At 66.7% G+C, this 221,786-nt stretch carries 216 protein-coding genes, 5 tRNA genes, 3 rRNA genes and 6 pseudogenes (1 of these 230 running past the window's edge); 124 read left to right on the top strand and 106 right to left on the bottom strand.

The genetic code is table 11. The annotated features are described in order from the left end of the window. On the top strand, positions 1–253 hold the final stretch of the coding sequence (locus CPCC7001_RS12380) for a low-complexity tail membrane protein (RefSeq protein WP_006910386.1). It extends 743 nt beyond the left edge of the window; the window shows 253 of its 996 coding nt (coding positions 744–996); its start codon lies off the left edge, out of view; its stop codon occupies positions 251–253. On the opposite strand, the gene CPCC7001_RS14650 is transcribed toward CPCC7001_RS12380, so the two are convergent. Continuing rightward, complete coding sequence (locus CPCC7001_RS14650) at positions 158–424, bottom strand: DUF3493 domain-containing protein (protein WP_071778319.1); 267 nt, start codon at positions 422–424, stop codon at positions 158–160. The two genes, CPCC7001_RS12380 and CPCC7001_RS14650, sit on opposite strands and share 96 nt — an antisense overlap. Positions 425–476: 52 nt before the next feature. On the opposite strand from CPCC7001_RS14650, the gene CPCC7001_RS12375 reads away from it, so the two are divergent. Further along, positions 477–548: transfer RNA gene (locus CPCC7001_RS12375), tRNA-Thr, on the top strand. 113 nt (positions 549–661) lie between these two features. Here CPCC7001_RS12375 and CPCC7001_RS12370 read toward each other — a convergent pair. From CPCC7001_RS12370 to psbA, 3 genes are all read right to left on the bottom strand, one after another. Beyond that, entirely contained in the window at positions 662–1,213 is a 552-nt protein-coding gene (locus CPCC7001_RS12370) for a cupin domain-containing protein (RefSeq protein WP_043369099.1), read from the bottom strand. A gap of 150 nt (positions 1,214–1,363) precedes the next feature. Next, positions 1,364–2,176 carry a hypothetical protein gene (locus tag CPCC7001_RS15330; RefSeq protein WP_006909186.1) on the bottom strand — a complete coding sequence of 271 codons (813 nt, stop codon included), beginning with the start codon at positions 2,174–2,176 and terminating at the stop codon, positions 1,364–1,366. 436 nt (positions 2,177–2,612) lie between these two features. Continuing rightward, the gene (psbA, locus tag CPCC7001_RS12365) at positions 2,613–3,692 is read right to left on the bottom strand and encodes a photosystem II q(b) protein (RefSeq protein WP_006909897.1); all 1,080 of its coding nucleotides are present in this window, start codon (positions 3,690–3,692) and stop codon (positions 2,613–2,615) included. 232 nt (positions 3,693–3,924) lie between these two features. On the opposite strand from psbA, the gene CPCC7001_RS12360 reads away from it, so the two are divergent. Together CPCC7001_RS12360 and CPCC7001_RS12355 are read left to right on the top strand one after the other, a co-directional pair. Beyond that, the gene (locus tag CPCC7001_RS12360; protein WP_050757140.1) at positions 3,925–4,281 is read left to right on the top strand and encodes a hypothetical protein; all 357 of its coding nucleotides are present in this window, start codon (positions 3,925–3,927) and stop codon (positions 4,279–4,281) included. 122 nt (positions 4,282–4,403) lie between these two features. Next, positions 4,404–4,802: a hypothetical protein gene (locus CPCC7001_RS12355; protein ID WP_006909501.1), complete on the top strand. Its 399-nt coding sequence runs from the start codon at positions 4,404–4,406 to the stop codon at positions 4,800–4,802. Positions 4,803–4,825: 23 nt separating this feature from the next. On the opposite strand, the gene CPCC7001_RS12350 is transcribed toward CPCC7001_RS12355, so the two are convergent. Beyond that, entirely contained in the window at positions 4,826–5,767 is a 942-nt protein-coding gene (locus CPCC7001_RS12350; protein WP_043369098.1) for an aspartoacylase, read from the bottom strand. A 64-nt stretch (positions 5,768–5,831) separates the two neighbouring features. Between CPCC7001_RS12350 and CPCC7001_RS12345 the strand changes: the two genes are divergently transcribed. The 3 genes from CPCC7001_RS12345 to CPCC7001_RS12335 are packed head-to-tail and all read left to right on the top strand — an operon-like array spanning position 5,832 to position 9,404. Further along, a complete protein-coding gene (locus CPCC7001_RS12345) occupies positions 5,832–6,818 on the top strand; it encodes a glutathione S-transferase C-terminal domain-containing protein (RefSeq protein WP_006910811.1) in 987 nt (328 codons plus the stop codon). After that, positions 6,815–7,465 carry a DUF2301 domain-containing membrane protein gene (locus tag CPCC7001_RS12340; RefSeq protein WP_006909115.1) on the top strand — a complete coding sequence of 217 codons (651 nt, stop codon included), beginning with the start codon at positions 6,815–6,817 and terminating at the stop codon, positions 7,463–7,465. Before CPCC7001_RS12345 ends, CPCC7001_RS12340 begins: the two co-directional genes overlap by 4 nt. A gap of 1 nt (position 7,466) precedes the next feature. After that, the gene (locus tag CPCC7001_RS12335) at positions 7,467–9,404 is read left to right on the top strand and encodes an ABC-F family ATP-binding cassette domain-containing protein (protein WP_006909597.1); all 1,938 of its coding nucleotides are present in this window, start codon (positions 7,467–7,469) and stop codon (positions 9,402–9,404) included. On the opposite strand, the gene CPCC7001_RS12330 is transcribed toward CPCC7001_RS12335, so the two are convergent. Beyond that, entirely contained in the window at positions 9,336–9,869 is a 534-nt protein-coding gene (locus CPCC7001_RS12330) for a hypothetical protein (protein ID WP_050757139.1), read from the bottom strand. The genes CPCC7001_RS12335 and CPCC7001_RS12330 overlap by 69 nt on opposite strands. A 154-nt stretch (positions 9,870–10,023) precedes the next feature. Here CPCC7001_RS12330 and CPCC7001_RS12325 point away from each other — a divergent pair, with 154 nt between their 5' ends. Then, complete coding sequence (locus tag CPCC7001_RS12325; RefSeq protein ID WP_043370094.1) at positions 10,024–10,242, top strand: Calvin cycle protein CP12; 219 nt, start codon at positions 10,024–10,026, stop codon at positions 10,240–10,242. A gap of 48 nt (positions 10,243–10,290) precedes the next feature. Here CPCC7001_RS12325 and obgE read toward each other — a convergent pair whose 3' ends face one another. Continuing rightward, the gene (gene obgE, locus CPCC7001_RS12320) at positions 10,291–11,331 is read right to left on the bottom strand and encodes a GTPase ObgE (protein ID WP_006911363.1); all 1,041 of its coding nucleotides are present in this window, start codon (positions 11,329–11,331) and stop codon (positions 10,291–10,293) included. Between the two features lie 49 nt (positions 11,332–11,380). Between obgE and CPCC7001_RS12315 the strand changes: the two genes are divergently transcribed. After that, positions 11,381–12,601, top strand: a complete 1,221-nt coding sequence (locus CPCC7001_RS12315) for an ABC transporter ATP-binding protein (RefSeq protein ID WP_043369096.1) — start codon at positions 11,381–11,383, stop codon at positions 12,599–12,601. A gap of 32 nt (positions 12,602–12,633) precedes the next feature. Here the strand turns inward: CPCC7001_RS12315 and CPCC7001_RS12310 are convergent, their stop codons facing one another. The 4 genes from CPCC7001_RS12310 to CPCC7001_RS12295 all read right to left on the bottom strand — a co-directional run bounded on the left by CPCC7001_RS12310 (position 12,634) and on the right by CPCC7001_RS12295 (position 17,648). Further along, positions 12,634–15,048, bottom strand: a complete 2,415-nt coding sequence (locus CPCC7001_RS12310; protein ID WP_006911704.1) for an endonuclease MutS2 — start codon at positions 15,046–15,048, stop codon at positions 12,634–12,636. Beyond that, entirely contained in the window at positions 15,045–15,515 is a 471-nt protein-coding gene (locus CPCC7001_RS12305; RefSeq protein WP_050757240.1) for a VOC family protein, read from the bottom strand. The genes CPCC7001_RS12310 and CPCC7001_RS12305 overlap by 4 nt, the downstream gene beginning before the upstream one ends. Before the next feature lie 58 nt (positions 15,516–15,573). Next, positions 15,574–16,575, bottom strand: coding sequence for a porphobilinogen synthase (hemB, locus tag CPCC7001_RS12300; protein ID WP_006911235.1), 1,002 nt, complete (start codon positions 16,573–16,575; stop codon positions 15,574–15,576). A gap of 74 nt (positions 16,576–16,649) precedes the next feature. After that, positions 16,650–17,648 carry a DnaJ C-terminal domain-containing protein gene (locus tag CPCC7001_RS12295; RefSeq protein ID WP_006910174.1) on the bottom strand — a complete coding sequence of 333 codons (999 nt, stop codon included), beginning with the start codon at positions 17,646–17,648 and terminating at the stop codon, positions 16,650–16,652. A gap of 228 nt (positions 17,649–17,876) precedes the next feature. Here CPCC7001_RS12295 and CPCC7001_RS12290 point away from each other — a divergent pair, with 228 nt between their 5' ends. The 6 genes from CPCC7001_RS12290 to grrM all read left to right on the top strand — a co-directional run bounded on the left by CPCC7001_RS12290 (position 17,877) and on the right by grrM (position 21,846). After that, on the top strand, positions 17,877–18,335 hold the full coding sequence (locus tag CPCC7001_RS12290) for a hypothetical protein (protein ID WP_006910116.1): 459 nt from the start codon (positions 17,877–17,879) through the stop codon (positions 18,333–18,335). 152 nt (positions 18,336–18,487) lie between these two features. Then, positions 18,488–18,883 (top strand): hypothetical protein, encoded by a 396-nt coding sequence (locus tag CPCC7001_RS12285; protein WP_043369094.1) that lies wholly within the window; start codon positions 18,488–18,490, stop codon positions 18,881–18,883. Between the two features lie 63 nt (positions 18,884–18,946). Then, positions 18,947–19,195 carry a hypothetical protein gene (locus tag CPCC7001_RS12280; RefSeq protein ID WP_006909393.1) on the top strand — a complete coding sequence of 83 codons (249 nt, stop codon included), beginning with the start codon at positions 18,947–18,949 and terminating at the stop codon, positions 19,193–19,195. Positions 19,196–19,313: 118 nt separating this feature from the next. After that, positions 19,314–20,255: an extracellular substrate binding-like orphan protein GrrP gene (gene grrP / locus CPCC7001_RS12275; RefSeq protein ID WP_006909721.1), complete on the top strand. Its 942-nt coding sequence runs from the start codon at positions 19,314–19,316 to the stop codon at positions 20,253–20,255. Positions 20,256–20,327: 72 nt separating this feature from the next. Beyond that, positions 20,328–20,708 carry a GrrA/OscA1 family cyclophane-containing rSAM-modified RiPP gene (grrA, locus tag CPCC7001_RS12270; RefSeq protein WP_043369092.1) on the top strand — a complete coding sequence of 127 codons (381 nt, stop codon included), beginning with the start codon at positions 20,328–20,330 and terminating at the stop codon, positions 20,706–20,708. Between the two features lie 10 nt (positions 20,709–20,718). Continuing rightward, positions 20,719–21,846: a cyclophane-forming radical SAM/SPASM peptide maturase GrrM/OscB gene (gene grrM / locus CPCC7001_RS12265; protein ID WP_006909202.1), complete on the top strand. Its 1,128-nt coding sequence runs from the start codon at positions 20,719–20,721 to the stop codon at positions 21,844–21,846. Positions 21,847–21,848: 2 nt separating this feature from the next. On the opposite strand, the gene corA is transcribed toward grrM, so the two are convergent. After that, complete coding sequence (gene corA, locus CPCC7001_RS12260; protein ID WP_043369091.1) at positions 21,849–22,952, bottom strand: magnesium/cobalt transporter CorA; 1,104 nt, start codon at positions 22,950–22,952, stop codon at positions 21,849–21,851. Between the two features lie 411 nt (positions 22,953–23,363). Here corA and CPCC7001_RS12250 point away from each other — a divergent pair, with 411 nt between their 5' ends. Further along, a complete protein-coding gene (locus CPCC7001_RS12250) occupies positions 23,364–23,603 on the top strand; it encodes a hypothetical protein (RefSeq protein WP_006910607.1) in 240 nt (79 codons plus the stop codon). A gap of 349 nt (positions 23,604–23,952) precedes the next feature. On the opposite strand, the pseudogene CPCC7001_RS16075 reads toward CPCC7001_RS12250, so the two are convergent. Beyond that, positions 23,953–24,033 (bottom strand): annotated as a pseudogene (locus tag CPCC7001_RS16075) (hypothetical protein); the annotation flags it as partial. A 479-nt stretch (positions 24,034–24,512) separates the two neighbouring features. Here CPCC7001_RS16075 and CPCC7001_RS12245 point away from each other — a divergent pair. From CPCC7001_RS12245 to CPCC7001_RS12225, 6 genes are all read left to right on the top strand, one after another. Further along, a complete protein-coding gene (locus tag CPCC7001_RS12245; RefSeq protein ID WP_006911089.1) occupies positions 24,513–25,949 on the top strand; it encodes an arylsulfatase in 1,437 nt (478 codons plus the stop codon). Between the two features lie 252 nt (positions 25,950–26,201). Next, entirely contained in the window at positions 26,202–26,465 is a 264-nt protein-coding gene (locus CPCC7001_RS12240; RefSeq protein ID WP_225867244.1) for a hypothetical protein, read from the top strand. A 997-nt stretch (positions 26,466–27,462) separates the two neighbouring features. After that, positions 27,463–28,635: a site-specific integrase gene (locus CPCC7001_RS12235; RefSeq protein ID WP_006911163.1), complete on the top strand. Its 1,173-nt coding sequence runs from the start codon at positions 27,463–27,465 to the stop codon at positions 28,633–28,635. A 172-nt stretch (positions 28,636–28,807) separates the two neighbouring features. Beyond that, positions 28,808–29,020 (top strand): hypothetical protein, encoded by a 213-nt coding sequence (locus tag CPCC7001_RS12230; RefSeq protein ID WP_006909454.1) that lies wholly within the window; start codon positions 28,808–28,810, stop codon positions 29,018–29,020. Positions 29,021–29,067: 47 nt separating this feature from the next. Beyond that, positions 29,068–29,286: a hypothetical protein gene (locus tag CPCC7001_RS15315; protein ID WP_156796779.1), complete on the top strand. Its 219-nt coding sequence runs from the start codon at positions 29,068–29,070 to the stop codon at positions 29,284–29,286. Positions 29,287–29,745: 459 nt separating this feature from the next. Further along, positions 29,746–30,978 (top strand): AAA family ATPase, encoded by a 1,233-nt coding sequence (locus CPCC7001_RS12225; RefSeq protein ID WP_006911537.1) that lies wholly within the window; start codon positions 29,746–29,748, stop codon positions 30,976–30,978. Positions 30,979–31,159: 181 nt separating this feature from the next. Here the strand turns inward: CPCC7001_RS12225 and CPCC7001_RS15310 are convergent, their stop codons facing one another. Together CPCC7001_RS15310 and CPCC7001_RS12220 are read right to left on the bottom strand one after the other, a co-directional pair. Beyond that, positions 31,160–31,318: a hypothetical protein gene (locus CPCC7001_RS15310; protein WP_006911591.1), complete on the bottom strand. Its 159-nt coding sequence runs from the start codon at positions 31,316–31,318 to the stop codon at positions 31,160–31,162. Between the two features lie 23 nt (positions 31,319–31,341). Beyond that, positions 31,342–31,779 (bottom strand): hypothetical protein, encoded by a 438-nt coding sequence (locus CPCC7001_RS12220; RefSeq protein ID WP_006910420.1) that lies wholly within the window; start codon positions 31,777–31,779, stop codon positions 31,342–31,344. Between the two features lie 512 nt (positions 31,780–32,291). Here CPCC7001_RS12220 and CPCC7001_RS14860 point away from each other — a divergent pair. From CPCC7001_RS14860 to CPCC7001_RS12205, 3 genes are all read left to right on the top strand, one after another. Beyond that, positions 32,292–32,894 carry a hypothetical protein gene (locus CPCC7001_RS14860; RefSeq protein WP_156796777.1) on the top strand — a complete coding sequence of 201 codons (603 nt, stop codon included), beginning with the start codon at positions 32,292–32,294 and terminating at the stop codon, positions 32,892–32,894. A gap of 390 nt (positions 32,895–33,284) precedes the next feature. Then, positions 33,285–34,688 (top strand): DUF1254 domain-containing protein, encoded by a 1,404-nt coding sequence (locus tag CPCC7001_RS12210; RefSeq protein WP_006911130.1) that lies wholly within the window; start codon positions 33,285–33,287, stop codon positions 34,686–34,688. A 253-nt stretch (positions 34,689–34,941) separates the two neighbouring features. Next, the gene (locus CPCC7001_RS12205) at positions 34,942–36,384 is read left to right on the top strand and encodes a DUF1254 domain-containing protein (protein WP_006909692.1); all 1,443 of its coding nucleotides are present in this window, start codon (positions 34,942–34,944) and stop codon (positions 36,382–36,384) included. A 190-nt stretch (positions 36,385–36,574) separates the two neighbouring features. Here the strand turns inward: CPCC7001_RS12205 and CPCC7001_RS15860 are convergent. From CPCC7001_RS15860 to CPCC7001_RS12190, 7 genes and pseudogenes are all read right to left on the bottom strand, one after another. Further along, a pseudogene (locus tag CPCC7001_RS15860) lies at positions 36,575–36,787 on the bottom strand (helix-turn-helix domain-containing protein); the annotation flags it as partial. Positions 36,788–37,337: 550 nt separating this feature from the next. After that, positions 37,338–37,706, bottom strand: coding sequence for a hypothetical protein (locus tag CPCC7001_RS12200; protein ID WP_006909539.1), 369 nt, complete (start codon positions 37,704–37,706; stop codon positions 37,338–37,340). Continuing rightward, positions 37,706–37,837: a hypothetical protein gene (locus tag CPCC7001_RS15925; RefSeq protein ID WP_006909447.1), complete on the bottom strand. Its 132-nt coding sequence runs from the start codon at positions 37,835–37,837 to the stop codon at positions 37,706–37,708. The genes CPCC7001_RS12200 and CPCC7001_RS15925 overlap by 1 nt, the downstream gene beginning before the upstream one ends. Before the next feature lie 4 nt (positions 37,838–37,841). Next, on the bottom strand, positions 37,842–38,192 hold the full coding sequence (locus tag CPCC7001_RS15305; protein WP_156796776.1) for a hypothetical protein: 351 nt from the start codon (positions 38,190–38,192) through the stop codon (positions 37,842–37,844). Continuing rightward, the gene (locus CPCC7001_RS12195) at positions 38,189–38,644 is read right to left on the bottom strand and encodes a hypothetical protein (protein WP_006911496.1); all 456 of its coding nucleotides are present in this window, start codon (positions 38,642–38,644) and stop codon (positions 38,189–38,191) included. The genes CPCC7001_RS15305 and CPCC7001_RS12195 overlap by 4 nt, the downstream gene beginning before the upstream one ends. A 217-nt stretch (positions 38,645–38,861) precedes the next feature. Continuing rightward, positions 38,862–39,698: a hypothetical protein gene (locus CPCC7001_RS15300; protein WP_198006485.1), complete on the bottom strand. Its 837-nt coding sequence runs from the start codon at positions 39,696–39,698 to the stop codon at positions 38,862–38,864. Positions 39,699–39,842: 144 nt separating this feature from the next. Further along, entirely contained in the window at positions 39,843–40,595 is a 753-nt protein-coding gene (locus CPCC7001_RS12190) for a tyrosine-type recombinase/integrase (protein WP_225867243.1), read from the bottom strand. Between the two features lie 644 nt (positions 40,596–41,239). On the opposite strand from CPCC7001_RS12190, the gene CPCC7001_RS12185 reads away from it, so the two are divergent. Then, a complete protein-coding gene (locus tag CPCC7001_RS12185) occupies positions 41,240–42,418 on the top strand; it encodes a class I SAM-dependent RNA methyltransferase (protein WP_006909408.1) in 1,179 nt (392 codons plus the stop codon). Positions 42,419–42,425: 7 nt separating this feature from the next. Here CPCC7001_RS12185 and CPCC7001_RS12180 read toward each other — a convergent pair whose 3' ends face one another. Together CPCC7001_RS12180 and CPCC7001_RS12175 are read right to left on the bottom strand one after the other, a co-directional pair. After that, positions 42,426–42,818: a phage holin family protein gene (locus CPCC7001_RS12180; RefSeq protein ID WP_006909723.1), complete on the bottom strand. Its 393-nt coding sequence runs from the start codon at positions 42,816–42,818 to the stop codon at positions 42,426–42,428. After that, positions 42,815–43,267, bottom strand: a complete 453-nt coding sequence (locus CPCC7001_RS12175; protein WP_006909201.1) for a YqjD family protein — start codon at positions 43,265–43,267, stop codon at positions 42,815–42,817. The genes CPCC7001_RS12180 and CPCC7001_RS12175 overlap by 4 nt, the downstream gene beginning before the upstream one ends. A 126-nt stretch (positions 43,268–43,393) precedes the next feature. Here CPCC7001_RS12175 and smc point away from each other — a divergent pair, with 126 nt between their 5' ends. Both smc and CPCC7001_RS12165 read left to right on the top strand, forming a co-directional pair. Then, a complete protein-coding gene (smc, locus tag CPCC7001_RS12170; protein WP_006911420.1) occupies positions 43,394–47,005 on the top strand; it encodes a chromosome segregation protein SMC in 3,612 nt (1,203 codons plus the stop codon). A gap of 42 nt (positions 47,006–47,047) precedes the next feature. Beyond that, positions 47,048–48,163 (top strand): PRC-barrel domain-containing protein, encoded by a 1,116-nt coding sequence (locus tag CPCC7001_RS12165; protein ID WP_006909790.1) that lies wholly within the window; start codon positions 47,048–47,050, stop codon positions 48,161–48,163. Positions 48,164–48,215: 52 nt separating this feature from the next. On the opposite strand, the gene msrB is transcribed toward CPCC7001_RS12165, so the two are convergent. The 3 genes from msrB to CPCC7001_RS12150 form a co-directional block, all read right to left on the bottom strand. Further along, a complete protein-coding gene (gene msrB / locus CPCC7001_RS12160) occupies positions 48,216–48,656 on the bottom strand; it encodes a peptide-methionine (R)-S-oxide reductase MsrB (protein ID WP_006910804.1) in 441 nt (146 codons plus the stop codon). 25 nt (positions 48,657–48,681) lie between these two features. Further along, positions 48,682–49,983, bottom strand: a complete 1,302-nt coding sequence (locus CPCC7001_RS12155; protein ID WP_006910739.1) for a hypothetical protein — start codon at positions 49,981–49,983, stop codon at positions 48,682–48,684. 27 nt (positions 49,984–50,010) lie between these two features. Beyond that, positions 50,011–50,092: transfer RNA gene (locus tag CPCC7001_RS12150), tRNA-Leu, on the bottom strand. A 163-nt stretch (positions 50,093–50,255) separates the two neighbouring features. Between CPCC7001_RS12150 and accC the strand changes: the two genes are divergently transcribed. Further along, a complete protein-coding gene (gene accC, locus CPCC7001_RS12145; protein ID WP_006910357.1) occupies positions 50,256–51,608 on the top strand; it encodes an acetyl-CoA carboxylase biotin carboxylase subunit in 1,353 nt (450 codons plus the stop codon). A gap of 3 nt (positions 51,609–51,611) precedes the next feature. On the opposite strand, the gene CPCC7001_RS12140 is transcribed toward accC, so the two are convergent. Continuing rightward, positions 51,612–51,932 (bottom strand): YggT family protein, encoded by a 321-nt coding sequence (locus CPCC7001_RS12140; protein ID WP_006911469.1) that lies wholly within the window; start codon positions 51,930–51,932, stop codon positions 51,612–51,614. 89 nt (positions 51,933–52,021) lie between these two features. Here CPCC7001_RS12140 and psbX point away from each other — a divergent pair, with 89 nt between their 5' ends. The 4 genes from psbX to CPCC7001_RS12120 all read left to right on the top strand — a co-directional run bounded on the left by psbX (position 52,022) and on the right by CPCC7001_RS12120 (position 54,225). Next, positions 52,022–52,144, top strand: coding sequence for a photosystem II reaction center X protein (psbX, locus tag CPCC7001_RS12135; protein WP_006909955.1), 123 nt, complete (start codon positions 52,022–52,024; stop codon positions 52,142–52,144). 64 nt (positions 52,145–52,208) lie between these two features. Then, positions 52,209–53,138, top strand: a complete 930-nt coding sequence (locus CPCC7001_RS12130) for a Ycf66 family protein (protein ID WP_006910084.1) — start codon at positions 52,209–52,211, stop codon at positions 53,136–53,138. Positions 53,139–53,182: 44 nt separating this feature from the next. Beyond that, the gene (locus tag CPCC7001_RS12125) at positions 53,183–53,719 is read left to right on the top strand and encodes a hypothetical protein (RefSeq protein ID WP_006910480.1); all 537 of its coding nucleotides are present in this window, start codon (positions 53,183–53,185) and stop codon (positions 53,717–53,719) included. 8 nt (positions 53,720–53,727) lie between these two features. Then, a complete protein-coding gene (locus CPCC7001_RS12120; protein WP_006910827.1) occupies positions 53,728–54,225 on the top strand; it encodes a hypothetical protein in 498 nt (165 codons plus the stop codon). A gap of 28 nt (positions 54,226–54,253) precedes the next feature. Here CPCC7001_RS12120 and CPCC7001_RS12115 read toward each other — a convergent pair whose 3' ends face one another. From CPCC7001_RS12115 to CPCC7001_RS12105, 3 genes are read right to left on the bottom strand one after another with little or no spacing between them, the layout of a single operon-like run. Next, positions 54,254–54,442, bottom strand: coding sequence for a chlorophyll a/b-binding protein (locus CPCC7001_RS12115; protein ID WP_006911100.1), 189 nt, complete (start codon positions 54,440–54,442; stop codon positions 54,254–54,256). 26 nt (positions 54,443–54,468) lie between these two features. Further along, positions 54,469–56,472 carry an ABC transporter ATP-binding protein/permease gene (locus CPCC7001_RS12110; protein WP_006909627.1) on the bottom strand — a complete coding sequence of 668 codons (2,004 nt, stop codon included), beginning with the start codon at positions 56,470–56,472 and terminating at the stop codon, positions 54,469–54,471. A gap of 40 nt (positions 56,473–56,512) precedes the next feature. Next, positions 56,513–56,875, bottom strand: coding sequence for a histidine triad nucleotide-binding protein (locus CPCC7001_RS12105; protein WP_043369073.1), 363 nt, complete (start codon positions 56,873–56,875; stop codon positions 56,513–56,515). Positions 56,876–56,972: 97 nt separating this feature from the next. Here CPCC7001_RS12105 and CPCC7001_RS12100 point away from each other — a divergent pair, with 97 nt between their 5' ends. After that, positions 56,973–58,514, top strand: a complete 1,542-nt coding sequence (locus tag CPCC7001_RS12100; RefSeq protein ID WP_006909076.1) for a YifB family Mg chelatase-like AAA ATPase — start codon at positions 56,973–56,975, stop codon at positions 58,512–58,514. A gap of 24 nt (positions 58,515–58,538) precedes the next feature. Here CPCC7001_RS12100 and CPCC7001_RS12095 read toward each other — a convergent pair whose 3' ends face one another. The 5 genes from CPCC7001_RS12095 to def all read right to left on the bottom strand — a co-directional run bounded on the left by CPCC7001_RS12095 (position 58,539) and on the right by def (position 60,708). Then, positions 58,539–58,736: a hypothetical protein gene (locus CPCC7001_RS12095; RefSeq protein WP_043369071.1), complete on the bottom strand. Its 198-nt coding sequence runs from the start codon at positions 58,734–58,736 to the stop codon at positions 58,539–58,541. A gap of 145 nt (positions 58,737–58,881) precedes the next feature. Continuing rightward, the gene (gene rpsU, locus CPCC7001_RS12090) at positions 58,882–59,052 is read right to left on the bottom strand and encodes a 30S ribosomal protein S21 (protein WP_006172073.1); all 171 of its coding nucleotides are present in this window, start codon (positions 59,050–59,052) and stop codon (positions 58,882–58,884) included. 62 nt (positions 59,053–59,114) lie between these two features. Further along, positions 59,115–59,816 (bottom strand): DUF3747 domain-containing protein, encoded by a 702-nt coding sequence (locus CPCC7001_RS12085; RefSeq protein WP_006911248.1) that lies wholly within the window; start codon positions 59,814–59,816, stop codon positions 59,115–59,117. An 83-nt stretch (positions 59,817–59,899) separates the two neighbouring features. After that, positions 59,900–60,100, bottom strand: coding sequence for a hypothetical protein (locus CPCC7001_RS12080; protein ID WP_006909426.1), 201 nt, complete (start codon positions 60,098–60,100; stop codon positions 59,900–59,902). Positions 60,101–60,105: 5 nt separating this feature from the next. Continuing rightward, the gene (gene def / locus CPCC7001_RS12075) at positions 60,106–60,708 is read right to left on the bottom strand and encodes a peptide deformylase (RefSeq protein ID WP_043369069.1); all 603 of its coding nucleotides are present in this window, start codon (positions 60,706–60,708) and stop codon (positions 60,106–60,108) included. 55 nt (positions 60,709–60,763) lie between these two features. On the opposite strand from def, the gene CPCC7001_RS12070 reads away from it, so the two are divergent. From CPCC7001_RS12070 to CPCC7001_RS12055, 4 genes are all read left to right on the top strand, one after another. Further along, positions 60,764–62,722, top strand: coding sequence for a prolyl oligopeptidase family serine peptidase (locus CPCC7001_RS12070; protein WP_156796773.1), 1,959 nt, complete (start codon positions 60,764–60,766; stop codon positions 62,720–62,722). A 62-nt stretch (positions 62,723–62,784) separates the two neighbouring features. Then, positions 62,785–63,315, top strand: a complete 531-nt coding sequence (locus CPCC7001_RS12065) for a hypothetical protein (RefSeq protein WP_050757136.1) — start codon at positions 62,785–62,787, stop codon at positions 63,313–63,315. Continuing rightward, positions 63,312–64,199 carry a hypothetical protein gene (locus tag CPCC7001_RS12060; protein WP_006910481.1) on the top strand — a complete coding sequence of 296 codons (888 nt, stop codon included), beginning with the start codon at positions 63,312–63,314 and terminating at the stop codon, positions 64,197–64,199. The genes CPCC7001_RS12065 and CPCC7001_RS12060 overlap by 4 nt, the downstream gene beginning before the upstream one ends. A 94-nt stretch (positions 64,200–64,293) precedes the next feature. After that, positions 64,294–65,664 carry a hypothetical protein gene (locus CPCC7001_RS12055; protein ID WP_006910046.1) on the top strand — a complete coding sequence of 457 codons (1,371 nt, stop codon included), beginning with the start codon at positions 64,294–64,296 and terminating at the stop codon, positions 65,662–65,664. 17 nt (positions 65,665–65,681) lie between these two features. Here CPCC7001_RS12055 and CPCC7001_RS12050 read toward each other — a convergent pair whose 3' ends face one another. After that, complete coding sequence (locus tag CPCC7001_RS12050) at positions 65,682–66,362, bottom strand: class II aldolase/adducin family protein (RefSeq protein ID WP_006909036.1); 681 nt, start codon at positions 66,360–66,362, stop codon at positions 65,682–65,684. Between the two features lie 62 nt (positions 66,363–66,424). On the opposite strand from CPCC7001_RS12050, the gene CPCC7001_RS12045 reads away from it, so the two are divergent. From CPCC7001_RS12045 to CPCC7001_RS14615, 7 genes are all read left to right on the top strand, one after another. Then, a complete protein-coding gene (locus CPCC7001_RS12045; RefSeq protein WP_006910657.1) occupies positions 66,425–66,799 on the top strand; it encodes a hypothetical protein in 375 nt (124 codons plus the stop codon). Positions 66,800–66,846: 47 nt separating this feature from the next. Continuing rightward, a complete protein-coding gene (locus tag CPCC7001_RS12040; RefSeq protein WP_006910822.1) occupies positions 66,847–67,824 on the top strand; it encodes an integron integrase in 978 nt (325 codons plus the stop codon). Between the two features lie 193 nt (positions 67,825–68,017). After that, positions 68,018–68,428 (top strand): GFA family protein, encoded by a 411-nt coding sequence (locus CPCC7001_RS16070; RefSeq protein WP_050757135.1) that lies wholly within the window; start codon positions 68,018–68,020, stop codon positions 68,426–68,428. A gap of 137 nt (positions 68,429–68,565) precedes the next feature. After that, the gene (locus CPCC7001_RS14135) at positions 68,566–68,781 is read left to right on the top strand and encodes a 4-oxalocrotonate tautomerase family protein (protein WP_006910812.1); all 216 of its coding nucleotides are present in this window, start codon (positions 68,566–68,568) and stop codon (positions 68,779–68,781) included. A gap of 168 nt (positions 68,782–68,949) precedes the next feature. After that, positions 68,950–70,212 (top strand): ATP-binding protein, encoded by a 1,263-nt coding sequence (locus CPCC7001_RS15295; protein ID WP_043370075.1) that lies wholly within the window; start codon positions 68,950–68,952, stop codon positions 70,210–70,212. A gap of 104 nt (positions 70,213–70,316) precedes the next feature. Continuing rightward, positions 70,317–71,006 carry an SDR family oxidoreductase gene (locus CPCC7001_RS14130; protein WP_050757134.1) on the top strand — a complete coding sequence of 230 codons (690 nt, stop codon included), beginning with the start codon at positions 70,317–70,319 and terminating at the stop codon, positions 71,004–71,006. 134 nt (positions 71,007–71,140) lie between these two features. Then, a complete protein-coding gene (locus CPCC7001_RS14615) occupies positions 71,141–72,754 on the top strand; it encodes an AAA family ATPase (protein ID WP_006911502.1) in 1,614 nt (537 codons plus the stop codon). Positions 72,755–73,231: 477 nt separating this feature from the next. Here CPCC7001_RS14615 and CPCC7001_RS12030 read toward each other — a convergent pair whose 3' ends face one another. Continuing rightward, a complete protein-coding gene (locus tag CPCC7001_RS12030) occupies positions 73,232–74,854 on the bottom strand; it encodes an FAD-dependent oxidoreductase (RefSeq protein WP_006910966.1) in 1,623 nt (540 codons plus the stop codon). Positions 74,855–75,323: 469 nt separating this feature from the next. Beyond that, complete coding sequence (locus CPCC7001_RS12025; protein WP_006910606.1) at positions 75,324–76,172, bottom strand: NAD(P)H-binding protein; 849 nt, start codon at positions 76,170–76,172, stop codon at positions 75,324–75,326. A gap of 103 nt (positions 76,173–76,275) precedes the next feature. Between CPCC7001_RS12025 and CPCC7001_RS12020 the strand changes: the two genes are divergently transcribed. Together CPCC7001_RS12020 and CPCC7001_RS14605 are read left to right on the top strand one after the other, a co-directional pair. Beyond that, positions 76,276–77,223, top strand: coding sequence for an AraC family transcriptional regulator (locus CPCC7001_RS12020; RefSeq protein WP_369699349.1), 948 nt, complete (start codon positions 76,276–76,278; stop codon positions 77,221–77,223). A 386-nt stretch (positions 77,224–77,609) separates the two neighbouring features. Beyond that, positions 77,610–77,840 (top strand): type II toxin-antitoxin system PemK/MazF family toxin, encoded by a 231-nt coding sequence (locus CPCC7001_RS14605; protein WP_156796771.1) that lies wholly within the window; start codon positions 77,610–77,612, stop codon positions 77,838–77,840. A 138-nt stretch (positions 77,841–77,978) separates the two neighbouring features. Here the strand turns inward: CPCC7001_RS14605 and mtnA are convergent, their stop codons facing one another. Next, positions 77,979–79,082 carry an S-methyl-5-thioribose-1-phosphate isomerase gene (gene mtnA / locus CPCC7001_RS12015; RefSeq protein WP_006909686.1) on the bottom strand — a complete coding sequence of 368 codons (1,104 nt, stop codon included), beginning with the start codon at positions 79,080–79,082 and terminating at the stop codon, positions 77,979–77,981. Between the two features lie 119 nt (positions 79,083–79,201). Here mtnA and CPCC7001_RS12010 point away from each other — a divergent pair, with 119 nt between their 5' ends. Further along, positions 79,202–79,927, top strand: a complete 726-nt coding sequence (locus CPCC7001_RS12010) for an STAS/SEC14 domain-containing protein (protein ID WP_006911176.1) — start codon at positions 79,202–79,204, stop codon at positions 79,925–79,927. A gap of 68 nt (positions 79,928–79,995) precedes the next feature. Here the strand turns inward: CPCC7001_RS12010 and CPCC7001_RS14600 are convergent. After that, positions 79,996–81,110 (bottom strand): annotated as a pseudogene (locus CPCC7001_RS14600) (IS3 family transposase). Between the two features lie 97 nt (positions 81,111–81,207). On the opposite strand from CPCC7001_RS14600, the gene CPCC7001_RS11995 reads away from it, so the two are divergent. Both CPCC7001_RS11995 and CPCC7001_RS15855 read left to right on the top strand, forming a co-directional pair. Then, a complete protein-coding gene (locus CPCC7001_RS11995; RefSeq protein ID WP_006910453.1) occupies positions 81,208–81,735 on the top strand; it encodes a hypothetical protein in 528 nt (175 codons plus the stop codon). Between the two features lie 337 nt (positions 81,736–82,072). Continuing rightward, the gene (locus CPCC7001_RS15855) at positions 82,073–82,450 is read left to right on the top strand and encodes a chlorophyll a/b-binding protein (RefSeq protein ID WP_225867242.1); all 378 of its coding nucleotides are present in this window, start codon (positions 82,073–82,075) and stop codon (positions 82,448–82,450) included. Between the two features lie 724 nt (positions 82,451–83,174). On the opposite strand, the gene CPCC7001_RS15615 is transcribed toward CPCC7001_RS15855, so the two are convergent. The 8 genes from CPCC7001_RS15615 to CPCC7001_RS11950 all read right to left on the bottom strand — a co-directional run bounded on the left by CPCC7001_RS15615 (position 83,175) and on the right by CPCC7001_RS11950 (position 89,355). Further along, the gene (locus CPCC7001_RS15615) at positions 83,175–83,351 is read right to left on the bottom strand and encodes a hypothetical protein (protein WP_006911056.1); all 177 of its coding nucleotides are present in this window, start codon (positions 83,349–83,351) and stop codon (positions 83,175–83,177) included. Between the two features lie 105 nt (positions 83,352–83,456). Further along, entirely contained in the window at positions 83,457–83,597 is a 141-nt protein-coding gene (locus tag CPCC7001_RS11980; protein ID WP_156796770.1) for a transposase, read from the bottom strand. Positions 83,598–83,674: 77 nt separating this feature from the next. Beyond that, entirely contained in the window at positions 83,675–84,196 is a 522-nt protein-coding gene (locus tag CPCC7001_RS11975) for a DUF1543 domain-containing protein (protein ID WP_006909117.1), read from the bottom strand. A gap of 23 nt (positions 84,197–84,219) precedes the next feature. Further along, positions 84,220–85,530 (bottom strand): SufS family cysteine desulfurase, encoded by a 1,311-nt coding sequence (locus tag CPCC7001_RS11970; protein ID WP_006910314.1) that lies wholly within the window; start codon positions 85,528–85,530, stop codon positions 84,220–84,222. Between the two features lie 5 nt (positions 85,531–85,535). Further along, complete coding sequence (sufD, locus tag CPCC7001_RS11965; protein WP_006910492.1) at positions 85,536–86,666, bottom strand: Fe-S cluster assembly protein SufD; 1,131 nt, start codon at positions 86,664–86,666, stop codon at positions 85,536–85,538. Next, complete coding sequence (sufC, locus tag CPCC7001_RS11960; RefSeq protein WP_006911230.1) at positions 86,666–87,481, bottom strand: Fe-S cluster assembly ATPase SufC; 816 nt, start codon at positions 87,479–87,481, stop codon at positions 86,666–86,668. The genes sufD and sufC overlap by 1 nt, the downstream gene beginning before the upstream one ends. 56 nt (positions 87,482–87,537) lie before the next feature. Next, complete coding sequence (gene sufB / locus CPCC7001_RS11955) at positions 87,538–88,977, bottom strand: Fe-S cluster assembly protein SufB (protein WP_006909624.1); 1,440 nt, start codon at positions 88,975–88,977, stop codon at positions 87,538–87,540. 15 nt (positions 88,978–88,992) lie between these two features. Then, entirely contained in the window at positions 88,993–89,355 is a 363-nt protein-coding gene (locus tag CPCC7001_RS11950) for a ferredoxin-thioredoxin reductase catalytic domain-containing protein (RefSeq protein WP_006910399.1), read from the bottom strand. Between the two features lie 267 nt (positions 89,356–89,622). Here CPCC7001_RS11950 and sufR point away from each other — a divergent pair, with 267 nt between their 5' ends. Together sufR and CPCC7001_RS11940 are read left to right on the top strand one after the other, a co-directional pair. Next, positions 89,623–90,351, top strand: a complete 729-nt coding sequence (gene sufR / locus CPCC7001_RS11945) for an iron-sulfur cluster biosynthesis transcriptional regulator SufR (RefSeq protein WP_006910738.1) — start codon at positions 89,623–89,625, stop codon at positions 90,349–90,351. Between the two features lie 67 nt (positions 90,352–90,418). After that, positions 90,419–90,808, top strand: a complete 390-nt coding sequence (locus tag CPCC7001_RS11940) for a hypothetical protein (protein WP_006909111.1) — start codon at positions 90,419–90,421, stop codon at positions 90,806–90,808. Here the strand turns inward: CPCC7001_RS11940 and CPCC7001_RS11935 are convergent. Next, on the bottom strand, positions 90,771–91,670 hold the full coding sequence (locus tag CPCC7001_RS11935) for a DMT family transporter (RefSeq protein WP_006911689.1): 900 nt from the start codon (positions 91,668–91,670) through the stop codon (positions 90,771–90,773). The two genes, CPCC7001_RS11940 and CPCC7001_RS11935, sit on opposite strands and share 38 nt — an antisense overlap. Positions 91,671–91,722: 52 nt before the next feature. Between CPCC7001_RS11935 and CPCC7001_RS11930 the strand changes: the two genes are divergently transcribed. The 6 genes from CPCC7001_RS11930 (at position 91,723) to CPCC7001_RS11905 (ending at position 97,841) form a co-directional block, all read left to right on the top strand. Next, entirely contained in the window at positions 91,723–92,325 is a 603-nt protein-coding gene (locus CPCC7001_RS11930) for a phycobiliprotein lyase (RefSeq protein WP_006911777.1), read from the top strand. A 140-nt stretch (positions 92,326–92,465) separates the two neighbouring features. Further along, positions 92,466–93,224, top strand: coding sequence for a phycobilisome rod-core linker polypeptide (locus tag CPCC7001_RS11925; RefSeq protein WP_006909323.1), 759 nt, complete (start codon positions 92,466–92,468; stop codon positions 93,222–93,224). A gap of 211 nt (positions 93,225–93,435) precedes the next feature. Beyond that, positions 93,436–94,536, top strand: coding sequence for a DUF4912 domain-containing protein (locus tag CPCC7001_RS11920; protein ID WP_006911295.1), 1,101 nt, complete (start codon positions 93,436–93,438; stop codon positions 94,534–94,536). 17 nt (positions 94,537–94,553) lie between these two features. Beyond that, the gene (locus tag CPCC7001_RS15610) at positions 94,554–94,727 is read left to right on the top strand and encodes a hypothetical protein (protein WP_006910232.1); all 174 of its coding nucleotides are present in this window, start codon (positions 94,554–94,556) and stop codon (positions 94,725–94,727) included. A 153-nt stretch (positions 94,728–94,880) separates the two neighbouring features. Next, positions 94,881–96,047 (top strand): phospholipase D-like domain-containing protein, encoded by a 1,167-nt coding sequence (locus tag CPCC7001_RS11910; protein WP_225867239.1) that lies wholly within the window; start codon positions 94,881–94,883, stop codon positions 96,045–96,047. Between the two features lie 357 nt (positions 96,048–96,404). Next, positions 96,405–97,841 (top strand): tetratricopeptide repeat protein, encoded by a 1,437-nt coding sequence (locus CPCC7001_RS11905; protein WP_156796769.1) that lies wholly within the window; start codon positions 96,405–96,407, stop codon positions 97,839–97,841. A 1,618-nt stretch (positions 97,842–99,459) separates the two neighbouring features. Here the strand turns inward: CPCC7001_RS11905 and CPCC7001_RS11900 are convergent. Next, on the bottom strand, positions 99,460–100,167 hold the full coding sequence (locus CPCC7001_RS11900; RefSeq protein ID WP_006911030.1) for a hypothetical protein: 708 nt from the start codon (positions 100,165–100,167) through the stop codon (positions 99,460–99,462). A gap of 752 nt (positions 100,168–100,919) precedes the next feature. Beyond that, positions 100,920–101,420: a hypothetical protein gene (locus tag CPCC7001_RS15605; protein ID WP_198006484.1), complete on the bottom strand. Its 501-nt coding sequence runs from the start codon at positions 101,418–101,420 to the stop codon at positions 100,920–100,922. On the opposite strand from CPCC7001_RS15605, the pseudogene CPCC7001_RS16065 reads away from it, so the two are divergent. Then, a pseudogene (locus CPCC7001_RS16065) lies at positions 101,313–102,140 on the top strand (hypothetical protein); the annotation flags it as partial. The gene CPCC7001_RS15605 and the pseudogene CPCC7001_RS16065 overlap by 108 nt on opposite strands. Positions 102,141–102,632: 492 nt before the next feature. Here the strand turns inward: CPCC7001_RS16065 and CPCC7001_RS15595 are convergent. After that, a complete protein-coding gene (locus CPCC7001_RS15595; RefSeq protein ID WP_043369050.1) occupies positions 102,633–103,154 on the bottom strand; it encodes a hypothetical protein in 522 nt (173 codons plus the stop codon). A 1,062-nt stretch (positions 103,155–104,216) separates the two neighbouring features. Here CPCC7001_RS15595 and CPCC7001_RS15590 point away from each other — a divergent pair. Further along, on the top strand, positions 104,217–106,163 hold the full coding sequence (locus tag CPCC7001_RS15590; RefSeq protein WP_198006483.1) for a DNA polymerase: 1,947 nt from the start codon (positions 104,217–104,219) through the stop codon (positions 106,161–106,163). Positions 106,164–107,150: 987 nt separating this feature from the next. Next, the gene (locus CPCC7001_RS16060) at positions 107,151–107,732 is read left to right on the top strand and encodes a thermonuclease family protein (RefSeq protein WP_071778312.1); all 582 of its coding nucleotides are present in this window, start codon (positions 107,151–107,153) and stop codon (positions 107,730–107,732) included. A gap of 34 nt (positions 107,733–107,766) precedes the next feature. On the opposite strand, the gene CPCC7001_RS11855 is transcribed toward CPCC7001_RS16060, so the two are convergent. Further along, a complete protein-coding gene (locus CPCC7001_RS11855; RefSeq protein ID WP_006910715.1) occupies positions 107,767–108,180 on the bottom strand; it encodes a recombinase family protein in 414 nt (137 codons plus the stop codon). A 1,035-nt stretch (positions 108,181–109,215) separates the two neighbouring features. Beyond that, a complete protein-coding gene (locus CPCC7001_RS15280; protein ID WP_006910379.1) occupies positions 109,216–110,451 on the bottom strand; it encodes a hypothetical protein in 1,236 nt (411 codons plus the stop codon). 570 nt (positions 110,452–111,021) lie between these two features. Here CPCC7001_RS15280 and CPCC7001_RS15275 point away from each other — a divergent pair. From CPCC7001_RS15275 to CPCC7001_RS11850, 4 genes are all read left to right on the top strand, one after another. Next, on the top strand, positions 111,022–111,636 hold the full coding sequence (locus tag CPCC7001_RS15275; protein ID WP_156796767.1) for a hypothetical protein: 615 nt from the start codon (positions 111,022–111,024) through the stop codon (positions 111,634–111,636). 35 nt (positions 111,637–111,671) lie between these two features. Next, positions 111,672–112,181 carry a hypothetical protein gene (locus CPCC7001_RS15270; protein WP_156796766.1) on the top strand — a complete coding sequence of 170 codons (510 nt, stop codon included), beginning with the start codon at positions 111,672–111,674 and terminating at the stop codon, positions 112,179–112,181. A gap of 159 nt (positions 112,182–112,340) precedes the next feature. Next, a complete protein-coding gene (locus tag CPCC7001_RS15265) occupies positions 112,341–112,643 on the top strand; it encodes a hypothetical protein (RefSeq protein WP_156796765.1) in 303 nt (100 codons plus the stop codon). 532 nt (positions 112,644–113,175) lie between these two features. Further along, positions 113,176–113,436: a hypothetical protein gene (locus CPCC7001_RS11850; protein ID WP_006910994.1), complete on the top strand. Its 261-nt coding sequence runs from the start codon at positions 113,176–113,178 to the stop codon at positions 113,434–113,436. A gap of 1,070 nt (positions 113,437–114,506) precedes the next feature. On the opposite strand, the gene CPCC7001_RS16055 is transcribed toward CPCC7001_RS11850, so the two are convergent. After that, on the bottom strand, positions 114,507–115,223 hold the full coding sequence (locus CPCC7001_RS16055) for a thermonuclease family protein (protein WP_225867302.1): 717 nt from the start codon (positions 115,221–115,223) through the stop codon (positions 114,507–114,509). Positions 115,224–115,656: 433 nt separating this feature from the next. On the opposite strand from CPCC7001_RS16055, the gene CPCC7001_RS11840 reads away from it, so the two are divergent. After that, on the top strand, positions 115,657–116,721 hold the full coding sequence (locus CPCC7001_RS11840; protein ID WP_006909191.1) for a type I restriction endonuclease: 1,065 nt from the start codon (positions 115,657–115,659) through the stop codon (positions 116,719–116,721). A 32-nt stretch (positions 116,722–116,753) separates the two neighbouring features. On the opposite strand, the gene CPCC7001_RS15255 is transcribed toward CPCC7001_RS11840, so the two are convergent. The 3 genes from CPCC7001_RS15255 to CPCC7001_RS11830 form a co-directional block, all read right to left on the bottom strand. Next, positions 116,754–116,900 (bottom strand): hypothetical protein, encoded by a 147-nt coding sequence (locus tag CPCC7001_RS15255; RefSeq protein ID WP_156796764.1) that lies wholly within the window; start codon positions 116,898–116,900, stop codon positions 116,754–116,756. A gap of 175 nt (positions 116,901–117,075) precedes the next feature. After that, positions 117,076–117,882, bottom strand: coding sequence for a recombinase family protein (locus tag CPCC7001_RS11835; protein WP_050757129.1), 807 nt, complete (start codon positions 117,880–117,882; stop codon positions 117,076–117,078). Between the two features lie 766 nt (positions 117,883–118,648). Beyond that, on the bottom strand, positions 118,649–120,652 hold the full coding sequence (locus CPCC7001_RS11830; RefSeq protein ID WP_083782640.1) for a recombinase family protein: 2,004 nt from the start codon (positions 120,650–120,652) through the stop codon (positions 118,649–118,651). Between the two features lie 51 nt (positions 120,653–120,703). On the opposite strand from CPCC7001_RS11830, the pseudogene CPCC7001_RS11825 reads away from it, so the two are divergent. From CPCC7001_RS11825 to CPCC7001_RS11810, 4 genes and pseudogenes are all read left to right on the top strand, one after another. Further along, positions 120,704–120,880 (top strand): annotated as a pseudogene (locus CPCC7001_RS11825) (phospholipase); the annotation flags it as partial. Between the two features lie 49 nt (positions 120,881–120,929). After that, positions 120,930–121,172, top strand: a complete 243-nt coding sequence (locus CPCC7001_RS11820) for a hypothetical protein (RefSeq protein WP_006911038.1) — start codon at positions 120,930–120,932, stop codon at positions 121,170–121,172. A gap of 22 nt (positions 121,173–121,194) precedes the next feature. Then, positions 121,195–122,421 carry an FAD-dependent oxidoreductase gene (locus CPCC7001_RS11815; protein WP_050757128.1) on the top strand — a complete coding sequence of 409 codons (1,227 nt, stop codon included), beginning with the start codon at positions 121,195–121,197 and terminating at the stop codon, positions 122,419–122,421. A 23-nt stretch (positions 122,422–122,444) separates the two neighbouring features. Continuing rightward, positions 122,445–122,882 carry a hypothetical protein gene (locus CPCC7001_RS11810; protein WP_050757127.1) on the top strand — a complete coding sequence of 146 codons (438 nt, stop codon included), beginning with the start codon at positions 122,445–122,447 and terminating at the stop codon, positions 122,880–122,882. Positions 122,883–122,969: 87 nt separating this feature from the next. Here the strand turns inward: CPCC7001_RS11810 and CPCC7001_RS11805 are convergent, their stop codons facing one another. After that, positions 122,970–123,395, bottom strand: a complete 426-nt coding sequence (locus tag CPCC7001_RS11805) for a hypothetical protein (RefSeq protein WP_225867238.1) — start codon at positions 123,393–123,395, stop codon at positions 122,970–122,972. A gap of 201 nt (positions 123,396–123,596) precedes the next feature. Here CPCC7001_RS11805 and CPCC7001_RS11800 point away from each other — a divergent pair, with 201 nt between their 5' ends. Next, positions 123,597–125,258, top strand: a complete 1,662-nt coding sequence (locus CPCC7001_RS11800; RefSeq protein ID WP_006911308.1) for an alpha-D-glucose phosphate-specific phosphoglucomutase — start codon at positions 123,597–123,599, stop codon at positions 125,256–125,258. Positions 125,259–125,283: 25 nt separating this feature from the next. Here the strand turns inward: CPCC7001_RS11800 and CPCC7001_RS11795 are convergent, their stop codons facing one another. The 5 genes from CPCC7001_RS11795 to CPCC7001_RS11775 form a co-directional block, all read right to left on the bottom strand. Next, a complete protein-coding gene (locus CPCC7001_RS11795; protein ID WP_006910895.1) occupies positions 125,284–128,577 on the bottom strand; it encodes an efflux RND transporter permease subunit in 3,294 nt (1,097 codons plus the stop codon). Between the two features lie 7 nt (positions 128,578–128,584). Continuing rightward, on the bottom strand, positions 128,585–129,742 hold the full coding sequence (locus tag CPCC7001_RS11790; protein WP_050757126.1) for an efflux RND transporter periplasmic adaptor subunit: 1,158 nt from the start codon (positions 129,740–129,742) through the stop codon (positions 128,585–128,587). 94 nt (positions 129,743–129,836) lie between these two features. Further along, positions 129,837–130,151 carry a hypothetical protein gene (locus tag CPCC7001_RS11785; protein ID WP_156796763.1) on the bottom strand — a complete coding sequence of 105 codons (315 nt, stop codon included), beginning with the start codon at positions 130,149–130,151 and terminating at the stop codon, positions 129,837–129,839. Next, the gene (locus CPCC7001_RS11780) at positions 130,148–133,576 is read right to left on the bottom strand and encodes an efflux RND transporter permease subunit (protein WP_006911475.1); all 3,429 of its coding nucleotides are present in this window, start codon (positions 133,574–133,576) and stop codon (positions 130,148–130,150) included. The genes CPCC7001_RS11785 and CPCC7001_RS11780 overlap by 4 nt, the downstream gene beginning before the upstream one ends. 42 nt (positions 133,577–133,618) lie before the next feature. Further along, entirely contained in the window at positions 133,619–134,728 is a 1,110-nt protein-coding gene (locus CPCC7001_RS11775; protein WP_006911665.1) for an efflux RND transporter periplasmic adaptor subunit, read from the bottom strand. A 110-nt stretch (positions 134,729–134,838) separates the two neighbouring features. Here CPCC7001_RS11775 and CPCC7001_RS11770 point away from each other — a divergent pair, with 110 nt between their 5' ends. Next, the gene (locus CPCC7001_RS11770; protein ID WP_006911080.1) at positions 134,839–137,100 is read left to right on the top strand and encodes an AAA family ATPase; all 2,262 of its coding nucleotides are present in this window, start codon (positions 134,839–134,841) and stop codon (positions 137,098–137,100) included. A 49-nt stretch (positions 137,101–137,149) separates the two neighbouring features. On the opposite strand, the gene CPCC7001_RS11765 is transcribed toward CPCC7001_RS11770, so the two are convergent. Then, positions 137,150–137,821: an alpha/beta hydrolase gene (locus CPCC7001_RS11765; protein ID WP_006911563.1), complete on the bottom strand. Its 672-nt coding sequence runs from the start codon at positions 137,819–137,821 to the stop codon at positions 137,150–137,152. A gap of 226 nt (positions 137,822–138,047) precedes the next feature. Between CPCC7001_RS11765 and bcp the strand changes: the two genes are divergently transcribed. Beyond that, on the top strand, positions 138,048–138,515 hold the full coding sequence (gene bcp / locus CPCC7001_RS11760) for a thioredoxin-dependent thiol peroxidase (protein ID WP_006911170.1): 468 nt from the start codon (positions 138,048–138,050) through the stop codon (positions 138,513–138,515). On the opposite strand, the gene CPCC7001_RS11755 is transcribed toward bcp, so the two are convergent. Together CPCC7001_RS11755 and CPCC7001_RS11750 are read right to left on the bottom strand one after the other, a co-directional pair. Next, positions 138,493–139,215 carry a type III pantothenate kinase gene (locus CPCC7001_RS11755; RefSeq protein ID WP_006909066.1) on the bottom strand — a complete coding sequence of 241 codons (723 nt, stop codon included), beginning with the start codon at positions 139,213–139,215 and terminating at the stop codon, positions 138,493–138,495. The genes bcp and CPCC7001_RS11755 overlap by 23 nt on opposite strands. Beyond that, positions 139,202–139,969, bottom strand: a complete 768-nt coding sequence (locus tag CPCC7001_RS11750) for a phosphoadenylyl-sulfate reductase (RefSeq protein ID WP_006909181.1) — start codon at positions 139,967–139,969, stop codon at positions 139,202–139,204. The genes CPCC7001_RS11755 and CPCC7001_RS11750 overlap by 14 nt, the downstream gene beginning before the upstream one ends. Before the next feature lie 74 nt (positions 139,970–140,043). Between CPCC7001_RS11750 and CPCC7001_RS11745 the strand changes: the two genes are divergently transcribed. The 5 genes and pseudogenes from CPCC7001_RS11745 (at position 140,044) to CPCC7001_RS11730 (ending at position 145,484) form a co-directional block, all read left to right on the top strand. Continuing rightward, complete coding sequence (locus CPCC7001_RS11745; protein ID WP_006911146.1) at positions 140,044–141,264, top strand: NAD(P)/FAD-dependent oxidoreductase; 1,221 nt, start codon at positions 140,044–140,046, stop codon at positions 141,262–141,264. Continuing rightward, positions 141,261–141,914: an HAD-IA family hydrolase gene (locus tag CPCC7001_RS11740; RefSeq protein ID WP_006911051.1), complete on the top strand. Its 654-nt coding sequence runs from the start codon at positions 141,261–141,263 to the stop codon at positions 141,912–141,914. The genes CPCC7001_RS11745 and CPCC7001_RS11740 overlap by 4 nt, the downstream gene beginning before the upstream one ends. Further along, a pseudogene (hflX, locus tag CPCC7001_RS11735) lies at positions 141,911–143,554 on the top strand (GTPase HflX); the annotation flags it as partial. The gene CPCC7001_RS11740 and the pseudogene hflX, both read left to right, overlap by 4 nt. 93 nt (positions 143,555–143,647) lie before the next feature. Beyond that, on the top strand, positions 143,648–144,283 hold the full coding sequence (locus CPCC7001_RS15850) for a peroxiredoxin (RefSeq protein WP_225867301.1): 636 nt from the start codon (positions 143,648–143,650) through the stop codon (positions 144,281–144,283). Positions 144,284–144,341: 58 nt separating this feature from the next. After that, positions 144,342–145,484, top strand: coding sequence for an anhydro-N-acetylmuramic acid kinase (locus tag CPCC7001_RS11730; protein ID WP_006910365.1), 1,143 nt, complete (start codon positions 144,342–144,344; stop codon positions 145,482–145,484). On the opposite strand, the gene CPCC7001_RS11725 is transcribed toward CPCC7001_RS11730, so the two are convergent. Further along, complete coding sequence (locus tag CPCC7001_RS11725; protein ID WP_043369040.1) at positions 145,481–145,789, bottom strand: hypothetical protein; 309 nt, start codon at positions 145,787–145,789, stop codon at positions 145,481–145,483. The genes CPCC7001_RS11730 and CPCC7001_RS11725 overlap by 4 nt on opposite strands. A gap of 134 nt (positions 145,790–145,923) precedes the next feature. Between CPCC7001_RS11725 and CPCC7001_RS11720 the strand changes: the two genes are divergently transcribed. From CPCC7001_RS11720 to CPCC7001_RS11705, 4 genes are all read left to right on the top strand, one after another. Continuing rightward, complete coding sequence (locus tag CPCC7001_RS11720; RefSeq protein WP_006909217.1) at positions 145,924–146,175, top strand: hypothetical protein; 252 nt, start codon at positions 145,924–145,926, stop codon at positions 146,173–146,175. Between the two features lie 281 nt (positions 146,176–146,456). Next, positions 146,457–146,654, top strand: coding sequence for a hypothetical protein (locus CPCC7001_RS14560; protein WP_071778370.1), 198 nt, complete (start codon positions 146,457–146,459; stop codon positions 146,652–146,654). A gap of 291 nt (positions 146,655–146,945) precedes the next feature. Continuing rightward, entirely contained in the window at positions 146,946–148,673 is a 1,728-nt protein-coding gene (locus CPCC7001_RS11710; protein WP_006909403.1) for an ABC-F family ATP-binding cassette domain-containing protein, read from the top strand. Positions 148,674–148,794: 121 nt separating this feature from the next. Then, the gene (locus CPCC7001_RS11705) at positions 148,795–149,022 is read left to right on the top strand and encodes a hypothetical protein (protein ID WP_006910276.1); all 228 of its coding nucleotides are present in this window, start codon (positions 148,795–148,797) and stop codon (positions 149,020–149,022) included. Positions 149,023–149,046: 24 nt separating this feature from the next. On the opposite strand, the gene CPCC7001_RS11700 is transcribed toward CPCC7001_RS11705, so the two are convergent. Further along, positions 149,047–150,174 carry a trypsin-like peptidase domain-containing protein gene (locus CPCC7001_RS11700; RefSeq protein ID WP_043369035.1) on the bottom strand — a complete coding sequence of 376 codons (1,128 nt, stop codon included), beginning with the start codon at positions 150,172–150,174 and terminating at the stop codon, positions 149,047–149,049. Between the two features lie 282 nt (positions 150,175–150,456). Between CPCC7001_RS11700 and CPCC7001_RS11695 the strand changes: the two genes are divergently transcribed. The 7 genes from CPCC7001_RS11695 (at position 150,457) to CPCC7001_RS11665 (ending at position 156,032) form a co-directional block, all read left to right on the top strand. Then, a complete protein-coding gene (locus CPCC7001_RS11695; RefSeq protein WP_006909133.1) occupies positions 150,457–150,765 on the top strand; it encodes a DUF2973 domain-containing protein in 309 nt (102 codons plus the stop codon). An 83-nt stretch (positions 150,766–150,848) separates the two neighbouring features. Continuing rightward, a complete protein-coding gene (locus tag CPCC7001_RS11690; protein WP_006909300.1) occupies positions 150,849–151,232 on the top strand; it encodes a hypothetical protein in 384 nt (127 codons plus the stop codon). A gap of 47 nt (positions 151,233–151,279) precedes the next feature. Further along, entirely contained in the window at positions 151,280–153,799 is a 2,520-nt protein-coding gene (gene hrpB, locus CPCC7001_RS11685) for an ATP-dependent helicase HrpB (RefSeq protein WP_006909043.1), read from the top strand. A gap of 95 nt (positions 153,800–153,894) precedes the next feature. Then, positions 153,895–154,089, top strand: a complete 195-nt coding sequence (locus CPCC7001_RS11680; RefSeq protein WP_006911479.1) for a hypothetical protein — start codon at positions 153,895–153,897, stop codon at positions 154,087–154,089. A 4-nt stretch (positions 154,090–154,093) separates the two neighbouring features. Further along, complete coding sequence (gene xseA / locus CPCC7001_RS11675; RefSeq protein ID WP_006910698.1) at positions 154,094–155,317, top strand: exodeoxyribonuclease VII large subunit; 1,224 nt, start codon at positions 154,094–154,096, stop codon at positions 155,315–155,317. A 2-nt stretch (positions 155,318–155,319) separates the two neighbouring features. Beyond that, positions 155,320–155,646, top strand: a complete 327-nt coding sequence (gene xseB, locus CPCC7001_RS11670; protein WP_050757124.1) for an exodeoxyribonuclease VII small subunit — start codon at positions 155,320–155,322, stop codon at positions 155,644–155,646. Then, positions 155,643–156,032 (top strand): DUF2834 domain-containing protein, encoded by a 390-nt coding sequence (locus CPCC7001_RS11665; RefSeq protein WP_006909807.1) that lies wholly within the window; start codon positions 155,643–155,645, stop codon positions 156,030–156,032. Before xseB ends, CPCC7001_RS11665 begins: the two co-directional genes overlap by 4 nt. Positions 156,033–156,067: 35 nt before the next feature. On the opposite strand, the gene CPCC7001_RS11660 is transcribed toward CPCC7001_RS11665, so the two are convergent. The 12 genes from CPCC7001_RS11660 to CPCC7001_RS11605 all read right to left on the bottom strand — a co-directional run bounded on the left by CPCC7001_RS11660 (position 156,068) and on the right by CPCC7001_RS11605 (position 170,573). Further along, the gene (locus CPCC7001_RS11660; protein ID WP_043369034.1) at positions 156,068–156,463 is read right to left on the bottom strand and encodes a hypothetical protein; all 396 of its coding nucleotides are present in this window, start codon (positions 156,461–156,463) and stop codon (positions 156,068–156,070) included. 78 nt (positions 156,464–156,541) lie between these two features. Next, a complete protein-coding gene (locus CPCC7001_RS11655; protein ID WP_255347438.1) occupies positions 156,542–157,375 on the bottom strand; it encodes a YhjD/YihY/BrkB family envelope integrity protein in 834 nt (277 codons plus the stop codon). 323 nt (positions 157,376–157,698) lie between these two features. Continuing rightward, a 5S ribosomal RNA gene (rrf, locus tag CPCC7001_RS11650) occupies positions 157,699–157,815 on the bottom strand. Between the two features lie 209 nt (positions 157,816–158,024). Then, positions 158,025–160,912 (bottom strand): 23S ribosomal RNA (locus CPCC7001_RS11645). A 614-nt stretch (positions 160,913–161,526) separates the two neighbouring features. Next, positions 161,527–161,599, bottom strand: a tRNA-Ala gene (locus CPCC7001_RS11640). A 35-nt stretch (positions 161,600–161,634) separates the two neighbouring features. After that, positions 161,635–161,708, bottom strand: a tRNA-Ile gene (locus tag CPCC7001_RS11635). A 268-nt stretch (positions 161,709–161,976) separates the two neighbouring features. Next, a 16S ribosomal RNA gene (locus CPCC7001_RS11630) occupies positions 161,977–163,462 on the bottom strand. Together the 16S, 23S and 5S rRNA genes with 2 tRNA genes alongside form the textbook arrangement of a ribosomal RNA operon. Positions 163,463–164,131: 669 nt before the next feature. Continuing rightward, the gene (locus CPCC7001_RS11625) at positions 164,132–164,965 is read right to left on the bottom strand and encodes an inositol monophosphatase family protein (protein ID WP_006909757.1); all 834 of its coding nucleotides are present in this window, start codon (positions 164,963–164,965) and stop codon (positions 164,132–164,134) included. Further along, positions 164,962–166,398, bottom strand: coding sequence for a BCD family MFS transporter (locus CPCC7001_RS11620; protein ID WP_006911586.1), 1,437 nt, complete (start codon positions 166,396–166,398; stop codon positions 164,962–164,964). Before CPCC7001_RS11620 ends, CPCC7001_RS11625 begins: the two co-directional genes overlap by 4 nt. A gap of 3 nt (positions 166,399–166,401) precedes the next feature. Next, entirely contained in the window at positions 166,402–168,255 is a 1,854-nt protein-coding gene (locus CPCC7001_RS11615; RefSeq protein WP_006909444.1) for a TolC family protein, read from the bottom strand. Between the two features lie 30 nt (positions 168,256–168,285). Then, positions 168,286–169,680 carry a TIGR03279 family radical SAM protein gene (locus tag CPCC7001_RS11610; RefSeq protein ID WP_006911574.1) on the bottom strand — a complete coding sequence of 465 codons (1,395 nt, stop codon included), beginning with the start codon at positions 169,678–169,680 and terminating at the stop codon, positions 168,286–168,288. A gap of 26 nt (positions 169,681–169,706) precedes the next feature. Further along, positions 169,707–170,573, bottom strand: coding sequence for an undecaprenyl-diphosphate phosphatase (locus CPCC7001_RS11605; RefSeq protein ID WP_006911551.1), 867 nt, complete (start codon positions 170,571–170,573; stop codon positions 169,707–169,709). A gap of 208 nt (positions 170,574–170,781) precedes the next feature. On the opposite strand from CPCC7001_RS11605, the gene CPCC7001_RS11600 reads away from it, so the two are divergent. The 3 genes from CPCC7001_RS11600 (at position 170,782) to nadB (ending at position 173,679) form a co-directional block, all read left to right on the top strand. After that, entirely contained in the window at positions 170,782–171,417 is a 636-nt protein-coding gene (locus CPCC7001_RS11600) for a DUF3120 domain-containing protein (protein WP_006911511.1), read from the top strand. A gap of 114 nt (positions 171,418–171,531) precedes the next feature. Further along, the gene (gene psbU, locus CPCC7001_RS11595; RefSeq protein ID WP_043370041.1) at positions 171,532–171,909 is read left to right on the top strand and encodes a photosystem II complex extrinsic protein PsbU; all 378 of its coding nucleotides are present in this window, start codon (positions 171,532–171,534) and stop codon (positions 171,907–171,909) included. A gap of 93 nt (positions 171,910–172,002) precedes the next feature. Then, entirely contained in the window at positions 172,003–173,679 is a 1,677-nt protein-coding gene (gene nadB, locus CPCC7001_RS11590; RefSeq protein ID WP_043369030.1) for an L-aspartate oxidase, read from the top strand. Here nadB and CPCC7001_RS11585 read toward each other — a convergent pair. After that, positions 173,676–174,602 carry a vitamin K epoxide reductase family protein gene (locus CPCC7001_RS11585; RefSeq protein WP_006910784.1) on the bottom strand — a complete coding sequence of 309 codons (927 nt, stop codon included), beginning with the start codon at positions 174,600–174,602 and terminating at the stop codon, positions 173,676–173,678. The two genes, nadB and CPCC7001_RS11585, sit on opposite strands and share 4 nt — an antisense overlap. Before the next feature lie 90 nt (positions 174,603–174,692). Here CPCC7001_RS11585 and rimO point away from each other — a divergent pair, with 90 nt between their 5' ends. Next, positions 174,693–176,096, top strand: coding sequence for a 30S ribosomal protein S12 methylthiotransferase RimO (rimO, locus tag CPCC7001_RS11580; protein ID WP_006910926.1), 1,404 nt, complete (start codon positions 174,693–174,695; stop codon positions 176,094–176,096). Here rimO and CPCC7001_RS14555 read toward each other — a convergent pair. Then, complete coding sequence (locus tag CPCC7001_RS14555) at positions 176,083–176,175, bottom strand: cytochrome B6 (RefSeq protein WP_071778309.1); 93 nt, start codon at positions 176,173–176,175, stop codon at positions 176,083–176,085. The genes rimO and CPCC7001_RS14555 overlap by 14 nt on opposite strands. A gap of 319 nt (positions 176,176–176,494) precedes the next feature. Here CPCC7001_RS14555 and CPCC7001_RS11575 point away from each other — a divergent pair, with 319 nt between their 5' ends. Next, positions 176,495–178,120: a B12-binding domain-containing radical SAM protein gene (locus CPCC7001_RS11575; protein ID WP_043369029.1), complete on the top strand. Its 1,626-nt coding sequence runs from the start codon at positions 176,495–176,497 to the stop codon at positions 178,118–178,120. A 34-nt stretch (positions 178,121–178,154) separates the two neighbouring features. On the opposite strand, the gene CPCC7001_RS11570 is transcribed toward CPCC7001_RS11575, so the two are convergent. Genes CPCC7001_RS11570 through CPCC7001_RS11555 form a run of 4 tightly spaced genes read right to left on the bottom strand, consistent with a single transcriptional unit; the run spans position 178,155 to position 181,520 of the window. After that, a complete protein-coding gene (locus CPCC7001_RS11570) occupies positions 178,155–178,532 on the bottom strand; it encodes a DUF4346 domain-containing protein (RefSeq protein ID WP_043369027.1) in 378 nt (125 codons plus the stop codon). After that, on the bottom strand, positions 178,513–179,739 hold the full coding sequence (locus tag CPCC7001_RS11565) for a GNAT family N-acetyltransferase (RefSeq protein WP_006909469.1): 1,227 nt from the start codon (positions 179,737–179,739) through the stop codon (positions 178,513–178,515). The genes CPCC7001_RS11570 and CPCC7001_RS11565 overlap by 20 nt, the downstream gene beginning before the upstream one ends. A 26-nt stretch (positions 179,740–179,765) precedes the next feature. Next, the gene (locus CPCC7001_RS11560; protein ID WP_071778308.1) at positions 179,766–180,470 is read right to left on the bottom strand and encodes a RibD family protein; all 705 of its coding nucleotides are present in this window, start codon (positions 180,468–180,470) and stop codon (positions 179,766–179,768) included. 30 nt (positions 180,471–180,500) lie between these two features. After that, positions 180,501–181,520, bottom strand: a complete 1,020-nt coding sequence (locus CPCC7001_RS11555; protein ID WP_006909194.1) for a 6-carboxytetrahydropterin synthase — start codon at positions 181,518–181,520, stop codon at positions 180,501–180,503. Between the two features lie 59 nt (positions 181,521–181,579). Here CPCC7001_RS11555 and CPCC7001_RS11550 point away from each other — a divergent pair, with 59 nt between their 5' ends. Beyond that, positions 181,580–182,248, top strand: a complete 669-nt coding sequence (locus CPCC7001_RS11550; RefSeq protein WP_050757122.1) for a shikimate kinase — start codon at positions 181,580–181,582, stop codon at positions 182,246–182,248. Here CPCC7001_RS11550 and CPCC7001_RS11545 read toward each other — a convergent pair. After that, the gene (locus tag CPCC7001_RS11545; protein ID WP_043370037.1) at positions 182,202–182,468 is read right to left on the bottom strand and encodes a chlororespiratory reduction protein 7; all 267 of its coding nucleotides are present in this window, start codon (positions 182,466–182,468) and stop codon (positions 182,202–182,204) included. The two genes, CPCC7001_RS11550 and CPCC7001_RS11545, sit on opposite strands and share 47 nt — an antisense overlap. Here CPCC7001_RS11545 and CPCC7001_RS11540 point away from each other — a divergent pair. Further along, complete coding sequence (locus tag CPCC7001_RS11540; RefSeq protein ID WP_043369026.1) at positions 182,467–183,228, top strand: DUF6816 family protein; 762 nt, start codon at positions 182,467–182,469, stop codon at positions 183,226–183,228. The two genes, CPCC7001_RS11545 and CPCC7001_RS11540, sit on opposite strands and share 2 nt — an antisense overlap. On the opposite strand, the gene CPCC7001_RS11535 is transcribed toward CPCC7001_RS11540, so the two are convergent. Continuing rightward, entirely contained in the window at positions 183,146–183,865 is a 720-nt protein-coding gene (locus tag CPCC7001_RS11535) for a glutathione S-transferase family protein (protein WP_006910392.1), read from the bottom strand. The two genes, CPCC7001_RS11540 and CPCC7001_RS11535, sit on opposite strands and share 83 nt — an antisense overlap. A 66-nt stretch (positions 183,866–183,931) precedes the next feature. Between CPCC7001_RS11535 and CPCC7001_RS11530 the strand changes: the two genes are divergently transcribed. The 5 genes from CPCC7001_RS11530 to CPCC7001_RS11510 all read left to right on the top strand — a co-directional run bounded on the left by CPCC7001_RS11530 (position 183,932) and on the right by CPCC7001_RS11510 (position 188,354). Continuing rightward, positions 183,932–184,138, top strand: a complete 207-nt coding sequence (locus CPCC7001_RS11530) for a DUF751 family protein (protein ID WP_006910909.1) — start codon at positions 183,932–183,934, stop codon at positions 184,136–184,138. Positions 184,139–184,140: 2 nt separating this feature from the next. Then, positions 184,141–184,557, top strand: coding sequence for a 30S ribosome-binding factor RbfA (rbfA, locus tag CPCC7001_RS11525; protein WP_043369024.1), 417 nt, complete (start codon positions 184,141–184,143; stop codon positions 184,555–184,557). After that, the gene (locus tag CPCC7001_RS11520) at positions 184,538–186,205 is read left to right on the top strand and encodes a glycoside hydrolase family 3 N-terminal domain-containing protein (protein ID WP_050757121.1); all 1,668 of its coding nucleotides are present in this window, start codon (positions 184,538–184,540) and stop codon (positions 186,203–186,205) included. Before rbfA ends, CPCC7001_RS11520 begins: the two co-directional genes overlap by 20 nt. A gap of 28 nt (positions 186,206–186,233) precedes the next feature. Then, the gene (locus CPCC7001_RS11515; protein WP_043369023.1) at positions 186,234–187,439 is read left to right on the top strand and encodes a glycosyltransferase family 2 protein; all 1,206 of its coding nucleotides are present in this window, start codon (positions 186,234–186,236) and stop codon (positions 187,437–187,439) included. Positions 187,440–187,505: 66 nt separating this feature from the next. Continuing rightward, complete coding sequence (locus tag CPCC7001_RS11510) at positions 187,506–188,354, top strand: uroporphyrinogen-III synthase (protein ID WP_043369021.1); 849 nt, start codon at positions 187,506–187,508, stop codon at positions 188,352–188,354. On the opposite strand, the gene CPCC7001_RS11505 is transcribed toward CPCC7001_RS11510, so the two are convergent. From CPCC7001_RS11505 to zds, 3 genes are all read right to left on the bottom strand, one after another. Further along, on the bottom strand, positions 188,290–188,805 hold the full coding sequence (locus tag CPCC7001_RS11505; RefSeq protein ID WP_156796761.1) for a hypothetical protein: 516 nt from the start codon (positions 188,803–188,805) through the stop codon (positions 188,290–188,292). The two genes, CPCC7001_RS11510 and CPCC7001_RS11505, sit on opposite strands and share 65 nt — an antisense overlap. Continuing rightward, positions 188,783–189,226 carry an SRPBCC family protein gene (locus CPCC7001_RS11500; RefSeq protein WP_006911377.1) on the bottom strand — a complete coding sequence of 148 codons (444 nt, stop codon included), beginning with the start codon at positions 189,224–189,226 and terminating at the stop codon, positions 188,783–188,785. Before CPCC7001_RS11500 ends, CPCC7001_RS11505 begins: the two co-directional genes overlap by 23 nt. Positions 189,227–189,309: 83 nt before the next feature. Next, complete coding sequence (gene zds, locus CPCC7001_RS11495; RefSeq protein ID WP_043370035.1) at positions 189,310–190,824, bottom strand: 9,9'-di-cis-zeta-carotene desaturase; 1,515 nt, start codon at positions 190,822–190,824, stop codon at positions 189,310–189,312. Positions 190,825–190,918: 94 nt separating this feature from the next. On the opposite strand from zds, the gene CPCC7001_RS11490 reads away from it, so the two are divergent. From CPCC7001_RS11490 to CPCC7001_RS11475, 4 genes are all read left to right on the top strand, one after another. Then, positions 190,919–191,344: an iron-sulfur cluster assembly accessory protein gene (locus CPCC7001_RS11490; protein WP_006910136.1), complete on the top strand. Its 426-nt coding sequence runs from the start codon at positions 190,919–190,921 to the stop codon at positions 191,342–191,344. A gap of 74 nt (positions 191,345–191,418) precedes the next feature. Continuing rightward, on the top strand, positions 191,419–191,856 hold the full coding sequence (locus CPCC7001_RS11485; protein WP_006910271.1) for a hypothetical protein: 438 nt from the start codon (positions 191,419–191,421) through the stop codon (positions 191,854–191,856). Positions 191,857–191,896: 40 nt separating this feature from the next. Then, on the top strand, positions 191,897–193,126 hold the full coding sequence (locus CPCC7001_RS11480; protein ID WP_006909680.1) for a lipid-A-disaccharide synthase-related protein: 1,230 nt from the start codon (positions 191,897–191,899) through the stop codon (positions 193,124–193,126). Next, on the top strand, positions 193,119–193,397 hold the full coding sequence (locus tag CPCC7001_RS11475) for a hypothetical protein (RefSeq protein WP_043369017.1): 279 nt from the start codon (positions 193,119–193,121) through the stop codon (positions 193,395–193,397). Before CPCC7001_RS11480 ends, CPCC7001_RS11475 begins: the two co-directional genes overlap by 8 nt. On the opposite strand, the gene CPCC7001_RS11470 is transcribed toward CPCC7001_RS11475, so the two are convergent. Next, entirely contained in the window at positions 193,333–194,268 is a 936-nt protein-coding gene (locus tag CPCC7001_RS11470; protein WP_006909972.1) for a TIGR01777 family oxidoreductase, read from the bottom strand. The genes CPCC7001_RS11475 and CPCC7001_RS11470 overlap by 65 nt on opposite strands. A gap of 88 nt (positions 194,269–194,356) precedes the next feature. Between CPCC7001_RS11470 and CPCC7001_RS11465 the strand changes: the two genes are divergently transcribed. Beyond that, complete coding sequence (locus CPCC7001_RS11465; RefSeq protein WP_006909552.1) at positions 194,357–194,599, top strand: NAD(P)H-quinone oxidoreductase subunit O; 243 nt, start codon at positions 194,357–194,359, stop codon at positions 194,597–194,599. A gap of 4 nt (positions 194,600–194,603) precedes the next feature. Here CPCC7001_RS11465 and CPCC7001_RS11460 read toward each other — a convergent pair whose 3' ends face one another. Next, complete coding sequence (locus CPCC7001_RS11460) at positions 194,604–195,317, bottom strand: J domain-containing protein (RefSeq protein ID WP_006909758.1); 714 nt, start codon at positions 195,315–195,317, stop codon at positions 194,604–194,606. Between the two features lie 201 nt (positions 195,318–195,518). Beyond that, on the bottom strand, positions 195,519–196,955 hold the full coding sequence (locus CPCC7001_RS11455) for an iron uptake porin (RefSeq protein WP_006910884.1): 1,437 nt from the start codon (positions 196,953–196,955) through the stop codon (positions 195,519–195,521). Between the two features lie 487 nt (positions 196,956–197,442). On the opposite strand from CPCC7001_RS11455, the gene CPCC7001_RS11450 reads away from it, so the two are divergent. Continuing rightward, the gene (locus CPCC7001_RS11450; RefSeq protein WP_006910663.1) at positions 197,443–198,261 is read left to right on the top strand and encodes an aspartyl/asparaginyl beta-hydroxylase domain-containing protein; all 819 of its coding nucleotides are present in this window, start codon (positions 197,443–197,445) and stop codon (positions 198,259–198,261) included. 120 nt (positions 198,262–198,381) lie between these two features. On the opposite strand, the gene psbD is transcribed toward CPCC7001_RS11450, so the two are convergent. Further along, positions 198,382–199,440, bottom strand: coding sequence for a photosystem II D2 protein (photosystem q(a) protein) (psbD, locus tag CPCC7001_RS11445; protein WP_006909677.1), 1,059 nt, complete (start codon positions 199,438–199,440; stop codon positions 198,382–198,384). Between the two features lie 161 nt (positions 199,441–199,601). Here psbD and CPCC7001_RS11440 point away from each other — a divergent pair, with 161 nt between their 5' ends. From CPCC7001_RS11440 to CPCC7001_RS11425, 4 genes are all read left to right on the top strand, one after another. After that, positions 199,602–199,865, top strand: coding sequence for a hypothetical protein (locus CPCC7001_RS11440; RefSeq protein WP_006910396.1), 264 nt, complete (start codon positions 199,602–199,604; stop codon positions 199,863–199,865). Between the two features lie 10 nt (positions 199,866–199,875). After that, positions 199,876–200,592, top strand: a complete 717-nt coding sequence (locus CPCC7001_RS11435; RefSeq protein ID WP_006910659.1) for an ABC transporter ATP-binding protein — start codon at positions 199,876–199,878, stop codon at positions 200,590–200,592. A gap of 69 nt (positions 200,593–200,661) precedes the next feature. Beyond that, a tRNA-Asn gene (locus CPCC7001_RS11430) sits at positions 200,662–200,733 on the top strand. 431 nt (positions 200,734–201,164) lie between these two features. Continuing rightward, the gene (locus tag CPCC7001_RS11425; protein WP_006909663.1) at positions 201,165–201,929 is read left to right on the top strand and encodes a response regulator transcription factor; all 765 of its coding nucleotides are present in this window, start codon (positions 201,165–201,167) and stop codon (positions 201,927–201,929) included. A gap of 28 nt (positions 201,930–201,957) precedes the next feature. On the opposite strand, the gene CPCC7001_RS11420 is transcribed toward CPCC7001_RS11425, so the two are convergent. From CPCC7001_RS11420 to CPCC7001_RS11410, 3 genes are read right to left on the bottom strand one after another with little or no spacing between them, the layout of a single operon-like run. Continuing rightward, complete coding sequence (locus CPCC7001_RS11420; RefSeq protein ID WP_006910321.1) at positions 201,958–202,920, bottom strand: DNA polymerase III subunit delta'; 963 nt, start codon at positions 202,918–202,920, stop codon at positions 201,958–201,960. A 2-nt stretch (positions 202,921–202,922) separates the two neighbouring features. Beyond that, entirely contained in the window at positions 202,923–203,624 is a 702-nt protein-coding gene (gene tmk, locus CPCC7001_RS11415) for a dTMP kinase (protein ID WP_050757120.1), read from the bottom strand. Then, positions 203,587–206,037, bottom strand: coding sequence for a cation-translocating P-type ATPase (locus CPCC7001_RS11410; RefSeq protein ID WP_006909079.1), 2,451 nt, complete (start codon positions 206,035–206,037; stop codon positions 203,587–203,589). The genes tmk and CPCC7001_RS11410 overlap by 38 nt, the downstream gene beginning before the upstream one ends. Before the next feature lie 77 nt (positions 206,038–206,114). Here CPCC7001_RS11410 and CPCC7001_RS11405 point away from each other — a divergent pair, with 77 nt between their 5' ends. Next, positions 206,115–206,636, top strand: a complete 522-nt coding sequence (locus CPCC7001_RS11405; RefSeq protein ID WP_006910180.1) for a photosystem I assembly protein Ycf3 — start codon at positions 206,115–206,117, stop codon at positions 206,634–206,636. 151 nt (positions 206,637–206,787) lie between these two features. Next, on the top strand, positions 206,788–207,282 hold the full coding sequence (locus tag CPCC7001_RS11400) for a hypothetical protein (RefSeq protein ID WP_043369015.1): 495 nt from the start codon (positions 206,788–206,790) through the stop codon (positions 207,280–207,282). Here CPCC7001_RS11400 and radA read toward each other — a convergent pair whose 3' ends face one another. Further along, positions 207,283–208,725, bottom strand: coding sequence for a DNA repair protein RadA (gene radA / locus CPCC7001_RS11395; RefSeq protein ID WP_006910879.1), 1,443 nt, complete (start codon positions 208,723–208,725; stop codon positions 207,283–207,285). Between the two features lie 130 nt (positions 208,726–208,855). Here radA and rpaB point away from each other — a divergent pair, with 130 nt between their 5' ends. The 5 genes from rpaB (at position 208,856) to CPCC7001_RS11370 (ending at position 213,744) form a co-directional block, all read left to right on the top strand. Then, positions 208,856–209,614 (top strand): response regulator transcription factor RpaB, encoded by a 759-nt coding sequence (gene rpaB, locus CPCC7001_RS11390; protein ID WP_043369014.1) that lies wholly within the window; start codon positions 208,856–208,858, stop codon positions 209,612–209,614. Further along, a complete protein-coding gene (plsX, locus tag CPCC7001_RS11385) occupies positions 209,595–210,905 on the top strand; it encodes a phosphate acyltransferase PlsX (RefSeq protein ID WP_006911802.1) in 1,311 nt (436 codons plus the stop codon). The genes rpaB and plsX overlap by 20 nt, the downstream gene beginning before the upstream one ends. Positions 210,906–210,990: 85 nt before the next feature. After that, on the top strand, positions 210,991–211,995 hold the full coding sequence (locus CPCC7001_RS11380) for a beta-ketoacyl-ACP synthase III (protein ID WP_006909039.1): 1,005 nt from the start codon (positions 210,991–210,993) through the stop codon (positions 211,993–211,995). 70 nt (positions 211,996–212,065) lie between these two features. Continuing rightward, positions 212,066–212,956 carry an ACP S-malonyltransferase gene (gene fabD / locus CPCC7001_RS11375; protein WP_043369012.1) on the top strand — a complete coding sequence of 297 codons (891 nt, stop codon included), beginning with the start codon at positions 212,066–212,068 and terminating at the stop codon, positions 212,954–212,956. A gap of 41 nt (positions 212,957–212,997) precedes the next feature. After that, entirely contained in the window at positions 212,998–213,744 is a 747-nt protein-coding gene (locus CPCC7001_RS11370) for a 1-acyl-sn-glycerol-3-phosphate acyltransferase (protein ID WP_043370031.1), read from the top strand. Here CPCC7001_RS11370 and CPCC7001_RS11365 read toward each other — a convergent pair. The 3 genes from CPCC7001_RS11365 to CPCC7001_RS11355 all read right to left on the bottom strand — a co-directional run bounded on the left by CPCC7001_RS11365 (position 213,644) and on the right by CPCC7001_RS11355 (position 215,222). After that, a complete protein-coding gene (locus CPCC7001_RS11365) occupies positions 213,644–214,285 on the bottom strand; it encodes a YdcF family protein (RefSeq protein WP_050757119.1) in 642 nt (213 codons plus the stop codon). The two genes, CPCC7001_RS11370 and CPCC7001_RS11365, sit on opposite strands and share 101 nt — an antisense overlap. A 62-nt stretch (positions 214,286–214,347) precedes the next feature. Further along, complete coding sequence (tsaB, locus tag CPCC7001_RS11360) at positions 214,348–214,974, bottom strand: tRNA (adenosine(37)-N6)-threonylcarbamoyltransferase complex dimerization subunit type 1 TsaB (RefSeq protein ID WP_006911195.1); 627 nt, start codon at positions 214,972–214,974, stop codon at positions 214,348–214,350. Next, positions 214,971–215,222, bottom strand: coding sequence for a Ycf34 family protein (locus CPCC7001_RS11355; protein ID WP_006909356.1), 252 nt, complete (start codon positions 215,220–215,222; stop codon positions 214,971–214,973). The genes tsaB and CPCC7001_RS11355 overlap by 4 nt, the downstream gene beginning before the upstream one ends. Between CPCC7001_RS11355 and CPCC7001_RS11350 the strand changes: the two genes are divergently transcribed. Together CPCC7001_RS11350 and CPCC7001_RS11345 are read left to right on the top strand one after the other, a co-directional pair. Then, positions 215,215–216,486, top strand: a complete 1,272-nt coding sequence (locus tag CPCC7001_RS11350) for a CCA tRNA nucleotidyltransferase (RefSeq protein ID WP_083782638.1) — start codon at positions 215,215–215,217, stop codon at positions 216,484–216,486. The genes CPCC7001_RS11355 and CPCC7001_RS11350 overlap by 8 nt on opposite strands. A 71-nt stretch (positions 216,487–216,557) precedes the next feature. Beyond that, positions 216,558–216,980 carry an RNA-binding protein gene (locus tag CPCC7001_RS11345; RefSeq protein WP_006911793.1) on the top strand — a complete coding sequence of 141 codons (423 nt, stop codon included), beginning with the start codon at positions 216,558–216,560 and terminating at the stop codon, positions 216,978–216,980. Between the two features lie 27 nt (positions 216,981–217,007). Here CPCC7001_RS11345 and CPCC7001_RS15580 read toward each other — a convergent pair whose 3' ends face one another. Both CPCC7001_RS15580 and CPCC7001_RS11340 read right to left on the bottom strand, forming a co-directional pair. After that, positions 217,008–217,184 carry a hypothetical protein gene (locus tag CPCC7001_RS15580; RefSeq protein WP_006910099.1) on the bottom strand — a complete coding sequence of 59 codons (177 nt, stop codon included), beginning with the start codon at positions 217,182–217,184 and terminating at the stop codon, positions 217,008–217,010. A gap of 93 nt (positions 217,185–217,277) precedes the next feature. Beyond that, positions 217,278–217,796 (bottom strand): Crp/Fnr family transcriptional regulator, encoded by a 519-nt coding sequence (locus tag CPCC7001_RS11340; protein WP_006909654.1) that lies wholly within the window; start codon positions 217,794–217,796, stop codon positions 217,278–217,280. A 135-nt stretch (positions 217,797–217,931) separates the two neighbouring features. Here CPCC7001_RS11340 and CPCC7001_RS11335 point away from each other — a divergent pair, with 135 nt between their 5' ends. Genes CPCC7001_RS11335 through CPCC7001_RS11320 form a run of 4 tightly spaced genes read left to right on the top strand, consistent with a single transcriptional unit; the run spans position 217,932 to position 221,666 of the window. Continuing rightward, positions 217,932–218,792 (top strand): HlyD family efflux transporter periplasmic adaptor subunit, encoded by an 861-nt coding sequence (locus CPCC7001_RS11335; RefSeq protein ID WP_006911685.1) that lies wholly within the window; start codon positions 217,932–217,934, stop codon positions 218,790–218,792. After that, a complete protein-coding gene (gene devC / locus CPCC7001_RS11330; protein ID WP_006911049.1) occupies positions 218,789–219,985 on the top strand; it encodes an ABC transporter permease DevC in 1,197 nt (398 codons plus the stop codon). Before CPCC7001_RS11335 ends, devC begins: the two co-directional genes overlap by 4 nt. Positions 219,986–219,988: 3 nt before the next feature. Beyond that, entirely contained in the window at positions 219,989–220,696 is a 708-nt protein-coding gene (locus tag CPCC7001_RS11325; RefSeq protein ID WP_006910415.1) for an ATP-binding cassette domain-containing protein, read from the top strand. A gap of 13 nt (positions 220,697–220,709) precedes the next feature. Beyond that, positions 220,710–221,666: an alpha/beta fold hydrolase gene (locus CPCC7001_RS11320; RefSeq protein ID WP_006909424.1), complete on the top strand. Its 957-nt coding sequence runs from the start codon at positions 220,710–220,712 to the stop codon at positions 221,664–221,666. The last annotated feature ends 120 nt before the right edge of the window (positions 221,667–221,786 follow it).

The raw sequence follows: 221,786 nt of genomic DNA, 5'->3' as shown, positions 1-221,786 counted from the left end.
GGTTGAGCCACCAGCGGTTGAAGAACCAGCGGTTGAGGAACCGGCGGGTTCAGACCCGTCAGGTTTCGAGGAACCAGGTACGGGAGAACCTGAGCAGCCTGCAGCCGCTCCCGTCCCCTCCACCGCCGGCTCCAGCGACGCCAACAGCACGCAGCCATCAGTCCCGCTCGACCAGGGGGGAGCGGTTCCGATCGAACCAGAGCAGGCTGCCGAAGAGGGCAACGGCCCCGAGCTGGATGAGCAGATCCCCTGACGCCACCGTGTCGCCGGAAGCTCCCCGCAGCGCCATCACCGCCAGCCCCGCCGCACCGGAACCCGCCAACGCCAACCAGAGGGCCCGGCGCAATCCTCGCCAGGGTGTGCGTGCCTCCTGAAGCAGGCGCGCCCGCAGGTCTGGATCGAGAGGGCGAGGCTGCTGTCCCATGGCCGGCGTGCGCGGGGGGGGGCTGTCGGCACAATGCTAATTTCGCTGGGGCGCCGGTGTAGCTCAGCGGTAGAGCAACTGATTCGTAATCAGTAGGTCGCAGGTTCAAATCCAGTCACCGGCTTTTTCCCAGGTTTTGCCTCACTGCAGCAGGCTCACTTGTTGTCCAGCAGCTGGATTGGCAGCAGCACAATCGCTCCTGCAGACAGGTCCTGGCGCTGACCAACCTTGTCCAGGTCAGAGCAACGCAGCCACCGCACCAGGTGGATGCTGCCAGGCCGGCAGTTCACGGAGCAGATCGAAGTCCTCAAAAGCAAAGCCTGGGGCCACCACACAGCTCACCAGCGTCCAGCGGCCGGGTGCCCGGGCAGCCTGCCACCAGCCTGCCGGCACCACATGCACTGACGCGATCGCGCCACTGCCGGCATCAGCAACGCCGTCATCGCCCCCGCCTTGAGCGCCAGCGTGGGCCAGTGCCGGAGGGGCAAGGCAATGGGCCTGGGCCTCCCCTCCCTCCGGTGGCAGGGTCCAGAGCTCCAGGGGGTCCCCGGCGACGAACTGCCAGAGCTCATCACTGCCGCGGACGCGGTGCCAGCGGCTCAGCCCACCTGCGGCCAGCAGGTAGACGATGTGGGTGAGCGCCGAGCGCAGCTCCCCGTCCTCGCGGCGCACCTGGGCGACGCTCCGGTGCAGCTCGCGGTACCAGCCTCCCTCCGGATGAGGCGCCAGCTGCAGCTGGTCCACGAGCTCCTCGGCGCTGGCGTGGTCGGGATCGGGCCAACAAGCCATCACCGCGGTCCCAGACGCCAGTTGTCTCCATCACGGAGTCGGACCCGTGCACGTGGATCTGGCCACCTGGCTGTTCTGGTCCAGCAGCGCGTCCGGATCCTGAGACGCTGACGGCGCCCAATCCAGGAGCTGCCACTGCTCGACATGGCCTCAGGCCACGGCTGCCGCAAACGAGGCGATGCCACTGTTGTCCACCGTGAGAATGCCAGCTGCATAGGGGAAACGACCACCATGAATCCCTCCCATAACTTCAAATCCATTCAAGGGCAGGGAAGCAACAGATGTCCTTATCTCGGTTGGGGCTACGGTGTAAACACCTGTAGGCAGAACAACAGTGTCGATACCTGTATTTCCGATCAGTATTGCCTCCCCGCCGCCGCCGTTCTCTGGGTCCGGATTTGGGAAAGACGATGCGAAACCAATGAACTGATCATCTCCTTCTCCAAGATCAATCGTGGGCAATTCTTCCTGAGCCCAGGCGGCATCAAGGCCACCACCCAACAAATTCACAGTGTCGTTGCCTGAGCCCATACCAATAAAGGTCCAGTCAAGCCTCAGGCCGCCTTGAACCCGAAGATGGTCGTTACCTGAACCCATGCCCAGGCCTGTAATATTGCCAGTCATTTCGCCCGCGATATCAATACGGTCATTCCCTGCTCCCATTGACATATCTGTATTGTCCAGTCTTAGGCGGTTCCCGGTGATCAAGTCATTGCCTTTTCCAGTCTCTAACTCTGGAGCCGTTTCCAAGCACAAGCACCCCTTGTTGAATCGAATGATGTCATGACCGCGCCCCAGTTTAACCCTATTTGCTTCCTCATAGATAACAATATTCTTCTGGCTCGTAATCACATCATGACCTGCCCCCATTCGGATTAGCCCTTTCACCAAAATGCTGGAGCGGCCTTTGATCTTGTCGTCTCCACCGCGCAGCTTGATCGACCCTCTACGGCGGATGTCCATCACCCGCCTTGATGGAGATGTCCGAACTATGTCATCCCCCCGGGTACCAAGAACTGCCCTTTTCAGGGGCTTCCGCAAAGTGAATACCGTGCCCATAGGGCTTCTCCCATTGCGTTGATATGAATACAGTTTACAGCCAGCAGATATAACGATTACGCATCTTAAAACTACTCTAATAACTACTGCATTCGGCTACTGCATTGACTGGCATCTACATCAGACACTTCAATTTTATCGATCCCGCCACTCAGACCTTCATGCCGGCAAGAAACTTAAAATAATGTCAATCCAGTCAACCGCTCTGGCTGAGCAGGTTCGGTGACATGGGGGTGGGGTGGGGCCCCTGGTTGCTCCGCGGCTGCCCAACAAAAAGCCCCCCTCGATTGAGAGGGGGGGGGGTTGCAGGATTCCGTCGTTGAACCAGAAGCGTTCAGCCTCAGCCGATCGCCGGAGCGGTCAGCGCCACGGGGGTGGCTTCGGCAGCCGCCAGGTCGAGCGGGAAGTTGTGAGCGTTGCGCTCGTGCATCACTTCCATGCCCAGGTTGGCGCGGTTCAGCACATCGGCCCAGGTGTTCACCACACGGCCCTGGCCGTCGAGGATCGACTGGTTGAAGTTGAAACCGTTCAGGTTGAAGGCCATCGTGCTCACGCCCAGGGCGGTGAACCAGATGCCGACCACCGGCCAGGCAGCCAGGAAGAAGTGCAGGCTGCGGCTGTTGTTGAAGCTGGCGTATTGAAAGATCAGGCGACCGAAGTAACCGTGGGCAGCCACGATGTTGTAGGTCTCTTCCTCCTGACCGAACTTGTAGCCGTAGTTCTGGCTCTCGCTCTCGGTGGTCTCACGCACCAGCGAGGAGGTCACCAGCGAGCCGTGCATGGCGGAGAACAGGCTGCCGCCGAACACACCGGCCACACCCAGCATGTGGAAGGGGTGCATCAGGATGTTGTGCTCAGCCTGGAACACCAGCATGAAGTTGAAGGTGCCGCTGATGCCGAGGGGCATGCCGTCGGAGAAGGAGCCCTGACCGAAGGGGTACACCAGGAACACGGCGCTGGCAGCAGCCACGGGGGCGCTGTAGGCGACGCAGATCCAGGGGCGCATGCCGAGGCGGTAGGAGAGTTCCCACTCGCGGCCCATGTAGCAGAAGACGCCGATCAGGAAGTGGAAGACAACCAGCTGGTACGGACCGCCGTTGTACAGCCACTCATCGAGAGAGGCGGCTTCCCAGATGGGATAGAAGTGCAGGCCGATGGCGTTGCTGGAGGGCACAACAGCACCGGAGATGATGTTGTTGCCGTAGATCAGCGAGCCGGCCACGGGCTCACGGATGCCGTCGATGTCGACGGGAGGAGCGGCGATGAACGCCACGATGAAGCAGATGGTGGCAGCCAGCAGGGTGGGGATCATCAGCACACCGAACCAGCCCACGTAGAGGCGGTTGTTGGTGGAGGTGACCCACTCGCAGAACTGCTGCCAGCTGGAGGCGCCGGAGCGCTGCTGGAGAGTGGTGGTCATGAGAACAGGAGAATGGTGCTCCGAAGAGCAGGTAAGTAGGGCGGCACTGCCAGCAGTCCCGCAGCCCGGAAGGACGGCGAGGGATGGCGTGGCGGCCGCGGACGGAATCCCGTCAGTCATGAATGTAACACAACATTGCGGGGTTTGTGAAGAGGGGTTGCGGGAGGGGTGCAGGGAGGGATTCCGCGACAGCCGCTCAGCTATGTGTGCGGCTACCTGCGTGCGGTCCGGCATGGCGTCGCCAGCCCCTCTGTCCTTCGGCCCGGCCCGTCCGCTGCTGATGCTGGCGCTGGCCCTCGGGGCGGCAACGGGCCTCGCGGCCTGCCAGCCCAAGGCCAGCACCGACCTCCAGCAGCTGCAGCAGCGGCTGGAACAGCAGAACGTGAAGATCCAGCAGCTGGAGCAGAAGCTCAACGCGGTGACTCCAAAGGGAGCGGCCGACAGCAGCGGCAAGCCCCCCGCCGGGCCGGTGAAGTCCCTCACCTACCGCACCAGCCCCGAGGGCAAGCGGCTGCGGATCTACTGGGGTGACGGCAAGACCAGCGATCTGGAGTGCACCCAGGAGCAGGCCACCCTGGTTTGTGGCTGAGCCTTAGGCCAGTGATCCGGCGCTGACCCCAGGCTGGTTCCACTGACACTGCGTCGACGGACTGCGCGATGGGACGTTCCGGAAGCTGGCTTCTGACTGCTGCCCTGCTGGCAGCGTCCGGAATGGTCTCCCCACCTGGCCTGCGCGCCCAGGAGCCTTCCCCTGGGAGTCTCACGGGGCAGACCCTGCAGAGGATCGAGGAGATCAAGAACGAGGCGATGGGCCTGCAGCGGGCCATCAACCTGGCCCGGGGCACGGCCGCCAAGCTCAACGGCGGACTGAGCGTGTACCGCCCGGCGGTGTGCATGTACCAGGGCATCAGCAACAACCCCTGCCTGGTGGGCCGCAGCGAAGCGGGCTACACCTTCCGCTTCCTGGGCGGAAGCCCGGGCTGGGAGCAGCTGCAACTCCCCGCCACCGTGGAGACCGAGCTGCTGATCAGTCGGGACGGACGCACCGTGGTGCAGATCATCTACAACGGCCTTCCGCGCCCTGCGGCCGAGGAGCTGCCCCCGGAGTGAACCAACTCGGTCTGCAGCAGCGTTCAGGCTGCCCCAGCCAGGGTGGAGGCGCAGGCCTCCAACGCTTCTGACCATTCCGGTGGCACGGGCCACACCTCCCGGCGGGTGAGGCTGAGGGCAATGCCTTTCTCCCCATAGGCCGCCTCATTGATGAACACGGCCACCTGGGGCTCCTGATCCGGGAGGGGTTCAAAGCGGATCACCTCGCCATCGGGACCGAGAAACACTGGCGCCCCCGGTGGCAGGGGCCGCCAGTCCCGCGACTGGAGCTGGGGGTGGATGCAGGCGAGCGGGCTCCCATCCGGCCGGCGGGGCAGATCGAGGCTGCGCAGATGGCGGTGCACCACCAGGGCCGCAGGCAGCCGCAGCTGCCCGGAGCGGGCCTGCCCCAGCACGGCGAGAGCCGCCTCCAGGCCGAGCTGGGTGTGCCGGCAGATGGACGCCTGCACCACGCCCTGGGGCACCGGCCCCACCTCGAGCACCACCCCGCAGGGCCAGCGTTCCACCAGGAAGCCCGTCTGGGAGGCATCGCCCTCATGGAGGTAGATCGGCAGGCCGAGCCGGGCCTGGATGCCGGCGGCCAGCGCCAGATCGGCGGGGCGACGGCCGTACACCACCAGGCAGTTCCCCATCGCGCTGGTGGTGCTGTGCAGATCGATCGCCACCGCACAGGGCTCACGGCCATCAGGGCCGTACTGCTCCAGCAGCTGACGGGCCCGTCGCACCTCCAGGGCCTGCACCGAGGAATCCTGCAGCAGGGCCTCGGAAAAACAGCGGTTCAGATCGCGCTCCACGTAGCGCTGGTTGCCGGACCAGGCCTGGGGATTGCCCAGCACGAACACCGGCTCCAGCCCGGCGCTGCGCAGACGGGCCGGATCCTGCCGCCAGTGCTCGAGCAGCCAGGGGGCATTGCGCTCGTTGCCATGGGTGCCGCCCACCACCAGAACCCGCCTCAGCCGCTCCATCACCCCTCCCCGATCGCCGCTGTGAAGTCTGCCGGGCAGAGTTCACTGCAGAGCGAGCAGGTCCATGGCTCCGGTGCCCCCCCTTCTGGTGCGTACGGCCCGCCACTGCTGGCATTGGCAGTGGCGGCAACTGATGGGGGGCCTGGCCCCCGCGGACAGCGAAGGCAACTACCGCAGGCCCGCCGGTGCCTTCACCGCCCTGCCCCCGCTGCCGGAGGATGCCGCGGCCCCGGATGGGCATGTGCTGATCGTGGGCCGCAGCTGCCCCTGGGCCCACCGGGCCTGGCTGGTGTGGAGCCTGCGCAGGCTCGCCGGCAGCATCACGCTGGAGGTGGTGGAGCCCGACCCCGAGGCCGGGCGCTGGCGCTTCACCCGGCCGTTCCTGGGCTGCACCACCCTTCAGGAGCTCTACCGCGCCTGCGGCGCTCCCAGCTCGCTGCGGGCCACGGTGCCGGTGCTGGTGTCGCGGCATCAGCCGCGGGTGGTGGTGGGCGAGAGCGCCCGGCTGATCGAACTCCTCAACCAGTGGCCCTCGCCGCAGCCCCTGGATCTCGACCCGGCCCCGCAGCAGGCGGCTACGACCCACTGGCGCGAAAAGCTCCAGCACAGCGTGAACGACGGGGTGTACCGCTGCGGCTTCGCCCGCACCCAGGCGGCCTACGACCGCGCCGAGGCCGCGCTGTTCGCCACGCTGGGGGAACTGGAGCAGCACCTGACGAACCGTCCGGATTCCTGGTTGAGCGGGCCGCAGCTGAGCCTGGCGGACGTGCAGCTGTTTCCCACGCTGATCCGGCTGGAGCTGGTCTATGCGCCCCTGTTCGGCGTCAGCCGCCTGCCGCTGTGGCAGCTGCCGGCGCTGTGGCGGTGGCGGTCCCGCTTCCATGGCCTGCCGGGGGTGGGGGACACCTGCGATCCGGCCGCCTGGCGCCAGGACTACTTCGGCGCCCTCTTCCCGCTTCATCCTTCGGGAATCGTCCCGGCGGGCCCCTCCCTGGCCACACTGGTGGGAGAACCTCCGGCGCGGAGGCCTGAGATCGGGGAGGCGCCATGACCACACCAGCAACGGATCCGGTGTTCGAAGGGATGTATGGCCCCTTCACCATCACGGAGCAGGATCGACGCGAGGTGCGGGGCTACCGGCTCAGCCTGCTGCTGGTGGCCATCGCCCAGCTGGCCCTGCTGGCCCAGTGGCGCTGGGGAGAACCGGGCTGGCTCTGGCCCTGGCTGCTGCCGATGGCCGTGGGGCTGGGGCTGGCCCTGCGCTGGATCCACATCTATCTGCTGCCCCTGCACCGCAGTCTCCAGATCTTCTGGCTGCTGGGCTGCCTGGGCTTTCTGGCCCTGGGCCTGACGGCCGGGCCCAGCGGCATGGGCGCGGCCGTGGTGGGCGACGGGCGCTGGATCTGGGTGGTGGGTCCGTTCTTCGCCGCGCTGGCGGGGATCGGCTTCAAGGAGTTCTTCTGCTTCCGCCGGCCCGAAGCGATCGGGGTGACCCTGCTGCTGCCCCTGGCCCTGCTGGGGCACCTCAGCGGCCTGCTCGCCCCCGATGCCACCGGCGCCCTGCTGGCCCTGGAGGCCGTGCTGCTGCTGGTGCTGTGCCTGCGCAAGTTCCCCATGCCGGCTGCCGCCGACGTGGGCGACAAGAGCGTGTTCGCCTTCCTCGAGAGCCAGCGCCGGGGTGCCGACACGGGGGCCTGAGGTGAGCCTGATCAGCCTGATCGACGTCCGCAAGGACTTCGGCATCCGCACCCTGTTCGAGGGCCTCAGCCTCCACATCGGCGAGCGGGAGCGGCTCGGCCTGATCGGCCCCAACGGCGCCGGCAAGAGCACCCTGCTGAAGCTGCTGGCCGGCGTGGAGCCTCCTGGGGAGGGGGAACGGCGGGTGCTCCCCCGGGCCCGGATCGTGCTGGTGGACCAGGACCCCGAGATCGACCACGAACGCACCGTGCTGGAGCAGGTGTTCGAGGGCAGTGGCGAGAAGATGGAGCTCCTGCGGCGCTACACCGCGGTGAGCGAAGCGCTGGCCCACAGCCATGGCGAGGCGGCCACGGCGCTCCTGGCGGAGCTCAGCCAGCTCAGCAGCCGCATGGATCAGAGCCAGGCCTGGGGGCTGGAGCAGCAGGTGCGGGAGGTGCTCGATCGCCTGGGAGTCACCGAGGTGGGGCGCAGGGTGGGCGAACTCTCCGGTGGCTACCGCAAGCGGCTCGCTCTCGCCTCGGCCCTGGTGGCCGAACCCGATGTGCTGCTGCTGGATGAACCCACCAACCATCTCGATGCCGACTGCATCCAGTGGCTGCAGGGCTACCTGGGCCGCTTCCCCGGCGCCCTGGTGCTGATCACCCACGACCGCTACGTGCTCGATCAGGTGGCCGAGCGGATCGTGGAGGTGGACCGCGGCCAAGCCCGCAGCTACGGCGGCAACTACGCCACCTACCTGGCCCGCAAGGCCGAGGACGAGGCGGCAGCCGCCGCCGGCGAGGCCAGGTTCCGCGGCGTGCTGCGGCGGGAGCTGGCCTGGCTGCGGCGCGGCCCCCAGGCCCGCAGCACCAAGCAGAAGGCCCGGATCCAGAGGATCGAGGCCATGCAGGAAGCGCCAAGGCGGCAGCAGCGCGGCCAGCTCAGCCTGGCCAGCAACCAGCGCCGCCTCGGCAAGCGGGCCATCGAGGCCGAAGACCTGAGCGTCTGGGCCAGCGACGCGGCGCACGAGGCCGGCGCGGAGCCGCTGCTGCGGCGCTTCAGCTACGACTTCAGCCCCGAAGACCGGGTGGGGATCATCGGGCCCAATGGCTCCGGGAAATCCACCCTGCTCGATCTGATCGCGGGCCGGCGCCCCGTGCAGGCCGGACGGCTGGACCTGGGCGCCACGGTGAAGCTGGCCTACTTCGACCAGCACAGCGATGTGCTCGCCGAGCAGCGCGATGCGGCAGGGCGCGAGCGCAAGGTGATCGACGTGGTGACCGAAGCGGCCAGCAGCGTGGAGGTGGAGGGCATGCGGATGAGCGCTTCGCAACTGCTGGAGCGCTTCCTGTTCCCCCCGGCCCAGCAGCCCCAGCCGGTGGGGCGCCTGTCAGGCGGAGAGCGGCGCCGGCTCCATCTCTGCCGCCTGCTGATCGAGGCGCCGAATGTGCTGCTGCTCGACGAGCCCACCAACGATCTGGACGTGCAGACCCTGACCGTGCTGGAGGACTTCCTCGAGGATTTCCGGGGCTGCGTGGTGGTGGTGTCCCACGACCGCTACTTCCTGGATCGCTGCGTGGATCGCCTGTTCGTGTTCCAGAACGGCGTGCTGGAGCGGTTCGAGGGCAACTACAGCGCCTACCTGGAGCGGCGCCAGCGGGAGCCTGCCGCCAGCGCTGCGGCCGACACCCCCACCTCGGCCGCACCCGCCGGCGCCGAGGCTCCCAGCGAGGCTGGCCGGAGCCGGCGCCGCAGCTTCAAGGAGACCCGGGAGCTCAGCGAGATCGACGCGAACCTGCCTGTGTGGGAAGCCCGTCGTGCCGAGCTGGAGCAGTGCCTGAGCCGGGGCGAACGGGACTACACCAGTCTCGAGAGCCTCAGCCAGGAACTCTCAGACCTGAGTGAGCGGATCGCCCGGGCCGAGGAACGCTGGCTGGAGCTCAGCGAGCTGGCGGGGTGAGGCCGCCGCACTGCGGCGCCGGCGGTGGGGATGCGGCATCTCGAGCGCGGGTGACGGTCGGGGCGGCAGGCCGCAGCAGGGACCCTGGGGATCGGGCAGCCGCCAGGGCTGGACCCGGGGCCGGGCCCCCTGGCTCTCGGCCATCGCCATGGCGGTGGGCTTGTAATCGGGATCGCTGCGACGGGCCTCCATGCGCTCCCCCATGCGCAGCAGGTAGAGGTCCCTGGCCCAGGTCACCTGGTTGTGCTCGAAGGCCTCGCAGGCGGCGCGGAGCGAGGGGAAGCGCTGGCTGACCAGGCCACTGGGAGCGCACTGTTTCCAATCCAACACATCGTCGAAACTGAGGCCACTGCGCCACTGGCGCTGCTCGGAGAGGTAGCAGTGATGCTCCGGGCCGTTGATCCAGAACAGACGGCCGTTCTCATCCATGAAGTGCCGGTCCCGCCGCTTGCTGATGCGTGTCATGGCAGTGGATCTCCGCGATGCGCCTGCCTTGCTGGTAGCTACGGACGCGGCAATCAGCAGCTCACCACAGAACCAACGGCCCGGAGGCAGTCGGGGTTGCAGCACCCGTATGGTGGGCGTCAATGCGCTTCGGACCGACCCGGCCGGCATCTGCATGAACAACATCGACGAGCACATCCAGAAGGACAAGTCCGAAATCGAAGCCGCGCGTGCTTCCGGCGATCTCGGCAAGGTGCGTCACCTCGAGGACGAGCTCAAGGGTCTCGAGGAGTACAAGGCCCACCACCCCGAAGACAGCCACGACCCCACGGCTCTCGAGGTGTACTGCGACCTCAACCCCGAGGCTCCCGAGTGCCGCGTCTACGACGACTGAGGCGAACACGGACCAGGCCGGACGCCTCAGCCAGCCCAGCCCAGCCCGTCAGCCCAGCCCGAGGGGTGCTCCCAGCGGCTGGGCCGGTTTGGCGGCTTCCAGCTCCTGCCACACCAGGTTCAACAGAGCGTCGAGGTTGCGCGAAGCGGCAGCCGAGATCGCCAGCACCGATCGCGATCCAGGGTCCACCGCAGCCTCCACCGCCTCGAGCGCCTGGGCGAGATCCTCAGGCTGCAGCAGCTCGATCTTGTTGAGCACCACCAGGCGTGGACGCTGCGCCAGGCCATGGCCGTAAGCGCTCAGCTCCCGTTCCACCACCGCCAGGTCCTCGAGCAGGGTGGGCGAGGCCGCATCCAGCAGATGGATCAGCAGCCGGGTGCGCTCGATGTGCCGGAGAAAATCATGGCCGAGGCCTGCTCCCTGGGCGGCGCCGGCGATCAGTCCCGGAATGTCGGCGAACACCGTGCCGTCACCACTGGGGCGTCGCACCACGCCGAGGTTGGGCACCAGGGTGGTGAAGGGATAGTCGGCGATCTTGGGCCGGGCGGCTGACAGCACCGAGATCAGGGTGCTCTTGCCCGCGTTGGGCAGGCCGATGATCCCCACCTCCGCCAGCAGCTTCAGCTCCAGCTGCAGCGTCCATTCCTCCCCTTCCTTGCCCTCGGTGAACTTCTCGGGGGCACGGTTGCGGTTGCTGAGGTAGTGGGCGTTGCCAAGGCCGCCGCGGCCGCCCGCGGCCACCAGCAGTTCATCCCCCGGGGCCGTGAGATCGCCGAGCAGGATGCCGGTGCGGGCGTCGCGCACCTCGGTGCCGCAGGGCACCCGGATCACCAGATGGTCGCCGCTGGCACCGGTGCAGCGGTTGGGACCGCCGCGGCGGCCGTCCACGGCCTGAAACAGCCGCCGGTACTTGAAATCCAGCAGGGTCTGCAGGTTGGCGTCGGCCAGCAGCAGCACATCACCACCGCGGCCGCCATCCCCTCCGGCCGGACCGCCTGCCGGGACGTACTTCTCACGGCGGAAGGCCACGATGCCGTCGCCGCCCCGGCCGCCCTTGACGGCGATACGGGCCTGATCAATGAATTGCATTGGCTCAAACCTAGGATTCCGGCCATCACCCGGCCATGTGGGAGCAGGTTTGGCGGAGGTTCGTTTCGAGGCGGTCAGCAAGACCTACCCGCCGCGGCGCGGGGGTGCTCCCGTGGAGGTGCTGCGGCGGCTCGATCTGCATGTGCACGACGGTGAATTCCTCGTGCTGGTGGGTCCGTCGGGATGCGGCAAGAGCACGCTGCTGCGGCTGCTGGCCGGACTGGAGCAGCCCACGGGCGGCAGCATCGCGGTGGGGGACCGGGAGGTCACCGGGCTGCGGCCGGCGCAGCGGGATGTGGCGATGGTGTTTCAGAGCTACGCCCTCTACCCCCACCTCACCGTGGCGGGGAACCTGAGTTTCGGGCTGCGGCGCAGCCGGGCCCGCACCCTGGCCGAGCAGGTCCAGGACGCCCTGCACCTGGCCAGTCGGCGCCTGCCCCCTCCCCTGCGGATCCACTCCGGGCGAGAGCAGAGGATCGCGGCGCGGGTGCAGGAGGTGGCCCGCAGCCTGGAGCTGGAGCCGCTGCTGGAGCGGCTGCCCAAGGAACTCTCCGGCGGTCAGAAGCAACGGGTGGCCCTGGGACGGGCCATCGCCCGCCAGCCGGCGGTGTTCCTGATGGATGAGCCCCTCAGCAACCTGGACGCCAAGCTGCGCACCGGCACCCGCGCCCAGATCGTGGCCCTGCAGCGGGAGCTGGGCACCACCACCCTGTACGTCACCCACGATCAGGTGGAGGCGATGACCATGGGGCACCGGATCGCGGTGCTCAACGACGGCCAGCTGCAGCAACTGGGCACGCCGATGCAGCTCTACCAGTGGCCGGCCAACCTGTTCGTGGCCCAGTTCATCGGCAGCCCACCGATGAACCTGCTGCCCGTGACCGTGCTCGGGGCCGGCCAGCTGCAGCTCGGTGGGCGGCGGCTGCCGGTGGAAGGCCCCCTGGCGGAACAGCTGGCCAGCCGGGCCGGCCAGAGCCTCACCGGCGGGCTGCGGCCCGAGCACCTGCGGCTGGCACCCGCCACCAACCGCAATCTGGGCGCCGAGGTGCAGAACGTGGAGGCCCTCGGCAACGAACAGCTCCTCACCTGCCGGCTGGCGGAGCACAGTCACCTGGTGCAGGTGCGGATCGGCGCGGACGAGAGGCTGAGCCCGGGGGACACGATCCACCTGGAGCCGGATCCAGGCGGCTGGCGCTTCTTCGACGCGGAGGGTCAGGCGCTGCCGCTGCCGGAGCCGATGGCTGCCGGTCCCGTGCTGCCGAGCCTCTAGCGCCGGACCCGGGCCTGCCGGAGCGATGGGGCTCAGGAGCGCAGATGGATCACGCTGCAGCCGGCACCGCCATCGCCCTGTGCGGCATCCGCCACCCGGTCCACGTAGGGCACGGTGGTGAGCCACTGACGCAGGCCCCGCTTGAGCTTGCCGGTGCCGATGCCATGGATCACCCACACCGGACCGGAGGCTCCGCGCAGGTGCTCCTCCACCACCGCCTCGGCCTCATGCACCCGCAGGCCGCGCACATCCACGGTGTTGCGCTCGGTGCGCACATCGGGGCCACGGCTGCCCAGTCCCCGCGGCCCCTTGATCCGCACCTCGGGAAGCGGCGGCGCCGGCTTCTCCCCCTGCAGCCCTTCGATGCCCTCCAGGGGCACGGTGAGGCGCATCACCCCACAGCGCACGGTGAGTTCGCGCCCCCCATCGGCCAGGGCCAGCACCTCGGCCGCCTTGCCGAGGGAGAGCACCCGCACCCGATCCCCCACCTCCGGCATCCAGCCCCCATGCTCGCGGCGCTCCGGGGCCGGACGGTGCTGGTGCTCCAGCTGCTTGAGGCGCTGGCCCGCCTGCCGGGCCGTTTCGCCCAGCTGGCCGCGGCCCGCCGCGGAGCGATCCCCCCCCTGGCGCAGCCGGCGGATGATGCGGCGCACCTCCTGCTGGCCCTCGCGGATGGAGCGTTCCAACTGCCTGCGCCGCTGTTCCTGCAGCTCGGCGCTCTGCTGCTTCTGCTGATGCCAGCGGGACAGCAGCTCCTCGTGCAGCAGCTCGGTGCGGGCGAGCAGGGCGGCAGCCTCCTCGGCGGCCTCCTGCTGGCGTTGCCGCTGACTCTCCAGCCCCACGATCACCTGGTTCACCTCCCCCTCACCCCCGGGTTCGAGCAGGGCCTGGGCCTGCTCCAGCACCGCCTCACTCAGGCCGAGGCGCTGGGCGATCGCCAGGGCGTTGCTGCGGCCGGGGATGCCCCACTGCAGGCGGTACGTGGGGGAGAGGGTGTCCACGTCGAAGGCCACCGAGGCATTCTCGAAGCGGGGATCGGCGTACTTGAGCGCCTTCAGTTCACCGAAGTGGGTGGTGGCGATGGTGAGGCGGGCGCGATCGGCCAGATGGCGCAGCAGGGCCGTGGCCAGGGCCGAGCCCTCCACCGGATCGGTGCCCGCTCCCACCTCATCGAGCAGCACGAGCGTGGCCCCCTGCCGGGGCTCGGCCAGGGCCGCCAGGATCCGGGCGATGCGGCGGATGTGACCGCTGAAGGTGGAGAGGTTCTGCTGCAGCGACTGCTCATCGCCGATGTCGGCCAGCACCGCCCCGCACCAGGGCAGGCGCGGCGTGCCGCTGCAGGGAAGAAACAGCCCCGCCCGGGCCATCAGGGCGGCCAGCCCGAGGCTCTTGAGGGTGACGGTCTTGCCGCCGGTGTTGGGGCCGGTGATGGCCACCACCCGCAGCTCCGCTCCCACGGTGATGCTCACCGGAACCACCGCGTGGCCCTGCTCCCGCCGTTGCTGCCACAGCAGCAGGGGGTGGCTCAGATCCACCAGGGAGAACGGAGCGTGAGGATCGGCTTCCAGGTCGGGGCGCACCGCCCCGAGCCAGGCGCCGTAGCGGGCCCGCGCCAGCGCCGCGTCCAACCGCAGCAGCACGGCGTGGAGCTGCTGCAGCGCTTCGGCTTCCGCTCCCACCAGGGCGCTCAATTCCGCCAGCACGGCCTGCTCCAGCTCCCGCTCCCGTCCCTCCAGATCGCGCAGGCGGTTGCCGAGGCTGATCACGGCCTGGGGTTCCACGAACACGGTGCTGCCCGAGGCGGAGCTGTCGTGCACGAGCCCGGGCAGCTGGGCGGCGGCTCCGGCCTTCACGGCCAGCACCGGCCGGCCGTTGCGCTCGGCGATCACCGTGTCCTGCAGCAGCGGCGCATGGCGGCGCAGCAGCTCCTGGAGCCGCTCGCGACGTTCGGCGCGAAGCCCCTTGAGCTGGCGCCGCACCGCTTCCAGCGGGGCGCTGGCCCGATCCGCCACCCGGCCGCCCTCCTCCAGGGCGAAATGGAGGCGCTGTTCCAGCTCGGGTAAGGTGCGCAGCTCGGCCACCAGGGCCGAGCACACCGGCCGCAGAGCCGGATCGTCGATCTGCCTGCGCAGGCGCCGGGCCGCGGCCAGGGTGGTGGCCAACGCCAGCAGGGCTTCTCCCGCCGCGGTGCCGCCCTTGGCACAGAGGGCCACCACGGCCGTGATGTCGGCCACGCCCTGAAAACTCAGCCCCCCCTCGAGCAGGCCATCGAGGGCCAGCATCTCGGTGGTTTCGGCCAGGAGCGCCCGGCTGTGCTCCAGGCTGAGCGGCAGTGCCAACGCCCGGCAGTGGCGGCGGCCGGCCTCGGTGCTGGCGAAACCGGAAAGCTGATCACAGAGCCTGGGCCACTCCAGCAGCTCCAGGGCCTCGTGCTCCACCTTGCTCACGGTGCGGGCGCAGCGGCGGACCGAGCCAGGGGGGGAGGCGGAATCGGCGACTGGCCCTCCACGTTGCTGGGGATGCCCGCCGGCGGCTCGTAGAGCATCTCGAGCCAGTTGCCTTCGGGATCCCGGAGGTAGAAGCTGGCTGTGCCGTCGCGGTGGTCATGCACGGGGCCGCAACGGTGCCCCGCCGCGGTGAGGGCGGCATGCACGGCGTCCACCTCGTCACGGTGCTGGAAGTGGAGAGCGACGTGGGGGCCCGCTGCGGTGTAGGAGGGACTGAGCAGCGCCAACCCCTCGCCGCTGCCCGGCCACTGGAGATAGGCCCAGTCCTCGGCCTGCCACGTGAGCCGCAGGCCGAGGGCGCCGTAGAAGGCGATCGCCCGGTCCATGTCCTCCACCCGCAGCGCCACATGGCCGAGCCGGTGGCGCGGGGCGGGCGCGGATGGCGGGGTGGCGGGGGAGGCGGCCATGGTGGAACAGTCGGCGCTGTGCATTCTCCCGGGACCGGCGCCGGAGCGCGCGGCGCCCTCAGCCCTGGCGCAGCCAGGTGGCGGCGTCGCAGGCGTGATAGGTGAGGATCAGATCAGCCCCGGCACGTTTGAAGCAGAGCAGGGTTTCGAGCACCACGGCCCGCTCGTCGATCCAGCCGCGCTCGGCGGCGGCCTTCACCATGGCGTACTCACCGCTCACGTTGTAGGCCGCGATCGGCTGCTCGCTCTCGGCCCGCAGCCTGTGGATGATGTCGAGATAGGCCAGGCCGGGCTTCACCATCAGGATGTCGGCCCCCTCGCTCTCATCGAGCTGGGCTTCGAGAATGGCTTCCCGACCGTTGGCCGGATCCATCTGATAGGTGCTCTTGTCCTTGGGGATGGGCTTGCCGCCGGCGGCCCTGGGCGCCGAGTCGAGGGCCTCGCGGAAGGGGCCGTAGTAGGCGGAGGCGTACTTGGCGGTGTAGCTGATGATGCCCACGTGCTCGAAGCCCTCCTCATCCAGGGCTTCGCGGATGGCGCCCACGCGCCCATCCATCATGTCGCTCGGGCCGATCAGATCGGCACCGGCGCGGGCCTGGGCCACTGCCTGGCGGCAGAGGATCGCCACGGTCTCGTCGTTGAGCACCACCCCCTCCTGGCTCACGATGCCGTCATGACCGTCGCAGGAGTACGGGTCCAGAGCCACGTCGGTCATGATCGCCATGCCCGGGTGCACCTCCTTGATGCGGCGGATGGCCCGGGGGATCAGGCCGTGCTCGTTGAAGCACTCGGCGCCGTCCTCGGTCTTGAGGCCGTCAGCCACCTTGGGGAAGAGCACCACGCAGCGGATGCCCAGCTCCCAGGCGCGTCCCACTTCCTCCACCAGGCTCTCCAGGCTCCAGCGGCGGCAGCCCGGCATGGCGCCGATCGGCTCGTTGGTGGCCCCCTCATGCACGAACAGGGGGTAGATGAAATCGGCGGCACTGAGCTGGTACTCCCGCACCATCGCCCGCAGGGCCGGCGTGCGGCGCAACCGACGGGGGCGGTAGCTGAGCTCCATGGAGTCTGTTGGGCTGGGGAGTGGATCGGCCGGATCCTAGGGAGCAACCCGGCGCCGTTCCGGCCGCCGGGGCCTCAGAGCCGGGCCGCCTGGATCCAGCCGGCGCGGGGATCGGCGCTGCGCGCGGCACGCAACTGCTCGAGCAGGGCCCGCTCCTCGGAACTGAGGGTGTCCGGCATCCGCAGCACCGGGGTGAGCAGAAGGTCGCCACGCCCCTCCTTGATCGGCCAGCCCTTGCCCTTGAGCCGCAGGCTGCGGCCCAGGGTCATGCCGGGGGGCACCTGCACCGTGGCCTCGCCATCGGGGGTGGCCACGCGCACCTCGCCACCGAGGGCGAGCTCATCGAGGCTGAGGGGCAGCTCGGCCCGCAGCTGATCGCCGTCGAGTTTCCAGATCGGGTGGGTCTGGATCTGGAGGTTGAGGTAGAGGTCACCGCGGCGGCCGGTGCCCGGCTGCATGTTGCCCTTGCCCTTGAGTCGCAGCCGGCTGCCCTGGCGCACGCCCGCCGGAATGCGCACCTTCACCCGCTCGTCGTTCACCGCCAGGGTGCGTTCGCACCCCCGGAACGCTTCCGCCATGGCGAGGGTGAGATTGGCTTCGGCATCGAGATTGGCCGGGGCACCCTTGGCGCCGCCGGGGAAGCCTGCGCCGAAGCCGCCTGTGCCGAAACCGCTGCCACCGAACCCCCCGGGGAAACCGCTGCCGAAGCCGAAGCCGCCTGGGGCCGAGGAGGCCCCGCCGCCGCCGAAGCGGCCGAGCAGGTCGTTGATGAAGTCGTCGAAGTTGCCGTAGCGGCCGAAATCCACGTCCATGCCGCCCATGCCGCCGCCGGCCCCTGCCTGGCTCCAGTACTGGCCGAACTGCTCGTACCTCCGACGCTTGTCGGGGTCGGAGAGCACTTCGTAGGCCTCGCTGATCTCCTTGAAGCGGGCCTCGGCAGCCTTGTCACCGGGATTCACATCCGGGTGGTATTGCCGCGCCAGCTTGCGGAAGGAGCGTTTGATCGTGTCGGCGTCGGCTCCGCGGTCGACACCCAGCACCTTGAAGTAGTCGCGGTAGCCGTTGGCGGTCATCAACAGGCGCCCATGGGCGAGCAGGACATGGTGGCGGGCGGAGGTGGTGCCGACACCCCGTCCAGTCTCTCAGCCGCCGCCAGCCTGCGCCGCCCGTGGGCGGGGTGGAAGGCCGAACGCCCGGCACGGCAGGACGGAACCCGGCTGGCCAGCCGCCAAGCTGCCCCGCACCGCCCCGTGGACAGGCCGCACCCTCTAGGTTTTCCATGGCTTGCAGGCTTGTTGACGATGGCATCACGGCGCCCTGCCTGGCTCACCCCGCTGGTGGTGGTGCTGCTGGGAACCCTGGCCACGGCCAGTGCCATTGCCCGTGGATCGAAGCCGCAGACGCCTGAGCCGCCGCCCTCCACCTCACCCCATGTGGGTGAACCGCTCAGCGTCTCCACCGCGGAGCAACGGGCCCTCAGCGACCATCTGCGCAGCCGGGGCGCCGTCTTCTACGGGGCCTGGTGGTGTCCGGCCTGCTTCCAGCAGAAGAACCTGTTCGGCAAGGAGGCCGGCAACAGCCTTCCCTACGTGGAGTGCGACAAGAGCGACGAGGGCCGGCAGCGCTGCATGGCGGCCAAGGTGCGCGCCTTCCCCACCTGGGACCTGCAGGGCAAACCGCGGCTGGAGGGCGTCCAGGACCTCGAAGCCCTCAAGCAGTGGAGCGAGTTCCCCGGCCCGGGACAAGCTGCCAGACCCTGACGGGCCCATCCTCATCCCCGTTGGCACAACTCCGGCAAAGTCCGCCAGAATCGGTGCAATGAACGGTTGATCCCACGGCCCGCCTGGGGCTGGTCCGCTGCCCTCCACCCCGTCGTCTGATGCCGGCACCTGCGCCATCCCCGGGCTCCAGCTTGTGGTTCGCCCCAACGGCCCTGTTTCTGTTCGGGACGCTCCTGAGCCCGGCAGCGGGCCGTGCCCAGATGCTGCTCGATGCCACCGGGGCGGCCGCCATGCAGGGCACCGTGAACAGCATCAGTGTTCCCGGCTCCACGGCGATTCTGAACCGGGCGCGCGAGACCACGTCTGAGATTCAGAACGTGCAGGGTGGTGGCGCCGCCCCTGCCCAGCCACCACCGGCCGCCGGTTCTCCCGCTCCCGCTGCCCCGGCGGGAGCCGGCACCGCCTCGAGCCGAGGCCCCCAGCCACCGGCTCAGAGCACAGCCCGGGTCAACGGCCGCAGTGTGCCCATGTGCTCCCACGGCGGGCTCTGCCACGGCGCCCTGCTGCGGGCGATGGGCATCCGCTGATCGCCTGCGCTCGAGTCGTTCCGGGAAGGCCCTTAACATGCCGTATCACTGTGTTCCGCGGCCATGATCGTCATCAAGGTCACCAACCCTTCCGATGTGGTGGCGACGCGCATTGGACGTTTCCTGGCTGATCTCACCCCCAGCGGCTTCGACCAGAACAAGGTGGAGGACGAACTGATGAAACAGCTGGTGGAGCAGATGGCGGCCCAGGGGCTGCAGGGTGAGGTGGCCTCGGTGAAGGGCCTGGATCTCCACAACAAGACCCTTCAGGTGAAGAACGACCTGCAGGTGCGGCGTCACCGGGTGATCTGAGCCCTGATCCGGGTGCCATCGGATCCGCCACACCACGGACGTACATCACAGACCATGTGAAGCCTGGAGCCAGCTCTCACCGTTCGGGCCAAGCTCGGGGGATGGCAGCCATGGCGCGATGCGTTCTCCCAGGGTGATCGAGCGACTGGGCAACGGGCTGAACCGCCACCTGCGCCGCGTGGCCGGCGCTGCTGCGGTGCTGGTTCTGGCGGCGGCGCCCGCTGCCGTTCAGGCCGAAACCGCGATCGAACGCGCCGCCCGCACCGGTGAGCTCGCTCTGGGTGTGGCGGGATCGGCCCCGCCCTACATGCAGGAGGATGCCCAGGGGGCACTGCAGGGCTACGCCATCGATGTGGCGGGTCTGATCGCTGCTGAGGTGTCCGACTATCTGGGCCGCCCCGTGAAGGTAGTGGGCGAGACCACCGACAGCCAGGACGCCCTGTTCCGCCAGGTGCACAACGGCGAGGTCGACCTGATGTGCGGCGCCCAGTTCACTTGGGAGCGGGAGATGTTCGTGGACTTCTCGATCCCCTTTGCCCTTTCGGGCATCCGCCTGCTCACCCAGGACGGCGCCCTCGATGGCACACCCGACTCCCTGCAGGGCAAGAGGATCGGGGTGGTGAACGGCAGCCTGGGCGAAGCCACCGTGAAGGCGCTGCAGCCCAGCGCCCGGCTGGTGCCCGTGGCCGATCTGGCCGCCGGGATGCAGGCCCTGGCGCAGGGCCGGGTCGATGCGCTGGGCGGCGATTCGGTGTTGCTCGCCTCGGCGGCGAAGGGATCCAGCCTGAAGCAGCCCAGCCTTGTTCCCACCATGGCCCTCAACCGCTACGCGGTGGGCTGCGCCATGCCGGAGAACAACTCCACCCTGCGCAATCTGGTGAACCTGGCCATCGCCAAGCTGCTGCAGGGCTACGTGAACGGCGATTCCGCCTCGCGTGAGCTGGTGAACCGCTGGCTCGGACCTGACAGCACCCTGGGCCTGCCCGAGCCGATGATCGCCCTCTACTTCCAGAGCGTGCTGCTCAACCACGAGCAGATCGCCGTGCCTGCCCAGCCCTGAGCCAAGCCTTGAGCTGGCGCTCAGCCGCCTGGTTCCATCCGCCCTACCGACTCCTCCCCTTTGGCGCTCACCATGACCACCGGCACTCGCTTCTCCCTGCTGGTTCTGCTGATGGCCTGCGCGGCTCTGGCGGAACCCGCGGCGGCCCGAACCACGCCATCCCCCGGCGGCACCGATGTGGAGGCCCGGCTGGAGCGCATCAGCCTGGCTCTGCTGCAGCGCTTCGACGAGTCCGCCCCGGCCGCAGGCGATGGAACCACCGGGGACGCCCTGGCGCGGGGCTTCGTGAACGGGGGGCCAGGCCGCCGCTTCGCCAATGGCGTGAACCGGGGGTTCGTGAACAACCACGGCTACTACGGCGGCAGCCGCGGCTTTGTGAACGGGGGGGGCGGCTACCGGGGTGGTGGTTTCGTCAATGGGGCCCGTCCCGGCGTGGGTTTCGTGAACTGGTGAGTGGCAAGCCGTGAGCAGCTTCGGGCCGATCCGCTTGCTGGTGATCCAACCCACCTCGCTGTGCAACCTCGACTGCTCCTACTGCTATCTGCCCGATCGCCAACGCCGCCAGCTGCTGGACGAGGGCTTGCTGCGCCCCATCCTGCAGCGGGTGCTGGAGAGTCCTTATCTCGGCGAGGGGCTCACCCTGCTGTGGCACGCCGGTGAACCGCTCACCCGCCCCCCCGCCTTCTACACGCGCGCCAGTGAGATCCTGCGGGAGATGCTGGAGCCCCATCCGGGCGTGCAGGTGGCGCAGGCCCTGCAGACCAACGGCACCCTGATCAACGCCACCTGGTGCGAGTGTTTCCGGCGGCATGGCATCACGGTGGGGGTGAGCCTCGACGGGCCGGCCTTCCTGCACGACAGCCACCGCCGCACACGGCTGGGCCGGGGCAGCCATGCGGACACCATGCGCGGAATCCGGGCCCTGCAGGAGGCCGGCATTCCCTTCTCGGTGATCAGCGTGCTCACCGAAGACTCCCTGCAGCACGCCGATGCCCTGGTGGACTTCTACCTGGAGCACGGCATCAGCGAGGTGGGCTTCAACATGGAGGAAACCGAGGGAGTGCACAAGCGCTCCAGCCTTGGCGGGGAGAGCTGTGAAGACCAGTACCGCCGCTTTCTCGGACGGGTCTGGGACCGGGTGGTGGAGGCCGGCGGAGCCCTGCGCATTCGCGAGTTCGAGGATCTCTACACCTTCATCGCCAGCCGCTCCCGGGTGGACCATTCCGATCTCAACCACCCGATGGCGATCGTGAGCGTGGATCATCAGGGCAACTTCTCCACCTTCGATCCGGAGCTGCTGTCGGTGGAGACCAGCTACGGCCTGTTCAACCTCGGCAACGTGCTCACCGATTCGCTGGAATCGGCCTGCAGCCATCCGCGCTTCCAGCGCATGTGGGCCGACATGCAGGCCGGCATCGAAGCCTGCCGCAGCAGCTGCAGCTATTTCGGCATCTGCGGGGGCGGGGCCGGCAGCAACAAGTACTGGGAAACCGGCAGCTTCCGGGCCAGCGAGACCCAGGCCTGCCGCTACCGCATCCAGCACGTGGCGGATGTGGTGATGGCGAAGCTGGAGGAGGAGCTGGAGCTCTGAGGTCAACGGCGCAGTGCCGTCCAGTCCTGAAACCAGCCGCGACGCCACAGCCAGTAGCTCTGCAGCAGGGCGACGCTGGCCATGGCCACGAGCACCAGGGCGTAGCCATAGGCCCACTTCAGCTCCGGCATGGCCACGAAGTTCATGCCGTAGATGCCGGCGATGAATGTGAGCGGCGCGAAAATGGACGAGACGATGGCCAGGGTTTTCATCACCTGGTTCATGCGGTTGCTGATGCTGGCCATGTAGGCGTCGGTCACGCTGTCGCACTGCCGGCGCAGCAGTTCGCAGCCCTCGAAGATCAGACCCACCCGCTGCTCCATGTCCTGAAAGCCGTGCAGAGCCTCAGGCCCCAGCAACCGCTGGGTCTGCCGGAGCAGCACCATGATCTGATGGCGCAGGGGCCACACCTGGCCGCGAATGTCCCGCAGGCTGCCACGCACGTCGTAGGCGCGGTTGAGCAGACGCGGGGTGGGATGGCGCAGGGCCTCTTCCTCCAGGGCCTCGAGCCTGTCGGCCAGCTTCTCCAGCAGCGGGAACAGATCGTCCAGCACTTCGTCGATCAGGAAGTGGAGGATGTCGTCGAGATCCTCGCGCGTGGGCGGAGGATCCAGGGAGGCGAGCCACTGGGTGAGTTCCGGGAACGAGCGAGGTTTCGGCACCTCCTCGATGCTGATCAGCAGGTTCGGCAGCAGCAGCAGCCCCACCTGCTCGCCCACCAGGCGTTCGGTGGTCTCCGAGCAGCTGAGTCGGTGCAGGATGGCGAGAACCACATCGCCCAGGGAGTCCACCCTGGGCCGCTGGGGCACCTCGAGCAGCGGCGCATGGAAAGCCGGCGGCACCCCCAGCCTGCCGAGCACGGCACGGATGAGCGCTGGGTCCGCCATGCCCTGCAGCCGGATCCAGAGCGGCCGCCTGTCTGCCAGCAGGCCCGGGAGATCCTCCAGCTGGAGCGCGTCCCGGGCCTGCATCCCGGTGGGAAGGAACACGAGCGCCGAGAGCTGGGTCGGCGCCCTGCCACCGTGCACGAACAGGCTGGCGGGAAGGCCACCAGGACGCGCGTCCAGGGGTCTGGAGCGCAGGCTGCCTGGATCGATGCGGGTCATCCCAGCGTTCTAGCGATCGCCGCACGGTGGGGGGAAGGCCGATCCGCAGGGAGATCGGCTGCTGGTGCGAGCAGGCCGCTGAGGCGACATCGCGCGGAGCTTTGCCACGGCGGTTTGCCACGGGGGATATGTTTCAGATTCAGGTTGCCGATGCGATGCAAGCCCAGCTGGAAACATTCGCGTCCTCCAACGTCAAGCACAGCATCAGCCACCCCGCGTACCACGACGCTGTCTTGAGGGCATGGAGCGCGATGCCTCGCTACCCGGAGCTTTGCAGCGACGACGAGCGATGCGCACGCCCAGTGGCCGTACGCTGATGTCGGCAGGGTCGCAACGTTGATGGGGAAACACCTCAGGCTCCGCCTGAAGATCCTTCGGGCCACTGACGACCGGGAAGGCGAGGGCAGGGCGATGCGGTGCTGGGAACTGTTCCGCAAGCTGCCGCTCAACCTGGCGACCAAGATCAGCTGGCTGATGGATCACAAGGGCCAGCTCTACGTGGGGCTGCACGGGAAGCGGCGGGTTCTCAGTGCGGAGGAGCACCGCACCCTGCTTCTCCTCTGGCACCCCGAACCCATCGTGCACATCTGCCGGGAGCGTCCGCCGGCCAAAGGGGAGGAGCTCAGCTCCGTGGTGCTGTTGACGCTCTGAGGAGCAACTGCGGCGGGACTCTGAATCGTCCACCGCAAGAGGGAGGCAAAGATCCAGCGGATGATGGCTTCAATCTCTTCAGTCCTCACCGAGGGGCGGTCGAAGCCTCGCGCTTGGGAGACAACCCCAGAGTCCGGTGGAGAGCTACAAGGCGCGATAGCTGAAGGGGCCCATCCAGGCCCCATGGGTCATCTGGGTGATCCGGACATTTAGACTCTGAGCCTGACTTGAGATTGCAGCATTAGCAAGGAGTCTTGGGCAGGAACACGGACTTCCCGGAAAGCTGAGAGGGTGATTTTGACGTGACCTCCGTTATCGGTCCAATCCTTATGGGAGTGGGTGGTCATGGTCATGCGGCAGCTCCTGGTTGAGCTGCCTCAAGGGGCGCACGCCCCTGGAGGGCCGAATGCGGCCTGAACGTGTTGTTCTCCCAGCGCCATCGATCCGCGAGGAGTTGAGCCTCTGGAGCCGGTCTTCCGTGCCGGCGCGACCTTCCCCCACGACCCGGCCATCAGCGAGGCGGAGGCGCGATGGGGGGACGGACGACCTCAAGCCCAATTCCCTCGCCCTCGGCGGCCATGTGGCCGATGCCGGCGACGTGGTGGCCGAGCACTGCCGAATTCTGGTGACGGATCCGTGGGAGGCGTGCCGCTGGCCCGGGACAGCACCACCCATGCCCGAGGAAGGACAAGCCAGCAAACGGCGTGTGCCCTCAGCAACCCGTCAGTCGGGAAGCGCCCCATGGCAGCCCCAGAATGGGCCGGACCTCAACAAGATCAGGTGCGGCACGAGCACGGACGTGGCTCCATGGACCACACCGTCACGGATGTCATTAAAAAAAAATGTGAGTCGCAGAAGTGACGTTCGGCACCGCCACACTGAGGCCAGTCATGCAAACTCTCTTCAGCCGTGACCCAGCAGAAGCCCAACATCGTCGTCATTTTTGGCGATGACATCGGATGGTTTAACACCAGTGCATACAACCACGGGATGATGGGATATCAAACGCCAAACATTGACAGAATAGCCCGCGAAGGCATCATGTTCACCGATGCCTATGGACAACAGAGCTGCACGGCTGGTCGCGCAGCCTTCATCACGGGTCAATCTCCCAAGCGGACAGGACTGCTCAAGATTGGCATGCCTGGCGATCCCATTGGATTGCAAAAAGAAGATCCAACAATTGCCGAGCTCCTCAAACCCCATGGGTACGCGACTGGCCAGTTCGGCAAGAATCACCTTGGGGATCTGGATGAATTTCTACCCACGCAGCATGGGTTTGACGAGTTCTTTGGGAATCTCTATCACCTGAATGCAGAAGAAGAGCCAGAAAATCCTGATTACCCCAAGGATCCCGAGTTCCGTCGGAAGTACGGGCCACGCGGTGTGCTGAAGTCGACGGCTGGGGGGGCCGTGGAGGACACGGGGCCCTTGAACCGTAAGCGCATGGAGACGGTCGACGAGGAGTTCCTGGGCGCAACGCTTGACTTCATCGAGCGTCAGCACAAGGCGGAAACACCTTTCTTCTGCTGGTTCAACACAACAAGAATGCATATCTTTACCCACTTGAAGCCAGAGTCGGCAGGGAAGACCGGGAAAGGCATTTATGCTGATGGCATGGTTGAGCATGATGGACACATCGGGCAGCTGCTGGCAGAACTGGATGAACTCGGGATAGCCGACAATACAATCGTGATCTACACGACAGACAACGGCGCCGAAAAGTTCTCCTGGCCCGATGGCGGAACGTCTCCCTTCAAGGGAGAGAAGGCAACCACCTGGGAGGGTGGCGTGCGGGTGCCTCTGATGATCCGGTGGCCTGGACAGATCCAGGCTGGTTGGGTGTCGAATGAAATCATCTCTCTGGAAGACCTGCTGCCTACGCTGCTGGCCGCAGTCGGTGAGCCTGACATCAAGGAGAAGTTACTCGCGGGCCACACGGCAGGTGACAACTCTTTCAGGGTACATCTTGACGGCTACAACTTTCTCCCCTACTTGAAGAAAGAAGTCTCCGAAGGACCGCGCAAGACATTTTTCTACTTTGTCGACGATGGAACCCTTGGAGCCGTACGCTATCTGGACTACAAGTTTCACTTCAGCACCCAAGTCCATCACGGGATGAGTGCATGGATTTTTGGGCAGGAGCCAAGGAAGGCTCCGCTGTTCATCAACTTGCGAGCCGACCCCTTCGAGGAGGCTCCCGAACAATCATCCTATTATGACGACTGGCTGGTTCGTCGGATGTTTGCAATGGTTCCGCTCAAGGACCTGGTCAGCAACTTCATGGCCACGTTCAAGGAGTATCCGCCTCGGCAGGAAGCAGGTTCCTTCACACCTCGTCAGTAAGGAATCGGGCAAGGCTGAGGCGGCAGCCTTGCAAAGGTCTCGACATCCAGCAGGGCCGCACAGCCGCGGAAACAGTCCAGGGCCTGGTGGTGACGCTCCAGGCTCTCGGCCATCCAGGCATCCGTGAGGCCGATCACCCGTCTCCTGCGCCACTGGCCTACGGCGGCAGCCGGGTGTCCGGTGTCCAGCAGGTTTCAGGTGCTGGTCTGGAGCGGCAGCTTGAGGCGCGGAGCCCTCGGGCGATTCCTGGAGTTGGCGCATGACGACCGGCTTGGGAGGGACCCGGTGCGGCTGGTCGAGGCCATCGACCGACTGAGCAGGCAGGAACCAACTCATGCAACCAAGGCGATTCTCGCCGGCCTCATCGATAGCGGCGTTCGCATGATCACCCTGGAGGAGGGCAGCGAGTACAGCCAGGAAACGCTGGACGACGACAACAGCACGTTGCTGGTTCTTGTGGTTCGCATCCATGGAGCGGGCTCGAGAAGGTCAACGTCGGGACCCAGTGAGCACTGAGGGCACGATGACGGGCGGGCAACGAGCCCCTACAACACCAGGATGTAGATGCCGGCGGCCCAAAGGATGCAGACAATCAGACGAATCAGCAGATCAACTGCAGGTGAGGTGCGACCTATGGCAGCGCGATCCGAGGACGTTAAACCAGCTGAGCTGAGCGCACGCATAAAGATCCTTGCAAAGAACAACTCATTCACGGAAAGACGGAGCGATCCGCCCTCTTGCAGGTGACCGCGGCACATGAAACTTCAGGCCGCGACTGGTGTCGCCAGCCGTTACTCCGCCCCACTTGGGCCAGCTGCGTTGTGTTCATATTACGCAATCGACTTGACACCATCAAAGGGCGAGCCGTCACTCCACATATTGCGAAACAGGCACGAAAGCCGATCAGCGAGCTTCTAGGTATCTCTACTCATGATTCTGCCTGCTGTGGTGACCCTGAGGACTGCATCCCGTCGCTCGTGGCGTTGGGTCTCACTTGCCTCCAGATCGGGCCCTTCGCAGCAGGCGACCAGCTTGGAAGCCGTTGCTGAGGTGAGCAGCAGGGCCGACTGCCTGAGTCTTGGAAGGTGCTGGTAGAGCCGCAGCCCACATCCGTCCATGATCACCCACTGCAGTGGAGCTCATCACGTTCCACCGCTTACTGGATGGGCCTCCTCGCAGGCACAGCAGCAACCCTCACAACAGTGAGCGCGCACAAACGCCAAGGCCCCTCAGCACACGGCGAGAAAAGACAGCAGCCCTGAGACAGGGAAGAGCCCAGCCCCAGAGACGTGAAAGGGGCCCTTCCAGGCCCCATGGGTCATTTGGGTGATACGGGCTCCTTCCATGTGAGGCATGACTGAGATCAGCAGCTAGAGCCTAGTCCCTGCAATGAGTTATGGGAAGCTTTGACAAACAAACGGAAGCCCTGGAGAATCCATTTGTCCGCCATTTTGTCCGCTAGGTGCCATCTTCTGTCCGCCGCTCTGCGACATGGGAAGACGGGTTCCGCCAGATGGTCCGCGAAGGTCGTCAGGGCTGGACCGTCAGCGAGGACAAAGGGCGCGTACGGCTCAAGGTGCGCGGCCGAGACGTACCCAGCCAATCGGCTGCACTCCCGTTTGATTGGGCCCCGGATCAAGTTGCCGATGCCCTGCTGCTGATCAACCGCACCTATGCGGCATGGAAGGCTGGCGGGCTGACCCTCCAAGCCGCTTTGAGAGAGGCCCTGGGGGCCAGCGACAAGCAATCCCACCGTGTGCTGAAGAGCTGGCCAGCCATCGTGGAATCGTTCCGGGAGTCGCTCCAACAAGGCCGCAACCAGATCCTCGACAAAACCTGGCAGGCGAACTACGAGCCCTATCTGTTCGAGGCCCTGCGGCTCCTAAGGCAGCCCGCTCCACCGGCCGATGGCTACGAGCTGCTTAAAAGGACCCTGGAGCGGTGGAAAGGCAAGCCAGCAAGCCGCTTCGCCTGCTGCCTGGCGCTGCGGAACTTCATGGATCATGCGGTGGCGCGGCACAGCATGTCCCCGAGCTGGCGCATTGATCAAACGTCGATCCAGGAGCTGCGAGGCCGACCTCCAGAGAAGCGGACCAAGGCCACCCTCACCGACACCGAGCTTCTGGAGCTGATCTCAGCCATCGAGACCCGCAATCCGCGATGGGCAAACGTCCTGCGACTGCTGACGCAATACGGCTTACGTCCGTGTGAGCTGCAGTGCATCACGCCTCGACACACCGACAGCGGAGTGGTGGGTCTGTGGTGCTCCTACCGCAAGGTGTCCGGTCCAAACAAAACTGAACCACGCTGGCTTCAGCCTCTGCCTCTCGAGAACGCGGACGGGGAACTGATGACTTGGGAGCTGGCCGAAGCAATGGACGCAGGGCGGCTGCCTTGGCCCGTGGGCCAGGACGGCTTGGAGCGGAAGCTTGATGGCCACTACGTCCAGCAATTTCTCGCGCGCCAGCCGGAGTGGAAGGCACTGCAGGAGAAATACGCCAGGAAGGGCCTATGGCTTCGAGCGTACAGCTTCCGTGACACCTACAGCGTGCGGGCGCACCGTATGAGTGTCGAAACGGCACAGATATGCAGGGCTATGGGTCATGGGCTGCAAGCACATAGCAGGGCATACGAAACCGCCACGGACAGAACTACGGCCGCAGCTTTCTCCGCTTTAAAGCGATGAATGGAGTCATCGAGAGCTTGCGGAAGCCCTCGGAGTGGTTAGAGTTTTTTCGTTGACCCGATCAGCAACTTCGGTCGCCCCGGCGCAACACCCAAGCCATTCAACCTTCAGTTTGGAGCTAGCTGCCAAACCAGAACGCAAGCCTGTCGCACTCGATGCACCTATCCCGGGCATGGAGAACTACCGGCTTCCCCATGGTGTAAACCGCGCCGCCTGGGCGCGGTTCATCCGCCGCCACACTCGCATCGGGCTCATCCCGATTGACGAGTGCTTCAGCTACGGAGGCAGCGATGCCCTCAAGTGGCAGAAGCTGCTGAAAGCAGCTCGGCGCTGGCAAGATGATCTGCTCCAAACGGAAGACAGGCATGGCTTCCCTCGCGCCTAGCAGGCGCGATTCCAGTTATGAAACCCAGTTGGGTTGGAACCACCGCCATGGCTGAGCGCCTTGGCGTGCATCCTCAAACGCTACTCAAGCTGCGCCGAGCAGCGAAATCACCCTTTCGGCAAGGGCGTGATTATCGCTTCGCCGGCCTGTCTACCGGGAAATTGCAGTGGCATCCAGAGGCGGCAGAAGCCAGCTTCACGGAGATGCACCATGTCCCCGCGAGCAAGGTGGAAACCTTCTCGAGGGGAATGGACGTCGCCCGCTGATTACGGAGGCCACCGTGGATCAGCATGATCATGCTACCGGCTCCGGCGCCGGCAAAGGAGAAGTTGGTACGACTTCTCCCGAGATTGCGTTGTCCCCAGACATCGCGCTAGCTGTGCAGCAAGCTTATGCAGAAGCAGCTTTCTACATTGCCTTAGGGAAAGTTGCAAAGACAAATGACCTCAGCCTGCGCCAACAGGTCTCAGTCTGGAGGCCATTTCGTGACTAAGGAACGCGATGCCTGGGAGAGACTAGTCACTCTCAGAGTTCTTAACCCGGACAGTCAATTCAACCCATCAAGAGCTCAGGATGGCTGGTACAGCGCCACGCTCAAAGCCGAGCTGAAGCGGCTTGATTCTCCCAGGCCTAAACAGTCGCAAGAGGCATTACCGCAAGCCCCCTCAGCACTGAAGACGGGGCCCTCCACTGCTGAGCGCATACAAGCAGCGGTCGAGGGCTTAATGGCAGCCACGCTGGCCGATGACCAGAACGAGATCGACGCCCACTACGCCGAGCTTTACCGCCTTAGCGTAAGTCGTGATCGCGCCCAAGAGCGCGTTCTCATTCTGTGGGCCGAGCAGCACGGCTACCAGCTCAGTCACGGCACCAATCAGAAAGGAAACCGTGGCCGAGTGATCGGGAAGGCCAAGGCTGGCGCTGGCCTACGCCAGCAGCTCCCCGGCTTTGGCCTGGATCGTGATCTGCACCTGCTGGTGGCCGATGGTGCCGGTGGCAAAACCACTGCCGCCGCTGAACTTGTCACGGTCTACAGCGCCAGGGATTGTGGATTCCTGGACCACGAGGCCCCGCGAAACGATCCGGAAGACGATCCCCGCACCACCGCACTGGTGATAGCCCCAGACGGTGAAGGGTCGGCCTACAGCATGTGGGAGAGCTACCTCGAAGACGCCCAGGCGGTAGAGCGTGGCGCCCAAGTTGAGATCTGGGCGCAGGATGATGACACTGGCGAACGTGCCTGGAACGTCACTCTCCAGGGCCTCGATCGGCTGGCCACCCGGTTGGCCAAGGGGGACCTGTGCGTGGTGGTGATCGACACCGCTAACGCGGTTCTCCGTGGCGCTGGGATCAACACCGGCGTGGGACCGATTGACGCCTACCTGCGACTCCTGAAGCAGATAGTTTGCCGCCATTGCGCCTTGTGGCTCCTCCACCACACCACCCGAGCCGGGACGCCGGACATCAAGGGCATCGGCGGGCATCCGGCCTTTCAGGAGGTGCCGAGTGTGATACACATGATCCAGGCGAGGCAGCAGGCCGACGGCACCCAGCTCCGGCTGTGGCACGTCCTGAAACTGCGCGGCTCCGGCTACCGCCGGTTCGCCTATGAACTGCGCGGCGGGCGCCTGTGCGTTACGGAGGGCTACGTGTTCGAGAACTGCGTCGAGCAGGTGCTCGTGGCGCTGCACAAGCAGATCCTGGCGAAGGCTGGAACCACGCCGGGCGAGCTGACCCGTGCCACCGGCCGACCAGCGCAGTCGGTCTACAACGCCCTGAACACACTCCGGGGTGCAAAGGCTATACGGCGAAAGGGCACTGGCTACCGGCTCACACCATCCGGCTCGGCCTGGCTCGAGGCGCTAAGCCTCTGCTCCCCCCTATCTCCAGACGCCCATGTCGGTAAATCAGACAGCCAAACGCCCTTCATGACAAAGGATTTGAGAAATTGCGCGTGATCGCAATACGCTCAGATCGCCTACGGCGCAAAGAATCTAACCACTTCATCTACCGTTTTCTCACAACAGGTAAAGAGGGGGGTGCTTCTGATGCTGTCACGGCAGCACCGTGACGACGCTGGAAGCAGACCCAGCCGAGGTGATGATCCAGCCCTCCCTGGATGGGTTATTCCGGCACCAGTCACCAGTCATCACTGCCTTTACGGCGGTCCTTGCCGTCCCCATCCCCCAGAAAGGCCTTCCGCCAGTGTTTGAGGGTGCGCAGGCAGATGCCGATCTCATCGCAGGCGCTCACCAGGCAGGCGCCCGCAGCATTGGCCTCGCCGATCAGCTCGATCACCTTCCGCCGGTGCGCGGCGCTCGTCAGCCTTCCGCGTCCTCCGAGCAGAAGGCCTCCCACTTTTTTCGCAGCACCAGCAAGGCCGCCATCTCTGCCATGGCCTTCTCCTTACGCTGCAGCTCCTTTTTGAGAGCCTTGATCTCCCGCTGGTCCTGGGCGCGGAGCTTCTCGAGCTCCTTCTGCTCGGCCATGGTCAGCACCGGCTTGGCGTTGGCATCCTGGGCGGTCTGCCGCCATCGGCTCACCTGCTCAGGGAAGAGGCCCCGCTCCCGGCAGGAGGAACTCAGCTCAGTGGCGTTCAACCCAGCCGTCTCCATTACCACGGTGAACTTGCCGGCAGCACTCCAGCCTTCTGGTTCCTTCTCGGATGCCGGCACCACCTCTCCCTGCAACCGCCAGGCCTTCCTCCATTTGTAGAGGGTGATCACGTGGATGCCCAGCTCCTCTGATATCCGGGCCACGCTCTGCCTCTGCGGCGGGCTCATCCGCCTCCTCAAATCAGCCTTGACGGCCTCGCCGTAACGACGCATTGGCCATGTCCTCAAGCCCCCGGATGTACGAATGAGAGGGGTTACATCTTTCCTGAAGCCGGGGGCAACGCGCCGCCATACTTTATTTGGAAACCGACGAAGAAGAGAACGTGAGATTTTTCCAGAAGCATGGTTTTGAAGTGGCCGGCCATTGGCGCTCAACCAGAAGAGCTGGTATATGAGACGCCTTCGGTGATCAGATTTCTATTTCAAGCACCCTACACAAACTGGTTTCAGGAAGAATCAAAGAACAGGTCAAGCAAAGACATCGAGATGGACGCGGTATGTGCGCTAACGCACCCTCGCTGAGTTATACTAGCAAGGTCCCGAAACAATGGACTTGCCCTATGCGAAATACACAGGATACGGAAACCCCAAGACGCTTAGCCGGCCGAGTGGCGATAATTGGCGCACTGCTAGCCTGGTCGCAAATCGCTGTGTATATGGTAGCCCTGAAGGGTGACCTCGCCGTAGTCTTTGAGCCAGCAATATTTCTCAGCCTGCCCGCCCCTACACACGATTATTTTCACGCTTCGCTAATTCTGGACACACTTGGCTTCTACCTTCCGTTCTTGGTGATTGGCGGTTACCTATGGTCGGTAATGCGCGTAGAGCACGGCGCGCTGATTGACATCGCGGCGCTGTGCATTGTTACTTACGCGGTGATGGGTATTGCCGGTGACGCCCTGTTGTTTGCCACGGTGTCACCCCTGGCGGCAATGCATGCCGCCGGTGACCCGGCCATCAAAGTCGCCAGCGAGACCACCTGGCTGGCCCTTGCGAAGGGTGCCCAGCAGGGTCTTTGGATCATGGAGGGTCCAGTCATGGGTTTTTGGGGTCTGGTAATGGGCAGTACCATGTGGCGTGCGGGCAAGCCATACGGCCGCCTGCTGATGGTTGTCGGATTTTGCTATGGAGCGGTTTTTGTGCTGGGGGTGCTAGGCCTTTGGTCTGTGACCCAACAGTTTCAGCTGGTTTTCCTGATCTTGTTGCCCCTGTGGTCTCTGCTTACCGGGATCGCGCTCTTGCGTCAACGAACAAATTGACAGCTTCTCGATGATTGCCCTTGATTGAGTCCTGGCTCTATCTACACTGCAACCGACCCTGTCTGCGACGAAGAAACCTGCCGATCGATCTAATAGTACCGCTCGACACTGCAACCCCAATGTCAGATCCGCACCGAAGAGAGCCGTTCAAGTAAATATTCTGAGGATCCGCTTCTATTGCCTAGTGGCTAGGATCAACCAATGTTCACTTGTCAAAGAAGAAACAAATGTAGTCAGAAGATCTGCAGCGCCGCTGCTTTGGGCGTTAGACGCACCTTATTTGGCGTAGCTCCCGGAAACAGGTTAAAATAGTAGGTAACACGGAAAGAATCACATATGAGCATGCACAGACGCGAGTTTATCCTGGGCTTACTAGGTGGCGCAACTGTTGTGGTAGCCACCACCAGCTGGGGCAAGCCCTTCGACCCTTCCGTACAAGCCGCCATGCCCGACCTCGGCATTACGGAAGTGAAGGCCATCGCCGAGAAGGGCTTCATCTACGGCCTGCCCATCGTGATGAACTACGCCGTGATGTATGAATATGCCATTGACAAGGTAGGCAGCCAGTTCAAGGCCCCGTTCAATCAGATCAAGAACGAGCCGAGGGTCTACACCTACAAGGACACTGCGGTGATCACACCGAATAGCGACACCCCCTATTCTTTCGTCTGGCTGGACCTCCGCGCCGAACCGATGGTCCTGACCGTGCCAGCGGTAGAAAAAGATCGCTACTACGCCGTCCAGCTGACCGACGGCAACACCTACAACTACGGCTACATCGGCAGCCGCTCCACCGGCAATGCTCAGGGCAGCTACATGGTTGTCGGACCCGATTGGAAAGGGAATAAGCCGGCAGGAATCAAAAAAGTCTTCACTTCCAGTACACCCTTCTCCGTCGCCATTTATCGGACCCAACTCTTCGACCCGGCAGACATGCCGAATGTGATCAAGGTCCAGGATAGCTACAAGGCGGAACCGCTTTCCTCCTTCCTCAAACAACCTGCACCTGCCGCCGCTCCGACGATCGACTTCAGTCCGGCTACCACCGCAGGAATCAAAGAGAATTTCTGGAGCTACCTCCACGCGGCGCTTGAATATGTTCCGGAAACGGACGTGGACAAAGACATCCGCGCAAAGCTCACGACCATCGGCATCGGCCCGAAGAAGACCATCGACTTGAAGGACCTTTCGCCAGAGCACCAGAAAGCCATCGTCCAAGGCATGAAGGCTGGTGATGAAAAAATCAGCACCTTCCTGGCCTCGGGTCTGACCGACATCAATGGCTGGCAAGTTGGATCCCTTCCGGGAGACGAAGCTCACTACAACGGCGACTGGCTCAAGAGAGCCGGCACCGCCAAGGCAGGTCTGTATGGCAACAGCGCCGTCGAGGCAGTTTATCCGCTGACCCGCGTGGACGGCGATGGCAAGAAACTCGATGGCAGCAAGAACAATTACACCATTACATTCCCTGCGGGTCAATACCCTCCGGTGAATGCCTTCTGGTCAGTCACCATGTATGACGGCAAGACCCAGTATCTGATCAAGAATCCGATCAACCGCTACCTCATCAATTCGCCGATGATTCCCAACATGAAGAAGGGGAAAGACGGATCTCTCACCCTTTACGTCCAGAAGGATTCGCCCGGCGAGGGCAAGGAGTTGAACTGGCTCCCTGCGCCAGACGGTCCGATCTATCTCGTGATGCGCCTCTACTGGCCGAAGACCGAGGCGCCATCGATCTTGCCACCCGGTGCAGGCACATGGAAGCCACCGGGCATCGTGAAGGCAAATTAATTATGGCCTCGATTCCAATGGTTTCAGACACTACCGGGCAGCCGGTTCGCGATCCTGCCCATTTACGGGTCGCTTCAGCCGTGGATCGATAAGAACTGGCGGCCCAGCGAGATTGAACTCGTAAAGTGAGCGGGCTTTCAATCAACGAAATCCGACTATCAAGGTTTAACTTCTCATGAAATCACCAATGATCAAAAGTCTTTCGTCACTAGTAGTGGTCGGTGCACTGGCTTTCGCTACAGGGGGACCTGCATTGGCACAGGTATCACCACAAACCCTGAAGTCGATCTCGATACCGAACAAGGTCGCGACGCCGATCGGACCCCTCGATTTCTTCGACGGGGTGCCGTCCAAGGCGACTGCCGAAGCGGTCTACGACAACCTCGATCGAATGCGCGGCACGGAGGTGTTTCTGGACAACATAGGCGCGGTGTCGATGTACGCAGTGCGTACCGGCCTGGCAGATGCCGGGGCCAAGGGGGCCAACAAGATCGCCCTGTTCCCGCAGTTGCTGGATTCGCAGACGCTGGTGGTCACGGCCAACACCTCCACGCTGTACGCCTACACCTTCACCGATCTGGCGCAGGACGGCCCGACGGTGATCGAGATCCCGCCCGGGATGCTCGGTTTTCTCGACGACGCCTGGCAACGCTTTGTCGGCAACATGGGCGTTACCGGGCCTGACAAGGGCCAGGGCGGCAAGTACCTGGTCCTGCCGCCGGGCTACACCGGAGCGGTCCCCGAGGGCTACTTCCTGCTCAAGCCGCCGACGAACCGGAACTTCCTCTTCCTGCGAGGCTCAATCAAGGGCGGACTGAAACCTGCTGTCGAAAACATCACGTCGAAGCTGCGCGTCTATCCGCTGAAGGATGCGGCCAAGCCGGCGCCGACTGAGTTCGTTGATATGTCCGGCAAGGCCTTCAACACCGTCTTCCCCAGCAACTTCAGCTACTTCGAGAACCTGAACGCGATCATCCAGGACGAACCGATCGACGCCATCAGCCCCGAGGTGCGCGGTGCGATCGCCGCCATCGGCATCGTCAAAGGCCAGCCGTTCAAGCCCGATGCGCGAATGAAGAAGCTGCTGACGGAGGCCGCCACGCTTGGCAACGCCACGTCGCGGGCCATCACCTACCACCCGCGATTTGCCGGGGTGAAGATCTATCCGGACGACCCCAAAAGCGTCTGGTCCACGGCCTTCGCCAACAAGAACACCAGTTTCGAAGCCGATGGGGCGATGGGCCTGGACGCGCGCGTGCTCTACTACTTCAACGCCGGCGGCGTGACCCCGGCCATGGCCGCCAGCCGCGCCGGCGAAGGGTCGGACTACGCCTTGGCCGTACTCGATGCGAACCAACAGGCCTTCGACGGCGCGAAGACCTACAAACTGCGTCTGCCGCCGAACGTGCCGGTGAACGACTTCTGGGCCGTCACGCTGTACGACACGCAGACACGTTCGCAGCTCCAGACCAGCCAGAAGTTCCCGACGGTCGGCAGCCAGACCGAAGGCATGAAGAAGAACGCCGACGGTTCGTACGACGTCTACTTCGCGCCGAAGGCACCGAAGGGCAAGGAAGGCAACTGGCTACAGACGGTGCCAGGTAAGAGCTGGTTCACCATCCTGCGTATGTACGGGCCACTGGAGCCGTGGATCAACAAGACATGGCGGCCAAGCGAGATTGAACTTGTGCAATGAGCCAAACCTGCTAACGAACAAGGATAGATCGTACGCAGCCACGATCTATCCTTGTTCGATGGATCGATGGGAAATATGAGATGGCACTCTGGGACTGACGAGCTGATGTGATGGTTGAACCGGACCCTCGCGTCACCTGAGGTGGTCTGGCTTTTCTGGACAGGTCCCATCGTTAACCTCTGAGGCGCGGCACAGAGCGCGGTTCCTGCGGCAGCCGGGCCCGTCCGCGGCGGTGGCACTGCCCTGCCTGGTGCAACACCCGATAGAAGCTTGATTCAGAGCCGATGTAGAGCCCCTGATCCGCCAGCGCTGGCACGATCTGTCCCGGCGGCAGCGAGGCGTACTCCGGCTGGTTGCAGGTGAGGAGGATCCGCTGACGTTCCTCCTCGCTCAGGCGGTGAGCGACCTTGCGGAAACTGGCCTTATGCCCAGACAGGCCAAGCCGACAATCAAGCGCGTCCGAACTCGGTGCCGGGCAAGCCACGAGCGCTATCTCTCCTCAACATATCCTCGCATCAGCCACTTATTGCGCACAATACTGGGTGCAGCGATTGCATAGGCAATCCAAACCACCCAGCCTAGAAAGATCATCCACAAAAGAAGGCTCAACACCAAGTTGGCTAGGGCATGGCCGACTTCACCAATGCACAAGAAAAAGATAGGGCCAAACAAGAATGCCCCAGCAACGATAGCGAAATTACTAGGATAAACAATATGGTTATTCTGAGGATTTCTAAAGCAGCGCACTCGCTGGCTGGCTCGCGTGGCCGACTGACGGCTCGATGTCGTTACAGAATCTGTGTGAATTGCCTGCTTGTCATGTGATGGTTCAGGAGGGAAAGCGCCCTCTGGCGATGGTGGAGGGGGTGGCGGTGGGATGTTCATGAGGGGATCTTGCCCCTCGCCTGGGTTACGTGCAATATACCGACTTTCAAGATTCGGTCTGGCAGCTCTCACCGTCGGCCGTACTGACCCGGCGGAGACGGCCGGCCGGGGTGGTTTATGCCCAGGCCCAAGAGGTCGTCGAGCTGGCGCACGCACCCGATGGCCCAGGCCACCTGGCCCGCCGCGAGGGACTTCTCCAGACCCTGCTGGAGGGCGCCAATGCACTGGGCCAGGAGGGCCTCACGATCGGCGCAGCCGTTCACGTCCGCGACCAGGCGCTCATAGGCCTTGGCCACCAGTTCACGGGAACGGCGGAGACTGATCCCCTCCCGTTCGGCGAGTTCGGCGACAACGGCGCTCAGGTTGCGGCACTTGACCAGTTGCTCGAAGGCCCACTGCTCCCGCTCATGCGTCTTCCGTTGCGTCTTGCTCGCCATCAGAGGCCGGCCTCCTGCCATGCCTTCTCCACGGCCACGAGGGCCTGGAGCTTCTCGGCAGCGGTGAGGCCCGGCCTGGTGGCGATGGCCTGGCGCACACGGCGCTGGGCGGTGTTCACGGTGGTGGGCATGGGGTCAGCCATCGGCATCAGGGGGCAGTTCAACAGGGACACCGGGCGGGAACATCACATCCCACAGCGGATCTTTGGCACCTTCCCAACGGCGCCCTTCGGCTAAAGCAGTGGCCTTCACATTGCGCCAGGCACGGCTGTAGTGCGGGTTGAGGTTTCTTCGCCACCAGTGGCCGAACTCGCGGTATCTGGCGATCTGGTCGGCGGAAGCCTTGGCGCTATCCTGCCTGGTGAAACCGAGCAGACCGCCACCGCTGCCAATGCCGAGGTGTTCCTCCCATGCCTGCACTGCCGGCGGGTAGAAGTCCCACCGGGGATCAGGCGGCGGGTTGAAGGTGCGGCCACGGTGTTTCATGGCGCCTCAGACGGAAGTTCAGTTGCGGAAGGTTCCGCCACCATCGCCTCGAGCGTGGAGGCGCTGTTCTCCAGCTCCTCCAATTGCTGCACAACGGCGGCATGGTTCTGGCGATGCTGCTGAGCCACGTGGGTCTCACGCTCCTGCTGGGCCAGGTGATCCGCCACCTCCAGGGAGAAGGCCTGCTCCCCCCCGGCGGAACGGGCCAGGGCCAGCCCAAGGGCCTGATCACGCTTCACAAGCTCACGCCTCCCGGCGCGCGCCTGAAGGGTGGTGTCAGTGAAGGGATTCGGCGGGCTGTAGGCACCTGGGCGGGTGCGTTGCAGCCATTGATTGATGACGGGCGAGTGAAGATTGCCGAGGCGCTGCCTTACCTGCTGAGCGGTTTCCCGCTGGCGATTTGCGGCTGCCAGCTCCGCATCCATGGGCGCAGAATCGAAGGTGGAGGTCATCAGCGGACCTCCGTGGCGGTGGCCCAGTTCACGGCGGGCCGGAGGCTGTTACGGTCTGCTGCCTCCACTTCGGTACGGTCTGCATCCTCAGGTGCGCAACTGGCACGGCGCGATTGCGGGGACGCAAGCGGGCCTTCAACAATCCAATGACAACGGGGAAGAGTCTCCACAAATGGGCTCTCAAATTTCCTTAGATTGCCTCGCCCCCCTCCACATGCTATGCACTACCTCCAAGACTAGACAGCTTCCGCTTCAACTTAGGGATTCTCCTATCCCAGTCACCTCCCCATCCTGCCTTCTGAGCACAAGCACAAACCCACACTGCATCAGCAATACGTCCCTGTTTTTCATATATTATTGCAAGCTGCTTAAATGGAGCACCCCAAGGCGGATGCCAAATACCATCAAGAATGCCCCTCTTGCCCAGCTCTCTGTATCCCGAAATGGCAAAATCCAAAAGCTCAATGCACCCCTCGAACTTCTCTATTGAAGCAGAGAGCATTCCTGGGTCATCTCTAAGCTTATAGAGAGCTGCACCTTCAGCGCTGAGCTGTTCATATTTCCGCACCGGCTCTGCAACCAGTGCATCCCATCGCTCTGCTGCCATCTTGAGAGTGAGTGGAGGCAGTGGAGGCAACCCAGGAATAGTTTTCCCAAGGAATTCATTGCCAATATCATCGCCCAAGATCACTTTGGCCGTGCGAGGGTTAGCCCTAAGCCATTTTTCCGCGGGCACACTGTAGGGGAGGACTTCTTCTCCGTTGTCACCGTTGGCAAGCCTGTTCAGCTCGACAAGCCGTCCTTCCGGATTGAGCATCGGCCTCGTCCATGCTACAGGCCACAAATAACAGCAGCAGTCGCCCGGATAATGGCTCCATGTCTTTTCAGTTCCTGGAGGAAAGATTTCTCCATCGATAGCCAAGCAAAGTGGTCCTGTACTTGGATCAAGTGGAGCCATTCCAACCAACTCCCCTGACGCAGAAGCATTAGCAAGCTCGCAGCCCAATTCATTAAAAATCTCTGCCAGCTCAGACCCAGGCACAGGTCCGAACACGTGGCCAGCACCTTGGATCAACGACAAGGGAGTTAGGCAATGCCATCCAAGACTGATTTAGCCAGCCTCATGTGTCACAGGAATGGGTCGTAAAGATTTGATTCTTTGCCAAATCAAGACATCGCAAGAATGCTTAGGCCTGAATCAGCCAAGCCTCAGTGAAGAACTTTCCGCAGGGTTGCTGGCGACGTAGTGCGCGGTAGTGGCTGTGCTGGCGTGCCCCAGGGTGGCGCTCAGCACGAAAGCATCACACCCGGCGCGAATAGCCGAGGTGGCATGGCTGTGCCGCAATCGGTGCGGGTGGAGGTGGACCCCGGCCTTCTTGCCCCAGCGGCTGAACCGGTCCGCGATGGCCTGGCGGCTGAGCGGTGCGGTGCCCGCTGGATTCAGGAACAGCCAGGCGTCGGCATCACCACGGCCCAGGCTCTCCAGCAGCGCGACAGTGTCCATGCTCACACGGATGGTGCGGGCCTTGCCGCCCTTGCCGTTGCGGATGCTCACGAGGCCGCCACCCTCGACCGGCTCCACATCACCCCAGCGGAGTGAGCGCAGCTCAGAGACGCACACGCCCAGCAGGAAACTAGCTCTGAGCTTCACCAGATCACGCCGGGCAGTGCAATCACCAGCGGCAGCAGCAACGGCCACGGTGCCGGTGACGGCAGCCAGCTCCGGCTCAGTCAGTGCCCGCGCGACCTTGGGCGCATGGAGCAGCGCACGCCTGGGCCAGACGTTGCGGGCGATGCCGGTGACACCGGAGCGGTTCGCCTCCGATGCCCACCTCCACAACGCCGACCATGCCGTAAGGCGACGGTTGAACGATCTTGGCGCCAGCGTGCCGGCCTCCACCAGATCACGGAGATCAGCGACCGCATCCTCAGCGATGGCAGGGTCGAGCATCCGCAGCGGCGTGCCAGGGCAACTCAGGGCCATCCATGAGGCCAGGTGGCCCGGTTCGCGCGCGTACGCGCTGCGGGTTTCCGAGCTGCCCGTGCGGCTGCATTGGGCGAGGAACCTTGATGTCAGTTCAGCGTCAGACCAGAGAAGGCTGCCCGCTGCCTGGGCGTCATAGAGACGACTAACGAAAGCAAGTGCTTGCTCACGGTCCATACCGCTGAAAGGGGCCCAGCGGCGGTGAGGAGCAAGCGGCGCGGCGGGAATTTTGTCCGCGCTTTTGTCCGCTGGGGAATCCTGTCCTGAGAAGGTCTTACTGAGACCCGCTGCAGCAGGTGGATTAGAGGGGGGCTTCCACCCCCAAGCGGTCATTTGGGTGATAAGGCTGACCTCACCCCATCTCCCTTAGAGATGTCAGGCGGCCACGGGGGCAGCTTGACGGGAGAAACGAACGATGTTGTTCGCTGTTACGGGTTTGCTCTGACCGAGCAGGCTTCAGTCACCCTCCTCATGCCCCGTCGAAACCATTGCAGCCCCGTGAAATGGAGCTGAGCGGAATCGAACCGCTGTCCGAAACACTGGTGTGAGCCACCTAGTCCGGCCGAAACCGGACTCCGTCATTGTGGCAGCAGCCAAGCGCCGGTGCAGGGGTGGGCATCACCGAACCGCAGGGGGGAACCATCCACGGCATCGCCGTGGTGCCGCCCGGGTTGGAGCAGCCGGCGGCCCAGGAGCTTGCCGACCTCGGCTGTGGGGGCGTGGCCCCGCTGCGGCGGGCGGTGCGGTTCGACACCGACCTGGGCGGCCTCTACCGGCTGCACCTGCAGGCCCGGCTGCCGTTCCGGCTGCTGCGTCAGCTGGCCAGCTTTCCCTGCCGCGGCCGCGACGACCTCTACAGCGGCGTGCAGCAGGCCCTGGACTGGGCCACCTGGCTGCCACCCAGCGCCACCTTCCGCGTGGATGTGAGCGGCACCGCCCCCGGGCTGAACCACAGCCACTACAGCGCCCTGCAGGTGAAGAACGCGGTGGTGGACCTGCAGCGCCAGCGGTGGGGCCAGCGCTCCTCGATCGACCTCGACAGCCCGGACCTCAGCCTGCATCTGCACCTGGGCGGCGGCCTGGCCAGCCTCAGCGTGGACGGCAGCGGCAGCAGCCTGCACCGCCGCGGCTATCGCGCCGCCATGGGTCTGGCGCCCCTGAAGGAAAACCTCGCCGCCGGCCTGATCGCCCTCACCGGCTGGGGCGGCCGCGTGCCCCTGGCCGATCCCCTCTGCGGCAGCGGCACCCTGCTGATCGAAGCAGCCCGCGCCGCCCTCGGCCGGGCGCCGGGTCTCGGCCCAGACGGGCCCAGGCCGTTCGCCCTGCAGCGCTGGCCTGACTTCCAGCCCGACCTCTGGCAGCAGCAGGTGGAGGCCGCCGCGGCCCTGGCCCGCGATCGGCTGCCGGACGGCCAGCCCCTGGCCCCCGTGCTGGGCATGGAGCAGGATCCGGCCGTGCTGGGCCAGGCCCGCTGCAATGCCGAGGCCGCCGGCGTGGCCGGCTGGATCCAGCTGCGCGGCGGGGACTGCCGCGATTTCGTGCCGCCGGAGCAGCCCGGCGTGCTGGTGTGCAATCCGCCCTACGGCGAGCGGCTGGGCGAGGCCGAGGCGCTGGAGAGCCTGTACGCCGATCTGGGCCGGATGGTGAAGGAGCGCTGCAGCGGCTGGAGCCTGTGGCTGCTCAGCGGCAACCCGGAGCTCACCGGCGCCCTGCGCATGAAGGCCAGCCGGCGCATCCCGGTGAGCAACGGCGGCATCGACTGCCGCTGGCTGCACTACGCGATCCGTTAACGGCCATTCAGCGGCCCAGCAGGGCGCGGGTGGTCTTGGTCAGGCCGGCAGTGGTCTGGGGCAGGTAGGGCCCCTTCAGCAGGCCGCCGCCGATGCGCAGGAACACCCCCGCCACCACCACATTGAGGCTGGCCACCGCCAGGGTGCTGTGAATCCAGCTGAGGCTGAACCCTTCCCGCAGCCACAGCAGCAGGGCCACCTCCGCCGCGATCAGGGCCAGCAGCATCATGGTGAGCCCGCCGCTGAGCAGCAGGGCGCCACTGATCAGCCGCCGTTTCTCGTGGTCGGCCTCCTGCAGCGCGATGCGCACGTGCAGGTCCATCACCGAACTCAGCAGGGCGCCGACCCGCCCCATCGCGTCGCGGGCCTTGCCGCCACGCTCGCGCCGCTCCTGGCTCATGCCGAGCGCCGACCGGAGGACAGCAGCATGCCCACCAGCACGCCCACGCCGGCGGCGATGCCGATCGCCATCAGCGGACGCTCCCGCACCGGCTTCTCGATCCGGGGCCGCAGGGTGGCATTGAGGTCATCGAGCACCCCCTCGAGCTGCTTCTCCAGGGGAGTCAGCCGGTCGGCGATGCGGCTGGTCTGGGCGCCGGCCACATCGAGCAGTTCCACCAGCTGGTGCTTCACCAGGGTCACGGTGCGGCCGGTCTGGGAGGCGATCACCTCGGCCACCTCATCGAAGCTGCCGCGCGTGGCCTCCAGGGTCTGGCGGGCCACCTGGGGCCACTCCCGCTGGATCGTGGGCAGGAGGGCGTCGAAGCGTTCACGGAACGTGTCGTGGTGCTGCTCCTGCTCGGCAGCCTGCGCTTCGGGGTTCTGGTCCTGGGGCGGGGTGCTCGTCATTCGGGGCTCGTCATGAGGGATAGGGCGCCGCGGGGGCAGTGTTTGGAACCTCTGCCTTCAACCTAAGGAGAGGGTTGAGCATCCGGAACCCTCCGCTACATTTCGGGGGCTCGGCGCACGAGCCTGTTGGTCTTCATCAATCAGGTCGAGCTCACCCACTTCAAGTCGTTCGGTGGATCGATGACGATCCCGCTCGAACAGGGCTTCACCGTGGTGACCGGACCCAACGGCTCCGGCAAGAGCAACATCCTCGATGCCGTGCTGTTCTGCCTTGGCCTGGCCAGCAGCCGCGGCATGCGGGCCGAGCGCCTGCCCGACCTGATCAACAGCGCCATGCTCCGGGCCGGCCGGGCGGCCGAAACCACGGTGAGCGTGCGCTTCGACCTGGGTGACTGGCAGCCGGACGACGCCGAGGCCGGCCTGGAGGCGCCCGAAGAAGGGCCATGGATCCAGCCGGGCCAGCGCAGCTGGACCGTGAGCCGGCGCCTGCGGGTGGCCCCCGGAGGCACCTATGCCAGCAGCTTCAGTGCCGACGGCGTGCCCTGCAACCTCCAGCAGCTGCAGACCCAGCTGCGGCGCCTGCGGGTGGATCCCGAGGGCAGCAACGTGGTGATGCAGGGCGATGTGACCCGCATCGTGTCGATGAGCGCCCGTGACCGTCGCGGCATCATCGACGAACTGGCTGGCGTGGCCCTGTTCGACAGCCGCATCGAACAGACCCGCGCCAAGCTCGACGACGTGCAGGAGCGCCAGGAGCGCTGCTCGATCGTTCAGCAGGAGCTGCTGGCCAACCGCCAGAAGCTGGAGCGCGACTGCGCCAAGGCCCGCACCTACCAGGCCCTGCGCCAGCGGCTGCATGAGGGACGCCTGCAGGAGCAGGTGCTCAGCTGCGAAGCCGCCGAGGCCGGCCTGCAGGCCCTGGTGAGCCGGCGGGAGGCCCTCGGCCGCCAGCAGCTGCAGGAACGAGAGGCGATCGCCGCCGCCGAGGCCGCCGTGGCGGCCGGGAGCGAGGCCCTGGAGCAGCTCCAGGCCGAGGTGAAGGCCCTCGGGGAGGATCAGCTGCTGGCGGTGCAGGCCGAACTGGCGGGCCTGGAGGCGGGCGGCCGGGAGCTGGCCCGGCAGGCCGAGAAGCACCAGCTGCAGGCCGAGGATCTGCAGCGCCAGCGCCAGGAGCTGGCCCGCAACCGCGGGGAGCTGCAGCAGGAGCAGCAGCAACTGACGGACGCCGGCGATCAGGCCGAACTGGACGCGGCCGAGGCCGCCTGCCGTGCCGCCGAGGCCGCGGTGGAGCTCTCCCGCCGGCGCCTGGGCGAGGTGGCGGGGCGCTCGGGGAGCTGGATGGAGGAGCAGAAACGGCGCAGCCTGCGCCGTCAGGAGCTCGGCGCCAGCCTCAGCCCGCTGGAGGCGGAGCGGCAGCAGCTGGCCGAGCGCCTGCGCCAGAACCAGGAGCGCCTGGCGGAGCTTCTCGCCGAGCAGCAGCAGGAGGGCAGCAGCCAGGCCAGCGCCCAGCAGGAGCTGGAGCAGGCCGAGGTGGAATGGCAGCAGCTCACCAGCTCCACGGACAGCCGCCAGAAGCAGTTGCAGGACCTGGCCGAGGCCTATGCCCTGCAGCAGCGCACCCGCCAGCGTCTCGAGCAGGAGCAGGTGCAGCTCGAGCGCGAGATCGCCCGTCTCGACAGCCGCCGCGAAACCCTGCAGGAGAGCCGCGGCACCGGCGCCCTGCGGGTGCTGCTGGAGGCCGGCCTCGAGGGGATCCACGGCCCCGTGGCCCAGCTCGGCGAGGTGGAGGAGCGCCACCGCACCGCCCTGGAAGTGGCGGCCGGAGCGCGCCTCGGCCAGGTGGTGGTTGACGACGACCGCATTGCCGCCCGGGCGATCGAGCTGCTGAAGCAGCGCCGCGCCGGGCGCCTCACCTTCCTGCCGCTCAACCGGATCCGCTCCGGCGGCGGCCGGCCCGCCAGCAGCGGGGCCGCCCTGCAGCGGGGCAGTGGAGCACCGGGACAGGGGGACGGCCTGGTGGGACGCGCGGTGGATCTGGTGCGGCACGAACCCGTCTACGCCGAGGTGTTCCGCTACGTGTTCGGCGACACCCTGGTGTTCGGCGACCTCACCAGCGCCCGCCGGGAACTGGGCCGCTGCCGGGCCGTGACCCTGGACGGCGAGCTGCTGGAGAAGAGCGGGGCCATGACCGGCGGCAGCCTGCAGCAACGGGGCAACCAGCTCAGCTTCGGCCGCAGCCAGGAGGGCGATGAGGCCGAACCGCTGCGCCGTCGGCTGCTGGAGCTGGGGGAGAGCCTGGTGGCCTGCCGGCGCCGCGAAGCCCAGCTGGGCCAACAGCTCGAGGAGCAACGGCCCCAGCTGCAGCAGCTGCAGCAGCGCCTGGCCGCCCTGGAGGCCGAGCGCAGCAGCGTTCGCAAGGCCCTCACCCCCCAGCTGCAGCGCCAGCAGCAGCTGGCGGAACGGCTGGCCCAGCTGCGCCAGGCGCTGGACACCGATCAGCAGCGCCAACAGGAGCTGCTGACACTGCTGGCGCCCCTGCAGCAGGAGCTCACCGCCCTGCAGCAGGAGGAGGCCGGCGTCGAGGCTTCCGGCGATGTCGCCCGCTGGCAGGGACTGCAGCAGGAGCTCGAGGCCGCCGACCAGGCCCTGGTGGCAGCCCGGCAGGAGCGCGACAACCTGCTGGCGGCCCGCCGGGACAGGGCCCTGGCCGTGGAGCGGCTGCGCAGCCAGCTGGAGGCCCTGACCGGCGAGGAGCAGCGGCTGGTCAGCGCGGTGAATGCCCTGGTGGCCGAGCGGGCACAGTGGAAGGAGCGCCAGCAGGCCGATCAGGAGCGCCGCGGGGCGCTGGAGCAGCAGCAGGCGGAGCTGCAGACCCGCTTCGGCGAGCGGCGCCGGGCTCGCGATGCCGCCGAGGCCGCCCTGGCGGCCCAGCGCCAGGCGCTGCAGCAGCGCCAGTGGGAGCTGCAGCGCCTGGGGGAGGAGTTGGAGGGCCTGGCCGAACAGCAGCGCAGCGAGCAGCTGCGCCTGGAGCAGCTGCAGCGGGAGCTCCCCGACCCCCTGCCGGAGATTCCCCAGGAGGTGCGCGACAACGGCCTGGAGGCCCTCACCGCCGAGCTGCGCAGCCTGCAGGCCCGCATGGAGGCGCTGGAGCCGGTGAACATGCTGGCGCTGGAGGAGCTGGAGCAGCTCGAAGCGCGGCTGGCAGAGCTGGAAGAGCGCCTCGAGGTGCTCAGCAGCGAGCGGGAGGAGCTGCTGCTGCGCATCGAAACCGTGGCCACCCTGCGGCAGGAGGCCTTTCTGGAGGCCTTCACCGCCGTGGATGGCCACTTCCGCGAGATCTTCGCCGAGCTCTCCGACGGCGAGGGGCACCTGCAGCTGGAGAATCCCGAAGCCCCGCTCGATGGCGGCCTCACCCTGGTGGCCCATCCCAAGGGGAAGGCCGTGCGGCGGCTGGCGGCCATGAGCGGCGGGGAGAAGTCCCTCACGGCGCTGAGCTTCCTGTTCGCCCTGCAGCGCTTCCGCCCCTCGCCCTTCTACGCCCTCGACGAGGTGGACAGCTTTCTCGACGGCGTGAACGTGGAGCGGCTGGCCGGCCTGATCGCGCGCCAGGCCGATCAGGCCCAGTTCATGGTGGTGAGTCACCGGCGGCCGATGATCGCCGCGGCCACCCGCACCATCGGCGTGACCCAGGCCCGGGGGGCCCACACCCAGGTGGTGGGATTACCGCCAGCCGCCTGATGGCCGCCCCCGCCGCCGCGCCTGCTGGGTGAGAATGCGCCGATGACGACCACACCCCCGCCTGGCAGCGACCCGGCCGCCACCCCCAGTGATCGCCTCTGGCTGCGCTCGGAGCTGATGGGCACCCAGGTCATCACCCGGGACACCGGCCGCCGCCTCGGCGTGGTGGGGGAGGTGGTGGTGGACATCGACCGCCGCGAGGTGATCGCCCTCGGCCTGCGGGACAACCCCTTGACCCGGTTCCTGCCGGGCCTGCCCCGCTGGATGCCGCTCGACCGCATCCGCCAGGTGGGTGATGTGATCCTGGTGGATTCCGCTGATTCCCTGGCCGAAGGATTCAGCCCGGACCGCTACAGCAAGGTGATCAACTGCGATGTGGTCACCGAAGCGGGCCAGCAGCTCGGCAAGGTGCTGGGGTTCAGCTTCGACATCGAGACCGGGGAGCTCACCACCCTGGTGCTCGGCGCCCTCGGCGTGCCCCTGCTGGGGGAGGGGGTGCTCAGCACCTGGGAACTCCCGGTGGTGGAGGTGGTGAGCAGCGGCCCGGACCGGATCATCGTGTACGAGGGGGCCGAGGACAAACTCAAGCAGCTCGGCACGGGCCTGCTGGAGAAGCTGGGCATCGGCGGCGCCAGCTGGGAGCAGGAGGAGCGGGAGCGCTTCCGCGGCACCGCCGTGCCGGTGGAGAACCAGCTGGCGCCCGGCATGCCCAGCCTGCAGGAGCAGCGGCGGATCCAGCCCGCCGCCACCCAGGCCTTCCTGCCGGAGGAGGAGCTCGACTACGTGGAGGTGGAGCAGCGGCGCGAGCGGGCCCCTCTGCGTCAGCGCCGCTACCTCGACGAGGAGGACCGTCTCCCTGACGAGCGCTTCCCGGACGACCGCTTGGCGGATGACCGCTTCCCAGAGGAGCGCTACGGCCAGGAGCGTCCGCCCCTGGAGAGGCTCGCCCCACGTGAGCGCACGGGTGCCCCGGCCAGGGCAGCAGCCGACTGGTCCGACGGCTACGCCCCGGGGGAGGAGCGGTTCGAGCGGCCCCTCACCAGCCCGCCCGCCAGCCGCGAACCGCGTCGCTATGACCAGCCGCGGCGATCCGGCGGCGGGGCCGCCAGTGCCGAACCTCTCGATGTGGACGCCGAGGATCTGGGCGATCCCTGGTGATGGCTTTCTACTGATGGATCTCTGCTGATCCGTCCCCGCCGGGTGGCCGCGATCAGCCGGCCCTGAAATCCAGCGAGGCGGAATTCACGCAGTAGCGCTGCCCCGTGGGGGCCGGCCCATCGCCGAACACGTGGCCCAGGTGGGCATCGCAGTTGGCGCAGCGGATTTCGGTGCGCACCATGCCGTGGCTGCGGTCCACCAGAGTGGTGATGGCCTCCGGCTTCACCCCATCCCAGAAGCTGGGCCAGCCCGTGCCGGAATCGAACTTGGTGGTACTGCTGAACAGCTCGGCGCCGCAGCAGATGCAGTGGTACATCCCACTGGCCTTGTTGTTCCAGTAGGCCCCCGTGAAGGCCCGCTCGGTGCCCCCCTGGCGCGCCACCCGGAACTGTTCCGGGGTGAGCTTCTGGCGCCACTGCTCCTCGCTGGCGCCGCGGGCCAGGCCGCTGTCGAGTCCGCAGGCGGAACTCTGGGGATCACGGATCTCCGACATGGCGGCAGGGCATCTGACTGCGAGCCTAGGAATCGGGGCGGGCAACGGCGGCGGCGGCGGGCAGCAGCTCCTCCACCAGATCGGTGAGGGCCGCCACGGCTCCCGCACGGCCCCGCAGGCTGTGCAGGTCATCGCGCATGCCCTGCAGCCGGTCGGGTGACGCCAGCCAGTCCGCCGTCTCGGCGGCGATCTGGGCCGGCGTGATCGGCCCCACCCGCTCGGGCACCACCGCCCGAGCGGCGCTGATGTTCGGGGAGGCCAGATAGCCCCTGTGGCGCAGCCTCCAGAGGGTGAGCACCACGCCGAAGCACCAGCGCAGCAGCGGCAGGCGGGCCAGCACCCCGGCCAGACCGTCCCAGGCCTGCATCACGTGCAGGTGCTGCGTGGGCACCAGCACCAGCATCGGCACCCCGAGGGCCGCCAGCTCCGCGGTGTTGGCCCCCACCGTGGTGAGGGCCATGGCGCACTGGCTGAGCACGGCATGGGCAGGACTGCGCAGCTCCAGCAGGATGCGCGTGCCCGCAGGGGTGATCAGGGCATCGCCGTCAGGGGACAGCTCCGGCATGCCGGCGCCGTAGCGGGCCGCGATCGGGTTGGCGGCCCCGGCCTGGCGCAGCAGCTCCTCCACCGTGGTGGTGGGAGCGAGCGGCAGCAGGAAGCGGCATTGGGGACGCCGCGCCGCCAGCCGGTCGGCCGTCTCCAGCAGAAAGGGCACCCCCACCCGCAGCTTGGCGGGCTTGGAGCCCGGCAGCAGCGCCACCCACTCCCCGGGCGGCAGGGGCTGCTCACTGCGGGCCGCCTCCGACAGGTCCGCCATCAGATCCCCCACCACGCGGGAGCGGGAGCGCCAGCGGGCCGGCAGCCGGGACGCCGCCCGTGGCCCCATCACGGCGATGCGGTCGTTCCAGCGGGGCCAGCGGGCCACCCACTCCGCATAGGTGAGGTGGCGGTAGCCCAGACGGGCCGAGAGCAGCACGCTCCAGAACTGGTCACCACCGAGGAACACCACCACCCCCTGCCGCGGCCAGGGCCCGAAGCGCCCTGGCCGCAGCAGCAGCGACCAGAACCGGTTGGCCGGGGTGATCCGCTCGAACAGCCCCCAGGGGGCGGCCGCCCGGTGCTCGCGGCCGGTGCCGTTCGGGCAGGGCACCAGCACCAGATAGAGGGCCAGGGAGGCCTGGGACTCCGGCGTCAGCAGACGCCGCTGGAGCCGCTGGGCCACAGGCCTCACCCAGGTGGTGAGTTCGCCGGGTCCGTTGCTGACCAGCACGATCCCCACATCGGGAACGGGAGTGGGATCCGCGGCGTGGGGCTGCACCGCGTGCACCGGATCAGATGGGGAAGCAGAAAAAAGTGCGGATGGCGAGACTTGAACTCGCAAGGCCGAAGCCACACGCCCCTCAAACGTGCGTGTCTACCAATTCCACCACATCCGCTTGATGCAACGGCTGGGCCTCAGCCCATCCGGGTGGTTCGGCGGATCCCTCGGGACCACCGGCCCAGCAATATACCCATCGCCGGGTCCCCCGCACCCATCCGGGTTGCAGCGGTGAGCACTGATACAGTCCGCCCTGGCCTGTAACAGCTGAGCGGCTGCGGATGTCCATCGGCAAATTGCTGATCGCCAACCGCGGCGAAATCGCCCTGCGCATCCTCCGCAGTTGCCGTGAACTCGGCATCCCCACCGTGGCCGTCTACAGCACGGTGGACCGCAACGCCCTGCATGTGCAGCTGGCCGATGAGGCCGTGTGCGTGGGCGAGGCCCCCAGCTCCAAGAGTTACCTCAACATCCCCAACATCCTGGCGGCGGCCACCTCCCGGGGCGCCGACGCCATCCATCCGGGCTACGGCTTCCTGGCGGAGAACGACCGCTTCGCGGAGATCTGCGCCGACCACGGCCTCATCTTCGTGGGCCCCTCGCCGGAGGCGATCCGGGCCATGGGCGACAAGTCCACGGCCAAGGCCACGATGCAGCGGGTGGGGGTGCCCACCATCCCCGGCAGCGAGGGGCTGCTGCATTCGCCGGAGCAGGCCGCCGGCCTGGCCGCCTCCATGGGCTACCCGGTGATGATCAAGGCCACCGCCGGAGGGGGCGGCCGGGGCATGCGCCTGGTGCCCGGGCCCGATCAGCTGGAAGGCCTGTTCAAGGCGGCCCAGGGCGAGGCCGAGGCGGCCTTCGGCAACCCGGGGCTCTACATGGAGAAGTTCATCGACCGGCCCCGGCACGTGGAAGTGCAGGTGCTGGCTGATCGCCACGGCAATGTGGTGCACCTGGGCGAGCGGGATTGCTCCATCCAGCGGCGGCACCAGAAGCTGCTCGAGGAAGCGCCCAGCGTGGCCATCAACGCCGATCTGCGCCGTCAGATGGGCGATGCCGCCGTGGCCGCCGCCCGCACCATCGGCTACGAGGGGGCAGGCACGGTGGAATTCCTGGTGGATCGCTCCGGCAACTTCTATTTCATGGAGATGAACACCCGGATCCAGGTGGAGCATCCCGTCACCGAGATGGTGACGGGTGTGGACCTGATCGCCGAGCAGCTGCGGATCGCCGGGGGAGAGCCGATCTCGGTGAAGCAGGAGGAGATCCAGCTGCGCGGGCACGCCATCGAGGTGCGGATCAACGCCGAAGATCCGCGCCAGAACTTCCGGCCGGCCCCCGGCAAGATCACCGGCTGGCTGCCGCCGGGCGGTCCGGGCGTCCGTGTGGACAGCCACGTGTACACCGGCTACGAGATTCCCCCCTTCTATGACTCCCTGATCGGCAAGCTGATCGTGTGGGGTGTGGACCGGGACCACGCCCTCAGGCGCCTGCATCGGGCCCTGTCCGAATGCGCCGTGACCGGCATCCCCACCACGATCGACTTCCACCTGCAGCTGCTGGAGCGGCCGGAGTTCCAGGCCGGGGACGTGCACACCAAGTTCGTGGAGCAGGAGATGCTGCCCCGCAACTAGCCCTCAGGCCACCGCCGCGGCATGGCGCATTACCTGGGTCACCAGACCCTGCTGACCCACGAGCAGCTCTCGCACCAGACTGATCAGCCCCACCCAGATCACCGGGGTGACATCCACGCCACCGATGGGGGGAATCAGCCGCCGGGTGGGGGCCAGCAGCGGTTCGGTCGGCACCCCGATCAGGCGCATCGCCCCCTGGCTGAGGTCCACCTGGGGGTACCAGGTGAGCACGATGCGAAACAGGAACAGCAGGGTCCACAGGGCCAGCGCCAGGCCCAGCAGCAGATGCGCCCAGGCCAGGGGAGAAGCGGGAAGCGCCGTCACAAAGCTCTAAGCAGGGACCCCATCAGCGTACGAAGCAGCCGCCGCTGCCTAGGATCTGCCGACGCTCAACGCCGACCTGCGGCTGCGCCATGACCCCCTCCCTCGCGAATTTCCTGAGCAGCCTCGTCTGGGGCGCTGTGATCGTGGTGGTGCCGATCTCCATCGCTCTGGTGCTGATCAGCCAGAACGACCAGGTGGATCGCCGCCTCTGAGCTGGTCCGGGCCCCGTCCCTGGACGCCTCCCTACAGTGCCTGGTAGCACCAGGATGAGTCCCCGTGGTTAATGCCAGCCTCAACTGGGCCAGCATTGTCGGCATCGTGCTGGCGGTGGGCGGAGCGCTGCTCTATTTCATGCGCAGCTTCAAGCCGGCACTGGCCCGCGACTACGACGTGTTCTTTGCCGCCGTGGGCCTGCTCTGTGGCGGCATCCTCTTCTTCCAGGGCTGGCGGCTCGATCCGATCCTCCAGTTCGGCCAGTTCCTTCTGGCCGGCACCACCGTGTTCTTCGCCTACGAGAGCGTGAGACTGCGGGGCGTGACCACCGAGCAGGCCCGCCGCTCCTCCTACTTCGACGACGACGAACCCGCCCCCGTGGGCCCGTACCGCCCCCGCATGGGTGGCCGCAGCTGGGACGACCCCGAGCGGGAGCGCTTCGACGAGCCTGAACCCCTGCGCCGGCGCATCCCCAGCCGCGAACCCGAGGAAGACCTCTACCGCATGCGCCGGGCCAGCCGGGCCGCCATCCCCGAGCGGGCCGCCAGCCGCCGCGACGAAACCCCAGGCTGGGACAGCGGCAGCGCCGCTCCCGAGCCGAGCCGCTACACCGCCGGCGGCGGCCGCGGTGCCAGTGATTTCGGCGCCCGCCGCCGGGAACGGGACAACCAGCCGGAGCCCCGCCGGGGCTCCAGACCCACCGCCGCCGCCGAGGCTCCTCCCCGCTCCAGCCGCCGGCCTGCCGCCGCTGGCGGTCGCCCCGGCAGCGCGCCGGGGTCCGCCACGCCCGAGCGGGCGGGCATTCCCCAGGGCACGCCGATCCGCTCCACCGCTGCCGGCGGCCCCCGGCCTTCGGCCCCGATCAGCGACGCGGACTTCAGCCCGATCAGCAGCAGGCCGGCCCCCACCCCCACGGGTCGTCCGGCGGCAGGCCCGGCCCAGGAGGCACCCCGCTCACGGCCGCGGGACAACGCCTCCCGCTTCGACGACTGAGCCCCTCCCGACTGAGCCCGTCCCGCTTCCGCTGGCCCCTGCTGGTGTTGCTCGGCCTCAGTCCTGCCCTGGTGGGCTGCAGCAGCGGCTGGCTGGGCAGGCGCCAGGCCGCACCCGTTGGCCTCAGCCCCGGCAGCAACCGCCTCGATCCGGCCCTGAGCGGCAATGGCCGCTACCTCGCCTCGGTGCTCGAGGAGCGGGGCAGGGTGCGGCTGGTGCTGCAGGAACAACCGGGCGGTGCGGTCGTTCCCCTGCGCCACTGGCGCGGCCGCGAACCCCACAGCTCACCCTCCCTGAGCTGGAACGGCCGCTATGTGGCCGGTCTGATGCAGCAGGGGCCCCGGCGGCTGGCGGTGGTGGAAGACCGGTTGACCGGGCGGCTGCTGCGCCTGCCCCTGCCCGGCCAGGGATCACCCGTGCGCCTGAGCCTGGCCCCTGATGCCGGCCGCCTGGCGGTGCAGGTGGTGAAACAGGGCCAGTGGCAGGTGGAGGTGCTCGACCTCAGCGGCGTGCTGGAGCCCGATCGTCCCGGGGGCACGACCGCTGTGGGGGGCGGGCCGGACCGAGGGGAGGCCAACTGATGCCAGGGATGGCCCGCTCTGCCGGCAGGCGCTGGGCCCTGGGCCTGGCCGCCGCACTGCCGCTGGTGCTCGGCGGCTGCCTGGATGGCCAGCCGCGGCGGGATGGGGCCCTGGGCCGCCAGCTGGCGCCGCTGGGCAGCCTGCGCGACCCCTCCCTGGGGGACACCTGGCTGGCCCTGATCAATGGCAGCGGCGGCCGTGAACGGGTGGTTCTGATCGATCTGCGCGGCCGCAGGCCGGTGCCCGTGCCGGGGCTGAACCGGCCGGACGCCCAGCCGATCAGCGTCTCCGTGGACAACCGAGGCGATCGGCTCGCCCTGGTGCGGCAGCTGGAGGGACGCACCGAACTGGTGCTCTACCGCCGCTCCTCCCAGAGCCTGAGGCCGATCCCGATGGTGCCGGCCGGGGTGCCGCGGCAGGTGCAGCTGCGGGCCGATGGCCGGCAGCTGGCCGTGCAGGTGAGCCGCAACGGGCTCTGGCAGATCGATCTGATCCCGGTGCCCTGAGCCGGCCAGCTTCTGGGAACAGCCAGCTTCAGGGCACCAGGCCGGCCCAGTGCAGGAATGTGTCGCCGCTGAGCGCCTCGATCACCAGCACCGCCAGGAACCCCACCATGGCGAAGCGGCCGTTGACCCGCTCGGCGTAGGCGCTCCAGCCGAAGGCGGGAACGTCCCCGGTGGTGGCGCTGGTGCTGGGAGCGGGGGTGGCGTCGGCGGAACTCATCAGCTCAGGTCTCCGGTGGCATCCGCTCAGGCGGAATGGCCAACGGTATAGCTGGCGGCCGGCATCAGACGCCAGCCGCCCTGGCCGTCGAGCTCCAGCACCGTGTCATGGAAGGCGGTGAGGGTGGGCCGGTGCCCCACGCTCACGAAGGCCATGTCCCGTTCCAGCAGCAGCTGGTAGAGGTGGCGCTCGGTGGCCACATCGAGGGCGCTGGTGGCCTCGTCGAGCACCACGAAGCGGGGCCCGTTCAGCAGCAGCCGGGCGAAGGCCAGCCGCTGCTGCTCGCCCAGGGAGAGCAGCCGGGGCCAGTCCTGCTTGATGTCCAGATCCGGATAGCGGTGCACCAGCTCGGGCAGCCGCACCTGCTCCAGCACATGGCGCAGCTGCTCGTCGTTGAAGCGGCTGGGGGGCAGCGGGTAGCAGAGCTGCTCCCGCAGGCTGCCCAGCAGCATGTAGGGCTTCTGGGGGATGAACAGCAGATCCCCCTCCGGCGGGCGCTGCACGCTGCCGGAGGGGGCAGGCCAGAGCCCGCTCACCAGCCGCAGAAACGAGGTCTTGCCGCAACCGGATGGACCCACCACCAGCAGACGCTGATCGCGGTCGATCTCGAGGCTGAGATCGCGGATGAGGGTGCGGCTCGAGCGCGGTGGCACCAGATCCACGTGGCTCAGCAGGATGGCGTTGCCGGAAGAGGGCGCAGCCGTGGGAGAAGCCCCGGAAGCAGCGCCGTTCAGGGCGCCATGGGCGCTGCTGCTGATCTCGTCCACCTTGCCCTGGAAGCCCTCGAGACGGCTGATCGAGGCCGAGAAGGACGCCAGCCGGTCGATGTTGTTGACGATGTAGCTGACCGAGAACAACACCTGGGAGAAGGCGATGCTGGCCTGGCCGAACACGCCGAAATCCACCTCCCGGGCGAAGTAGATCGGGGCGATCACCAGCCAGGGCAGGAAGCGGGAGAAGTAGTCGTAGGAGCGCTGGATCACGCTGATCAGCGCTTCCCAGATGATCAGGCGGTTGTAGTTGCGGATGGCGCCACCCAGCCGCCGCTCAGCCTCCTTGGATTCCTGCTGCTCACCGCGGTAGAAGGCGATCGATTCGGCGTTGTCACGGATGTGGACCAGGCCGTAGCGGAAGTCGGCCTCAAGCTTCAGCTGCTGGTAGTTCAACGACACCAGCTTTCGGCTGGCGAAGATGATCAGGGCGGTACCGCCCACCGAATAGATCAGCAGCCACAGGGCCAGCTCGGTGCTGATGCTCCAGAGCACCAGGATGAAGCTGAAGAAGGTGAGCAGCGCCGAGAGCACCTCCACGGTGACGCTGAGGCTGGTGGCGGTGAAACTGGCCGTGTCCTGGGAGATCCGCTGGTCGGGGTTGTCGATCTCCTCGGCCGACTCGTCGTTGGGGTTGAGGATGTAGTAGGCCCGGTTGGAGAGGTAGCGGGTGAGCAGCCGGCCGCTCAACCACTCCCGCCACAGCAGCCCCAGCCGGGGAATGAGGTAACTCTGCATCGCCCGGATCGGCAGGGCCAGAACCAGGCAGAAGGCATAGATGCCGACGATCTTCCAGAAGTTGTCCTGGTCGTAGGCCACCAGGGAATTGTCGACATTGCGGGCGATGTAGCTGATCCCCACATTGATCCCGTTGATCACCAGGATCAGCAGGATGATCACCCCCAGCAGCAGCCAGGGCAGCCAGCGCCCCTGACGCAGCTTGCCCCGGAAGGCGGCGAAACAGCCGAGGCCCGCCGCCATCAACACCATCACGCTGAGGCCGATCGGCCCCCGCCAGATCGCGCCCACCTGCTCGGGCACCCCGGGCAGGAAGCGGCTGCGCAGCACCGGAATCAGGGCACCGGAGAGGGCCACGGCACCGGTGAGCAGCAGCAGGGTCACGCCCACCACCACCACGAGCAGGGCCACCACCAGCAGCAGGAACTGCCAGCTGCGCGTGTCCTCCACCGGCAGGAAGTAGGGCTGGGCCAGCCGCTGCAACTTGCCCAGCTGACGGCGAAGGGCCTGGAAGGGGATCATGGAGCCGTACGGATCCAGGCATTGTGACTGGTCTGGGGACTCAGCCGGGCGGCCAGGCCAGGGGCCGTCCCCCGATCACGTGGACATGCAGATGGAACACGCTCTGACCGGCGGAGGCGCCGCTGTTGATCACCGTGCGGAAACCCTCCAGCCCCTGCTCCCGGGCCACCGTGGCCGCCACCAGCAGCAGGTGGCCGAGCAGGGCGGCATCCTCGATCTGGGCTTCCGCCAGGCTCACGATCGGCCGGCGGGGAATCACCAGGATGTGCACCGGCGCCTGGGGCGCCACGTCCCGGAAGGCGAGGCACTGCTCGTCGGCATACACCTGGTCACAGGGGATCTCGCCCCGCAGGATCCGCCCGAAGATCGTGTCCTGGGAAGGCTCGGGCACGGCACTCGACATCGGTTCCGGAGCAGCGACGGTGGCGGCGGTGGAGGGGTCCACTCAGGCCGCCTGGGACAGCCGTGGCACTGGGCAGGCAGACGAGCCCCACCGATCGATGTTGGCACGCTGCAGCAGTGCGGCCCTGCGGGGCCTGGACGCCCACCAGGTGACGGTGGAGGTGGACATCGGTCCCGGGCTGCCGGCCCTGCAGATGGTGGGTCTGGCCGATGCGGCGGTGCAGGAATCGCGGGAGCGGGTGCGCTCCGCCCTGCGGCACAGCGGCTTCCGGGTGCCCCTCAGCCGGGTGGTGGTGAACCTGGCCCCGGCGGATCTGCCCAAGCAGGGCCCGGGCCTCGACCTGCCCATCGCGCTCGGGCTGCTGCTGGCCAGTGGGCAGCTCCAGCCGGCAGCACTCGAAGGGGTGTGGAGCCTGGGGGAACTGGGCCTCGACGGGCGCCTGCGGCCGGTGCGGGGCCTGCTGAGCGTGGCGCTCAAGGCCCAGGAAGCCGGAGCCCGGGGACTGCTGGTGCCGGCCGGAAATGCCGCCGAGGCGGCCCTGGTGAGCGGCCTGTGCGCCTGGGGAGCCGAGAGCCTGGCCGAGGCGGTGCAGCTGCTGGGCCATCCGGATCCACCGGCGGCCCGGCCTGCCGCCCAGTGGCCTCAGGCCCCATCCCGGAGTGGAGCCGATCTGGCGGATGTGCAGGGACAGGGCCACGGGCGCCGGGCCCTGGAGATCGCCGCGGCCGGTGGCCATCACCTGCTGCTGGTGGGCCCGCCGGGGAGCGGCAAGACGATGCTGGCCCGCTGCCTGGCCGGGCTGCTGCCGCCGCTGCGGCGCAGCGAGGCACTCGAACTCACCCGGATCCAGTCCGTGGCCGGGCTGCTGCCGGAAGGGGTGGGCCTGGCACGGGCCCGGCCCTTCCGCAGCCCGCACCACAGCTGCTCCGGGGCCGCCCTGGTGGGCGGTGGCGCCAATCCACGCCCCGGCGAACTGGCCCTGGCCCATCACGGTGTGCTGTTCCTCGACGAGCTCACCGAATTCCGCCGGGAGGTGCTCGACCTGCTGCGCCAGCCCCTCGAGAGCGGTGAGATCTGGATCCACCGGGCTCGCCACAGCGCCCGCTTTCCCTGTGCCATCAGCCTGGTGGCGGCCACCAACCCCTGCAGCTGCGGCTGGTTCGGCGATCCGCAGCGGGAGTGCAGCTGCGGGGAAGCGGCGCGCCTTCGCTACTGGAGCCGGCTGTCAGGACCGCTGCTGGATCGGCTCGACCTGCAGGTGGTGATGCGTCGGCCCGATGCCGGCAGCCTTGGCGACGCCTACCGCAGCACAGCGGCCGGCTGCAACGAGGCAAGCGCCCAGGTGGCCGCCAGGGTGCAGAACGCCCGCCGGCGCATGGCCCGGCGCAATCCGGGCGGGCTCAGCAACGGGCGTCTGCCCACCACGGAGCTGCGCCCGGTGCTCCAGCTCGAGGCCAACGCCCTGGAACTCTGGGAGGCGGCCCTGCGGCAGCGGCGGCTCACGGCCCGGGGCGGAGAGCGCCTGCTGCGGGTGGCCCGCACCATCGCCGACCTGCAGGGAGACGACACCATCGCTGCGGCGGCGGTGGCTGAGGCCCTCACCTACCGCAGCTTCGATGGTCTGGAGGTCGGCGCCTGATGCAGCCAGGACTCGCGGTGGATCTCAGCGGGCCGTCCGATACGGACGATCGCAATAGGGCTGCACGCCCACCAGCGGGGGTTGCAGCCGGCGCTCCTCCTCGGGGTTGCCCATGGCGTGGATCAGGCTTTCCCCGAACCAGGCGAGAAAATCACCCCCGAGCGCGATCAAGGCCCCGATGCGGCCTGGGGCGAAACGGGCTGTGGAACGCAGGTCGTCCATGGCGGTCACCGGGAAGGTGCTTCCATCCTGGACCTGGCCAGAGGGTTATGGAACCGGTGTTTCTACCCGTTGAGATCCCCCGTTGAGATCGCCCGTTGAGCACGAGCGAGCCCAAGCCAGCGACAGGGCGCAGGGCTCGCCCTGCTCAGCGGCGGCGACGGCGCTGCTGGGCCTTGCGCTTGTACTTCTCGGTGGGGGTTTCGTGGTGACGCAGACGCTTGAGGTCAGCGAAGATGCCCGCCTTGGACACCTGGCGCTTGAAGCGGCGAAGTGCCGATTCGATTCCTTCGTTTTCGCCGACGGTGACCTGGGTCATGTAGCGGGATTGCACGCACAGAGTTGCCCACCATAGCAACGGGCCTCACTGGGACCTGCCGCTCAGCCGCCGTTGGATTCGGGCACGGCCGGAGGGGTCATCGGGTCCGGCCCGGGCTGGTCAGCCAGCTGATCCGGCCAGGAATCCCGGTAGATGTAGATGTGGCCCAGGGTGCGGCCCTGGTAGGAGCGACGCTTCAACTGCCAGCCGGATTCGAACACCAGCTGCAGGAAGCCGCTGCCCGGGCCCTGGGTGCGGGCCACCACCATCTCCGGCCCGGCTCCGGGCTTGGTGGGCACCGCCAGCAGCAGGTTGTCGTTGCTGCTGCGCACCACGCTCAGGCGGTAGCTGGAGCCCAGATCGGTGCCGCCGACCCGCACGGAGTAGCCGTTCGCATCGATGAAGCGGCCGCAGATGCCGGTGAAATCGAAGGTGGACAGCAGCGGGTCCACCAGCCCGGGGGCGCCCCCGTTCACCGCGAAGCAGGGGCGGGTGTCGCGGATCTGCTCATAGATGTTCAGCTGGGCTCGCTCCCCGTTGCCGATCGGAGCGGCCACCAGCACGAAGCTCTGGGGGTTGAGATCGATGGCATCGAACAGGGCCGCGGCCGCCGCGGGCTCGATGGCACCGCCGAGAGCCAGCGGCGCCAGCAGGGCCAGCGACCATCGACGTGCCCTCCCTGCCATGGTGCCGATCGCGCTGCGGGCCTGGAGGGGTGGCAGTGCGGAGAACTCCATCACGGCTCGGACCGGAACGGTGGTCATCGTATGCAGCCTGACCACCCCCAAACCAGGGGGTGAGGGCCAGACGCCGGGCTGTTCGGTGGGGCGCCGCTCAGGCCCGCTGTTCAGGCCGCCGGCTTGTTGATGCGGATGGCCACCAGCAGCGTGGCCAGGGTTCCCGGGGCGCAGAGGCCCAGGATCCAGCGGGTGGTGGACACACCGAGATCGGGGTCGCCGTAGGCCAGCTCGAACACCGAGCCCGTGGCGGCGATGCCGAGCAGGCAGGCCAGGGCGAGAAAGACTCCCGCCAGGGGCTTCATCGGCATGGGGTTCAGCGGATGGTGTGGACGGCGTTGCGATCGAAGCCCTGCTGCTTCAGTTCCTCGTTGAGGCTGATCTCGTCGGTGACGCGATCCACGAACAGCACCCCGTTGAGATGGTCCATCTCGTGCTGGATGCAGCGCGCCAGCAGGCCGTCGGTGCGCAGTTTCTGGGGGCGGCCCATCTCATCGCGGAAGCTCACCTCCACCGCCGTGGGGCGCACCACATTGAGGTAGACCCCGGGAATGCTGAGGCAACCCTCCTCATAGGTGTCGAGGGAGCCACCGAAGGAGCGGATCTCGGGGTTGATCAGCACCATCGGCGGGGTGGCCGGGTTGTCGGGATCCAGATCGATCACCAGCAGCTGCTTGTGCACGCCCACCTGGGGAGCGGCCAGGCCGATTCCCTTGGCGGTGTACATGCTGCGCAGCATGTCGCGGGCCAGCTCCCGCACCGCCTCATCCACCTTGCTGATGCGGCGGGCGGGCGTGCGCAGAACCGCATCACCCAGGGTGTGGATCTCCAACGGGGGCTGATCCACGGGCTCCTTGGGCACCTGCACACGGCTGGACAGTTCCGCCGAGCGTGCCATCTGGGCGAAGCTGCGAGCCAACGATCGATCTCTTCAACGTGATGTCAACTTTAGGGCGCTTCGCCCTGGCTCCGGTTTGACCTCCACACCGGTTTTCCCACCCCTGAGCGCGGCCGCCGTCGTGGGGGCCGCCCCGAGCCTCAAGGAGCCCCTGCTCTGGCGGGGGCACCGCTTCTGGCTGGAGCAACGGCCCGCGGAGGAAGGACGCACCACCTTGATCCTGCGCCCCCGCGGATCGGCGGCGGCGATCGAGCTGACGCCAGCCCCCTGGAACCTGCGCAGCCGGGTGCACACCTACGGCGGCGGGGTCTACGCGGTGGGCGACGGCCGCAGCGACGGAGCCGGCCCCGCCCCGGCCGCCCTGGTGTTCGTGCATGACGGCGACCGCTGCCTCTGGCATCTGCCCCTGGACCCGGCCACGGGCCTGCCCCAGGGCGCCCCGACCCGCCTGACCCCGCCAGCGGAAACCCCCGAGCGCGCCTTCGGCGACGGCCTGATCGATCCGGCGCGGCAGCGCTGGATCGGCGTGATGGAGATCGAGGGCCGCGACCAGCTGGTGGCCGTGCCGCTGCAGGGGGGAGAGCCCCAGCCGCTGCATCAGCCTGCGGACTTCTGCGGCTACGCCTGCCTGAGCCCCGATGGGGGCCACCTGGCCTGGGTGGAGTGGCAGCAGCCCTGCATGCCCTGGGAGCGGAGCCGTCTCTGGCTGGCGGCGGTGGGCCCGGACGGCACCCTGCAGCAGCCCCGGCCGGTGGCCGGTTCCGCCCCGGGCGACCGCCGGGCCATCGCCGTGTTCCAGCCCCTCTGGATCGGCCCCCGCCAGCTGGTGGTGGCCGAGGACAGCAGCGGCTGGTGGAACCTCCAACTGCTGGATCTGGAGGGGCTGGATCCGGAAGGAGCGGCGGGCTGGCAGCCGCTGCTGCCGATGGCGGCGGAGTTCGCCATGCCCCAGTGGGTGTACGGGATGCGCACCACCTGCTGGGATGGCCAGCAGCTGGTGGCCGCGGCCTGCCGGGAGGGGCGCTGGGAACTGGGCCGGGTGGCCCACACAGGGCCGGCGGCCGGGAGCGCCGCTGCCTGGAACCCGATCGCCGTGCCCTTCGACGATCTGGCCGGCCTGAGTGCCGAGGCCGGCAGCCTGGTGGCGGTGGCCAGCGATCCCACCACCCCCCAGGGGCTGCTGGACCTCGAGCTGGCCAGCGGATCCTGGGGCCACACCCCCGTGGCTGCGTCACCGCTGCCGCCCGCCGCCATCACGCCGCCGCAACCGCTCTGGTTCGCCGGCCATGGGGGCAGGCGCACCCATGCCTGGTTCCATCCCCCGGCCGGAGGCGGCCATCCCCAGGCTCCTCTGCTGGTGAAGGGGCACAGCGGCCCCACCGGCATGGCCCGCCGCGGGCTCAGCCTGGCGATTCAGTACTGGACGAGCCGCGGCTGGGGCGTGGTGGATGTGAACTACGGCGGCTCCACCGGCTTCGGCCGGGCCTACCGGGAGCGCCTCGATGGCCAGTGGGGCGTGGTGGATGTGGCCGACTGCGCCGCGGCCGCCCGGGCCGTGGTGGATGCCGGCCTGGCCAGCCCGGATCGGATCGCCATCGAGGGCGGCAGCGCCGGCGGCTTCACCGCCCTGGCGGCGCTGTGCTTCACCGACGTGTTCGGCGCCGGTGCCAGCCGCTATGGGGTGGCCGACCCCGCTGCCCTGGCGCGGGAGAGCCACCGTTTCGAGGCCCGCTACCTCGATGGGCTGATCGGCCCCTGGCCGGAGGCCAGCGCTCTCTACGAAGCACGCTCACCCCTGGCCCATGCCGCGCGAATCCGCTGCCCGGTGATCTTCTTCCAGGGCCTGGAGGATCCGGTGGTGCCGCCCGAGCAGACCGAGCGGATGGCGGCGGCGCTGGAGGCCAACGGCATCCCGGTGGAGGTGCGGCGCTTCCCCGGCGAGGGGCACGGCTTCCGCAGCGCCGCCGTGCAGGTGGAAGTGCTGGAGGCCACCGAGGCGTTCTTTGCCCGTCACTTTGGATTGCGCCAGCCCTGAACGGCGCTGCCGCCGCTGCCGGGCCCGGCTATCAAGAGCGCAGTGCCGTCCGGGAGCCACCGATGAACCGCCTGCTGCGCTGGGGCCTGGCCCTGGCCGTGGCCTCCGGCCTGCTGATCGGAGCGCTGCTGCTCCTGCCGTTCTCGCCCTGGATGCCCGGCGGCACCGTGGGCGACATCCCCACCAGTGCCGTGGTGAACGGCAGCGCCTTCAACCGCCTGTTCCCCACTCCCGGCCCCGGCGAGGAGCTGGTGTTCACCCAGGAGAAACGGGGCTTCAGCCAGGCCCGCCTCAAGCAGGGCGACACCGCCCTGGCGCTGCTCGCCATCTCCGACACCACCACGGCGCCGGAAGCCCGCGAGAAATTCCAAAGCAGCAGCGACAGGCTGAAGGGCTGGCCCCTGGTGGAGCAGGGGGAGCAGGCCAGCGCCCTGCTGGTGGCCGAGCGCTTCCAGGTGAAGGTGATCGGCCAGGGGCCGGGCCTGGATCCCACCCAGCGCCATGAGCTGCTGGAGGCCTTCGACCTGCCGGGCCTGGCGGCCCTGCCCCGCCGTGACCAGCCCACCCTCACGCCCGCCCCTGATCCCGCATGAGCCGCACCGTTCTGGAACGCCTGGAGCGCCTGCCGAAGCGCAACCTCACAGTGCTGGCCATCAAGGGCATCAGCACGCTGGTGCCGGGGGGCTGGCGCAATGTCACCGATCCCGAGGAGCTGATCGCCGAGGTGCTGGGCAGCAGCGACCCCGCCCTGATCGCCCAGGTGCGGGCCCGGGCCGACACGCTCAGCCGCGCCCGCCACGAGGGCTACGGCCGGGCGATGAGCCTCTACGACGCCGTGAACCGCTCCCAGAAAGCCGCCGGAGGCCTGCGGCTGGCGGCGAACGTGGGTGCAGCCCTGCCGCTGATCAAGGGCCTGGCCAACCTCACCCCTCCCACCGACACCCTGCAGGCCACGGACCTGGCCCTGAAGGTGTCGGCGGAGCTGCTCGCCTTCACCCAGGTGAATGGGCTGCCGGGCGACAGCTTCGGCGACTTCACCGCCTCACTGGCGGAGTACGCCGGTGAGGCCCGGGTGCGGATGGCGGCCCTGGTCTGCTTCGATGCCCTCCTGCCCCTGGGGGATCGGGCCCTGGAGCGCCTCGACGCTCTGCTCGGACAGGTGGGCGGCGGCGATCTGCAGCAGCTGCCGGGCTACCGGGCGATGGCGCCCCTGATCCCGGGGCGGGGCGAGCAGGCCCATGTGGGCTTCCTGCGGCGGGGTGTGGAGTCGTGGGTGGGCTGGGCCGGAGGCCTGGTGAGCAGCCTGGGGCTCAGCGGCCAGAAGGCCGTGCAGGCGCTGGAATCCAGCCTCGGCCCCTGGCAGGGACGCTTCGAGCAGCTCGCCACCTTCCTCGATGCCTTCACGGACACCTACCAGCACACCGGCACCCAGGCCGTGGCCCGGCGGCTGGTGGAGCGGGCCGCGGCGGAGATCTGAGCCGCCAGCCAGGGTCCAACCCGGAGGTCAACAATGCGGCCCGCGCGGCTGCCATGACTAGGATCCGGGCTCCCTTTCCCTTGAAGGCCGCGCCATGAGCCTTCTGGCGCAGGAGGCCCCCGGCTGGCTGATCAACGCGGGCTGGGTGGCTGCCGCCCTGGCCCTGCTCAGCCTGCTTCTGCTCCTTGCCCGCGCCGTGTCCCACCGGCTGTCGCTGGTGGTGTGGGGCATTCCGGAGGCGCTGCTGGCGGGGGTGCTGGGGCTGCTGATCTCCCAAGACGGCCCGCTGCCCCTGGTGCCCGAGCCCGTGATGCGGGTGTGGGCGGAGCTGCCCCAGGTGCTGCTCACCCTGGTGTTCGCCTGCCTGATGCTCGGCAAGCCGCTGCCGAAGCTGGCGGGGCTGTGGCGGCCGGTGAGCGGCCAGATCTCCCTGGCCCTGGTGCTGGCCTTCGGGCAGTACGTGGTGGGCGGCCTGGCGGTGCTGCTGGTGCTGGGCCCGCGGCTGGGGGTGAGCCCGATGATGGCCTGCCTGATCGAGGTGGCCTTCGAGGGAGGCCACGGCTCGGCGGCGGCGATGGGCCCGAGCTACGCGGCGCTGGGGTTCCCGGGCGGACAGGCCCTGGGGCTCACCCTGGCCTCGGCCGGCCTGGTGGCCTCCACCCTGGTGGGGGGCCTGGTGGTGCTGCTGGGGCGGCAGCTGGGCTGGCTGTCGGTGCACCCCGAAGACCTGCGCCAGCCACCCCGCACCGGCAGCCTTGAGCAGCCCAGCCACCCGGGAGCCGCCGCCTGGCTGGTGAATCTGGCCCTGGCGGGTTGCGCCGTGCTGGTGGGCCTGGCCCTGCTGGGAGGGCTGCGGCTGATCGGCGGCTGGGTGGGCGGGGGCGTGGAGACGGTGGTGGACGACCTGCCGGTGTTCCCCTTCGCGATTCTCGGATCGCTGATCACGCGGCTGCTGCTCGAGAGCAGCGGCCAGGCCCACCAGGCCCTCGCCCCGATCCAGACGCGGGTGAGCACCACCTCCGCCGATCTGCTGATCACGGCCGCCACCGCCGGCCTGGACCTGGGCCTGCTCCGGGCCGACTGGCTGCCGCTCTCGGTGCTGATCGCCGCGGGGCTGGCCTGGAACCTGGCGGTGGTGCTGCTGCTGGCGCCGCGCATCCTGCCGCGCGACTGGTTCGAGCGGGCCGTGATCGAGTTCGGCCAGGCCACGGGGGTGTCGGCGAGCGGCCTGGTGCTGCTGCACATGGCCGACCCCTTCGACCAGAGCACGGCGTTGCCGGCCTTCTCGATCAAGCAGCTGATGCTGCAGCCCTTCCTGGCCGGTGGGGTGATCACCGTGGTGGCGCCGCTGGCGGTGGCCGGCTGGGGACTGCCGGTGTGGACCGGGGTGTGCCTCGGCCTGGTGCTGATCTTCGCCACCACGGGCCTGGTGCTGGCAGGCACGGCACCCAGGCCGGCGGCCTGAGGGGAGCGGGGAGGGGCTCAGCGGCCGTAGTGCAGCGCAGCCATGCGCTCGGCCACCCGCCCCATCTCCTCCAGCGAGAGCTGCGGCGGCTCCCCCAGCTGCAGCGCCTGCAGGTACATGTGGGCCAGGGTTTCCACCTCGATCGCCAGCCGCAGGGCCTGGGCCAGGCTGCCGCCCAGGCACACCTGGCCGTGCTGGGCCAACAGGCAGGCGCGGCGATCCTCCAGCGCCTCCAGAGCAAGATCCGAGAGCTCCTGGCTGCCGAAGGTGGCGTAGGGGGCGCAGCGGATATCGGCGCCGCCGGCGATCACCACCATGTAGTGGAAGGGGGGAATGGGGCGCCCGTGGCAGGCCAGGGCGGTGGCCTGGATCGAATGGCAGTGCAGCACCGCCTCCACATCCGGCCGGCAGCGGAGCAGGTCGGCATGGAGCCGCCACTCCGAGGAGGGCCGCAGGGTCTGGTCCGGGGCGTCGCCGGCGCTGGCCTCAGGCGCCGCCAGCGGATGGCCGTCGAAGCCGATGGCCAGCAGATCGCCGGGGGCCATGGCGTCGTAGGGCACACCGCTGGGGGTGATCAGCAGCCCGCAGGGGATCCGGGCCGAGAGGTTGCCGGAGGTGCCCTGGTTGATGCCAGCAGTGCCCATCGCCCGCGCCGTGGCCACCAGCTGCTGTCGCAACTCCTGCTCTGTGGCCGCCATGGCGAAGCATCCCTGAGCGGCTGAGGCTAGGCAGGAGGTGTGACATCTTCCCCGCCCTCACCATGCACCTCCTTCCCAGGGCTGGAGCCATCGCGGCGCTGGCGCTACTCGCCCCAGGCCCTCTGCCGGCCCAGCCCACCCGCACCTACACGCCAGACGGCTTCGAATTTCCGCTCAGCACCCCCCGCTTCACCTATCACTTCGCCACCGGCAGCCGCAGCGGAAGCCGCTTCGAGGGCACCTGGTTCGCCGAAACGGTGGAAGGGGTGCCCTCCGATCAACGCATCGACAGTGCCTCTGTGGACACCAAGCCGGGGCAGGAGTCGGTGTTTTTCACCCTGGCCCCGACCCGCACCCCCTGGCCCCCCGGCCTCTACCGGCTGGAGATCCGCGCCGACGGGCAGCTGGTGCATCAGGAGCGCTTCGTGCTGCGCTGATGGCGCCTGGAGGCGCGAGGCAAACCTGAAACAGCCCCAAGCCGTCGATGACCATGACCCCCGAGGCCAAACCTGCAGGCCTGATCCAGCGCTATCGGGAGGAGCTGCAAACCCGCCACTACGCGCGGAGGACGGTGAAGACCTATGAGCTGTGGTTGAGACGGTTTCTTCGTTTCCACAACCTGCGGCATCCCCGGGAGATGGGCAGCGCCGAGGTGAACAGCTTCCTCACCCACCTGGCGGTGGACCTGCAGGTGAGCCCCTCCACCCAGAACCAGGCCCTGGCAGCGCTCCTGTTTCTGTACCGGGAGCTGTTGGATCGTGACCTCGAGCTGGATGGCGTGGTGCGCGCCAGGAACCGACGCCGGTTGCCGGTGGTGCTGAGCGAGGCCGAGGTGCGTGCTGTTCGCGACCACCTGGAGGGGGATCCGGCCCTGGTGGTGGGACTGCTTTATGGGAGCGGCCTGCGCTTGATGGAAGCCCTGCGGCTGCGCGTGAAGGATCTGGACTTTGAACGGCGGGAACTGTCCGTGCGGGATGGGAAAGGGGGTAAAGACCGACTCACCCTGCTGCCCCAGAGCCTGGTGGCAGACCTGAAGCACCACCTGCTGGGTGTGCGCAGACTGCATAGGCTGGATCTGGCTGCCGGGTGGGGCCAGGTGCTGATGCCCCATGCCCTGGCAAGGAAGTACCCAAACGCCGCTCGGGAGTGGGCCTGGCAGTGGGTGTTCCCCCAGGAGCATCGCTGGCACGATCGAACCTCAGGCACCCAGGGACGCCACCATCTGGATCCGAGCCTGGTGCAGAAAGCCGTGAAGCGGGCAGTTACTGCCGCTGGAGTATCCAAGGCAGCAAGCTGCCACACGTTCCGCCATTCGTTTGCCACCCACCTGCTGGAGCGCGGCCAGGACATCCGCACGATCCAGGAATTGCTGGGCCACAAGGACGTAAGCACCACGATGATCTACACCCACGTGCTCAACCGTGGGCCGCTGGGCGTGCGCAGCCCCGCCGACATTCTGTAGCCAGCAGAACATGTGGTTTGCGGACCCGTGAACCACGGCTAGATTTACGATCCATCTTGTTAAACCGATTGGCGCATGGGGATTCAGCGGGATCCGAACAGGGCTTCCTTCTGTGGTTATCGGAACGCGAAGGGGCCTGGAGCGTGGTTCACGGAACCCTCCAATGACTAGTTAGGCGTTTAGGATGTAAGCCATGACCGAAGTCAATTTGAGCGGCAGCTGCCTGTGTGGAAAGGTAAAATTCTTCATAGCGGCTGAGCTGGAAGAGTTTTACTTTTGTCATTGCCAACAATGTAGAAAGCTTTCAGGAACGGCGTTTGCCTCAAATATACTGGCAAAGCCTTCGCCGATTGTTTGGCGATCTGGTTCGGAGCTTATAAGACGCTTTGATTATCCTGGCGAGAGGTCCTTTACCCGGGTATTCTGCGGTAACTGTGGATCAGCGCTTCCCTTCTTAAACAAAAGGATGTCGTCTCTGATCATCCCAGCGGGAAGTCTTGACAGCGAGGTCTCAATCCTGCCAGACAAGAATATCTTTTGGGATGACAAGGCGCCTTGGCTTGACGCAGGCACTGCAGCTCAACGATTTATTGGCTTTCCATAATGGATCTAGCTCGTTTAGAGTTTAACTGCTCTAGCTTCTGATTTGTCTCATTGCATGCCCTTTTATCAGCTGACCTAGGCCGTTTAGGTTGCAGCCACAACCCTCGCTAAGCTTTAGAATCTCGAGTTGGAAGCCCCATGCCTTATGTCAATGTGCAGATCACTAAAGGTGCCACGCGCGAGCAGAAGGCGCAACTGGTGAAAGATATTACGGATTCTCTTGTTGCTGTACTAGGCAAGAAACCCGAACACACTCATGTCGTAATTCAGGAGATTGAGTATGAAGACTGGGGCTTTTCAGGGTTGCTTACTGACGAATGGAACAAAGGACAGGTCACAGCAGCTGACGCCTAACATCAAGATTCAGCGGACGGGGGCAGAGATTCTATTCACTGCAAGGGCCTTATCCCGCCGCTGATCTTGGGCGTTAGCTGTTTTTGACTCCTCTTCAGGGCCCAGTGCGAATTCCCGACCAAGCCGCTACGATGCCACCATAAGTATTTTCCACGGAGATTGATGAGTATGGCCGAATACCGTTTCACAGACGTGTTCGTGCCGGGCGGATTTCCACGCCACACATACAATCCCCGCCTTGAGTTGCAGCTCGAAGAGCGCGTGGGGCAAGTGAGAGATAACTTGTGCAAACTGGTAATCGTTACCGGCCACACAAAGTCAGGCAAGACCGTGTTGGTACGCAATATCTTGCCTCGCGAGGACTCAATCTGGGTTGATGGCGGTGCAGTGGGAGAAGAAGACGATTTTTGGACAACAGTCATTGATCAGCTTTCACTCTTTCAAGAAGCGGAAATAGGGCAGGAAAAGGTGGTTGGAGCGGAGGTCGCTGCCAAGGGAACAGCCGGAGCGAACTTTCTAATTGCAAAGGGCGAGGGAGAAGTAGGTGGCAGTATGTCCACAGGGCGAACGACCACATCTAGCAACACACGATCTGTATCCTCTCGCGTCATCGCTCTAAAGGGGCTAGCGGAGGCTCGCAAGCCATTGATCGTTGATGACTTCCACTATCTTCCGCGCGAGCTACAAGGTGGGATTGTCAGAGCCCTGAAGCCGCTAATTTTTGACGGCCTGCCAGTAGTACTAATCGCAATACCTCACCGTAGATACGACGCTCTCAAAGTTGAGCGTGAGATGACTGGCCGCATCCTTCCTGTTGAGATACCTTCATGGTCGCCTGCCGAACTTGCCTATATTCCATCTACAGGCTTTCCACTATTGGACAGTGCACTATCGGATAGGCTAACTGAGGAACTGGCCGCGAATTCAATAGGTAGCCCACATCTCATGCAGGAGTTCTGTCGTGAGATCTGCCGTGTTCGTGGAATTACGACATCCTTTAACGGAGAGACCGCAGATACTGATGCAGAGGGAACTAACAGAGTTTTCGTTGAGACTGCTGAGACGATTGGCCGTCCTATTTTTGAAAAGCTAGCTCGAGGGCCGAGGCAGCGTTCTGACCGAATTCCGCGCCAGCTTAAAAATGGCAGCGAGGTAGACATTTATGGGCTTGTTCTCCACGGTCTAGCCTTCCTGAAACCGGGCCTCGTAACGATTGAATACGAAGAGATGCGAGCTGCAATTCGCGAGGTGTCTGCTCAGTCACCGCCGCAACTTCAAGAAGTCGCGAGAGTATTGAAGCATATGTCAGATATAGCTGCAACTGATCAGAGTTCAACTCCTGTAATCGACTTTGATGAAGAGGATAAGCTTTTGCATGTAACTGATCCGTTTTTTGCGTTCTATTTGAGGTGGGGCAGCTTGAACAGCTAACAAGCCCCTCGAGTGGCCAGGACGCCAACGGCTCTCTGCTGAGACGCCATACGCTCATTTCCTGCCACTCAGGGGCAGCGTTAGGCACACCTGAAACTCCTGACATGGCAAACGTCGCGATCATTGGAGGCAGCAGAGGGATTGGGGAGGCTGTTGCGCGACACCTCGTTGCAAAATCAGAACGAGTATTGTCTGTATCGCGCTCTGTCTCAAAGTATGGCGAGTGGATTAAGGCTGATGTCTCGACTCCTGAGGGAGTCAGTACTGTTGCAGACGCTGCTGGGGAAGGAGTCCTAGATTCTCTTCTCTACATGGGAGGCACTTGGGAGACAGATGCCTTTACGTCATCATATTCATTTTCAAGTTGCTCTGATGATGACATTGCTAGAGTTCTAAATGTCAATCTCATGGCACCCATCAGAATCGTAAAGGCATTGCTGCCTGCTTTGAGAAAGTCCAGCAATCCGAAGATCATCTTCATGGGAGCTCTTTCCGGGCGTGATAACTTTCCAAGCAGAGAGGTCGCAAATTCTGCTTCGAAGTTTGGGCTCCGAGGTGTGGTCCACTCTTTGCGAGAAGAGCTTCGGCCTGACCGGATATCTGTGACAGTGATCAATCCAGGTAATGTGGGAACTCCAGAGGTGCTTTCGGACCTGGCAGAGATTGGAGCTCCCGCAACAGATGCGATTCCGCTTGAAGATCTACTTATGATTATCGACTGCGTTCTGTGCTTATCCCGCCAAACCTGTATCAAGGAGATTGATGTGCCTGCCATGTCCAGCAAGGGTGCCTAACATCACCATGCACCTGAGCCGCCACCGTAAGTTGGTCCCTGTTGGGCGAAGCTATTTGCGGCCAGGTGATGGTGAGCGTTCGGCGAACATTGCCGCGACACGGATGCAGACCCAACCTTTCATGATTACCTGAGATGCCATTTTCGTTATCGATCCCTACCGGCAAGCCTTCGGGCCCTCTTACACTGTCGGTGAACGTAGGGGAAATGGTCTTCATACTGGGTGCCAACGGTACTGGGAAATCAAGTCTTATGCAGGCATTTGCTTCAGCCAGCCAAGACAAGACGCGACGAATCACCGCGCATCGCCAGACTTGGTTTCGATCTGGATCACCAGAATTCACCGGCAGGCAACGTGCCGAGTATGAGCAGAATGTGTTTCATCATGATCGGCAGATAAATGCACGATGGATGGACGATTACTCAGAGCAGCGTGCTCAGATGGCAATCTATGACCTAGTTAATTCTGAAAACGTTCGTGCTCGACAAATCACGCGGGCCGTCGATGCTAAAGACACTAATGAAGTGACCAAGCTAGCCGCCAAGGATGGAGCATTTTCAACCTTGAACCGCTTAATGCGGCTAGCCAATCTCGACATCTCAGTGTCAGTCGAAGGGAACGACGAGATCATGGCGTCTAGGAACGGCAGTCAGTCATATAGCATCGCCAAATTGTCCGACGGAGAACGAAACGCGATCCTCATTGCCGCCAACGTGTTGACGGTGCCAGCGGGAACACTTCTCCTTATAGATGAGCCGGAGCGGCACTTACATCGTTCAATCGTATCCCCGCTTTTGACACTATTACTTAAGGAAAAGCCCGAATGTGCATTCATCGTATCTACGCACGAGCCTCTGCTCCCAATCGACAATCTTGGCTCAAAGGTATTGCTGACGCGCTCCTGCGTTTACGAGGGAGACACGGTTAGTGCTTACGATATCGATTTACTGGAGAACTGCACAATAATCGATGACGATCTGAAGCGAACTATCCTGGGTGAACGACGAAAAATCGTATTTGTCGAGGGTGTCGAGCACAGCCTTGACAAGCCTCTTTACAGCTTACTTTTCCCGAATGCATCGATCGTAGCCAAGGGTAGCTGTCGTGAGGTTGAGGATGCGGTTGTTGGCATCAAAAACACAAGTGAACTTCACTGGGTAAAGCCCTTCGGTCTGGTTGATAACGACTCGTCTGAGCCCGAGCGAATCGCCGACCTGCAGGCCAAGGGCGTGATTCCACTAAACGTGTATTCAGTTGAATCTATCTACTATCATCCCGAAGTTCAGAGACTGGTTGGCGAGAAGCTCGCGTCTGTGGTAGGCGGCGATTTGGGAGAAAAGCTTGAGAAGGCAAAGGTCGATGCCATCAAGGCGATTAGTGAAAATGCCAAGCATCTCAGCGTACGGATCGCAGAAAAGTCTGCGCGTTCGCAGGTCTTCTCACTTCTGCCGAAGAAGGGTGAGGTAGCAGCGGGGGGTAAACGTACTGCAGAAATCGACTTTGCGAAGTGTGCTCAAGATGAAGAGGCGCGTATTCAGGCATTAGTCAGTGCATCTGATTTCGTCGGGGTGCTGCAGAGGTATCCCATTCGAGAGTCTGCAGCGCTTGACGCCATTGCCAAGGCTCTCAGCTTTGCGAATCGAACTCAGTATGAAGCCGCTGTTCAGAATCTGTTGGTGCATGACGCAGCGGCCGTGAGTCTTGTCCGAGGCTTACTTGGGTCCTTCCCAGCTGATCTAGTCGCATAGGTGCTGTGTGTGTCGCCGAACAACACCATCCACCTGAGCCGCCCCCAAATTAACTTGACTAGAATCAGCGACTCCCTGCGTCCAGGTGATGGTGAGCGTTATCGGCAGCGCTTAAAGGATCATAACCAAATTTCCAGCGTTGCTGAATTTGATCAAGTGAACGCCTTGATCGATCAGGAATCTGCCAGCAGATCACCAAGAAGCTTATCAATCATCTGAATTCGCCACATGAAGCAACCATCGATCGGTTGTCCTCTGCTTCATGAAACCTGTTCCATGCCCCTTGAGAGGTTTCCGCTCGTACAATCGCACTCCTCCCTCCAGAAACGATGATGTCGAAGCCGTTCACCAGCACTCGGGTGGGATACCAGGTGGCCAGATCGGCGCTGTCCTGATCAGGGCAGCCCAGGGTGGAATGCCGCCTGTGTCGATTCCGCATCGAGGCGCTGCTGTCCGAACCCTTCAGTCCAACACGCGCTAGGAGTTGAACCAGGGCAGCTTCAGACCGAGGGCTTCGATTGGATTCATCACGAGCTTGTTGAGAGCACGGCCTAGAACGACTTGTGGCTCGTCTGCTCGAATCGGGAGAACGGGATGCGAGTGATCGGCACCGTTGACAACCTTGCGCCTGATCAGGGAGTTCCCTGCCTCCAGCCCGCACACATAGGCGCGTTCCTGACACAGACCCTTGGCTCCGTGTTCGTGGTCGCCAATCCGCACCCAGTCGCCAGCGCAGACGATCGTCTCCACTGAGGTTTCCATGGGTGGCCGCTTTCTGAAACTGCCCGGAGAAAAAAGCGACACCGAACCTGGATAGCGCCGTACCTCGGAATCAACCACCCTGGCATGGATGAATTCTGGATGCGCGATGGGAAGAAGGTCACCCGTGAGCCGATCGATGATCTCCTGGTCGCTCATGGCTGCGATGGCCGTTGCGTTGTAAAAGTCGCTGGCCACCACCGAGCCCTGGGGCTGCTCCTCACCCCAGAGAGCCTGCTGCGCATCCTTGTGCAGCTGATCCAGCATGAAAAACGTGGCCCCAGAGCCCTTCAGTGATTCAAAGCGGGAGAACACGTTGGCTGGGTAAGCGGCTGGAACATAGCGATCCAGCCATAGACGTGCTGACACGACATCGATGGAACCAAGCGAAGCAGCGTCAACAAGCTCTGGAACTGCCTTGCTGAGGTCTGGTGATTGATCCATCAGAGACTTCAGACCCTTTGCACCAACGGCCAAAACCACAGCATCCACATCCTCAATCACCTGAACTGTGTTGGTTGCCAGGTTCTGAAGTTCAACCGAGCGGATGCGCTGCGAGTCAGACGACATGGTCACCCGGCTCACCAACGTTCCCCCAAGGACCTGCAGATGATGGCGGGAGATCAGCCTTCGGCTCAGAGGCGAAAACAGATGTTCGGCGATGCTCTTCGACTTGATCCAACGGACATCAAAGGAGTCCTGGTGGGCCAGGGCGTAGTAATAGAGGAGCTCCATCGTGACCGCGGCCGAAAGCTCTTCGGGCGGCTTGAACAAGCCAACCAGCAAGGTGGGGCGCAAGAACTCATTGATGAGCCGATCACTGATGCCGAGCTTGACAAAGAGTGATTGCGCATCGAGATCATCGTACTGTTGGAAAGTCTTTTCGCTGCGATAGAGGTCAAGCATCGTATAGAGAAGCCCTGCGATGCTGAGCCGGTCTTGAATGGGTAGTCGTGTGAAGTTGGTGATTGTTGCCACCATCTGGCCAAGGGGGCTGGGCCATTGGGGTGCCGCTCCAAAGACAGGCGCTGTTGCTTCCAACCCATCGGGCGACCAGAAGGCACTGGTTGTGAAGTCAGTGAAGATATCACCAACGTCGAGTTCATCGGTGAGGGCATTGATGTTTGGATAGTCTTTCCAAAAACCTCTGGTGCCTGCCTCGAACGGTTTACCGCTTTTCGTTGTGATTGGCGTACGGCCTGTTGGATCAGGCATCCCATCAATCAAGCTGACACGAATACCGGCTTCACAGAGTGCCTTGGCTGCGCCCCAGCCAGCCCATCCGGCTCCGATGACGACCACATGGGATCGACTTCCGCCGGGCATGGTCTCCTCTGGCATGGCTCCGATGCACGTTGGCTCATCTCCCGCAACTTACTCAAAGCGTGATGGAGCTTGCCGGTCCGTCGCACCCTGATCGCCTTGGTGCGTTCTCGTTCGGTTGCGCTGATCAGCCCATACCCCCTCTGCTCGAGAAGGCGCGATATCCCTCTGGTCCTCTCGGAGATAGTGGAAAGCCAGATGCAGACCGCGTCACAGTTCACTGCGACGGGCTCATCTTTAGAAGACGTTGCAATGAATGCTGAGCCCAAGGCTGATCCATCAAGATGGAGGAATAGGAACGAAGGAGCAGTCCCCTTGAGCCAGGCCTCAGCGCGGCTTGGGTGTTGTGGGGGCCTGGACCGGTCGGCACAAGCCCTGGCAGCAACGGTTCACCAGGCGGTCAAGACAGGCAGGCCGTGAGACGTGTGAGCAGGCAAGGGAGAGCCCGAGGAGCGCTGCCCTGTTGATCCACTGATGATCCGCAGGGTCATGAAGCCAGCGTCTCGAGGCGCCAGGCGCCTGTCGCGGCGGTGTCCTTCGCATAATCGGCGAAGTCGCGCGCTGGGCGTCCCAGCGCCCGCCACACGCCATCAGCGGTGTGGGAACTGCGGCCATCGAGCACCTCACTGAGCAATGTGGCGAGGTGGTTGGCGTCCGCTGCAGGCATCCCGTGGGCTCCCAGCTCGGCGCCGAACTCCTCGGCGCTCAGCGGCACGTAGCGCACCTCCCGGCCAATGGCGGCGCCCAGCTCCTGCGCGGCTTCGGCGAGCGTGAGCAGGCGAGGGCCTGTCAGTTCGTAGAGCTCGCCGATGTGACGGTCGTCGGTCAGTGCGGCCACGACGACATCGGCGATGTCATCGGCGTCGACGAACGGTTCGGCGGTGTCACCGGCCGGCATCCCGAGAATGCCGTGGCGCACGGAGTCGGCGAAGTTCTCATCGAAGTTCTGGTTGAAGAACGCGCAGCGGACGATCGTCCAATCGGCCCCCGAGTTCTGCAGGTAGCGTTCGGCGCGCTGGGCCCCCGCCTCGCCGCGGCCGGAGAGCAGCACGAGCCGCCGAACACCGCGCGCAACGGCGAGTCGCGCGAACGCGTCCACGGTCTCGGCCGCGCCGGGCAGGGCCAGGTCTGGGAAGTAGGTGATGTACACGGCGGCGATGCCGTCGAGGCAGGGCGACCAGGTGCTGGGGTCCTGCCAGTCGAAGCGTGGTTGCGTCGAGCGGGACACGGGACGAACCCGCCGGCCCAGGGCGACGAGCCGATCCGTCACGCGGCGGCCGGTCTTGCCGCTCGCTCCGATCACCAGGATCGTGGTGGTGTGGTGGGTGCTTGGCATCCGTTGGATGAGAGGGTCGATTCAGATCCTCGGCAGGACTCTCCGTTCAGGCCATCGCTGAGCTGCTCAGATCCATACGCGAGCGTCCAGCCCTAGCCTCGGAATGATGGACTTGTTTGGTGGCTTGCTGGACGGTCCGCGGGCGCGTGGGGCCTTCGCGCTGCGGACCGTGATGCGTCCGCCGTGGTCGCTGCGGATCCTTGCCGAGTCCCCGATCACGGTGCTGGCGATCGTGCGCGGCCACGCCTGGGTTGTGCCCGACGGAAGCGAGCCGGTGCGCCTCGGCGTGGGCGACGTTGCCGTGACCCGGGCGCCGCTGCACTACTGCGTGGCAGATCACCCGGACACCGCACCAGAGATCGTGATTCACCCCGGTCAACGCTGCACCAACCTGAACGGGGAGTCGCTCGAGCAGGAGTTGATGCACGGGGTTCGCACCTGGGGTAACGATCCAAACGGCTCAACGCTGATGTTGGTGGGCGCCTATGAGTCGACCAGCGACATCAGTGATCGGTTGCTGCGTGTGCTGCCCCCGGTGCTGACGCTGTCCAACGACACCTGGGGCTCGCCGCTCGTGAGCTTGCTGTGCGAGGAAATGGAGAAGGAGTGTGCGGGCCAGGCGGCCGTGCTCGACCGCCTGATTGATCTCCTCCTGATCGCGATCCTGCGCGCCTGGTTCACACGTCCATCCGCCAGCGCACCCACGTGGTATCGGGCCCACAGCGACCCGTTGGTGAGCCGCACCCTGCAGGTGCTGCATCAGCAACCGGCGTTTCCATGGACGCTGGCGCAGCTCTGCCACGAAGTGGGGGCCTCACGCTCGGCGCTTTCAAGGCGTTTCCGGGACGTCGTCGGAGAATCGCCGATGAAGTTCCTGACAAGCTGGCGACTCGCCCTCGCCGCCGACATGCTCTGCGACCCGGAGGCCACTGTGGGCACGGTTGCCAACGCCCTGGGCTACAGCACGCCGTTCGCACTGAGCGCAGCCTTCAAGCGAGTCCGCGGCATCAGCCCGCAGGAACACCGGGTGCGGGCGATCCGGGCCTCTTGAGGCACAACCGGGATCTGAGCCCAGCGGATGGAAAGGCCAAACCGCCTGGGAACGGCCGTGTGGGGAATGGCTTCGTCCTGCCGGTGATCCCCAGCAAGAACAGCGGACTCCAGCGTGGCCACCATGTGAGCACGCTGGCGAGAGATGGCCGTGGTTCGAGGGAAGCTGGGCAAAATCGGCAATTCGAGAGGGATACGGCTCGCCAAGCCGCTGTTACAGGTTGCTGGACTGACGGATGACGTCGAAATCGAGGCCGCTCCGGCTGTGGTGACCATCAGGCCTGCCACGCATCCAAGGGCTGGATCGGCAGAGGCAGCATCCACGTGGGGGCCAGAGAGTCTTCTCAATGACATGACGGCCACGCGTTTTGATGACGAAGACTGGTCATGGTGACGGAAGACCCCGTGTCAAGGGGGAACATCTTTCTTGTGGCCTTGAATCCAACCCGTGAATCAGAAATCAGAACAACAAGGCCCTGCGTCGTTGTCTCGCCCGATGAGCTGAATACTCACCTCCGCACGTTCATTGCGGCGCCGCGCAGAACAGGTGGTCATCCATACCCATTGCGTGGGCGCTGCAGGTTCGCCGGCAAGACATCCGACGCGCTTGATCACTGAACAGGATGCTGCCATTCACGTCTTGAACCTGGCAACGGATAGCAGCTGGATGACCTGCACAGTTGGATGCGCCGTTGTCTCCAGCGAACGGGGCGCACATACCGATGCCATCAACGCTCCGCCGCCCCGCTGCTGTGGTCACGGCCTTTCCCCATAGAGCCCCCGCAGCCCCGCCTCACTCGCCGGCGCCACTCCCCGCTCGGTGATCAGCGCCGTCACCAGCCGCGCCGGTGTCACGTCGAAGGCGGGGTTGAAGGCTTCGCTGCCCTCCGGCGTGAGCCGCACGGCGGTGATGGCGCCATCGGCGCCCAGGCCCTGGATGTGCGTGAGCTCCCTGGCGCTGCGGGCCTCGATCGGGATCTCCGCCACCCCGTCGCTGGTGGACCAGTCGATCGTGGAGGCGGGCAGGGCCACATAAAACGGCACGCCGTTGTCGTGGGCGGCGAGGGCCTTGAGGTAGGTGCCGATCTTGTTGCACACGTCGCCGCTGCGGGTGGTGCGGTCGGTGCCCACGATCACCGCATCCACCCGGCCGTGCTGCATCAGATGGCCGCCGGCGTTATCGGCGATCACCGTGTGCGGCACCCCCTCCCGGCCCAGCTCCCAGGCGGTGAGGCTGGCGCCCTGGTTGCGCGGCCGCGTTTCATCCACCCACACGTGCACCTTCAGGCCGGCGCGGTGGGCCTTGTAGATCGGCGCCAGCGCCGTGCCCCAGTCCACCGTGGCGATCCAGCCGGCATTGCAGTGGGTGAGCACGTTCAAGGGCTCGCCTTGCCGCTCGGCCGGCCGCACCGCCGCCAGCTCCTGCAGCAGCCCCAGCCCGTGCTCGCCGATGGCGGCGCACATCGCCACATCCTCCTCGGCGATCGCCGCGGCCTCCGCCCCGGCCGCCGCCGCCCGCTGCTCCGGTGGCAGGGGCCGCACCCGATCGCGCACCCGCTCCAGCGCCCAGCGCAGGTTGATCGCCGTGGGCCGGGTGGCATCGAGCTGGGCGAACGCCGCCTCCAGCGCCCCATCGCCGGGGTCGGCCTGCAGCGCCAGCATCAGCCCGTAGGCGCCGGTGACGCCGATCAGCGGCGCCCCCCGCACCACCATGGTGCAGATCGCCTCGGCCGCCTCGTCGCAGCTGGTGAGGCTGCGGGTGGTGAAGCGATGGGGCAGCAGGGTCTGATCGATCACCCCCACCGAACGGCCACCCGGTTCGAGCCAGATGGTGCGCCAGGCCTTGCCGTCAATGTTCATGCGGAGAGTTGAGGCTGGAGCGAGCCGTGGCTCCAGGCCCCTCCTAGTTTGCGAGCAGGGCAGGCGGGGTCCCACCCGCAGGACCCTGCCTGCGGGACACCCCACCCGGAGGAGCCGCCATGATCGAAACCATCGAGGGCCTGCCGGCCGGCACCGTGGGGTTCCGCCTCCACGGCCGGATTCACGGCGAGGACTACGACCAGGTGCTCGTTCCCGCCCTGGAGCAGGCGATCGCCGAGTACGACCGCATCAAGGCCATGCTCTGCTTCGACGCTGACTTCGAGGGCTACGACCTTGCTGCGGCCTGGGACGACACCCTGCTCGGCCTGCGGCACTGGCAGGGCTTCGAGCGGATCGCCGTGGTGAGCGATGTGGCCTGGCTGCGCACCGCCATCCGCGCCATCGGCGCCCTGATGCCCTGTCCGGTGCAGCTGTTCCCCGCCGCCGGCGAGGAGCAGGCCCGCCTCTGGCTGGGGGAGTCGCTCGGAAGCATCCATCTGGAGGCCAGCGACGGCGTGCTGCAGGTGCGGTTGATCGGGCAGCTCGAGCCCAGTGCCTACGAGGCCCGCGAGGCCGAGATCGCCAGCCTGTTCAGCGGCCCCACCCCCCTGAAACTGCTGGTGGATCTGCGTGAGTTCGACGGCTGGTCGGGCCTGGCCGCCCTGGGCGATCACCTCTCCCTGGTGCGGGAGCACCGGCGCGCCGTGCGACGGGTGGCCGTGGTGGGCAACCAGGAGTGGCAGCACCTGGCTCAGCGGCTGCTGTCCCGCTTCATCGGTGCGGAAAGCCGCTTCTTCGACGCCGCCCACCACGAGCAGGCCGAACTCTGGATCCACGCCACCTGATCGCCGCTCAGCTCCGGTGACGTGACCCCCTTGATCGCTCCAGGCCTTATGAGAGTGGGTGGGTGTGGTCATGCTGCAGCCCCCTGTTGAGCTGCCTCCAGGGGCGTCAGTCCTTGGAGAGCCGAGTGCGGCCTGAGTGAGTTGTACTCCCAGCGCCATCGATCGGCCAGGATCTGAGCCTCCGGAGCTGTGGTGAACAACTCGGTGTTGAGGAACTCATCTCTGAACCGACCATTGAACGACTCGGCAAAGCCGTTCTCCCACGGGGATCCTGGCTTGATATAAGCCGTGCTGGTGGTTGTGCTGGCCTCGCACCAGTCCCGTAGAGCCTGCGCAATGAACTCCGGTCCGTTGTCTGATCGGATGAATGCTGGCGCGGGGTAGAGGCTGGTCAGCTCCTCCAGCACCGCCACCACGTCCTTGGCTTTACAGCGCCGCCCGACTCGGATGGCCAGGCAGAAGCGGCTGTGCTCGTCGATCACGTTCAGGAACTTGAGCCTGCGGCCATCAGCGGTGGCGTCGAACTGGAAGTCCATGGCCCACACCTGGTGGGGGTGCTCAGCCCGGCGACGCCGCACCGAGCCGTCTGCGGGCCTTGCCCGCTTTTGCTTCCGGGGAGTGGGCCGCTGCAGGCCTTCCTCCCGCCAGAGCCGTTGCACCCGCTTGTGATTGACGGTCCAGCCCTCCCGTCTGAGCAGGCGGTAGGCCATCCGGCGTCCCCAGCGGATGTGCTCCGCTGCGATCTCGCGGAGACGATGGCGGAGCTTTGCCTCCTCGATGTCGACGACCTTGCCTGCATGGCGCTGGGTGCTGCGGTGCTGTCCCTCAACCCGGCAGGCCTGGCGTTCAGAGGCCCGGTAACGCTCCTGCAGAACCGTGACGGCCCTGCGACGGCGTTCCGGGCTCAGAAGTTTCCCTCGGCGAGATCCTTGAGCATCGCCTTCTCCAACTCGGCTTCTGCCAACAGCTTTTTGAGCCGGGCGTTCTCCTTTTCCAGCTGGGTCAGCCGCCTGACCTCCTCGGCCTGCATGCCGCCGTACTGCTGGCGCCATCGGTGGTACGTCAGCTCCGTCACCTCGATGACACGGCAGACCTCGACGCCGGTCTAGCCCTGGGCAATCAGTTGTTCGGCGGTTTTGAGCTTGCGGATGATCTGCTCCGCTGTGTGCCTGGTGCGCTTCATGGTCAAGTCCCCGGCCCAGTCTGGCCGGCTGAAGACTCTTATTCACCCTGGACCGGTTTCCGCGGTCCACGTCAGCGGAGTAGCCTTTGGGCCAGCGATGGTCACCACTCGCAGTGATTACGATCTGGCAGGGGGCCATGCCGCCGTGGCTGGAAAGGTGGTCGAAGATTGGTTTTTGGGACACTGCTATGAAGCAGTCAGTCTGCCGGTGAGTGTGCTTATTGGCCACAGTCAGATCTCCTACCGCATGTATCCCGGCGGTCTGCGCGATATGGTGCAGGGATTCAACAAGAACTTCGCCACCGCCGCTGGTGAGGTGCGCTGGCCGCGGATGCTCGCGGTGTTGCTATGGCTCTCAGGTCTGTTCTGGGCTGCCTTGTGGCTACCGGCGTTGCTACTCGGATGGCCCATGATCGGCGAGCGCGCCATTGCGTTCAACGGCTTGATCTACGGTGCGTACTTCATTCAGCTCTTGCTGCTCACCCGACGGGTCGGTCGCTTCCGTTGGATCCACCTGGTCTTCCCGATCCCGGTGCTGTTCTTTCTGAGTGTCTTCGTTCTGGCCATCCTCAATCTGGAGCGTGGGCAGGTGAGTTGGAAAGGGCGTGTGTTCACTACCACGTGACGTCAACACTCTCTAGAGAGACCTTGACAACGCTGATGATTACTGCCACTAGTTGGTTAAGCCTCTCCCTCCTGGTGTGTGTTGACCCATCGTCTACGAACCATTGTGTCGATCACGACACTTGCTGGGTTCCGGTACGGTTTCCTCGCTCTGGAACCTCGATGAGGCCCGCCTGGCTGACCGGGGAGGCAGGGGAATCCGCCCTTCACCAGATCATCCCCTGGGCAGGCGGTTTGCCATGACCGTTTGCCTATAGGGTGATCTCAAGGAGAAGCCCCCTGGCAGTCATTGATCAGGGCAGAGCAGAGTCGAAGCGCAGAGACCTTGATGAATTGCCATGGACCTGGAGGTCATGGCTGATTTCCATCCAGCGCAACTTCTTCGAGACACTCACAGACTTTCACTCACAGGATCTATCGCCATGTCATCTTCAACGAAGGCCCCTGAACGGGTCCATGTCAATCACTATGCCGAATCGGAAGGAGGGATGTGGGATTCGGAGGATACCCAGCTCCTCGATCCGCGCGTCATTGAACCGCGAATGTATCTGGCAAGCCCAGAAAGTGAAAGCGGATGGGGCTTCCACCGGCGTGCCGAGCTCCTCAACGGTCGCATGGCCATGCTCGGCTTCGTCATCGGCCTGATGGTGGAGGCCCTCTCAGGACAGGGAATCCTCCAGCAGCTTGGCCTTGGTGCCTTGCTCCACCACGGTTGATCACCAGAAGCCCCCATCAGTCATTGACTGACTGATGGGGCAGGTGCTTATCGTGGGTTCCACCCGACTCCCGCCAATCGCTCTTCGGCACACCCCCTATGGATGGCGTTAGCGAAGGGAGCGGTGAACAACCCGGATCGCATGGATCTCTCCGCCGAAGGATCTTTTGACCGGAAATCGTCAGGCAGCAGAGCCCGGCTCCAGAGGCCTGCCTCCAGTCCTCATTCCATACAAAAGTTGAAGACATATCATGCCGCAATCATTTACCGAAATCATTCTTGCTTACGGGTTCACCATTGTCCTGTTCGCAGGCTTGCCGGCCATCATTTTTCAGATCATCATTCTGCCGGGTCTTATGCGTACCACAGGGGAAACGATTGGAACCACAGAATTTGAGGGTGTGGTTGTCGGGCCTATCTCAAGGAGGGTACCCTTGCCCAGGATCCTTCCGAAGCCACTGACGGTGACCAATACGGCCTGAACGATCCCCCGGCAGCCAAGGCCGCAGTTTCTCGTGAGTGCTGCCAATGGACTGAGCCGCACGGCACCACCAGGGCCCTGCCGCCGACCGTTCCTCCGGACGGGCTCGCGGCCCTGAAACCGGGGTGCGAGCCCCGGGGTGGTTGTGGTCATGCCGCACGAGGGCGGACCGATCAGCAGTTGGCAGCGCAGCATCTCCACGCCCGCAGCCTGCAGACGATCGCCCGGGCTGCCAACGGCCCCGTCATCCGTCCACACCCCCCGCCGCTTGCACCTCTGGTGACTGCACCCCTGGCGCCTCCCAGGGCCGTGGTGCCGGGCTGTCATCCAGCGTCGGGCTGCTGATCGCGTTGGCGCAGGCCAGCGCCAGCTGGTGCCGCAGCTCCTCGGTACTGATCACACCGCGCTCGTGCAGCTTCACCTTGGGCTGCGGCTGGATCGGTGGCGTCAGCGGGCTCCTAGGAGCATTAGGAAGTGAGTGTGCTGCCAGCTTCGACTGCCTTTTCCCTGCGTTTACCCGTTCCAACTACTGCCAGCGGTGATACGTCGGCTGCGTCACCTCGATGACACGGCAGACCTCCGCAACAGTCTTGCCCTGGGCGATCAGCTGCTCGGCAGTTTTGAGCTTCCTGATGATCTGCTCGGGCGTGTGGCGGATTCGTTTCATGGTGGAGTCCCCGGCCCAGTCTGGCCGGCTCAAGACTCTCATTCACCCTGGACCGATTGCCAAGGTCCACGTCACCGTCAGATCGGCCGGTAGCCGAACCAGTCCGGCACCTGGGGCTGGCTCAGGCCCTCGGGGTGCGGCTCCAGCACCACGTGCCAGCGTCCTCCGCCCCCCGGCTCCAACAGCTCCAGCTGCTCGAGCGCCAGGCAGTCGTCCACGGCCGCCAGGTCGTCCTTGTGCTGCTGCAGCGCGCCTTTCAGCCAGCGGCGTTTGGCTGCCGCCTTGGCAGCCTGGGCCGAGGCGGCCACCACCAGGCCGAAGTGGTGCAGCTCCGCCAGGCTGTCGGGGCGGTAGGCGCCCAGGTTCACGAACCACAGCCGCTCGCTCCGGGGCGCGCCAGGCTCGCGCCACAGCTGCACCGTCCAGCCATCCACCGCCCGCACCGCCATCCAGGCGTCGAGGTGCAGGCCCTCGCGCCGCCCGAACCACTGCCGCCGCAGCGCCGGGATCGCCGCCTCGATCGTGGCCGCCGCCACGAAGCGCACGTCGTGCAGCTCGATGTGGCAGCCGGGGGCGCGGCCGCCGAGCACCGCCACCAACAGCTGGGGCTGGGCCGCCGGGTTCAGCTGTGCTCGCGCAGGAACGCGATCGTGCCCTCCAGCTCCTCGGCGAAGCGATCGATCTCCTCGGGCGTGGTGGTGAAGCTGAGGCTGGCCCGGGCGGAGCCCGGCAGCCCGTAGAGACGGTGCAGGGGCTGGGTGCAGTGGTGGCCGCTGCGGATGCAGATGCCGGCGGAATCCAGCAGGGCCGCCAGGTCGTTGGCATGGAGGCCGTCCACCGTGAAGGCGGCCAGGGCGCCACGGTGGGGCTGCTGCTCGGGGGTGGGGCCGAGAATCCGCACCCCGTCGATGGCGGACAGCCGCTCGAACAGCCGGCAGGTGAGCTGCTGCTCCCAGCTGTGGATGCGATCCAGCCCGATCGCCTGGAGATAGTCGAGGGCGGCGCCCATGCCGATCGCCTCGCCGATGGCCGGGGTGCCGGCCTCGAACTTGTGGGGCAGATCCGCCCAGGTGCTGTGGTCCAGGTACACGTCCTGGATCATCTCGCCGCCGCCCAGGAAGGGGGGCATGGCCTCCAGCAGGGCTTCCCTGCCCCAGAGGAAGCCCATGCCGGTGGGCCCGCAGAGCTTGTGGGAGCTTCCCGCCAGGAAGTCGCAGCCGAGCTCGGCCACATTCACGGGCATGTGGGGCAGGCTCTGGCAGGCATCCACCAGCACCAGGGCGCCCACCGCATGGGCCAGTTCAGAAATCTCGGCGATGGGATTGAGACAGCCGAGGGTGTTGCTCACATGCACCAGGCTCACCAGGCGCGTGCGCGGATTGAGCTTGGCCCGCAGGTCGTCCATGTCGAGTTCACCGCTGTCGGTGAGCCCCACATGGCGCAGCACGCAGCCGGTTCGGGCTGCCAGCTGCTGCCAGGGCACCAGATTGCTGTGGTGCTCCATCACCGAGAGCACCACCTCGTCGCCCTCCCGGAGGTTGGCCTCACCCCAGGTGCGGGCCACCAGATTGATCGCCTCGCTGGCATTGCGGGTGAACACGATCTCGCGCGGGCTGGCCGCGCCGATGAAGGCCGCCGCCTTGGCCCGCGCCCCCTCGAAGCCCTCGGTGGCCCGGGCGCTCAGCTGATGGGCACCGCGATGCACGTTGGCGTTGTCGTGGTCGTAGTAGCGCTGAAGAGCCTCGAGCACCTGGCGGGGCTTCTGGCTGGTGGCCGCGTGATCCAGGTAGATGAGCGGCTGGCCGAGGCAGGCCGTCTGGGCCAGCAGGGGGAAATCAGGCCGGGTGAGCGCGGCCAGGTTCTCGGCGGGGGGGGGCGCCACAGCGGGAGCCTCGCCCCGCAGGCTGTTGACGGTGGCCGAAGGAGAGGGCATGGACGTCAGGCGGCTCCCAGCAGGGCCTGCAGGGGCTGGTGGGCATGGGCGGCCGCGGGCAGGTCCCGCAGCACCTCCTCGCAGAAGCCCCGCTGCAGCAGGGCCGCAGCCTGGGCGGCGGCGATGCCGCGGCTCTGCAGATAGAAGAGCTGTTCGCGCTGCAGGCGGGTCACGGTGGCGCCGTGGGCGCACTTCACGTCGTCGGCCACGATCTCCAGCTCGGGCTTGGTGTCCACCCGGGCACGGTCGGAGAGCAGCAGGTTGCGGCTGAGCTGGGAAGCATTGGTCTGCTGGGCCGCCCGGGGCACCTGCACGGCTCCGTTGAAGATGCTGTGGCCCCGCTCGTCCGCCACGGCCTTGTGGAGCTGATCGAGACGGCCGGCGGGGCCATCGAAGCGCACCTGGCTGTGGGTGTCGGCGATCTGGTCGCCCTTCACGAGCTGCAGTCCCCGCAGGGTGGTGCTGGCCTCTCCGTCGGCCTGCACGATGCGGGGCTCCTGGCGCAGCAGGGCCCAACCCGCCGTGGCCGTCACCAGGCTGAGGCTGCTGCCGCTGGCCTGGCGCACCGCGACATGGGTGAGCAGGCTGGCCTGGCCGTCACCGCCGGGGGCCAGGGTGCCCAGGGTGAGCCGGCTGCCGGAGCCCATCTCCACTTCCACCACCAGGCTGAGCGCCTGCGGGCCGGAGCCGCGGATCACCTGGAGCAGGTCCAAGCTGGCCCCCGCCTCCAGCACCAGCAGCAGGCGCCGCGCCTGCAGACCGGCGCCGGAGCCGGCATTCCAGGGGAGCTCGAGAGGAGCCGCATCGCCAGAGACCCGGAGCGCCAGCACCGAGGGGCGGGCGCCGCGGTTGAGGCGGACCGGCCAGTGGTCCAGGCAGCCGGTGGCCGCCAGGCAGCCATCCAGCTGGTTCACCACGTCCTCGGGCGGCAGCAGGGCAACCCCCTGCGGCAGCTCGGGAGCGGTCCAGGGAGCAGCGGCAGCATCGCCCAGGCGGGGCTGCAGGCTGCGCAGCGTCCTCAGATCGGTGAAGCGCCAGTCCTCCTGGCGACGGCTCGGCAGGGGCGCCCCCGCCAAGTCCGCGAGCCAGTCGGCGGTGGTGGGGGAGTCCAGCGGGGCCACGGGCGTCGACACCATCAGCCCACCTCCACGGGCTGGCGCTCGGCCGAGCCATCGAGCCGTGCGATCTCCTGGTCCACCCAGTCGTAGCCGGTGCGCTCCAGTTCCAGGGCCAGTTCCTTGCCGCCGCTACGCAGGATCCGGCCGGCGGCCATCACGTGCACATGGTCGGGGGTGATCAGACCGAGCAGACGCTGGTAGTGGGTGATCAGCAGCGTGGCGTTGTCGGGGCTGGCCAGATGGTTCACTCCGCCGGCCACGATGCGCAGGGCGTCGATGTCCAGCCCCGAATCGGTTTCATCGAGGATGGCCACCACCGGCTCCAGCAGCGCCATCTGCAGGATCTCGTTGCGCTTCTTCTCGCCGCCGCTGAAGCCTTCGTTCACGCTGCGCTCGAGGAAGGCGGGATCCATCTGCACCACCTTGAGGCGCTCCTTCACCAGATCCTCGAAGGCGAACGTGTCGAGCTCCTCTTCGCCGCGCTCAGCGCGGCGGGCATTGGTGGAGACCCGCAGAAACTCGAGGTTGCTGACGCCGGGGATCTCCACGGGATATTGGAAACCCAGGAAGAGGCCGACCCTGGCCCGCTGCTCCGGGTCCAGGTCCAGCAGGTTCTCGCCGCGGTACTGCACCGATCCGCCCGTCACGGTGTAGGCGGGATGGCCCGCCAGCACCTTGGACAGGGTGCTCTTGCCGCTGCCGTTACGGCCCATCACGGCGTGGATCTCACCGGCTCGGATGGTGAGGTTCACGCCCTTGAGAATGGGCTGATCCTCCACCGAGGCATGCAGGTCTTGGATCTCAAGCAGAACCGGGGCGTCGGGACGGATCACGGAACGAGGGGGTAAGGAGGGCGAACGGAACGGAAATGGGCAGCAGGGGTGGGAAATCAGCCCACGGATCCCTCGAGCTTCAGGGCCAGCAGCTTGTCGGCTTCGGCGGCGAATTCCATCGGCAGCTGGTTGAACACATCGCGGCAGAATCCGCTCACCATCATCGAAACGGCCTCTTCGAAACCGATGCCACGGCTCTGGAGGTAGAAGAGCTGGTCTTCGGAGATGCGGCAGGTGCTGGCCTCATGCTCCACGGCAGCATCGGGCTGCTGGGAACGGATGTAGGGGTAGGTGTTGGCCGCGGCCTGATCGCCGATCAGCATCGAATCGCACTGGCTGTAGTTGCGGGCACCCACCGCCTTGGGACCGATCTGCACCAGACCGCGGTAGCTGTTGGAGGAATGGCCGGCACTGATCCCCTTGCTCACGATGGTGGAGCGGGTGCGCGGGCCCACATGGATCATCTTGGTGCCGGTGTCGGCCTGCTGATGGTTGTTGGTGAGGGCCACGGAATAGAACTCACCGACCGAATCGGCACCCTGAAGCACACAACTCGGATACTTCCAGGTGATGGCGGAGCCCGTTTCCACCTGGGTCCAGCTGATCTTGCTGCGATCACCGCGGCATTGACCGCGTTTGGTCACGAAGTTGTAGATGCCGCCGACTCCGTTCTCGTCGCCGGCATACCAGTTCTGCACGGTGGAGTACTTGATGGAGGCATCGTCAAGAGCCACGAGCTCCACCACCGCGGCGTGCAGCTGGTTGGTGTCGAACATGGGGGCGGTGCAGCCCTCGAGGTAGCTCACCGAAGCCCCCTCCTCGGCCACGATCAACGTGCGCTCAAACTGGCCCGTGTCACCGGAGTTGATGCGGAAGTAGGTGGAGAGCTCCATCGGGCATTCAACGCCCTTGGGGATGAACACGAAGGAGCCGTCGCTGAACACCGCGGAATTCAGCGCCGCGAAGAAGTTGTCGTTGGTCGGCACCACGGTTCCGAGGTAGGCCTCGATCAGGTCGGGATGGTCCTTGACGGCCTCACTGATGGAGCAGAAGATCACGCCGTGCTCGGCCAGCTGCTCCTTGAAGGTGGTGGCAATCGACACACTGTCGAACACCGCATCCACGGCCACGTTGGACAGCCGCTTCTGCTCGCTCAGAGGTATCCCCAGCTTGTCAAAGGTTTCGAGCAGCTTGGGATCCACCTCATCCAGGCTGGACTTCTTGTCCTGCTGCCTGGGCGCGGCGTAATAGATGATGTCCTGGTAGTCGATCCTGGGGTAGCCCAAGGCGGCCCAGTCCGGCTCCACCATCGTGAGCCAGTGCCGGAAGGCTCTCAGCCTGAAATCGAGCAGAAACTCGGGCTCATTCTTCTTGGCGGAGATGAGCCGCACCACGTCCTCACTGAGGCCCTTGGCAATCTTGTCGGTTTCGATGTCGGTGACAAAGCCGTACTTGTACGGCTGCGAAACCAGATCTCCGACGGTGGCAGTGGACATGGTGAAAAGGCGGGATCAGCCGGCGGTGAGGGATTTGACTTCGTCGAGCGTGATGCTCTGCTTCTCACCCCGGAAAGGGTTGTCCTCGGTGAGGAAGAGCATGCAGTGGCACTCCTTGCGCTCGCGCATCGGCACACAGGGGCAGTTCCAGAACGCCTGCGCCACCTCGGCTTCCTTGTCCTCGTAGTGGCGGCAGGGGCACAGGGCGCCGCCGAGCTCATCCTTGTGACGGGCCAGGCCCTCGAGCACCACCGCGGTCACCCCGGGATCGCTGCAGAAATAGGTTCCCGTGCGCTGGGCGTAGGTCTCGGCGAACTTGCGGATCACCTCCAGGCTGTCGGAACTGGGTGCGGGGTTGCTCGCAGGGGTGTCGGACATGGGTGGAGGGAAACGGGACGGAACGGCGTGTTGAGGAGATCCGCGGAGGTTCCAGGCTGGACCATCCACGGGAGCGGACGAGCACTCGGAATTACGAAACGCTGAGGTTTCCTTATCCGGAGCCTAGGGCACGCCTCCGGCACTTGGGTGAGTGCCCATTGTGCCGTTCTGGTGCGCCTGCCGCCTTGCCCGCCAGGCACCGACCCCCAAGCGCCGACCCCCAAGCACTGCAGGAACGTGGCATCGTGTGGGGGCCTGGTGTCGGTCATGCGTCCAATCACCGCCCCCCACACCACAGCTGGTCCCTCTGACGCGGCGGCGCCTGCAGCCGGCGAGGCATCGGCGGCGGCGGTCCATCCCCTGGCACCCGGCTCCACCCGAGACGCCGCCCTGGCGCTGCTGCTGCGCCTCGGCCACGCCACGGCCGCCACCCTCGCCAAAAGCCTCGGCGTGTCCGTTCAGGTGATGCGGCGCCATCTGCGCGCCCTTGAAGACGAAGGACTGGTGGCGTCCAGTGCCGCCTCCGAGGGGCCGGGCCGTCCGACCAACCACTGGCAGCTCACGGCCCGCGGGCAGGATCAGTTCCCGGACGGCAGCGAGGCCTTCGCCGTGGGTCTGCTGCAGTCGATGGTGCAGACCCTGCCCGCCGAAACCCTGCGCCAGCTCCTGGCCCAGCAAGGCAGCGAGCAGGCGCGGATCTACCGAAGCCAGGTGGGCGAGGGTTGCCTCCAGGAACGGCTGGAGCGGCTGGTGGATCTGCGCCGGCGCGAGGGGTACGTGGCCGAGTGCTCCCCCCACCCCGACGGCGAGTCGTGGGTGATTCAGGAGTTCCACTGCTCCGTGATGCGCATCGCCGAGCAGTTCCCCTGCGTCTGCGACCAGGAGCTGCGGCTGATTCGTGAAACCTTCCCGGACTGCCGCGTGGACCGGGTGCAGTGGCGGCTCGAGGAAGGCCATTCCTGCGGATTCCGCCTGCAACCCCACCAGCCCGGCTGAGTGCTTCCCCGCCGGCCCCTCGCCCGCCGGCCCCTCGCCCGCCAGCCCCTCGCTCCAGCCCCTCGCCATGGATCCCGACGCCGGCCCGCTGACCATGGCCGAACTGGCCGAGCTGGAGAGCACCTTGCTGCCTGCGGTGGAACGCCACCATCTGCGGCTGTTGGCCCACAGCCTGCGCACGCTGCAGGGCATCGCCGGCCGGCGCCAGGGTCCGGCGCCCGAAACTGGGCGGCTGGAGGCCTGGGCCGCCCAGGTGCCCGCTCTGCAGGACGATCCCGGCTTCCAGGAGAGGTTCCTGCTCCAGCTCCAGGCCGCCGCCGGGCAGCTGGAGGCCATCGCCGCCGAGCTCGGCACCACGGCGCTGGGCCTGGAACTGGAGCAGCTCACCCAGTGGGCCCGCGGCCAGGCTGACGCCAGGCTCAACGCACCACCAGCACAACCCCCGCCAGGGCACTGATCGCGGCCAGCCAGCCGCCCACACGGGGACGGTCGCCCTCCAGCGGTGCCAGCACAACAGCCATCACCGGCGCGGTGGCCAGCAGAGCCACGGCCAGACCGGCTGGCAGCCGGCTGAGGGCCAGCTGCTGCAGGGCGATGCCGGCCGTGGTGCCCAGCAGGGTGGCGACCAGCACCAGCGGCCAGCGGCGGCGGGATGGCCAGGGCCCGAGCTGGGGCCGGCGCAGGCGCTGCAGCAGCCCCGGCAGCAGCGGCAGCATCACCAGGCTGGCGGCCGCCAGACGGATCGCGGCCGCCGCCATGGGCGCCACCATGCCGCCCTGCAGCGCCGCCCGGGCCAGCAGCGCCCCCCCGCTGCCCCCCAGCAGCGCGCCCAGGGCAAGCAGCAATCCGGCGCCCTGCTGGGCCGCCAGCGATCCCGGCGGCGGTTCCTCGCTCTGGCGGGCCACCAGCAGCAGGGCGAGGCTGATCAGGGCGATGCCGAGCCACTGGCCGGGGGCCGGTGTTTCCCCCAGCACCAGTCCGGCGGCCGCGCCGGTGAGGCCAGGGCCTCCCGCCTCGAAGGTGAGCGTGCGCCTGGTGCCGAGCCGGCGCAGGGCGGCGAAGAAGAGGCTGTCTCCCAGGGCGATGCCCAGAACGCCACTCAGGCAGAGCAGCACGGTGGGATGGGCTGTCCCGCCCGCCGGCCCACCGCCGCCTCGACTGCCCAGGAGCAGCACGGGAGCCAGCATCGCCAGGGCCAGCAGGTTCTTGAGCAGGTTCAGCTGGCCGGCCCCCAGGGAGGTGGGCAGGCGCCGCCAGAGCAGGCTGGCGAGGGTCCAGCAGAGGGCCGCCGCCAGGGCTGCCGCCACACCGAGTGCCACCGCGCCCTGCCCACCGCCTTGCGATCATCGTGGCCACCGCTGCCCACCGACCGTGACGGATGCCATCGCCGATGCCATCAGCTTCTTCCGGCTGAGCTGCGGCCGCTGGCGCTCCCAGCGCAGCAGCCACCACCTGCTGCACCGCCGCGCCGAGGCGGGGGGATCCTGGATCGAGGTGGTGGAGCTGGCCGCCGACGATCCCCGCCTGATCGCCATCGCCACGCTGCACGGCCAGGATCCTGCCGCTCTGGTGGGGGGATGCCGGGTCACCTGGAATGCCTCGATGGCCTGGGACAAGGCGGGCGAGGCCCACGAAGGCGACAGCTTGTTCGGCCTGATCCCCACCGACGCCAGCGGCCGCACCGGTCTGCTGCTGCGCGACCGGGGCTACGCGGAAACCGCGCCAGTGGCGGGCCACTTCGCCATGGATGAGCGGGACGGCCTGCTGCTCACCACCAGCTACGAAACGATGAACAGCCTGGAGCGGTTCAGCTTCGCCGGCCCCAACGTGCGGCTGCGCACCAGCACCGTGGAAGGGCTGTCGAACACCGCCTCGTTCTGCGTGGAGACCCGGATCCTGGCGAGCGAGGTGGCGTCGGCTGCAGCCCCGTCAGCCCCGGCGACGGCCGCTCCCCTGTCGCCGCTGGGATGGTGAGGGTCACGGGGGGCTCAGACCAACAGGCGGCCCAGTTCAGCGACTGTGCCGAACGTTACGGACTGTGAGCCCTGCCTGAGCCACGCCGGTTCCCCAGCGGCGGCACTTCTACGATCCCTGGCGACGGATGCTGAATTCGCGTGGCCCTGCCCCTCCTGAAGTACGCGCCCACCACCCAGAACTCGCGCGTGAACGCTCTGCGGGTGGGTTCGGATGAGGATCCCAAGGCCGTCTCCATGGACAAGGCCATGGATCGCGAAGATCAGAATTTCGTGATCGAAGCGGCCTACCGCCAGATCTTCTTCCACGCCTTCAAGGTCGACCGCGACCGCACGCTGGAGTCCCAGCTGCGCGACGGGCAGATCACCGTGCGGGATTTCATCCGCTCCCTCTGCCTGTCCGACACCTTCAACCGCAGCTTCTACAACCTCAACAGCAACTACCGGGTGGCCCGCCATCTGGTGGAGAAACTGCTGGGCCGCCCCACCCACGGCAAGTCCGAGGAGATCGCCTGGTCTGCCGTGCTCATGACCCGCGGCGTCAAGGGGATGGTGGACGACATCCTCAACTCCCAGGAGTACCTGGACGCCTTCGGCTACGACACCGTGCCTTACCACCGCAACCGCGTGGTGGGCAGCCGTGACCTGGGCGAGACGCCCTTCAACATCACCACCCCGCGCTACGACGCCTACTACCGCAGCATCCTGGGGTTCCCTCAGGTGGTGTACACCGGCACCGCCAGGGCCTACCCGGAGCGCGCCCGCCAGCGCCGCGGAGGCTTCCCCGAGGACTACCTTCCCTGGGTGCGCAGCCTGCCGGCGATGCGAGCCAGCAGCGCGGCGGCCACCGCCGACATCAACTACCTGGCGAAGGTCCCTTACCGCAGCATCGGCCGCTGAGTGCCGGCCCTTCCTGCAATCCTCCCAAGGCGGCTCCAGGGCCGCCTTTTTCATGGGTCCGCAGGCCAGCCGCCCGTGAGTCCAGGGCCGTGTCCGAGTCAGTGGATGCTGACCCTGCCAGGGCGGGGCCGCCGTAAACGGCAAAAGTGGATCACACTGATCCCAAACGAAATCTTTCGCAGTGAGCCAAGCCCTGTCCTCGTTGGCCCGCATGACTCTGAGGCAGCTGCGCCAGATCGCCAGCGATCTGGGCGTGACCCTCTACAGCCGCAAGTCAAAAGATGAGCTTGTGGCCGAGATCAGCGCCCGCAAGGACGAGCCCGGCGAGGAGATCAGCAGCGCTCCTGCCTCAGCCGAAGTGCCGCTGGACGAGCCGCCTCCCCTCAAGAGCATCGAGGCCTCCATGCCTCCGGCTCCCCGCCCCACGGCCGAAACCAGCGTGGTGTTCCTGCCCCGCGATCCCCAGTGGGCGTATGTGTTCTGGGACATTTCGGAGGAGGATCGCGCCGCCGCCTTCGCCGCCGGTGCCAGCCAGCTCTGCCTGCGCGTGGCGGACGTGACGGGGCTCTCCGGTGGGTCGGCCCATCCCCACACGCTCCAGGAGGTGGTCGTCGACAGCCACGCCACCGAGTGGTACCTGCCGGTTCCCCTGAGCGATCGCGATTACCGCGTGGAGCTCGGTTACCGCAAGGGATCCGGGGGAGGCTGGATCTCCCTGGCCTTCTCCTCGGTGGCCCGGGTGCCTGCCCTCCACCCCAGCGACCAGATTCTCGACCAGTTCGTGCCCTTCACCCTGGAGGCGAACGCCCCCGCCGCCGTGGCGGCTCCCACACCGGCGGCTGCTCCGGCCGACACCGGCCTGCACGAGCGCCTCTACCAGACCGCCACGTCCCAATGGCGGCGCATCAGCCGGGGTTCGGAAGCCTTCCATGAACTCGACAGCAGCGGGCTGGACTCCTCCGAACTGAATGCCTCCGGTCTGGGGATCTGGGCCAGCGGGCGCAGTGACTCCGGCATCGGTGGGGTGGCACCCCGGCAGCGCTCCTTCTGGCTGGTGGCCGATGCCGAGCTGATCGTGTACGGCGCCACCGATCCTTCCGCCAAGCTCAGCATCGGAGGCGAGGATGTGCCCCTCTCCGCCGATGGCACCTTCCGGGTGCAGGTGCCCTTCCGCGACGGACGCCAGATCTATCCGATCGAAGCGGTGGCCGCCGACGGGGTGCAGAAGCGCAACATCACCCTCGAGTTCAGCCGCAACACCCCGGAAGACAACAGCAATCCCGCCGATCAGGCGGTGGCTGAGTGGTTCTGAGTCGTTCTGCCGTGCCCATGCGCCTCGTCGTCGCCATCACCCCGATCGCCGGGGCGCTCGCCTTCCCCCTGATCGTTCCGCTGGTGCTGCGCTGGGTGGGTCTTCCCGCCGCTGTGCTGAGCGCCGTGGTGGTGGGCACGCTCTGGTTCGTGTTGATGCTCCGCACCGCCGAGATGCCCGGCCACCACTGACGGCGGGCCGGCTCACCTGACGCGGGGCAACACTGCGCTCAGCAGCGTTGTCCCTCCATGCCAACCGACCCGCCTGCGGGCACCGCGCCTGGCGCAGTCCCCTGGGTGAGGCGATGCCATCGGGCTCTGGCCGCCTTGTGCCTCATCGTCCCCGTGCTCGCCGGGTGCAGTGCCGTGGCGCGGCTCGGCGGGCAGCCGCCACAGCGCCCTCCCCTGCCGGAGGGGTTCCGCGTGGTCTTCAACCACCGGCTCGGCGCCCGTTACCGCAGTCCCATCACGGGCCAGTGGCGCGCCGGCGACGACCTGGAGGCCTTCCTGCTGGAGAACGTGCGTCAGGCCAGACGAAGCATCCTGGTGGCGGTGCAGGAGCTATCGCTCCCCCGCCTGGCGGAGGCCCTGGTGGAGCAGCGGCGCAAGGGCGTGCGGGTTCAGGTGGTACTGGAGAACAACTACAGCGCTCCTTGGTCGGAGCAGCATGCCGCCGATCTGACCCCGCACCAGCGGCAGCGGCAGACCCAGCTGCAGGCCCTGGGCTGGGGGGATGCGGTGGCCATCCTGCGCAGGGGCGGCGTGCCCATGCTCGATGACACCGCCGATGGCAGCGCCGGCAGCGGCCTGATGCACCACAAGTTCCTGGTCATCGATGGGCAGGTGGTGGTCACGGGCTCCGCCAACTTCACGGCCTCCGGCATTCACGGCGATCCGGGTGCCCCCCAGACCCGCGGCAATGTGAACCACCTGCTCCGGATCGAGAGCGAGGAGCTGGCCAGCCTGTTCAGCGACGAGTTCCGTCGCCTCTGGGGCGACGGCCCCGGCGGCCAGGCGGACAGCCGCTTCGGCATCGCCAAGGAGAGTGGTGGCCTCCGGACGGTGCAGGTGGGCGGGACCACGGTGAGCGTGCTGTTCGCCCCCCATCGCCGCCGCGATCCCAACCACGGCCTGCAGCTGCTGGAGACCCTGCTGCTGAACACGCGGCAGCGCGCTGATCTGGCGCTGTTCGTGTTTTCCGAGCAGCGGCTGGCCACGGCCCTGGGGCAGTTGCAGGCGCAGGGTGTGGCCATCCGCCTGCTGGCCGATCCAGGCTTTGCCACCCGATCGTTCAGCGAAGTGCTCGATCTGCTGGGGTTGGCCCTGCCGGATCACCGTTGCGGCATCGAGGCGAACAATGCTCCCCTGAAGCAGGCACTCGAAGGGGTGGGCACACCGCGCCTGGCTGCCGGCGACAAGATGCACCACAAAGTCGCCGTTCTCGATCAGCGCACCGTGATCACGGGATCCTTCAACTGGAGCCCTGCGGGAGTTCACACACAGTTGAGATAGTGCTGCAGGGCTCGCCGAGGCCGCTGCTGCCCGGAACCAGTGGCAGCGGCCTAGATGTGCTTTCTCACCACGTTGGTTGGCAGAGCGGAGTCCTTCGCTCCTTGGAGGCGTTGCCCCATACATGCAGCCATAGCTACAGAAAGGGGCAGAACTGACGCTGTGGAGAACCGAGATGAATCGATTGTCGCTGAGCTGTCTCGCCGCCCTGCTCTGCGGCGGCTTGCTCCAACCCCTGCCCGCCGGGGCGGAAACCGGCAAAGATCCCTTCGGCGAAAAGCTGGAACCGTGCAGTGGCCCACGTCCTGCACCTCGGCGGTACAGCCTCAGCTTGAGCGGGGCCTGGCGTTGCTGCACCACATGACCTATCGCGGCGCTCGCGCAACGTTCGAGGCCGTTGCTATGCAGGAGCCGGACTGCGCCATGGCCTACTGGGGGCAGTCGATGACGCACATCCATCCACTCTGGTCGGATCCCCCCAGCGAAGAGAGCTTCCAGCTGGGACTCAGCCTGGCGGAGAAAGCTGCGATGCAAACCGATCTGACGGAGCGTGAGGAGGCCATGGTGGCGGCCCTTCAGCGCTACTGGGCGGAGGGACGCGACAAGGATGAGGGGCCGAATCTTGAAGCGTTCGCCGACGGCTGGAACCAGGCCTTGAAACAGTTCCCGGGCGATCCGGAGATCCGCAGCTTCACTGCCCTGGCGGTGCTGGCCACCGCAGATCCCGGTGATAAGAGCTACCGGGTCCAGAAGCAGGCTTCAGCCATCGCGGCGCCGGTGCTGACGGAGGTGCCTGACCACCCGGGTGCGCATCACTACATCATCCACGCCCATGACCTGCCCACCCTGGCGGGGCAGGCCCTGGAGACGGCCCGCAGCTACGGAGACATTGCGCCCACCGTGCCGCACGCGCTCCACATGCCCTCCCACATCTTTACGAGGCTGGGGTTGTGGGAGAAATCGGTGGAAATGAACACCCGCTCGGCCAAGGCAGCGCTGCAGCACCCGGCGGGAGATGCCGTGTCGCTGCACTATCTTCATGCCCTCGACTACCTGGCTTACGCCTACCTGCAGCTGGGCAATCCTGAGGCCGCCGCGGAAGTGGCTGCGGTGATGGAACGCATCGAGGAACCGCTGCAGACTCATCTGGCCTCGGGCTACACCCTGGCCGCGGTGCCCGCACGGATCGCCCTTGAGCAGCAACGGTGGCAAGAGGCAGCCGATGTAGCGGTGGGAAGTCCGGAGCGGTTCCCGTGGCAGAAGTTCCCTGCTATGGAGGCGATCAGCCGCTTTAGCCGCTCCCTCGGTGCAGCCCGCAGCGGCCAGAACGATCGCGCCGCAGCGGAACTGCAACAACTAGTGCAACTGGAGGCGGCAGCCAAGGAGGCTTCGCCCTATTGGGGGAAACAGGTGGCGATCATGCAGCAATCCGCCCGGGCCTGGTTGCTGTTCAGCCAGGGAGATCAAGAAGATGCCTTGGCGGCGATGCAGGCGGCGGCAGCACTGGAGGCCACCACCGAGAAGCATGCAGTCACGCCTGGAGAAGTGCTACCGGCGCAGGAACTGCTGGGCGACATGCTCATGGAGCTGGACAGGCCCGCTGAGGCTTACCAGGCCTACGCGGCCGTTCTGGGGAGAAGCCCAGGACGTCTCAACAGCCTTTACGGAGCCGGACGTTCAGCAGAAGCGCAGGGGAACAAAGCGCTGGCGCGCACCCATTACACAGACCTTGTGACCATGGTGGACAACAACTCCGGTTCACCGCGTATCGAGCATGCCAGGGCATTTCTCCAATAACTCCAATAAGAGTAGATACCTGCAGACTGTAGAAGCTGCGAAAAGACTACGGTTCCCATCTTGATGAATTCCCACGCAACCTCTTGGAAGACTGATTCTGAAACCTCCTTCCATGGATTATAGGTGTAATGGCGCCACATTGCCTGCTCTCCATGAAAAAACCCATCAGCCGTAGCCGATGGGAAGATAAAAGACGTGACCGAAGAGTAAATCGATAGGCAGGCCCAGAATAAGTGCCTATTCGTCCCAGGTAGTAGTGCAGCGATAGTGGGGTGTGGGCCCAAAACTGACGCATTGTGTGTTCACATTTGTTGCACCTTGAGGGACTTGATCCATAGAACGACCTGCAGCCAGGTCGTTAGAGACTGAATCTCTGGTCAAAGACTCAGCGGAAGCAGCTCCTGCCCAGCCAAAGACAACCAAAGGCAGGACCAAAGCCACGCGAAGCAGAACGCTCATTGTTCCTCCAAAAAGCTATGCCAATCCTAGGGCCGAACATCAGGCCGGTAGCGGTTGATACAAGAAAATAAATGCCTAGGCGAGCATGGCGTGAACTTTCAGCTCACAATAAGAGGGCTTTGAAACTACTTTCTACAAAAGCGCCGTCGGTCGGCACTCCATGTACTGAGAAGGGAGCGCTAAGCAATGGTGCTGCAAGCAGGGGGGCGAATATCCTGTCCAATGACGGCAGAGGAGATTTGCCCTGATTCAAAACTGAGGGAATAGGAGGTACGGCTGGCAATGCCTCGCGGCTCAGACCAACGGACTTCCGATGCGGTGTATGTTGCAGGGAAGGTACGGGATTGGCCGGTCTGCTTTGCAATCTTGGTCACTAGATTGCTTTCTCGGTCCAAAAACAGATCCCACTGAAGCAATGGCGCCTGCCCAGTAGATGTCGAACATCCCAGTGGGCTGGAAAGAGCGGATGTTGTCCACAAAGACAATACGCTAATACCCGAGAAGATGATAACTCTTGACTTGAATTTTAGCACTACGCTATTGATCAGCTGAAGAATATACAATTAAATGTTAACGTCGCAAGCCGATTTGCTCTGTAGCGGATGACACCGTTAGTCCTGGGCGTGTCCATCTACTAAGGGAGCCTCTGGGTAACGGGAGTTTGCAAATCGCCTGAGGTCGATATTGCCGCGTTTGCCTGTTGATTGACGCAGCAGCCCATTTCATCGGGCCTTTGCGGGTCAATCCCCTTGTTTCTAGGGAAGCTCCGCCGGTGTTCACACAGAGTTGAGATAGTGCTGCAGTGGTCGCCGACGCGGCTGGAGCAGGTGGGGCTGAGGGGGCTGGAGCAGGAGCTGGTGGCACCTGAGCAGCGTCCCGACTGCACACAGCCGCCTGCTGCGGCTTGGATCAGGTGACGCTCAGTGGCTGGTGCGCAGGTGATGCTCAAGGGCCGGGGCCCGGTGGGCGGAGCATGTGTGCGCGAGCTCCAATCCATCAAGTTCAATTGATCTATCAAACTGGTTGATGCAAGGCCCGCCTGGCCCCCACTAACCCATCAACGGAGCTTGATGGGTTGGGTGTTGTGGCCGCGGCCAGGCCCAGCAGCGGTAGGCACCAGGCGGCCTTGTTCGCGGGGCGTCGGAGCATGCTCCCAGGGTCAACCCGCCCTCTGGTCGAGACACTGCGGACGGGCGTAGTGCAGCCCGAGGAGGTTGGGCAGGGCACGGAACATTGCCTGCTGGTGCTCAACGGGGAGACGGAACACACCGGGGAGGAGATATGCGACCAGGCAGGACTGGTGCTCCTGGAGTTCGCCAGCGAGAATGCACTCCCTGTCGTCGTCGAGGCGTGCCGGCGCAGACCACGAGATCACTTGAGGGCGTCTCGAGCTGCCCAGCAGGTCGGCCTTGATCACCTCGTCGTCGTCGATGTCGCACAGGGCCTGGGCTCTTGCTGCGGGCTTCAGTTCGAGGTGCGCCTCATCCAGTTCGGACTGGGTTCCAGCAACGAGAACGACAGTCCTGGCCCCTCCGATCGCCGACTTGAAGGCATCAAGCAGCCTGCGCCTGTCCTTGTGTTGTCGGGTGGCGGATCTGGGCAACCTGCCGTGCTCGTCACGCTTCGAGATGCGCAGCGCGTCGAGTCTGCGCAAGGCCGCGGGCTGGTCTTCTGGCTTGCCGAGCACCGACTGCGGGCCGGTGCTCGGCAAGCCCTGTCGGCGGAACTGCACCAAGCCGCCAAAGGTCCCTTGCACTTCGCCGGCTTCAGCTGGGCCCTGCAGCCTCACCGGGATCCACTCACCTGCCTTGGCGATGTACTGCTCTGTCGGGCGTGGCAGAGGTTGCAGGAGCACCTGCTCACCCACGGCCCCCGGAGGCACTGCCTGGTCGAGAGGGACTCCCTGTTCCAGCAGTGCGCGAACAAGAGAGATCGGGTGCAGATCTTGAGCAGGCGAATTGCGGGTTATCGGCACAGGTGACGGACTCAGGTCCTATCTTCCGATGTTACTATCGAGCGACAGTCAGGAGCCCGACCGGGACACGGCGGAAAGGCTCCAACGGTCCAGCCACTCCGCGTTCTACCCATCCCCTCGATGCGAACGATCGCTCGCGGTGGGCTGAACTCTGACGTTGCGAAGGCCCGCACTCTTCAGCTCGCTGCCAACAACAACATCCACCGCCTTGCCCGGATTGCTGCCGGGTACGAAGGCCTCACGATTTCTGGACTTCTGAGGCAATCGCTCAGCGACTTTCTGGAGTCCAGTTCCAACACCCCGGAGCACATCCGGGCTGAACTCCTGGCAGCACTCGCGGCGCTGGGTCGGCCCCGCTCCTCCACCGGGGAGGGCTGAACCATGCAGCCACAAAAAGAGCCCCTGGCCGTTACGAGCGGCTGGAGGGGCAGGACGACTGATGCTCCCCTTCATTGTGCCGCGTCCCCTGAACTGACCGCCGGCCAACAGCAATCGTGCGGCTTCGACGACATCTCCCACTCCGAATGGGAGGAGGGGATGGAAGCCGTCGAGGCCGACCGCTATCTACGCCTCATCGAGGACGCCCGGGAACACGGACTCCAGGAGGCGGACTGATGAACCATTCCGCACCGCAGAGCACTCCCCTATCCCCGGAGCACTTCGACCACCTTCTCAATGAACTGGGCAGCGAAGAGGCTGTGAATGTCGCCATCGGGTACGGAGCCCGCAGCATCAGTGCTGATGAGGCCAACCACCTGGGCTTCCGATTCAAGGGTTGGCGCGGTGGCGGACTGCTGCTGCCCTTCTGTGAAGCCTTCGCCCAGCTCCGTTGCGATGACCCTCCGACCACATACCGGGGGGATCAGATCAAGTATCTGAGTCAGCTGGGCGCCAAGCAGCACGCCGCGACCTTCGGGCAGGGTGAACCCACCATCGCCACAGAGGGCTGGAAAGATGCCCTGAGGCTGCACCTGGCGACCGAACAGACCGTTCAGGCCATCGCTGGTGTAACCGCATGGAAGCTGCTGGCGCCCAGCGTGCAGCTGTTGATCTACGACGCTGACGCCGTCAACAATCCCTCCGTCTGGGGTCAGCTGGTCGCTGCTGGCCTTAATCGTCCGAGGCTGCGGCTGGCCTTCTTCCACCGTGACCTGGCAGGGCCCAAGGGCGGAGCCTGTGAGTTCTTCCGGGCCGGTGGTGACCTGGCCAACGTGTACCGCTGGAAGGCCCGTGAGCTGCTGAGAGAACTTCCGAAGCGGTGGGATCGGAACCTGCGGGCGGACTGGCATGCCCCATCGATCCGTCGCCTGGCCTCGCAGTCACTGCAGGCAGGCTTTGGTGGCGACGCAGCTGCCCAGCTTGTCGAAGCAGGAGCGAAGCGGATCAGGTTTTCGATCAGCAGGGCCAGGGAGATCCTCTGTGGAGAGAGGAGCAAACGCACCACGGCCGCGGCTGATGGAGGTCGGGGCATCCTCCGAACCGATGCACCGCCGGAACGACAGGCAGCCGAAGTCCTCTATGCGGAACACGACCAGCTGATCGCTTGGGATGGTGGCTGCTTCCGCAGGTACGACCACGCCCTGGGGTACTGGCGTGCCTGGTCTCTCGATGAGGCTCGGACAGCTGCACTGGGTGTGCTCAGTCTCCTGTGCGAGCCCCCCAAAGACCCGACCAAGGGCGCGCCCCGATTCAGGTTCGGCACCGACAGGCAGGTTCAGGGCGCTGTCTCGCTTCTCGCTGGCCTTGCTGGTCGTGGCCCGCTGCAGGACGTTCCGCCGCCAGTGGTCGTGTTCGGCAACGGCACCTTCAACCTGCGCACCCGGCGCCTGGAACCTCACAGCCCAGAACACGGGGCCACATACGCCGTCGATGCCGACTACCTCCCAGGTGCCGGATGTCCTGCAGCACTGCAGCGGGTGATCGAAACCTGTTACCCGGAGGGTGCGGAACCAATCATCCGGGCTGAACTGCGCTGGCTGATCGACCCCTCGGTTCGGTACGGCGAGGTGTTCCACCACCTGGGGGATACCGGAACGGGGAAGGGGCTCCTGGTCGAGTTCCTCTCCAGCCTTCTGCCGCCATCCCTGCAGGCGACAGCAGCTCATCCAGCGAGCCTCGACACTCCCGAGAAGCTGCATCAGATAGTGCGCGGTCGGCGGCTTCTGCAGTTCCCGGACTGTCCGGCGAGGCTCCGCAACAGCGGCCATAGCGGGCTCTTCTACGAGCTGGTGGAGAACAAACCCCAGACTGCCAGGCGCCTCTATTCGGCAGAGGCTGAGGAGGCCCGACCGTTCAATGTCCGCTGCATCATCGCCAGCGTGGCGCCGCTGCAGTTCAGCGACGGTCGGGATGGCTTCCTACGCCGATGCCTCACCCTGCAGACCCTGCAAAGGAGTGGAGACCCGGATCCCATGCTGCGATCCGATCTGATCGGTTCCACCCCTGAACACCGCGTCATCCGCAGCCAGGCCGTGAGCTGGGCGATGTCCATGCCCACCTTCGAGCTGGAAGCAATCCTGTCCAAGAACGACCCAGAGGGACTGCTCCGTCTGGGTGAAGCGGAAGCTGCTGCAGCTGGCGACAGCGTCAGTCAGTTCGCGGATGCCTGCCTGGTGCCGCACCCTCTCGGTCCTGATGCCGAGGTTGATGAGGCCGACCTGGGGCAGATGTTCGAGGCGTACCGCGGCTGGTGCAAGTACGCCGGGGTGGAACACGCAATGCAGCTCTCCAACTTCAGGGGGCAGCTGCGTCGAGTCCTTGGCCCTGGGAGGTGCCTGCCCAGGCGGAAGGAATCGCGTGAGGAGGCCAAGGCCCAGGGCCGCCCACCATCCCAGCGCCAGAACCTGCCGCGTTTCGATGCCGGCTTCGCTCTGCGGCATGGTCTGCTCAGGCCAAGCAACGGGTCGGGTGGTCTGGGAAACAGGGAGACGTTCGACCGAATGGAGGTCAGATCCGGGGGCCTTGGAACCCTCTCCTCGCTGCGGACAGCCCTGAGACCACCAGCCCTGAGACCGGCTTCGGACCCCCTGAGTCCGCCTCACAGGGCTGATCCGGGCATCGCCACCGGCCCCGCTGGTGAAGCAGAGAGCCCTGAGACCACCCTCCCGGTCTCAGGGCGGACTCAGGGTGTGGACTCAGGGGTGGTCTCAGGGCAGTCCCCCAGGAACGAATCCCAGGTTGGCACTGGGTTTTCAGCCAATCAAGAAGGGTGGTCTCAGGGCTGTCCCCTCTATCCTGAACAGGGAGAAAAAAGAGTAGAAGAGGGGGGTAAAAAAGGGGAAGACGTACATGCTTTCTGTGGGGAGAAAAAGGTAAACGCGATAGCCCTGAGACCACCCTTGGGCGTTCCTGCGGCGCCACCTCCAGCCCCTGCTCCACCCGTCCCAGTTGATCCAGACCATGGGCTGGCGGACCCCACCGCCCAAGGGCGCACCACCTCGAGCAAGGCCGATCCCGTTGCTTCGGTCCACCCACCGCCGGGGACACCGATCCCTCGGTCGAACCCAATCCCGGAAGCTGTCACCGCTTTCCCGCCCTCGCTCCGATCAGTCCTGTCCTGCTACCTGGTGTCCACGACCGTCCCAGGTGATGGCTCATCCCGTTGCATCTCCGTGGCCGACTTCTGGGAGGTGTTCATCCGATGGCTGACCGAGCATCACAGCGGGGTGGAGGTCCCGACAGCTGAAGCGCTTTCTATCGAGCTGGGGGGCCGTCTCGCTGTCGGCAGGTTCACCGACGAGCAAGGTGTCCATCGTTGGGACCGCTTGCCGCGGCCTGGCGGTGGTTCAGCCCCCGCTCCGGTTCCCGCTCCAGAGCCACCGTCCAAGGTCCAGGTCATCTCGGACCCGTGGGCTTCTCTCGAGCCTGATGCAGCGGTCCATCAGAGCGTCCCAGTCGATGTCGAGGCGGACCCTCCACCGAAGGCCAGGGCCAGCTCGGGTATGGGGGCGACTAGGGCCAAGGCCGCTCCCTACCCGAGCGAGGACGAGCTGGGTCCACTCCCTGCTGGTCCGCTGGTCGATCCATCTGGTGGGGAGGGACCGATGGTGCTCGATCTGGAGACCTGCTCAGCAACCCAGCTCTGGGCACCAGCAGTTCCTGGAAGGCCCTTCATCCGGCTGGTGGGCACCGAGGCGGGCATCGACACCGATCCTTCTTCCCTGGTGCCCTGGCTGGCCTCAGGTGGCCGTCTGATCGCCCATAACGGCTTCGGCTTCGACTACCTCGCCCTGGCCAGGCATCACGGTCTGGATCTGCTTCAGGCAGCCGAGGAAGGGAAGCTGATCGACACCATGGTCCTGGCCCTGGCGCTGGATCCGCCCAAGCCACCCGTGGACGGGAAGCTCAGCGGTGGGCAGATCGCTCGGCTCTACTCCCTCGATCGCTGCGCTGAGCGGGCTGGTGTCCCAGGCAAGACCAACGATCTGAAAAAGCTGGCCAGGGATGCTGCCAAGGCTCATGGCCATACCGGCAAGCCCAAGCAGTTGGAGGCCATCGGCTACGGGCTTATCCCCCGCAACCATCCCGACTACCTGGCCTACCTGCAGGGGGATGTGGCGGCCTGTCGTGCCGTCTACGACGCCTTGGTCCCCGATGGTCAGCTCAGCCCTTACGCCAGGCGGGAGATGCGCGTTATGGGGCGCCTCGTCACTGGCATCACGCTCCATGGCACCCGGCTGGACCTGCAACTCACCCAGTCCCGCTACGACGCCATCGAAGCTCGGAAGGAGGAGTGCCGATCACGACTGGTCGCCGACTACGGACTGCCCACCATGACCAGCAGTGGTGCCGCTGCTGCCAACCCTCTGAGCTGCAAGGGTGCCGCAGAGGCGATCACCAAGGCCGCCGCCGATGTGGGCCTGGTTCTGCCCCTCACCGCCACAGGCAAGCCGAGCACCAGCAAGGACGCCCTGGGCCCGCTGCTGGAGCAGGTCAGGGAACAGGGCAACCAGACCCAGACCGAGCTGTTGGAGACGATCCTGAGCCTCACTGGAGCCCGTTCCGTCTACGGCACGGCCCTGGACCACTGCCAGAGCGATGGACGGATCCATCCCCAGGTCGCTCCACTTCAGGCATCGGGCCGGTTCAGCCTCACCAATCCCGGTATCACGGTGTTCGGCAAGCGTGGTGGTCGCGTCACAGAGCGGGCAATCTTCCTCCCTGATGCCGACGACCATCGGCTCCTGGCTGCTGACCTCAGCCAGATCGACATGAGGGCCATGGCAGCCCATGCCCAGGATCCGGCCTACCTGGAGCTGTTTCAGCCCGGTCGTGATGCCCACTCCGAGATCGCTGCTGCTGTCGGCCTGAGCCGCTCTGATGCCAAGGCGATCGGCCACGGCTGGAACTACGGCATGAGCGTGAACGGCATGGTGCGCCATGGCATCAGCCAGGCCCTGGCTGAACAGTTCGACCAAGGGATGCGGCGATCCTTCCCCCAGCTGGTGGCCTGGCGAGACCAGATCCGGGAACGGGCAGCCTCAGGACAGCTGCTCGACAACGGTTTCGGTCGGATGATGCGGCCCAACCCCGCCAGGGCTCACACCCAGGGGCCTGCCCTGATGGGGCAGGGAACAGCCCGCGACCTGATGATGCTGGCCCTGCTCCGTCTGCCCCTCTGGCTGGTGCCGCAGCTGCGCTTCCTTGTCCATGACGAGCTGGTGTTCAGCGTCCCTGTGGCCCGCCTCGATGAGGCAGGAGAGCAGATCCTCCAGGCCATGACCTTTGACTGGGCACCTCCGGGAGCAGCCCTGTGTGTCGGGGTGGCGGGTGAGCTCAGCCAGCCAGGGAGTAGCTGGGCGGAGTGCTACGGGCGCAACAGCATCGATCCTCGCCCGACTGGCAGGCTCTTACCTGCCGTCAATGGCAACCCATTAGCTCCTGGCTAAGCTCATTCTGGGGGACTTACTCTTGCTGATGTTACTTCTGCCATAAACCAAGAGAGACGGCATCAACTAGCAACCAAAAGAACAATGAATCGAGCGCGCAGATCACTTTATAGCGCAGTGCATTCAGGGCCCAGAAGACTCAGGCTTTGGATATCGGCTCCCTTAACAGCGTTGCTTTTGCTTGCAGGATGCGCGAAAGTAGAATACCCTGCATGCTCTGAAGAGGTGCTGATGAAAGAGCAAGAAAGGCTGAACCGAATAATTTCAGAAGGCATTGCCGAAGACGCAAGAAGGGGATTGCGAAAGATTAAAGATATAACCAAGGAGGATCTTGAAGAGATGTGGTGGGGAGGCTCTCTTGCAGCACAGAGCAGCACAAGAGGGGATCTGAAATGCGATCTGCCAACAGAGCGACTCCCGTTGACCGGCAAGACCGCGATCAAGCCTTCAATAGAGTTCATTGGCCTACACCTTCACCTGCCTACTGACGCAAATTAGCTGTTGTATCTCACTAGGTTCGTCAGCAAAGCAGATCAACGAGCCGCTGCTGAGCTGACTGCCAGCTCAGGGCTGAGTGCTTTCTGAGGTGGTAACTGGATGGCAGGTACCGAGGCAGCCTGCAGTAGGGGCTGCAGAGTCTGATCCTTTTCTCGGCCGCCGGTTCCAAAAGGCTGCAGTGGTGCTCCAGTAGCTGAGTCATCAGCCGCAGGCGACCCTGCGGCGTCAGAGGCGAGCAGTGGGGAAGTTATGCATAGAGGCGTGATTTCGGGGCTAGAGGTTCGTACCTATACCAGTGAGCGCCTCACACCCCTTTACCAGCCGGAACAACCTAGTGGCACTACACACCTAGATGGCAATACGGCATGACGATTCTGAAACTTGTCCAAGCAAGATACTCGCCTGAATCGAGTATAAAGCTACACATGGCAGACCATTGATGCCCTGCTACCCTTGTGTTAAACGGCACAGATCTTCGTTTGCAAGACAATGAAAAAGGGTGTCAGGGCCAAGGTGCTACGGGTCATTGATGGTGACACGTTCAAGGCAACGTTCAGGCGCAATAGCAGGAGAATCAAGCGGACGATACGGATAGCTTGCATAGATGCCCCAGAGATTGACCAAAAGCCACTCGGAAAGAGAGCAAAAGATGCTCTGACTGGAATCCTCAACAGAAAGGAATTTGTTCGACTCAATATTAAAGGCAATGATAGGTTTGGGAGAACTGTTTCTCAAGTCGCGGTCGGCCGCAGCGATGTAGGCGTGCTAATGGTAAAGAAGGGCCAGGCGACTGTTGACGATCTATTCAGCGCTCAGTGCAGCAACACAAGAAAGCTAAGCAATGCAGAAAGGCAAGCCCAAAGGCGGTCAAGGGGTATTTGGGCCAATCAGAATACTTCAGAGCCAAGCATACCCAGTACCGCCACTGGCATTCCTCAGTTTAACGGAAGCAGAGTTATAACCTGCCCGCAAATTAGAAGCAGAACTGAAGCGGATGCTTGGCTTCGCGCTGGCCATACCTATCTCGACGGTGATAAGGATGGGATCGCATGCGAGTCGATCACTGCTTAACGTAAAAGTTGAATCTTGCTCTAGCTCCGCTTCATTAAGCCGCCCCCTGCAGCATCCGCGACGTGGTGGCCCTGGGCAATCCCAGCACCTTGGCAATCGCCGTGATGCTCTGGCCCTCCTGCTGCAGCCTTCGGCCCAGGGCCTGCTGCTGGTCGGTGTAGGCCCTGGGTCCGCCGCCAAGGTTCCCGCCCGTGGCACGGCGATGCTCAACGCTGGCCTTAGTGCGCTCGATGGCCAGGCTGCGCTCAAACTCGCCCACAGCGCCAAGCAGCTGGAACAGCAGGCGACCGGTCGGGGTGGCAGTGTCGATGGCGTGGTCGAGCACCTGCAGTTGGATGCCGCATTGCTCCAGATCGGCAGCGATTACCAGCAGCTCCTGCAGGGACCGGGCCAGGCGGTCGAGCTTGCAGATCACCAACGTGTCGCCTGGCTCCAGCTCCTCCAGCACCTAGGCCACCGCCGGAGTCGCGGCAATGAGCTGGCATGCCGGGGCTTGATCTCGTCGCCCTGAGCTGCTGGCACTGCTTCCCGCCTTCGATCGGACATAGGGGCAAAAATGGCCGCGGCTACGGAAACACCCCATGGAGAAAGGCCGAAGGGGCGGGTCAGCAGGTGATCGAGTGCGCAAGATGTACTCACAACTTCTGCCTCCAGTCATGACAAGGCCCCGCATCAAGCCGCATCAGGGGCGGCCACGTCGCCAGGAAGTTCACTTTCGGGGCCTACTACCAGCAGGTGCGGGCTTGCTGCTGTTCATAGGTACCTCCGCGTTGGCAAAGCCTTTGCCGGAGCAGGCTCCACCGCTTCCCGATGGGCTGTACGGAGCCACAGGGACCATGTTCAACGGTTCATACAGGGCAGTCGCCTCCAAGGGCCTACGCACCTGCATCGTCCAGGTGAACTTTGCGCTATCTGGCGAAGGTGTGCAGCCCAAGGTAGTAACAAGTTCTCTTCACAGACGGAATGACCGTTATTACCTCTACGGAAAGGATTTCCCGATCGAGATCCTCCAGGATGATGAGATGGATAGGGCTCAGGAGTCCGCATATCCAGCCCAACGTGCCGCCGCCACAGCCTCATTTTCCGACAATTACCTCAGGGCGGAGTGGATCTGGCGTGATGCAGATTTCCGGGGGCTGAGGGATGGCCTGCTATCAGACCTGGGCCGCTGTCTTACAACCACTGAGGGCTTTCGGACTTCCAGGCCCATTGACAGAAGGCAACCATGATGTATCGGGTCTGACGCGTGTGGTCGTGTAGTGGCCTCCGGCAATCGGTCCAGAACTCTCATTCACCCTGGAGCGGTTTCCGGCGTCCACTTCACCATGAGCGGGTTTTACGACTCCAGCGGCTGGGATGTCGCTGGCATTGCCTCCTATGGATAACGCTGCCCCTGAGTGGCAGGCAAGTTTTTGAAAACGGAAGGAGATAATCGCTGGAGGTCTGTCCACTCGAGGGGCTTGTTGGACAGGCACTATATTAGTCAGTCACTTGATCCATAACTGAATACTGCATCGGCTAAATGATCAGGAAACAAGATTCCCACCCTCTGCCTTCCTTCATCCCATCCCAAATGCCTTGAAAGAACAAGACGGACGACATCCTCTCTAATCTTGTAGTCAATGCATAATAGGATGTGAGACGCGAGGTCTTGGACAGTTTGATAATCCTCCAAAGCCTGCTCCGGCGTGGCATTAAGCAGTGTAGCTTTGTACGAGAAGAAGGAGAAGTCCTTAAACTCAATATACAGAGGAGTTTTTTGTTCAAAGTACAGCTCATCAAATGTGGAAAGCTCAGGATCGACATTCCCATGAAGAAGATCATTTCGCCTGTTCATCATTGAATGAAACTTCTTGCATGCATCCCATTCGTCGTACTTAACTTGGCTTGCGAAGCCAACACAGTTTAAATGGATCCCTCGTATTCGAACATCAATGTTCTGACGCATAATTCCATCGTATAGACGCTTGTCGCTCCTAACTTCAGGCTTGGCCATCAGAAATAATAGAAGATTAACGAAGGACTCCGCCCATACCGGGGTCAACATTCTAATTCCTAATCCGATCTGCGCTGCTTTAGTGAACTTTTTGGCTGTGTCCGAAAAGGCATCTGTGAAAGACTTGGCTTCTTCTACTGTGCGAGGTTGAATTGGTTTCTTTACCTCTTCCAATCTTATATCCTCAAGCTCTTGAAGCTGAGTTTCAAGCATTGTCTTTAGTCGAAAGTATGGATTAAGAAACACCTTCCACTTCTCAAGTCCCTTGCGTATCTCCTTCATGGATGAAGAAAACCGGCTAAAGTCCTGTTTGACGGCGAGAAGAAAGTCATTTGGATCAGAGAAGCATGGCGCAAGTGGATGCAATATCTCTAGCCTGAATGACCAGCAGATAAAATCAAGTGGTCCAAGGCTGGTTTCAAGTGAATAGTGCCAATGAATAAGATTATCGCTGTCTTCATGATTCTTTGAGATCATTGTTATCCCGTTGGGCTCGCCGAAACGAGCTTTTAAATAGACATACAAGTCAACTGGTCTAATTCCAGTTGTCAGAACCCATCTGCCTGTGGCTGCTTTGACCACCTCCTTGGGAGCATTATGCGCATCATCAGCATTTTGGTTACTGATGATCTTTTCGATTGTGGCCTGTATAGGCCTTGCTTGCCAAGATGATAAACTATACTTGTCTTCTGTTGATTCATCGGTGCCTTTTGTTGTTGTCATAACTTAAATGGCATGATCAACAGAATTTACTCGCGGCTTGCAGTGATGGCGAGCATGCTCTGTCCAACGCTGACCTTGAGTGGCAGGCAAGTAGCTTGGGGCGGCTAAGGTGAAAGCTGATGGTGGCCTGCCCACTCGAAGGGCTTGTTTGGCATTGCTATGATTAAAACTTTATAAACTTGATTCCTCTTTGATCTAGTGGGCTTTCCAGTGGCTCTGCAAAGCACTTATCGGAATGATCGCTCCTGCCACTTCAGCCTCTAACGCTGAGATCACTATCGTAGAGAGCTCATTTAGTCATTTCTTTAATACTCCGTTTGAGCGTGTATGCCATCAGCTGGAATTTAGCTTGCTAGGAAGGCGCTTTTTCCCATGCGTTTCTTACTCGTCTTGAGGTGATCAGCACAGCCGAGTTGCTTAGCTGAATGCACAAATGCAAAAGAACACAACAGTTCCCTCGGGGGATCCCAGCACTAGGGCCTATTGTGCTAAGATAAATAAATTAAGAATTAGATCAAAACAATGCCTTCACTCAGAATACCTCCTCGGTATCACGGAGCCATAAAGCAAATGGCGCAACTGAGTTCAGATGAACTTTCTTCGATTCAAGAGTTTATTAGAACAGCGGAATACCCATACAAAGTTGATTCTTCCAATGAGACGTCTGATCCGGCCAGGAAGATCATTGGAACTTATTCCCCAGTTCTCGAGTTTATTACATCGCTCTTTTATCTCATTCAAGTTGGCTCTTCGCGAAAGCCCGAGGAAGTTGGGGATGGAATAAGGGACTATCTTCTGGGTTCCGACATTCTTGGCAAAGGCAACGACGATACAGTTCTACGTCTTTCAGATTACATATCCTCTCTCCTGAATATGGCTTCGCCAGCCAAGACTTTTGTAAAGGCTTCGATTGTCAGAACAGATTATGAGCGTGTCTTTCAGAGTTCTCGAATCCTCACCGATGTTCGGCCCATCTTTCATGGCACTGACTCACTTCCGGTGACTATAGCGATATCTCACAACCTTAAGCTTACATACAATCGCAATAATGAAAAGGAAGACTTCTTCGTGGCACTTGATGATGCTGACTTGGAACAATTGACTGACTCACTTAATAGGGCTCGGGCTAAAAGTAAGCTACTTAGGGACTGGTATATTTCTTCAAGCCTTACAGTACTAGATTAAACATTCAACTTTACCTCATCACTGGGTACAAAGCAATGCAAGCACTCGAGAGTCTGGCACTCACAGATCAGTTCTTGGATGAACGAGATTTCGACTTATCTGCTGCGGATAGTTATGTAGAGCTAACCGACTTTCCTGTAGGTAGAGAATATGATGACAGGCTCTATCTATATAATAAGTTGCAGCTTGAGTCTGCCTATAAAAAATCATCTACCCTGCCTAAGCTTGATTATTATCCAGAATTAGGCAAGGATCGGGAACTTGAAATTCGATTTTCAAGATTGTACTCTCAATGGAAGGCTGAGACGGCCGGAATCTCATCAATTCAGAAAGTTGTTCTTAATCCGCATTATCTCAAAATTATTGGCATGGGCAAGCCTGTTATTCCTCTAATTCTTAACGCATTAGCTCAAAGGCCAGATCATTGGTTTGTAGCACTCTCTGCCTTAACTGACGATAATCCTACAGCTCCAGGCGACAATCTTGTTGAAGCTGTTTCCAAGTGGCTCAAGTGGGGTGTTTCTAAGGGTTACCTAAAGCCCTAGTCCATAGGTATGACACATGAGTATCTTGAATCGGGCTTGTTCGAATCACTTACTCCTGACAATCACCAACCTACAAGTCCTCCGGATCCCATTTACAACTGTATAGCTTGGGCTGCCGGTTGCAACGATTCCTATTGGTGGCCATACTCTTACGAGCTGGTGCCATACTTCTGGCCACTCGGCCCTCAAGACGATGATAGTCTTGACCATTTTATTGAGTGCTTCACATCTCTAGGATTTGAGGTTTGTGAAGATCCAAGCTTTGTTGAAGGATACATAAAGCTCGCAATTTATATAGATGATGATGGTAAGCCTACTCATATGGCCAGGCAGCTACCTGATGAGCGATCCTGGACAAGCAAGCTTGGGGAATATGAAGACATTGCTCATTCTGACCTCAGTGCGATGGAATGCAAGCTTTATGGCAAAGTCGGCTGCATTATGCAGAAATCAATTGATTAACTATCTGCCAGCCTTGCATACTTCTGCGCTTTTATGTTGTGGCCAGAGAGGTCTCTATCTATGCATAGCCTGAGGCTTCTTCGCGTATGCCAAACTTGTTATTTGGCGGATCCGCCTAAATCTCTAAATGCTCTCTTCCTGTCCGCATAAGCGGAGAAGCTCTTTAGCCTGGTAACAGCAGAATCCCTTTCCAGGCAACCCATCTGGCTTTGTCCTTTCAAGCTTCGGTCAGTTTATGCGGGTCCGCATAACAATCTCATGCATGGGGTTTTCCCTCCACTGCGCTGGAAGGCTTTCAGTCTCATGCCTGGCCCTCATTGCCCGCACAGGCGCCGCCTGCAAGCCTCTTTGGCCACCCCCTGAGCGAAGCTATCCACCAGGCCCTCGTTTCCCAGCCGGCGGCACTGCACTACCTCAATCCTCTTTACCCCGCTGAAGGCCCCAACGCCTGGACCGCTAGCTGCACCAGCCAAGTGAGAAGGAGCTTGCGGCACTTTCAGAAGCCCAGAGGCAGCAACGGCGGCTGACCCTGGTGAAACAGATCGAGGCCCTGCTGCGCCAGCTCGATGCCCAGGGCGATGACCCGCTGGAGGCGGCCCGCTGGCTTGCCAAGCGGCTGCACCGGCCTGGCGAGGTTCTCCCGCTGCCCCGGCTGGTGGTGCTGGCCAGCAAGGTTCAGCTCGGCGACTCCTGGGAGGAGATGTTCCTGGCCCCAGGCTGCCGCCAGCTCACCGCCCAGGAGCTGCTGCCGGTGGTGAAGGCGACCCGGGTGGGGCTGCATGTGGTGGGGTGAGGGTCTGGCCGTCTGCTCCTCATGAGTGAGAAGCAAAGCCTTGCATCACCCTGCATGCGATGCATCGGAAAGTGGCTTCATCGCTCCCATAGGGGGCCCTGGGACTCTTGCCATCCGGGCCCCACAGCCTCTGACCCTGGGACCGCTTCTCCAGCCCCTCCATCACTGCCTCCAGTGCTTCGGCCCGAGTCGCCATGTCCAGCTCTCGGCGTGTCTATGAGCGGATAGCGGCGATGCCCTGGGCAAACTGGCCGACCGTGGTGCCACGCCTTCTGCCTGGTGGAGGTGACACTCCAGCTGCTCCATCCCTGTCAATCGGCAACGTTTAGCTTCCTTGCCTTGCTTGGTGCGCCGGCAACGCGTCCGCTTCCGGCGTGCTGCTCATGAGGAAATTTTGCTCGTGGCTCTCTTTACTGCCACGGCCTGATAAGAAGAATGAGTGCAAAGTAGGTCCGAGACCGGAAGATCAGCAGGCTGTGACTGTCCGTATCATGCGCCACCTTTTCCTATCGCTCCCCTGCTTAGCAGTTCTCGCCAGCTGCGCATCCCCCTCCACCTCCCAATCCCCCTGCCTCAATGATGACTACACCGTACTGAGCAAGATTGAGTCGAAAAATGGCGCAGGAGAGGTCATGGGCAGTACAAAGTTTGTAGTGATTCCAGTCACCTCAACTGATGAGAGCATTAGGAAAGTGGCATCAACGGCCTGCGTGTCAGGGCTCTGGTGCAAGCTGCTTATCTGGGATGACAAGGCCAAAGCTGGCACTTCTCTGCCCATGACCGACGCTCAGGTGGAGAGCATGCGCGCCAGCTATGTTCACAACCCGTTTAATGGTCACGAGCGTCTAATAATCAATGATCAAGACTTCCCCATGGGAGAGTGCTCACATCTGGAATCAAATAAGCCATGATTGGCCCCTAGTCCCCTGCAAGTCCGCTCGCCTCACTGGGATGGCGCAGGCCAGCTCACCCAGTTGGGTGATGCCACAAGCCCCGTCATCACCTGGCCAGAAATGGGCGCATCCAGCACCCTGCGGCCAGTCCCACGGCACATCTGGCGCTGCACAGGCTTAGCGACTCCGCCGGAAGTCCCACGGCTTGACCTCGTTGCCCCATCGCCATACTCCCTGGCGGTACTGCTGGGCTTGGCTCTCAGCTCCTAGGTAGGTGCTCTGATCACAACCGCTGAGGTAGTCCCGGTACACGTAGGCAGCCCCCACCCGCACCATCTCCACGTTCACGTTCCGCCCACCTGCGTAGACCTCGGCAACGGTCCGTCCGTAGCGGTCCACGGTTTGAGGGTGAATCTCCACGGGGCCACTGCCCAGTAGCTGACGCAGAGCCTGGGTTGCTGCCGCACCGCTGGCGCCCTGGGCCGTCTCTGGAGCATCAATGCAGGCCAGGCGGATCGTGACCGGTTGGCCGCTGCTGTTCCTCACCCGGATTGTGTCCCCATCTCCCACAGAGATCAGGGCAACAACGCCGCTGGCCTCAGGAGCAACGGGCCTGGGTGGCCGTGGGCGCCTTGGCGCCGAGGGAGTGGCGGGGCTGATCTGGATGGTTCTGCCTCTGCCCGGCGGTTGAGACGGACTCCCGCTTCTGCCGCTGCCGCAGATCGCCTCACAGGGGATCCCGTCGCCATCTCCATCTATCCGGGTGTTGCCTGACCGCAGGGATCGCATGGCTTCCTCACAGGTGCGGAAGCTGGAGCACTTCTGGGCACGGGCGGGAACTGCCGCAAGAACCCCCACGCAAGCGACCGAAGCGAGGACCAAGTATCTTGCCATCTCCAATGAATAAGTTTCCTCATGCTGGCTGCGTCCTTCATTCCACGCCCAGCCTGACTCAGATCCTTTGGGATCTCCCCGCACAGTGGCGGTGGCCAAGGGGATTCCTTCTTTGGGGCAACCGCCTCGCATTGGTTCTGCTTTCAAGACTCCATCCGGCGTCGTGGCATCCAGCACGGCCAGCAGCTGCTCCACCACCACGCCGCTGGCAGCAGGAACAGCGGGCCTGATCTGGATGGAGCTGGGGGTGCAGTGCTTGGCTTCTGACTGCAGGCTGCCCAGGCGCAGGAGCCATTCGCTGATGTGCGGCGGGGAAGGCCATCGTGTGATGACGGCTACAGCCCGTCACGAATCGCAGCACTCTTAGTGCCAGGTATCGGAGATTTAGCCAACCTTGAATCGGCGGTCTTGCTCCTACTGAGCCGCACTAAACATGGATCTCATTGACCAACTGCAGGCTTTGGCCGCCAGAGCTGAAAAAACTGCGGAAAGCCTGACCAACGAGGACGCCACAAAGATGGCTCTCATTGCCCCCTTCATCCAGGCGCTGGGCTACGACATCTTTAACCCGATGGAGGTAAAGCCTGAGTTCAGCGCCGACCTCCCAGGAGTGAACAAGAAGGACGAGCGAGTTGATTACGCAGTCCTGGAAAATGGTGAGCCCAAAATCCTTGTTGAGGCCAAGTCCTACGGCACAGATCTGAGACAGGCCGAGATGGGGCAACTGTCTAGATACTTTCACGCAACCAACGCCAGAATAGGCATCTTGAGCAATGGCAGGATCTTCCAGTTCTTCTCGGATCTGGATGATAAGAACAAGATGGACTCTAAGCCATTTGCAGAGATCGACCTGTTTGACCTGCAAAGCGCACCACTCGATCAGATCAAGCAGCTTTCCAAGTCGATGTTCGACATCGACACACTGCTGCAGTCGGCTGAAAGGTTGAAATACCTGCGCGGCGTAAAGGAGCAGATCCGAGACGAGCTGACCGATCCCAGCGAGTGGCTGGTCAAGGAAATGGCCCGCAGGGTCCATTCGGCAGAGCGGATAACAACTCAGACGCTTGAGAAGTTCAAGCCCATTGTGGCGGATGCGATCAAGCTCTACATCAATGAACGAATCAATAAGCGCCTGGAGGAGGCCATGAAAGCGCCAGAGGTAGTCACGGCACCAGCTCCAGAGGAGGTCAGTCGGCCTGACGCCGATGCCATTGTGACCACGTCAGATGAGATGGAGGGCCTCTACATCGTCCGTGCGATCTGCGCTTCGGAAATAGATCCCAACCGGCTGAGCGAAAAGGACACCAAGGCCTACTGCAATGTCCTTCTAGACCAGAATAGCTGGAAAGCGATAGTCAGGCTGCACTTCAACGGTGGTCAAAAGAAGATAGAGATTTTTGACGATGCCGAGCCAAAGCTGGTGCAGGTTGACACCCCTAGCGAGATCTATCGCCATGCGGATCGTGTGCGGGCTGCCCTGAGGAAGAAGCTGGCCTGATTGGCATTGCGGCCTCCCTTGGCCTCTCCCCCCTACCCCTCCAGCTCATCCGCAAGCGCCAGCACCTGGCCCAGCTTCTCCCCCCACTCCGTCAGGGCGGCCTCCTGCTCCGGTGAGCCTGGGGCGGTGGCGCGTCCTTTGGCGCTCAGGTCCGCAAGCTGACGTCGAAGCTCAGCCAAGCGGGCGTGGCGTTCATCCATGGGAGTGCTGGGCGACGTTTCCAGGCTGGGCAGCGAAGGCCTGGCTGACCACTGGGATAGTCCAGCAACTACACATCGCCCAGCCGGCTCGAGTTCGTGCAACGGCCAGAACGAGGTGACTGCGATGAGCTCGGGCTGAAGCACCTTGAGCCAATCAATCAGGACGGACTGCTGGCCCCAGCGGCCCCGGCAAGCGACCACCCAGATGGTTGTTTCCGCCCGTTGCCAGGCCCAGTCTCTCCAAATGAGCACGCACTTTTGAGGGACTCAGCGGTCGACCTGTGCGCCCCTTGGTGCCCGCTGCAGCCAGGGCAGAGGCCATCTGTCTCAGGCTGTAGCCCTGGGCGGCCATTGGCTCCAGCAGGGACCGCAGAGCTTCTGCATCGGCCTGGGCTCGATTCTTCGCGGCATCGTTCCGGGCGATGGTGTTTGGCCTCAGCCCGCCCAGCTGGACGCCTCTGGCCTTCGCTGCAGCAAGTGCTTCCTTTGTGCGCTCACTGATCCGCCGGGCCTCGAACTCAGCCACTGAAGCCATCACTGACAGGATCAGCCGACCTGCAGACGTGGTGGCATCGATGTCGGGCAGATCGCAGAACAGGAACCCAGCCATGCCATTGGCCTGAGCTTCGCGACTCAGCCTGAGCACCAGCTCAGCGTCCCGGGCGATCCTGTCGAGCTTTGCCACGGCGACAGCGGCACTCCGCCTGCGAGCTTCAGCAAGTGCAGCGGCCAGCTGGGGGCGATCGGCTTTCCTGCCGCTCTCCACCTCCACGAACTCGGCCATCACCACAGCCCGGCGACTGTCGGCAAGCTGCTGAACCTTGGCCCGCTGAGCTTCGAGGCCCAAGCCGCTCTCACCCTGGCGAGTTGTGCTCACCCTGTAGTAAGCGACCAGTTGCAGGCCGGAGTCCTCACCTGTTCCGACAGGCAACGCTCGTTGTGCCCGGTACAGCGTGCTCATGCCACCCCCTCCAGCAGCGCGGCCCTGCTGGCCTGGGCGATGCATCGCCTGCCCGCATGCCTGAGCCCCTGGGCACGAGAGACCCGACATAGTTGCACCACCCGGAAGCTGGTCAGGCCTGGTGCCCCGAGGCGGGTGGCACTAGCTGGAGCAGCAACCCTCGTTGCGTGAGGGCTACAGGCGCCGCCTACCAACGCTGGAGCTGGGGTGATTGGGGTGCTGGGTAGGTGGGCTGGAGCTGCTGCTGCTGCCGGAGCAGCACTGTGGGTGCGCGTATGCCGACTGGCAGAAGGCTCCCGGACGGCAGCTCCCCATGGCCAGTGCACCGCCAGCCAGGCCGAGGACCGATGCAGCGTGGCCGCCTGTTCGGTGGTGTCGCTGGTGGTGCGCAGCATCCCGGCGTCAGGGCAGGGCCCTGCTACCACCGGTCGTGGTGTCGTCTTCATCGTGAGAATTGCTTGGATGTTGCGAACCGGGAGCACTCAGGCTCAACCAGTTGCCCACACCAGAGTTAGCACATCCCAGCGGAACATGGCATCAGCGGATCTAGGCAGTCCTGCTCAGATCAGATCCGACAGATTACCCCAATGGCCCCTACTCCCACGGTGGCAGGGCCGCGCAGGTGCAGCCATCCGGCCGCGGGCAAAGTTGCCCGCGGCGGTACGCAGGGACACCCCCCATGGGGGAAGACTCAACGGCCGCTGTATGTGTATACCCCGACAGAACCGGAAATTATTTTTCACGCCTTTCCACCTGATTGCCGGGATTAAGCGGTAGTTACGGATTCGGTTGCGCTGACGCCTGCGCCTGGTGCGTGCGTAGCCCTGCTGCCCAGTTCTCGAGCGGCCATCTGGACTGCGAACCGCCGGAGCTGTCTGGGGTTGAGGTCGAAGCTCTCTTGCTGGAGCCAGGTGGGCAGCTTCTTCTCTAGCACCCGGGCCAGTCCGCGCAGGGAGGGGCCTGAGCGCCAGAGGCTGGTCTGATCCTGGAGTGTTCCGTTGTCCAGGAGTTCGAGGAGGGTGTCTTGTCGTTGTTCACCGAGCAGCAGGAGTTTGGAGGTTCCGTTGTTGGCCTGGAGTGCTCTGGGCGGATTGATGAGCCCCCGTTCCTTGGCCACCAGGCGTGTGTGCCCAGCGAGCGGTTGATGGTCTGCACATCGGTCGCAAATGTGCAGGGCAACGAGTCGATCAGCTCCAGGTTGTTGGGGTGGGTGGATGACGAATCGGATCTTGGCGGGGTGTAGGAGCAGCCAGCGATTGAAGGCTCGGCGATCTTCTGGTGGTGCTGTGTCGAGTTGCTGCCAGAACGCCTGGACCCTGGCGGCCAGTTCCTCTCCGGCCTGGGTTCCGTCTGGCTGGGCCTCAAGGATCTGGAGCTCCTTGGTCCTGGCCTCCAGCTCCAGTGTCAGGGCCTCGGACTGCTGGCGGGCCTGGCCGATGGCGCGCTCGACGGTGGCGAGTCTTTCCTCTGGCACCTCCTGGGTCCACAGCGCGGCGGCCCGGGCCTCCAACCGTTCCAGCTGCCTGGCCTGCTGGCGGCGCTGGTGCCTGAGCGTCACGACCTCATCCGCCAGGCGTTGACGTTCCTGCTCGGTGCCTGGATCGCTCAGCAGTTCTGCCCATGTGGTCGAGGCAAGCCGGGTGAGGCAGTGCGCCTCCATCTGATCGCGGAACACGTACCCCTTCCCTGGTCCCGGGGCATCGCGGAGGTTGCAGGCCCGGCAAGCCACCCAGCCTGGATGGTCGGCCCTGGCTCCCCTCCCTGGGGGGTGGTAGCTCATTGGCTCACCGCATGCACACCGGCAGACGGTCTGGAACAGGAAGTGGAGCTTCTGGGTGCCACCCCTGAGCTGGCCACGCAGCTTGTCGCGCATGGCCATCCCAGATCGGAGCTGCTCCCACTCGTTCCGTGACACCACTGGGGGGTAGAAACCCTCGAGAGTGCTGCCGTCCTGGCGGTGGAGATCACCCACCAGGGCGGGGTTCCGAAGGGCAGTCGTCACCCGGCTGTGATTCCAGCCCTCCCCCGCATTGGCGGCGTACTGGTTCCGTCTGGTGCGGGTGGGTGGTGGCGAATGGCCCTCGTCGTTGAGCTGCTGGGCGATCAGGGTTGAACCCAGGCCCTGCATCGCCAGCTCCACCGCACGGCGCAAGGTGGCGACGCAGGCCTGGTCCAGCTGCAGGTTCCCTGCGGTGTCCCTCACCAGCCGGCGATCACTGCCCCTTGCGATCCACCAGGGCGTGGCCGCGGCCACCTTCACGCCCTGGTCCTGCAGCTGCTGTCGCTTCACAGCGGCACCCCTGCTGCGGCGCGACTTCTCCTCCCACTCCCTCCGTGCCTGGGCCATCGCCCCCAGTAGCCCATGGAGACGATGCGGTTCCCGGTCGATCAGCTCGGCATCGAGGACGGCTCCACCGTCACTGCAGAACGCAATCGCCAGACCTGTCGCCCAGAAGTCACTGAGCAGCACCCCGAGCACCTGGCGCTCTGCCTCCCGGCTGAACCTGGACATGCTCTCCACCACCAGGCATGACCCGGGCGGGACGGCGCCGGTGCGGGCGGCCTGGAGGAAGCGGCCAAGGGCCCCAGTCGTGCGGTGCTTGCCGCGGCCTGCACTCACCCCTGGATCGACCAGGGATTCCGCCAGCTCCCAGTCGGGATGCTCCGCCAGCCAGCTGCGCAACGCCTGCTCCTGTCGCTCCAGACCGGAGCGGTCGGCCCCCACCTGAGCGCCACGACTCACACGCGCATAGGACCAGGCGAGCGGCATCCGGGGCGGACGGCAGGGGTCTGTTGAGACTATCTGCAGTGTGCATCCTTGCCTTCGGCCGCCCACACCAACGATGAAACCCTGCTGGTGATCCACTCCCCCCTCCTGGCCCGCCACTTCAGCGACGAGGTGGATCGCCTCTGGAAAGGGGCCGAGCTGGGGATCACGGCACGCCTGCAACGCAAGCGCGAGCGCCAACGCCTGCGCTGCGGCAGCGGTGTGCAGAGGAGCGCCCCACGTGCCCACCTACGATCGGAACCGACAAGCCATGGTGCTGATGGACGCACGATCCGCCGCCAAGGCTGAATCGGCCACCCTCGATGCGATTCAGCTGATGTTGCGGGATCTCCACACCCGCCACGACGAGATCCGTCACCGGGCCGCCTTCCGCGGCTGCACCAAGGAACTCCTGGAAGTGCAGCAGGAGCTGGTGGACTATCTGCTCACGAAGAAGAGCCAGTTGATGGGGCAGAGCGAGGGCGACAGCCTCATCAACCGCAACTACAACGCCTTCCTCTGACCCCCTGGCCGGGGCCGCGAGCATGGCCATGGACCCGGTGGTGGTGGTGGGGGCAGGCCCCGCGGGGGCGAGCGTGGCCCTGCTGCTGAGCCGCCGCGGCCTGCCGGTGGTGCTGGTGGAGGCCGCCTCCCAGTTCGCGCGGCAGTTCCGCGGCGAGGGATTGATGCCCCATGGTCTGGCCGCCCTCGAGGCCATGGATCTGGGTGCGGTGATCGCCACCGTGCCCCACCGCCCGCTGACGGGATGGCGCTTCTGCCTGGATGGGCAGCCCCTGTTCCGGGTGGCCGAACCCCTTGAGGGGGAAGGCCACCCGGCCTGCACCCTGGTGCACCAGCCCGCCTTGCTGGAAGCCCTAGTCGCGCTGGTGCGGCAACAGCCCCAGGCCCGGGTGCGGCTTGGGGAGCGGGTGAGTGATCTGGTGCAGGAGGGGGGACGGATCCGCGGTGTGCGCCTGGCGAGTGGGGAAACGCTGCGCTCCAGCCTGGTGCTGGCCTGTGACGGCCGCCAGTCGCGCTTGCGCCAGCTGGCGGGTCTGCAGCTGGAGTCGGCCGGCAGCCCGATCGACGTGCTCTGGTTCCTGCTAGGCGACGGCGATCCAGGAGCTGCCCTGCCGCTGGGGGGCGACTTCCTGACGGCCCTGGGGCCTGAGGGACTCTTCAGTGCCTTCGGCAGCGCCAACGGCGGACTGCAGATGGGCTGGGTGCTGGACGCGGAGGCTCCGACGCCGGCCCTCACCCCGCAGGCCTGGTGCCAGCGGATGGCCCGCCAGAGCCCCCCTGATCTGCGCCACTGGCTGCAGCGGGAACCGTGCCTTGCGGCGGAGCCGGTGCGGCTGCGGGTTGAGGTGGGGCTGGCGCCGTGCTGGTGGCGTCCCGGCCTGCTGCTGCTGGGGGATGCCGCCCATCCCATGAGCCCGGTGCGGGCGCAGGGGATCAACCTGGCCCTGCGCGATGCCTGCGTGGCGGGCCACCTGCTGGGCGAGGCGTTGCGCCGGGGCCCTGCCGATCCGGACGCGCTGGATGCGGTGCTCGCCCGGATCGAGGCCCTGCGCCGCGGGGAGACCCTCACCCTGCAGCGGCTTCAGGCCCGGGAGGCCGGGCGAGGTCTGCTGCTGCAGCGGCAGCCGCTGCTGCGAAGCCTGCTGGCGGCTGCCGCCCCCTGGGTGGGCCCTGCCCTGGCCCGTCACTGGAGCCACAGCCAGAAGCCCCTGCGGCTGGGGCTCGGCAACCTGGAAGAAGCCCGGCAATGATGGAGGCCTGCCGCAGTCGAGCGATGGCCCGCTCCAGCTCATGGGTCCTGCCCACCCTCGTGCTCCTGGCGGCCCAGGTCTTCGGCCTGGGCCTCGCCGTTCCAGCCCGGGCGGAGGAACCCGACTACCCCAGCCAGGAGCTGCTGCGCCAGCTGCAGCTCGACACGATCGGTTGCGGGCGGGACAACAGCGCCGCCGTCTGCGCCCAGGCCCGTGCCACAGCCGATCCCCTGCTTGACCACCCGCGTCTGAGCGGGAACTGCAAGGACGCGCTCTGGCAGATCGGCCAGGAGGCCAGGGTGGTGCCGGAGAACAGCTTTCAGCGGCGGGAGAGTCTCACCGGCGTGGCCAACGACGTGGTGCGGTTCTGCCGGCAGCTGAGCCAGCCGCTGCGGCAGGCGAGCCCCAGCGCGCCAAGCGGCAATCCCCGCTCTGGTTTCGGCCTGGTTCCGGGTTCCTGATCCCGGTCCCCAGGCTGCGTCGAGAGTCTTCAGGGTTGAACGTGTTCAGGGTCGAGCGTGCTCAGGCCTCTGCATCAGGCCTCGGCGTCAGGCCTCGGCGTCCTTGATCAGTTCGAGAAGGCGTCGGGAGGTGTCGTCCATGAACGACAACGGCCAGTGCAGTTGCACCACCGCCTGATCAGCCAGCTCGCACAGGGCATTGCGCTGGCCAGCCGCGCCGCAGCTGGCGGAAAGACCGAGCAGCGCGTTGGTGAGTTTGCCCCGCAGGCAACTTTCGGCCCCACTGCGGGCCAGCACGGCCTCGGCGGCCTTGCGGGTGACCTGCACCGATTCGGCATAGGGAAGGGCGCGCGCCCCGCCCATCACGGCGCCACCGGCCGGAGCAGGTCCCAGAGCTGGCAGGGAGGCCGCCAGGCCGAGGAGCATGCCGCCGCAGGCGAGCGGGAGGTTCCGGGCTCGGCCTTGGCGGCGGGGCATGGCCTGGAGGGGTCGGGGGTTCAGCGGGATCGCCATTCGCATCACCTGGATCAACCTCATCGCCTGGATCACCGTCCGCATCGGCATCTGGGCCGTCGTGCACTCGCTTCACGCTAGTCAGGGAGCCTGGAATCGCCCACTGCTGGAGCGGGGCACGCGGCAGCGGTGGCGTAGGCCAGAACACCGGTGCCGTGGGGGGCGAGGGGTAGTTTGGGGCCCCGCAAGGCTGCTTTCCCCATGGCCATGAACGTCCGGCAGGTGTCACTGGCCCAGCCGTTCAGCGACCAGAAGCCGGGCACCTCCGGGCTTCGCAAGAGCAGCCGTCAGTTCGCCACACCCCACTACCTCGAGAGCTTCATCGAGGCGATCTTCCGCGTGCTGCCGGGGGTGGCCGGCGGCACGCTGGTGCTGGGCGGCGACGGCCGCTACGGCAACCGCCAGGCCATCGGCGTGATCTGCCGCATGGCCGCCGCCCACGGCGTCGCCCGGGTGATCACCACCACGGGGGGAATCCTCTCCACCCCCGCGGCCTCCCATCTGATCCGCCAACGGCAGGCGATCGGCGGCATCATCCTGTCCGCCAGCCACAACCCCGGTGGTCCCGACGGGGACTTCGGCGTCAAGTTGAACGGCGCCAACGGCGGCCCCGCGCCGGAATCACTCACCGAAGCCATCTTTGCGGTGACCCAGCAGCTGGAGGGCTACCGCATCGCCGAGGACGCGGCCCCTGTGGAGCCCGGCCCTGGAGGCTGGCTGGAGGCGCCGGGCCAGTGGAGCCTGGGCAGCCTCCAGGTGGAGGTGATCGATGGCGTCGACGACTACGTGGCCCTGATGCAGGGCCTGTTCGATTTCGACGCCATCGCCGATCTGCTGCGGAACGATTTCCCCATGGCCTTCGACGCCATGCACGCGGTGACGGGCCCCTACGCCCACAGAATCCTGGAAGGCCTGCTGGGGGCTCCCGCTGGCACCGTGCGGCATGGGGTTCCCCTGGAGGACTTCGGCGGCGGACACCCCGATCCGAACCTCACCTACGCCCACGACCTGGCTGACCTGCTGCTGAAGGGGGACGGCTACCGCTTCGGGGCGGCCTGCGATGGCGACGGCGACCGCAACATGATCCTCGGCCACCACTGTTTCGTGAATCCCAGCGACAGCCTGGCCGTGCTCACCGCCAACGCCACCCTGGCCCCGGGCTATGCCGACGGCCTGGCCGGGGTGGCCCGCTCGATGCCCACCAGCGCCGCCGCCGACGTGGTGGCCCAGGCGCTCGGCATCGACTGCTTCGAGACGCCCACCGGCTGGAAGTTCTTCGGCAATCTCCTCGATGCCGGCCGGATCACCCTCTGCGGCGAGGAGAGCTTCGGCACCGGCAGCCACCACATCCGCGAGAAGGACGGGCTGTGGGCCGTGCTCTTCTGGCTGCAGATCCTGGCGCGGCGGCGCTGCTCGGTGGCCACGATCATGCAGGAGCACTGGGCCCGCTACGGGCGGCACTACTACTCCCGCCACGACTACGAAGCGATCCCCAGCGAGGCCGCCGCCGGCCTCTACGGCCGGGTGCGCCAGATGCAGCCGGCGCTGGTGGGCCAGGCCTTCGCGGGCCGCACCATCCAGCTGGCCGATGATTTCGCCTACACCGATCCGGTGGACGGCTCCATGAGCCAGGGCCAGGGCCTGCGGCTGCTGCTGGATGACGGCAGCCGCGTGGTGCTGCGGCTGTCTGGCACCGGCACCCAGGGCGCCACGCTGCGGGTGTATCTCGAACGCTATGTGCCGCCCAGCGGCAACCTCGGCCAGGATCCCCAGGCCGCCCTCGGGGATCTGATCGGCGCCATCGACGCCCTGGCCGAGATCCGAAGCCGAACCGGCATGGAGCGGCCCACGGTGATCACCTGATCACGGGGCCTCCGGATCATCGCGTTCAGCCGATCGCGTCCTGGGTGGAGTCCTCAGTGGCGTCCTCGCTGGCGGCGGGGAACCAGCGGGCCTCCAGCTGCTTGATCAGCACGTAGAAGGGAGGCACGACGCCCAGGGAGAGCACGGTGGCCACCAGCAGGCCGCCGAAGATCACGGTGCCGAGCGACTGCTGGCTGTTGGCTCCGGCGGTGGTGGCGAGCACCAGGGGCAGGAATCCAGCCAGCGCCGCAATGGCTGTCATCAGGATGGGCCGCAACCGGGATTCGGCCGCCGCCATCGCCGCCGCGGCCGGCTCCATGCCGGCCTCCAGATGCTGCTCGGCCACCTCCACGATCAGGATGCCGTTCTTGGCGGCCAGGCCGATCAGGGTCACCAGGCCCACCTGGGCGTAGATGTTGAGATCGATCGAGCGCAGCGCCAGGAACACCAGTGCCCCGAGCATGGCCAGGGGCACGGTCATGAGGATCACCACGGGCGTCACGTAGCTCTCGTACTGGGCCGAGAGCACGAGATACACGATCAGCACGCCGAGGCCGAACACCAGCACACTGGCACTGCCGGCGGACAGCTGCAGGGCGGCGATGCCCGTGAAGGCATAGCCGATGTTGTTGAAGTCGAGACGGCGGAAGATGGTCTGAATGGCCGTGAGCGCCTGCCCCGAACTCTTGCCCGCGGCCTCGGCTCCCTGCACCAGGATGGTGCGGTAGAGGTTGTAGTGGCTGATCACCGGGGGGGCACTGGTGAGCTCCGCCGTGGCGAACTCCGACACCTGGATCAGCTGGTTGTCATTGCTGCGCACGTAATAGCTCAGGATGTCGTCCAACTTGCCGCGGCCTCCGGCATCGGCCTGCACATAGATGTTGCGCGCCTGGCCACTTTCGTAGGTGAGACCGGAGAAGTTGCCGCCGGCCAGCACGGCGATCGTCTGCATGGCCTGCTGAAAGTCGATGTTGAGGCTGCCGAGGATGGAGCGATCGATCTTGAGCCCGAAGGCCGGAGCACTGGGAATGAACTGGGTGTAGAGGGTGGAGAAGGAACCGCTGGCCTCCCCGGTGGCCACCAGTTTCTGGGCCAGCTCATCGAGCTGGTTGAAGCTGTAGGCGCCGTTGCTGAGATCGTTGAACTGAAAGTAGAAGCCGCTCTGGGCCGAGAATCCCGGCACCGCCGGAGGCTGGGAGGCCCGGGCCAGCCCCCCGCTGAGGCCCCCGAGCTTCTGGTTGAGGCGGCCCACGATGGCCGGTGCCTTGTGGGCACGGCCGGAGCGCTCCTCGAGGGGTTTGAGTCCGAAGAAGAACAGCCCCTGATCCGGGCTGCTGCCGTTGAAGCCTGCCCCACTGATGATGCCCGCCGAGGTGATGTCCTCCTCCTCCTTGAGCACCGCGGCGATCTGCTGGCCGAGCTGCTGGGTCTGGGTGAGGGAGGCGCCGTTCTGGAGCTGGTAGATGCCGAGGCCGAACCCCTGGTCCTCCTCGGGGATGAAGGCTGAAGGCAGGGCCCCGAAGGCGAGCACCGTGACCACGATGCCCCCCGCCAGTCCCATCAGGATGAGGCGGCGGTGCTCGATCAGCCGCGCGATCGTGCTCGCGTAGGTTCTCTCCAGCCGGGCAAAGGCCGCATTGAACAGGCTGAAGATCTGCTCGAGACGGCTCCCGGCCAGGCCGAACACCAGCACGCCCGCCAGATAGGCCCCGTTGCCGAAGGAGGCCGCGCTGAAACGTCCGAACGCCAGGCCCACCACGACCCCGGCCACGGGCCAGACCCATCCCTTGGGCGCTGGTGGCTTGCCGGAGCGCATCACCAGGGCCGCCATCATCGGCGAGAAGGTGAGGGCGTTGAAGGCCGAAATCGCGATCGAGAAGGCGATCGTGAGGGCGAACTGCCGGTAGATGATGCCGATGCCGCCGGGATAGAACGCCACCGGCACGAACACCGCCATCAGCACCAGGGCCGTGGCGATCAGGGCGCCGATCAGTTCGCCCATGCAGGCCAGCGCGGCCTGGCGCGGCCGCATCCCCGTTTCGATGTTCTTCGCCACCGCCTCGATCACCACGATGGCGTCATCCACCACCAGTCCGGTGGCCAGCACGAGGCCCAGCAGCGTGAGCTGGTTGATCGAGAAGCCGAAGGCCTTGATGAAGGCGAAGGCCCCGATCAAGGAGATGGGAATCGCCAGGCTGGGCACCACCGTGGCGCGCCAATCCTGCAGAAACACGAACAGAATCACCAGCACCAGCACGATGGCGAGCCCGAGGGCATCCACCACCCCATCCACGGCAGACTCGATGAACTGCCCAACGTTGTAGATCTGGGTGAGGGTGACACCGGGGGGCAGGCTGGCCACGAACTGGTCCATCAAGGCCACCACGGCCTGCGACACCTGCAGGGCGTTGCTGTCGGGGGTCTGGTACACCCCGATCGTGATGGCCGGATGGCCCTGGATGTTGACGCCCTGGGTGGCAAAGGTGTTGAAGCCATAGGTGGCTTCGCCCACATCCTGCAGCCGCAGCAGATTCCCCTGCGGCGAGCGGCCCACGATCAGTTGGTTGAGATCCTCGATCGAAACGAGGTTGCCGTTGTTCTCCACCAGGATCGGGTAGGTGAAGGCCTGGTTGCCGGTGGACGGCGGCCCACCCACCAGACCGCCCACCGCCACGGTGTTCTGGCTCTGAACGGCGGACACCACCTGATCCGCCGTGAGCTGGTAGGCGGTGAGGCGGTCCGGATCGATGAACAGCCAGAAGGCGGGGGTGCTTCCTCCGAACAGGGAGGCCTGGGCCACGCCGGGGATGCGCTCCAGTTGATAGAAGAGCTCGCGGTAGATGAGGCCATTGAGGTAGGCCGCATCGAACTGACCTTCGGTGGATGACAGCTGGTAGGCCAGCAGAATCGATGGCGTCGTCTGGATCACCGACACGCCGGTGCTGGACACCTGAGAGGGCAGCTGGGGCATGGCCAGCGACACCCTGTTCTGCACGTTGACCTGGTCGATGTTGATATCCGATCCCTCATCGAAGAACACGTTCACCGTGCTCTGGCCCGTGTTGGTGGTGAGTGAGGAGATGTACGCCGCGTCAGGAACGCCGTTGATCTGCTGCTCCAGCACATTGGTCACGGCCTGCTCGGTGACCAGGGAATTGGCCCCTCCATAGGTGGCGTTGACCTGGATCTGGGGAGGGGCGATCGGCGGCAGGTTCTCGATCGGGAGGCTGGGAATCGCGATCAGACCGATCAGCACGATCAGGATGCTGCAGACCGTGGTGAGAACCGGCCGCTTGATGAAGGTGTCGGAGAGAGACATGGCCGGCTCAGGATCCGCGGCCTGCAATCCTCACGGGCATGCCATTGCGCAGCAGGGCCGTGTTGCTCACCACCACCCGATCACCGGAGCTCAGGCCCGAAAGCACGGGATAGCGGTTGCCCTCCAGCGTGCCGAGCTTCACGGCCGTCTGCACCACGATCGGCGTGGCGGGGGGCAGGCTCTCCAGCTTGGTGCGCTGCGCGTCCGGAATCTGCCGGGAGGCCCGGATCTTGGGCAGCACCGTGCTGAGGGGCTCGATTCTGTACACGAAGGGCTGCTGGGCCTGCATCATCACCGCCTGCACGGGCAGGGAGAGCTGGCGGGTGGAGCCGGTGATGATGCGGTTGCGCACGTACTGGCCCGTCTTGAGCCGGCCGCCCAGATTCGGGAACTCCGCCTTCACCAGCACCGTGTTCGGCGCCGTGCTGCTGCCACTCACGCCGAAGTAGGGCGAGATGAACACCACCCGGCCCGTGCCGCTCACGGGGGGATCCCCCTGGGAGAGCAGCTGCACCGGCTGCCCCAGTTCAACCCTGCCGGCCTGGGTGGCCGGCACATCCATCAGGGTCCAGAGCACACTGTTGTCGACGATGCCCGTGATCGCCTGGCCCTTGCGCACGTAATCGCCGAGCTTCACGGAGTCGAGATCACCGATCACCCCGGCGATCGGCGCGCGCACGTACTTGTAGCCGAGATCGGCCGCCTTGGCCCGGGCCTGGTCACGGCTCTGAATGGCCTGGGTCACATAGAAGTCGCGGTCCTTGGTGGACACCGCCCCCTGCTGATTCAGGAAGATGTAGCGCTCGGCGTTCACCACGTCCTTGCGGGCCTCCGCCCGGCTGGCATCGAGGGCGGCGGCCTCCTGCACGTTGTCGAGCACGAGGATGGGCTGGCCGGCCTGCACCTGCTGGCCCTGCCTGGCCAGGATCTTCACCACCTGCCCGTCCACCTCCGGCCGCAACGCCACATCCGTGGTGGAGGAGAGACGGCTCATCACCTCGATCGCCGGGCTGAAGGAGGCCTCGGCCAGGGTGGCCACCTGCACCTGCAGGGGCTGGCGCGAGGCCGTCGGCTTCGTGGCACATCCAGCGACGAGCAGCAGCGCGGCCAGCGGCAGAACCACCTGGCCGGGCCTGATGACCGCGGCCGGGATTGGAAGCGCCATCCAGACCAGGGGCGATGGGAGTGGGCCCAACGGTACCGGTCCCCTCCGGGATTGTCCCGCGACCAGCCCAGCTGACAGGCCAGCGGTTGCCGTGTCAGGGGCGGAAACGGCGGCGGCGGCGGTAGGCCGGGTCGGTGCTCGCCGCCTGGAGCTGCCGGATCGACTCGATCGCCAGCCCACTCAAGGCACCGGCAGCCGCCAGCAGCCAGCGCAGCCGGTGCAGCTCATCCGGGTCAATGTCGTTGGGGGTGTTGGCGACGATCGACTCCATGAACATCCCGATCATCCAACCGAGCACCAGGCCGGCCAGAACCGCCAGCAGCACCTTGCGGCCACTCATCGGCCGCGGGACAGGGAGTGGGTTCCGCTCCGCCTCAGGCTGACGCAGGGGAGGAGGGAACTGACTCATGGCCCCGATGCCGCTCCGGGAGCGGGTTCACGACCCTCAGCATCGTCCCTCAGCAGCGATTTGACCACCACGTAGAACACGGGCACCACCAGCAGCGAGAGCACCGTGGCGATCAGCAATCCTCCGAACACCACCGTGCCGAGGGACGCCTGGCTGCGGGCGCCGGCGCCACTGGCCAGCACCAGGGGGAGGAAGCCGAACAGGGAGGAGATGGCCGTCATGATGATCGGCCGCAGGCGGGAGCGGGCCGCCTCGCGGGCCGCCTCGATCGCCCGGGCCCCCGCCGCCATGCGCTGGTTGGCCAGGTCCACGATCAGGATGCCGTTCTTGGCCGCCAGGCCGATCAGCATCACCAGGCCCACCTGGGCGTAGATGTTGAGCACCTCGCCGCGGATCGCCAGGAACGCCAGCGCCCCCAGCATGGCGGTGGGCACCGTCATCAGGATGATCAGGGGATCGGCGTAGCTCTCGTACTGGGCCGCCAGCACCAGGTACACCACCAGGATGCCCAGGGCGAAGATCACCACGGCCAGGGAGCCGGCCTTCACCTCCTCCCTGGAGATGCCGGTCCAGTCGAAACCAAGACCGGGAATCGACTGGACCTTGAAGATGTCGCGCATGGTGTTGATCGCCTGGCCGGAGCTCTTGCCCGCCGCGGCCTGGCCATCCACCTTGATCGAGCGGTAGAGATTGAAGTGGGGCACCACGGAGGGCCCTTCACTCGCCCGCACGGTGAAGAACTCGGAGAGGGGGATCTGCTCCCCGTCGGCGTTGCGCACGTAGAGGGCCTTGAGCCGCTCCGGCGTGGCCCGGCTGACGTCGCTGGCCTGCACGAAGACACGCCGCACCCTGCCCTCCTGGAAGGTGTCGTTCACATAGAGACCGCCGAAGTTGACGCTGAAGGAGCGCATGGCCTCGCCGAAGTCCACCCCCAGCGAGGCCAGCCGGTCACGGTCCACGTCGATGGCCAGCTGAGGTGCGGCGGGGGAGAACTGGGTGCGCACCGGCGGCGTGCGGCTGAAGGTGGGATCGGCGTTGGCCGCCTGGATGATTCGGCCGGCCGCCTCCGAAAACGCCGGCAGATCGAGGCTGCCGCCGCTCCGGTCGAGAACCTGAAACTCGAAGCCACCCGAGGTGCCATAGCCCGGAATCGCGGGAGGCTCCACCACCACCACGCGGGCCTCCTGGATCTCCGCGGCGAAACGGCGGTTGAGGCGCTCCACGATCGCCCCCACCGACTGGTCGGCGCTGGGGCGCTCCGACCAGTTGCGGGTGCCGAAGAAGAAGAGGCCGTTGTTGGGGGCGTTCCCCTCCAGGCTGGCGCCGCTGAAGATCGCGGCCGAGGTGATGTCCTTCTCCTCCCGCAGGATGGCGCTCACCTTGCGGTTGATCGCCGCGGTCACCTGAATCGAGCCGCCATCCGGCGCCTGCAGGATGCCCACGGCGTAGCCCTGGTCCTCCACGGGCACGAAGCCGCCGGGAATGGCGGTGAAGGCGAACCCGGTGAGCACGATGCCGCCAGCCAGCACGGCCATCACCAGCCGTCGACGCCCCAGCACCCACTCCAGCAGGCCGTGGTAGCGCCCCTCCAAACCGGCGTAGACCCGATTGAAACGGCGAAAGATGGCAGGGGTGAACCAGCCGGCGGCGATTCCGAGCGCCGTGAACAGCAGCACGGCGATGGGCCTTCCGACGCCCGCGAAGAGAAGGCCGCTGACCGCACCGCCGATCACGAAGGGCAGGCGCAAGGGCAGACCGGTGGCCAACTTCGCCCCGTAGCCCACCGCCAACCCCGCCACGAGAGCGCCGAGGGCGGCCAAGGCACCGGAGCCCCCGGAGAGCAGGCCATAGACGAAACCGATCGATCCACCGGCGATGGCGTAGGTGCGCTGGCCCGGGGGTTCCCCCTCCTGAGCCAGCAGCAGGGCCGCCAGCATCGGGGAGAAGGTGAGGGCGTTGAAGGTGGAGATGGCCACCGAAAAGATGATCGTGGCGGCGAACTGCTGGTAAATCGAGCCGGTGGCCCCGGGGAAGAACAGCACCGGCAGGAACACGGCGAACAGCACGATCGAGGTGGCGATCACGGCGCTGAACAGTTCATCCATGGTGCCCTTGGCGGCCTCGACGGCCGAGCGGCCTTCGGCCTTCTTGGTGGACGTGTCCTCGATCACCGTGATGGCATCGTCCACCACCAGGCCGGTGGCGAGGATCAGACCGAAGAGGGTGAGCTGATTGAGGGAGAAGCCGAAGGCATTCACCAGGGCGAAGGTGCCGATCAGGGCCACGGGGATGGCGATGCCGGGCACCAGGGTGGCTTTCCAGTCCTGTAGAAAGAGAAACAGGATGAGCACCACCAGCATCACCGCATCCCGCAGGGAGCTCACCACCCCCTGGATCGAGGCATTGATGAAGTCGGTGCTGTCGTAGATCTTCTCCATCTTCAGGCCCACCGGCATGGTGGCCTCGAAGTCGTCGAGCACCGCCTTGATGCCCTTGGAGGTTTCCAGCGCATTGGTGCCGCCGAGCTGATACACCGCCATGCCCACCGACGGCACACTGCGGATGTCGGTGGCCTGCAGGGCATAGTTCTCACCACCGAGGCTGGCTTCGCCCACATCCCGCAGGCGCACGATGCTCCCCTCCGGCGTGGTGCGGATGATCAGATTGTTGAACTCTTCCACACTGAGCAGGCGCCCTTGCAGCTGCACGGTGAAGGTGAACTGCTGACCCGCCGGGGCCGGCTCACCACCCACCTGGCCTGCGGGTACGAGGCGGTTCTGGCTGCTCAGGGCCGCCACCACGTCGTTGGAGGTGAGTCCGAAGGCCGCCAGCTTGTCGGGGTCGAGCCAGAGCCTGAAGGCCAGTCTGCGTTCACCGAAATAGAGCAGTTCCCCCACGCCGGGAACACGGCCGATGGGTTCGGTGAGGTTCTGATCCAACAGGCCGCTGATCGTTTCGGCCGAGTAGCTGATGGTGTCCGGGTCTTCGCTGACGAAGTTGTAGACCAGCAGAATCTGGTTGGAGGCTTTGTTGACAACCACACCGGATTGACGCACCTCATCGGGCAAGGAGGGGTTGGCCAGAGCCACCCTGTTCTGGACATTCACCTGGTTGATATCGCCGTTGGTGCCGCTGGCGAAGGACACCGTGATTTCACTACGACCATCGGCGGAACTGCTGGAGGTGATGAAGTCCATGTTCTCCACCCCATTGATCTGCTGCTCCAGCACATTCGTCACCCCCTGCTCCACGGTGATGGCATCGGCCCCCGAATAGAGGGAGCTCACGTTCACCGTGGGCGGCGCGATGTCCGGCAGGTTCTCGATCGGCAGCACCGGGATGGAGATCAGTCCGGCGATCACGATGATCAGGCTGCACACCGTGGTGAGCACCGGCCGGATGATGAAGCTGTTGGATGGAGACACGGGAGACGATCGACGGGCCGGTGCGGAACCGTGGCTTCAGCTTCAGTTGAGCTTCACCGCTGTGCCATGGCGGAGGTTGAGCAGGTTGGTGGTGATCACCTGGCTCCCAGGGGTCACACCCTCGAGCACGGCGTAGCTGTTGTTCTGCAGTGGACCGAGCTTCACCGGCGTCTGCAGGGCAAAGCGGGTCGCCGGCGTTTCCTGGCTGAGCTTCTCGAGCTGGGCGATCGGCGCCTTGCCGGGCTGTCGCTTCAGGTCGTCGATGGTGCCCACGCGAAACACGAAGCTCTGGCCGGAGCTCTGGGTCACGGCCGCGAAGGGCACCGCCGGCAGGATCTGGCGGTCCAGCTCCACCAGGGTCTGGAGCCGCAGGCCGGTGCGCAGCGCCCCGGAAGGGTTGGGCAGTGCCGCCTTCACCAGCAGTCCCTGGCTGGACGCCGTGACGTTCGGGTCCACGAAATCGATCCGACCCCGGGCCAGGGTGCCGCTGGCATCGGGCTTGCGCACCACCACCGGCTGGCCCAGCTTCACCCGGGCCGACTGCACGGCCGGAATGTCGATGCGCATCAGCAGCCGGTCGTTGCGCACCACCTTGGTGAACGTTGTTCCGGCCTGGACCACATCCCCCTGCTTGACCTCCAGATCGCTCACCACGCCGGTGATCGGGGCCCGCAGATTGCTGAAGGCCAGGTCGGCCTCCCGGGCCTTCACGTCCTCATTGGCCTGGAGGCAGCGAGCTCGGAAGCTGTCCCGCTGGAGCACGCTGGCCGCTCCCTTGGCGGCCAGAAAATCAAAGCGGCGAAAGTCGATGCAGAGGTTGTCGCGCTCCTCGCGCGCCGCAGCCAGCTGGGCGCGGGGCTGGGTCTGATCCAGCTGCAGGATCGGCTGGCCCTGCTGCACCAGCTGCCCCTCCCGCACCAGCAGGCGCTCGATCCGGCCGGTCACCCTGGTGGCCAGGGAGACCTCCTCAAGGGCCTCGAGGGTGCCGATGGTGTCCACCACCTCCTGGAACGGCGCCGTGGCCACCGGGACGGCCGACACCGACACCACCCGCGGCGGCGGCGGCGGGGATGGCGCACAGGCCGTGAGCAACAGCGCCCCGGCGGCCAGCACCGTGCCGGCGCCTCCGGTGGCTGTGGGCCGAACCAGCACAGGACTTCCACGTGAATAGGCGCAGTCTGAGGTGTCGGCAGCCGGGATGCGAGCCGGCATGGCAGGCGCCAGGATCGTCCACATCCGCAACGGCATGGCCGCCGCGTCCCTTGGCCGATCTGTTCAGCCATCACGGTGAGGAACGGCGCCGTGCCCTGGCGCCCCTGGCGGATCGGCTGCGGCCGCGCACGCTCGATGACTTCGTGGGCCAGGAGGGCATTCTGGGTCCGGGCCGGCTGCTGCGCCGGGCCATCGCCGCCGACCGGGTCGGCAACCTGATCCTCCACGGTCCGCCCGGCACCGGCAAGACCACCCTGGCCCGCATCATCGCCGGCACCACCCGCGCCCATTTCACCAGCCTCAATGCCGTACTGGCCGGGGTGAAGGATCTGCGCACCGCCGTGGATGAGGCGCGGGGACGCCTGGAGCAGCACGGACTGCGCACGCTGCTGTTCATCGACGAGGTGCACCGCTTCAACGCCGCCCAGCAGGATGCCCTGCTGCCCTGGGTGGAGAACGGCACCGTCACCCTGATCGGCGCCACCACGGAGAACCCCTTCTTCGAGGTGAACAAGGCCCTGGTGAGCCGGTCGCGGCTGTTCCGCCTGCAGCCCCTGGAACCGATCCATCTGCATCAGCTGCTGCAACGGGCCCTCAGCGACGAAGCGGCGGGCTACGGCCGGATCAGGGTGCAGCTCACGCCCGAGGCCGCCGATCATCTCGTGGACGTTGCGTCCGGCGACGCCCGCAGCCTGCTCAATGCGCTGGAGCTGGCGGTGGAAACCACCGCGGCGGACGCGGAGGGCGTGGTCCGGATCGACCTGGCCATCGCCGAGGAGTCGATCCAGCAGCGGGCCGTGCTCTACGACAAGCAGGGGGATGCCCACTTCGACACGATCAGCGCCTTCATCAAGTCGCTGCGGGGCAGCGATCCCGATGCCGCCCTGTTCTGGCTGGCCCGCATGGTGGAGGCCGGGGAGAACCCCCGCTTCATCTTCCGCCGGATGCTGATCGCCGCCGGCGAGGACATCGGCCTGGCCGATCCCCAGGCCATCGTGGTGGTGGAGGCCTGTGCCGCCGCCTTCGAGCGGGTGGGGCTGCCGGAGGGCCTCTATCCCCTGGCCCAGGCCGCGCTCTATCTGGCCGGCACCGACAAGAGCAACAGCGTGCTGGGGTTCTTCGACGCCCTGCGCAGCGTGCGGCAGGCCCAGCGGCAGGCCGTGCCGGCTCACCTGCGCGATGCCAACCGGGATGGCCAGGCCTTCGGGGACGGGGTGGGCTACCGCTATCCCCACGCCTATGCGGAGCACTGGGTGGCCCAGCAGTACCTCCCGTCCGGCCTGCAGGGGGAGTTGTTCTGGCAGCCCGGCGCCCTGGGCTGGGAGGGGCAGCTGCGCCACCGCCTCCAGCAGCGGCGCGCGGCCCAGCTGGCCGCCGCCGCCGAAGCCGATGCGGAGCAGGGGGAGATTCTCAGCAGCAGCCCGGACGACCCCCAGCTGGAGCGCTGGCTGCAACGCCAGGCCGTGGCCGAAGGTGCCCGGCTGGACCAGCTGCGGCGCCAGCTCTGGAGCGGCGCCCGCTGGCAGCGGCACGACCGGGTGCTGATCCTGGAGGCCCGTTCCCTGCTCTGGGCCCTCGACCCCCTCGAGGCCACGCCGGAAGGGGGCGTGGTGATCACGGTGCCGAGCCAGGCGGAGGCCGAGCGCCTCGGGGCCCAGCTTCAGGTGCTGGACACGCTGCGGCGGCCGGAGATCCTGGTGGTGCCGGTGGACGACCCCCAGGCCCTGCAGCGGGCGTTGGGCAGTGACCCGCGTGGCCGCTTCGAGTGGATCGCCGCCCGCCACCCCTGGCGTGGAGTTCCCGAGAGCGTGGTCACGGCCTGGGTGGACACCCTGGTGCCCCTGCTCAGCGCGCGGGGGCAGTGGCGGCTGCTGTTCAGCCACCCTGAGCTGGGCCCGGCCCAGGCCCTGCAGCACAGCGCCTCAGCGCGGGAGCGCCAGCCCGCCGCCCTGGCCGCGCTGGTGGCGGCCGAGCAGGCGGCCCTCAACCGCCAGCAGGAGCGAATGGCGCTGCTGGAACAGCAGCTGCGCCAGCGGCAGCAGGCCATCCGGAAGGAGAAATGGAGTGAACAGCTCCAGCTGCGTCTGGAGGCCGCCCTGGTGCAACGCTGGATGGAGCCCGGCAGCCGCTACCGCCGGGAGCTGGGGGAGACGCTGGACTCCAAGACGACGGCGTCCCAGACGTCCAAGGCGCTGCAGGCGTTGGGGGCGGCGCTGGAGCACCGGATCGGTCGCGACCTGCCGCAACAGCTGCTGCACACCCTGCTGATCGGAGCGGCGGCAGGCGAGGCGGAACCTGGGTCCTGCCCATGAAAAAGCCCCGGGGTAACCCGGGGCTCATGAAAGGTTCGATGCCCCGACCTCACCAGAGGCCGCGGATCACCTCGGGCTGGGCCATCGGAGCCGGAGCCGGGGTGGCGCGCACTTCAGCCACTGGATCGCTCATCTGATTGGCCTGGATGCAGGCGGGCAGGAACACGTACCAGGAGAGCAGCGAGGTGCACTGGGCATCGCCCTGGCAACGGCCCTCGGCGCAGACATTCTGGGCACCGGTGTAGGTGTTGCAGAAGTCAGCCAGACGCATGTCCGTGGGCAGGGCGGTCATGATCCCGGCCGAGGAGATCTGGCCATCAGCGGCATCCTCGATGATGGCCGCGCGCAGGGCCTGCACCGAGTAATTGGTCATGCTCCAGTACGGGAAGTAGCTGGTGGTCTGGTTCTTGAGGAACTTGACCCCCTCGTCGGAGTAGAGGAAGCGGGAGACCCCGATCAGATCCACGTCGTAGGTCTTGTTCATGCCGTCGCGCACTTCATCGGCGGTCCAGCCGGAGCCGTTGAGGCCGCCCTGCAGTCCACGATCGGTCACCTCACCGGTTTCCAGGTAGGTGTTGAAGGCGTCCTGGTTGGTTGACCAGACGGCACCACCGCTGTTCCAACGCACCGGCAGATCGTTGTCGACGGCGGCGGAGGCGGGGAGCACAGTAGTGGAAAGGGCCGCACCGACAAACAGTCCGGCCAGCAGGCGGTTGATCACGAGAGTTGAAGATCGCTCCTCCGAAAACTAGCCATCGCTGACACGTCTGTCTCCCAAGAGCAAGCACGCGTGTACAAACCGACACCTGGCCTCGCCATCACGGGCGGAGCCGCGCGCAGGACCACTCCTGATCAGGTCCAGGACTCCATCCGATCCACACGAAGGGCCGTCGGCCCGGTCCTGCCCGGGCAGCCCGTAGGCTCTGGCCAGTGAGCTGTCAGCACCCATGGCCCTGGCGATCGGCGACGCCGCCCCGGACTTCACCCTGCCGGACCAGGACGGTCGGCCCGTGAGTCTGGCCACGCTCCGTGGACAGCGGGTGGTGATCTACTTCTATCCGAAGGACGACACCCCTGGTTGCACCAAGGAAGCCTGCAACTTCAGGGATCAGTGGAGCGCCTTCGCGGAGCACGGCATCCAGGTGCTCGGCATCAGCAAGGACGGCGCGGCCAGCCACAGCAAGTTCATCGCCAAGTATTCCCTTCCCTTCACCCTGCTCACCGACGCCGAGCCCTGTCCGGTGGCCAGCGCCTACGAGAGCTATGGACTGAAGAAGTTCATGGGGCGGGAGTACATGGGCATGATGCGCCACACATTCGTGGTGGATGCGGAGGGCAAGCTCGAGCGCATCTACACCAAGGTGAAGGCCGAAACGATGGCCGACACCATCCTCACGGACCTGGGGCTGGCCTGAGCCGCGCCAGGGCCCGCAGGGCCAGATCGGGCTCCGGGGTGAGCCCGAGACGTTCAGCCAGGGCGGCCCCATCCCCCCCGGTGATCCGCAGCCGGCAGCGGGGCTCCTCGCGGCGGGCGTCCTCCCAGGCGGCCCCAACGGCCGCCGCCAGGCCGGCCACCACCCCCACCCGCATCGCCGCGGCCGTCTCACAGGGCCACGCGGCCTCGGGGGGATGCCCATCGACCCCAGGGCCTGCCGAAGGCTCCAGATCGGGCAGCAGGGCGGTACCAGCGGCGAGCGCCTTCCACTGCAGGGCCGCTCCCGCCAGGATCCGCCCGCCGGCGAACCGCCCGAGCCCATCCACCCGGGTGAGGCTCAGGGCCGTGCCCGCATCCGCCACCAGCACCGGAAGGCCGCAGTCCTGCCAGGCCTGCCAGGCCACCAGTGCCCGATCCACCCCGAGCCAGGGGGGTGCCGCGGCGAGGGGAACATCGGCCAGGCTGAGGCGCCGGCCCGGGTCGAGATCGCTTCGCGCCGGCACTGGCCCCACAGCGGCCCAGGCCAGCAGGTGCTCGCCGGTGGGATGGTCCGCACCCCGAGGCTCCCGGCTCCAGCACTGCAGCCCCTCCGCGGTGGGGGCGGCCCAGTGCCAGCGGCTGTTGCCGATCAGCAGCCAGCGGCCCCGGCGGGGACGGGCCTCGCGCTCAGATGCCCTCACCCATCAGGCCGGGCAGGTGGATGCCGCACTCCTGCTTCAACCCTCCGAAGCGGGTGGCGCGGCCGTTGGTGGTGCCGTCGTCGGGGGCGCTGGAGTGCCAGTCCCCCACGGTGGAGTAGCCGAGGGCGAAGAGCGGATGCTGGGGCAGGCCGTGTTCCTCCATGTAGTAGTAGACGTCGCGATTGGACCAGCTCAGCAGGGGCCGCAGGGCCCAGCGCTGCCGCACCGCATCGAAGACGTGCATCGAGCGGCGATGGTCCGTCTGGCTGCCACGGACGCCGCTGGCCCAGCAGGACACCCGCAGATCGCGCATCGCCCGATCGAGAGGTTCCACCTTGCGCAGACGGTGGTAAAGCTCGAGGTCTTCCACCCGGCCGGTCTCCCAGAGCCGGCCATGCAGCGCCTCCATCCGGGCGGGGCTGAGGCGGGCCTGGGCCACGTGGGGCTCCAGGCCCAGGTGCTCGCAGAGCTGCTCGGCGTACTGGTAGGTCTCCGCCGGCAGGTAGCCGGTGTCCACCCAGATCACGGGCACCGGGGTGCCGCTGCGTCGCCCCAGCCGGCTCACCATGTGGAGCAGCACGGCAGACTGGATCCCGAAGCTGGTGGTGGCCGCCAACCCCTTGCCGAAGGTGTCCTGGGCCCAGGCGAGCTGCTCCAGCGGCGCGAGGCCCTCAAGCCGCTGGCGGGCCGCCTCCACCGGCACAGGCTGGCCGTCGCGGTCGGTGGGCAGGAGCGGGGCCTGGGCTGTCACCATCGCTCCATCATCACCTCTGGGATGGGCCCCTGGTTAGGGTTCGGTCCTGCGTGTGGGCGGCCCCCTACAGAGCCATGTCGGCCATGACGGATCCCCCTCGCCACGATCCCCAGGGCAGCGATCAGGCCGGCCCTTCCCCCGCCGGGGGCCCGATCGTGATCGTGGGAGGCGGCTTCGCCGGCCTCTACACCGCCCTGGCCCTCGCCGAGCAGCGGCAGCCACCCCCGGTGCTGCTGATCGAACCCAACGACCGCTTCCTCTTCCTGCCGCTGCTCTATGAACTGCTCAGCGGCGAGCTGAGGCGCTGGGAGATCGCCCCGCGCTACGACGCCCTGCTGGCGGGCAAGGGGATCGCCTGGCTGCGGGATCGGGTCACCCACATCGATGCCACGGCGCGGTCGGTGAGCACCGAAGGAGGCCGGACGCTCGGGTTCAGCCAGCTGGTGCTGAGCACCGGGGGCAGCACCAACAGTTTCGGCATCCCCGGCGTGCGCGAACACGCCCTGGAATTCAGGACGCTGGCCGACGTGGAGCGGCTGCACCAGCTGGTCGGCGAGCTGCGCAGCCAGCAGCTGCCCCTGCAGCGCCTGGCGATCGTGGGCGCCGGTCCGAGCGGCGTGGAACTGGCCTGCAAGCTCGCCGACCTGCTCCAGGGGGCGGCCCTGGTGGAGCTGATCGAGCAGGGCCCGGAAGCCCTTCCCCAGGCCCGGGCTTTCAACCGGGACCAGGCCCTGCGCGCCCTGCAGGCCCGCGATGTGCGCCTGCGCACCCGCACCAGGGTGCAGGAGGTGGGCGCTGACCAGCTCGACCTGCAGGGCCCAGGCGGGGCCGAGAGCCTGCCGGTGCGGGCGGTGATCTGGACCGCCGGCATCAGCTTCCAGCCCCCCGCCATCACACCGGAGGTCAGGAGCGAAGGGCGCGGACGGCTGAGCTGCGAGCCCAGCCTGCGGTTGCGGGGTTTCAGCCATCTGTTTGCCGCCGGCGACATCGCGGCCCTGGAGAGCGAGGACGGCCCCTTGCCGGCCACCGCCCAGGTGGCGTTCCAGCAGGCCGACTGTCTGGCCGCCAATCTGTTGCGCAGCGAGGCGGGTGAACCGCTGGAGCCGTTCCGCTTCAAGGACCTGGGCGAGATGGTGAGCCTTGGGATCGGTGAGGCGAGCCTGGTGGGCGGCGGCCTCACCCTCGCCGGCGCGGCCGCCTACCAGCTGCGGCGGCTGGCCTACCTCACCCGGCTTCCCAGGCGCACCCACCAACTGCGGGTGGCGGCCGGCTGGCTGGCGGACTGGCAGCCATGACCGCCACGCAGCCGCCAGGCGGACGTCCGCAAGGACTCCTGCTCGATGCCATGGGCACCCTGATCGGGCTGCGGCAGTCGGTGGGCACCACCTATGCGGAGGTCGCCGGCCAGCACGGAATCCACCTCGAGCCGGCAAGCCTGGACCGGGCCTTCCGCCAGGCCTACCGGTCGGCTCCACCGCTGGCCTTTCCCCAGCTGTCGGGCTCGGCCCTGGCGGAGGCGGAGCGCGGCTGGTGGTGCTCCGTTGTCAGCACCACCCTGGAGCAGGCCGGAGCCACGCAGGTGCCGCCGGCGCTGGGCCACCAGCTGTTCGACCTGTACGCCACTGCGGATCCCTGGAGAGTGTTCCCCGAAGTGGCGGCGCTGCTCGAGCGCTGGCACCGGCGCGGCCTGCGGCTGGCCGTGGTGAGCAACTTCGACAGCCGGCTGGCGCCCCTGCTGGAGAGGCTGGGGCTGGCGCCATGGCTGGACGCGGTGGTCGTCTCGAGCAGCGCCGGTGCCGCGAAGCCGGATCCTGCACCCTTCCGTCAGGCACTGGACCAACTGGGCCTGGATGCCGCGGCGGTGTGGCATGTGGGCGACAGCCCCGAGGATGAGGCAGGTGCCGCCGCAGCGGGGATGGCCTGCGTGCTGATCCGGCGACCTTGAGACAGGGCAGCGTCGCGGGGCGCACCTCGGGGCTGCGGCCGGCCCAGCGGCGCCGACTGGAGCGGCTCTGCCACAGGCGCCATCCGGAGGATGGGATCGCCGAACCCCTGGGGCTGCAGCGGCTCGCCGCCGAGAGCCGCGAGCTGGAGCTGCCGATCACCCTGGTGGTGGACGGCCGCGGCCTCTGCCGCCTGCTCTGGGTGGGTCCCCTGGAACAGTCGGGTCGCCTGCTGGAGAAACTGCCCGGCGCCCCACGGCGCCAGGGCCGCGGCCTGCGGCTGCTCACCTGCTGCGGCCGCAGCAAGCAGCTGGCTCCCTCCACCCAGGAAGGCGTGGTGGGCCTCGATCTTCAGCCCAGCCTCTGGTTGCGCTTCGGCGACCAGCCCGCAGCCGGAGGGCACTGGGCGGCCGCCATCTACCGGCCGGGCGGCAGCGCCACGACCCCCTGGGAATTGGCGCTGGAGGGAGATCTGGCCAGCCTCGGCCCCCTGGACCCCGGGCTCGGTGGGGTCGCCGGACCCGCAACGGCGCGGGAGGAGGTTCCCCGTCCGATGGCCGGGCAGGCGGGCGAACGGGTGCTGCTGCTGGCGCTCACGCCTGGAGATCGATCGGCCGCCCAGCGGCTGATCGCCGAACTGGAGGGGCTGGTGCGGAGCGCCGGCGGCGTGCCGGTGGGCGTGGTGGAGCAGCGCCGCAGCCAGCTCGCCCCGCAGACGGTGTGGGGGGAGGGCAAGCTCGCCGAGGCAGCCCTGGAGGCGCGGCGGCTGGGGGCCACGCTGGTGGTGACCGACCGGGAACTGACGCCGGTGCAGGCCCGCAACCTGGAGCGACTGCTGGATCTTCCGATCAGCGATCGCAGCGAACTGATCCTCGACATCTTCGCCCAGCGGGCCTCCAGCGCCGCCGGGCGCCTGCAGGTGGAACTGGCCCAGCTCCGCTACCGGTTGCCGCGCCTGAGCGGGCGCGGGCGCAGTCTCTCCCGCCAGGGGGGGGGCATCGGCACCCGTGGACCGGGCGAAACGCAGCTGGAGAAGGACCGGCGTGCCATCGCCCGGCGAATCGACCGGCTGCAGCGCGATGTGCGCCAACTGGAAGCCCACCGGGAGCGGCTGCGCCGGGGCCGGCGGGGCCAGAGGCGGCTGGCTCTGGTGGGCTACACCAATGCGGGCAAGAGCTCCCTGCTCAATGCCCTCACCGGTGCCCAGGGCCAGGCGGCGGTGCTGGCGGAGAACAAGCTGTTCGCCACCCTCGATCCCACCACCCGCCGCCTGCAGCTGCGCTGGCCTGGGAGTGGCAGCGGCATCCGGCCCATGCCCCTGCTGCTCACCGACACCGTGGGCTTCATCCGCGACCTGCCGCCCCCCCTGGTGGAAGCATTCCGCTCCACCCTGGAGGAAACGCTGGATGCCGACGGGCTGCTGCTGGTGGTGGACCTGAGCGATCCCGCCTGGCCGGAGCAACGGCAGACCGTTCACGCCATCCTGGATGCGCTCGGTGCCACCATGCCCAGGCGTCTGGTGGCCAACCAGATCGACCGCTGTCCCGCCGGCGAGATCGCCAGGGCCCGGGCCCTCGAGCCCGATGCCCTGTTCGTGTCCGCCACCGGCGCCCTGGGCCTGCAGCACCTGCGGGAGGCCCTGCTGAGCTGGCCGCCGCCGCTGGCCGGGTCTCCTGTGGCAGCATCAGCGATCACGGGCCCAGGCGCCCCTTCCGTCCCTGCCACCCCCATCCCGATGGCTCTTCAACTCGGCGACACCGTCCCCGATTTCACCCAGGATTCCCAGCTGGGTCCGATCCACTTCTACGACTACGCCGGCGACAGCTGGGTGGTGCTCTTCTCCCATCCCGCCGACTACACTCCCGTGTGCACCACGGAGCTCGGCGAAGTCTCCCGGCTGCGCCCCGAATGGGAGAAGCGCAACGTCAAGACCATCGCCCTGAGCGTGGACTCCGCCGAGAGCCACAAGGGCTGGATCTGCGACATCAACGAGACCCAGAACACCGCCGTCGATTACCCGATCCTCGCCGATGAGGACAAGAAGGTGAGCGACCTCTACGGGATGATCCACCCCAACGCGCTGAACAACCTCACGGTGCGCTCGGTGTTCATCATCGATCCCAACAAGAAGCTGCGCCTCCAGATCACCTACCCCGCCAGTACGGGCCGCAATTTCGATGAGATCCTGCGGGTGATCGACTCCCTTCAACTCACCGACTACCACCAGGTGGCCACGCCGGTGAACTGGAAGGACGGCGACGACTGCGTCGTGGTGCCCTCCATCCCCACCGATGAAGCCCGCACCAAGTTCCCCAAGGGGGTCACCGAGGTGAAGCCCTACCTGCGCATGACGCCCCAGCCCAACAAGTGAGCGTCCGGGCCGGGGGCACACCCCCCGGCCTATAACCCTGGAGAGACAGGCCTGCGGCATGCGCGTTCTGGGGCTGATGAGCGGCACCAGCGCCGATGGCGTGGATGCCGTGCTCGCCGACTTCTCAGGCCCCGCCCGTCGCCCCCGCTGGCGGCTGCTCAGCCGGGCCATGCTGCCCTACCCCCCGGACCTCCGCCGCCGCCTGATCGGCTTCGGGCAGGGGGCGGCCTGCTGCGCGGCGGAGATCCTCGATCTGGCGGAAGCGGTCACGGAGGTGCAGGCTGCCGCCGCACGGGCCTGCGACCCCGACGGCCGCGCCGAACTGGTGGGCTGCCACGGACAGACCGTGTGGCACCGACCCCCAGGCCCGGAGCGCCGTGGCAGCAGCTGGCAGCTGCTGCAGGCCCCCCTCCTGGCCGGACTGCTCGAGCGGCCCGTGGTGCACGACTTCCGCGCCGCCGATCTGGTGCTCGGCGGCCACGGTGCCCCCCTGGTGTGTCCAGCGGATGAAGCCCTGGTGGGGCGCATCGCCGGCTGGCGCGCCGTGCTGAACCTGGGCGGCATCGCCAATCTCACCCTGATCCCGCCCGCTGGCGGTCCCGACGGCCACCGCCCGCTGCAGGGCTGGGACTGCGGCCCCGCCAACACCCTGCTGGATCTGGCGGTGGAGCACTTCAGCGGCGGCGAGCTGACCTACGACGCCGGTGGGGCCTGGGCCCGCCGGGGGCGGGTGGATGAAGCCCTGATCGCCACCTGGCTGCAGGAGCCCTACTTTCGGCAGCCGCCACCGAAGTCCACGGGGCGCGAACTGTTCGGGCGCCCCGATCTGGATCGCCGCCTTCGGGAACTGCCGCATGACCCGGCCGCTGCCCTCGCCACCCTCACGGCCTTCAGCGCGGCGGTGGTGGCCCAGGACCTTCAGCGAAGCCTCCGGCCGGTGGAACTGCTGGTGGCCGGAGGCGGAGCCCGCAACGGATTCCTGCTCGAGCAGCTGCGGCGGCGGTGCCGGGGCATGATCGTGCGCCCCCTGGCCGATCTCGGCATTGCCGAAAGCGACCGGGAGGCCCTGGGCTTCGCCCTGCTGGCCTGGTGGCACCACAGGGGCCACCCCGGCAATGCCCCCTCGGTGACGGGGGCCCGGGCCGCAGCGGTGCTGGGCGTGCGCGCCGACCCTCCGGGCCGCCGCGCGGCGGCCCGCTAGCCCGGGCGCTGCAGGCGCAGGCGCCGGGGCGCACCCCGCAGCCGCCGGGGGCTTTGTCCCTGCTGCTCCAGCTGCTGACGCACCTGGTCGGCGGAGATCCGGGAAGGCTGGGCGGTTCCGCCTGCGTTCCGGGCCTGCTCCAGCCGTTCGATCCCCTGCTGGATCAGCACCCGGGCCATGTTGCTCACGGTGCGGGCGTCGGCGGCCGCCAGATCGGCCAGGCGGGCACAGAGCTCTTCAGGCAGAACCACCTGGATCCTGGGCGATTTCGGGCGCCCGCTGGAAGAGGTTTGCCGGGTCGCCACGCCAGACCAGAGAAGAGGAACCGGTGCGCACGGTTCAGCCGTGTTACCCAGAAGTGTACTCAGATGCGCACGGATAGTATCCGTGCCTATGCTGGTGGCAGCCCATCCGCACCCGATCCCCCGGAGGTGGCCCCATGCCCCAGAGCCGCAAGCGCCGCACCGCCGAACGCAGCGACGTTCTGGTGTCGGCGGTGATCAGCACCTACCTGCTGACCCACCTGCACCACGTGCTGCAGCGCGCCGAGTTCGGCGCCCAGAAGGAGGGCCACACCGCCCTGGCCGCCAACTACGCCGAACTGCGCAAGGTGCTCTGCCTTGATGCCCGCAGCATGGAGGACGCCTCCGCCTGCGGCACGCCGGTGAGCGACAACCCCAAGGCGGCCTGACCATGGCACCGTGACCATGGCACCGTGACCGTGGCACCGGGGCCAGGGCAGCCCGCATCAGGGCTACAGGGTCCGAAGGGTCACCGCCGGCAACAGGCTGCAACGGTGGGATGCCGGCCGGCGCCGGCGTCCATAGGGTTTGGGCAATCGGGCCCGTCGTCATGGTCAGCAGCAGTGCCTCGCCCCCACCCCCGCCTGAAGGCGCCGTTCCGCCAGCCGCCGCTCCTGAGGGCAGCCCCCAGGACTCCGAAGCCGCCCGGGCCAGCGCGCTCTACGCGCGCATCAGCGCGGACGCTGCCCTCACCCAGGAGCTCTTCCGGCAGGCCCTACAGGACCCCCACGGCGCCCTCGACCGCATCGTGAGCCTCGGCGATCAGTTCGGCCTGCCTGTGAGCCGGGAGGCGGTGAAGGCCCATGTCGCCTCGCTCGATGACGGGGCCAGCAAGCAATGGCTGCTCAAGGCGCGGGGCGGTCTCTGAGCCGCGGCCCTGGCTGAGGCCCGCCCCGAGCCACGCGGGCATGGGTCCGGCCGAGCGCGGCGTGCCGGCAGGGCGCCGGATGCCGCCGCCCTGGGCCCAGCTGAAGAAGAGCCAGTAGCTCACGAGGGCCAGGCCCGCCGCCACGATCAGCGCGGCGACCTGTTCGAGACGTCGCATCATTGGGGCCCCGTGCGGCTTCCTGAAGTCTGCACCCAAGACAGGGATGCGAAATGATGCAGTCGGATCCGGCCCGAGGGCCGCATCCACGGCCCCCCATCCCCTGTTCGCCCCGTGCTCCGCCTCGAACGCATCGGCAAGATCTATCCCACGGGGGAGGTGCTCCGGGATGTCACCTGGGAGGTGAAGCCGGGCGACCGCATCGGCCTGGTGGGGGTGAACGGCGCCGGCAAGTCGACCCAGCTCAAGATCATCGCCGGGCTGGAGGAACCCAGCAGCGGCCAGGTGGTGAAGCAGGGCGAGCCGCGCATCGCCTACCTGCAGCAGGAATTCGACGTGGATCCCCGCCGCACGGTGCGGGAGGAGCTGTTCCAGGCCTTCGGTGAGGCGGCCGAGGTGCTGGAGCGCCAGCATGCGGTGGAGCTGGCCATGGCCAGCGAGAAGGCGGCCAGTGACCCGGACCACCTCGATGCGCTGATCCACGAACTGGGTCGTCTGCACAGCCGCTTCGAAGCCCTGCACGGCTACGAGCTCGATGCCCGCATCGACAAGCTGCTCCCCACGATCGGCTTCACGGCCGAGGGCGCTGAGCAGCGGGTGGGCGACTACTCCGGTGGCTGGCAGATGCGCATCGCCCTGGGCAAGATCCTCCTGCAGCAACCGGATCTGCTGCTGCTGGACGAACCCACCAACCACCTGGATGTGGAGACCATCCAGTGGCTTGAGGGCTACCTGATCGAGCAGAGCGCCGCCCAGGTGGTGATCAGCCACGACCGCACCTTCCTGGATCGGGTCTGCACCCAGATCGTGGAAACCGAGCGCGGCGTCTCCCGCACCTATCTGGGCAACTACAGCCAGCACCTGGAGCAGAAGGCGCTGGAGCGGGAAGCCACCCAGGCCGCCTACGAGCGCCAGCAGAAGGAACTCTCCGCCCAGCAGGCCTACATCGACCGGTTCCGGGCGAGCGCCACCCGCTCCACCCAGGCCAAGAGCCGCGAGAAGCTGCTGGAGAAGGTGGAACGGGTGGAGGCCCCGATCGAGGGGGTGAGCGGCCCCCGGTTCCGCTTCCCGGAAGCTCCGCGCTCGGGGCGGCTGGTGGCCGAGATCGCCGACCTCACCCACAGCTACGGCGAGCAGATTCTCTTCCTGGGGGCCAGTCTTGAGGTGGAGCGGGGCGATCGCATCGCCTTCGTGGGCCCCAACGGCGCCGGCAAATCCACCCTGCTGCGGCTGGTGATGGGCATGGAGCAGCCCCAGGAGGGGCGGGCCGGCCTGGGGGAGCACAACGTGGTGGCGGGCTACTTCGAGCAGAACCAGGCCGAGGCCCTCGACCTCTCCAAGACGGTGATCGACACGATCTTCGAAGCCGTGCCGGACTGGACCCAGACCCAGGTGCGCTCGCTGCTGGGCAGCTTCTGCTTCTCGAACGAGAGCGTGTTCAAGGAGGCCGGCAAGCTCTCCGGCGGCGAGAAGGCGCGGCTGGCCCTGGCCCTGATGCTGCTGAAGCCCTGCAACCTGCTGGTGCTGGATGAGCCCACCAACCACCTGGACATCCCGGCCAAGCAGATGCTGGAGGACGCCCTGATCGCCTACGAGGGCGCCGCGCTGCTGGTGAGCCACGACCGCTACTTCATCTCCCGCGTGGCGAACCGCATCGTCGAACTGCGGGACGGCGAACTGGTGCTCTACCGGGGCGACTACGCCTACTACCTCGACAAGAAGCAGGAGGAAGCCGAGCTGGCCAGGCAGAAGGCGGAAGCCGAGGCCCGGGCAGCGAAAACGGCCGCCAACCGCGAGAAGCAGCGCGCCCGGGAGGCGGCCCGCAAGGCCAAGGCGGCCTGAGGGATGCGCCCCGGAGAACAGCAAATCCGCACAACATCCCGCCCCTGTCGCAAAGGCTACGAGCGGAACTGAAACAGTTTGTAGCTTTGCGGTGGTCCATCGCCCCATTGCGACGTCCGCCATGTCTGAACCACTCGCCCTCTCCCTCGGTCAGCAATTCGAGATCGAGCGGATGAGCCGTGCCATTGACGACACGGCCGACCTTCAGGCCCTGCAGGGCATCGCCAAGCAGCTCCTCCAGGCCTGGCACAGCCAGAAAGCCGCCACCCAGTGGGTCATGCGTCAGCAGCTCAGCGCCCCCTCCCAGTTCAGCGCCGGGCTCTCCCAGCCCTGGAGCCAGGACGCGTGAGCCCCGCCGACCCGGGCGGGTCCGTCAGGCTCCGCCCATCTGAACGGGCACCAGGGTCACGTTCAGCAGCTGCCCCCGGCGGTTGATGCTGAGGGTGAGGTTCCCTCCCACACCGGCCCGCTCGACGGCGGCCACCACTTCCGAAGGCTGGGTAATGGTCTGGCCCTGTGCGGCCACCACCACATCCCCCTGCATCAGACCAGCCCGTTCCGCCGGTCCGTTGGACATCACGGACGCCACGCGCACCCCCCGGCTCAGCCCCGTTCCATCACCAGGGCGCACCAGATCGAGGCCGATCCCGATCATCGGATGGCTCACCTTGCCGGAGATCAGCAGCTGACGGGCGATCTCCCGTGCCCGGTTGATGGGGATCGCGAAGCCCAGCCCCGCCCCCGGCCCCTGGCGCACCAGGGTGTTGATGCCGATCACCTCGCCATCGGCATTGAGGAGAGGACCGCCTGAATTTCCCGGATTGATGGCCGCATCGGTCTGGATCAGATCCAATCGCTTGTCGGTGATGCCGAGCTTGGCGGCGTTGCGGTTGAGGTTGCTGATGATCCCCATCGTCACGGTGTTGTCGAGTCCGTAGGGATTGCCGACGGCGATGGCCCACTCCCCCACTTCCAGGACGTCGGAATCACCGAGGGGAGCCACCGGCCATGGGCCCCTGCCTTCCAGGCGCACCACGGCCATGTCGGTGAGGCGGTCCAGGCCCACCACGGTGCCCTCGTGGCGCCGGCCGTCCTGGAGCCCCACGGTCACCTTGTCGGTCCTCTCCACCACATGGGCATTGGTGAGGATCAGGCCATCGGCATGGAAGATCACCCCGCTGCCCTGGCCCCGTTCCGTGCGCTGCGAGGGAGGGGCGACCCGCTGCTGGGGCAGGCCGAAGAACTGCCGGAAGATCGGGTCGTTGAGCAGGGAGCTGGAGGCTCCGCCACGGGAGCCCGGCACCAGCACGGTGCGTTCGGTGTCGATCGTGACCACCGCCGGGCCGGCCCGGCGCACCGCTGCGGCCACGAAGGACTGGCGGCTGAGGGCCGCCCCCAGCGCCCCCGATGACTGGGCCGCGCCGGCGGCGGGAAGCTGGACCCAGCCGGGCATGGCCAGCAGGGAGACAATGGTCAGGGGCAGGGCTCGGACAGAACGCATGGGCTGAACAGCCATGGCATCAATTCACCGTAAGCAGAACGCCTGGGGGAGAGCCGAACAGGCGCACCAGCCTGCACAGCGCCACATCCGTCCCTAGGGTAAGCAAAGATTTGTATCGAGTCATGGACACCAGCCGCCTGTTATTGGCGTTTCTCGCCTTCGGAGCTGCCTGCGCCACCCTGTGGGCCTGGATGCTCGCCAACGCCGGCGCCAGTTCGAGCCGGTCCGGGCGATGATGGGTGGTGTGGTACGGCCGAGTCCAACTGCGGCAGGAGCCCCGGCATGAACGCCATCCTCTCCCAGCTTTTCCCGATCCTTTACGGCGCCTGCTTCCTGGTGCTGCTCTGGCAGGCCTTCCGGGTGATGGGCCAGGGCTTCACGGCCATGCCCCGTGTCGGTGAGCCGAGTGGCTCGGGGGATTCCCGCCGCGCCGGTGCGTCCGGCAAGGTCGAGGCCCAGGACCGCACGGGGCGGCTCACCATCCACCCCGAACTGCTCGACGCCGAAGGACAGCTCACCAGCGAAGACCTGCTCACGGTGCGATTCAGCGGCGACAACGAGCGTCCCACCTACCCCGGAGACCCCGTCTGAGGGGCGGAGCTGGCGCTGGCCTCCTGCGTTCCCTCTGCTGAATAGGCTCTCTGGTGAGCACGTGATTTCAGGGAGGGCGAGCATTGGATCAACGCACGCGCATCGTGGCCGCAATACTGCGCAACCTCAAGCTGCCGCCCCGGTTCCGTCTCAAGCTCGTCAAGGACGATCCGATCCGGCTTGAGCTCAGCCTCACCCCCGCCTACGGCAAGGAGCCTGTGCTGGTGGGCTTGGTGGAATCCCAGGATCTGGTGGCCCGTCGGGACCGTGAGGGCCGCATCCCCAGGGACCTGCAGGGCACCTGGGATTGGACCGTGCGTCACGGCAAGGTGAGCACCGGTGGCTGGAACCCTTACCTCAAGGAGGCCCTGCAGACGATGTTCGAAACCGGCCTGCCCGCGATCGTCTACGAGGAACTCACCGGTGAGGCTTACCACCCCGTGGATGGGGCCCGGCATGTGCGCTGAGCGCTCCGCCCCAGCCCCCGTCGAAGCCGGGCTTCCATTGCTCTGAGATGCAGCGGCTGCCGATCGACAGCCTGCTGGAGCGGATCCGAGCGGTGCTGCGGCAGCCCGCGGCCACCCTGCTGCTCCAGGCCCCGCCCGGCGCCGGCAAGACCACGCGCGTTCCTGGTGCCGCCCTGGCCGCTTTGGAGGGGGCTTCCGAGGACGCCGGGCGCGTGTGGATGGTGGAACCGAGGCGGCTGGCGGCCCGCTCCGCCGCCGAGCGGCTGGCCCAGGAACGCCAGGAGCCCGTGGGCCAGGGGGTGGGCTACAGCGTGCGACTCGAGCGGCGTGTCAGCGCTGCCACCCGGATCGAGGTGCTCACGGGTGGACTCTTCCTGCGGCGCCTCCAGCAGGATCCGGCCCTCACCGGGGTGGGCTGCCTGATCCTGGATGAGTTCCACGAGCGGCGGGCCGACACCGATCTGGCACTCGCCCTGGTGCGCCAGGCCCGGGAGCTGCTCACGCCGGAGCTGCGGCTGGTGGTGATGTCGGCGACCCTGGAGCTGGACGCCCTGGCCGCCCAGCTCCCCGAGGCCACGGTGCTGCGCAGCGAGGGGCGCAGCCATCCGGTGACGGTGGCGCACCTGCCACCCCGGCCTGACGAGCGCTTGGAGCAGCAGGTGGTGCGGGCCCTGGAGGCCCACTGGCTCGGAGATGGGGACCCGCAGGGCACCTGCCTGGTGTTTCTGCCGGGCCAGCGGGAGATCCAGAGCTGCGGCCGGGCGATCGGTGCCACACCCTGGGCTGAGGCGATCGACTGGGTGGGGCTGCACGGCAACCTGCCCCTGGCCAAGCAGAGCGAGGCGATCGCCCCCGCCCGAGCCGGGAAGGGGAAGCTGGTGCTGGCCACGTCCATCGCCGAGAGCTCGCTCACCATCGCCGGAGTGCACCTGGTGATCGATGCGGGACTGAGCCGCCGCAACCGCTTTGATCCTGTGAGCGGCATGGACGCTCTGGTGACGGTGCCGGCCAGCCTGGCCAGTGCCGAGCAGCGGGCCGGACGGGCCGGTCGACTGGGACCGGGGGCCTGCGTGCGGCTCTGGTCGCCGGCAGACCAGCGGCGACGCCCTGCCCACGACCCCGCGGAACTGCAGGAGGCCGACCCGCTGCCGCTGGCCCTGCAACTGGCCTGGTGGGGCGATCCCTGCGGCGAACAGCTCTCCTGGCTGGACCCACCCCGCCGCGCGGCCCTGGCCGAGGCGAGGCAGCTGCTGCGGCAGCTCGACGCCCTGGATGGGGAGGGCCGGCTGACCAGCCACGGCCGCCGTCTGGCGGATCTGGGCCTGCCACCTCGCCTCGGCCACATGCTGCTGGTGGCCGAACGCTGGGGGGCTGAGCACCTGGCCAGTGAACTGGCCGTGCTGCTGAGCGAGCGGGATCCCCTGGAGCGGGCGGAAGCCGGCAGCGACCTGCTGGCCAGGCTCGACTGGCTGCGGCGGCAGTCCCCGGGGCACCCGCTGCGGCGCCTCCAGAGCCAGTGGCTGCAGCGCAGCGGCGGCCAGACCCGGGGCCAGGCCCTGGCCGGCGAGCCTGCCTGGACCGCCCGCCTGGTGGCCGCCGCCTACCCGGAACGGGTCGCGCTGGCCCGTCAGGACGGGCGGGGCCGTTATCTGATGCGCCAGGGTCGCGGCGCGGTGCTGCGTCCAGAGGATCCCCTGCAGGGGGCCGAGGCCCTGGCCATCGCCGCCGCCGACGGGGGCGAGCAGAACGCCCGCATCCACCTGGCGGTGCCGATGCCGCGGGAGCACCTGGCCGAGCTGGCTCAGGCGCAGGGATCGTGGCGGAGCGAGGCCCGCTGGGATCCGGCTACAGGCCGGGTGCGGTGTGAACAGCGGCTCCAGCTCGACGCCCTGGTGCTGGAGCGGCGCCCCTGGCCCGACGCCGACGGTCCCCTCGTGGTGAAGGCGCTGCTGGAGGGACTGCGGCTGAAGGGGCTCGAGGTCCTGCCCTGGACGGCGGCGACCCGCCAGCTGCGGCACCGCCTCCAGATCGCCCATCGTCATCTCGGTCCACCCTGGCCCGACTGTGGCGAGGAGCACCTCACCGCTGAGCTGGAGACCTGGCTGGGACCCCAGCTCGAAGGTTGCCGCAGCCTGGAGGACCTGCGCGGGCTCGACCTCAGCGAAGCCCTCTGGCAGGGCCTGGACTGGAGCGTGCGCCCGCAGCTGGAGAGGCTGCTGCCCGAGCGCCTGTCGGTGCCCAGCGGCCGCATGGTGCGCATCGACTACGGCTCGGGCGAGCCGGTGCTGGCCGTGAAGCTGCAGGAGCTGTTCGGTGCGGCGCACGGACCGGCCGTGCTGGACGGAAGGCTGCCCGTGACGCTGCATCTGCTGACCCCGGCGGGCCGTCCGGCGGCCATCACCCAGGACCTGGCCGGCTTCTGGGCTGGCGGCTACCGGGAGGTGCGCCGCGAACTGCGGGGTCGCTACCCCAAACATCCCTGGCCGGAGGATGCCGCCAACGCCATCCCCACCGCTCTGACCAAAGCGCGGCTGGCCGCCCGGGGATCCGGTCAACCAGCCCGCTGAACCGCCAGGCGCCCTGGGGAAGACGGGGGCCCACCCCGACGCACCCGGGCCGCTTCCGTCAGACTGAGTCCCATTCAGATCTGGGAACGCACGCCATGGCACGCGGTCTGGCCAGCAGGCGATTCTTCCCCTCCAACCGGCGCGATGGCTCCCGGCTGCTCAGCAGCGCCCTGGTGATCTGCGGCGCCGGCCTCGTGCGCGTCGATCACCCCGCCGGCCAGGTGGTGGCGGTGCTGGCCGGCCTGGTGAGCCTCTACTGGTGGATCTGCTACCGGCAGCTGCAGGGCTGAGCCGATGGTCTCGATCCCGGGGTCCGCTGCCGTCACTGCCGCAAGCCCAGCCTCCCCATCCGGGGCCCACAGCCTGCCCCGCTACAGCGTCAGCAGCCTGAATGCGGCCCTGGGCAGCCTGATGGAGCGGGGCTTCGCGCCGCGCTTCCTGCTGGATGCCACGGTGAGCCGCCCCCAGCTCAAGAAAGGCCACCTGTGGATGACGCTGGTGGATGAACAGGCCTCGATCTCGGCAGTGGTCTGGGCCTCCCAGCGGCAGAAGCTCTCCATGGAACCTGCCGAGGGCGATGGGGTGGTGGTGGTGGGCAAGCTCAACTTCTGGGCCGCCCGGGCCTCCCTCTGCGTGCAGGTGCTGGACCTGCGGCCGAGCCTCAGCAGCGTGATGCGCCGCTTCGAGCAGGTCTACGGCCAACTGGCTGCCGAGGGGCTGTTTGAACCGAGCCGCAAGCGGGCCCTGCCCCACGCCCCACAGCGGATCGCCCTGCTCACCAGCGCCCCCAGCTCGGCCCTGGCGGACATGCTGCGCACGGCGGCGGAGCGTTGGCCCAGCACCAGGGTGCTGGTGGTGCCGATCCCGGTGCAGGGTGCCGTGGAGGCTCAGATCTGCGCCACCCTGCAGCGGCTTTACGGCCGCTGCCACGCCGAGGGCATCGAGGCCCTGGTGCTGGCCAGGGGCGGTGGCAGCCGCGAAGACCTTGCCGTCTTCGATGGCGCCACGCTGGGCCGCGTCCTGGCCCAGGCACCGGTGCCCGTGGTGAGCGGCATCGGCCATGAAGACGACACCACCATCGCCGACCTGGTGGCGGACTACCGGGCGGCGACGCCCACCGCCGCCTTGGTGGCCCTGCTGCCCGAGCGCCAGGCCGTGCGCCATGGCCTGCAGCAGCTCCGCCGGCACCTGGTGCAGCTGGTGGCGCTGCGCCTCCACGGCGAACGGCAGCAGCTGGGCCGTTTTCAGGAGAGGCTGCAGCAGCTGAGGCCCCGGGATCTGCTGCAACAGCGGCGCCAGAGCCTCGAGCAGGCCAGGGCACTGCTGCGGGCCCTCTCTCCGGAGCAGGTGCTGCAGCGCGGCTTCGCCCTGATCCGCTCGCCGGATGGCCAGGTGGTGCGCTCCGTGGCGGCACTGAAGCCAGAGGAGCCGGTGCAGCTCGTGCTGGCCGATGGGCAGGCGGATGCCCTGGTGCGCGAGATTCACCCGGGCGCGCCCCTCCCCGCAGCAGAGACCTGACCATGGCGGACAGCACCAGCGACGACGGCGATCGCCCACGGCCCAGGGCACGCAGAAGTTCGGGGAAGGCCGCCGCGCACAAGGACAGTGTCCAGGCCAGGCGCACGGCTGCGGGGCTCAGCTACAACGAAGCACGCAGCGCCCTGGACCTGATCCTTGCCGAACTGCAGAGCAGCACGCTGAATGTGGAGGAGATGGCGGCCCTGCACCGGCGGGCCCAGGCCTACGCCCAGCGCTGCGAGCAGATCCTGGACGAGGTGGAGCAGGAGATTCTGATCTGGGATCCCAGCGCTGATGCCGACACCGATCCCGTGCCTGACACCCCATGAGCCCCACCGACTCCCCTGCACCCAACGTCCAGCCGCCCACCCCCTGGCTGCGCTGGGTCTACCTGGCACTGGCGATTGCCGGAGCCGTGCTGCCCTGGCTGGCCAATCTGGACTACATGCAGGAGACCGGCGGCAATTTCGATGTGGCGCAGTTCATCCAGCTGGCCAACGCCAACCCGGCCGCGGCGTCCCTGTCCCGCGACCTGGCGATCGGGGCCACGGCGGTGTTGATCTGGATCGTGCAGGAAGCCAGGCGGCTGCAGATGCGTGGGCTGCCCTGGGTGCTGCTGATCTGCGTCACGGTGGCCTTCGCCAGTGGCGCCCCGCTTTTTCTCTACCTGCGGGAACGGCGGCTGGAGGAACTGGCGCGCTCACCAGCAAGCTGATCCCCTGACCAGACGGGGGAGGGCTCCGGCATGGCTCAGCCTTCCTCGTCCATCGCCTGGGACGACACCACCTCCACGTCGATGGTGGCCGAGGCGGCGTCGCGTCCCTCGCCTCCCGAGGGGCCATCTCCGCGGCCGAAGACCTGGTGGGTTGCCTCACCCGTCCCATCCGAGCCGCCGGCAAGATCGGTGCCGCAGGCCGGGCAGGTCTCGGAGCCGGCACTCATGAAGCCGCAGGCCGGGCAGACCCGCAGCCGCCGGCGCAGGATCTGCCAGGCCACCAGGCCGAGGCCCCCCAGCAGCAACGGCAGCAGCAGCAAGGTGAGGGTGATGCCGCCAACCACATCCAGCAGCACCCGCCCCGCGGGAGACGGTGCCAGCAGCAGCAACCCCAGAAGGGCGAGCCACACCCATGGGATCTGCCTCGGCATGGCGAAGGGGTTGCATCGGGAGGTGGGCAGACCCGCGGGTCTGGGCCTCCATCCTGGCCCCACGGCGGGCTGGGATGCTCAGGGCGTGGGATCGGCGTGGGATCGGGGCGGGCGCGACAGCACCACGCTGAGGCACTGGGAGTAGTAGATGAGCACCCCGATCATCCACACCCATAACCCGAACACCAGCACCCCACCCACCAGGCCATAGGCCTGGAACCGCACCCCCAGCAGAACCAGCACGCGTCCCAGCAGCAGGTTCAGCAGCGTGAAGGCACCGGCCAGGAAGGCCGCGCCCGGCAGCAGATGCCGCAGCGAAACCCGACGCGAGGGGAGCATCCAGAGGAGCAGCAGGGCGGCGAGGAGGCTGAAGCCGAGGGTGGTGAGCAGATCCAGGCCGGAATTGAAGGGCCGGCCGAGGTCCACGACCCGCGGGAAGATTCTGGGGAGCACTTCCCCGACCGTCGGGGCGCCCGGCAGTCGCCAGCTCGTGGCCAGCCGATCCAGCACGATCACGAGCGCCATCAGCGCCATCAGAGCGAGGGCCTTGAGCCTCAGGCGGCAGTAGCGGAGCACCACCTGGTGCCAGGGCAAACCGTCGAGGCCGAAGGGCCGGTTCCACCACAGCCGGTCGGCACCCCGCTGCAGGGTGAGGTAGGCATTGCTGGCCGTGAGCACAAGCACGAGCACACCCAGCAGGCCTGCGCCCACGCCCTGCCGCAGGAAGGCGTTGAGTCCTGTCGTGACGGCAGGCATGGCGGAGCCTGGCAGCACCTGCCGCGCTCCGCTGAGCACACGATCGAGCAGCCCCTCGTCCTGACCGAGCACCCTGGCGGCCAGGGAGAGGGCGATCAGCACGATCGGAAACACCGACTGCATGGCGTGGTAGGCGAACGCCGCGCTCAGATCCACGCAGTCGTGCCGAAACCACAGCTTCAGCGCCCGGAGGAACACCCGCAGGGGGCGCCACGGCCGACGCGATCGAGCCTGCGCATGGTCTGCCTCGTGCACGTTCATCTCCTGATCCCCTGATTCCGCCCAACCCATGGTCACAAAAAAAGCCACCCGCAGGTGGCTGTCATCGCTGCCCGTACCGATGACCTGGCGCGGACCCTGAGACGGACCGTGATGGCGGCCACACCCGTGGTCCTTCCATCACTGATCCATCACCGAGCAGCCATGCCATCGGCGCACAACCACGCCGTGGTCGTGAAGTGGCCGAGAAAAAGAGTTTTACCTGGCATCGACCTATTTTCTCAGGGGGCTACCCCCCAAATATCGTCGGCGCTGCAGCGTTTCACAACCGAGTTCGAGATGGATCGGTGTGGTTCCACTGCGCCATGGACACCAGGATAGTCGTTCTCTCAGATCGTCACTCAGCAGGTCGTCACTCAGATTGAATCCTGAGCGTGAACCCTGGGCGTGAACCCTGAGAACTGCATAGGTTAGATCCTGATCCCATCCCCAACCCCTCATCCCTTTCAGGTCATACCTTTCAGGAATCAGATTCGGTTCTGTGATCAGCATCCTCTGGATTTCAAGCAATCAAGAGCTCGAGTTGATGGTCAAGCCCTCGGTCTATTAGTACTCCTCCGCTTCACACATTACTGCGCTTCCACGTAGAGCCTATCAACGGGTGTTCTTCCCGTGACCTTACTGGCTAACGCCATGGGAATACTCATCTTGAGGTGGGCTTCCCACTTAGATGCTTTCAGCGGTTATCCACTCCGCACATGGCTACCCAGCGTTTACCGTTGGCACGATAACTGGCACACCAGAGGTGCGTTCCTCCCGGTCCTCTCGTACTAGGGAGAAATCCTCTCAATATTCCTGCGCGTGCACCGGATATGGACCGAACTGTCTCACGACGTTCTGAACCCAGCTCGCGTACCGCTTTAATGGGCGAACAGCCCAACCCTTGGGACCGACTTCAGCCCCAGGTTGCGATGAGCCGACATCGAGGTGCCAAACCTCCCCGTCGATGTGAACTCTTGGGGGAGATCAGCCTGTTATCCCTAGAGTAACTTTTATCCGTTGAGCGACGGCCCTTCCACACAGAACCGTCGGATCACTAAAGCCGAGTTTCCTCCCTGTTCGACTTGTAGGTCTCACAGTCAAGCCTGCTTCTGCTTTTACACTCGTCGGCTGATTTCCAACCAGCCTGAGCAGACCTTTGCGCGCCTCCGTTACCTTTTAGGAGGCGACCGCCCCAGTCAAACTGCCCACCTGATACTGTCCAGCACCCGGATAACGGGTTGCTGTTAGAACTCTAGCTCGGAAAGAGTGGTATCTCACCAGTGGCTCACCATCACCCACAAGCAATGGATCAAAGCCTCCCACCTATCCTGCGCATTCCGAGCCCGAGCACAATACCAAGCTACAGTAAAGCTTCATAGGGTCTTTCTGTCCGGGTGCACGTAGTCCGCATCTTCACAGACAATTCTATTTCGCCGAGCCTCTCTCCGAGACAGCGCCCAGATCGTTACGCCTTTCGTGCGGGTCGGAACTTACCCGACAAGGAATTTCGCTACCTTAGGACCGTTATAGTTACGGCCGCCGTTCACCGGGGCTTCAGTCGCTAGCTTCGCTTGCGCTGACCAGCTTCCTTAACCTTCCGGCACTGGGCAGGCGTCAGCCCCCATACATCGTCTTGCGACTTAGCGGAGACCTGTGTTTTTGGTAAACAGTCGCCTGGGCCTCTTCACTGCGACCACCTCGCGGTGGCACCCCTTCTCCCGAAGTTACGGGGCCATTTTGCCGAGTTCCTTAGAGAGAGTTACCTCGCGCCCCTCGGTATTCTCTACCACCCCACCTGTGTCGGTTTCGGGTACAGGCCATCATGCCTTAACGGGTATAGGGCTTTTCTTGGAAGCTTGACATCACCAACTTCGCGGCCGTAGCCGCTCGCACTCACGCCTCAGCTCAAGCTGTTTTCGCCAGCTCTCAACGCCTCGAACGCTTGGACCAGTAACCAACGTCTGGCTTGGCTAGCCTTCTCCGTCCCCCTTCCCAAAACATGACAGGTACAGGAATGTTGACCTGTTGTCCATCGACTACGCCTTTCGGCCTCGCCTTAGGTCCTGACTAACCCTCCGCGGACGAGCCTGCCGGAGGAACCCTTAGGGTTTCGGGGCATGGGATTCTCACCCATGTTTTCGCTACTCAAGCCGACATTCTCACTTCCATGCAGTCCACGCCCGCTTACGCTAACGCTTCACCCCACATGGAACGCTCCCCTACCATTTGAATGTTCCTAAGAACAATTAAATCCGCAGCTTCGGTACAATGCTTAGCCCCGTTCATTTTCGGCGCAGGATCGCTCGACCAGTGAGCTATTACGCACTCCTTTGAGGATGGCTGCTTCTAGGCAAACCTCCTGGTTGTCTGGGCAATCCCACCTCCTTTATCACTCAGCATTGATTTGGGGACCTTAGCTGGCGGTCTGGGCTGTTTCCCTTTCGACCATGGAGCTTATCCCCCACAGTCTGACTGCCTCGCTACACACAGGGTATTCAGAGTTCGTCTCGATTTGGTACCGCTCTCGCAGCCCGCACCGAAACGGTGGCTTTACCCCCCTGCTGGAGCACGAGACGCTACGCCTCAACGTATTTCGGGGAGAACCAGCTAGCTCCGGGTTCGATTGGCATTTCACCCCTAACCACAGCTCATCCGCTGATTTTTCAACATCAGTCGGTTCGGACCTCCACTTGGTATCACCCAAGCTTCATCCTGGCCATGGTTAGATCACCCGGGTTCGGGTCTATAAACACTGACGTTCGCCCTATTCAGACTCGCTTTCGCTATGGCTCCACCATTCCCGGTTTAACCTGCCAGTGCCTATAAGTCGCCGGCTCATTCTTCAACAGGCACACGGTCACCCGATCAGTCGGGCTCCCATTGCTTGTAAGCTCACGGTTTCATGTTCTATTTCACTCCCCTCCCGGGGTTCTTTTCACCTTTCCCTCGCGGTACTGTTGCGCTATCGGTCACACAGGAGTACTTAGCCTTACGAGGTGGTCCTCGCGGATTCACACGGAATTTCACGTGCTCCGTGCTACTCGGGATCCAGCTAGCTCAGTTCGATTTTCGGTTACGGGGCTTTCACCCTCTGTGGCGCGCCATTCAAACGCTTCTCCTAATCTCCCTGATGCACGTTGCTGTCCCACAACCCCGATGCTCGAAAGCATCGGTTTAGGCTTGTCCCCGTTCGCTCGCCGCTACTGAGGGAGTCGTTTTTACTTTCCTTTCCTCCAGCTACTAAGATGTTTCAGTTCGCTGGGTTGGCTCGCACCGCCCTATGGATTCAGGCGGCCGTTCTAGGGGTTGCCCCATTCGGAAATTCCCGGATCAAAGCGTGTTTCCAGCTCCCCGAGACTTATCGCAGGTAACCACGTCCTTCATCGCCTCTGTGTGCCAAGGTATCCACCGTGAGCCCTTTGTAGCTTGACCATATAAACTCCCAGTGCTTCAGGTTGTTGAGACCTATTCTCTCAGCATTCCCCTCTCACGCTCCGTCAACACCCTCAGCCACCCGGATCGGATCACCGGATTGGATCACCGGATCGGATGGCCTTGGCCGCTGCCTTCACGCAGTCCTTGAATGCTGGATCAGACTCTCCCCTCCTCGGCGGAAGGCAAAGAACACTGAAAGCTCTCGGCTCTTGTCTCCATAGAATTGCTGATTCCCAGACGCTCTTGACTTTGGCGTAACACCAAGGCCTCCAACGCCGGAAATCAAGCCTCCATGAGATGCTTTCTTTCCAGACTCACCTATGCAGTTGTCAAGGTTCTGCTGGCTCCTCCCGATCCACGTCCGTTGCTCACGTCCGTTGACCAGGTGAATCCAGCATCAGCTCAGCCGTGATCCCTTGCTGGAATCAGGAATGAGCGGAGGCTAGATTCCTCAGCCGTCCCGCGTCGTCCTCACGACGTCGCGACACCTCACCGTCTCTTGGTCACCCTCCCTCCTCTCGCTTCCTGGCGATCGGGGTCCTTGGCGCTGATCTCAAGCTCACAGCAACCCAACCGGGCTGCTCCTCGCTCGCCATCACGCCCTGCGTCAGTGGAGGTTAGCGGACTCGAACCGCTGACATCCTGCTTGCAAAGCAGGCGCTCTACCAACTGAGCTAAACCCCCAGCTAGCAAGTCCTGCCTGCTTAGCAGGCGGCGAATGGGCCATCCTGGACTTGAACCAGGGACCTCACCCTTATCAGGGGTGCGCTCTAACCACCTGAGCTAATGGCCCAGGAAGTGATCTCCCTCCTCGCTTCTCCCTTGCGGGATCCACAGCTCGGGAGCTCGTGGGGTGACCTAGACAACGTTTAGGAACTGAAAAAGATCGCACAGCCTCCCTGGTTCCATCCCCGCTCAGCCCCATCCTTGCGGATTGGGCTGCTCAGCTCTGGCTCCAGCTTGCCGTGCCTCTCCTTGAGGTACCGATCGACCTTCGAGATGACAGGACCGTGGCCTGAGATCAAAAATGCTCAGACATCACGATCAGTTGTGTCTCCCTGTTAGGAGGTGATCCAGCCGCACCTTCCGGTACGGCTACCTTGTTACGACTTCACCCCAGTCATCAGCCCCACCTTCGGCGTCCTCCTCCACAAGGGTTGGAGTAACGACTTCGGGCGTGGCCAACTTCCATGGTGTGACGGGCGGTGTGTACAAGGCCCGGGAACGTATTCACCGCAGTATGCTGACCTGCGATTACTAGCGATTCCTCCTTCACGTAGGCGAGTTGCAGCCTACGATCTGAACTGAGCCACGGTTTATGGGATTTGCTAGCTCTCGCGAGTTTGCTGCCCTTTGTCCGTAGCATTGTAGTACGTGTGTAGCCCAGGATGTAAGGGGCATGATGACTTGACGTCATCCACACCTTCCTCCGGTTTATCACCGGCGGTCTCTCTAGAGTGCCCAACTCAATGCTGGCAACTAAAGACGTGGGTTGCGCTCGTTGCGGGACTTAACCCAACATCTCACGACACGAGCTGACGACAGCCATGCACCACCTGTCTCTGCGCTCCCGAAGGCACTCCCAAGTTTCCAAGGGATTCGCAGGATGTCAAACCCTGGTAAGGTTCTTCGCGTTGCATCGAATTAAACCACATACTCCACCGCTTGTGCGGGCCCCCGTCAATTCCTTTGAGTTTCACACTTGCGTGCGTACTCCCCAGGCGGAACACTTAACGCGTTGGCTACGACACCGAGGGGGTCGATTCCCCCGACACCTAGTGTTCATCGTTTACGGCCAGGACTACAGGGGTATCTAATCCCTTTCGCTCCCCTGGCTTTCGTCCATGAGCGTCAGTTATGGCCCAGCAGAGCGCCTTCGCCACTGGTGTTCTTCCCGATATCTACGCATTTCACCGCTACACCGGGAATTCCCTCTGCCCCTACCACACTCTAGCCTTCTAGTTTCCATTGCTGAAATGGAGTTAAGCTCCACGCTTTAACAACAGACTTTCAAGGCCGCCTGCGGACGCTTTACGCCCAATAATTCCGGATAACGCTTGCCACTCCCGTATTACCGCGGCTGCTGGCACGGAATTAGCCGTGGCTTATTCCTCAAGTACCGTCAGATCTTCTTCCTTGAGAAAAGAGGTTTACAGCCCAGAGGCCTTCATCCCTCACGCGGCGTTGCTCCGTCAGGCTTTCGCCCATTGCGGAAAATTCCCCACTGCTGCCTCCCGTAGGAGTCTGGGCCGTGTCTCAGTCCCAGTGTGGCTGATCATCCTCTCAGACCAGCTACTGATCGATGCCTTGGTAGGCTCTTACCCCACCAACTAGCTAATCAGACGCGAGCTCATCCCAAGGCGAATACTCGTTTCACCTCTCGGCATATGGGGTATTAGCGGCCGTTTCCAGCCGTTATCCCCCTCCTTGGGGCAGATTCTCACGCGTTACTCACCCGTCCGCCACTCACCCGAAGGTGCGTTCGACTTGCATGTGTTAAGCACGCCGCCAGCGTTCATCCTGAGCCAGGATCAAACTCTCCGTTGTAGTCCGGTCCTCTCGAACCAGCAAAATTCCTTCCGCTGGCCCTCAACTCGGCTTGCTCACTCCCAAACTCAGCGCTGCCACACTCCAATAAGCATCGCAACACCGCTTCAGTCGTGGCCCCATTGTCTTCACAATGGTTTCAAAGAGTGCACGACCCACCAGCCGATCAACACGCAACCTGAAAAATTCTCATCCTCAAGTCCCGTCCTCATCCTCTGGCGTCCCGTGACTTTCCCAGATCTCAGATCCGGTTCGCTTCCGGCTCCAACAGACTCTTTCCATGCACAAGCGCTCCGTGATAAAGCTCTCGTCCACTCGCCTGTCAGCGCCAGTCGCTGTGTTCTTTTGACGGGACCTCACACCCCCACTGCTCGTTCGTCATCCATCCCCTCAGATCTCTCCAGCACCCACACCGCCCTCTCAGGCAGCACGCACGCTCTCCAGACCCTCAAGAACCCATGACGCAGTGGAAGCGTCAGTTCCTAAACGTTTCGGTTGTCCAGGTTCCTCCACCTCCACCCCAGTTACCCGGAGCTCTCGGTGGACGCCGCCTTCTCAGGCGACCCAGAAAACTTACATCACCGGCAGCTCACAGCCTCGCGGCCTTCGCTCCCTCCGTAAGCCCTGCTAACCCCCTTCAGGGGCGCAGTCCAAAAGCGTAGCACCTGCTCAGCCTGGGGGAACCACCAGCTCCTGATTGCCCAGCTCCAGCAGGGCTTCCCCCCAGGGCATGAAGCGGGCCAGGGTCTGCTCGCGATCCGCCGCCAGCACCGGGTAGTCGGCCGTGGCCTGGTCACTGCCGGGCACCAGCTGATCCGGACTGCGCTGCAGCCAGCGCAGCGGGCAGTGCAGTTCGGTGAGCACCAGCCAGGCGGCCGCCAGATCCCAGATCTTGGGCGTGGCCTCAAGCGCCGCCACCGTCTGCCCCATGGCCACACTCACCAGGTTGAGGCTGGCCACCCCGAGGAGTCGGATCTTGCCCGGAAAGCGCTGGTGAGGCAGCTTCTGCAACACACCGATCGAGCGGCTGCAGAGGGAGGCACAGCCCGCCGGATGGCTCTGGAGGGAAGGAGGTGAGAGGACCTTGCCGTTGCGCCAGGCCCCCGCTCCGCGCACCGCCACGATCCGCTGGCGCAGCGGTGGCACGTCCAGAACGGCCAGCACGGGACGTCCTGCCTCGAAACGGGCCAGGGAAATGGCCCAGTAGGGGATGCCCGCCGCGAAGTTGGTGGTGCCATCGAGGGGATCCACCACCCAGTAGGCCTCGGTGAGAGGAACGCGCTTGTCGCCTTCCTCGCTCAGCACCCCTTCCCCGGGATAGAGCTCTGCCAGTCCCTGAACCAGGGTGCTGTCACTCCAGCGATCGCAGGCGGTGATCAGGCTGCCATCGGCCTTGACATCGGAGACGGCGTGGCCGAAGTCAGCCCGCTGACGCTCCGCCACCCGATCGAGCAAGGCCGCCAGGCCTGGATCCAGGGCAGAGCGCGTGGGGGTTGTGGTCATCCAATCTCGAGGGCCAGGACCTTGCTGAGACTTCTGCCCGTATCCTCCCTGAACTGGCGCAGATTGACGCGGCTCAGCACCGTCAGGGCCACCAGAGCCACCAGCGCTTCCACCCCCAGCACGAGGGCGTAGGGGGGAAAAGCCCCGGCCGGGATGGGAAGCAGTGCCTGCAGCCAGCGACCCAGATCGAGGAGGCCGCCTCCGATCACCTTGCCGAGGGCCCGGGACATGGCCTGGGCCAGACCCCAGACGCCCACGAAGGTGCCCGCGGCTTCGGGCAGGGTGAGATCCAGCATCAGCACCAGCGCGCTGTTGGTGCCGATGCCGGCCGCCAGCCCGAAGAGCACCATGACGACCCGCAACAGGGGGACCTGGGCCACGAGCCCACTCAGCAGCAGCAGCAGCAGGCTGGCCAGAATGAGTTGACAGCCGAGCCGGGCCGTGGCGAGCTTGCCGAGCCGGGGCACGATCCAGAGGCCGGCCAGGAGCAGCCCGGCCAGGGTGCCGATGCCCCACAGGGCATTCAGGGAGGCCGTGGCGGCGATCGGCATGCCGAAGACGTCGGCGCCGTAGCTCTCGAGGATCGGATCCTGCAGGAACAGGGCCAGGGTGAAGAGCACCAGAAAGAGGAAAAACACCAGCACCTGAGGGCTGGATGTCACCAGGGCCCAGGACTGGCGCAGGGTGATGGCATCGTCTCTCCCGCTGGACTGGCTCCTCGATCGGCTCAGCTGGCGCCGGTGGGCCGGTTGCTCCATGCCCAGGGTGGCCACCAGCGTGAGCAGCAGCACCACGGCCGCCACCCGCAGCATGAACGCGAACAGGGCCGGCTCCAGCAGGGCCGGATCCCGCACCCCATCGAGGCTGCGCAGGCCGATGGCGATGCTGATGGCCCCCACCACGATCCCCACCGTGAGCAGGCACCAGATGATGCCCACCGCCCTGGGACGCTCCTGCTCCGTGGTGCGGTCGATCACCAGCGCCAGGTAAGGCGTGGAGGCCAGCGAGATCGCCAGGCCATAGGCCGCGAACAGTCCGCACAGGGCCAGCACGCCACCGGCCAGGCGGGTGGGGTCTCCCGCCTGGAGCAGACGCGCCACCTGGAAGATCAGGGGGATGGAGAGCACCGCCAGGCCGCAGAAGCCCAGGCTGCCCAGCCAGATGTAGGGCACCCGGTGGCGGCCCGCCAGCGGATAGCCATCCGACACCTGTCCCACCAGCACCCGGGCCGGGGCCACGAACTGCTCAAAGGCGAGGGCTCCCCCCACCCACAGCGCGGGAAACTGCAGCTCGCTGATCATCACCCGGTTGAGCATGCCGGCGAAGATCACCGCCAGGCAGCCCAGACAGCCCTGGAACAGTCCGAGGCGCAGGGTGCCGGCCAGCCCCAGGCCTGCACCGGCACCACGGGGCAGGGCATCCGCGGGGGACACCGATCAGACCGGGCCCGGGATGGAGGCCTGACAGGCCGGCAGCAGCGGGGTGGGCTCGACGGGGATGTCGGCGGCGAGCTCAGGCCTGATGGGGGAAAGGCTCTGGGCGGGGCAGGTGGTGATCTGATCGAGGCCCGTGGTGCGACGCAGCTCGGCCAGGTTGACGTTGTACTCGGTGATGGCATCCGCGTAGCGCACCTCCGCCTGGGTGAGATCGCGCTGGTTGTCGACCACCTCCCGCTGTGTGGTCACGCCGGCCTGGAAGCGGAGGCGGGCCAGGCGCAGGGATTCCCGCGCCGAAATCACCTCCCTGGCCGTGGTGGTGATGTTGCGGTTGTTCTTGTCGAGGTTGTAGAAGCTCTGCTCCACCTCCTGGCGGATCGCATCGCGGCGTTCGGCGAAGCGGAACGTGTTCTCCTGGGCCAGCTGACGGTTCTGACGCGCATTGGCCGCAGCGGCTCCGCCATCAAAGAGGCGCCAGCGGAGGCTGAGGCCCACGCTCGTGTCATAGGCGCCGCCCGACGAGGCGATGAAGTCGCCAGACCCCTGGTCGCCGTCAAAGAAGGTGGTGTCGAAACCGGCAAAGATGCTCAGGAAGGGCTGGGCTGCCCCGAGGGCCACATTGGCCTGGCTGTTCGCGATCGAAATGTCCAGCAGAACCTGGTCCAGCTCTTCACGGAAGGCATAGGCCGCCACGATGCTTTCCTGCAGCGAGGGCTGCCACACCCCCAGCACCCGGGAGGGGTCGGCGGCGGTGGGGGTGACGTTCTGGGGCAGATCCAGCAAGGCGGCGAGGGCCCGGCGGGCGATCGACTGCTCCGCCAGGGCGGTGGTGAGAAGCTGCTGGTCGCGGGCGAGCTGGGTTTCGGCCTCGAGCACTTCGAGCCGGGTGGCGACTCCAGCCTGGAAACGGGCGCGGGAATCCCGCAGGCTCACCAGGGAGGCCCGCACGGACTGCTGGCCGATCCTCACTTGATCGTCGCGCTGCTGGAGCACGAAGTAGGCCTGAGCGGACTGCAGGCGGAGCTCCCGCAGCGCGATCACGTATTGATACTTGGCCTTTTCGAAGGTGTCCCGGGCCGCGGCGATGCTCGGGTTGCGCTGGGGATTGATCAGATCCCATTCGGCACGCACACCCAGGGCGGCCGTCCACTGATCCTCGTTGCTCACCTCATTGGACCGGGTGCGGAGGTTCTGCCAGCGACGGCCGGTGTTGTAGGTGGGGAGGGCGTTGGCCTGCAGGTCCAGGGTGGGGTACCAGCGGGCGATCTCGGCGCGGAGGTTGCTCTGGGCCTGGTCCACCTGGCTGGCGATGGCCTTGAGATTCGGGTTGTTCACCTCGGCCAGGTTCTCCACCTGGGACAGGCTCAGGGGACGCAGTTCTTCGATCACCACCTGCTCAGGCTTCGTGGGCAGGGCGAGGGAATCGGGGGCGGGCAGGTCCTCAACGGAGGGTTGCAGTTCGGTGGCGGCCGGCGTCACCAGCTCGGGATTCACCCGGGGTCGGGTGCCCTTGACATCCGGGGCGTAGGGCAGGGCCTGCTTCGGCTGCTCATCGGACGAAGCCTCCGCGGCCATGGCTTCGGAAGCCTCGGCAGGCATGGCTTCGGCATCCGAAGGCGCGGGATCGGCCTGGACCAGCTGGGTGTCGGAGGCTTCCTCCGTGCCGGTGAGCTCCACTTCCGTGCGCGTGGGCTCCGGTGGCGGCTGCGAGCCGGACCTGGCGGCCGTGAGCTCCGCAACCGCGGCTGAATCGGGGCCAGGACTGTCAGCACCCGCTTCGGCCCGGACCGGGTCTGCGAGAAGCGGCAGACCCAGAACGCCAAGAAGCGCGAGCCGGTAGGCGAGGTGAGCCACGCTGAGATCCCTAATGGATATGCGCGGAGTTTAAGGATCCTGCCCAGGATTGCCGAGGCAGAGGGTCACCAGATCGGCCGCACTCCGTAACAGTGCGATGGGGACAGGCAGGGCCGCCTCCAGCTGCTCCAGGGTCATGTCATCCAGAAAGACCGGCTCCCCCTGCCGCAGCATCACCGCCGGCAGCAGCAGAACCTCCCCCAGATCCCTGTCACGCAGGCCGTGGATCAGGTCAGAACCGGTGAGAAGCCCCGTGACCACATGCTCCTGCCCCCAGTAGGGACTCGGCAGGCCGTGGAGCACGAGCTCGAGGCCCTCCACGGCATTGAGGCGCTCCACCACCGGCTGCAGCGCTTCCGCCACCAGCCTCCCCACCACCCAGCTGCAGCGTCGGGGCCGATCCAGCCGCTCCGGCAGGGATGTGGTGGCCTGGTGCAGCTCCTCCAGGAAGGCCCGGATGCTGCCCACGCCGTTCTCCTGCTGGGGGAGGTCTTCGTACTGCCCCCGGGGCGGCAGAGGCAGCCCAGCCACCAGGTACCACTCATCGGAGAGCCAGGCGAAGCGGCTGCCCAGCTCGGTTCTGAACCGCTCCTGGAGCGCCTCCACCTGGGCCACGACCCGGCGGGCGCAGGCCCGGTCCACCGGCTGGAGGGCGTCGCCATCCGGACGGAAGCGGGTGAGGCCCACCGGCACCACGGCGGCGGAGAGCACGGCGGGCCATGGTCCGCCGGCGAAGCCGGCCAGATCGGTGAGGGTGCGCTCGAGGGCCGCGCCGTCATTGAGACCAGGACAGACCACCACCTGGGCATGGATCTGGAGATCGCGGGCATCGAACCAGCGCAGCTGCTCCAGCAGCTGACCAGCCCGTGGATTCACCAGCAGACGGCTGCGCAGCTCCGGATCGGTGGCATGCACCGACACGAACAGCGGCGAGAGCCGCTGGTCCTCGATCCGCTGCCAGTCGGCGGGTGTGAGGTTGGTGAGGGTGAGATAGGAGCCGTAGAGGAAGCTCAGCCGGTAGTCGTCGTCCTTGAGGTAGAGGCTGCGGCGCCGGCCCGGCGGCTGCTGATCGATGAAGCAGAAGGGACAGGCGTTGTTGCACTGGCGCAGACCATCGAACAGCGCCTCGGTGAAGGCCAGCCCCAGCCCCTCATCGAGATCCTTCTCCAGTTCCACGGTGTGGAGGCTGCCGCCGGGATCCTCCACCTCCAGCGCCAGGTCCTCCTCCCCCACGAGGAACTGGAGGTCGATGAGGTCGCGGGGGCGGCGGCCGTTGATGCTCAGCAGCCGGTCGCCCGGCTCGAAGCCCAGCTCGGCGCCGATGGACCCCGGCTCGACGCTGGCCACCACCGCCGGCTGGGGAAGGCGCGGGGGCTGGCCGTCAGCGGCGGCGAGGGCGATGCCGGCGGAGGGTTCCTTCCACATGGCCGCCGAGGTTCGGGGTTCCGCTGTCACCCACCCACTGTGGCGCGCAGCCAGAGCAGGATGGCGAGTCCGAAGATCAGGCGATAGCCCACGAACACCCAGGTGCTGTGACGCTGCAGATAGCGGAGCAGCCAGGCGATCGCCGCCCAGGACACCACGGTCGCCGACGCGATGCCCACCAGCATCGGCACCGGGCCGCCGCCCGCCGGCGCGGCCAGCGCGTCCTTGAGCTGGGCCAGGCCGGCCAGGGTGATGGCGGGAATGCCGAGCAGAAAGGAGAAACGGGCGGCGTCGGCCCGCTCCCAGCCATCGAACAGGGCGGCGGTGAGGGTGCTGCCTGACCGCGACACCCCGGGCACCAGGGCCAGCATCTGGGCCAGGCCCACCACCACCCCATCCCACGGACGCACGGCGGGCAACTCCCGTCGGCGTCGGCCCAGAACCTCGGCCAGGCCCAGCAGGAGGGCCATCACCATGGACACGATGGCGATGGCCGTGAGGCTCCGCAGCGGGGAGTTGTCGTAATCGCTCACCCAGAGCTTGATCGCCAGACCCGCTACCACGATGGGCAGGGTGCCCAGGGCGATCGCCACCCCCAGCCGGGCGGCGGGGTCGTGCCACTGGCCATGGCGGAAGGCCCGCGCCACGCCCCGCACCACGGCGGCTAGGTCGCGGCGGAAGTAGGCCACCACGGCGGCGATGCTGCCGAGCTGGATCACAGCGGTGACGGCCACACCGGGGTCTCCCCAGCCCAGCAGCACGGGCACCACCTTGAGGTGGGCCGTGCTGCTGATCGGCAGGAATTCGGTGAGGCCCTGCACCACCCCCAGCACGAGGGCTCTCCAGCAGGCCTCCCAGAAGCCTGGATCCCCGATCGCACCGGCAGCCTGCATCTGCGAGACCTTGTGATCCGGAGACCTTATGGCCGGGAGGCCTCCGCTCACCCCTTAAGGTTGGACAACTTTCTTCACAACCCAGGTGATCGGGGCCCGACCCAGCGCAGTGCTTGCTCCTCCGGCGCCCCTGGTCCAGGTCCCCGTGCGCCCCGCGGCGCCGTTCCTGACACTGGGAACACGCCGGTGGGGGCAGTCGCGGACCCTGGTGGCGGCCAGCGCACTGCTGGTGACCCTTCCGGTGTTCCTGCAGGCCCCCTGGGTGCGGCTGTCCCCCGCCAGCGCCGCCGTGTTCACGGCCGTTCTGGTGGCGATGGGGGTGGTGCTGGCCAACAGTGCGGATCAGCAGCACCAGCGGCTCGGGAGCCTGCTGGTGGGTTTCGCCGGCAGCTGGCTGGCCGGCTCCCTGTTCTGGGGCTGGGCCCGCCTGCATCCGCTCTGGCATCTGCCGATCGAAGCCTTCGCGCTGCCCCTGGCCCTGGCGGGCCTCGGGGGACGCTGGCGGCTGGGTTGCGGCTTCTACCTGGGCTCCCTGCTGGGCACCGCCGCCACCGACGCCGCCATCGCCGCCACGGGGCTCATGCCCCTCTGGCCCCAGGCCCTGGCCGCGGCACCGGCTGAGGCCGGCCGGATCCTGCACCTGGCCGGGCTGCAGGTGCTCCAGCCCATCGGGCTGATGGTGGTGCTGGGCTTCGCCTGCCTGCTCCTGCTGCTGAGCCGCTGGCTCTGGCAGCAGGGCGAGGTGGGCCGGGTGGCCAGCTCCGCCCTCTCCACCACCCTGGCGGTGGACGGCATCTTCCTGCTGGCCGCCCTGGTGGCCCCCCGGCTGAGCGGCCTGATCTGAAGAACTGCAAAAGCCTGCAGCACCGAGAGTGTCCTGGCGGATCCCCTTCTGTAGCGTTGGCGGTCGGTGGTCCGGCCACCGTTGTCTCCTGTCCTGCTTCGGAGTGTGCTCGTGATGAAACGGCTGGTTGCCTGGCTGATGAGCGGTCTTGTGCTGGCTGGCCTTCTGGTCTCCCTCCTGGTGCCCCCTGCCGCCTCGGCCGAGGAGCTGCGCAATCTGGCCGACGACAAGATCGCCGAGCGGGGCGACAAGGTGGATCTCAACAACAGTTCCGTGCGCCGCTTCCAGAGCTATCCGGGGATGTACCCCACCCTGGCCGGCAAGATCGTGCTCGGCGGTCCCTACCAGAGCGTGGATGACGTGCTCAACCTGGACCTGACCGATCGCCAGAAGGAGCTGTTCAACAAGTACAAGGACAACTTCACGGTGACCCCCCCGGCCATTGCCCTCAACGAGGGCTTCGATCGGATCAACGACGGCCAGTACCGCTGAAGCCTCTCCCTAAGCTTCCACCACCGTTGAAAGCCGTCGGGGCCTTCCGGCGGCTTTTTTCATGCCGGCAGGATCCGGAAGCCCGCAGCAGTGATGGCGCACTCTGACTGGGATGTGGTGGTGGTGGGTGGGGGTGCGGCCGGGCTGATGGCCTGCCTGGAGCTGCCGCCGGCGCTGAGGGTGCTGCTGCTGAACAAGGAGCGGGCCCCCCGGTCCGCCAGCCGCTGGGCCCAGGGCGGCATCGCGGCGGTGACCCATCCGGAGGACAGCTTCGCCAGCCATCGCGACGACACACTGGCGGCCGGTGATGGCCTGTGTGATCGGCCGGCGGTGGATCTGCTGGTGCACGAAGCGCCCCGCTGCGTGGAGCGCCTGCTGGACCTCGGCATGGCCTTCGACCGGAACGGCCAGAGCCTCAGCACCACCCTGGAGGCGGCCCACAGCCACCGGCGGGTGCTGCACGCCCAGGACCGCACCGGGGGAGCCCTGGTGGACGCGCTCGAGCGGGAGGTGCGCCGCCGTCCCGGTCTGGAACAGCGCCAGGGCGTGGTGGCCCTGCAGCTCTGGGTGGAGGCCGGACGCTGCCGCGGCCTGCAGGTGCTGGAGCAGGGATGCATCCACTGGCTCCCGGCGCGGGCGGTGGTGCTGGCCACCGGAGGCGGCGGGCACCTGTTTGCCCACACCACCAATCCGGTGCAGTCGAGCGGTGACGGCCTGGCCATGGCCTGGCAGGCCGGCGCCCAGGTGCGCGACCTGGAATTCGTTCAGTTCCACCCCACTGCCTTGATGCTCCCCGGAGCCCCCCACTTTCTGATCTCGGAGGCGGTGCGGGGCGAGGGAGCCCGGTTGCTGGATGACCAGGGCACCAGCCCCGTGGCGGAGCTGCCCGGCGGCGATCTGGCTCCCCGGGACCAGGTGAGCCGGGCCCTGGCCAGCAGGATGCAGGAGCAGGGAGTGGACCACCTCTGGCTGGATCTGCGCCCGATCGGGGCCGAGCACCTGCAGCGCCAGTTCCCCACCATCCTGGGCCGTTGCCGCGAACTCGGCCTCGAGCCCACTGCGGCCCCCCTGCCGGTGGCTCCAGCCGCCCACTACTGGATGGGCGGGGTCCGCACCGACCTGAAGGCCAGCACCACGGTGCCGGGCCTCTACGCGGTGGGGGAGCTGGCCTGCACGGGCGTGCACGGTGCCAACCGGCTGGCCAGCAATTCCCTGATGGAGTGCCTGGTCTTCGCCAGGCAGCTGCGCCACATCCAGCTGGAGGCTGCCGGGCCCACCGGTGGCCACGGGCCCGCTCAGAGCGCGGCCCCGCCGTTCAAGGCCGCCCCGGAGCCCATCCCTCCGGGCCGCACCACCCTCGAGCTCAAGGCCGGGATCCGCCAGCTGCGGGAGCTCTGCTGGCAGGTGGCCGGCGTGGAGCGTCAGGGCCACGCGCTGGCGTCCGCCCTGCCCCAGGTGCGGCGGGAACGCCGGCAGCTGGAGGCCGACCCCTGCTGGCGGCAGGTGAGCGCATTGCCGAAGGCCAGTCAGCTCGGCGTGCGGCCCGCTGCGCTACCGGCCCTGCGGCTCCTGCAGGAGCTGCACCAGCGGCTGGTGCTGGCCGAACTGCTGATGGAAGCGGCCCTGTTCCGGGTGGAGAGCCGGGGAGGGCACTTCCGCACCGACGCGGCGGCGCACCAGCCGTTCTGGCGGGTGCACAGCTGCCAGACCCGGGGAGCCCCGATCAGCACCGCCGCCGTGCTCGAGGCCGAGACCGGCGCCGAGGGCTAGGTGCCGTCGGGCTTGAACCCGCTCAGTTCAGCCAGACGATCGAGGGGCTTCACGCCGGAATCGAGCTGCCCGTTGATCTCCCAGGTGGGGAAGCCCTGGATGCCCTTGCTGTCGCAGAGCGCCTTCTGGCTGTTGCGGCCATCAGGCGCGCACTCGATCACCGTGAGCTTGCTGGTGGCTTCCTTGCCGAACAACTCCTTCTGTTCGTGGCAATGGGGGCACCAGTAGGCCGAGTACATCACGGCACCCGTGCGGGTGAGGTGCTCCGCCAGGGCCAGGGTCTGGGGTGTGCTCTCGCTCACCACGGCGGGAGGGGTGCCAGGACCGGTCACCGCAGCCGGCCGATCCACTGCCGTGGCCCAGCCCAGCCCCACCAGGCCCACCACCAGGCCCACGAGGATGAGGCGGAAGAGCAGCTGACCGCGGTCCTGCCAGTCACCGCCGATCAGGGTGAACACGAGCAGGGCCAGGCTCAGCACGGCCGAGAGCACGCAGAAGAAGCAGAACGCCTGGATCTTGAACACCATCACGCCCATCAGCAGCGCGCTGAAGACGGCCATGCCGGTGCTGGTGAGCAGCATGCCCCACCAGCTCAGGGAGCCGAGCCGGTCGCGCAGGTCCCCCTTCAGCACCAGGGGCACCACGGCCATCAGCAGCATCGCCAGATAGGCCAGGAAGCCGAACAGCGACAGCGGCAGGTCGAAGAGGCTGCCCCAGGGGCTGTTCAGCACCTTGTCGCAGCCATCGGCTCCACCGGGGCACACCAGGGGTCCCAGCAGACCCCAGCGCTTGAGTGTGATCGTGCCGGTGTCGATGACGCCGATGGTGGCCAGCACCGACAGCACCACCCGCACCCAGCGCTGACCGGGGTCGCCGCGACGGCGCGAGCTGCTGAGGCGTTCACTGAGGCGACTGGAGGTCACGGACAACGGAGAGGCTTGCCTTTGGCGGGGATTCTCGCAGCCGCGCCCGGCAGCCGCCCCATAGGGTGGTGGATCGGCCAGCCCCCGCCCATGAGTTCTCCGCGCCAGCCCGGCTCCCCACGCAAGACGATCGCCTTCTCCCACCTCGGCTGCGAGAAGAACCGGGTGGACACCGAGCACATGCTCGGCCTGCTGGCGGAAGCCGGCTATGGCGTGAGCGCGGATGAAGGCGAGGCCAACGTGGTGGTGGTGAACACCTGCAGCTTCATCCAGGACGCCCGTGAGGAATCGGTGCGGACCCTGGTGGAGCTGGCGGAACAGGGCAAGGAACTGATCATCGCCGGCTGTCTGGCCCAGCATTTCCAGGAGGAACTGCTCGAATCGCTGCCGGAGGCCAAGGCGATCGTGGGCACCGGCGACTACCAGCACATCGTGAGCGTGCTGGAACGGGTGGAGGCCGGCGAGCGGGTGAACCAGGTGAGCGCCACCCCCACCTTCGTGGGCGATGAGCACCTGCCCCGCTACCGCACCACCTCCGAGGCCGTGGCCTACCTGAAGGTGGCCGAAGGCTGCGACTACCGCTGCGCCTTCTGCATCATTCCCAGGCTGCGCGGCGATCAGCGCTCACGGCCGATCGAGTCGATCGTGGCCGAAGCCCGGCAACTGGCGGCCCAGGGGGTGAAGGAACTGGTGCTGATCAGCCAGATCACCACCAACTACGGTCTCGACCTCTACGGCAAGCCCCGACTGGCGGAGCTGCTCCGGGCCCTGGCTGAGGTGGAGATCCCGTGGATCCGGGTGCATTACGCCTATCCCACCGGCCTCACCCCCGAGGTGCTGGCCGCCTACCGGGAGGTACCGAACGTGGTGCCCTACCTGGATCTGCCGCTGCAGCACAGCCACCCGGACGTGCTGCGGGCCATGAACAGGCCCTGGCAGGCGAACGTGACCGGCGGACTGCTGCACCGGATCCGCGAGCAGCTGCCGGATGCGGTGCTGCGCACCACCTTCATCGTGGGCTTTCCCGGTGAAACCGAGGAGCACTTCCAGCACCTGCTGGACTTCGTGGCCGAACAGCGCTTCGACCATGTGGGGGTGTTCACCTTCTCCCCCGAGGACGGCACGCCGGCGGCGGAACTGCCCGATGCGGTGGCACCAGAGCTGGCCGCCGCCCGCAAGGACCGGCTGATGACAGTGCAGCAACCGATCGCCGCCGCCCGCAATCAGGCCTGGGTGGGCAGGATCGTGGATGTGCTCATCGAGCAGGAGAACCCGGCCACCGGGGAGATGCTGGGCCGCTGCAGCCGTTTCGCACCGGAGGTGGACGGGGAGGTGCGGGTGCATCCAGGGCCCGGGGGCCTGTGCGCCGCACCCGGCACGATGGTGCCGGTGCGCCTCACGGCCGCCGACACCTACGACCTGATCGGCGAGGTGGTGGGCGCCGGCGCGATGGTGCACCAGGCGCAGGCGGCCCGCTCGCTCAGATCAGCTTGACGCCGCGCAGCACCACGGAGGCCACGAAGGCGGCGAGCAGACCGCCGCCGACCAGACCCAGGTAGATCACTGCACCCATGGAGGGCCTCTGCTGCTGAAGTTGGCCCCATTACAGCAGAGGCAGGGCCCCAACAGGCCTCACGGATGAGGGCTCACGGATGCCATGCCTGATCTGGCCTCGCAGTAGTCATCACGGAGGCGCTCTGCCTAGGCTTTGGCCACTTCGGGATCAGAGGGTCCGACACCGCGCCACCACCCCGCTCCAGAGCTCCGCTCCTGGATCCTCCCCAAGCCCAGCCCCTGCCCTCCACGGTGCCGCCCCCACCGGGCCAGGTCCGCTCTGTCGGGACGTCCGGAGCCAAGCCGTGGACAACCCCTGTGTACGCCCCGATCCCTGCATGCGCACCCTGCTGATCTATCCGGAATTCCCCAAGACCTTCTGGAGCTACGAGAAGATCCTGGAACTGGTGAACCGCAAGGTGCTCCTGCCGCCCCTGGGCATGGTCACCGTGGCGGCCCTGCTGCCGCAGGACTGGCCGATGAAGCTGGTGGACCGCAATGTGCGGGAAGTGACCGAGGCCGAGTGGGGCTGGGCCGAGCTGGTGGTGATCTCGGGCATGATCGTGCAGAAGGGCGACATGGCCGCCCAGATCGCCAGGGCCAAGCAGCGGGGGCTACCCGTGGCCGTGGGCGGCCCCTTCGCCAGTTCCACCCCCGACGCCCCTGAGCTGGACCTGGCCGATTTCAAGGTGCTCGACGAAGGTGAGATCACGCTGCCGCTGTTCATCGAGGCCCTGCAGCGCGGCGAACGGCAGGGCCGCTTCAACTCCGGCGGTGAGAAACCGGATGTGACCGGCACGCCCATCCCCCGCTTCGACCTGCTGGAGATGGACGCCTATTCCGAGATGTCGGTGCAGTTCTCGCGGGGCTGTCCGTTTCAGTGCGAGTTCTGCGACATCATCGTGCTGTATGGGCGCAAACCCCGAACCAAGGAGCCCGACCAGCTGATCGCCGAATTGCAGCGCCTCTACGACCTGGGCTGGCGCCGCTCGGTGTTCCTGGTGGATGACAATTTCATCGGCAACAAGCGCAATGTGAAGCGACTGCTGCCTGCCCTCAAGCAGTGGCAGATCGAGCACGGCTATCCCTTCAGCTTCGCCACCGAGGCCTCGGTGGATCTGGCCGCCGATGACGATCTGATGCAGATGATGGTGGAATGCCGCTTCGAGAGCGTGTTCCTCGGCATCGAAACCCCTGATGAGGCGAGCCTAGAGGTAGCTGGCAAGAAGCAGAACACCCGCAGCTCGCTGGACGATTCCGTGAACCGGATCACCTCCTACGGGTTGCGGGTGATGGCCGGGTTCATCATCGGCTTTGACGGCGAGAAGCAGGGCGCCGGCGACCGCATCGTGGACTTCGTGACCCGCACGGGGATCCCCCACGCAATGATGGGGATGCTGCAGGCCCTGCCGAACACGGCTCTGTGGCATCGCCTGGAGCGGGAAGGTCGGCTGATTCAGGATTCAGCGGCAGCGAAGGGTGTGAACCAGACCAACCTGCTCAACTTCGTGCCCACACGGCCGATCAGGGACATCGCCAACGAATACGTGGAGGCGTTCTCCAAGCTCTATGAACCCCATGCCTACATCGACAGGGTCTACAACTATTTCCTGAAACTGCCGCCCCAGAAATACAAGGAGTTCCTCGTCGAAGGTGCTGCCCAGCAGAACGGGAACCGCAGCAAAGGCATCAACTGGGTGGATCTGCGGGCCCTCGCCATCATCGTGTGGCGCCAGGGATTCCGGCGCAGCACCCGCTGGCGCTTCTGGAAGGCGCTCTATGGCATGGCCCGCCACAATCCCAAGCGCTTCAAGGGCTTCATTGCGATCCTGGCCCACAACGAACACTTCCTTGAATACCGGGCGATCGTGCGCCGGGAGATCGCCGCGCAGCTGGCCCAACTGCCTCCGGAAACCGAAGGGGCAGCCAGCCCGTCTCCTGCGCCGGCGCTGCTCTCAGCCTGAGCCAGGCGTACGGGGCACGGGACTCCCCTGGGGCTCAGTCCTGGATGTACTCCGCACCATTGGCCAGGCACCGCTCCGCCTTCTGCAGCTCCCGCCCCAGGTAGAGGGCGTGGTCAAGCCGGCTCACAGGCAGGGGGGGCTGGCCCTCGGTGAGAGCGATACCCAGCTGCTTGGCGCTGCGCCCGCGGTACACCGCCTGGGGCCGGCGCGGCTCTCCGCCGCGGCAGCTGAGCACGTCTCCGGTTTCGGGGTCGGTGGCCAGGCCGCGCTCATCGATGCCATTGCCGTAGTGCTCGGCCACCAGCTCGCCGGCCTCACGGTCGAGCTTGATCAGGAAGTAACCCGCCGGATCGAGGTCGATGCTGCGGCGCGACAGCTGCTCGTCGAGCTGCTCACGGGTCAGCGCCGGCATGGTTGGCCTGGGAGGGGACGATGGAGCCTGGGACATGGGGAGGATCGTAGTCAGCCGTGAACGGCAGCTCGTCGTTGATGGCCTCGATCTCGCGGGCCATCTCGGCGTTCGCCCGTGGCAGCCACTCCCGCAGGATGGCGTCGAAGCGGGCCTCGCTCCAGCGGTGCAGGCTGATGCGGGGCTGGGCCACGAACCCTCGCCGGCGCTTGTGGCTGCCGCCGGCGCCCGGATCGAAGTGGCGGATGCCGTTGGCGATGGCCCATTCGATCGGGGCGTAGTAACACACCTCGAAGTGGAGGCAATCGATGGCCACATCGCTGCCCCAGTAGCGCCCCCACATGTGATCCCCACCGCGCACGCAGAGCGACATCGCCAGGGGCTGGCAGGGCTCGCCCCGGTGAGCACTGAACAGCACCAGGTGGCCTCGCAAGGCAGGATCGCTGGCCAGTGCCGAGAAGAACGCCTCGCTGAGGTACTTGCTGCCCCAGGGTCCCCAGCGGGCGCAGTGCTGGGCGTAGAACCCGTGCATCCGCTCCACCATCGCGGCGGGGATGGCCTCCCCCTCCAGCGGCGTCACCAGCAGCCCCGCCGCCTGCACCGCCTTGCGCTCCCTGCGGATGTTGCGCCGCTGATTGGCGTTGAAACTGGCGAGATAGGCCTCAAAATCGCGGTGGCCCGGGTTGCTCCACTGGCTCTGCTGGTTCACCCAGGCCGCGCAGCCGGCGGCCTCGGCCAGCGGCCGCCAGGAAGGATCCGCGTAGAGAAAGTTGCAGCTGAGGATGCCGTTCTCGCGGCAGAACCCATCGATCAGCTCCAGCATCAGGCCCGTGAGCTCCTTCGCCGGCTCCCCGGGCGCGATCAGGAAGCGGTAGCCCTCCACCGGACTCACCGGGCTCATGCCCACGAGCTTGGGGTAGTACCGCAGCCCGAGCTGGCCGGCGAGCTGGGCGAAGCTCTGGTCGAACACGAACTCGCCGTAGCTGTGGCCCTTGAGGTAGAGCGGCGCCACGGCCACCAGGCTGCTCCCCCGCCAGAGGGCCAGATGACAGCTCTGCCATCCCTCCCGCGGCACCACACTGCCGCTCTGCTCCAGCTGCCTCAGCCAGCGCCACCGATAGAAAGGGAGATCGGCGGCCAACAGGGAATCCCAGGCCTGTTCAGGGATCTCCGCCAGCGATTGGTGCCAGCGGGCGCGCAGCTCGGCCAAGGCGGGGTGGCTCCGGGGCGGGCAAGCTAACCAGCGGCTGGGCCCGGAAGGGGCCGCGGGGTCGCCGCGGCGGCGGCACGGACGTAGTGCAGCAGGCATTCGCCTCCGCCCAGCGGCCGGCAGGTCTGGAGCTGCCAGGGCGCTGCCCCCGGGCCAGCGGCCAGCGGCGGAGGATCCTGCAGCTGCGTCGCCGCCGGCAACCACAGATGCTCCCCGCCCAGCAGCAGGGGACAGACGGTGAGCTGCAACTCATCCACCAAGCCCAGCTCCAGCAGGGATCGGGCCAGGGCGGCTCCGCCCAGCAGCACCATCCGCTCCAGCCCGTGGGCGGCCAGGTGGGCCAGCGCATCCGGCCAGGGGGCCAGGGGCAGGTGCCGGTGAAATCCGGCAGCCCCCTGGGCCGGCGGGGCCCCGAGCAGCCAGCGCTGCAGCGGCTGCGACCAGAACGGCAGGGTGGAGGGGAAGCGGCCGGAGCGGCTCACCACCACCGCCACCGGCTGGGGCGCGCGCCCGGCCTGCTGCCGCTTCTCCAGCAGGTCGCCCTCCCGGATCAGACAGGTGCTGCCATGCAGCCGCAGGGTTTCGGCACCGATCAGGCAGCCATCCGCCCAGGCCAGCGCCTCCTCGAGGGCCCGGCGGTCTCCGGCACCACCCAGCTGGGCAGGACCGCCTCGGGGGGGGGCCAGTCGCCCATCCAGGCTCACCGCCAGGACAAGGCGCAGCGTGGGCAAGGGGACAGTGGCGAAGTTCAGGCCTGGAGCTCAGCCGGCCACGAGGGCTTCGAGGGCCGCGGGCACCATCTCGAGCTGGGGGGTCTCGGCGAACACTTCAGCCGCGTTGTTGGGGCTCTCCTGAAGACGCACCTTGTGCAGCCGGGCACCGCTGGCGGCGATCGGCGCGGCCAGCAGATCGGCGATGTGGAGGGCGATGTTCTCGGCGGTGGGCACGCAGTGGGCGAAGTGCTCCACGTCCTTGTTCAGGAAGGTGTGGTCGAAGGGTTCCACCACCAGATCCTCCACCAGCCGCTGAAGCTGGGCCAGATCGCACACCATGCCGGTGCGGGGGTCGATGGCACCGCGCACCGTGACATCGAGCAGGTAGTTGTGGCCGTGGCCATGGGGGCGGGCACATTTGCCGTAGATGGCCTCGTTCTGGGCCTGGCTCAGCTCGGGCCGGGCGAGGCGATGGGCCGCGGCGAAGTGGGTGCGGATCGAGAGAAAGGCTTCCATCGGGAGGGGAACGTCGGACTCGGAGGCAGGGGCTGGAGCTGGCAGAGGCGGGGCGATCAGATCCACCCAGAGGTCGGCCTGTTCGTAGAGACGGATGCCGGCCAGGGGCAGCAGCGGCGCCAGTCGCCCCCAGATGGCCCGGCCGAGGGCTTCGGTGGTGGGCAGGCAGCCTTCGGGGCGGGAGAGATCGAACTCCGGCCAGACCTCATTGAGAAAGCGGAAGTCGAGCTGGGCGGTGACGGCCGAGCGGATGGCGTGCTTCACCTCGGAGAGGTTGAGCACCATGCCGTCGGCATCGAGCGGTCCGGCCATGGCCACGATCAGCTCGTAGTTGTGGCCGTGGCCGGGGGCGATGCTGCAGGGGCCGAAGCGCGCGGCATTCTCCTCGGGGGAGAGCTCAGGCAGCCAGTAGCGGTGGCTCGCACTGAAGGTGGCGCGGCGGGTGATCAGGCAGGGTCGCCCCTTGCCGTGGGTGGCGGCGGAGGTCGGACGCGGAGTGGCGGAAGCGCGTCCCACCTCCCGGGCCGGCCTGGGGCGGGCGCTTGCCGTCATGGAGTTCGTCATGCCTGGAGGCATCCTAGAAACGCAATCTCCCGAGCCGACGGTCCGCGATGGCTGCTGCAGCACCGCACCAGGACCTGGCGAGGCGCCTGCAGGGTCTGAACCTCTACCTGGTGGGGATGATGGGCACGGGCAAGAGCGCCGTGGGCGCCCCCCTGGCCGACGCCCTGGGCTACCGCTTCGTCGATGCCGACACCGTGCTGGAGCAGGCCGCCGGACGCGGCATCGCCGAGATCTTCGCCGAGGATGGCGAGGCCGGCTTCCGCGAGCTGGAAACGGCGGTGCTGGAACAGATCAGCTCCTGGCACTCGCTGGTGGTCGCCACCGGCGGCGGGGTGGTCACCCGGCCCCGCAACTGGGGGCATCTGCACCAGGGCGTGGTGGTGTGGCTGGATGCGCCGGCGGAGCTGCTGCTGAACCGCCTGCGCCAGGACCCCACGCCGCGGCCGCTGCTGGCCGACCCGGATCCGTCGGCACGCCTGGAGCAGCTGCTGCGCCTCAGGCGTCCCCTCTACAGCCAGGCCGACCTCCACATCCTCCAGAGCGGAGATCCGCCTGAGGCGGTGGCCGCCGAGGTGCTCGCCGCCCTGCCCTCCATCCTTCGCGAGCGGCCCACCGCTCCCGGGCAGCCCGTGCTGCTGCGCGACGGTGAGGGGCAGCTCACCCCATCGCTCAACCACCTCCCGGCGGATCCAGCCGCACCGCGAACCACTGGATGACGACACCGGGCTCCAGCTCCAGTTCGCAGGCGGTTTCCAGCAGCCGCTCGGCCCGCTCCCGCCCGCCCGGCAGGACAGCGAGATCGTCGGGAATCGTGGTCAGACGGGCCAGCTGACGCTCGAGCCAGAGCACGGTGTCGGCAGCCGTGAGGATCTCCTGGCTGCCGGCGGGTTCCAGCACAACGTAATGATCGAGCTCCCGGATCAGGGGATCGGACATGGGCAGGCGGCTGGTGGGCACCATCCTGGCGCTGTGGCTGCTGCTGACGCCTCAGGCCACCAGCGCAGCCCAGGCCTCGGGGGATGCCGCCCTGGAGAGCCGACTGGCGGGCTGGCCCGCCTGGAGCCTGCCGGCGCCCCTGGCGCGGCCTGGCCGCCGCGACCTGCTCTACCCCGACTGGTTCGAGGGACGCTGGAGGGCCCGCGATGAGGAGGGCCGGCGCTTCGAGCTGCGCTTCCTGCCGGTGGGCGGGGGCGATGTCGCCGGCGACCGTGCCTTCAACGCCCGCGCCATCGGTGCCGCCACCCTGGGGGACACGCTGCTGGGCGTGGAGAACGATCCGGCCAACCCCAACCGGCAGGTGGCCCGGCTGCGGGGACCGCAGGGCCGGGTGGTGCAGCTGGAATCCACCGTGGTGGGCCGGGGCAGCGCTCGGCCCAGTGCCGATCGCTTTCTGGCGGACGAACTGGCCCTGCAGGTGCTGCACGGCCCCGGGTCTCCCCGCATCAGCCGGGTGGAGGTGCTCAGCAGCTTCGAACGGCGCCCCGATGGCGCCATTGCGGTGGAGCAGTGGCAGGCCACCTACCCCGCGCCGGGCGATGGACTGGCCGTGGCGGCCGTCAGCAGCGAGCGGCACCGGCTGCAGCTGGAGCCTCTCGGGCCTTGCCCAGATCCCCTCAGAGACGGCCCAGCTGGGCCAGGATCCCATCCCGCCACTGGAACAGCGGCTGGAGCAGGGGATGGTCGGCCACTCCGCTGACGCCATGGCCCGCCAGGGGGGCACCGGCGCTGGAAGGAAAGCTGAGCACGGAGAGCTGGGCCACCACCGCCAGATCGGCCAGGCTGAGCGTCTCCCCCACCAGATAGCCCCGACCGGTCACCAGAACGGCGAGCTGCTCGAGGTTGCTCTGGAGCTGCTGCCGCGCCTGAACGCCCACCAGGCCCGTGAGGGTGTCGCCGACGCCGGCCATCACGCCGCCAGGCAGGCTGGACACCAGCTGCCGCAGCGGGCCGGGGGTGGCGTCCGGCAGCAGCCCGGCCCGCAGCACCGGATCGGAGGCCAGGGCCTGCACCAGCGCCAGCCGGGCGCCTGCCGCAAGCGAGGTGTCTGCCCAGTCTTCGAGCAACAGCACCCGGGCCCGCTCCGCCGGATCGGCCGGCAGCAGGGCTGGCAGCGGATGCTTCTGCTCGAGGTGGTGGGCGATCGCCGTTGAATCGGCGATCACCTCGGAGCCATCCACCAGCACCGGCACCTGGCGCTGGCCGGAGAGGCGGAACAGCTCCAGCTGCCCCACGCCGGGAGTCACCTCCACCACGCTGTAGTCGAGGCCCTTGGCCGCCAGCACCAGGCGCACCTTCTCGCAGAAGGCGGAGTGCCGGAACTGGTGCAGCTGCATGCGTCAAGCCCGGGGCCCAGGCGGCAGAGTAGCGAGCAGGCATCGGCTGAGGCGTTTCCGGAGGCAATGAGGGACTTCCTGCTCAACGTGACGCGCTATCCGCGCTATCTGATCGCCTTCGGCCTCGGGGTGGCCAATTCGGTGCTGGCCCCCCTCGCGGCCCGGGGTCGAAACCCGGTGACGGCGGTGGCCCTGATCGGAGCCGCCATCAGCGGAGTGCTCAGCCTGGGGCTGGTGCTGCGTGCGATGGTGATGCCCACTCCGCTGGCGTAGCCATGGCACAGGGGCGACGGGTGGAACGGGTGGCCTCCCTGATCCGGCGCGAGGTGAGCGAGCTGCTGGTGGCGGGAATCAAGGACGAGCGGGTGGCCCAGGGGATGGTGAGCGTCACCCGGGTGGAGGTGGCCGGGGATCTGCAGCACTGCAAGATTCATGTGAGCGTGTACGGGAGCGACGCCGAACGCCAGCAGGCGATGGCGGGTCTGCAGTCCGCCGCTGCCTACGTGAAGGGCGAACTCAGCCGCCGCCTCAAGATGCGCCGCACACCCGAGGTGATGTTCCGGCTGGATCGCGGCCTGGAACAGGGCACCTCCGTGCTGGGCCTGCTCAACAGGCTGGAGGAGGAGCGGCGGGCCAGGGCTGATCAGGGCGGGGCCAGTCAGGACGGGGCCGATGCCGCCAGCCTTGACTGAGGCCGCCGAGCCCCAGCTCCGCCGGCTGGCGGCCGAACTGCTGGTGGTCAGGGCGAGTGGCCATCTGGCTGACCACCAGCGGCGCTATCCCCAGTGGGAAGTGCCGAATGCCGAGCTGCAGGAGCTGCTGGAGGGCGGTGTAGGCGGGGTCATTCTCCTGGGTGGCGGGGCCGCCGAAGTGGCCCTGCGCTGCCGCCAGCTGCGCCACTGGGCAGACCAGCCGCTGCTGCTGTGCGCGGATGTGGAGGAAGGCGTGGGGCAACGCTTCGAGGGGGCCAGCTGGCTCGTCCCCCCCCTCGGTCTCGGCCGCCTGCACGGCCGCGATCCCACCCGCGCCTCGGCCCTGGCGGAGCGCTACGGAGCCTGCACCGGCCGCGATGCCCGCCGCCTGGGCCTCAACTGGGTGTTGGCACCGGTCTGTGATGTGAACAACAACGCCGCCAACCCGGTGATCAACGTGCGGGCCTGGGGGGAGGACCCCGCCACCGTGGCCGCCCTCACCACCGCCTTCTGCCGGGGCCTCGACAGCGCCGGGGTGCTGGGCTGCGCCAAGCACTTCCCCGGCCATGGCGACACCAGCAGCGACTCCCACCTGGAGCTGCCGGTGCTGCCCCACAGCCGCGAGCGCCTGGAGGCGATCGAACTGCCGCCGTTCCAGGCAGTGATCGCAGCGGGCGTGGCGGCGGTGATGACGGCCCACCTGCTGCTGCCGGCCCTTGACCCCGGCCGCCCGGCCACCCTGTCGGCGGCGGTGCTGACCGGGCTGCTGCGCCGCGACCTGGGCTTCGACGGACTGGTGGTGACTGACGCCCTGGTGATGGAGGCGATCAGCCGGCACCACGGCCCGGGCGAAGCGGCGGTGCTCGCCCTGGAGGCCGGGGCCGATCTGGTGCTGATGCCCGCCGACGCCCGGCAGGCGATCGCCGCGATCGTGGCGGCCGTGGAGGAGGGCCGCCTGCGGCAGGAGCAGCTCGAAGCCAGTGCCAGGCGCCGGCGCCTCGCCCTCGAGAGGGTCGCCGACGCGCCGCCGGACCCCATGGCCGCGCCGGTGGTGGATGACGCACTGGCGCAGGAGCTGGTGGAGGCGACGATGGAAACCGTCCACGGCGGCTCCGCCCTCTCGGCCACCACCCGCCCCGCGGCAGAAACCCCCACCTGGCCGGCCAGCGGTGGCGTGAACCTGCTGCGCCTAGACAGCTGCCTTCAGGCTCCCTTTCTGGGTCCCACCGCGCCTGCCCTGGCGTTTCCTGGTGCCGCGGGCCTCACTCCCTGCCTGCTGGATGGTCTGGGGCCGCGCCTGTGGCGGAGCGATCCGGATGCTCCCCTGATCCTGGAGAGCCTGCCCCCCGGCCCCGTGCTGCTGCAGCTCTTCGTGCGGGGCAATCCCTTCCGGGGCAGCGCTGCGGCTGGCGAGGACTGGCCCGCCGCCATCGGCCAGCTGCTGCGCGCGGGGCGCCTGGCGGGCCTGGCGGTGTACGGCAGCCCCTACCTGTGGGAACAGCTGCGCCCGCTCCTGCCGGACGGGATGCCGGCGGCCTACAGCCCCGGCCAGATGGGGCGTGCCCAGGGGGCTGTGCTGGCGGCGCTCGGCCTGGGCCAGGGCCGGGAGGTGGGTCACACTGGCGGCCGGCAGGGCTTCACCGATTGATCCCGGCCGGGCCGCTGAGGGAGTGCCGATGCCGAGGCCGAAGCTGTGTCTGTCGATGGTGGTGCGCAACGAGGAGGAGCGCCTGGAGGCCTGCCTCACCTCCGTGGCGGGCTTCGTCGACGAGATGGTGCTGCTCGACACCGGATCCACCGATGCCACGGTGAGCATCGCGGAGCGTTGTGGCGCCCTGGTGCACGCCATGGCCTGGCCAGGGGATTTCGCTCCGGCCCGCAACGAGGCGCTGCAACACGTGTCGGGCGACTGGGTGCTCGTGCTCGATGCCGATGAACAGCTCCTGGAGAGTGCCCGCGAGCCCCTGCAGCAGTTGCTGCGCGAGCCCGACCTGCTGCTGATCAACCTGCTGCGCTTCGAGCGTGGTGCCAGGCAGTCGCCCTACTCCAGCGTGAGCCGCCTGTTCCGCAACCATGCCGCCATCCGCTGGAGCGGCGCCTACCACGCCCAGGTGGACGACAGCGTGCTCACCCTGCTGCAGCGGGAGCCCCACTGGCGTGTGGCGGACTGCCCGGCACCCGCCCTGGTGCATGACGGCTACGCCCCGGCGCTGCTCGGCGAGCGGGACAAGGCCCGGCGGCTGCGCCAGGCGATGGAGCAGGAGCTGCTGGCCCATCCCGGCGATCCCTACGCCTGCGCCAAGCTCGGCAGCCTGGACGTGAGCGAGGGACAGCTGCAGCGGGGCATCGCCCTGCTGGAGCAGGGGCTGGAGGCATGCCCCCAGGGGGCGGCGCCGGTGCGCTACGAGCTGCTGCTGCACCTGGCCATGGCGGTGGCCTCCGTTCAGCCCGGCCGGGCCGAAGCCCTCTACCGCCAAGCGCTCGCCCTGCCCCTGCCGGCCCGGGTGAGTCTGGGGGCCCGGCTCAACCTGGCCGCCCTGCTTTGCGGGCAGGGCCAGCTGGACGAGGCGGCGACCCTGTGCCAGCAGGCCGGCGACCTCGCTCCGGAAGTGGCCCTGAGCTGGTACAACCTGGGGCTGATCGAGCGACGCCGGGGCCGCTTGCCGGCCGCGATCAAGGCCTACAGGAGGGCCATCGCCCTGGATGACCGCCATGCCGAGGCCCAGCAGAATCTGGCGGTGGCCCTGCTGATGAGCGGCGAGATCGCCGCCGCCCGGGACGGCTTCCGGCAGGCCATCAGCCTGCTGCGGCTGCAGGGGCGCGCCTCCGAGGCCGAGGATCTGCGCCAACGGGCCGCCGCCCTCGTGAAGCTGGACTCCTGAGGAAGCCGGACTCCTGAACCAGGCTCGACCGCTGCTCTACCGCTGAACGTGCACCCTCCTTCCTCCATGCCTTCCCCTCCACTGGCCGGTCGGACCGTGGCCGTGACCCGGGCCGAAACCCAGCTCGGTGAAGCGCGGCGGCTGTTCGAGCAGGCGGGCGCCAGCGTGCTGGACCTGCCCGCCCTGGTGGTCACACCCCCCGACACCTGGGGGCCGCTGGATGACGCCCTGGCCGAACTGGAGGATTTCCACTGGCTGGTGTTCTCCAGTGGCAACGGGGTCGACGCGGTGGAACGGCGTCTGCAGCTGCGGGGCAGCGGCCTGGCGCGGCGGCCACGGTCCCTGCGGATCGCCGCCGTCGGCCGCAAGACCGCCGCCCAGCTGGAGGCGATCGGAGCCCCGGCCGACTTCATCCCGCCCCGCTTCGTGGCCGACAGCCTGCTGGAGCACTTCCCCGTGTCGGGGTGGGGCCTGCGGCTGCTGCTGCCGCGGGTGCAGAGCGGAGGCCGCACGCTGCTGGCCGAGGCCTTCGCCGAGGCCGGTGCCCGGGTGGTGGAGGTGGCGGCCTACGAAACCCGCTGCCCTGCAGGGTTGCCCACCGCGGCGGTGGCGGCGCTTGAGGGCCGCAGGCTGGACGCGATCACCTTCAGCAGCGCCAAGACCGTGTCCCACACGGCCCAGCTGCTGGAAGGAGCCTTCGGCACCCCCTGGCGGGAGCTCCTGAGGGATGTGGCGCTGGTGTCGATCGGGCCCCAGACCAGCCAGCGGCTCAACACCACCCTGGGCCGGGTGGACGCCGAGGCGGACCCCCATGACCTGGAGGGGCTGGTGCAGGCCTGCGCGCAGGCGCTCAGAGCTCGGCCGACACGGTCTGCTTCCCCTGACGCAGGGTCAGCTGACCGCGGTCCACATTGATGCCGGCCACCGTCCAGCCGGAGGGCAGCAGATCGGTGCTGCGGCCGCCGCGGTCGCCCACGCTCAGGGCCCCACTGGTGCCGCCGTATTCCACGATCGCCTGGGAGGTGCCGGCAGAGCGGATCACCCCGGTGAAGCGGAAGGCGTCCGGCAGGCTCAGCCGGACCTGAGAGGTGCCACTGATCCCGGGGGGCGGGAGGGCCGCAAAGGGATCGTCCCGGCCGATCTTCACCGCTGCCAGCACGTCGTTGGGCGTGGGCAGGGGGGTGAGGCCGGTGTTCTCGGGTTTCTCGGCGGGCGTCTGGGCGGCCACTGCCGGAGTGGCTGGGGCGGACGGAGGCGCCGGGGCATTGGCCTGGGGTGGGGCGTCGCCACCCCCACCACAGGCGGAGAGAAACAGCGCCAGCAGGGAACCCAGCAGGAGGCGATCAGCCCGCACGCTGTTCGACAAGATCTCGGAAGCGGTCAAGATTCGCCTGAAGCTCCTTGGTCACGATGCCACCCAGGATGCTGGGTTCCATGAGCGGTGCCAAGACCCCCGGCAATTCGTAGCTGACACTGAGCTTCACGGCGGTGCTGCCATCGGGCTGGGGATAGAAGCGCACACCCCCCTTGGTGGGCAGCCCACCTACCGACTCCCAGTGCAGTTGCTGGGCCTCGACCCGCTGGGTGATGCGGGCCTTCCAGTGGAAGCGGAACCCCTGGGCCGCCAGAGTCCAGTCGGTGAGGTCGGGGTCATCCGGCTCGGTCACCACCGACTCGATCCAACGCATCCAGCGGGGCATGGCCTCGAGATCGCTCCACACCGCCCACACCCGGTCCACGGGGGCGGCGATCGCGGTGGTGACGCTGTGATCGAGCCATCGGCCCATGGGGCTACTCCTGGGGTGGGCGTGGGGAATCGGCCTGAAAACCTGGGTCCAGAAAACCCTGGTGTCGCTGTCCGGTCAGGCCCTCAGGCGCTGCCGGTGGCGGCGTTGCTGGCGAGCTGGACGGGCCGATCGAGGATGGCCGCGGCAGCCATGCGGCCACTCATGGTGGCACCTTCCATCGAGTCGATGTAGTCCTGCCGGGTGTAGCTGCCGGCCAGGAAGAAGTTGGGCACCGGCGTGCGCTGGGTGGGCCTGTAGGGCTCCATGCCGGGAGCTTCGCGGTAGAGCGACTGGGCCAGCTTGACCACGTTGCTCCACACCAGCGTGAGGTTGGCGGCGGAGGGGAACAGACGCCGCACCTGGGCATCGGTGGCCGCCACGATCGCTTCGGTCTTCTGGGTGATCCAGGGATCACCGGGGGTCAGCACACACTGGAGCAGCGAGCCGAGCCCCTCCTTGCGGTAGTCCTCGGGGCTGGCCAGGGCCAGGTCGGCGAAACAGCTGAAATCGGCGTCAGCGGTGTAGAGCAGGTTGTCCAGGCCAGCGGGCCGGCTGAGGTCGGTGCGGGAGGCCTGGTGGGCCGGGGAGTCGCCCAGTTCGGTCACCCAGCCGTCGTAGCGGAGCTGCACGGTGGCCACCGGCACCGCCTCCAGCCGGTAGATGGCGTCGAAGAGGGGCAGACGGCGCCAGGCCTCCGGCAGCATGCGCTGGATGCCGGGCACATCGCAGGCGGCGAGATAGGCATCGGCTTCCACCTGCCGCTCCCCTTCCGGTGTGCCCAGGGTGAGGCCGCTCACCCTGAAGCCGGGATCGGCAGCAGCACCCTGGTCGCCGGCGGCGGCGGGGATGGGCTCGTAATGCACCTGGGTGACGCGGTGCCGCAGGTGCAGGCGCCCCCCCCGGGCGGTGATGTAGTCAAGGATCGGACCGGTGAGCCAGCGATGGGGCGAGCCCTTGAGCAGGTTGAGCTTGGAGGCCTCGGTTTTCGCAGCGAACATCATGAAGATGGTGAGCATGCAGCGGGCCGAGATGGCCTCGCAGTCGATGAACCCCAGGGCGTAGGCGATCGGATTCCACATCCGCTCGATGCTCTGGCGGCTGCCGCCGTGGCCGAGGAACCACTGGGCAAAGCTGATGCGGTCGAGGTCGCGGATCACCCGCATCGCCCCCTCGTAGTCCACCAGACCCCGCACGATCGGGCTGGTGCCGAGGGCCAGCGCATTGCGCAGCTTGTCGATCCAGTCGAGCTGGGGCGTGGTGAAAAAGGCCTTCAGACCGTTGAAGGGAGCGCCGATCGGAAAACGGAAATCGAGCTCGCGCAGATCGCCACCCGCATTCACGAACAGATGGGTGTGCTGCTTGGGCAGCAGATTCTCGATCGCCCCCACCTTGCGCAGCAGGGCGAACAGGTTGGCGTAGTTGAAGAAGAACACATGCAACCCCATCTCGATGTGGTTGCCATCGGGATCCACCCAGCTGCCCACCTTGCCGCCCATGAACGGCCGGGCCTCGTAGAGGTCCACGGCATGGCCCGCATCCACCAGATCCACGGCCGCCGCCAGACCAGCCAGACCCGCACCGACGATGGCGACCCGCACCCTGTCCACTCCCTGATGTCGCCCCAGACTCTATGGATCCGACAGCGGCGGGTGCAGGTCCATAGAGTTGGCGTCTGCCGTTCTGGCCCCTGCGATGAGCACCGAAACCACCACCGCCGGCGCCCCGTCCGCCGCTGCCCCCTCCGCTCCGGCCACCTTCACCGCCCGTGACGGCAAGGGCATCCTGATCACCGAACCCGCCATGAAGCAGCTGGGGGCCCTGATCAGCCAGCAGGGCGAAGGCAGGGTGCTGCGGGTGGGCGTGCGCTCCGGCGGCTGCAGCGGCATGAGCTACACGATGGATTTCATCAGTGCGGACGCGATCCGTGCGGACGACGAGCAGTACACCTACGAACCCGACGGAGCCCCCAGCTTCCGGGTGGTCTGCGATCCCAAGAGCCTGCTGTACATCTACGGCATGCAGCTGGACTTCTCCAGCGCGCTGATCGGCGGCGGCTTCAACTTCACCAACCCCAATGCCAGCCAGACCTGCGGCTGTGGCAGCTCCTTCGCGGTCTGAAGACAGCGCGTTGGCGGAGAACGGCAGCCGTCCGCATGGGAACCTGAGGGATCCGTCCCCGTTCGCCCTTCGCCATGTCGGCCAGTCCCGCTGAGAGCAGCCCGACCACCTCGCTCTTCGAGGCCGCCATCGCCCGTTACAACGAGGGCGCTGATCCCGCTGAGCTGCTGGAGGACTTCGAGGCCATCACCCAGCAGGCCCCCCGTCAGTCGGCCGGCTGGACCTGCCTGGCCTGGCTGCAGCTGCTCACCGACCAACCCTCCCTGGCGCTGCGCTCAGCCCGCACCGCCGTGAAACTCAACCCCCAGGATCCCCAGGCGCGCCTCAACCTCAGCCTGGCCCTGCTGGAAACGGGCACCACGGGCGTGCGCGAACACATCGCCATTGTGCAGCGGGTGATGGTGATGGCACCGGACCTGGGCTCGGAGCTGCAGCAGTCGATGGCCGATGGTCTGCAGCGGCGGCCGGGCTGGCCCGCCATGCTCAAGATTCAGAGCTGGCTGAACGGGTGAGCACCCCACGGCTCGACACGGCCAAGGCGGTCTGAGGCCGGTGGCTGCGGTTCTGCTGCTGAGCAACGGCCACGGGGAGGACCTCAGCGGCGCCCTGATCGGCGCGGCTCTGATCGCCCGTGGGGTGACCGTGGAGGCTCTCCCCCTGGTGGGCCATGGCCAGGCCTACAGGCAACGCGGCATCCCGGTGCTGGGGCACACCCGGGACTGCCGCACGGGCGGGCTGGGGTTCACCAGTTTCCACGGCCAGATGAGCGAACTACTGGATGGCCAGGTGGCCCATGTGGTGGCCAGCCTGGGGCGGCTGCTGCGCCACCGCGGCCGTCACCAGCTCGTGGTGGCGGTAGGCGATCTGGTGGCCGTGCTCGGGGCCTGGCTGGGGGGGAGGCGCTCGGCGGTGTACCTGGTGGCCTACTCCAGTCATTACGAGGGCCGGCTGCGGCTGCCGTGGCCCTGCGGTTGGCTGCTGCGGCGCCGGGCGGTGCGGGCGATCTGGAGCCGCGATGCCCTCACCGCCCAGGACCTCAGCCAGCAGCTGGGGAGAGCGGTGGCCTTCCTGGGCAATCCCTTTCTGGACGCGGCCCTGCCGCCATCCACGCCCGCGCCATCCACGCCCGCGGCAGTCGGCGGCGCCGGGTTCCCGCAGCGGCTCGCCCTCCTGCCCGGCAGCCGCCTGCCGGAGGCGGGCGCCAACCTGGCCCTGATGCTGCAGCTGCTGGAGCTGTTGCCGGCGCCGTTGCAGCAGCCGGGCCGTCTGGCGCTGCGGGCGGTGCTGGTGCCGGCCCTGGACCGTGAGCGAATCGGGGCGATGGCGGAGCCCCTCGGCTGGCGCTGGGCCGCTCACGATCGGCTGCGGCGGAATGCTCTGGAGCTGGAGCTCGCCTGGAGCGGGTTCGGCGCCACGCTGCAAGCCGCGGATCTGGTGCTGGCCATGGCCGGCACGGCCACGGAGCAGGCGGTGGGCCTCGGCAAGCCGGTGGTGCAGCTGGTGGGGGCAGGACCCCAGTTCACCGCGGGGTTCGCGGAAGCCCAGCGGCGCCTGCTCGGCAACGGCGTGCACTGCCCTCACTGGGGTGGCGATCCCACGGCGGCCCTGCGCCGCGGGGCGCGGCTCACCGCCGCCCTGCTGGAGGAACTGGCCCACCCCGAACTGGGGAGCCGCCTGCGGCTGCAACTGGCGGGCAACGCCGCCGAGCGGATCGGGCCGGCCGGGGGCACGGAACGGCTTGCGGCGGCGATCATGGAACTGCTGCCCCCCTGCCATGGCTGACGCCGCTCCACCCCTCCAGCGCCTCAAGGGCGCCATGGACGCCATCCTGGTGGCCGATGTGTTCCTGGTGATGGCCGGAGCCGCATGGTTCGGTGTGGCGGTGCTGTGCCACAGCCAGAAGATCGAGGCGCCGCTCCAGCTGTTCCAGACCCTCTGGGAACCCCTGTTCACCCCGGCCATCGGCCTGCTGATGGCGGCAGCCCTGCTCAGTGGGCTGCTGGGCTGGTGGCAGCGGCGAGGGCAGAAGCGAGCCCCGGGTACTGGAAGCTGAATCCCTGCTGCAGCAGGCGGCGGGGCTCCACATACTGCCCGTCCAGCACCACCTGGGCACCATCCCCGAGCAGCAGCTGCAGGATCGGGGCGGGCACCGGCAGCAGGCTGGGCCGGCCGAGCACCTGGCCAAGGCAGGAGGCGAACTGGGCCATCCGCACCGGTTCGGGCGCCACGGCGTTGTACACCCCCGCATAGGCCCCGTCGTCGAGCGCGGCGGCCACGAGCCGGCACAGGTCGTGCCGTTGGATCCAGCTCATCCACTGGCGCCCTGAACCGATCGGGCCGCCGAAGCCCATCCGGAACACCGGCAGCATCTTCCCCAGGGCGCCGCCATCGCCCCCGAGCACGATGCCGATCCGCAGGATCACCAGCCGGCAGGCCGCGGGGCAGCGGGAGGCGGCCGCTTCCCACTGCTGGCAGATCTCGGCGAGATAGTCCTCCCCCGCCGGGCTCTCCTCGCTGAAGCGGGCATCGGGGCTGGTGCCGTAGTAGCCGACGGCCGACCCGTTCACCAGCACCTGGGGGGGGGTGGGCAGCTGCGCCATCGCCCCCACCAGCAGCTCAGTGGTGCGTTGGCGGCTCTGCAGCAGCAGCTGGCGGTGGGCGGGAGTCCAGCGCTTCTCGGCGATCGGCTCTCCCGCCAGGTTCACCACCCCATCGGCCATGGCCAGGGCATCGGGCAGCTGGCCTCCCTGCCAGGAGGCCGGGTCGGATGGATCGAGCTGGAGGCTGCTGAACCGCTCGCTGAGCAGGGCGGGGAAGGGCTGCTCGCGGCGGCTCACCAGGATCAGCTCGTGGCCCAGCTCCAGCAGGAAGGGCACCAGCTCCCGCCCCACGAAGCCGGAGCAACCCAACAGCAGAACACGCATGCGTCGGAATCCGCCAAGCTCGCCTGGAGGCTAAGGCGCCGACCCTTGCCAGGCGGCCCTAATCTGCGGCGATCCGATCCGCCTCCCCATGGCCGAGACGTCCTCCCCTGCCCAGCCTGCGCTCAAGAAAGGCAGCCTGGTGCGGGTCAACCGCGAGGCCTATGGCCGCAGCGCCGAGGCCGCGGCCAGCGATCCCCACCCGCCCGCCTACGTGCTCGAGGGCCCCGGCGAGGTGCTGGTGGTGAAGGGCGACTACGCCCAGTTGCGCTGGCGGCGGCCCGTGCCCGATGTCTGGCTGCCGCTGGCGCTGCTGGAGCCCTTTGCCGACTGATCGCTCAGGCGATCAGCTGGCGGCGATCCTGCTGCAACTGGCGCCGCCGCATCCGGGCCTTGCGCAGCAGCTCGCGCCCATCGCGCAGGTAGGAATCCACATAACCCATGGTGTAGCGCTCCAGATCCACAAGGGCGTCCTTCACCAGGCTCAGGCAGTGGTAGAGATCGAGAGCGAAAGCCTTGAGGGCCGCCGGGCAGGGCAGCGACTGATACAGGGTTTCCACCCGGGCCAGCTTGGTCTGGCTGAGTTCCAGAAAGCGGCAGAACGCCTCCATCAGCCGATCGTCGTAGGGATCGGCGGACAGGGCTCTCAGCTGGGCCGCGAAGGGATTGATCACCTGGCCGAGCAGGCGATCGATCGGGCCATACACCTGCTGAAACCAGGCCTGCACCGCTCCATCCCTTTCGGCGGCCCGGCTCACCACCTCCTGCGCCCCCGGGGGAACGCCGCCCGGAGAACGTACCGCCGGCCCCGGGGCACGCCGATGGTCGAGACGCCGCCGTTTCTCGCTGTCGCCCAGCACCTCCCAGGCGGCATTGAGCGCCAGGATGGTGGTGGGGTCACCGCCGGCGTCGGGGTGATGGCGTTTCACCAGAGCCCTGTAGGCCGCCTTGATCTCGGCGCGGCTGGCCTGCGGTGAAACGCCGAGCACGGCATAGGGATCAGCAGGAGACAGGGGGTCACCTCCGGATGTGTTGGCTCGGCACCTCGGCAAGCTACGCGATGCCCCGGCGGGGCCGGCAACAAAAAACCCCGGCCGAGGGCCGGGGCATGGAAGAGGAATGGAGTGCTGGAACGTGGTGTGAGAAGTGATGAGAAACGAGGGAAAAGAGGGCCTGGGGAGTGTGAGGAACCAGGCCCGAACCGAATGGGCTGAAGAGATCAACGCATCCGGTGGATCGAACTGATCAGACGATCAGAACTTGAAGGTGGTCTTGACGAGACCGCCGTAGGTGTCGCTGGCACCGTCGTTCTCGATCCAGAAGAACGCGGGGGTCACGCTGATGTTGTCGGTGACCTGGAACTTGTACCACAGCTCGTAAGCGATGGTCTCCTCGCCACCGTCGGTCCAGATGCCGCCGGTGCAGAGCACGCCGCGATCGGCGCACTTGCCGGGGTCGGTCTGGCCGGCGCTGCCGACAGCCATGCCCAGGGCATTGCCCTTGACGAACATGTCAGCCCACTGGATGCCCACCATCCAGCTCCAGGCGTCGTCAGCGCTGTCGACGAAACCGTCAGACCAGCCGCCACCAACGCTGATCGAAGGCACCCAACCGGACTCGGCAGGAGACCAGTAGGCACTCAGGCCGACGTTGTTGGTGCTGTCGAAGCCCACGAAGTCGGAGTAGGTGTAGGCGAAGGCCGCACCCCAGTTGTCGCCGGCATAGCCGATCTGAACAGTACCGGTGTAGTCCTCACCGACGCCCCGGGAGGAATCCTCAGCAGCGTTCTCGTTGGACACGAAGTTAGCGCTGATGCTGAAGCCTTCGTTCTGCCACCAGAGACCGACACCAGCGCCGAGGTTCAGGCTGTAGGTCGCCCGGGCACCGGCGTAGGTGAACAGGTCGAGGATGGTGTCAGCCGGGTAGGCGCTGGGCCACATGGCCAGCATGTCGTCCTGACGGACCTTGGCACCGAAGGTGGCGGTGAAGGAGTCGGAGATGGGGAACTGGTAGAAGAGGCGGTTGATGCCGACGGAGTCAGCACCGCTCTCCTCCTGGAAAGCCACCTCCATGGCGGTGTTGCCGTTGCCGAACACCGAATCACCGAAGTTGCCGGCGCGCAGGGTGGTGCGCAGCAGGTCCTTGCCGGTGAAGCTGGTGTCGAACATCAGGCGAACGTCATAGTTCGCGGTGACGTTGTCGCCGAAGCCGGTCTCGCCAGCGCCGCCGAGCACCATGGTGGCGATGCCCTTGAGCTTGGTGGTGGTGGAGAACTGGTTGGCCTCCAGTTCACCCACCTTGGCCTCGAGGCCGTCCACGCGGCCCTTGAGGATGGCGAGCTCCTTCTCGAACTCGGCCATCAGGCGCTTGAGCTCATCGGTCACCTCGGTGACGCGATCGAGACAGGCGTTCAGCAGGGCGGCCGCCTCGAAGCGGGTCATGGCCCGCTGGCCCTTGTAGGTGCCGTCGGGGTAGCCGGCGACGCAGCCGTAGCGCTCGATCAGGTTCGAGAGGGCCTGGTAGGCCCAGTCGGTGGGCTGAACGTCGGAAAACTGGGAGATGCTGGTGACTTGCTCCTGGGAGGCGTACTGGTTGACGCCGTCCATGTTGAGCTCGGAAGCCGTGGCAGCCACGGGGGCCAGCAGGCCCAGAGCCGCAGGGGCAACCAGCAGTTGCTGGAAGAGTTTCATGGGGTCCTCACACAAAAAGGGCGCAATGCGCCTCGTGCCCATCGTGGTCACGGCAAAGGCCTGTTACACCAGCCCCTGTGCCAGAGAACACAATGGCCCTGCACAGGCTGGATCGGCGGGTGGGTCGGGCGGGCGGTGGGCAGCTCAAAACGATGCCCCCGGCAGTCCAGGAATGTCCTGGGCTACCGGGGGCTCTCGCCGGGTCCGCAGGTGCGGAACCGTTTGATCAGGGTTGAGGCGCCGTAATCAGCCGGCGTTCTCCGCGATCAGCAGACCCTTGATGAAACAACTGGAACTCACGGGCACCTCCTCCTTGGGGGATGACGTCAACCGGCGACGCTTCCGGCATCCGGCCCAGGGGCCGCTACCACGTCACTGCTGACTGGACGGCCGGATCCTAACCAGGATTTCGGGGCTGCCCGCGAGCCGGTTCCGGCTGCGCGCTGCACCGTGGGTAGCCTGATCGCCCTTTGGGCCTGGAACCACCTTGAAGCCTGCGACGCGCCGTGAGAGCCCCGTAGGCCTGCCCGCCAACCTGCGGCGGCGCCATTGGACCTTCCCGGCCCGGAGCCGCCGCAACAAGCTGAAGCGGGCCCTGCATGACACCCTCGAGCGGCTTGTGGGCTGGGCTTCGTTGCCCGGTGATGTGCCCGTCTTCCGTGCCGACCAGTTCCCCTGGATCACCGACGTGGAACGGCAGTGGCCGGCCGTGCGCCGGGAGCTCGATGCGGTGATGGAGCACCGCAGGGCGATGCCCAGCTTTCAGGAGATCCTGCCCCAGGTGGGCAAGATCCAGAGGGACGACCAGTGGAAGACGTTCTTTCTCAAGGGCGTGGGCATGGACTGCCGCGAAAACGCGCGCCGCTGCCCCCACACCATGCAGCTGCTCGCCACCATCCCCGGCTGCAGCACCGCCTTCTTCTCGATCCTCTCGCCCCGCAAGCACATCCCCCCCCACCGCGGTGCCTGGGCCGGCGTGCTGCGGCTGCACCTGGGGCTGATCGTGCCCGAGCCGCGCGAGTGCTGCCGGATCCGCATCGCCGATGAGATTCACACCTGGGAGGAGGGCCGCTGTCTGGTGTTCGACGACACCTACAACCACCAGGTGTGGAACGACACCGACGGCTACCGCGTGGTGCTGTTCGTGGACTTCGCCCGGCCGCTGCGCTGGCCGGTTTCGCTGTTCAACAGCTGGCTGCTCAACCTGGCGGCCCTGGCGCCCTTCCTGCGGGAGGCCAACCAGAACCAGCAGGCCGCCGAGCGGAGCTTCTGGGGCCGGCTGGCCCAAACTCCAGCGGACGGCTGAGGGGCTGGAGCCACAAAAAAGCGCCCCTTGAAAGGAGCGCTTTGCAGATGTGGTGAAGCCGTGAACCGGCCTTCGGCTGCCGAAGGAGCTCTGCCGGCTGCCGAAGGAGCTCTGCCGTGATCAGAGCGCGTTGCCGCGAGGCAGGACCTCTTCAGGGAAGACGAAGTTTTCGTGCGGCTGGTCAGCCGGTGCCATCCAGGCGCGGATGCCTTCATTCAGAAGAATGTTCTTCGTGTAGAAGGTCTCGAACTCGGGGTCCTCCGCCGCGCGGATCTCCTGCGACACGAAGTCGTAGGCGCGCAGGTTCAGGGCCAGGCCGATGATGCCGATGCTGCTGGTCCACAGACCCATCACCGGCACGAACAGCATGAAGAAGTGCAGCCAGCGCTTGTTGGAGAAGGCGATCCCGAAGATCTGGCTCCAGAAGCGGTTGGCGGTGACCATCGAATAGGTCTCCTCCTCCTGGGTGGGCTCGAACGCCTTAAAGGTGTTCGACTGCTCGCCGTCCTCGAACAGGGTGTTCTCCACCGTGGCGCCGTGGATGGCGCACAGCAGCGCACCGCCCAGGATGCCGGCCACGCCCATCATGTGGAACGGGTTCAGCGTCCAGTTGTGGAAGCCCTGCAGGAACAGCAGGAAGCGGAAGATGGCCGCCACGCCGAAGCTGGGCGCGAAGAACCAGCTGCTCTGACCCAGGGGGTACATCAGGAACACGCTGACGAACACCGCGATCGGACCGGAGAAGGCGATGGCGTTGTAGGGACGGATGCCCACCAGACGGGCGATCTCGAACTGACGCAGCATGAAGCCGATCAGACCGAAGGCGCCGTGCAGGGCCACGAACGGCCAGAGGCCACCGAGCTGCACCCAGCGCACGAAGTCACCCTGGGCTTCCGGGCCCCAGAGCAGCAGCAGGCTGTGGCCCATGGCATCGGCCGGGGTGCTCACCGCCGCGGTGAGGAAGTTGCAGCCCTCCAGGTAGGAGCTGGCAATGCCGTGGGTGTACCAGGAGGTGGCGAAGGTGGTGCCGGTCAGCCAGCCGCCCAGCGCCAGGTAGGCGCAGGGGAAGAGCAGCAGGCCGGACCACCCGACAAATACGAAACGGTCGCGCTTGAGCCAGTCATCGAGGACGTCGAACCATCCCCGTGCCGCTGGCGCGCGCCCTACAGCGATCGTCATGAGAAACGGGCTTCATGAAGCGTTACGTCTTTGATCGTACGGGGCCAGGCTGCGGAGTGCGGACCTGCGCCCCTGGTTTTGGGTAGAACCACCTAGTGGGAACCGCCGCCACGCGCGCGCCGTCGCCGCAGGCCAGAGTGGGCGCCAATCCAGTCGCCGCCATGTACCTCGTCGAGCTCTCCCTCAAGCTCAGCCCCATGCCGATCGCGGTTCAGCGCAAGGAGCTGGCCGACGCCCAGAGCCTCTACGACACGGTGAAGCAGGCCCTCGAGGGGGGCGGCCCCAGGGTGCTGGAACTCACCTGTGAGAAGGAGGCGGACAAGAAGGTGAGCCTCCTGACCAGCGAGGTGGTGGCTGTGCAGGTCTACGAGAAGTCCGCCAGTGCCAGCGGCGGCAAGCGCCCAGGCTTCAGCTTCGACAGCTGATCGCACCGGCATGGCCGCTCCCGGGACAATCCCTCCACCCCTGCGGGTGGAGCGCCTCTCCTTCGCCTGGCCCAACGGCCATGCCGCCCTGCGCCACTGCGCCCTGCAGATCCCCCGCCCCGGCCTGTGGATGCTGGTGGGCACCAACGGCAGCGGCAAGAGCACCTTGCTGCGCCTGATCGCCGGCCTGCTGGAGCCCCGCAGCGGCCGGGTGGAGGCCCAAGGGCGCACGGCCCTGGTGTTCCAGAACCCCGATCACCAGCTGCTGCTGCCCAGCTGCGGCAGCGACCTGCTGCTGGCGATCGATCCCAGCCTCAGCCGCAGCGCCCGGGAGGGGCGGCTGGCCGAGGTGCTTGAGGCGGTGGGCCTCAGCGGCATGGCCGACCGGCCGATCCACAGCCTCAGCGGCGGCCAGAAGCAACGGCTGGCCATCGCCGCCGCCCTGGCCAGCGGAGCCGAGCTGCTGCTGCTGGATGAGCCCACTGCCCTGCTCGACCCGGACAGCCAGCAGGAGGTGCTCAGCCTGATCCGACGGCTCACCGCCCCCGGGCCCCGCCAGCTCACCGCCCTCTGGGTGACCCACCGGCTGGAGGAGCTGGCCTGCTGCGATGGAGCCGCCCTGATGGAACAGGGACACCTCGGCCCCTGGGAACCCGGATCGCGCGTGGCGGCGCGGGTGGCGCCGCGGCGAGCAGGCCCCTTGCAGGGCGGCAAGGCTGAGGGGTAAGTTCATCGGGCCGGTGCCACCGGCCTTCCCCTGAACGGATCCTCGATCCGCTTCATGTCCGGGTCGTAATCCTCGGTAGCTCAGCGGTAGAGCGGTCGGCTGTTAACCGATTGGTCGCAGGTTCGAATCCCGCCCGGGGAGTTTGATGGTCGGCTTCCGCGGCCTGATCGGTCCGAAGGGTCCCTCCGAAGGGCCCCAGGTGTTGTCGCCAGGGATGGTGCCGCCCAGTCGCGACCTGTCCGTTCAGGAAGGCGTGGCTCTGAACGGGTCGGCTCTGAATGGGTCAGCCTGGTGCTGCTTGCCAGAGAAGCGGGAGTTTCACAACAAAATCGCTGGAAAAGATTCTGAAGATCCGTCGCACCTGGCCAGCGGTGCTGCGGCCAGACCGCAGGCCAGCACTGGATCCAGACGGGCCGACCCGCACCGGTTGCAGGCGGCTGTTCCATCCCTGGCTCACTACCAGGAGCCGGAACTGGGAAAATGCAAGTCTCCTGTAAGGCCTCCGACCCTTCCGTCGACCAGCCCGCCAGGGGGTCGTCATCCCCTCCCAGCAGCGCGCTCCTGCATCAGCCATGAAACCTTGCATCCTGCTGATCGAGGACGACAGCGACATGCGGGACCTGGTCGCGGGGCATCTGGAGCATGGGGGCTTCGATGTGCAGCGCGCCGAGGACGGCATCAAGGGCCAGGCCCTGGCTCTGCAGTTCACCCCCGACCTGGTGCTGCTCGATCTGATGCTGCCGAAGGTGGATGGTCTCACCCTCTGCCAGCGGCTTCGCCGCGACGAGCGCACGGCCCGGATCCCGATCCTGATGATCACGGCGCTGGCCGACACCAAGGACAAGGTGAGCGGCTTCAATTCCGGAGCCGATGACTACCTCACCAAGCCCTTCGATCTGGAGGAGCTCACCGTGCGGGTGAAGGCGCTGCTGCGCCGCACCGACCACGCCCCCCTCTCCACCCAGCACAACGAGATCCTCAGCTTCGGGCCGATCACCCTGGTGCCGGAGCGCTTCGAGGCGATCTGGTTCGACCAGCCCGTGCGCCTCACCCACCTGGAGTTCGAGCTGCTGCACTGCCTGCTGCAGCGGCACGGCCAGACCGTGGCCCCTTCCCTCATCCTCAAGGAAGTGTGGGGCTACGAACCCGACGACGACATCGAGACGATCCGCGTGCACGTGCGTCATCTGCGCACCAAGCTGGAACCCGACCCGCGCAAACCCCGTTTCATCAAGACGGTGTACGGCGCCGGATACTGCCTCGAGCTTCCCAGCGGCGATCAGCTCGCTGCCCTGACCCCCGTGGTTCAGGACGCACGCACCGCCCAGGCCAGCTAGGGCTTAGGGGTCCAGCCAGGACCCTCACTCAGGTCACCAGGCCGGCCAGCTCGAGCAGGGCCACTTCCCAGGCCAGCCGAGGCTGCACGTAGGCCAGCAGCTGGCGGCGCAGCCGCTCCAGCCTGTTCACCGCCGCCGCGCTCGGCCGGTGACGCCACAGCACCAGCTGCCACCACTGCAGCAACCAGAGCTGCTGCTCCGCATCCAGGGCTTCGGTGAGGTCGCGGGCCAGGCTCAGGGCCACCACCGGATCCGTGCCCGCCGGCAGGGCCTGCAGCCGATCCACCAGTCCCTCCGGCAGCCCCTGCCACTGCTGGCGATGGGCCAGCAGCGCCCCCGGGGATCCCGCCGCCAGTTCCAGCAGTTCCGGGGGGTCGGGACAGGACGGAGCCGGCGCCGCCGCCAGCACCCTGGCCATGGAGTCGGAATCCAGACGCCCAAAGCGGATCTGCTGACAGCGGGAGCGGATGGTGCTCAGCAGCTGCTCGGGCGCCGAGCAGATCAGCAGCACCATGCCGCGTCCCGGCTCCTCGAGGGTCTTGAGCAGGGCATTGGCGGCGGCCTCGGCCATCGCTTCCGCCCCGTCGAGCACCACCAGGCAGCCGGCGGCCTCCACGGGCCGGCGGGCCAGGAAGCGGGTGAGCTCGCGGATCTGCTCCAGCCGCAGCTGCGGTGGACTGCGGCGGCTCACGCCCCGCTCCAGGGCCTGGGAGGCGGGCACCAGCTGGCCCTTGTCCAGATGGGTGGGTTCCACCCAGAGCAGATCGGGATGGTTGCCCGCCTCCAGCCGGCGGCGCAGGGGCACGGATCCCTCGGGTCCGGCGATCACCCCCTCGAGGAAACGGAGTGCCGCCAGCCGCCGCCCCACCCCGTCGGGCCCGCTCAGCAGGTAGGCCGGCGCCAGGCGCCTGCTGCGGAGGGAGGCCTCCAGCAGGGCCACGGCCCGCTCCTGCCCGAGCACGTCGGCGAACAGACCGGCCGCAGTGGCCATCGTCACGGAGCCTCCTGCGATCCGCCCTGGGCCAGACCCAGCAGGGCGTCACGGCAGGCGGCGGTGACCCGGTCGGCGGGGGCCGTGGCATCGATCCTCAGCCAGCCCCGCTCCTCCGCAAGGCTGGCGAAGCCGCCGGCGACGCGCTCCAGAAAGCCCGCTCCCGCCGCCTCGATCCGATCAGCCGCCCGACCGCCACGGCGCCGCAGGGAGTCCTCCAGGGGCAGATCCAGCCACAGGGTGAGGTCGGGCTGCAATCCGGCCGTGGCCACCGCCTCGAGCTGCTGGATGAGGTCGAGGTCGAGGCCGCGGCCATGGCCCTGGTACGCCGCCGTGGAACCACTGAAGCGGTCGCTCAGCACCCAGTGGCCGGCCGCGAGGGCCGGCCGGATCGTGTGCTCCACATGCTGAGCCCGATCGGCGGCATAGAGCAGCAGCTCGGCAGTGGTGCCTGGCGCCGCGCCGCCCGGGGGATGGAGCAGGAGCTCGCGCAGCGCCCGGCCCAGGGGAGTGCCTCCCGGTTCACGCGTCACGATCAGCTGCCGGTCCGGGGGCAGGCAACCCGCCTCGGAGCTCTCCAGCCAGCGGCTCAACGCCTGCAGCTGGGTCGTCTTACCGCAACCGTCGATGCCCTCGAGCACCACGAATCTTCCGGTGCGGGCGTGGTCAACCGCCACCGCTGCCCCCCCGCGGCCCAGGGCCATCCTGCAGCAGCAGCGCATTGAGCACCACCGTGATCGAGCTCAGGGCCATCAGCAGGGCCGCCAGAGGCGGGTTGAGCAGCACGCCATGGCTGGGGAGCAGGGCGCCGGCGGCGACCGGCAGCACGATCAGGTTGTAGCCGAAGGCCCAGACGAGGTTCTGGCGCACCTTGGCCATGGTGCGCGAGGCCAGCTCCAGGGCCTGGGGGATGCCTTCCAGCTGGTCGCCGAGGATCACCAGATCGGCGCTGTCGCGGGCCACCCCGGTGCCGGTGCCCACGGCGATGCCCAGATCGGCGGCCGCCAGCGCAGGGGCGTCGTTGATGCCATCGCCCACCATGGCCACAGGGCCGGCGCTCCCCTGGCGCTGGACGATCGCCGCCAGCTTCTGTTCCGGGCGCTGTTCCCAGGCCAGCTCATCGGGCCGCAGGCCGAGCCGGTTCCCCAGGCGCCGCACCGGCTCGGCCCGATCGCCGCTCAGCAGCCCCAGCTCCAGCCCCTGCTGGCGCAGCTGCTGAAGCACCCGGGCGGCATCGGGCCGGAGCTCATCCTCCACGGCGATGAGGCCCAGCAGTTCATCCTCGCCGGCCAGGGCCAGCACCGTGGCGCCCCGGCGCTCCAGCTCCTCCAGACGCGCCTGCGCCAGGGGATGCCCACCGGGCAGCACCCAGGCGAGCTGGCCGAGGCGGAAGGTGTGTCCGGCAATCACCCCGCTCACACCGGCGCCGGCGGTGGTGTGGGCGGCCTCCAGCGGAAGCAGGGGCAGGCCGCGGCCCTCGGCCTGCTGCAACAGGGCGAAGGCCAGGGGATGGCGGGTGCTGGCTTCCAGGCTGGCGGCCCACTGCACCAGCCGATCCTCCAGGCCGAGGTCAGGGGCGGCGCCTGCCGGAGCTCCTGATGACGCCGTCAGGGGCACGATGGCGGTCACCAGGGGCCGCCCCCGGGTGAGGGTGCCGGTCTTGTCGAACAGCACGGTGCGCAGGGCGGCGGCGGTTTCGATGGCCTCCCCACCGCGGAACAGACAGCCACGCCGGGCCGCCAGACCGGTGCCCACCGTGATGGCCGTGGGGGTGGCCAGGCCCAGGGCACAGGGGCAGGCCACCACGAGCACGGCGATGGCGAGCTCCAGGGCGAGGGAGAGCGGGCTGGTGGCTCCCGCCCCCAGCAACCCATGGCTGCCGTGGATGGCGTGCTCCCCCGGCATGGCGGGCTGCAGCACGGTCGGCCAGAGCTGGGTACCCCATTGCCACCAGAACAGGAAGGTGGCCAGGGCCAGGGCCAGAACCCCCAGGGTGAAACGGCCGGCCACCCGGTCGGCGAGCCCCTGGATCGGTGCCTTGCGCGCCATGGCCTGCTCCACCAGGTGGAGGATCCGGGCGATGGCGCTCTCCGCCCCCGGGCGCAGCACCTCCAGCAGCAACGGTCCCTGGAGGTTCAGGGCGCCGGCGCCCACCTCAACCCCGGCATCTGCCTCCTGGGGCAGCGGTTCCCCGGTGAGGCTCGAGACATCGAGAGCCGAGAAGCCCTCGAGCACCACGGCATCCACGGGCACCCGGTCGCCCGGCAGCAGCCGGATGCGATCGCCACGCCGCAGGCCCCCGACCCGCACCTCCCGCGGCGGACCCCCGTCCATCACCAGCAGGGCGGTATCGGGCTGGAGGGCCGCCAGCTGCTCCAGCGCCAGGCCCGTGCGGTAGCGGGCCCGCTCCTCCAGGAAGCGGCCGAGCAGCACGAAGCCGAGCAGCATCACCGGCTCGTTGAAAAAGCAGGGCAGGCCGCTGGCCGGCCAGAGCAGGCCCACCATGCTGGCCAGATAGGCACTGCCGACCCCCAGGGCGATCAGGGTGTCCATCGAGGGCAGCCCGGCCCAGGCGGCGCGCCAGCCCGCCACCAGGATCGGCCGGCCCGGGCCGGCCAGGGCCAGGGTGGCCACCAGGGCATGGGGCCAGAAGGAGCTCGGTTGGGGGGCCAGATGGCCCACCCCGGACACCAACAGCAGCAGCAGAGCCAGCACCAGCTGCTGCCAGCGGCTCCACCAGTGGCGCTCCCGCTGCCGGCTGGCCAGAGAGGCCGCCGGGGCGGAGGTGTCCCGCAGGCTGGCCTGGAAGCCCAGCCCGGCCAGGGACTGCTGCAGAGCGGGCAGCAGATCGGGAGCGCCTTCGCCCTTAGCCACCAGGGGGTCGAGCTCGACCCAGGCGGTGCGGGTGATCAGATTCACGCTGGCCTGGCGCACACCCGGCTGGGCGAGCAGACGCTGCTCGACGGCCCGCACGCAGCCGCCGCACTTCATGCCTTCGATGTCGAGCAGCAGGGGCTCCGGCGGCTCGCTCCGCTGCAGCGGCGGAGCTGGCCGGGTCTGAGCGGGCCCGCGGGCCGGGGAGTGGGGTGGTGCTGTCAGAGCCAGGGACTGGCGCACATCACCCCTGAGGCTAGGCAGGCCGCCCCGGCAGGGATCGGCCAGGATGGGAAACCCTGAAGCTCGCTGAACCGCCGGTGCCCCGCTCCCAACGCAACGACAACTTCATCGACAAGAGCTTCACGGTGATGGCGGACCTGATCCTCAAGGTGCTGCCCACCAACCGCCGGGCCAAGGAGGCCTTCGCCTACTACCGCGACGGCATGAGCGCCCAGGCCGACGGGGAATACGCCGAAGCGCTGGAGAACTACGAGGAGGCCCTCAAGCTCGAGGATGACCCCAACGACAAGGCCTTCATCCTCTACAACATGGCTCTCGTGTTCGCCTCCAACGGCGAGCATCAGAAGGCGCTCGACTTCTACGGCCGGGCCCTGGAGCTCAACAGCAAGATGCCCCAGGTGCTCAACAACATGGCCGTGATCCACCACCACCTGGGCTCAATCGCCGAGGAGAACGGCGATGCCGACGAGGCCGACCGCTGCTACGACCTGGCGGCCGACTGCTGGGGCAAGGCGATCCGCCTGGCCCCCAACAACTACATCGAGGCCCAGAACTGGCTCAAGACCAGCGGCCGCGGCAGCGTCGACGTCTATTTCTGAAGCCGTTTCTGAAGCCGTCGATTCCTGGGTGGCCAAGCTGCTGCAACGTCCTCACCGCCTGAACCGGGCTGGCTCGGGAGCCGCCGGGTCCAGTCCGTGAGGGCCTTGGTGTGCAGCTCGTGCAGGATGGCGGACCCATCCTCCGAAGTGCTTGCATCACATCCTGGCCCTGGAACTGCTTCAGCTGCTGCTCCTCGGTGCCGCTGTGATCGTTCACCTCACCACGGCCCTGCGTGGCAGGCGGCAGGACAGATCCTGGAGCCTGCTGCTCGCGATGGCCGTGCTGGCCGGGTTCTGCCGCGAACTCGATCCCGACCTGATGGACCATCAGGTTCTGGAGTGGTGGGCCTGGCTGGGTCGCAAGGTGGTGTACAGGGGGGTGATCGCCGCCGCCGTTCTCTGCCTGCTGGCAGGGCTGCTGCATCACCCTGCGGGCCTGAAGGCCTGGGCCCACGGGCCGCTGCTGCTCACCTGGTCGGCCGCGATTGCCCTGCTGGTCGCCGGATCGATCGCTGAGGACCACGGCATGATGCTTGTCGAGGAGATGTTCGAACTCGCCGGAGAAGCCCTGGTGGCTGTTGGCGCGGTGCTGCACCGCCAGCGGGTGCTCCCCTCCCGATCGCCCAGCGCAGGCGACAGCTGCTGATCAGACCACTGGTCCGGTGGGCTCGTCCGCCGGGTGCACCCCCAGGGCCGCCACCAGGGCCTGGGCCACATCCCCGGCCTCGTGCAGCTCCAGCCCCAGGGAGCGGGCCGCTCCTCCCAGGCCACTGGCCCGGGGCACCACCGCCCGCACGAAGCCCAGACGCGCCGCCTCCTGCAGGCGCAGCTCCAGCTGGCCCACGGGCCGCAGCTGTCCCCCCAGCCCCAGTTCCCCCACCAGCACCGTGCCCGCCGGCAGGGTGAGGTCGCGGAAGCTGGCCACCACGGCCGCCGCCACCCCCAGATCGGCGGCAGGCTCCTCCACCTCCAGCCCGCCGGCCACCGCGAGATAGCAGTCGAAGCGGGAGAGGGGCAGGCCCAGGTGCTTCTCCAGCACGGCCAGGATCTGGTGCAGCCGGTTCACCGCCAGACCGGTGGCACTGCGTCGGGGACTGGCGTAGCTGGTGGTGCTCACCAGGGCCTGGAGCTCCACCAGCAGCGGCCGGGTGCCCTCGCAGGCCACGATCGTGGCGCTGCCGCTGCTGGGTTCGTCGCCGAGGAACAGCTCGCTTGGATTGGTCACCTCCGCCAGCCCCCGGTCGCGCATCTCGAACACGCCCAGTTCGTGGGTGGCGCCGAAGCGGTTCTTCACGGCCCGCAGCAGCCGGTGGCTGGCGAAGCGATCGCCCTCGAAGGTGAGCACCGCATCCACCAGGTGCTCGAGCACCTTCGGACCGGCCAGCATCCCCTCCTTGGTCACATGCCCCACCAGCAGCAGGGCCGTGTCCTGGCGTTTGGCGATGCGGGCCAGGGCGGCGGCACACTCGCGCACCTGGGCCACCGAGCCCGGGGCACTACTGAGCTCTGCGTCATGGAGGGCCTGGATGCTGTCCACGATCGCCACCGCCGGCCGCAGGGCCTCGAGCTCCTGCAGCACCAGCTCCAGATCCGTTTCGGCCAGCAGCTGCAGATCGCCCCCCTGCTCCCGGCCCGGGGCCACCGCGTCCGCGGGGCCGAGCCGCTGCCAGCGGAGCTTCACCTGCTGGGCCGATTCCTCGGCGCTCACGTAGAGCACCGAGGCCCGCTGGGCCATGGCCTGGGCGCTCTGCAGCAGCAGGGTGCTCTTGCCGATGCCGGGATCCCCGCCCACCAGCACCAGGGAGCCAGGCACCAGCCCGCCCCCCAGCACCCGGTCCAGTTCGCCGTAGCCGCTGGCCAGGCGCTCCAGCGGGCGCTCCCCCACGTCCCGGATCGGAGCGGAGCGACGCGGCGCGGCCTCGGCACGGCGGCCCGGTCCGGCCGCCTGGGGACGCAGCCGCCGGCCATCGGTGGCGCCGGCCTGTTCCACCAGGGTGTTCCAGCTGCCGCAGCTGCTGCAGCGTCCGAAGAACTGGCGCGTCTGGGCTCCGCAGCTGCTGCAGACGAAATGGGAAGCGGACCTGGCCAAGGGAGCAGCGCGGTGAGGAGTGTTCGGTGAGGACTATGAAGAAAGGTGGCTTTGCGTGAAAAGTTGACCCCTCGGGCCTTTTCAGTAGGGCGATCCGATGTAGCTGCCCCAGGGAGGCCACGAGGAGGTGATGACAGCGTCCCCAACCAGTCCAGCCAAGGAGAAGGAGACGATCCTGGTCGTCGACGATGAAGCCAGTATCCGCCGCATCCTCGAGACGCGGCTGTCGATGATCGGCTACCAGGTGGTGACCGCGTCCGACGGCATGGAGGCCCTGGAGTGCTTCCGGGAGAGCCACCCGGACCTGGTGGTGCTCGACGTGATGATGCCGAAGCTCGATGGCTACGGCGTGTGCCAGGAACTCCGCAAGGAGTCCGACGTGCCGATCGTGATGCTCACCGCCCTGGGCGATGTGGCCGACCGCATCACAGGCCTCGAGCTCGGTGCCGACGACTATGTGGTGAAGCCCTTCAGCCCGAAGGAGCTGGAGGCCCGCATCCGCTGCGTGCTGCGGCGGGTGGAGAAGGAACAGGTGGCGGGCATCCCCAACTCGGGGGTGATCACGGTGGGCGACCTGCGCATCGACACCAACAAGCGCCAGGTGTACCGGGGTGACGAGCGCATCCGTCTGACCGGCATGGAGTTCAGCCTGCTGGAGCTGCTGGTGAGCCGCAGCGGCGAGCCCTTCAGCCGCGGCGAGATCCTCAAGGAGGTGTGGGGCTACACCCCGGAGCGTCACGTCGACACCAGGGTGGTGGATGTCCACATCTCCCGGCTGCGCTCCAAACTGGAGGATGATCCGGCCAACCCCGAGCTGATCCTCACGGCTCGCGGTACCGGCTATCTGTTCCAACGCATCGTCGATCCCGTTGCCCCCGAAGGAGCCTGACAAGCGCACCAAGCCCCGGCGGGCGATCCGCCGGCTGGTGATCTGGTACCGCCGCAACGCGGCCGTGACCAGCCTGGTGGGTACCGCCAGCACCGCCGCCAGCAGCGCCGTGTCCGGGGCTGGCAATGTGGCAGGAGCGGCCAGCTACGCAGCCAACACCGTGCTGCAGCCCCTGGTGTTCGACCCGCTGCGGCGGCTGCAGCGGGGCCTGGGGGGGCCGGATGAAGACACCCCGATCAACGACGCCGATCGGCTCTGGGTGGCCGTGGACGGCATGGGCGGCGACCACGCCCCGGGCCCGATCCTGGAGGGCTGCCTGCAGGCGGTGGAGCGGCTGCCGCTGCGGATCCGCTTCGTGGCCGAAACCACCCCTCTGCAGGCGGCCGTGGCCGAACTGGGCCTGCAGGAGAAGCTGGATGCCGCCCTCGCCAGCGGCCTGATTCAGCTCGTGGCCAGCGGCCCCTCGGTGGGGATGCACGAGGAGGCCACGGTCGTGCGGCGCAAGCGCGACGCCAGCATCAACATGGCGATGGCCCTGGTGAAGCAGGGCGCGGCGACCGCCGTGTACTCCGCCGGCAACTCCGGCGCCGTGATGGCCTCGGCCATCTTCCGCCTCGGCCGGCTCAAGGGCATCGACCGGCCGGCGATCGGTGCCCTCTTCCCCACCAAGGACCCCGAGCAGCAGGTGCTGGTGCTGGATGTGGGCGCCAACATGGACTGCAAACCCGAGTGGCTGCTGCAGTTCGCCCTGCTCGGCAACATCTACAGCCGCGACGTGCTGCAGGTGGCCAGGCCCCGCATCGGCCTGGTGAACATCGGCGAGGAGGACTGCAAGGGCAATGAGCTCTGCCTCCGCACCCATGGGCTGCTGACAGCCGAGCCCCGCTTCCACTTCGCCGGCAACTGCGAGGGCCGCGACATCCTCTCGGGCCAGTTCGATGTGGTGGTGTGCGACGGCTTCACCGGCAACGTGCTGCTGAAGTTCCTCGAGAGCGTGGGCAGCGTGCTGCTCGATGTGATCAAGGTGGAACTGCCGCGCGGCCGCCGCGGCAAGGTGGGCTCCGCCTTCCTGATCAACAACCTGCGGCGCATCAAGAAGCGCCTCGACCATGCCGAACATGGGGGCGCCCTGCTGCTCGGCGTGGATGGGGTGTGCGTCATCGGCCACGGCAGCAGCAAGGCGCTGTCGGTGCTGAGCGCCCTGCGTCTGGCCCACTCCGCCGCCAACCATGGCGTGATGGACAACCTCCACGCCCTGAGCGAGGAAACCGGGGTCGTTGCCTGTGGTTGACTGAGCCCACCCGCGGGCTGATCCCCTCTTGGCGCTCGGCGTTTCGCTCAGCCTGGCAGACACCCGGCCAGGGCCTGCCCTCGGCATGGCCCTGGTGGGGTGCGGCAGCGCGGTGCCCTCGGCCAGCATCAGCAATGACCAGCTGAGCGAGCGGGTCGACACCAGCGACGCCTGGATCCGCTCCCGCACGGGAATCGCGGCCCGCCGTGTCGCCGGCCCCGACGAACCGCTCACCGCCATGGCCACAGGGGCGGCCGCGGCCGCCCTGGCCCACGCAGGCTGGGAGCCACAGGATCTGGACCTGATTCTGCTGGCCACCTCCAGTCCCGATGACCTCTTCGGCACGGCGCCGCTGGTGCAGGGCTGTCTGGGGGCAGGCAACGCCGTGGCCTTCGACCTCACCGCCGCCTGCAGCGGTTTTCTCTTCGCCCTGATCACGGCGGGGCAGTACATCGCCTCCGGCGCCGTGCGCCGCGCCCTGGTGATCGGTGCCGACCAGCTCAGCCGCTGGGTCGACTGGGACGACCGCAGCACCTGCGTGCTGTTCGGCGATGGGGCCGGAGCGGTGGCCGTGGAGGCCTGCGACGCCGGGAGCACCGGGCTGCTGGGCTTCCGCATGCTCTCCGATGGGCGCCGCAACGGCTGCCTCACCCTGGCCCAGACCCAGGACCATGTGCCGCTGCTGGGGGGACTCACCAACCAGCGGGGTGGCTTCGCGGCCATCCACATGAACGGGCAGGAGGTGTACAAGTTCGCCGTGCGGGAGGTACCGGCCGTGCTCGGTGAGCTGCTCGAGGCCACCGGCACCAGCGCCGACCAGCTCGACTGGCTGCTGCTGCATCAGGCCAACCAGCGGATCCTGGACGCGGTGGCCGAGCGGTTCGCCATGCCGCCGGAGCGGGTGCTCAGCAACCTGGCCGCCTACGGCAACACCTCGGCGGCCACGATTCCGCTGATGCTGGATGAGGCCGTGCGCGATGGCCGGGTGAAGCCGGGCCATCTGCTCGGCAGCAGCGGTTTCGGCGCCGGACTCAGCTGGGGCGCGGCCCTGCTGCGCTGGAGCGGCCCCGGCACACCGGCCGCTGGCTGACAGCCGCGGGGAGAGCTGCGGCAGAGAGCTGCCGCCGTAGCCTCCTGCCGCAGTGATCGGTGCCAGCAGGATGGGGATTGCCTGGGTGTTTCCCGGCCAGGGTTCGCAGAAGGTGGGCATGGCCGCTGGGGTGCTGGAGCTGCCCGGGGCCCGGCAGCGCTTCGACCAGGCCTCGGCCCTGCTGGGACGCGACCTGCTGGCCATCTGCGCCGGAGACGCCGACGGCGAGCTGGCTGACCTCAGCGACACCCGCAACACCCAGCCCGCCCTGTTCGTGGTGGAGAGCCTGCTGGTGGATGCCCTGCTGGCCCAGGGGAGGCAGCCCGATCTGGTGGCGGGCCATAGCCTCGGGGAGCTGGTGGCCCTCTACGCCGCAGGCGTCTTCGATGCCGCCACCGGGCTGGAGCTGATCCAGAACCGCAGCACCTTGATGGCGGCCAGCGGCGGCGGCGCGATGACGGCGGTGATGGGGTTCGAGCGTTCCGAGCTGGAGCAGCTGGTGGCGGCCACCGAGGGCGTGGTGATCGCCAACGACAACAGCAGCGCCCAGGTGGTGCTCTCCGGCACCCCCGAGGCCGTGGCGCAGGTGAGCGGGGCCCTCACCTGCAAACGGGCGATTCCCCTGGCGGTGAGCGGGGCCTTCCATTCCCCGTTCATGGCGGAGGCGGCCGACACGTTCGCGCGCCAGCTCGAGAGCGTGCCCTTCGCGGATGCCCGCGTGCCGGTGCTGAGCAACACCGACCCCAGGCCCGAAACCCGCGGCGAGGCCCTCAAGGCACGGCTGCGCCAGCAGATGACCACGGGCGTGCGCTGGCGCGAAACGATGGAGCGCTGCCAGACCGAGGGCATCGACACCGCCGTGGAGATCGGGCCGGGGTCGGTGCTGAGCGGGCTGTTCAAACGCAGCTGCCCGGGCCTCACCACCGCCCAGATCGCCGGCACCGGCGACCTGGGTCTGTGAGCGGCTCCGGACTCCGGCCGGGCAGCCGGCCGGTGAACGCGATGAAGCGGGTGCTGCGGCGCCGCAAGCGCAGTGAACCCCCGGCCCTGATCCGCACCCCCAAACCCAGCCTGGTGTACCGGCTGATCAGCTACCTGCTGGTGTTTCCGGTCTACCGGCTGCTGTTCCGCGGGCGCACGGCCGGCAATGCCCAGGTTCCCCAGGAGGGGGCCCTGGTGGTGGTGGCCAACCACGGCTCCCATCTCGATCCGCCCCTGCTGGGCCATGCCCTCGGGCGGCCCGTGGCCTTCATGGCCAAGGCCGAGCTGTTCCGGGTGCCGATCCTGGGGCCGATCATCCGGGCCTGCGGGGCCTATCCGGTGTCGCGTGGGGCCAGCGACCGCGAGGCCATCCGCACCGCCACCGACCGGCTGGAGGAGGGCTGGGCCACCGGGGTGTTCATCGACGGCACGCGGCAGGAGAACGGCCGGGTCAACAACCCCTTGCCCGGTGCCGCCCTGCTGGCCGCCCGGGCCGGTGTTCCCCTGCTGCCGGTGGCGATCCTCAACAGCCATCGGGCCCTGGGACCGGGCAGCAAGGGCCTGCGCCTGGTGCCGGTGCACATCCGCATCGGCACCCCGATTCCGCCGCCGGCCTCCCGCCGTCGCCCGGATCTGGAGGCCGCCACCGCGGCCTGCCAGGCCCAGATCAACGCCCTGCTGGACCAGGGCCTGATCGGGCGGGCGTCGCTGCCGCCGCCGCGAGACTCAGCCGCTCTGCCGCCCAGCGCTTCAGATCCCGGCCGCTGAGCACCCACACGGCGGCACGCAGGCCATCGCCCCAGATCTTGCCGCTGCTCTCGGGGTGGCAGTGCTCGCCGCAGGGCACGGGCTCGGGGGTGAGATGGATGCCGCGGCTGCCGGCCACGATCCGGCCCACCAGCAGGGCCCGGTCCATGTGGTCCTGGCTGGTGACCAGCAGGGCATGGCGGATGCGGGCCCGCCGCAGATCGTCCACCAGCGAGGTGAAGTTGCTGAGGGTGTCATTGGCCCGGTAGTCCAGCCGCACCTGATCCGGGGCCAGCCCCTGCCGCTGCTCGAACAGCCAATGGGCGTACTCCGGATTGCTGCCGCCACTCACCACCACGGGCAGCCGGCGCTCGGCGGCCAGTTGGGCGGCCCGCTGCTCCCGGTCCACATCGCCCCCCAGCACCAGGATCATCTGGGGAGGTGGCGGCGCCGGCGACCACCAGCCGCGCGACAGCCACAGCAGGCCGAGCCCCCCGGCCAGCACCAGCCAGCGGCGCCACGGCCAACGGCGGCGCCGGCGCGGTGGGCGACTCCGGGGCACCGGGCCCCCGCCTGGCCCCGGGGAGCGGCCGACCGGCCGGCGAGGGCGGACGCGGGCGGGCATCAGGCGGGCACCGGCCCCGTGGGGTAGTGGGGCAGCACAGGCTCCCAGGGAGCTGGCAGGGAGAGCTGCTGGGCCAGAGCGGCCAGGTCCAGCAGCTGGGACACGTCCTGCCTCACCACCACCTCCGCCGCCACCACCGGAGCCTCCGGCTCCAGGGCATGCAAGGCCTGCGGGTCGGCGTACAGCCGCGGTGCCAGCCGTTCTGCCATGCCTCCCAGGACGGCGCCATCCGGACCGTAGAGCCCCGCCACGACCCCGCGGCGGGGCAGCTCCTGCACCAGCCAGGTGGGGCGCTCCAGCTGCAGGCGCCGCGCCATGAGCAGAAAGCTCCCCACGCCCTGGAGGGGGATCTGCAGCTGCTGGGCCAGGGTGCGGGCCAGCACCACGGTGAGCCGGGTGCCGGTGAACCCCCCGGGACCGGTGGCCACCGCCAGCCGGGCCAGGCGGCGCCAGCGGGAGGCCGGCAACACAGCCTCCACGCAGTTCAGCAGGGAGCCGGAGAGCTCCCGGCCGAGGGGAAACTCCTGCAACCGGTCAGTGGCGCCCGTGCCGGCGGCGGCCTCGAGATCACGCAGCCCGACTCCCAGCACGGAGCTGGAGCTGTGCAGAGCCAGGATCCAGCTCATCGGGGACAGGCCTCACCGGGACGCAGACGCTGCCAGCGGCCAGGGTCGGGGGTGAACGAGGCGCAGGCACGCACGTCCCACTCCACCCCCACGCCGCCAGCGGGAAGATCCAGCACCTGCACGTGGATGCGGGGCTCCTCCGGACGGAAGTCCGGGTGGGGGGTGAGATGGGCAGCGCCGTGCTGGCGCTCCACCGCGTGATAGGCCTGACAGCGGTCGACCCAGCGGCAGTCCACGCAGATGCACATTCCGGCCAGGCCGCGCCAGGGGCCCATTGTGGCGGGCGAACTGCCAGCTGACGAGCAGGCGCGGCAGGTGTGGCGGCGCCTGGCGCCGGAAGGCTGGCCGGTGCCGCTCGAGACCCTCCCCGCCGGCAGTGCCCTGGTGGGAGGGGCGGTGCGGGATGCGCTGCTGGGACGCCTCAGCGCCCAACCGGACCTCGACCTTGTGGTGCCCGGCGGCGCCATCGGACTCTGCCGGGAGCTGGCCAGCCGCCTTGGCGGCACCGCGGTGGTGCTGGATCCTGCCCGCGACATCGCCCGCCTGGTGCTGCGGGGCTGGACCGTGGATCTGGCAGGCCGGGACGGTCCGAGCCTGGAGACCGACCTGCGGCGGCGGGACTACACCGCCAACGCGATCGCCCTGCCCCTGGACGATCCCCCCCGGCTGCAGGACCCCACCGGGGGCCTAGCCGATCTGGCGGCGGGGCGCCTGGCGGCCGTGAGCGAGGCCAATCTGCTGGCCGACCCCCTGCGGCTGCTGCGGGGGGTGCGGCTGAGCCACACGCTGGCGCTGCCCCTGGCGCCACGGAGCGAGGACTGGATCCGCCACCACGCCCGAGCCCTGGGGCAGGTATCCGGCGAACGGGTGTTCACCGAACTCGAGAAGCTCGCCGCCGAGCCCAGCGGCCATCGGGGCCTGGCCTGGAGCCTGCGCCACCATCTCCTGGAGAGCTGGGCAGCGGATGCGACGGCCGCCGGTCCCCTCGAGGCCCTCGATCCCGAACAGGCCCTGGCCTGCGGCCTGGATGGGGCCGAGCTGCGCTGGGCTCTGCCCCTGGCGCGGCTCGCCACCCTGCTGCCTCCGGCCGCCCTGGGCCATCTGCGGGCCAGCCGGCAGTGGCAACAGCGCAGCGCCCGGCTGCGGGGCTGGTGGCAGGCGCTGGAGGAGTGCCCCGATCCCAATGCCCTGGCGGAGCCACAGCGGCTGCAGTTGCACGCCGATCTGGCGGCTGAGCTGCCTGCCTGGCTGCTGCGGCTGCCCGCCGCGATGGCCCGCCCCTGGATGGAGCGCTGGCGGCAACCCGCCGATCCCCTGTTCCACCCGCGTTCGCCGCTGGATGGCCGCCAGCTGCAGCAGGCCCTGAAGCTGCCGCCCGGCCCGGTGCTGGGGGAGCTGATCCGCCACCTCACCCAGGAGCGGGCCTTCGGCCGGATTCCGATAGCGGATCCGGCAGCAGGCGCTGTCGCGATCCACACCGCCAGGGCCTGGATGAGCCGACGGCATGATTAACTTTCAGATGCGAAGGCGTGAATCAGAGGTTTGTCCTCGCCTGCTGAAGTTTTCCTCCCCCCTCTCCATCCATGAGCATCCGTCTCTACGTCGGCAACCTGCCGCAGTCTTTTGATGCCCAAGAGCTCGAAGCTCTGTTCACGGCCGTGGGGGAGGGCGTGCGCTTCAAGGCGGTCAACGACCGGGAAACAGGCGCCTGCCGGGGCTTCGGCTTCGCCAACGTGGATGAGCAGAAGCTGGCCGACGCGGTGATCGAGCAGCTCAACGGCAAGGAGTTCGGCGGCAACAGCCTGCGCATCGAGCTCTCGGAGCGCCGCGATGCCCGCGGCACCGGCGCTCCCGAGCGCCGTGGCGGCAACCCCACCCCCCTGCGCAAGGCCGCCAACAAGGTGGTGCATGCCGACCAGGTGGACAGCGAGGCCCCCGATCCCCGCTGGGCCGGCGAGCTGGCCAAGCTCAAGCAGCTGCTCGACAACCAGAAGGCCACGGTCTGAGGCCCGCTTCGCCGTTGGCGGTCCGGATCAGGGCAACAGGGCCGCCAGGGCGATCACGCCAACGAACACCCCGAGGAAGACGAATCCCATGGTGGTCATCTTGGCCTCATGGTTCTGCACGCCCCGATCCACCGCCTTTTCCAGATCAGCTCGGAAGGCCTGAAAGGCGGCGTCCTTGTCCTCGGGACTCGGGGTGTTGCGCATGGGACGGTCGTTGAAGGTTGGTCTGGAGGGATGGTCGGGAATGGATGGGGAGGGTGCGAACTCCCCGGGGTTGAAAGGCGTCAGCCGGGGTGGTCAGACGCGGTGGAAGAACCAGTAGGCACCCACGGCCAGCGCCACCATGAGAACGATCGGCACACCGATCGCCGCCATGCCGTTGTGACTGCGCACCACCCGTGACTCGTGGGCGACGACCGCTCCGCGGATGCTGAGTTCCATCTCCTGGCGCAAACGGGCCAGCTCGGAGTCCAGGGACTCCTCGCTGAAGAGCTCGCGCAGGCGCTCGAAGGCACTTTTGCCGAGGATCAGGCTCTTTTCAGGATGAACATAAAGGATATCCATGAGCTCATCCCGGCGGATCTCCATCAGCTCGGCGTTCACCGCCACCCTGGCGTTGGAGGTGCGCTGGCGGCCATCGATCACCTCCACTTCCCCGAAGACATGGCCGGGACCATGGATCTGGTCCACCCCCTCGCCCGTTTCTGGGTAAGGGGTGGTGAGTTCCACCTTTCCGGATCGCACCAGATAGATGGCTTCACTCGGCTGGTCGACCCTGTACACGTAGTCGCCTGCCGGCAGGGTGACATGTCGCATGCCGACGGAGTGAAGGGGGGGAGGTGCTCGGGATGTTAAGCCGCACAACCCCTAAACTCCCGCCACTTGCCCAGGTTCATGGCCGCCTCAAGCCCCCAGCGGTGGTCCATCCCCTGGGCTCGGCTGCGTCCCTGGATGCTGGCCGCACTGGTGGCGGGGGGAGGCGTGGCGGCATGGCAGCTGTCCCGGCCCAAGCCTGCCCCCGAGCCCAGGACGCCGATCGTGAGGGCGGTGACTGCCCTGGGCCGGCTGACGCCTGCAGGGGGTCTGGTGAATCTGTCCATCGCCTCCGGAACTGCCGGTGGCAATGAGGTGGTGGAGACGTGGTTCGTCAAGGAAGGCAGCGAAATCCGCAAGGGTCAGCTGCTGGCACGGCTGAGCAGCTACGGCCCCCTGCAAGCCTCGCTGGAGCAGGCCGAAGCCGATCTCAGCGCCACGCGCTCCCTGCTCCCCTTCCTGGAGATCAGCAAGTCCAAGGGCACCGAGCTGTTTTCGGAAGGGGCCATCTCCGAGGAGGAACTCGGCAAGGCCCAGGCGGGCGTCACCGGCCGCAGGGCGGACATCCGCTCGGGTGAAGCCGCGGTGGCCCGGGCCCGGCTGCAGTTGGAAGCCGCCGAGGTGCGTTCCCCCCTGGATGGGCGCCTGATCCGGATCTACAGCTGGCCGGGGATGAAGGAAACCAGCGACGGCCTGGCCCTGGTGGGGCGCACCGACCAGATGCAGGTGTGGGCCCAGGTGTTCCAGACCGACATCCCCAGGCTCTCGATCGGCCAGGGGGCCACGGTGCAGGCCGAGAGCGGTGGCTTCACCGGCACCCTGCGGGCAAGTCTCGAAGCCATCATCGGCAACGTCTCGGAACGCGACCTCTTCTCGGTGACCGGCAACAACGACGTGAACTCCCGTGTTGTTCTGGTCAAACTGAACCTGGCTCCGGAGGATCGGCCCCGCGTGAGCCGACTGAGCGGTCTGAACGTGACCGTTCGCTTCGACCCATGAGGCGGCTGCAGCGCTTCTGGAGTTCCCTGCGCCTCGCCGACCTCCCCCTGGCCTGGCTTCAGCTCAAGCGCCAGCCGATTCGCTATCTGGTGGCCGTGACCGGCATCAGTTTCGCGGCGCTGCTGATGTACATGCAGATCGGCTTTCAGTCGGGGCTTCTCAACAGTGCCACCACGTTTTACGAAGCCCTGGACGCCGATCTGGTGCTGATCAGTCCGGCCACGTTGAATAGTGGAAACTTCCAGCAGTTTCCCCAATCGCTCCTGTTCCGAGCGCTCGGCGTTGAGGGTGTGGCGCAGACCGTGCCGGTGTACGTGGCGAACGTGAACGTGCAGAAGCTGGATGGCATCAAGCCCACCAGCCTGCGCCTGATCGGTTACGACCCGGAAGCGAGAGTGCTGAACCTCCCCGAGGTGAACGCCCAGACGGACAAGCTCAAAACGCCGGGATTCACGCTGTTTGACACCCTGGGCAACAAGAACACCGGTCCTATCACCGCGGCGGTGAGGAGCAACGGCTCCCAGTTTCTGACCCTTTCGGACTTTTCGAAGTCCTTTCAGGTGGTGGGCCTGTTCCGCCTCGGCTCCACCTTCGCCGCCGACAGCAATCTCGTGAGTAGCGACACCACGGCAATCCAGCTGGCCTTCCGGCAGATCAATCTGGGCGAGATCTCGCTGGGATTGATCCGCCTGGCCCCGGGGGAGGATGCCGATGCCATCAAGAGCTATCTCGCCACGCTGTATGGGGATGAGCTGCAGGTGCGTACCAAGCCAGAGTTGATCGCCCAGGAGAGGAATTACTGGAACACGGCCTCCTCCTTCGGCGTGATCTTCGGGTTCGGCACCTTCATGGGACTGCTGGTGGGGGGTGTGGTGGTGTATCAGGTGCTCTACACCGATGTGAGCGACCACCTGAAGGAATACGCCACCCTCAAGGCCATGGGCTTCTCGGATGGTTTCATCCTGCTGATCGTGATCCAGGAAGCCATCCTGCTGGCCATCTCCTCCTTCATCCCTGCCACCCTGGTGAGCACCGGGATGTACGCCTTCCTCACCGCCACCTCGGGCATCCGCATCGCCATGACCCCGGACAAGACCCTGGTGGTGGGGGTGCTCACCCTGGGGGTCTGCGCGGCCTCGGCAGCGATCGCCATCCGGAAACTCCGCGATGCGGATCCGGCCTCGGTGTTCTGAACCATGGCCGACGCCGTCATCCGCACCGAGGCCCTCAGCCACAGCTACGGCGAGGGGGAACTGCGCAGCAGGATTCTCCACGATCTGGACTTCGAAGTGAAGGCCGGCGAGGTGACCCTGCTGGTCGGCCCCTCCGGCAGTGGCAAGAGCACCCTGCTCACCCTGATCGGCGCTCTGCGCTCGGTGGAAGCCGGCTCGCTCAGGGTGCTGGGGGAAGAGCTCAATGGGGCCAGCGAAGCGGCGCGGGTGGCGATACGGCGGCGCATCGGCTTCATCTTCCAGAGCCACAATCTGGTGTCCTCGCTCACCGTGCTCCAGAACGTGCAGCTGCTGCTGCAGCTCAAGGAACCCGAACCCCAGCGGCGGGTGGAGAAAGCGACCGCACTGCTGGAGGCTGTGGGCCTGGGACATCGGCTGCATCACTACCCTGACGAACTCTCGGGGGGCCAGCGTCAGCGGGTCGCCATCGCCAGAGCGTTGGCACCGGAGCCTGAACTGGTGCTGGCGGATGAGCCCACCGCGTCCCTCGACAGCCAGTCGGGTCAGGATGTGGTGGAACGGCTCGGCGATCTCTGCCGGCACCGCGGCAGCGCCGTGTTGCTGGTCACCCATGATCTGCGCCTGCTCAAGGATGCTGACCGCATCTGGCGCATCGAGGATGGCCGCGTGAACCCCTGGCAGCCGGAGGTCTCCGACCTTGCCCCCCACTGACCTCCTTCCGGCCATGGCCAGCACGATCTTTCCCCAGACCTGGCTGCGCCAGCGGGTGTGGCAGGGCATGCCCACGGCCTACGTGGAGGCGCCCCCGGCCGTGGAGGCCAATGGGGAGGCGCTCAGCACCGTGGTGCTGATCCACGGGTTCGGCGCCTGCAAGGAACACTGGCGTCACACCGTGCCCCACCTGCAGCGGCACCACCGTGTGCTGGCGCTCGACCTGATCGGCTTCGGCGACAGCGCCAAACCCCGCTCCCGCCTGGACAGCGAGTTCGAGGATGGCCAGAGCTGGCGCTACGGCATCGGCAGCTGGGGCCAGCAGGTGCACGACCTTGTGGTGGCCCACGGGCAGGGCCCGGTGCAGCTGATCGGCAACTCCATCGGTGGCGTGGTGGCCCTGAGCGCAGCGATGCGCCTCGAGCAGTCCGGCCATCCGGCCAGTCAGGTGGTTCTGATCGACTGCGCCCAGAGGGCGCTGGACGACCGGCGGCTGGCCGAGCAGCCGCCCCTGCGTCGCCTGGGACGGCCCCTGCTGAAGCGCCTGGTGCGGCAGCGCTGGCTCACCAACAGCCTGTACCGCACCCTGGTGAATCCCGCTCTGGTGCGCCGCGTGCTGCTGCAGGCCTACCCCACAGGATCAAACGTTGACGATGAACTGGTGGAGCTGCTGCTGCGGCCCGCGCGCCAACCGGGCGCCGCCGAAGCCTTCCGAGGTTTCATCAACCTCTTCAATGACAGCATCGCCCCCGATTTCCTCGAAGTTCTGAAGACACCTGTGGCCATGCTCTGGGGGGAACGGGATCCCTGGGAACCGATCGCCATCGCCGAGACATGGACCCGTTTTGCCTGCGTGACGGCACTGGAGCGACTGCCCGAGCTGGGCCACTGTCCCCATGACGAGAATCCAGCTCTGGTGAACGAACACCTGAGCGTCGTGCTGCAACGGGGAGCGAGACCAGCGTGCTGAAGAAGCTGCATCACCCGCTCACGATCGTTTTCATCACACTGCTGCTCGACAAGCTCGGGGAGAACATTGTCTACCCGCTCCTCCCCTTCATCCTGGAGGCCTACAAACCTGATGCGCTGA

This window comes from Cyanobium sp. PCC 7001, assembly GCF_000155635.1.
In the GTDB taxonomy this organism is placed as follows: domain Bacteria; phylum Cyanobacteriota; class Cyanobacteriia; order PCC-6307; family Cyanobiaceae; genus NIES-981.
The sequence above is the reverse complement of the archived record's forward strand: the minus strand, read 5'-3'. Positions and strand labels throughout refer to the sequence as shown.

Bases quoted from the DNA above. Each gene is read 5' to 3' on its own strand.
- CPCC7001_RS12230 (WP_006909454.1), top strand. From the start codon at position 28,808: ATGGAGAACTACCGGCTTCCCCATGGTGTAAACCGCGCCGCCTGGGCG.
- CPCC7001_RS16070 (WP_050757135.1), top strand. From the start codon at position 68,018: ATGACCGAAGTCAATTTGAGCGGCAGCTGCCTGTGTGGAAAGGTAAAA.
- CPCC7001_RS12175 (WP_006909201.1), bottom strand. From the start codon at position 43,267: ATGACGAGCACCCCGCCCCAGGACCAGAACCCCGAAGCGCAGGCTGCC.
- CPCC7001_RS11745 (WP_006911146.1), top strand. From the start codon at position 140,044: ATGTCGGCCATGACGGATCCCCCTCGCCACGATCCCCAGGGCAGCGAT.
- CPCC7001_RS11500 (WP_006911377.1), bottom strand. From the start codon at position 189,226: ATGGGCCGATGGCTCGATCACAGCGTCACCACCGCGATCGCCGCCCCC.
- CPCC7001_RS12010 (WP_006911176.1), top strand. From the start codon at position 79,202: ATGATCGAAACCATCGAGGGCCTGCCGGCCGGCACCGTGGGGTTCCGC.
- CPCC7001_RS12045 (WP_006910657.1), top strand. From the start codon at position 66,425: ATGCACCTCCTTCCCAGGGCTGGAGCCATCGCGGCGCTGGCGCTACTC.
- CPCC7001_RS11570 (WP_043369027.1), bottom strand. From the start codon at position 178,532: ATGCCGGCGCTGACCCGTGAGCAGCTCGACGAGCAGCTGTCGCGCCGC.
- CPCC7001_RS12040 (WP_006910822.1), top strand. From the start codon at position 66,847: ATGACCATGACCCCCGAGGCCAAACCTGCAGGCCTGATCCAGCGCTAT.
- CPCC7001_RS11750 (WP_006909181.1), bottom strand. From the start codon at position 139,969: ATGGTGACAGCCCAGGCCCCGCTCCTGCCCACCGACCGCGACGGCCAG.
- nadB (WP_043369030.1), top strand. From the start codon at position 172,003: ATGGCGCACTCTGACTGGGATGTGGTGGTGGTGGGTGGGGGTGCGGCC.
- grrP (WP_006909721.1), top strand. From the start codon at position 19,314: ATGCGTTCTCCCAGGGTGATCGAGCGACTGGGCAACGGGCTGAACCGC.
- CPCC7001_RS12370 (WP_043369099.1), bottom strand. From the start codon at position 1,213: ATGGCTTGTTGGCCCGATCCCGACCACGCCAGCGCCGAGGAGCTCGTG.
- CPCC7001_RS11815 (WP_050757128.1), top strand. From the start codon at position 121,195: ATGGCCATGGACCCGGTGGTGGTGGTGGGGGCAGGCCCCGCGGGGGCG.
- CPCC7001_RS12095 (WP_043369071.1), bottom strand. From the start codon at position 58,736: ATGGACGACCTGCGTTCCACAGCCCGTTTCGCCCCAGGCCGCATCGGG.
- CPCC7001_RS11345 (WP_006911793.1), top strand. From the start codon at position 216,558: ATGAGCATCCGTCTCTACGTCGGCAACCTGCCGCAGTCTTTTGATGCC.
- CPCC7001_RS12350 (WP_043369098.1), bottom strand. From the start codon at position 5,767: ATGGAGCGGCTGAGGCGGGTTCTGGTGGTGGGCGGCACCCATGGCAAC.
- devC (WP_006911049.1), top strand. From the start codon at position 218,789: ATGAGGCGGCTGCAGCGCTTCTGGAGTTCCCTGCGCCTCGCCGACCTC.
- CPCC7001_RS15280 (WP_006910379.1), bottom strand. From the start codon at position 110,451: ATGACAACAACAAAAGGCACCGATGAATCAACAGAAGACAAGTATAGT.
- CPCC7001_RS12025 (WP_006910606.1), bottom strand. From the start codon at position 76,172: ATGCCAAGCACCCACCACACCACCACGATCCTGGTGATCGGAGCGAGC.
- rpsU (WP_006172073.1), bottom strand. From the start codon at position 59,052: ATGACCCAGGTCACCGTCGGCGAAAACGAAGGAATCGAATCGGCACTT.
- accC (WP_006910357.1), top strand. From the start codon at position 50,256: ATGTCCATCGGCAAATTGCTGATCGCCAACCGCGGCGAAATCGCCCTG.
- CPCC7001_RS11475 (WP_043369017.1), top strand. From the start codon at position 193,119: ATGGCTGACGCCGCTCCACCCCTCCAGCGCCTCAAGGGCGCCATGGAC.
- CPCC7001_RS11700 (WP_043369035.1), bottom strand. From the start codon at position 150,174: ATGCGTTCTGTCCGAGCCCTGCCCCTGACCATTGTCTCCCTGCTGGCC.
- xseB (WP_050757124.1), top strand. From the start codon at position 155,320: ATGGCGGACAGCACCAGCGACGACGGCGATCGCCCACGGCCCAGGGCA.
- rbfA (WP_043369024.1), top strand. From the start codon at position 184,141: ATGGCACAGGGGCGACGGGTGGAACGGGTGGCCTCCCTGATCCGGCGC.
- CPCC7001_RS15270 (WP_156796766.1), top strand. From the start codon at position 111,672: ATGCAAGCACTCGAGAGTCTGGCACTCACAGATCAGTTCTTGGATGAA.
- CPCC7001_RS11610 (WP_006911574.1), bottom strand. From the start codon at position 169,680: ATGTGGAAGGAACCCTCCGCCGGCATCGCCCTCGCCGCCGCTGACGGC.
- psbD (WP_006909677.1), bottom strand. From the start codon at position 199,440: ATGACGATCGCTGTAGGGCGCGCGCCAGCGGCACGGGGATGGTTCGAC.
- CPCC7001_RS11665 (WP_006909807.1), top strand. From the start codon at position 155,643: ATGAGCCCCACCGACTCCCCTGCACCCAACGTCCAGCCGCCCACCCCC.
- CPCC7001_RS12165 (WP_006909790.1), top strand. From the start codon at position 47,048: ATGACGACCACACCCCCGCCTGGCAGCGACCCGGCCGCCACCCCCAGT.
- CPCC7001_RS12055 (WP_006910046.1), top strand. From the start codon at position 64,294: ATGAGCCTTCTGGCGCAGGAGGCCCCCGGCTGGCTGATCAACGCGGGC.
- CPCC7001_RS11625 (WP_006909757.1), bottom strand. From the start codon at position 164,965: ATGACCACAACCCCCACGCGCTCTGCCCTGGATCCAGGCCTGGCGGCC.
- CPCC7001_RS12190 (WP_225867243.1), bottom strand. From the start codon at position 40,595: ATGCTCGACCCTGCCATCGCTGAGGATGCGGTCGCTGATCTCCGTGAT.
- psbU (WP_043370041.1), top strand. From the start codon at position 171,532: ATGAAACGGCTGGTTGCCTGGCTGATGAGCGGTCTTGTGCTGGCTGGC.
- CPCC7001_RS11540 (WP_043369026.1), top strand. From the start codon at position 182,467: ATGGGCAGGCGGCTGGTGGGCACCATCCTGGCGCTGTGGCTGCTGCTG.
- CPCC7001_RS15580 (WP_006910099.1), bottom strand. From the start codon at position 217,184: ATGCGCAACACCCCGAGTCCCGAGGACAAGGACGCCGCCTTTCAGGCC.
- CPCC7001_RS12290 (WP_006910116.1), top strand. From the start codon at position 17,877: ATGGCATCACGGCGCCCTGCCTGGCTCACCCCGCTGGTGGTGGTGCTG.
- CPCC7001_RS11545 (WP_043370037.1), bottom strand. From the start codon at position 182,468: ATGTCCGATCCCCTGATCCGGGAGCTCGATCATTACGTTGTGCTGGAA.
- CPCC7001_RS12110 (WP_006909627.1), bottom strand. From the start codon at position 56,472: ATGATCCCCTTCCAGGCCCTTCGCCGTCAGCTGGGCAAGTTGCAGCGG.
- obgE (WP_006911363.1), bottom strand. From the start codon at position 11,331: ATGCAATTCATTGATCAGGCCCGTATCGCCGTCAAGGGCGGCCGGGGC.
- CPCC7001_RS12060 (WP_006910481.1), top strand. From the start codon at position 63,312: ATGAGCCGCACCGTTCTGGAACGCCTGGAGCGCCTGCCGAAGCGCAAC.
- CPCC7001_RS12330 (WP_050757139.1), bottom strand. From the start codon at position 9,869: ATGACACGCATCAGCAAGCGGCGGGACCGGCACTTCATGGATGAGAAC.
- CPCC7001_RS11720 (WP_006909217.1), top strand. From the start codon at position 145,924: ATGCCCCAGAGCCGCAAGCGCCGCACCGCCGAACGCAGCGACGTTCTG.
- CPCC7001_RS11535 (WP_006910392.1), bottom strand. From the start codon at position 183,865: ATGCAGCTGCACCAGTTCCGGCACTCCGCCTTCTGCGAGAAGGTGCGC.
- CPCC7001_RS15590 (WP_198006483.1), top strand. From the start codon at position 104,217: ATGGGGGCGACTAGGGCCAAGGCCGCTCCCTACCCGAGCGAGGACGAG.
- CPCC7001_RS12180 (WP_006909723.1), bottom strand. From the start codon at position 42,818: ATGAGCCAGGAGCGGCGCGAGCGTGGCGGCAAGGCCCGCGACGCGATG.
- CPCC7001_RS11380 (WP_006909039.1), top strand. From the start codon at position 210,991: ATGGCCCTGGTGGGGTGCGGCAGCGCGGTGCCCTCGGCCAGCATCAGC.
- grrA (WP_043369092.1), top strand. From the start codon at position 20,328: ATGACCACCGGCACTCGCTTCTCCCTGCTGGTTCTGCTGATGGCCTGC.
- CPCC7001_RS11785 (WP_156796763.1), bottom strand. From the start codon at position 130,151: ATGAGTCAGTTCCCTCCTCCCCTGCGTCAGCCTGAGGCGGAGCGGAAC.
- corA (WP_043369091.1), bottom strand. From the start codon at position 22,952: ATGACCCGCATCGATCCAGGCAGCCTGCGCTCCAGACCCCTGGACGCG.
- CPCC7001_RS11810 (WP_050757127.1), top strand. From the start codon at position 122,445: ATGGCCCGCTCCAGCTCATGGGTCCTGCCCACCCTCGTGCTCCTGGCG.
- CPCC7001_RS16060 (WP_071778312.1), top strand. From the start codon at position 107,151: ATGAAAAAGGGTGTCAGGGCCAAGGTGCTACGGGTCATTGATGGTGAC.
- CPCC7001_RS12100 (WP_006909076.1), top strand. From the start codon at position 56,973: ATGTTGGCACGCTGCAGCAGTGCGGCCCTGCGGGGCCTGGACGCCCAC.
- CPCC7001_RS12085 (WP_006911248.1), bottom strand. From the start codon at position 59,816: ATGACCACCGTTCCGGTCCGAGCCGTGATGGAGTTCTCCGCACTGCCA.
- CPCC7001_RS12080 (WP_006909426.1), bottom strand. From the start codon at position 60,100: ATGCCGATGAAGCCCCTGGCGGGAGTCTTTCTCGCCCTGGCCTGCCTG.
- CPCC7001_RS12305 (WP_050757240.1), bottom strand. From the start codon at position 15,515: ATGGCCGCCTCCCCCGCCACCCCGCCATCCGCGCCCGCCCCGCGCCAC.
- CPCC7001_RS11680 (WP_006911479.1), top strand. From the start codon at position 153,895: ATGGCACGCGGTCTGGCCAGCAGGCGATTCTTCCCCTCCAACCGGCGC.
- CPCC7001_RS11520 (WP_050757121.1), top strand. From the start codon at position 184,538: ATGCCGCCAGCCTTGACTGAGGCCGCCGAGCCCCAGCTCCGCCGGCTG.
- CPCC7001_RS11980 (WP_156796770.1), bottom strand. From the start codon at position 83,597: ATGAAACGAATCCGCCACACGCCCGAGCAGATCATCAGGAAGCTCAAA.
- CPCC7001_RS11575 (WP_043369029.1), top strand. From the start codon at position 176,495: ATGCGCACCCTGCTGATCTATCCGGAATTCCCCAAGACCTTCTGGAGC.
- CPCC7001_RS12235 (WP_006911163.1), top strand. From the start codon at position 27,463: ATGGTCCGCGAAGGTCGTCAGGGCTGGACCGTCAGCGAGGACAAAGGG.
- CPCC7001_RS11730 (WP_006910365.1), top strand. From the start codon at position 144,342: ATGCGCGTTCTGGGGCTGATGAGCGGCACCAGCGCCGATGGCGTGGAT.
- CPCC7001_RS11805 (WP_225867238.1), bottom strand. From the start codon at position 123,395: ATGGCGATCCCGCTGAACCCCCGACCCCTCCAGGCCATGCCCCGCCGC.
- CPCC7001_RS15330 (WP_006909186.1), bottom strand. From the start codon at position 2,176: ATGGACATCCGCCGTAGAGGGTCGATCAAGCTGCGCGGTGGAGACGAC.
- CPCC7001_RS11835 (WP_050757129.1), bottom strand. From the start codon at position 117,882: ATGAGCACGCTGTACCGGGCACAACGAGCGTTGCCTGTCGGAACAGGT.
- CPCC7001_RS12280 (WP_006909393.1), top strand. From the start codon at position 18,947: ATGATCGTCATCAAGGTCACCAACCCTTCCGATGTGGTGGCGACGCGC.
- CPCC7001_RS11790 (WP_050757126.1), bottom strand. From the start codon at position 129,742: ATGGCGCTTCCAATCCCGGCCGCGGTCATCAGGCCCGGCCAGGTGGTT.
- rpaB (WP_043369014.1), top strand. From the start codon at position 208,856: ATGACAGCGTCCCCAACCAGTCCAGCCAAGGAGAAGGAGACGATCCTG.
- hemB (WP_006911235.1), bottom strand. From the start codon at position 16,575: ATGGAGCTCAGCTACCGCCCCCGTCGGTTGCGCCGCACGCCGGCCCTG.
- CPCC7001_RS11555 (WP_006909194.1), bottom strand. From the start codon at position 181,520: ATGACGGCAAGCGCCCGCCCCAGGCCGGCCCGGGAGGTGGGACGCGCT.
- CPCC7001_RS14605 (WP_156796771.1), top strand. From the start codon at position 77,610: ATGGTGACGGAAGACCCCGTGTCAAGGGGGAACATCTTTCTTGTGGCC.
- CPCC7001_RS11830 (WP_083782640.1), bottom strand. From the start codon at position 120,652: ATGCCGCTCGCCTGGTCCTATGCGCGTGTGAGTCGTGGCGCTCAGGTG.
- CPCC7001_RS12050 (WP_006909036.1), bottom strand. From the start codon at position 66,362: ATGGCGGCCACAGAGCAGGAGTTGCGACAGCAGCTGGTGGCCACGGCG.
- CPCC7001_RS15305 (WP_156796776.1), bottom strand. From the start codon at position 38,192: ATGAAACACCGTGGCCGCACCTTCAACCCGCCGCCTGATCCCCGGTGG.
- sufD (WP_006910492.1), bottom strand. From the start codon at position 86,666: ATGGTGTCGACGCCCGTGGCCCCGCTGGACTCCCCCACCACCGCCGAC.
- psbA (WP_006909897.1), bottom strand. From the start codon at position 3,692: ATGACCACCACTCTCCAGCAGCGCTCCGGCGCCTCCAGCTGGCAGCAG.
- CPCC7001_RS11370 (WP_043370031.1), top strand. From the start codon at position 212,998: ATGAAGCGGGTGCTGCGGCGCCGCAAGCGCAGTGAACCCCCGGCCCTG.
- CPCC7001_RS12115 (WP_006911100.1), bottom strand. From the start codon at position 54,442: ATGAGTTCCGCCGACGCCACCCCCGCTCCCAGCACCAGCGCCACCACC.
- msrB (WP_006910804.1), bottom strand. From the start codon at position 48,656: ATGTCGGAGATCCGTGATCCCCAGAGTTCCGCCTGCGGACTCGACAGC.
- CPCC7001_RS14860 (WP_156796777.1), top strand. From the start codon at position 32,292: ATGGTAGCCCTGAAGGGTGACCTCGCCGTAGTCTTTGAGCCAGCAATA.
- tmk (WP_050757120.1), bottom strand. From the start codon at position 203,624: ATGGCCCTGGGCCGCGGGGGGGCAGCGGTGGCGGTTGACCACGCCCGC.
- CPCC7001_RS11440 (WP_006910396.1), top strand. From the start codon at position 199,602: ATGTACCTCGTCGAGCTCTCCCTCAAGCTCAGCCCCATGCCGATCGCG.
- CPCC7001_RS12325 (WP_043370094.1), top strand. From the start codon at position 10,024: ATGAACAACATCGACGAGCACATCCAGAAGGACAAGTCCGAAATCGAA.
- CPCC7001_RS12355 (WP_006909501.1), top strand. From the start codon at position 4,404: ATGGTCTCCCCACCTGGCCTGCGCGCCCAGGAGCCTTCCCCTGGGAGT.
- CPCC7001_RS12295 (WP_006910174.1), bottom strand. From the start codon at position 17,648: ATGACCGCCAACGGCTACCGCGACTACTTCAAGGTGCTGGGTGTCGAC.
- CPCC7001_RS11425 (WP_006909663.1), top strand. From the start codon at position 201,165: ATGAAACCTTGCATCCTGCTGATCGAGGACGACAGCGACATGCGGGAC.
- CPCC7001_RS11435 (WP_006910659.1), top strand. From the start codon at position 199,876: ATGGCCGCTCCCGGGACAATCCCTCCACCCCTGCGGGTGGAGCGCCTC.
- CPCC7001_RS15315 (WP_156796779.1), top strand. From the start codon at position 29,068: ATGGCTGAGCGCCTTGGCGTGCATCCTCAAACGCTACTCAAGCTGCGC.
- CPCC7001_RS11510 (WP_043369021.1), top strand. From the start codon at position 187,506: ATGCCTTCCCCTCCACTGGCCGGTCGGACCGTGGCCGTGACCCGGGCC.
- CPCC7001_RS16055 (WP_225867302.1), bottom strand. From the start codon at position 115,223: ATGGCAAGATACTTGGTCCTCGCTTCGGTCGCTTGCGTGGGGGTTCTT.
- CPCC7001_RS11485 (WP_006910271.1), top strand. From the start codon at position 191,419: ATGTCGGCCAGTCCCGCTGAGAGCAGCCCGACCACCTCGCTCTTCGAG.
- CPCC7001_RS11970 (WP_006910314.1), bottom strand. From the start codon at position 85,530: ATGCCCTCTCCTTCGGCCACCGTCAACAGCCTGCGGGGCGAGGCTCCC.
- CPCC7001_RS12195 (WP_006911496.1), bottom strand. From the start codon at position 38,644: ATGACCTCCACCTTCGATTCTGCGCCCATGGATGCGGAGCTGGCAGCC.
- CPCC7001_RS15275 (WP_156796767.1), top strand. From the start codon at position 111,022: ATGGCGCAACTGAGTTCAGATGAACTTTCTTCGATTCAAGAGTTTATT.
- CPCC7001_RS12225 (WP_006911537.1), top strand. From the start codon at position 29,746: ATGGCAGCCACGCTGGCCGATGACCAGAACGAGATCGACGCCCACTAC.
- CPCC7001_RS12030 (WP_006910966.1), bottom strand. From the start codon at position 74,854: ATGCCAGAGGAGACCATGCCCGGCGGAAGTCGATCCCATGTGGTCGTC.
- CPCC7001_RS11950 (WP_006910399.1), bottom strand. From the start codon at position 89,355: ATGTCCGACACCCCTGCGAGCAACCCCGCACCCAGTTCCGACAGCCTG.
- CPCC7001_RS11995 (WP_006910453.1), top strand. From the start codon at position 81,208: ATGGTCACCACTCGCAGTGATTACGATCTGGCAGGGGGCCATGCCGCC.
- xseA (WP_006910698.1), top strand. From the start codon at position 154,094: ATGGTCTCGATCCCGGGGTCCGCTGCCGTCACTGCCGCAAGCCCAGCC.
- CPCC7001_RS14135 (WP_006910812.1), top strand. From the start codon at position 68,566: ATGCCTTATGTCAATGTGCAGATCACTAAAGGTGCCACGCGCGAGCAG.
- CPCC7001_RS11705 (WP_006910276.1), top strand. From the start codon at position 148,795: ATGTCTGAACCACTCGCCCTCTCCCTCGGTCAGCAATTCGAGATCGAG.
- CPCC7001_RS12120 (WP_006910827.1), top strand. From the start codon at position 53,728: ATGGCCCGCTCTGCCGGCAGGCGCTGGGCCCTGGGCCTGGCCGCCGCA.
- CPCC7001_RS11530 (WP_006910909.1), top strand. From the start codon at position 183,932: ATGAGGGACTTCCTGCTCAACGTGACGCGCTATCCGCGCTATCTGATC.
- CPCC7001_RS15850 (WP_225867301.1), top strand. From the start codon at position 143,648: ATGGCTCTTCAACTCGGCGACACCGTCCCCGATTTCACCCAGGATTCC.
- CPCC7001_RS15610 (WP_006910232.1), top strand. From the start codon at position 94,554: ATGCGCCTCGTCGTCGCCATCACCCCGATCGCCGGGGCGCTCGCCTTC.
- CPCC7001_RS14130 (WP_050757134.1), top strand. From the start codon at position 70,317: ATGGCAAACGTCGCGATCATTGGAGGCAGCAGAGGGATTGGGGAGGCT.
- hrpB (WP_006909043.1), top strand. From the start codon at position 151,280: ATGCAGCGGCTGCCGATCGACAGCCTGCTGGAGCGGATCCGAGCGGTG.
- CPCC7001_RS15295 (WP_043370075.1), top strand. From the start codon at position 68,950: ATGGCCGAATACCGTTTCACAGACGTGTTCGTGCCGGGCGGATTTCCA.
- CPCC7001_RS12200 (WP_006909539.1), bottom strand. From the start codon at position 37,706: ATGGCGAGCAAGACGCAACGGAAGACGCATGAGCGGGAGCAGTGGGCC.
- rimO (WP_006910926.1), top strand. From the start codon at position 174,693: ATGAGTTCTCCGCGCCAGCCCGGCTCCCCACGCAAGACGATCGCCTTC.
- CPCC7001_RS12340 (WP_006909115.1), top strand. From the start codon at position 6,815: ATGACCACACCAGCAACGGATCCGGTGTTCGAAGGGATGTATGGCCCC.
- CPCC7001_RS11420 (WP_006910321.1), bottom strand. From the start codon at position 202,920: ATGGCCACTGCGGCCGGTCTGTTCGCCGACGTGCTCGGGCAGGAGCGG.
- CPCC7001_RS11340 (WP_006909654.1), bottom strand. From the start codon at position 217,796: ATGCGACATGTCACCCTGCCGGCAGGCGACTACGTGTACAGGGTCGAC.
- CPCC7001_RS11335 (WP_006911685.1), top strand. From the start codon at position 217,932: ATGCTGGCCGCACTGGTGGCGGGGGGAGGCGTGGCGGCATGGCAGCTG.
- CPCC7001_RS11550 (WP_050757122.1), top strand. From the start codon at position 181,580: ATGGCTGCTGCAGCACCGCACCAGGACCTGGCGAGGCGCCTGCAGGGT.
- CPCC7001_RS11940 (WP_006909111.1), top strand. From the start codon at position 90,419: ATGGATCCCGACGCCGGCCCGCTGACCATGGCCGAACTGGCCGAGCTG.
- CPCC7001_RS12065 (WP_050757136.1), top strand. From the start codon at position 62,785: ATGAACCGCCTGCTGCGCTGGGGCCTGGCCCTGGCCGTGGCCTCCGGC.
- CPCC7001_RS12250 (WP_006910607.1), top strand. From the start codon at position 23,364: ATGCGGTGCTGGGAACTGTTCCGCAAGCTGCCGCTCAACCTGGCGACC.
- sufB (WP_006909624.1), bottom strand. From the start codon at position 88,977: ATGTCCACTGCCACCGTCGGAGATCTGGTTTCGCAGCCGTACAAGTAC.
- CPCC7001_RS11820 (WP_006911038.1), top strand. From the start codon at position 120,930: ATGGACGCACGATCCGCCGCCAAGGCTGAATCGGCCACCCTCGATGCG.
- CPCC7001_RS15925 (WP_006909447.1), bottom strand. From the start codon at position 37,837: ATGCCCACCACCGTGAACACCGCCCAGCGCCGTGTGCGCCAGGCCATC.
- CPCC7001_RS14555 (WP_071778309.1), bottom strand. From the start codon at position 176,175: ATGGGTGCAGTGATCTACCTGGGTCTGGTCGGCGGCGGTCTGCTCGCC.
- CPCC7001_RS11465 (WP_006909552.1), top strand. From the start codon at position 194,357: ATGGCCGAGACGTCCTCCCCTGCCCAGCCTGCGCTCAAGAAAGGCAGC.
- sufR (WP_006910738.1), top strand. From the start codon at position 89,623: ATGCGTCCAATCACCGCCCCCCACACCACAGCTGGTCCCTCTGACGCG.
- CPCC7001_RS11695 (WP_006909133.1), top strand. From the start codon at position 150,457: ATGAACGCCATCCTCTCCCAGCTTTTCCCGATCCTTTACGGCGCCTGC.
- bcp (WP_006911170.1), top strand. From the start codon at position 138,048: ATGGCCCTGGCGATCGGCGACGCCGCCCCGGACTTCACCCTGCCGGAC.
- CPCC7001_RS11470 (WP_006909972.1), bottom strand. From the start codon at position 194,268: ATGCGTGTTCTGCTGTTGGGTTGCTCCGGCTTCGTGGGGCGGGAGCTG.
- CPCC7001_RS11905 (WP_156796769.1), top strand. From the start codon at position 96,405: ATGACCTATCGCGGCGCTCGCGCAACGTTCGAGGCCGTTGCTATGCAG.
- psbX (WP_006909955.1), top strand. From the start codon at position 52,022: ATGACCCCCTCCCTCGCGAATTTCCTGAGCAGCCTCGTCTGGGGCGCT.
- CPCC7001_RS11740 (WP_006911051.1), top strand. From the start codon at position 141,261: ATGACCGCCACGCAGCCGCCAGGCGGACGTCCGCAAGGACTCCTGCTC.
- CPCC7001_RS11605 (WP_006911551.1), bottom strand. From the start codon at position 170,573: ATGCAGGCTGCCGGTGCGATCGGGGATCCAGGCTTCTGGGAGGCCTGC.
- CPCC7001_RS15595 (WP_043369050.1), bottom strand. From the start codon at position 103,154: ATGCCGCAGAGCGAAGCCGGCATCGAAACGCGGCAGGTTCTGGCGCTG.
- CPCC7001_RS11920 (WP_006911295.1), top strand. From the start codon at position 93,436: ATGACTCTGAGGCAGCTGCGCCAGATCGCCAGCGATCTGGGCGTGACC.
- CPCC7001_RS11795 (WP_006910895.1), bottom strand. From the start codon at position 128,577: ATGTCTCTCTCCGACACCTTCATCAAGCGGCCGGTTCTCACCACGGTC.
- CPCC7001_RS12360 (WP_050757140.1), top strand. From the start codon at position 3,925: ATGGCGTCGCCAGCCCCTCTGTCCTTCGGCCCGGCCCGTCCGCTGCTG.
- CPCC7001_RS11800 (WP_006911308.1), top strand. From the start codon at position 123,597: ATGGCCATGAACGTCCGGCAGGTGTCACTGGCCCAGCCGTTCAGCGAC.
- CPCC7001_RS11490 (WP_006910136.1), top strand. From the start codon at position 190,919: ATGAGCACCGAAACCACCACCGCCGGCGCCCCGTCCGCCGCTGCCCCC.
- CPCC7001_RS12020 (WP_369699349.1), top strand. From the start codon at position 76,276: ATGATGGACTTGTTTGGTGGCTTGCTGGACGGTCCGCGGGCGCGTGGG.
- CPCC7001_RS12345 (WP_006910811.1), top strand. From the start codon at position 5,832: ATGGCTCCGGTGCCCCCCCTTCTGGTGCGTACGGCCCGCCACTGCTGG.
- tsaB (WP_006911195.1), bottom strand. From the start codon at position 214,974: ATGAGCTGGATCCTGGCTCTGCACAGCTCCAGCTCCGTGCTGGGAGTC.
- CPCC7001_RS11455 (WP_006910884.1), bottom strand. From the start codon at position 196,955: ATGAAACTCTTCCAGCAACTGCTGGTTGCCCCTGCGGCTCTGGGCCTG.
- mtnA (WP_006909686.1), bottom strand. From the start codon at position 79,082: ATGAACATTGACGGCAAGGCCTGGCGCACCATCTGGCTCGAACCGGGT.
- CPCC7001_RS14615 (WP_006911502.1), top strand. From the start codon at position 71,141: ATGCCATTTTCGTTATCGATCCCTACCGGCAAGCCTTCGGGCCCTCTT.
- CPCC7001_RS11840 (WP_006909191.1), top strand. From the start codon at position 115,657: ATGGATCTCATTGACCAACTGCAGGCTTTGGCCGCCAGAGCTGAAAAA.
- CPCC7001_RS12105 (WP_043369073.1), bottom strand. From the start codon at position 56,875: ATGTCGAGTGCCGTGCCCGAGCCTTCCCAGGACACGATCTTCGGGCGG.
- CPCC7001_RS14650 (WP_071778319.1), bottom strand. From the start codon at position 424: ATGGGACAGCAGCCTCGCCCTCTCGATCCAGACCTGCGGGCGCGCCTG.
- CPCC7001_RS11325 (WP_006910415.1), top strand. From the start codon at position 219,989: ATGGCCGACGCCGTCATCCGCACCGAGGCCCTCAGCCACAGCTACGGC.
- fabD (WP_043369012.1), top strand. From the start codon at position 212,066: ATGGGGATTGCCTGGGTGTTTCCCGGCCAGGGTTCGCAGAAGGTGGGC.
- CPCC7001_RS11320 (WP_006909424.1), top strand. From the start codon at position 220,710: ATGGCCAGCACGATCTTTCCCCAGACCTGGCTGCGCCAGCGGGTGTGG.
- CPCC7001_RS11660 (WP_043369034.1), bottom strand. From the start codon at position 156,463: ATGCCGAGGCAGATCCCATGGGTGTGGCTCGCCCTTCTGGGGTTGCTG.
- CPCC7001_RS11350 (WP_083782638.1), top strand. From the start codon at position 215,215: ATGCACATTCCGGCCAGGCCGCGCCAGGGGCCCATTGTGGCGGGCGAA.
- CPCC7001_RS11355 (WP_006909356.1), bottom strand. From the start codon at position 215,222: ATGTGCATCTGCGTGGACTGCCGCTGGGTCGACCGCTGTCAGGCCTAT.
- CPCC7001_RS15855 (WP_225867242.1), top strand. From the start codon at position 82,073: ATGGACCTGGAGGTCATGGCTGATTTCCATCCAGCGCAACTTCTTCGA.
- CPCC7001_RS11515 (WP_043369023.1), top strand. From the start codon at position 186,234: ATGCCGAGGCCGAAGCTGTGTCTGTCGATGGTGGTGCGCAACGAGGAG.